General features: G+C 68.0%; 198 protein-coding genes and 3 pseudogenes (2 of these 201 only partly in view). 112 read left to right on the plus strand and 89 right to left on the minus strand.

The window, feature by feature from the left end; all coding sequences use genetic code 11:
• The 7 genes from JMV16_RS02195 to JMV16_RS02225 all read left to right on the plus strand — a co-directional run.
• Positions 1–426: the final stretch of a LysR family transcriptional regulator gene (locus JMV16_RS02195; protein WP_201492503.1), read on the plus strand. 480 nt of this gene lie to the left of the window's left edge; the window shows 426 of its 906 coding nt (coding positions 481–906); its start codon lies off the left edge, out of view; the stop codon is at positions 424–426.
• 93 nt (positions 427–519) lie between these two features.
• Complete coding sequence (locus tag JMV16_RS02200) at positions 520–3,150, plus strand: LuxR C-terminal-related transcriptional regulator (RefSeq protein ID WP_201492504.1); 2,631 nt, start codon at positions 520–522, stop codon at positions 3,148–3,150.
• Positions 3,151–3,326: 176 nt separating this feature from the next.
• Positions 3,327–3,923, plus strand: coding sequence for a DUF2306 domain-containing protein (locus JMV16_RS02205; RefSeq protein ID WP_201492505.1), 597 nt, complete (start codon positions 3,327–3,329; stop codon positions 3,921–3,923).
• 20 nt (positions 3,924–3,943) lie between these two features.
• Entirely contained in the window at positions 3,944–4,381 is a 438-nt protein-coding gene (locus tag JMV16_RS02210) for a hypothetical protein (RefSeq protein WP_201492506.1), read from the plus strand.
• A 138-nt stretch (positions 4,382–4,519) separates the two neighbouring features.
• Positions 4,520–5,194: a DUF3313 family protein gene (locus tag JMV16_RS02215; RefSeq protein WP_236580313.1), complete on the plus strand. Its 675-nt coding sequence runs from the start codon at positions 4,520–4,522 to the stop codon at positions 5,192–5,194.
• Positions 5,195–5,334: 140 nt separating this feature from the next.
• Positions 5,335–6,369 (plus strand): alpha/beta hydrolase family protein, encoded by a 1,035-nt coding sequence (locus JMV16_RS02220; protein ID WP_201492507.1) that lies wholly within the window; start codon positions 5,335–5,337, stop codon positions 6,367–6,369.
• Positions 6,370–6,395: 26 nt separating this feature from the next.
• A complete protein-coding gene (locus JMV16_RS02225; protein ID WP_201492508.1) occupies positions 6,396–6,914 on the plus strand; it encodes a hypothetical protein in 519 nt (172 codons plus the stop codon).
• A 125-nt stretch (positions 6,915–7,039) separates the two neighbouring features.
• On the opposite strand, the gene JMV16_RS02230 is transcribed toward JMV16_RS02225, so the two are convergent.
• From JMV16_RS02230 to JMV16_RS02240, 3 genes are all read right to left on the minus strand, one after another.
• Positions 7,040–8,449, minus strand: a complete 1,410-nt coding sequence (locus JMV16_RS02230; RefSeq protein WP_201492509.1) for a patatin-like phospholipase family protein — start codon at positions 8,447–8,449, stop codon at positions 7,040–7,042.
• A 72-nt stretch (positions 8,450–8,521) separates the two neighbouring features.
• The gene (locus tag JMV16_RS02235) at positions 8,522–9,994 is read right to left on the minus strand and encodes an amidase (protein ID WP_201492510.1); all 1,473 of its coding nucleotides are present in this window, start codon (positions 9,992–9,994) and stop codon (positions 8,522–8,524) included.
• Positions 9,995–10,055: 61 nt separating this feature from the next.
• A complete protein-coding gene (locus JMV16_RS02240) occupies positions 10,056–10,871 on the minus strand; it encodes a DUF4386 family protein (RefSeq protein WP_201492511.1) in 816 nt (271 codons plus the stop codon).
• 64 nt (positions 10,872–10,935) lie between these two features.
• On the opposite strand from JMV16_RS02240, the gene JMV16_RS02245 reads away from it, so the two are divergent.
• Entirely contained in the window at positions 10,936–11,949 is a 1,014-nt protein-coding gene (locus tag JMV16_RS02245; RefSeq protein ID WP_201492512.1) for an AraC family transcriptional regulator, read from the plus strand.
• 285 nt (positions 11,950–12,234) lie between these two features.
• Here the strand turns inward: JMV16_RS02245 and JMV16_RS02250 are convergent, their stop codons facing one another.
• Positions 12,235–13,197, minus strand: a complete 963-nt coding sequence (locus JMV16_RS02250; protein ID WP_201492513.1) for a LysR substrate-binding domain-containing protein — start codon at positions 13,195–13,197, stop codon at positions 12,235–12,237.
• A 126-nt stretch (positions 13,198–13,323) separates the two neighbouring features.
• On the opposite strand from JMV16_RS02250, the gene JMV16_RS02255 reads away from it, so the two are divergent.
• On the plus strand, positions 13,324–13,620 hold the full coding sequence (locus JMV16_RS02255; protein WP_201492514.1) for a DUF2917 domain-containing protein: 297 nt from the start codon (positions 13,324–13,326) through the stop codon (positions 13,618–13,620).
• Positions 13,621–13,658: 38 nt separating this feature from the next.
• Here the strand turns inward: JMV16_RS02255 and JMV16_RS24580 are convergent.
• Positions 13,659–13,718 (minus strand): annotated as a pseudogene (locus tag JMV16_RS24580) (DUF3703 domain-containing protein); the annotation flags it as partial.
• 283 nt (positions 13,719–14,001) lie between these two features.
• Between JMV16_RS24580 and JMV16_RS02265 the strand changes: the two are divergent.
• The 9 genes from JMV16_RS02265 to JMV16_RS02305 all read left to right on the plus strand — a co-directional run bounded on the left by JMV16_RS02265 (position 14,002) and on the right by JMV16_RS02305 (position 21,806).
• On the plus strand, positions 14,002–14,562 hold the full coding sequence (locus JMV16_RS02265) for a DUF2239 family protein (protein ID WP_236580314.1): 561 nt from the start codon (positions 14,002–14,004) through the stop codon (positions 14,560–14,562).
• A gap of 92 nt (positions 14,563–14,654) precedes the next feature.
• Positions 14,655–16,058, plus strand: a complete 1,404-nt coding sequence (locus JMV16_RS02270) for an MATE family efflux transporter (RefSeq protein WP_201492516.1) — start codon at positions 14,655–14,657, stop codon at positions 16,056–16,058.
• Positions 15,994–16,350 (plus strand): GIY-YIG nuclease family protein, encoded by a 357-nt coding sequence (locus JMV16_RS02275; RefSeq protein ID WP_201492517.1) that lies wholly within the window; start codon positions 15,994–15,996, stop codon positions 16,348–16,350. The genes JMV16_RS02270 and JMV16_RS02275 overlap by 65 nt, the downstream gene beginning before the upstream one ends.
• A complete protein-coding gene (locus JMV16_RS02280) occupies positions 16,347–16,694 on the plus strand; it encodes an AsnC family transcriptional regulator (RefSeq protein WP_201492518.1) in 348 nt (115 codons plus the stop codon). Before JMV16_RS02275 ends, JMV16_RS02280 begins: the two co-directional genes overlap by 4 nt.
• A 940-nt stretch (positions 16,695–17,634) precedes the next feature.
• A complete protein-coding gene (locus tag JMV16_RS02285) occupies positions 17,635–18,234 on the plus strand; it encodes a TetR/AcrR family transcriptional regulator (RefSeq protein WP_201492519.1) in 600 nt (199 codons plus the stop codon).
• The gene (locus JMV16_RS02290; RefSeq protein WP_201492520.1) at positions 18,231–19,421 is read left to right on the plus strand and encodes an efflux RND transporter periplasmic adaptor subunit; all 1,191 of its coding nucleotides are present in this window, start codon (positions 18,231–18,233) and stop codon (positions 19,419–19,421) included. Before JMV16_RS02285 ends, JMV16_RS02290 begins: the two co-directional genes overlap by 4 nt.
• Positions 19,418–20,644 carry an ABC transporter permease gene (locus JMV16_RS02295; RefSeq protein ID WP_201492521.1) on the plus strand — a complete coding sequence of 409 codons (1,227 nt, stop codon included), beginning with the start codon at positions 19,418–19,420 and terminating at the stop codon, positions 20,642–20,644. Before JMV16_RS02290 ends, JMV16_RS02295 begins: the two co-directional genes overlap by 4 nt.
• An 11-nt stretch (positions 20,645–20,655) precedes the next feature.
• Positions 20,656–21,363, plus strand: coding sequence for an ABC transporter ATP-binding protein (locus tag JMV16_RS02300; RefSeq protein ID WP_201492522.1), 708 nt, complete (start codon positions 20,656–20,658; stop codon positions 21,361–21,363).
• A gap of 71 nt (positions 21,364–21,434) precedes the next feature.
• Positions 21,435–21,806, plus strand: a complete 372-nt coding sequence (locus JMV16_RS02305) for a hypothetical protein (RefSeq protein ID WP_201492819.1) — start codon at positions 21,435–21,437, stop codon at positions 21,804–21,806.
• Positions 21,807–21,894: 88 nt separating this feature from the next.
• Here JMV16_RS02305 and JMV16_RS02310 read toward each other — a convergent pair whose 3' ends face one another.
• Positions 21,895–22,374, minus strand: coding sequence for a hypothetical protein (locus JMV16_RS02310; RefSeq protein ID WP_201492523.1), 480 nt, complete (start codon positions 22,372–22,374; stop codon positions 21,895–21,897).
• Between the two features lie 384 nt (positions 22,375–22,758).
• On the opposite strand from JMV16_RS02310, the gene JMV16_RS24410 reads away from it, so the two are divergent.
• From JMV16_RS24410 to JMV16_RS02355, 9 genes are read left to right on the plus strand one after another with little or no spacing between them, the layout of a single operon-like run.
• Positions 22,759–24,042, plus strand: coding sequence for an MFS transporter (locus JMV16_RS24410; protein WP_201492524.1), 1,284 nt, complete (start codon positions 22,759–22,761; stop codon positions 24,040–24,042).
• A 13-nt stretch (positions 24,043–24,055) separates the two neighbouring features.
• Positions 24,056–25,708: an MFS transporter gene (locus tag JMV16_RS02320; protein WP_201492525.1), complete on the plus strand. Its 1,653-nt coding sequence runs from the start codon at positions 24,056–24,058 to the stop codon at positions 25,706–25,708.
• Positions 25,709–25,747: 39 nt separating this feature from the next.
• Positions 25,748–27,139, plus strand: a complete 1,392-nt coding sequence (locus tag JMV16_RS02325; RefSeq protein ID WP_201492526.1) for an MFS transporter — start codon at positions 25,748–25,750, stop codon at positions 27,137–27,139.
• Between the two features lie 37 nt (positions 27,140–27,176).
• A complete protein-coding gene (locus tag JMV16_RS02330; RefSeq protein WP_201492527.1) occupies positions 27,177–30,983 on the plus strand; it encodes a nitrate reductase subunit alpha in 3,807 nt (1,268 codons plus the stop codon).
• Positions 30,980–32,503, plus strand: a complete 1,524-nt coding sequence (narH, locus tag JMV16_RS02335) for a nitrate reductase subunit beta (protein WP_201492528.1) — start codon at positions 30,980–30,982, stop codon at positions 32,501–32,503. The genes JMV16_RS02330 and narH overlap by 4 nt, the downstream gene beginning before the upstream one ends.
• Before the next feature lies 1 nt (position 32,504).
• Complete coding sequence (gene narJ / locus JMV16_RS02340; protein ID WP_201492529.1) at positions 32,505–33,218, plus strand: nitrate reductase molybdenum cofactor assembly chaperone; 714 nt, start codon at positions 32,505–32,507, stop codon at positions 33,216–33,218.
• Positions 33,215–33,940: a respiratory nitrate reductase subunit gamma gene (narI, locus tag JMV16_RS02345; protein WP_201492530.1), complete on the plus strand. Its 726-nt coding sequence runs from the start codon at positions 33,215–33,217 to the stop codon at positions 33,938–33,940. Before narJ ends, narI begins: the two co-directional genes overlap by 4 nt.
• A gap of 33 nt (positions 33,941–33,973) precedes the next feature.
• The gene (locus JMV16_RS02350) at positions 33,974–34,753 is read left to right on the plus strand and encodes a peptidylprolyl isomerase (RefSeq protein ID WP_201492531.1); all 780 of its coding nucleotides are present in this window, start codon (positions 33,974–33,976) and stop codon (positions 34,751–34,753) included.
• Positions 34,754–34,775: 22 nt separating this feature from the next.
• Positions 34,776–35,462 carry a carbonic anhydrase gene (locus tag JMV16_RS02355; RefSeq protein ID WP_201492532.1) on the plus strand — a complete coding sequence of 229 codons (687 nt, stop codon included), beginning with the start codon at positions 34,776–34,778 and terminating at the stop codon, positions 35,460–35,462.
• A 16-nt stretch (positions 35,463–35,478) separates the two neighbouring features.
• On the opposite strand, the gene JMV16_RS02360 is transcribed toward JMV16_RS02355, so the two are convergent.
• Positions 35,479–35,907, minus strand: a complete 429-nt coding sequence (locus JMV16_RS02360) for a ribonucleotide reductase subunit alpha (RefSeq protein ID WP_310737065.1) — start codon at positions 35,905–35,907, stop codon at positions 35,479–35,481.
• Between the two features lie 4 nt (positions 35,908–35,911).
• Between JMV16_RS02360 and JMV16_RS02365 the strand changes: the two genes are divergently transcribed.
• From JMV16_RS02365 to JMV16_RS02375, 3 genes are read left to right on the plus strand one after another with little or no spacing between them, the layout of a single operon-like run.
• Positions 35,912–36,331, plus strand: coding sequence for a SirB2 family protein (locus tag JMV16_RS02365; protein WP_201492533.1), 420 nt, complete (start codon positions 35,912–35,914; stop codon positions 36,329–36,331).
• The gene (locus JMV16_RS02370; protein WP_310737066.1) at positions 36,321–38,267 is read left to right on the plus strand and encodes a type IV pili methyl-accepting chemotaxis transducer N-terminal domain-containing protein; all 1,947 of its coding nucleotides are present in this window, start codon (positions 36,321–36,323) and stop codon (positions 38,265–38,267) included. The genes JMV16_RS02365 and JMV16_RS02370 overlap by 11 nt, the downstream gene beginning before the upstream one ends.
• A complete protein-coding gene (locus JMV16_RS02375; RefSeq protein WP_201492534.1) occupies positions 38,264–38,935 on the plus strand; it encodes a response regulator in 672 nt (223 codons plus the stop codon). The genes JMV16_RS02370 and JMV16_RS02375 overlap by 4 nt, the downstream gene beginning before the upstream one ends.
• 116 nt (positions 38,936–39,051) lie before the next feature.
• Here JMV16_RS02375 and JMV16_RS02380 read toward each other — a convergent pair whose 3' ends face one another.
• From JMV16_RS02380 to JMV16_RS02390, 3 genes are all read right to left on the minus strand, one after another.
• Positions 39,052–39,360, minus strand: a complete 309-nt coding sequence (locus JMV16_RS02380; RefSeq protein WP_201492535.1) for a TusE/DsrC/DsvC family sulfur relay protein — start codon at positions 39,358–39,360, stop codon at positions 39,052–39,054.
• Positions 39,361–39,437: 77 nt separating this feature from the next.
• Complete coding sequence (locus JMV16_RS02385; protein WP_201492536.1) at positions 39,438–39,989, minus strand: hemerythrin domain-containing protein; 552 nt, start codon at positions 39,987–39,989, stop codon at positions 39,438–39,440.
• Positions 39,990–40,012: 23 nt separating this feature from the next.
• Positions 40,013–40,489, minus strand: coding sequence for an RrF2 family transcriptional regulator (locus JMV16_RS02390; protein WP_201492537.1), 477 nt, complete (start codon positions 40,487–40,489; stop codon positions 40,013–40,015).
• A 121-nt stretch (positions 40,490–40,610) separates the two neighbouring features.
• Here JMV16_RS02390 and JMV16_RS02395 point away from each other — a divergent pair, with 121 nt between their 5' ends.
• The 4 genes from JMV16_RS02395 (at position 40,611) to ccoG (ending at position 44,042) form a co-directional block, all read left to right on the plus strand.
• Positions 40,611–41,816 carry an NnrS family protein gene (locus JMV16_RS02395; RefSeq protein ID WP_201492538.1) on the plus strand — a complete coding sequence of 402 codons (1,206 nt, stop codon included), beginning with the start codon at positions 40,611–40,613 and terminating at the stop codon, positions 41,814–41,816.
• Positions 41,817–41,919: 103 nt separating this feature from the next.
• Positions 41,920–42,225 carry a DUF2249 domain-containing protein gene (locus tag JMV16_RS02400; protein ID WP_201492539.1) on the plus strand — a complete coding sequence of 102 codons (306 nt, stop codon included), beginning with the start codon at positions 41,920–41,922 and terminating at the stop codon, positions 42,223–42,225.
• Positions 42,226–42,243: 18 nt separating this feature from the next.
• Positions 42,244–42,576 carry a ferredoxin FdxA gene (gene fdxA / locus JMV16_RS02405; RefSeq protein WP_201492540.1) on the plus strand — a complete coding sequence of 111 codons (333 nt, stop codon included), beginning with the start codon at positions 42,244–42,246 and terminating at the stop codon, positions 42,574–42,576.
• Between the two features lie 86 nt (positions 42,577–42,662).
• Complete coding sequence (gene ccoG / locus JMV16_RS02410; RefSeq protein ID WP_201492541.1) at positions 42,663–44,042, plus strand: cytochrome c oxidase accessory protein CcoG; 1,380 nt, start codon at positions 42,663–42,665, stop codon at positions 44,040–44,042.
• A gap of 372 nt (positions 44,043–44,414) precedes the next feature.
• Here the strand turns inward: ccoG and JMV16_RS02415 are convergent, their stop codons facing one another.
• The 3 genes from JMV16_RS02415 to JMV16_RS02425 all read right to left on the minus strand — a co-directional run bounded on the left by JMV16_RS02415 (position 44,415) and on the right by JMV16_RS02425 (position 47,561).
• Positions 44,415–46,364, minus strand: a complete 1,950-nt coding sequence (locus JMV16_RS02415) for a hypothetical protein (RefSeq protein WP_201492542.1) — start codon at positions 46,362–46,364, stop codon at positions 44,415–44,417.
• A gap of 192 nt (positions 46,365–46,556) precedes the next feature.
• Positions 46,557–47,003: a thermonuclease family protein gene (locus JMV16_RS02420; protein ID WP_411565005.1), complete on the minus strand. Its 447-nt coding sequence runs from the start codon at positions 47,001–47,003 to the stop codon at positions 46,557–46,559.
• A gap of 90 nt (positions 47,004–47,093) precedes the next feature.
• The gene (locus JMV16_RS02425) at positions 47,094–47,561 is read right to left on the minus strand and encodes a hypothetical protein (protein WP_201492544.1); all 468 of its coding nucleotides are present in this window, start codon (positions 47,559–47,561) and stop codon (positions 47,094–47,096) included.
• Between the two features lie 80 nt (positions 47,562–47,641).
• On the opposite strand from JMV16_RS02425, the gene JMV16_RS02430 reads away from it, so the two are divergent.
• The gene (locus JMV16_RS02430) at positions 47,642–48,370 is read left to right on the plus strand and encodes a LuxR C-terminal-related transcriptional regulator (protein WP_236580316.1); all 729 of its coding nucleotides are present in this window, start codon (positions 47,642–47,644) and stop codon (positions 48,368–48,370) included.
• A gap of 360 nt (positions 48,371–48,730) precedes the next feature.
• Here the strand turns inward: JMV16_RS02430 and JMV16_RS02435 are convergent, their stop codons facing one another.
• Positions 48,731–49,456, minus strand: coding sequence for a helix-turn-helix transcriptional regulator (locus tag JMV16_RS02435; protein WP_201492545.1), 726 nt, complete (start codon positions 49,454–49,456; stop codon positions 48,731–48,733).
• Positions 49,444–49,851, minus strand: coding sequence for a hypothetical protein (locus JMV16_RS02440; protein WP_201492546.1), 408 nt, complete (start codon positions 49,849–49,851; stop codon positions 49,444–49,446). Before JMV16_RS02440 ends, JMV16_RS02435 begins: the two co-directional genes overlap by 13 nt.
• Positions 49,852–50,156: 305 nt before the next feature.
• Between JMV16_RS02440 and JMV16_RS02445 the strand changes: the two genes are divergently transcribed.
• On the plus strand, positions 50,157–50,828 hold the full coding sequence (locus tag JMV16_RS02445; protein WP_201492547.1) for an STY4526/YPO1902 family pathogenicity island replication protein: 672 nt from the start codon (positions 50,157–50,159) through the stop codon (positions 50,826–50,828).
• Between the two features lie 8 nt (positions 50,829–50,836).
• On the opposite strand, the gene JMV16_RS02450 is transcribed toward JMV16_RS02445, so the two are convergent.
• The 8 genes from JMV16_RS02450 to JMV16_RS02485 all read right to left on the minus strand — a co-directional run bounded on the left by JMV16_RS02450 (position 50,837) and on the right by JMV16_RS02485 (position 54,800).
• Positions 50,837–51,400 (minus strand): hypothetical protein, encoded by a 564-nt coding sequence (locus JMV16_RS02450; RefSeq protein ID WP_201492548.1) that lies wholly within the window; start codon positions 51,398–51,400, stop codon positions 50,837–50,839.
• A complete protein-coding gene (locus JMV16_RS02455; protein WP_201492549.1) occupies positions 51,397–52,506 on the minus strand; it encodes an ABC transporter substrate-binding protein in 1,110 nt (369 codons plus the stop codon). Before JMV16_RS02455 ends, JMV16_RS02450 begins: the two co-directional genes overlap by 4 nt.
• Entirely contained in the window at positions 52,503–52,769 is a 267-nt protein-coding gene (locus JMV16_RS02460) for a hypothetical protein (protein WP_201492550.1), read from the minus strand. The genes JMV16_RS02455 and JMV16_RS02460 overlap by 4 nt, the downstream gene beginning before the upstream one ends.
• Positions 52,770–53,095: 326 nt before the next feature.
• A complete protein-coding gene (locus JMV16_RS02465) occupies positions 53,096–53,386 on the minus strand; it encodes a nucleotidyltransferase family protein (protein ID WP_201492551.1) in 291 nt (96 codons plus the stop codon).
• Positions 53,387–53,465: 79 nt separating this feature from the next.
• On the minus strand, positions 53,466–53,852 hold the full coding sequence (locus JMV16_RS02470) for a DUF86 domain-containing protein (RefSeq protein WP_201492552.1): 387 nt from the start codon (positions 53,850–53,852) through the stop codon (positions 53,466–53,468).
• Positions 53,849–54,139 (minus strand): nucleotidyltransferase family protein, encoded by a 291-nt coding sequence (locus tag JMV16_RS02475; protein WP_201492553.1) that lies wholly within the window; start codon positions 54,137–54,139, stop codon positions 53,849–53,851. The genes JMV16_RS02470 and JMV16_RS02475 overlap by 4 nt, the downstream gene beginning before the upstream one ends.
• 26 nt (positions 54,140–54,165) lie before the next feature.
• A complete protein-coding gene (locus JMV16_RS02480; RefSeq protein ID WP_201492554.1) occupies positions 54,166–54,561 on the minus strand; it encodes a PIN domain-containing protein in 396 nt (131 codons plus the stop codon).
• Complete coding sequence (locus JMV16_RS02485) at positions 54,558–54,800, minus strand: AbrB/MazE/SpoVT family DNA-binding domain-containing protein (RefSeq protein ID WP_201492555.1); 243 nt, start codon at positions 54,798–54,800, stop codon at positions 54,558–54,560. Before JMV16_RS02485 ends, JMV16_RS02480 begins: the two co-directional genes overlap by 4 nt.
• A gap of 133 nt (positions 54,801–54,933) precedes the next feature.
• Between JMV16_RS02485 and JMV16_RS02490 the strand changes: the two genes are divergently transcribed.
• Positions 54,934–55,215: a hypothetical protein gene (locus tag JMV16_RS02490; protein WP_201492556.1), complete on the plus strand. Its 282-nt coding sequence runs from the start codon at positions 54,934–54,936 to the stop codon at positions 55,213–55,215.
• A gap of 93 nt (positions 55,216–55,308) precedes the next feature.
• On the opposite strand, the gene JMV16_RS02495 is transcribed toward JMV16_RS02490, so the two are convergent.
• On the minus strand, positions 55,309–56,361 hold the full coding sequence (locus JMV16_RS02495) for a S49 family peptidase (RefSeq protein ID WP_201492557.1): 1,053 nt from the start codon (positions 56,359–56,361) through the stop codon (positions 55,309–55,311).
• A gap of 140 nt (positions 56,362–56,501) precedes the next feature.
• On the opposite strand from JMV16_RS02495, the gene JMV16_RS02500 reads away from it, so the two are divergent.
• Entirely contained in the window at positions 56,502–56,738 is a 237-nt protein-coding gene (locus tag JMV16_RS02500) for a hypothetical protein (RefSeq protein ID WP_201492558.1), read from the plus strand.
• 71 nt (positions 56,739–56,809) lie between these two features.
• Here JMV16_RS02500 and JMV16_RS02505 read toward each other — a convergent pair whose 3' ends face one another.
• The 21 genes from JMV16_RS02505 to JMV16_RS02605 form a co-directional block, all read right to left on the minus strand.
• Positions 56,810–59,761 carry a conjugal transfer protein TraG N-terminal domain-containing protein gene (locus JMV16_RS02505; RefSeq protein ID WP_201492559.1) on the minus strand — a complete coding sequence of 984 codons (2,952 nt, stop codon included), beginning with the start codon at positions 59,759–59,761 and terminating at the stop codon, positions 56,810–56,812.
• A 29-nt stretch (positions 59,762–59,790) separates the two neighbouring features.
• Positions 59,791–61,272, minus strand: a complete 1,482-nt coding sequence (locus JMV16_RS02510; protein ID WP_201492560.1) for a conjugal transfer protein TraH — start codon at positions 61,270–61,272, stop codon at positions 59,791–59,793.
• 4 nt (positions 61,273–61,276) lie between these two features.
• On the minus strand, positions 61,277–61,489 hold the full coding sequence (locus JMV16_RS02515) for a hypothetical protein (protein WP_201492561.1): 213 nt from the start codon (positions 61,487–61,489) through the stop codon (positions 61,277–61,279).
• A gap of 23 nt (positions 61,490–61,512) precedes the next feature.
• Positions 61,513–62,499 (minus strand): conjugal transfer protein TraF, encoded by a 987-nt coding sequence (locus JMV16_RS02520; protein ID WP_201492562.1) that lies wholly within the window; start codon positions 62,497–62,499, stop codon positions 61,513–61,515.
• Positions 62,499–64,670, minus strand: a complete 2,172-nt coding sequence (traN, locus tag JMV16_RS02525) for a conjugal transfer protein TraN (protein WP_201492563.1) — start codon at positions 64,668–64,670, stop codon at positions 62,499–62,501. Before traN ends, JMV16_RS02520 begins: the two co-directional genes overlap by 1 nt.
• Positions 64,667–65,311, minus strand: coding sequence for a type-F conjugative transfer system pilin assembly protein TrbC (trbC, locus tag JMV16_RS02530; protein ID WP_201492564.1), 645 nt, complete (start codon positions 65,309–65,311; stop codon positions 64,667–64,669). Before trbC ends, traN begins: the two co-directional genes overlap by 4 nt.
• Before the next feature lie 119 nt (positions 65,312–65,430).
• Positions 65,431–66,543: a TraU family protein gene (locus JMV16_RS02535; protein WP_201492565.1), complete on the minus strand. Its 1,113-nt coding sequence runs from the start codon at positions 66,541–66,543 to the stop codon at positions 65,431–65,433.
• Positions 66,540–67,172 (minus strand): type-F conjugative transfer system protein TraW, encoded by a 633-nt coding sequence (gene traW / locus JMV16_RS02540; RefSeq protein WP_236580317.1) that lies wholly within the window; start codon positions 67,170–67,172, stop codon positions 66,540–66,542. The genes JMV16_RS02535 and traW overlap by 4 nt, the downstream gene beginning before the upstream one ends.
• Positions 67,169–67,762, minus strand: a complete 594-nt coding sequence (locus JMV16_RS02545) for a S26 family signal peptidase (protein ID WP_201492566.1) — start codon at positions 67,760–67,762, stop codon at positions 67,169–67,171. The genes traW and JMV16_RS02545 overlap by 4 nt, the downstream gene beginning before the upstream one ends.
• Positions 67,759–68,169: a hypothetical protein gene (locus tag JMV16_RS02550; protein WP_201492567.1), complete on the minus strand. Its 411-nt coding sequence runs from the start codon at positions 68,167–68,169 to the stop codon at positions 67,759–67,761. Before JMV16_RS02550 ends, JMV16_RS02545 begins: the two co-directional genes overlap by 4 nt.
• Positions 68,170–68,174: 5 nt before the next feature.
• The gene (traC, locus tag JMV16_RS02555) at positions 68,175–70,793 is read right to left on the minus strand and encodes a type IV secretion system protein TraC (RefSeq protein ID WP_201492568.1); all 2,619 of its coding nucleotides are present in this window, start codon (positions 70,791–70,793) and stop codon (positions 68,175–68,177) included.
• Positions 70,790–71,485: a type IV conjugative transfer system lipoprotein TraV gene (gene traV / locus JMV16_RS02560; protein WP_201492569.1), complete on the minus strand. Its 696-nt coding sequence runs from the start codon at positions 71,483–71,485 to the stop codon at positions 70,790–70,792. The genes traC and traV overlap by 4 nt, the downstream gene beginning before the upstream one ends.
• A gap of 26 nt (positions 71,486–71,511) precedes the next feature.
• Entirely contained in the window at positions 71,512–72,234 is a 723-nt protein-coding gene (locus tag JMV16_RS02565) for a DsbC family protein (RefSeq protein WP_201492570.1), read from the minus strand.
• Between the two features lie 132 nt (positions 72,235–72,366).
• Entirely contained in the window at positions 72,367–73,863 is a 1,497-nt protein-coding gene (locus tag JMV16_RS02570) for a TraB/VirB10 family protein (protein WP_201492571.1), read from the minus strand.
• A 48-nt stretch (positions 73,864–73,911) separates the two neighbouring features.
• Entirely contained in the window at positions 73,912–74,775 is an 864-nt protein-coding gene (locus JMV16_RS02575; RefSeq protein WP_201492572.1) for a type-F conjugative transfer system secretin TraK, read from the minus strand.
• 37 nt (positions 74,776–74,812) lie between these two features.
• Positions 74,813–75,439: a TraE/TraK family type IV conjugative transfer system protein gene (locus JMV16_RS02580; RefSeq protein ID WP_201492573.1), complete on the minus strand. Its 627-nt coding sequence runs from the start codon at positions 75,437–75,439 to the stop codon at positions 74,813–74,815.
• A gap of 45 nt (positions 75,440–75,484) precedes the next feature.
• Complete coding sequence (gene traL, locus JMV16_RS02585) at positions 75,485–75,778, minus strand: type IV conjugative transfer system protein TraL (RefSeq protein ID WP_201492574.1); 294 nt, start codon at positions 75,776–75,778, stop codon at positions 75,485–75,487.
• Between the two features lie 33 nt (positions 75,779–75,811).
• A complete protein-coding gene (locus JMV16_RS02590; protein WP_201492575.1) occupies positions 75,812–76,144 on the minus strand; it encodes a hypothetical protein in 333 nt (110 codons plus the stop codon).
• Positions 76,141–76,755: a hypothetical protein gene (locus tag JMV16_RS02595; RefSeq protein WP_201492576.1), complete on the minus strand. Its 615-nt coding sequence runs from the start codon at positions 76,753–76,755 to the stop codon at positions 76,141–76,143. Before JMV16_RS02595 ends, JMV16_RS02590 begins: the two co-directional genes overlap by 4 nt.
• Complete coding sequence (locus JMV16_RS02600) at positions 76,752–77,513, minus strand: OmpA family protein (RefSeq protein ID WP_201492577.1); 762 nt, start codon at positions 77,511–77,513, stop codon at positions 76,752–76,754. The genes JMV16_RS02595 and JMV16_RS02600 overlap by 4 nt, the downstream gene beginning before the upstream one ends.
• Entirely contained in the window at positions 77,510–78,037 is a 528-nt protein-coding gene (locus tag JMV16_RS02605; protein ID WP_201492578.1) for a lytic transglycosylase domain-containing protein, read from the minus strand. Before JMV16_RS02605 ends, JMV16_RS02600 begins: the two co-directional genes overlap by 4 nt.
• A gap of 789 nt (positions 78,038–78,826) precedes the next feature.
• Here JMV16_RS02605 and JMV16_RS02610 point away from each other — a divergent pair.
• The 4 genes from JMV16_RS02610 to JMV16_RS02625 all read left to right on the plus strand — a co-directional run bounded on the left by JMV16_RS02610 (position 78,827) and on the right by JMV16_RS02625 (position 84,443).
• Positions 78,827–79,291 (plus strand): hypothetical protein, encoded by a 465-nt coding sequence (locus JMV16_RS02610; RefSeq protein WP_201492579.1) that lies wholly within the window; start codon positions 78,827–78,829, stop codon positions 79,289–79,291.
• Between the two features lie 64 nt (positions 79,292–79,355).
• Positions 79,356–81,632 carry a MobH family relaxase gene (mobH, locus tag JMV16_RS02615; protein ID WP_201492580.1) on the plus strand — a complete coding sequence of 759 codons (2,277 nt, stop codon included), beginning with the start codon at positions 79,356–79,358 and terminating at the stop codon, positions 81,630–81,632.
• Positions 81,629–83,686 (plus strand): type IV conjugative transfer system coupling protein TraD, encoded by a 2,058-nt coding sequence (traD, locus tag JMV16_RS02620; RefSeq protein WP_201492581.1) that lies wholly within the window; start codon positions 81,629–81,631, stop codon positions 83,684–83,686. Before mobH ends, traD begins: the two co-directional genes overlap by 4 nt.
• A 1-nt stretch (position 83,687) precedes the next feature.
• The gene (locus JMV16_RS02625; protein ID WP_201492582.1) at positions 83,688–84,443 is read left to right on the plus strand and encodes a DUF4400 domain-containing protein; all 756 of its coding nucleotides are present in this window, start codon (positions 83,688–83,690) and stop codon (positions 84,441–84,443) included.
• Between the two features lie 39 nt (positions 84,444–84,482).
• On the opposite strand, the gene JMV16_RS02630 is transcribed toward JMV16_RS02625, so the two are convergent.
• The 4 genes from JMV16_RS02630 to JMV16_RS02645 all read right to left on the minus strand — a co-directional run bounded on the left by JMV16_RS02630 (position 84,483) and on the right by JMV16_RS02645 (position 86,501).
• Positions 84,483–84,761, minus strand: a complete 279-nt coding sequence (locus JMV16_RS02630) for a virulence factor (protein ID WP_201492583.1) — start codon at positions 84,759–84,761, stop codon at positions 84,483–84,485.
• The gene (locus JMV16_RS02635; RefSeq protein WP_201492584.1) at positions 84,761–84,961 is read right to left on the minus strand and encodes a DUF5397 domain-containing protein; all 201 of its coding nucleotides are present in this window, start codon (positions 84,959–84,961) and stop codon (positions 84,761–84,763) included. The genes JMV16_RS02630 and JMV16_RS02635 overlap by 1 nt, the downstream gene beginning before the upstream one ends.
• A gap of 345 nt (positions 84,962–85,306) precedes the next feature.
• The gene (locus tag JMV16_RS02640; RefSeq protein ID WP_201492585.1) at positions 85,307–85,906 is read right to left on the minus strand and encodes an RES family NAD+ phosphorylase; all 600 of its coding nucleotides are present in this window, start codon (positions 85,904–85,906) and stop codon (positions 85,307–85,309) included.
• On the minus strand, positions 85,887–86,501 hold the full coding sequence (locus JMV16_RS02645) for a hypothetical protein (protein ID WP_201492586.1): 615 nt from the start codon (positions 86,499–86,501) through the stop codon (positions 85,887–85,889). Before JMV16_RS02645 ends, JMV16_RS02640 begins: the two co-directional genes overlap by 20 nt.
• Before the next feature lie 332 nt (positions 86,502–86,833).
• On the opposite strand from JMV16_RS02645, the gene JMV16_RS02650 reads away from it, so the two are divergent.
• Positions 86,834–87,811 carry a tyrosine-type recombinase/integrase gene (locus tag JMV16_RS02650; protein WP_201492587.1) on the plus strand — a complete coding sequence of 326 codons (978 nt, stop codon included), beginning with the start codon at positions 86,834–86,836 and terminating at the stop codon, positions 87,809–87,811.
• A gap of 969 nt (positions 87,812–88,780) precedes the next feature.
• On the opposite strand, the gene JMV16_RS02655 is transcribed toward JMV16_RS02650, so the two are convergent.
• From JMV16_RS02655 to JMV16_RS02665, 3 genes are all read right to left on the minus strand, one after another.
• Positions 88,781–92,131, minus strand: coding sequence for an SIR2 family protein (locus JMV16_RS02655; RefSeq protein ID WP_201492588.1), 3,351 nt, complete (start codon positions 92,129–92,131; stop codon positions 88,781–88,783).
• Positions 92,132–92,270: 139 nt separating this feature from the next.
• Positions 92,271–93,320: an HNH endonuclease gene (locus JMV16_RS02660; RefSeq protein ID WP_201492589.1), complete on the minus strand. Its 1,050-nt coding sequence runs from the start codon at positions 93,318–93,320 to the stop codon at positions 92,271–92,273.
• Positions 93,317–93,709 carry an HIT family protein gene (locus tag JMV16_RS02665; RefSeq protein ID WP_201492590.1) on the minus strand — a complete coding sequence of 131 codons (393 nt, stop codon included), beginning with the start codon at positions 93,707–93,709 and terminating at the stop codon, positions 93,317–93,319. Before JMV16_RS02665 ends, JMV16_RS02660 begins: the two co-directional genes overlap by 4 nt.
• Positions 93,710–94,042: 333 nt before the next feature.
• On the opposite strand from JMV16_RS02665, the gene JMV16_RS02670 reads away from it, so the two are divergent.
• The 3 genes from JMV16_RS02670 (at position 94,043) to JMV16_RS02680 (ending at position 98,111) form a co-directional block, all read left to right on the plus strand.
• On the plus strand, positions 94,043–94,378 hold the full coding sequence (locus JMV16_RS02670) for a nucleotide pyrophosphohydrolase (RefSeq protein ID WP_201492824.1): 336 nt from the start codon (positions 94,043–94,045) through the stop codon (positions 94,376–94,378).
• Between the two features lie 27 nt (positions 94,379–94,405).
• Complete coding sequence (locus JMV16_RS02675) at positions 94,406–96,268, plus strand: DUF2075 domain-containing protein (protein WP_201492591.1); 1,863 nt, start codon at positions 94,406–94,408, stop codon at positions 96,266–96,268.
• A gap of 61 nt (positions 96,269–96,329) precedes the next feature.
• The gene (locus JMV16_RS02680; RefSeq protein ID WP_201492592.1) at positions 96,330–98,111 is read left to right on the plus strand and encodes a zinc-ribbon domain-containing protein; all 1,782 of its coding nucleotides are present in this window, start codon (positions 96,330–96,332) and stop codon (positions 98,109–98,111) included.
• 77 nt (positions 98,112–98,188) lie between these two features.
• Here JMV16_RS02680 and JMV16_RS02685 read toward each other — a convergent pair whose 3' ends face one another.
• Together JMV16_RS02685 and JMV16_RS24415 are read right to left on the minus strand one after the other, a co-directional pair.
• Positions 98,189–99,115, minus strand: coding sequence for a hypothetical protein (locus JMV16_RS02685; protein ID WP_201492593.1), 927 nt, complete (start codon positions 99,113–99,115; stop codon positions 98,189–98,191).
• Between the two features lie 13 nt (positions 99,116–99,128).
• Complete coding sequence (locus JMV16_RS24415) at positions 99,129–99,251, minus strand: hypothetical protein (RefSeq protein ID WP_255511406.1); 123 nt, start codon at positions 99,249–99,251, stop codon at positions 99,129–99,131.
• Here JMV16_RS24415 and JMV16_RS02690 point away from each other — a divergent pair.
• Entirely contained in the window at positions 99,244–99,417 is a 174-nt protein-coding gene (locus JMV16_RS02690) for a hypothetical protein (protein WP_201492594.1), read from the plus strand. The genes JMV16_RS24415 and JMV16_RS02690 overlap by 8 nt on opposite strands.
• Positions 99,418–99,810: 393 nt before the next feature.
• On the opposite strand, the gene JMV16_RS02695 is transcribed toward JMV16_RS02690, so the two are convergent.
• The 7 genes from JMV16_RS02695 to JMV16_RS02725 all read right to left on the minus strand — a co-directional run bounded on the left by JMV16_RS02695 (position 99,811) and on the right by JMV16_RS02725 (position 108,967).
• On the minus strand, positions 99,811–100,278 hold the full coding sequence (locus tag JMV16_RS02695) for a hypothetical protein (protein ID WP_201492595.1): 468 nt from the start codon (positions 100,276–100,278) through the stop codon (positions 99,811–99,813).
• An 858-nt stretch (positions 100,279–101,136) separates the two neighbouring features.
• Complete coding sequence (locus JMV16_RS02700; protein WP_201492596.1) at positions 101,137–104,304, minus strand: hypothetical protein; 3,168 nt, start codon at positions 104,302–104,304, stop codon at positions 101,137–101,139.
• Positions 104,301–104,825, minus strand: a complete 525-nt coding sequence (locus JMV16_RS02705; RefSeq protein WP_201492597.1) for a hypothetical protein — start codon at positions 104,823–104,825, stop codon at positions 104,301–104,303. Before JMV16_RS02705 ends, JMV16_RS02700 begins: the two co-directional genes overlap by 4 nt.
• 229 nt (positions 104,826–105,054) lie before the next feature.
• Complete coding sequence (locus tag JMV16_RS24420) at positions 105,055–105,300, minus strand: helix-turn-helix transcriptional regulator (protein WP_255511407.1); 246 nt, start codon at positions 105,298–105,300, stop codon at positions 105,055–105,057.
• 208 nt (positions 105,301–105,508) lie between these two features.
• Positions 105,509–106,162 carry a hypothetical protein gene (locus JMV16_RS02715; RefSeq protein WP_201492598.1) on the minus strand — a complete coding sequence of 218 codons (654 nt, stop codon included), beginning with the start codon at positions 106,160–106,162 and terminating at the stop codon, positions 105,509–105,511.
• Positions 106,159–107,571 (minus strand): tyrosine-type recombinase/integrase, encoded by a 1,413-nt coding sequence (locus tag JMV16_RS02720; protein WP_201492599.1) that lies wholly within the window; start codon positions 107,569–107,571, stop codon positions 106,159–106,161. The genes JMV16_RS02715 and JMV16_RS02720 overlap by 4 nt, the downstream gene beginning before the upstream one ends.
• Positions 107,572–108,109: 538 nt before the next feature.
• A complete protein-coding gene (locus JMV16_RS02725) occupies positions 108,110–108,967 on the minus strand; it encodes a MurR/RpiR family transcriptional regulator (RefSeq protein WP_201492600.1) in 858 nt (285 codons plus the stop codon).
• Positions 108,968–109,124: 157 nt separating this feature from the next.
• On the opposite strand from JMV16_RS02725, the gene JMV16_RS02730 reads away from it, so the two are divergent.
• The 4 genes and pseudogenes from JMV16_RS02730 (at position 109,125) to JMV16_RS02745 (ending at position 111,538) form a co-directional block, all read left to right on the plus strand.
• Complete coding sequence (locus tag JMV16_RS02730) at positions 109,125–109,562, plus strand: DUF2442 domain-containing protein (protein ID WP_236580318.1); 438 nt, start codon at positions 109,125–109,127, stop codon at positions 109,560–109,562.
• Positions 109,469–109,976: pseudogene (locus tag JMV16_RS02735) on the plus strand (TIM barrel protein); the annotation flags it as partial. The gene JMV16_RS02730 and the pseudogene JMV16_RS02735, both read left to right, overlap by 94 nt.
• Positions 109,973–110,741: pseudogene (gene iolB / locus JMV16_RS02740) on the plus strand (5-deoxy-glucuronate isomerase). The pseudogenes JMV16_RS02735 and iolB, both read left to right, overlap by 4 nt.
• A gap of 92 nt (positions 110,742–110,833) precedes the next feature.
• Positions 110,834–111,538, plus strand: coding sequence for a 16S rRNA pseudouridine(516) synthase (locus JMV16_RS02745; RefSeq protein ID WP_201492601.1), 705 nt, complete (start codon positions 110,834–110,836; stop codon positions 111,536–111,538).
• A 17-nt stretch (positions 111,539–111,555) separates the two neighbouring features.
• Here JMV16_RS02745 and ypfH read toward each other — a convergent pair whose 3' ends face one another.
• From ypfH to JMV16_RS02760, 3 genes are all read right to left on the minus strand, one after another.
• A complete protein-coding gene (gene ypfH, locus JMV16_RS02750; RefSeq protein WP_201492602.1) occupies positions 111,556–112,188 on the minus strand; it encodes an esterase in 633 nt (210 codons plus the stop codon).
• Positions 112,189–112,299: 111 nt separating this feature from the next.
• Positions 112,300–112,932, minus strand: a complete 633-nt coding sequence (locus tag JMV16_RS02755) for an NADPH-dependent F420 reductase (RefSeq protein ID WP_201492603.1) — start codon at positions 112,930–112,932, stop codon at positions 112,300–112,302.
• A gap of 153 nt (positions 112,933–113,085) precedes the next feature.
• On the minus strand, positions 113,086–114,003 hold the full coding sequence (locus JMV16_RS02760) for a LysR family transcriptional regulator (protein ID WP_236580319.1): 918 nt from the start codon (positions 114,001–114,003) through the stop codon (positions 113,086–113,088).
• Positions 114,004–114,120: 117 nt separating this feature from the next.
• On the opposite strand from JMV16_RS02760, the gene JMV16_RS02765 reads away from it, so the two are divergent.
• The 7 genes from JMV16_RS02765 (at position 114,121) to JMV16_RS02795 (ending at position 123,180) form a co-directional block, all read left to right on the plus strand.
• Complete coding sequence (locus tag JMV16_RS02765) at positions 114,121–114,588, plus strand: DoxX family protein (RefSeq protein WP_201492605.1); 468 nt, start codon at positions 114,121–114,123, stop codon at positions 114,586–114,588.
• Positions 114,589–114,683: 95 nt separating this feature from the next.
• Complete coding sequence (locus JMV16_RS02770) at positions 114,684–115,634, plus strand: glutathione S-transferase family protein (RefSeq protein WP_201492606.1); 951 nt, start codon at positions 114,684–114,686, stop codon at positions 115,632–115,634.
• Between the two features lie 92 nt (positions 115,635–115,726).
• Positions 115,727–116,611 carry a pirin family protein gene (locus JMV16_RS02775; RefSeq protein ID WP_201492607.1) on the plus strand — a complete coding sequence of 295 codons (885 nt, stop codon included), beginning with the start codon at positions 115,727–115,729 and terminating at the stop codon, positions 116,609–116,611.
• A gap of 14 nt (positions 116,612–116,625) precedes the next feature.
• Entirely contained in the window at positions 116,626–117,585 is a 960-nt protein-coding gene (locus JMV16_RS02780; protein WP_201492608.1) for a VTT domain-containing protein, read from the plus strand.
• Positions 117,586–117,773: 188 nt separating this feature from the next.
• Positions 117,774–119,591 (plus strand): tetratricopeptide repeat protein, encoded by a 1,818-nt coding sequence (locus tag JMV16_RS02785; protein WP_201492609.1) that lies wholly within the window; start codon positions 117,774–117,776, stop codon positions 119,589–119,591.
• 19 nt (positions 119,592–119,610) lie between these two features.
• Positions 119,611–120,930: a phosphatase PAP2 family protein gene (locus tag JMV16_RS02790; protein WP_201492610.1), complete on the plus strand. Its 1,320-nt coding sequence runs from the start codon at positions 119,611–119,613 to the stop codon at positions 120,928–120,930.
• Positions 120,931–120,993: 63 nt separating this feature from the next.
• Positions 120,994–123,180: a S8 family serine peptidase gene (locus tag JMV16_RS02795; protein WP_201492611.1), complete on the plus strand. Its 2,187-nt coding sequence runs from the start codon at positions 120,994–120,996 to the stop codon at positions 123,178–123,180.
• A gap of 452 nt (positions 123,181–123,632) precedes the next feature.
• On the opposite strand, the gene JMV16_RS02800 is transcribed toward JMV16_RS02795, so the two are convergent.
• Together JMV16_RS02800 and JMV16_RS02805 are read right to left on the minus strand one after the other, a co-directional pair.
• Entirely contained in the window at positions 123,633–124,925 is a 1,293-nt protein-coding gene (locus JMV16_RS02800) for a DNA cytosine methyltransferase (RefSeq protein WP_201492612.1), read from the minus strand.
• A gap of 132 nt (positions 124,926–125,057) precedes the next feature.
• Positions 125,058–125,249: a hypothetical protein gene (locus JMV16_RS02805; RefSeq protein WP_201492613.1), complete on the minus strand. Its 192-nt coding sequence runs from the start codon at positions 125,247–125,249 to the stop codon at positions 125,058–125,060.
• A 138-nt stretch (positions 125,250–125,387) separates the two neighbouring features.
• Between JMV16_RS02805 and JMV16_RS02810 the strand changes: the two genes are divergently transcribed.
• Positions 125,388–125,570 (plus strand): hypothetical protein, encoded by a 183-nt coding sequence (locus JMV16_RS02810; RefSeq protein WP_201492614.1) that lies wholly within the window; start codon positions 125,388–125,390, stop codon positions 125,568–125,570.
• Positions 125,571–125,607: 37 nt separating this feature from the next.
• Here JMV16_RS02810 and JMV16_RS02815 read toward each other — a convergent pair whose 3' ends face one another.
• Complete coding sequence (locus tag JMV16_RS02815; RefSeq protein WP_201492615.1) at positions 125,608–126,501, minus strand: MBL fold metallo-hydrolase; 894 nt, start codon at positions 126,499–126,501, stop codon at positions 125,608–125,610.
• A 111-nt stretch (positions 126,502–126,612) separates the two neighbouring features.
• Between JMV16_RS02815 and JMV16_RS02820 the strand changes: the two genes are divergently transcribed.
• From JMV16_RS02820 to JMV16_RS02835, 4 genes are all read left to right on the plus strand, one after another.
• On the plus strand, positions 126,613–127,566 hold the full coding sequence (locus tag JMV16_RS02820; protein ID WP_201492616.1) for a LysR family transcriptional regulator: 954 nt from the start codon (positions 126,613–126,615) through the stop codon (positions 127,564–127,566).
• Between the two features lie 142 nt (positions 127,567–127,708).
• Positions 127,709–129,169 (plus strand): sensor histidine kinase, encoded by a 1,461-nt coding sequence (locus tag JMV16_RS02825; protein WP_201492617.1) that lies wholly within the window; start codon positions 127,709–127,711, stop codon positions 129,167–129,169.
• On the plus strand, positions 129,166–129,801 hold the full coding sequence (locus tag JMV16_RS02830; RefSeq protein ID WP_201492618.1) for a response regulator transcription factor: 636 nt from the start codon (positions 129,166–129,168) through the stop codon (positions 129,799–129,801). Before JMV16_RS02825 ends, JMV16_RS02830 begins: the two co-directional genes overlap by 4 nt.
• Before the next feature lie 73 nt (positions 129,802–129,874).
• Entirely contained in the window at positions 129,875–130,522 is a 648-nt protein-coding gene (locus tag JMV16_RS02835; protein WP_201492619.1) for a response regulator transcription factor, read from the plus strand.
• A gap of 177 nt (positions 130,523–130,699) precedes the next feature.
• Here the strand turns inward: JMV16_RS02835 and JMV16_RS02840 are convergent, their stop codons facing one another.
• Positions 130,700–133,213, minus strand: coding sequence for a TonB-dependent receptor (locus tag JMV16_RS02840; RefSeq protein ID WP_201492620.1), 2,514 nt, complete (start codon positions 133,211–133,213; stop codon positions 130,700–130,702).
• Positions 133,214–133,458: 245 nt separating this feature from the next.
• Here JMV16_RS02840 and JMV16_RS02845 point away from each other — a divergent pair, with 245 nt between their 5' ends.
• The 15 genes from JMV16_RS02845 (at position 133,459) to JMV16_RS02915 (ending at position 147,522) form a co-directional block, all read left to right on the plus strand.
• The gene (locus tag JMV16_RS02845) at positions 133,459–134,445 is read left to right on the plus strand and encodes a PQQ-dependent catabolism-associated beta-propeller protein (RefSeq protein ID WP_201492621.1); all 987 of its coding nucleotides are present in this window, start codon (positions 133,459–133,461) and stop codon (positions 134,443–134,445) included.
• A 93-nt stretch (positions 134,446–134,538) separates the two neighbouring features.
• Positions 134,539–135,204 carry a response regulator gene (locus JMV16_RS02850; protein WP_201492622.1) on the plus strand — a complete coding sequence of 222 codons (666 nt, stop codon included), beginning with the start codon at positions 134,539–134,541 and terminating at the stop codon, positions 135,202–135,204.
• Positions 135,201–136,565: a sensor histidine kinase gene (locus JMV16_RS02855; protein WP_201492623.1), complete on the plus strand. Its 1,365-nt coding sequence runs from the start codon at positions 135,201–135,203 to the stop codon at positions 136,563–136,565. Before JMV16_RS02850 ends, JMV16_RS02855 begins: the two co-directional genes overlap by 4 nt.
• A gap of 72 nt (positions 136,566–136,637) precedes the next feature.
• On the plus strand, positions 136,638–138,635 hold the full coding sequence (locus tag JMV16_RS02860; RefSeq protein ID WP_201492624.1) for a TonB-dependent receptor plug domain-containing protein: 1,998 nt from the start codon (positions 136,638–136,640) through the stop codon (positions 138,633–138,635).
• 76 nt (positions 138,636–138,711) lie between these two features.
• Entirely contained in the window at positions 138,712–138,933 is a 222-nt protein-coding gene (locus JMV16_RS02865; protein WP_201492625.1) for a hypothetical protein, read from the plus strand.
• Positions 138,934–139,127: 194 nt separating this feature from the next.
• Positions 139,128–139,763: a TetR/AcrR family transcriptional regulator gene (locus JMV16_RS02870; RefSeq protein ID WP_201492626.1), complete on the plus strand. Its 636-nt coding sequence runs from the start codon at positions 139,128–139,130 to the stop codon at positions 139,761–139,763.
• 100 nt (positions 139,764–139,863) lie between these two features.
• On the plus strand, positions 139,864–141,195 hold the full coding sequence (locus JMV16_RS02875) for an NAD(P)/FAD-dependent oxidoreductase (protein WP_201492627.1): 1,332 nt from the start codon (positions 139,864–139,866) through the stop codon (positions 141,193–141,195).
• Positions 141,195–142,007: a DUF1365 domain-containing protein gene (locus JMV16_RS02880; RefSeq protein WP_201492628.1), complete on the plus strand. Its 813-nt coding sequence runs from the start codon at positions 141,195–141,197 to the stop codon at positions 142,005–142,007. Before JMV16_RS02875 ends, JMV16_RS02880 begins: the two co-directional genes overlap by 1 nt.
• Entirely contained in the window at positions 142,004–143,245 is a 1,242-nt protein-coding gene (locus JMV16_RS02885; protein WP_201492629.1) for an SAM-dependent methyltransferase, read from the plus strand. The genes JMV16_RS02880 and JMV16_RS02885 overlap by 4 nt, the downstream gene beginning before the upstream one ends.
• Entirely contained in the window at positions 143,235–143,798 is a 564-nt protein-coding gene (locus JMV16_RS02890; RefSeq protein WP_201492630.1) for a chalcone isomerase family protein, read from the plus strand. The genes JMV16_RS02885 and JMV16_RS02890 overlap by 11 nt, the downstream gene beginning before the upstream one ends.
• A gap of 17 nt (positions 143,799–143,815) precedes the next feature.
• Entirely contained in the window at positions 143,816–145,144 is a 1,329-nt protein-coding gene (locus JMV16_RS02895; RefSeq protein WP_201492631.1) for an MFS transporter, read from the plus strand.
• Positions 145,141–145,698, plus strand: coding sequence for a DUF3833 domain-containing protein (locus tag JMV16_RS02900; protein WP_201492632.1), 558 nt, complete (start codon positions 145,141–145,143; stop codon positions 145,696–145,698). Before JMV16_RS02895 ends, JMV16_RS02900 begins: the two co-directional genes overlap by 4 nt.
• A gap of 4 nt (positions 145,699–145,702) precedes the next feature.
• Positions 145,703–146,476, plus strand: a complete 774-nt coding sequence (locus tag JMV16_RS02905) for an SDR family NAD(P)-dependent oxidoreductase (RefSeq protein WP_201492633.1) — start codon at positions 145,703–145,705, stop codon at positions 146,474–146,476.
• Positions 146,477–146,490: 14 nt separating this feature from the next.
• A complete protein-coding gene (locus tag JMV16_RS02910) occupies positions 146,491–146,919 on the plus strand; it encodes a nuclear transport factor 2 family protein (protein ID WP_236580320.1) in 429 nt (142 codons plus the stop codon).
• 21 nt (positions 146,920–146,940) lie between these two features.
• Complete coding sequence (locus JMV16_RS02915; protein ID WP_201492635.1) at positions 146,941–147,522, plus strand: lipocalin family protein; 582 nt, start codon at positions 146,941–146,943, stop codon at positions 147,520–147,522.
• Positions 147,523–147,533: 11 nt separating this feature from the next.
• Here the strand turns inward: JMV16_RS02915 and JMV16_RS02920 are convergent, their stop codons facing one another.
• Positions 147,534–148,571 (minus strand): AEC family transporter, encoded by a 1,038-nt coding sequence (locus JMV16_RS02920; protein ID WP_201492636.1) that lies wholly within the window; start codon positions 148,569–148,571, stop codon positions 147,534–147,536.
• 70 nt (positions 148,572–148,641) lie between these two features.
• Positions 148,642–150,693: a DEAD/DEAH box helicase gene (locus tag JMV16_RS02925; RefSeq protein WP_236580321.1), complete on the minus strand. Its 2,052-nt coding sequence runs from the start codon at positions 150,691–150,693 to the stop codon at positions 148,642–148,644.
• Between the two features lie 124 nt (positions 150,694–150,817).
• Between JMV16_RS02925 and JMV16_RS02930 the strand changes: the two genes are divergently transcribed.
• The gene (locus JMV16_RS02930) at positions 150,818–151,621 is read left to right on the plus strand and encodes a 2OG-Fe(II) oxygenase (RefSeq protein ID WP_201492637.1); all 804 of its coding nucleotides are present in this window, start codon (positions 150,818–150,820) and stop codon (positions 151,619–151,621) included.
• Between the two features lie 9 nt (positions 151,622–151,630).
• On the opposite strand, the gene JMV16_RS02935 is transcribed toward JMV16_RS02930, so the two are convergent.
• Positions 151,631–152,737: a methyl-accepting chemotaxis protein gene (locus tag JMV16_RS02935; RefSeq protein WP_201492638.1), complete on the minus strand. Its 1,107-nt coding sequence runs from the start codon at positions 152,735–152,737 to the stop codon at positions 151,631–151,633.
• Positions 152,738–152,921: 184 nt separating this feature from the next.
• On the opposite strand from JMV16_RS02935, the gene dctP reads away from it, so the two are divergent.
• On the plus strand, positions 152,922–153,905 hold the full coding sequence (dctP, locus tag JMV16_RS02940) for a TRAP transporter substrate-binding protein DctP (RefSeq protein ID WP_201492639.1): 984 nt from the start codon (positions 152,922–152,924) through the stop codon (positions 153,903–153,905).
• Between the two features lie 46 nt (positions 153,906–153,951).
• On the opposite strand, the gene JMV16_RS02945 is transcribed toward dctP, so the two are convergent.
• Positions 153,952–154,476, minus strand: a complete 525-nt coding sequence (locus tag JMV16_RS02945) for a gluconokinase (protein WP_201492640.1) — start codon at positions 154,474–154,476, stop codon at positions 153,952–153,954.
• Between the two features lie 24 nt (positions 154,477–154,500).
• A complete protein-coding gene (locus JMV16_RS02950; RefSeq protein WP_201492641.1) occupies positions 154,501–155,517 on the minus strand; it encodes a Bug family tripartite tricarboxylate transporter substrate binding protein in 1,017 nt (338 codons plus the stop codon).
• A gap of 357 nt (positions 155,518–155,874) precedes the next feature.
• Here JMV16_RS02950 and JMV16_RS02955 point away from each other — a divergent pair, with 357 nt between their 5' ends.
• The 19 genes from JMV16_RS02955 to JMV16_RS03045 all read left to right on the plus strand — a co-directional run bounded on the left by JMV16_RS02955 (position 155,875) and on the right by JMV16_RS03045 (position 183,410).
• Entirely contained in the window at positions 155,875–156,900 is a 1,026-nt protein-coding gene (locus tag JMV16_RS02955) for a LacI family DNA-binding transcriptional regulator (protein ID WP_201492642.1), read from the plus strand.
• Positions 156,901–157,576: 676 nt separating this feature from the next.
• Positions 157,577–159,466, plus strand: coding sequence for a phage tail sheath family protein (locus JMV16_RS02960; RefSeq protein WP_236580322.1), 1,890 nt, complete (start codon positions 157,577–157,579; stop codon positions 159,464–159,466).
• An 11-nt stretch (positions 159,467–159,477) separates the two neighbouring features.
• Complete coding sequence (locus JMV16_RS02965) at positions 159,478–160,005, plus strand: phage tail protein (RefSeq protein ID WP_201492643.1); 528 nt, start codon at positions 159,478–159,480, stop codon at positions 160,003–160,005.
• 12 nt (positions 160,006–160,017) lie between these two features.
• Entirely contained in the window at positions 160,018–160,743 is a 726-nt protein-coding gene (locus JMV16_RS02970) for a hypothetical protein (RefSeq protein WP_201492644.1), read from the plus strand.
• Between the two features lie 654 nt (positions 160,744–161,397).
• On the plus strand, positions 161,398–162,003 hold the full coding sequence (locus JMV16_RS02975; RefSeq protein ID WP_201492645.1) for a hypothetical protein: 606 nt from the start codon (positions 161,398–161,400) through the stop codon (positions 162,001–162,003).
• On the plus strand, positions 162,000–163,259 hold the full coding sequence (locus JMV16_RS02980; RefSeq protein ID WP_201492646.1) for a DUF4255 domain-containing protein: 1,260 nt from the start codon (positions 162,000–162,002) through the stop codon (positions 163,257–163,259). Before JMV16_RS02975 ends, JMV16_RS02980 begins: the two co-directional genes overlap by 4 nt.
• The gene (locus tag JMV16_RS02985; RefSeq protein WP_236580323.1) at positions 163,256–165,262 is read left to right on the plus strand and encodes an ATP-binding protein; all 2,007 of its coding nucleotides are present in this window, start codon (positions 163,256–163,258) and stop codon (positions 165,260–165,262) included. Before JMV16_RS02980 ends, JMV16_RS02985 begins: the two co-directional genes overlap by 4 nt.
• Positions 165,259–165,516 carry a hypothetical protein gene (locus JMV16_RS02990; protein ID WP_201492647.1) on the plus strand — a complete coding sequence of 86 codons (258 nt, stop codon included), beginning with the start codon at positions 165,259–165,261 and terminating at the stop codon, positions 165,514–165,516. Before JMV16_RS02985 ends, JMV16_RS02990 begins: the two co-directional genes overlap by 4 nt.
• 89 nt (positions 165,517–165,605) lie before the next feature.
• Positions 165,606–169,772, plus strand: coding sequence for a DUF4157 domain-containing protein (locus tag JMV16_RS02995; protein ID WP_201492648.1), 4,167 nt, complete (start codon positions 165,606–165,608; stop codon positions 169,770–169,772).
• Positions 169,769–170,440 (plus strand): hypothetical protein, encoded by a 672-nt coding sequence (locus JMV16_RS03000; RefSeq protein WP_201492649.1) that lies wholly within the window; start codon positions 169,769–169,771, stop codon positions 170,438–170,440. Before JMV16_RS02995 ends, JMV16_RS03000 begins: the two co-directional genes overlap by 4 nt.
• The gene (locus tag JMV16_RS03005; RefSeq protein WP_236580325.1) at positions 170,437–170,808 is read left to right on the plus strand and encodes a LysM domain-containing protein; all 372 of its coding nucleotides are present in this window, start codon (positions 170,437–170,439) and stop codon (positions 170,806–170,808) included. Before JMV16_RS03000 ends, JMV16_RS03005 begins: the two co-directional genes overlap by 4 nt.
• Positions 170,801–171,931 carry a hypothetical protein gene (locus JMV16_RS03010; RefSeq protein WP_201492650.1) on the plus strand — a complete coding sequence of 377 codons (1,131 nt, stop codon included), beginning with the start codon at positions 170,801–170,803 and terminating at the stop codon, positions 171,929–171,931. Before JMV16_RS03005 ends, JMV16_RS03010 begins: the two co-directional genes overlap by 8 nt.
• On the plus strand, positions 171,928–172,500 hold the full coding sequence (locus JMV16_RS03015; protein WP_201492651.1) for a phage baseplate assembly protein V: 573 nt from the start codon (positions 171,928–171,930) through the stop codon (positions 172,498–172,500). The genes JMV16_RS03010 and JMV16_RS03015 overlap by 4 nt, the downstream gene beginning before the upstream one ends.
• A 10-nt stretch (positions 172,501–172,510) precedes the next feature.
• Positions 172,511–172,867: a GPW/gp25 family protein gene (locus JMV16_RS03020; protein ID WP_236580326.1), complete on the plus strand. Its 357-nt coding sequence runs from the start codon at positions 172,511–172,513 to the stop codon at positions 172,865–172,867.
• Positions 172,868–172,873: 6 nt separating this feature from the next.
• Positions 172,874–175,597, plus strand: a complete 2,724-nt coding sequence (locus JMV16_RS03025) for a putative baseplate assembly protein (RefSeq protein WP_201492652.1) — start codon at positions 172,874–172,876, stop codon at positions 175,595–175,597.
• On the plus strand, positions 175,594–178,941 hold the full coding sequence (locus JMV16_RS24490; RefSeq protein ID WP_201492653.1) for a putative baseplate assembly protein: 3,348 nt from the start codon (positions 175,594–175,596) through the stop codon (positions 178,939–178,941). The genes JMV16_RS03025 and JMV16_RS24490 overlap by 4 nt, the downstream gene beginning before the upstream one ends.
• On the plus strand, positions 178,938–181,022 hold the full coding sequence (locus JMV16_RS03035; protein WP_201492654.1) for a hypothetical protein: 2,085 nt from the start codon (positions 178,938–178,940) through the stop codon (positions 181,020–181,022). The genes JMV16_RS24490 and JMV16_RS03035 overlap by 4 nt, the downstream gene beginning before the upstream one ends.
• Positions 181,023–181,036: 14 nt before the next feature.
• Positions 181,037–182,533 carry a DUF6519 domain-containing protein gene (locus JMV16_RS03040; RefSeq protein ID WP_201492655.1) on the plus strand — a complete coding sequence of 499 codons (1,497 nt, stop codon included), beginning with the start codon at positions 181,037–181,039 and terminating at the stop codon, positions 182,531–182,533.
• 646 nt (positions 182,534–183,179) lie between these two features.
• A complete protein-coding gene (locus JMV16_RS03045) occupies positions 183,180–183,410 on the plus strand; it encodes a hypothetical protein (protein ID WP_201492656.1) in 231 nt (76 codons plus the stop codon).
• A 129-nt stretch (positions 183,411–183,539) separates the two neighbouring features.
• Here the strand turns inward: JMV16_RS03045 and fghA are convergent, their stop codons facing one another.
• The 6 genes from fghA to guaB form a co-directional block, all read right to left on the minus strand.
• Positions 183,540–184,382: an S-formylglutathione hydrolase gene (fghA, locus tag JMV16_RS03050; protein ID WP_201492657.1), complete on the minus strand. Its 843-nt coding sequence runs from the start codon at positions 184,380–184,382 to the stop codon at positions 183,540–183,542.
• A gap of 10 nt (positions 184,383–184,392) precedes the next feature.
• Positions 184,393–185,502, minus strand: a complete 1,110-nt coding sequence (locus tag JMV16_RS03055) for an S-(hydroxymethyl)glutathione dehydrogenase/class III alcohol dehydrogenase (RefSeq protein WP_201492658.1) — start codon at positions 185,500–185,502, stop codon at positions 184,393–184,395.
• A 40-nt stretch (positions 185,503–185,542) separates the two neighbouring features.
• Positions 185,543–185,827: a metal/formaldehyde-sensitive transcriptional repressor gene (locus JMV16_RS03060; RefSeq protein ID WP_201492659.1), complete on the minus strand. Its 285-nt coding sequence runs from the start codon at positions 185,825–185,827 to the stop codon at positions 185,543–185,545.
• Positions 185,828–186,059: 232 nt separating this feature from the next.
• A complete protein-coding gene (locus JMV16_RS03065) occupies positions 186,060–186,524 on the minus strand; it encodes a CreA family protein (RefSeq protein WP_201492660.1) in 465 nt (154 codons plus the stop codon).
• Between the two features lie 343 nt (positions 186,525–186,867).
• Positions 186,868–188,451, minus strand: coding sequence for a glutamine-hydrolyzing GMP synthase (gene guaA, locus JMV16_RS03070; RefSeq protein ID WP_201492661.1), 1,584 nt, complete (start codon positions 188,449–188,451; stop codon positions 186,868–186,870).
• A gap of 86 nt (positions 188,452–188,537) precedes the next feature.
• Positions 188,538–190,010 carry an IMP dehydrogenase gene (guaB, locus tag JMV16_RS03075; protein WP_201492662.1) on the minus strand — a complete coding sequence of 491 codons (1,473 nt, stop codon included), beginning with the start codon at positions 190,008–190,010 and terminating at the stop codon, positions 188,538–188,540.
• 116 nt (positions 190,011–190,126) lie between these two features.
• On the opposite strand from guaB, the gene JMV16_RS03080 reads away from it, so the two are divergent.
• Positions 190,127–190,654, plus strand: coding sequence for a DUF4124 domain-containing protein (locus JMV16_RS03080; protein ID WP_201492663.1), 528 nt, complete (start codon positions 190,127–190,129; stop codon positions 190,652–190,654).
• A 10-nt stretch (positions 190,655–190,664) separates the two neighbouring features.
• On the opposite strand, the gene JMV16_RS03085 is transcribed toward JMV16_RS03080, so the two are convergent.
• Both JMV16_RS03085 and JMV16_RS03090 read right to left on the minus strand, forming a co-directional pair.
• A complete protein-coding gene (locus JMV16_RS03085) occupies positions 190,665–190,973 on the minus strand; it encodes an RnfH family protein (RefSeq protein ID WP_201492664.1) in 309 nt (102 codons plus the stop codon).
• Positions 190,960–191,406 carry a type II toxin-antitoxin system RatA family toxin gene (locus JMV16_RS03090; protein ID WP_201492665.1) on the minus strand — a complete coding sequence of 149 codons (447 nt, stop codon included), beginning with the start codon at positions 191,404–191,406 and terminating at the stop codon, positions 190,960–190,962. Before JMV16_RS03090 ends, JMV16_RS03085 begins: the two co-directional genes overlap by 14 nt.
• 106 nt (positions 191,407–191,512) lie before the next feature.
• Between JMV16_RS03090 and smpB the strand changes: the two genes are divergently transcribed.
• The 8 genes from smpB to JMV16_RS03130 all read left to right on the plus strand — a co-directional run bounded on the left by smpB (position 191,513) and on the right by JMV16_RS03130 (position 216,874).
• A complete protein-coding gene (smpB, locus tag JMV16_RS03095) occupies positions 191,513–191,983 on the plus strand; it encodes an SsrA-binding protein SmpB (protein WP_201492666.1) in 471 nt (156 codons plus the stop codon).
• Positions 191,984–192,196: 213 nt separating this feature from the next.
• The gene (locus tag JMV16_RS03100; protein ID WP_201492667.1) at positions 192,197–194,416 is read left to right on the plus strand and encodes a caspase family protein; all 2,220 of its coding nucleotides are present in this window, start codon (positions 192,197–192,199) and stop codon (positions 194,414–194,416) included.
• On the plus strand, positions 194,413–195,183 hold the full coding sequence (locus JMV16_RS03105; protein ID WP_201492668.1) for a CsgG/HfaB family protein: 771 nt from the start codon (positions 194,413–194,415) through the stop codon (positions 195,181–195,183). The genes JMV16_RS03100 and JMV16_RS03105 overlap by 4 nt, the downstream gene beginning before the upstream one ends.
• A 17-nt stretch (positions 195,184–195,200) precedes the next feature.
• Entirely contained in the window at positions 195,201–196,910 is a 1,710-nt protein-coding gene (locus JMV16_RS03110) for a ShlB/FhaC/HecB family hemolysin secretion/activation protein (RefSeq protein ID WP_201492669.1), read from the plus strand.
• Between the two features lie 92 nt (positions 196,911–197,002).
• Positions 197,003–212,971, plus strand: a complete 15,969-nt coding sequence (locus JMV16_RS03115) for a YDG domain-containing protein (protein ID WP_201492670.1) — start codon at positions 197,003–197,005, stop codon at positions 212,969–212,971.
• Between the two features lie 41 nt (positions 212,972–213,012).
• Complete coding sequence (locus tag JMV16_RS03120; protein ID WP_201492671.1) at positions 213,013–214,332, plus strand: tetratricopeptide repeat protein; 1,320 nt, start codon at positions 213,013–213,015, stop codon at positions 214,330–214,332.
• Positions 214,333–214,349: 17 nt separating this feature from the next.
• A complete protein-coding gene (locus JMV16_RS03125; RefSeq protein ID WP_201492672.1) occupies positions 214,350–215,549 on the plus strand; it encodes a CsgG/HfaB family protein in 1,200 nt (399 codons plus the stop codon).
• Complete coding sequence (locus JMV16_RS03130; protein WP_201492673.1) at positions 215,549–216,874, plus strand: tetratricopeptide repeat protein; 1,326 nt, start codon at positions 215,549–215,551, stop codon at positions 216,872–216,874. The genes JMV16_RS03125 and JMV16_RS03130 overlap by 1 nt, the downstream gene beginning before the upstream one ends.
• Positions 216,875–216,879: 5 nt before the next feature.
• On the opposite strand, the gene JMV16_RS03135 is transcribed toward JMV16_RS03130, so the two are convergent.
• Both JMV16_RS03135 and rimO read right to left on the minus strand, forming a co-directional pair.
• A complete protein-coding gene (locus JMV16_RS03135) occupies positions 216,880–218,055 on the minus strand; it encodes a PLP-dependent transferase (protein ID WP_201492674.1) in 1,176 nt (391 codons plus the stop codon).
• Between the two features lie 29 nt (positions 218,056–218,084).
• A complete protein-coding gene (gene rimO, locus JMV16_RS03140) occupies positions 218,085–219,503 on the minus strand; it encodes a 30S ribosomal protein S12 methylthiotransferase RimO (protein ID WP_201492675.1) in 1,419 nt (472 codons plus the stop codon).
• Positions 219,504–219,623: 120 nt separating this feature from the next.
• On the opposite strand from rimO, the gene JMV16_RS03145 reads away from it, so the two are divergent.
• Genes JMV16_RS03145 through JMV16_RS03155 form a run of 3 tightly spaced genes read left to right on the plus strand, consistent with a single transcriptional unit; the run spans position 219,624 to position 221,965 of the window.
• Entirely contained in the window at positions 219,624–220,385 is a 762-nt protein-coding gene (locus tag JMV16_RS03145; protein ID WP_201492676.1) for a hypothetical protein, read from the plus strand.
• A gap of 39 nt (positions 220,386–220,424) precedes the next feature.
• Positions 220,425–221,063 carry a DUF3011 domain-containing protein gene (locus tag JMV16_RS03150; RefSeq protein ID WP_201492677.1) on the plus strand — a complete coding sequence of 213 codons (639 nt, stop codon included), beginning with the start codon at positions 220,425–220,427 and terminating at the stop codon, positions 221,061–221,063.
• A 20-nt stretch (positions 221,064–221,083) separates the two neighbouring features.
• Complete coding sequence (locus tag JMV16_RS03155; RefSeq protein WP_201492678.1) at positions 221,084–221,965, plus strand: transporter substrate-binding domain-containing protein; 882 nt, start codon at positions 221,084–221,086, stop codon at positions 221,963–221,965.
• A gap of 27 nt (positions 221,966–221,992) precedes the next feature.
• Here JMV16_RS03155 and JMV16_RS03160 read toward each other — a convergent pair whose 3' ends face one another.
• The 3 genes from JMV16_RS03160 to cysQ all read right to left on the minus strand — a co-directional run bounded on the left by JMV16_RS03160 (position 221,993) and on the right by cysQ (position 224,343).
• Positions 221,993–222,799, minus strand: a complete 807-nt coding sequence (locus JMV16_RS03160; RefSeq protein WP_201492679.1) for a CPBP family intramembrane glutamic endopeptidase — start codon at positions 222,797–222,799, stop codon at positions 221,993–221,995.
• 57 nt (positions 222,800–222,856) lie between these two features.
• The gene (gene phaR, locus JMV16_RS03165; protein WP_201492680.1) at positions 222,857–223,426 is read right to left on the minus strand and encodes a polyhydroxyalkanoate synthesis repressor PhaR; all 570 of its coding nucleotides are present in this window, start codon (positions 223,424–223,426) and stop codon (positions 222,857–222,859) included.
• A 92-nt stretch (positions 223,427–223,518) separates the two neighbouring features.
• The gene (gene cysQ, locus JMV16_RS03170) at positions 223,519–224,343 is read right to left on the minus strand and encodes a 3'(2'),5'-bisphosphate nucleotidase CysQ (RefSeq protein ID WP_201492681.1); all 825 of its coding nucleotides are present in this window, start codon (positions 224,341–224,343) and stop codon (positions 223,519–223,521) included.
• A 142-nt stretch (positions 224,344–224,485) separates the two neighbouring features.
• Here cysQ and JMV16_RS03175 point away from each other — a divergent pair, with 142 nt between their 5' ends.
• The gene (locus tag JMV16_RS03175; RefSeq protein WP_201492682.1) at positions 224,486–224,713 is read left to right on the plus strand and encodes a hypothetical protein; all 228 of its coding nucleotides are present in this window, start codon (positions 224,486–224,488) and stop codon (positions 224,711–224,713) included.
• 25 nt (positions 224,714–224,738) lie between these two features.
• On the opposite strand, the gene JMV16_RS03180 is transcribed toward JMV16_RS03175, so the two are convergent.
• The 3 genes in view from JMV16_RS03180 to JMV16_RS03190 are tightly spaced (at most 33 nt apart) and all read right to left on the minus strand, a layout consistent with a single transcriptional unit that may run on beyond the window.
• Positions 224,739–225,602: an HpcH/HpaI aldolase/citrate lyase family protein gene (locus tag JMV16_RS03180; RefSeq protein ID WP_201492683.1), complete on the minus strand. Its 864-nt coding sequence runs from the start codon at positions 225,600–225,602 to the stop codon at positions 224,739–224,741.
• Between the two features lie 26 nt (positions 225,603–225,628).
• Entirely contained in the window at positions 225,629–226,789 is a 1,161-nt protein-coding gene (locus JMV16_RS03185; RefSeq protein ID WP_201492684.1) for an acyl-CoA dehydrogenase family protein, read from the minus strand.
• Positions 226,790–226,822: 33 nt separating this feature from the next.
• Positions 226,823–227,663: the 3' portion of a MaoC family dehydratase N-terminal domain-containing protein gene (locus tag JMV16_RS03190; protein ID WP_201492685.1), read on the minus strand. It continues 2 nt past the right edge of the window; the window shows 841 of its 843 coding nt (coding positions 3–843); only part of the start codon is in view: it crosses the right edge, with 1 base visible at position 227,663; the stop codon is at positions 226,823–226,825.

The raw sequence follows: 227,663 nt of genomic DNA on the forward strand, positions 1-227,663 counted from the left end.
GCGCAGGCCTTGTTCCGCGACCGCTACGTGGGCGTCGTGCGGGCGGGCCACCCGCTGAGCGAGGGGGACATCACGCCCGCCCGATTTGCCGCCGCAAGCCATGTCCACGTCTCGCGACGGGACAGCGACAAGGGCCCCATCGATGACGCCTTGGCGGGCATGGGGCTGCAACGACAGATCGCCACCACCGTCGGCGGCTTTGCGGCTGCGCTTGCGCTGGTTCGTGCCACGGATTGGGTTGCCTGCGTCCACGAACGACACACCGGCGCCCTGTATACCGGCATGCACAGTTTCGCGCTGCCAGTGCCCATTGCGCCGTTCACGGTTTCCTTGCTCTGGCACCCGCGTCTGGATGGCGATCCAGCACACCGCTGGCTGCGGGGGTGCGTTCGGGGCGTCTGCGCCGAGCAGCGTCCGGCGGCGTAGCGCACGGCAGCCCACACAGCTGTCGCGCCATCTGATCCCGGATGCCGGGGAAGCAGACCCTGGCGACTCCTATAGTCGCCCATGACCACCCCCTTGCTCGCCACCAAGCTCTTCGCGCCCCCACCGTCGCCGCGCAGCGTGGAGCGTCTGCGCTTGACGCAGCGCCTGGATGCGGGGTTGCGGGGCAAGCTGACGCTGGTCTGTGCACCAGCAGGATTCGGCAAGTCGACCCTTCTGGGCGCCTTGGTCCAGGCCTGTGAGCACCCCAGCGCCTGGCTGTCACTCGATGTGGAAGAGCGCGATCCGAACCGGTTTGTGGCCTACCTGACGGCCAGCCTCCGGTCCATCTCTGCCGATCTGGGTGAAGGTGCCTTGGCGCTGGCCCAGGCCCGCCCCAGGCCCTCTCCAGAAGCGGTGCTGGTCCATCTGATCAACCGCCTGGCCAAGCGGCGCGGCAGGCTGGTGCTGGTACTCGACGATTACCAGCTGGCCAGCAGCCCCGAAGTCGACGCGGTGCTGGCATTTCTGATCGACAACATGCCCGCGCCCTTGCATCTGGTGCTTGCTTCGCGCGAAGTGCCGGCCATCGCGTTGGCGCGCTTGCGTGCCCAGGGCCAATTGCTGGAGATCGGTCAGGACGACCTGCGCTTTCAGGCAGAGGAGACCCGTCTCTTTCTGAACCAATCGATGTCGCTCGGATTGACCGAGCCCCAGGTTCAGGCTTTGGACGCGCGCACTGAAGGCTGGCCAGCAGGCTTGCAGATGGCGGCCGTGTCTTTGGCGGGGCAAAGCGACGCGGACCGGTTCATCCGGTCCTTCACCGGCAGCCACCGGGTGGTGCTGGACTACCTGCTCGAAGAAGTGCTGCAGCGCCAGCCTGCGGACATCCAGGCGTTCTTGCTCAGCACGTCGATCCTGGACCGCCTGTGTCCAGAGCTGTGTGACGCCGTCATGCAGGCGGAAGTTGGCCACGCCTGCCTGCGCCACCTGGAGCAGTCCAAGCTGTTTGTCGTGCCGCTGGACGACGAGCGCCGCTGGGTCCGGTACCACCATCTCTTCGGCGCCGCGCTGCAGCAGCGTCTGCGCGAAACGCAAGCGCTGGCGCCCTTGCCAGCGTTGCATTTGCGAGCCTGTGCCTGGTACGAAGCCAACGGCATGGTCAGCCAGGCCTTGCGCCACGCGGTGGCTGCCGGCGACACCGCGCGCGCCATCCAGATGGTGCAGGGCAAAGGCATGCCGCTGTACTTTCTGGAAGACGCCGAGCCCGTGCTGCAGTGGTTGCAGGGCCAGCCACCGGAGTTGCTCGACGCGCATCCGCCACTCTGGCTGATGCTAGCGTGGTCGTACCTGGCGACCAGTCTGCACAGCGAGATGCGGGCCCCCATGCTCGGCGCCGAGGCAGCGATCGAATCGGCAGCGGCGCATCCGGCCTACCGAAGCTGGCGCGGTGAATTGAACGCTGTTCGCGCCTGGGAGGCGGTGGCCCGAGGCGATGCCCTGACGATTTCGCGCGAGGCTGCCCTGGCGCTGGAGTGGCTGCCCCAGGACAACCTGGCCGTGCGCACGGCAGCCCACTGTGCCCTGGGTGTGGCGCACCAGTTCAGCGGCGACCGACTGGCCGCCCAGCAGGTCTATGGTGACGTGGTGACGATGGCGGACGCCTGCGGCAATCGCATGATTTCGGTCGTCGCTTCCATCGCACTGGGGCATCTGCAGGAGAACGACAACCAGTTGCACCTGGCAGCGCGCACCTACGGGCGGGCGCTGCAGACGCTGGGCGATCAGCCCCACGGCGTGGCCTGCGAGGTTCACCTGGGCCTGGCGCGCATTCACTACGAATGGGACGACCTTCCCGCAGCGACAGTCCATGCGGAGAAGAGCAGCCGACTGGCCGCCCTGTTGGAATGTGACGCCGGACTGGGCGCGGACGTGTTGCTGGCGCAGATCCTGTTGTCCCGCGCCGAGACCGATGCGGCCTTGGGCCTGTTGACGAAGGCCAGCACCGCGGCACAGACCAGGAACCAGCACGGCGGCAGGCTCGCCATTGCACACGCCCAGGTGCAGGCCTTGTTGCAGACCGGTGAGCTCATCGCCGCCGCGCAACTGGCGCAGGACCCAGCGCTGCCTTTGGCACATGCCTGGGTCTTGCTCGCCCGGGGGCAGGCCCTGCAGGCACATGAGTGTCTGACCGCGTTCCTGGACGCCTCACGGGCCAGTGCGCCGGCCTCCGATGTACTGCGTGCGCTGTTGCTCGACGCGCTCGCTCTGGACGCCTTCGATCCATCGGAAGCGGCGCTGGCCGTGCTGGAAGAGGCCATGGCGTTGGCCGAGCCGCAGGGCTGCGTGCGCGCCTTTGTCGACCTGGGCAGACCCATGCAACGTCTCTTGACCAAAGCCACCCAGGATGCACGGCCCCGGTACACGGCCATGCTGCTGGAGGCGATGGAGATCCAGTTGGTGGCCTTGACGCCAATTGCGCCGCCGCCCAAAGAAGCTGCGGAGCAGCCAGCCGGCACGGTGCGAGCCATGGCAGACCCGCTGAGTCAGCGCGAACTGCAGATCCTGACGCTGATCTGCAAGGGCCTGTCCAACCAGGAAATTGGCCAGCAGATCTTTCTGTCCTTGAGCACCGTGAAGTGGCACAACCAGAACATCTTCGACAAGCTGGATGTGCAAAGGCGTACCGAAGCCGTGGCACGGGCACGGGAGCTGAATCTGTTGTGAACCTGCGGGGGTTCCGCAGAACCGCACTTTAGTGCGGCGACAGGGCGAGGTACGGCGGCCGACACTGCCTGCCAGGCGGTCGACATCGGGTTGGCGCCACGGTCCACCTCCGCTCTTGCCCCTTCGTCATGTCGCCTTTGCCCCGTCCTAGCTGGAAGCTGCTGAGCTCGCTCTGGATGCTGAGCCTCGTGCCCGTGATCGCCGGCGCGGTGCGTCTGTCGGGGCTGGCGGGGGGCGCGAATGGCGGCGGCGTCACACCCGAGAACGCGCGCTTCATGGCGAACCCGGCGCCGGTGGTCTTGCACGTCCTGTGCGCCAGCTTGTTCTGCGTGCTGGGCGCGCTTCAGTTCGATGCAGCGCTTCGGCAACGCTTCCCGCGCCTGCATCGCATCAACTGCAGGGTGGCCGCGCCCTGCGGCATCGTGGCGGCGTTGGCGGGTTTGTGGATGACGGCCGCGTACGCCATTCCTGCTGAGCTGCAAGGCCCGCTGCTGTACAGCGTCCGCATGGCAGTCGGGCTGGCCATGGCGCTGGCCGTCACACTGTCGGTCCATGCCGTGCTTCAACGCCGTATCGACCAGCACAAGGCCTGGATGGTCCGCGCCTATGCGCTGGGGCAAGGCGCCGGTACGCAGGTGCTGATCTTGTTGCCGGTGACCTTGATGGCCGGCGCGCCGACTTTCATCTTCCGTGATGTCCTCATGGCTTCGGCCTGGGGACTGAACGTGGTCTTCGCCGAATGGGTCATTCGACGCCGGCTGCCCTCCACCTGATTTCACCAAGAGAGATTCCCATGCGCAATTTGCTTCTTCCCCTTGCTGCCGTCCCGCTGAGTGTGTTGCTCTGTTCCTGTGGGTTCATGACTCCCGCTCAACAGTACGCAGGAGAGCGAAAGGTGATGTCGGAGATTGCAGTGATTCAGAGCTACCACGGCAGCCCAATGGGGGACGAGTACCACGCCACGATTTCGGGCTACTCCTCCAAGCCCGAAACGGGCCCGTCCGTGGTCAAGCGCTTCGGTCTTCCGGGCTTCACCGACTATCCGCGTGAGATTCAGCTGAACCCGGGGCTCTATGCCCTCGAGCTGTACTGCTTCAAGTCGCTGACCAAGCCCACCTTTCGGCCCACGCTGGAGATCTCTGTGAAGGCGGGCTACGCCTACACGGTGAAGTGTGACGCTACAGGGGGCAACGCCGCCGTCTTCGTCAGCCAGGAAACGCGGATGCTTTAACCCTCGACTTTGCGGTCGTTTCTGACCCCCGTCATTCACTGATCGGGGTGCCTGTCGGGCGGGCCGCCGCGCATCGATCCCACCTGTTTCTTCCATGGCCCCCAACGGTGGCCAGCCCCCTGGCGTGGGCTCTCCGCGGTGCCCGGCCCCAAGAACTCGCCCTCATTCCACATCACCTCAAAGGAGTTCTCCATGAACAGATTTCGCTACCTCATTGCGGCCACGGCCGTCGCCTCGCTCGCCGCATGCAGCACGGTCTTGCCCACCGCCCACAGCGGCTTCCTCAGCGACTACACAGCGCTGGCCGGGGGGCCGGATGCAGGCGCCGCAAGCCGGGCTTCGGCAGACCGCATCGACCCCGCCCACGTGACGGTGGATGCCGTGGCCTGGCGCGTGACGGGCAGCGCCGACATCAGCACTGAAGAGCGCGAGGCCTTGCTGGCCCTGCTGCGCAGTGAACTCCAGCAACGCGTGCAGGCGCTGCCCGCCCAGCCGCAGGGCCGCCCGGCCGTACTGCGCGCCGCGATCACCCGCGTTGAGACCGTCTCCCCGCTGCTCAACACCCTGAGTTCGCTGGTGCTGACCATCCCGCTGGAGCGTGGGGGCGCGGCGATGGAGATCGAAGCCGTCGACCCGCAGACCGGGCGACAGCTTGCGGCCTTGACGCCGGGCTGGCGCGCACCAGTGACGGAACTGATGGTTCGTTTCAGCAAGCTGGCAGCGGCCGAAGTTGCCATTCGCAAGGCTGCCGCCGACTTTGTGCTGCTGCTGCAAGTCGCGCCCGATGCCGGGAAGCAGACCGCACTGCGCTGAGGCCTGCTCAGGTAGCCCTGCAGCCGGCGACCGCTGGCGGTCGTCTCGCGCTTCGCTGCTCTGCCTTCGTCGCGTGGCGCTATTGCCATTCCGCAGTCTGGTCTGACACTCGAACACAACCCAACGAATTGGAGCACCCCATGCCTCGCCTTTTTCAGCGCATCCTGGCCTCGCTGGCCACGCTGCTCATCGCAGCACACGCGGACGCCTTCGAGGCCGGCTGGATGCAGATCCAGACCGCTGGTGCGACACCAGACGCCCCCAAGACGACGGTCGCTCTGTACTACCCGACGCTGGCCGCGCCGCGAGTCGTCGCCATGGGGCCGTTCTCGGTTGACGCTGCCATCGGCGGCAAACCCGTCGACAAGGTCAAGGCACTGATCCTGCTCAGTCATGGAATCAGCGGCACAGAGCTCGGGCACAGCACGCTGGCGCAAGCACTTGCCCGCAACGGCTATCTGGTCGCCGCGCTCCGTCATCCCGGCGACAACTACCAGGATCGGTCACTGCTGGAGAAGGGCCCCGAGCGCTACTTCGACGAGCGGCCGCGCCAAGCCTCCCGCGTCATCGACGCGATCCTGGCCGACCCGACTTGGAAGGCCCGCATTGCGGCCGACAGCCAGGGGCCTCTCGTGGGTGCGCTTGGACATTCGGCCGGCGGCTACACGGTGCTGGCGCTGGCAGGAGCCAAGCCTGACTTGTCCCGGATGAAGAAGCACTGCCAGGCCGAAGCATCCGAAGACCCGATCTTCTGCAGTCTGGCTCGCCCGGGTGAAGCGACGCCGCCGCCGCCCGTGGCCACGACCTCTCCCTCTCTCCTGCCTTCGCTGAAGGACGAGCGCGTTCGCGCGATCGTTGCGATGGCCCCGACAGGTGTGCTGCTCACCGCCGAATCGCTCGCTGCGGTTCGCTCGGCGACCATGATCTACGAGGCCGAACTCGATCGATTCCTGGTGCCGCGATTTCATGCTGAGTGGGTAGCGAGCAATCTGCCCGCAGCGAACCTGCATCGGGTGCCCAACGCCTGGCACTTCGCCTTCATGAATGCGCCCAGCATGCCCATCCCCAGCCACGACGGCGACGTCGCCGCGAACCCGCCGGGTTTCGATCGCACTGCGTTCCTGAATCAGCTCGCCGTCGAAATCACGGCCTTCTTCGGCAAGACCCTTCTTTAGCCCGATCGTTGGACGTCGCAAGCACCATGTCAGCCATCCACCCGTGTGAAGTCCCGTTGAACACAATGCTCCGAAGCTACAAAGACGGGCCGGGCTACGCCGACTGCTACGTCACCGAAGTTCAGGGCGCGATCACGCAGGAATTCTTCATCGAGGCGCTTTACACGTCGCCTTTGTTCAAAGTGGAGAGAACAATTCTCAAATACCTTGCCTCAAGACCCGCAACCGATGCTGAGGCAAAGCAGCTTGCGGCAGGCAAGGCTACCAAGTTCTCAGCGTGGCGCATCGAGCAGCAGTCGCCCTCAGAGCTGCTTCTTGCAGACTTCACTGGTCGCACAAGGTCATGGCTCATGGCAACACCAGGCACAGGATCAGCGACTGCGCCCAGTACGTTTCTCTACTTCGGCTCCGCGGTAGTGCCGCGCACGAGCCACGGCGCCATGAACCCAAGCATGGGTTGGCCATTCCACGCCCTGTCCGGCTTCCATCGCCTCTATTCACGGCTGCTTCTTTCAGCGGCAAGCCGGAGAGTTGCCTCGGCATAGCAAAACGTCGCATGGTGGCAAAAGGTGTCGAAGTGGATGCCCGCGCACTGGGACGTCGATGGCTTGGACGTCATGACCTGGCAAGCCTCCCTCATCATGTGGAACAGCGCCAACGGGTACTCAACTCAGGGAGTCGCCTGCACTGAATTCAGGAAGCGCCTGAATTCCGCCGATTGGTCCAGGCCGCGTCGGGCTGCCAGGCGCAGCAAGCTGCGGGCTTCTTCGGAGATTCGAAATGCGGTCGGGATCTCGAGCACCTGCGTACGCAGTGTCGAGTCATCCAGATCAGTCAGCTTGATCTCGATCGAAAAGATGTCGGCCTGCGATTCCGCGGCCCATCGGGGATCCGACCGCAGTTCCTTGCGCCACTGCTCGACCGCGTCGCTCAACACGAGCGATGTCTCCTTGGAAAAGCGCCCGAGGCCACCAAAGATCATCGCGCCCAGCGCGTCCGCCATACCCGGCACCGCGCCGCTGCGGTCGATGGGCAAACCATCATTGCTCTCCGAGTTCACCGAGATCAAGACAATGCGCCTGGGTACCGGGGTCGATGGCGACTGTCCAAGTCCGAGCATGGACATCACGGCGCCGACGCCCCCGGCCTTGGCCACATAGTCGGTGAGCCGGCGCGTTCCCAAGTTGTCCGACAGACCGCCGTCGACAAGATGGATGAAGGGGCGCCGACCGCCGGCCATCGATTCGAACTCGCCTTTGACAAGTCTCACCCGCGCCGAGTCAGCCTCCGCCGCGCTGCCGCCGGGCCCTGTTCGCGGCCGCTGGGCGCAGCCCTCGCTGTGGTTCTGCAAGGTGAGCGGACTGAAGAGCACCGGCACGGCGCTCGAGGAGGCGACTGCGATTGCCAGCGGCACGTGGTCAATCGATGAACACAGCAGCGCCAAACGATCGGACGTGAAGTTGAACTCGGCGCCGGTGGACAAGTCGGTGGCGCCGATAATCAGGTAAGGCCGGCCCTTGAGTTGCGACAGCTGCCCGAACGTGGTGGCCTTGAACAACGTGTCGTCCAGTTCGTCGGCCAGCACGTGCCCCCGCCCGTACCAGGGCGAGCTCAAGCGGTACAGGTTGCGTGGCGACAGCGCGGCACTGACCAGACGACCCTGGAAGTCGACGTCCAGAAAGTCGGCCGGAAATCGTCTCAGGTGCTCGCGTGCGCCGTGCAGCGCCAGATGTGCCGCCGTCACGCTGCCGCCGGAGACACCGGTCACCATGTCGATCTCGCGCGTCAGCGTTGTCTCCTGTCCTCGCCATACGAAAGGTGCGGCGTCGAGTTCGCTCAGTACCGCGTGTGCGAAGGAGGCCGCTCTGGAGCCGCCACCGGAGAAGTTGGCCACCACCAGCACATCCGGCAGGCGGCTGCTGTCGAACAGCTGCGCCAGTCCGTCGTACTGCACCGTCTCCTGCACCGCCAAGGCCGCATTGGACCAAGGTCGGGTGCTGGCGCAGCCTGCCGTGCCGAGCGCGATGCACAGGGTGGCGACAAACAAGGCGCAGCGCCGCAACAGCATCCTGTCGTTCATGGCAGAGCGTTCCTTGGGCAGTGGTGAGGTGTGCGGGTACCAAGGTCTTGTTGGCACAGGATTGCCTGACGCTCATTGCAGCGGGTACTGGAACTTGTCCGTGTAGTCGTCCAGTACCTTGGCAACCTGGAGCAAGCGCCGGTCACTGTAGCGCTTGCCGGCCACCTGGAGGTTTACGGGAAGACCGGATGGGCCCAAGCCGATGGGCATGGAAACCACCGGGCTGTTGGTGGTTGAGAAGACGGTCGTGTACGCCTGGGTGGCGAGGTAGTAGTGGATGTCCGCACCATCCACTTGCAACGGCTTGCTGTAGATCTTGAAATCGCCAAGCTTCTTGCTGTGCGCATGGTGCTTGAACGCGGTGGTCGCGCTGACAGGGCACAGCCACGCGTCGTAATCCGAGAGAAAGTTGTCCATCTTGGTGATGTACTGGCTTTGCAGCTCAAAGGCCTGCATCAGCTTCTTCACCGAAGTCGGGCCCACAATCTTTCGCTGCATCGGAAGGTTCTTCAGCGTGCCTTTCGAGAACAGATGACCGATGGCGCGCATCAAATTCGACATGTCGTAATTGCCTTGTGCCCCCACGAAACTACCCCAGGTTTCCCAGATTTCGTTGTAGTCCATTCCTTGCGGTTCAACCTTGTGGACGGTGGCACCCGCTTGAGCCAGTTTCTTCACAAAGGCATGCAGCTTGTCCTTGATCTCGGCACTCACTGGAACCCCACCAAAGTCATCGGCCCATGCAATCTTGAGTTTGGAGATGTCGACGTTTCCGCCCATGTCAGCCAGCAGCGGCGCGACATTTCTGTCATGGGATGTCGGTTGTGTGAACACGTCCAACGCCAGCGCCAGATCATCGATCGAACGCGCCAGCGGCCCGGCAACGGCCAGCGTGCGGTAGCCATTGATCTCGCCGGGGAGCGGGACGACGTGTCCTTCAAACGACACCACGCCATGCGTCGGCTTCAATCCATAGACGCCGCAAAAGCCGGCAGGAAGACGAATCGAGCCCGCCAGATCACTGCCCAGTGACAACGAGGTCATGCCCGTTGCCAGTGCAGTCGCGCATCCACCGCTGGAGCCACCCGGCGTGCGAGTGACGTCCCACGGATTGTTGGTCCTGCCGAAGATGGGATTGTCCGTTTGCATGTCCATCGCCAGGGTGGGTGTATTGGTCCTGCCAATGACGATGGCGCCAGCCTCTTTCAAGAGCGCGACCGCCACCGCATCGGTATCGGGGATGTGGTCCTTGAGCGGCAGGTAACCCGCCGTCGTGCGCGAGCCCTTGACGCGATAGGTGTCCTTGATCGTGATCGGAACCCCATGCAGGGGGCCGCATGGTTTGCCTTCGGCCCTGGAACGATCTGCCTGGTCTGCTTGAGCAAGTGCTTCTGCCTCGTTGAGCGTCACGATGGCGTTGTAAGCGGAGTTGTGTTTCTTGATTTGCGAGAAATAGGCCTCGGCAGTTTGACGAGAGGTCACTTCTCCAGTGCGAAGCATGGCGGCCAGTTGGCTGGCTGAAAGAAAGTTGAGAGATGGTTTCATGAATGCTCCGTTTGAGCTGAAAGTAGCGTTACTGCCGGCGGCACGGATCGATGGGAGTCGTTCATGATCGATTCGTCCATGCTGGGGTCGGCAACCCCAGCTCGGGCGGGCTCGTCCGGTGTCGCACCAGAGCCACCCCGAGCACCAGCATCCAGATCGGCAGCACGACGTTGTTGAGCGCTGCGATCGGCTCGACCCAGCCGGTCACGTTGCGCAGCATGGCCAACCAGCCCAGCAGGCTGGCCGACGCGCCGGCCACCAGCAGCCAGCGCCGTGCAGGTGCCGCCGCGCGGGTGAGCACGATGGCAGCGCACAGGAAAAACGAGTTCAGGAACAGCTCGCCCAGAAGCTCGCCGATGAAGTTGCCCAGGTAGCTGTTGGACGCGTCGAAGACCGCGGTGATGGCCTCGCGCGCGGCGGGCGATGCATCAGCGTAGGCGAGTGCAAGTTGCCAGTGCAGGCTGGGCCAGCGCAGCAGGCCCGCCATCATGGCGGCGGCACTCAGCAAAGCCAGGATCAAGGTCGCCCTGGCCGCCAGCGGCGTGGCATGGCGCCCGGCGGCGTAGATGCCGATGGCCGTGGGCAAGAGCAGCAACGGGATCAACCCGTACAGCACCCAGACCGCGCGGCCCCCTGGCCCCAGCGTCAGCAGCCGCGGCAAGACCTGCGCAGCTGGCAGGTCCAGCACATCGGGGTAGCCGAAGGTGCGCGCCAGCTCCACGAAGACGGCGGAGAACAGCAGCGTCGCGGCGATCAGCGAACCACCGCCCATCACCGTCGCTGCACGCGAAAACTTGGTTGACTCACGACTCACCCTAAACTCCTTCGGACACCCTGAGCGGCGTGGCAGAAGTGTGGAGTTGGCCGGTCCGATCAAGAATGACGGGACGCGCCACCCGCTTGACCCGGCGCGCCAGATTCCTTGCCTGAATGGAGCCCCGATGCGCGAGGCCACGATTGCGACGTCGCTGTTGATTGACTTTCTCGGTTTCCTCGGCCGTCGCGGCCTGGCTGCCGAAACGGTCTGTCGAGCGGCGCAGATCGACCCCGCTTGGGTCGACGAGCCCAATTCACGTGTCCCCGCCGCGGCGATGGAACGGCTGTGGGCCGCGGCGGAGCGACTCACCGGCGACGCCGACCTGGGCCTGCACAGTGCGGAGTCCTACAACCCCGGTGCGTTGAGCATCGTCGGCTACGTGATCCTCAGCTGTCGAACGGCTGGTGAGGCGCTGGAGCGCCTTGCACGTTATGCGCCGCTGCTGAACGAGGGTCTGCAGGTCAGGGTCGAACACAAGCAGGACACGACGATCTGCCGGTTCGGCGCGGCGGACGACCTCGACAGCTATCTGCGCCGCTCGCCGCGTCAGGCCATCGAGACCTTGGCTGCCGGCATCGTGCTCACGCTCGGGCGGCTGGCGACGCGGCCTCCGGTGCCGATCGCCGTGAGCTTCCAGCATGCCGCGCCTGCGTCCATCGTCGAACATGCGCGGCTGTTTGGCCCCGTGGTCCGTTTCGATCAGCCCGACAACGCCGTCGTGTATGCCACTTCGGCGTTGGCAGCAGGCATGCTGTCAGCCGATCCGGCGCTGCTGGAGGTGTTTGAGGGCGACGCCCGGCGGCGCCTCGAACAACTCAAGTCACATGGTGCAGTGAGTGGCCGGGTGCAAAGCATCGTCGGTGCGCGCCTGAAGGGCGAAGTGCCCAGCCTGGCCGTCATTGCCTCGGAACTGGCGATGAGTGAACGATCGGTTCAGCGCAGCCTCACCGAGGAGTCCACCTCCTACCGGGAAATCGTCGACGATGTCCGCAAGGACCTGGCGCTGTCTCACCTGTCGCGGCCTGGCGCCACAGCCGCCGACGTGGCGTTCCTGCTCGGGTTCTCTGAACCCAGCGCATTCACCCGCGCGTTCCGCCGTTGGACCGGGTCATCGCCCTCCCAGTTCAGGTGCGCCTGAGGCCACGATTCAGTACGAAGATCTGCTTTGACACCCAGCGGACGCAGGTGATGGCGGTGCCGGTTGCGCGGCACGTTGTGACGCAGAACAGGCTTTCTCAGCTGCCGAGCTCAAGCGGCCCGCGCCCGCTTCGGCTTGCCCTGAACCTGATCGCCGTGGCTTTGTACTCCTGGCCGTTATGGCAAGACTTGCATAACGGCCACGGTCGCCGACGGTAGGGGCGGCCAGTCGGGTGATGGCTTGCCAAGTCGGCATTGCGGCGATGCGGCGGGCGCATGAGTGCCTTCACGCTGCCAGCGCCTTGGCCGTGAGCTGCGCCTCGGTGCGCACCCAGGCCAAAAACGCTTGCAGTTCAGGCGTGAGGCGGGCGCCCGGCAAGGGCATCAGCCAATAAGCGGCGGGGCTGTCGATGCGACCCTCGGCGCCGAAGGGCTCCACCAACTCGCCCCGCGCCAGTTGTTCATGCACCATCGCCATGCGTGCCAAGGCCACGCCCTGCCCGGCCAGCGCCCCTTGCACTTGCTGGTGGGTGTAGTTCAAGTAGATCCAACTGCGCGGCTCCAGCGCGGGCTGGCCATTCAACTGCAACCAGCGGCGCCAGGTGAGGAACTGGGCGCTGGGGCGGTGGTCGTCTTCCTCCATCAGTGCGTGGCCCGCCAGGTCGGCCGGCTGTGCCAGCGGGGGCACTTCACCAGCGCGGGCGCGAGCCAGCAGCCAAGGGCTCACCACGGGAGTCAGTCGCTCGCCAAACATGCGCTCGGCTGCTGTGCCAGCGGGAATCACGTCCTCGAAACCATAGCGCAGCACCAGATCCAGTTCGGGGTCGTCCAGATCGGCCAGCGCATCACCGGCAGAAATGCGGATGTCGATGTCCGCATGCGCTTGTGCAAACGCAGCCAGGCGTGGCATCAACCACAGCGTGGCGAACGACGCAAAGGTGCTGACATTGACTTGCCGCCGCCCTTGCGAAACACGGATTTGGCGCACTGCGCGGTCGATGCGGTCCAGCGCCGGTAGCACCGCCTGGCGCAGCACTTCACCGGCCGCGCTGAGCTCCACACGCCGCGTGCCGCGATGAAACAGGCTCGCGCCCAGCGTGTCTTCCAAAGCCTTGATCTGCCGGCTGATTGCCGATTGCGTGATGAACAACTCCTGAGCCGCCGCGCTGAACGACAAGCGCCGCGCGACGGCCTCAAAAGTGCGCAGGCTGTCTAGGGCCAGGGGCCGACGGTTGGCGGGCGTATTCATGCTTGGCATTCATCAGTGCAGGGCGCAGACGACATTGGACCATGGCGACCCCGAGGCCGATGATCCTGACATGGATTCGAGAGTCGAATTCAGAGTCACTGGGCAACTTCAAGCAGGAGCATTGCCATGATCCTTGAGAATCAATCCTCAACCCCGCTGCGGTGGGACGGCCGGCCGCGCAGCTTGCGCCTGGCCGGTGTGCAGCGAATCAGCGTCGCGCAAGCTGGCTGGCTGCAAGTGGGCACCGGGCAGGTGTGGCTGACGCGCGATGGTGCGCTGGACGACATCGTGCTGGCGCGCGGTGATCGGCTGTGGCTGGACCGAGGTGAGCAGGTCGTGGTGGAGCCTTGGTCACGCGGAGCGGACGCGGCGCTGGTGTGGCAACACGGCGCCCAGACGAGCGCGGAGGCGGTGGCGGCCTGAACAGCGTCTCGGTGTGCTGGGCGGTGCCGCAGGTCCGCAGGTACCGGCATCGGCTTGAAGGCGCTGACTCGCGAGTGCCCGCTGTTGCCGCGTGGCACCAAGAGGTGCAAGAAGGGGGTTTGTTCCCGAGCCGCCGAAAGTATCCGCGACAGACTGAGACCTCATGGTACGAAACGGTGGCGCTTGGGCGTGACCCGCGCGCGTGGGCAGAAGCCATTGCGTCCTCCGAGCGTTTTGCGGTGGAACCCGCGGTGGCGCGCGCAAGCCGGCGCAGGCTGTGCAGGCGCTGGTGGAAAGTCCGCCCCGGCAAGATAAAGTTTTATCCGGGTGTTATTGACTCACTAATTTAACCCGGATAGAATTCGCGGCATGGACCAAGCCATGCCACTCACCTACACCGCCTTCCTGGAGGGGCGCCGCCTCGCCACGGGTCCCTTGCACGAGGTCGCCGTGGCCGTGTTGCGGGCACAGCAGGCGCAACCCGACGGGAATCCGCTGGTCTTCAGTGATGCCAGCGGCAAGTCTGCCGACCTGGACCTGCGTGGCGGCGAGGAGGCCGTTGCGGCCCGCTACAGCGTGGTTGCGCCGACCCAAGCGCCCAAGGGTCGCGGTCGCCCCAAGCTCGGCGTGGTCGCGCGAGAAGTGACGTTGCTGCCGGAACACTGGGACTGGCTCGCCGCGCAACCAGGCGGCGCCTCCGTGGCCTTGCGCAAGCTCGTGCATGAAGCGCGGCACAAGGGCGGCGAGCGGGGCCGGACGCGTGAGGCGCGCGACCGCGCGTATCACGCCATGTCCACGCTGGCCGGCGATCTTGCCGGCTTCGAGGAAGCATCGCGGGCGCTGTTCGCCGGCGACCACGAACGGCTGGTGGCGCAGATGGCCGCATGGCCGGAAGACGTGCGGGCGTACGTGCTGCAGCTCGCCGAACCTGCATCCGGCTAAGCCGGACCTCTTTCTCCCTTTTTGCAACCAGCGCGCGGCTCCGGGCCGCAGCGCTGCGAGTACACGCACGTCCGCGATTCACAGGAGCACTCATGAACGAGCCAGAAACGACACCCCCCGCCGGACCGGCGCCGACGCTGCGCACGCACTACCTTGCGCTGCTGACACCCCTTGTCCTGACGCACGCGCTGCAAAGCGCTGGCGGCCTGCTCGATGGCTTCTGGCTCGGGCACCTGCTGGGCGTGCGCGGCATCGCGACGGCCGCGTCGTTCTTTCCCGTGTTCTTCTTGCTCCTGTCGCTGATCATCGGGCTGGGCGCCGGCGCGACCATCCTTGCGGGACAAGCCTGGGGCGCGCGTGACGCGGCGCAGGTGCGGCGCGTGGGTGCGACGGCCTTCGTGGCTGCGCTGGGCGTCGGGCTTGCGGTCGCTGTGGCCGGTGCGTGGTCTGCGCCGTGGTTGATGCAAGCGCTCGGCACGCCGCCGGACATCTTGCCGGCCGCGATCCGCTATGCGCGCGCCATGTTGCTGTTGATGCCCTTCGTGTTCGTCACCTGGACTGGCCTGTCCCTGAGCCGCGGCACCGGCGACGCGCTCTCGCCGATGTGGTCCTTGCTGGCCGCGACGCTGGTCGGCGCGGTGTGCACGCCGCTGCTCGTGGCGGGCACGCCTTTGGGTGCGGCTGGCGTGGCAGTCTCGGCGCTCGTCGCGCAGCTGGCTGCGCTGATCGTGTTGATCGGGCGCTGGCGTCGGGACGGCCATCCGCTCGCCCCCGGCGCCGGGTGGCAGGACTGCAAGCCGAGTGGGGCAATAACCAAACGCATGCTGCGCATCGGCTTGCCGGCCGCATTGCAGATGCTGGCGATGGCGCTTGCGGAGATGGTGCTGCTGGGCTTGGTGAACCGTCACGGGTCGACCGCTACCGCAGCCTATGGCGCGGCGACGCAGGTCCTGAGCTGGGTGCAGTTCCCGGCGATGAGCCTGGGCATTGCCGCGACGATCTTCAGCGCGCACGCAGTCGGTGCAGGACGGCGCGAACGGCTACCCGCGATAGTGGGTACGGGGTTGCGCCTGAACGCTGTGGTCACCGCGCTGTTCGTCGTCGCTGCGCACCTGCTCGCTCCGTTCGCGTTGCAACTGTTCCTGGAACCCGGACCCGTGCTGGAGCAGGCGGTCACCATCGTGCGAACCGTCGCCTGGAGCGTAGTGCTGCTCGGATGGAGCAACGTGCTGGTGGGCGCGATGCGCGCGAGCGGCGCGGCGCTGGTGCCGGCGCTCCTCAGCATGGCTGCGATCGTGGCCGTCGAATGGCCGGTTGCCGTGGCACTGGACGCGCGTTTCGGCCTGGCAGGGGTGTTCTGGGCCTGCCCTGTCGCGTTCCTGGCCATGCTGGTGCTGCACGGCCTCTACTACCTTCACAAGGAGAAAGAAGATGGATTCTTCCGCCAACCAGGCGTCGCGCTCGGCGCGGCGGGTGGCCGCGCGCCAGGCGCGTGACGCCTTCCCACCGATGGGCATCTACGCCATCCGCGACCGCGCGAGCGGTCACCTGCTGCTTGGCGCGAGCCGCAACGTGCGCGCGGCGCTGAACCGAGCTCGCTTCGAACTGGGCATGGGCAAGCACGCGGACCGCGTGCTGCAGGCCGAGTGGCATCGCAGCGGTGTTGAGGGGCTCGCCTTCGAAGTGCTGGAACTCGTGAAGGAACGCGAGGATGCGGGTTTCGACTACGCGGGCGAACTGAAAGCGCTGGAGCAGATCCACCGCGAACTGCAAGGGCTGGCGCCATGAGTGACGAAGCCTTGCAAGCCTGCGTGGACCGGCACCTGGAGCACGCGGCGATGGTGTTCATGCTCGACGACGAACTCGGCACGCATCACGGCCTGTCTTGGGCCGACTTCGTGCTGCTGACGGTGCTGGATGCCGCCGGCGGCGCTGCGCCCGCGACGGCGCTCGCGCGTACCTTGCGCATGCCGGCCTCGCACCTGCTGCTGCGGCTGCTGCCGCTGGAGAAGACTGGGCTGGTGGAGCGCGCTGCAGATGGCGACGGCAAGCGCCGCGTCACGCTGCGCCCGCAAGGCCGGCGACTGCTGCACGAGGCGCGGGACACGGCCGCGCACGCCTGCGCGCCCTGATTTCGCCCGGCGCCGCAAGACTGCGGTCGACTGCTTAGGAGAGTGGTCGCGTTTGAGAGGCCGCCATCCTATGGCCGCTGTACTTTGAGACCGGTCATTTGCACGTCGATTTCCTGACCGATCGGATGACCGGAAGTGGCCGATGCCGGGTGCTCCAGCAGACGAGTTCATCGCCACTTTGCTGACGTTCACGACCACGTCCTGACAGGCCGCTTCGGGGCAAGCAGTTCAAAGAACAGGCCGTCTCAGGTCGGCCATCTGCCGTCGTCCACGGCCGGCCGCTTACCGGCAGGCCAACCACATCGTTGCACTTCCGTGCGCATACCCGGGGCCATGACGTCCAGCGCTCCAAGCGCACCCAGAGCGATCCCCGGTCGCAGTAGCCTTGTCATGGGGATTGCGCAGGGTGGCGATCAAAGTATCGACTGGCGGATGTAGCGGTCTGCCCGGTCGATCAGGCTCGGCATCTCATCGGTCGCTCGCAGCATGACCGGATGGAGGGTATAGCCGGCTCGCGGTGAGATGTAGGCCGCCATGCCACGCGCGAGGGTCAGTTGTCGATCTGGGGCCGCGACCCGCAGCGCGATGACCAGACTTACCTACGCTATCAGCCGGATTCGGATCTGTACCAGTTCCGCGTCAGTCAGAGGCGTGTCATCGGTTGGCGGCCAGTCGCGCCATGACGCTGGCGCGACGCTCCCCTCAGGTTCGATGTTGAAAATCGGGGTCACTGGACGGGTCGTCATCGTGAACGGGCACAGGTGCGTCTATGCCGAGCGTGCGCTCAGTCAGACCTGGAAATCTGTGCGGGAGCGCACTCAGGAAGCACGTCGAACTCCGAGGTCTGCTTCTTTCGGTCCAGAGCTGACAGATCGCGCTGCGGGCGCGTATCATGGCAAGTATTCCATTACTTACCAGTGAGTCACGAGGACACCTCAGCATGCGGACCAGACTACCCACCGAGGAGCGCCAAGCGGAGATCGTCGCGGCCGCGTTGAACCTGGCGCGGGACATCAGTCCAGTGTCCATCACGACTGGCGACATTGCCGCTGCCATCGGCATCACCCAGGGCGCTGTGTTCAAGCACTTTGCCACCAAGGAAGCCATCTGGGTGGCGGCAATGAAGTGGGTGCGCGAGCGACTGCTGGAGAAACTGGATGAAGTGGCGCGGGCGCAGACCTCGACAGTGCCTGCTCTGGAAGCGGTGTTCCGTGCCCATGTGGCGTTCGTGATTGCACATCCCGGCGCCCCGAGGATCATCTTCCACGAGTTGCAGCAGCCCGCCGACTCCCCGGTGAAGCAGGAAGTCCGGGCGTTGCTGCAGGCCTACCGGCAACTCCTGCTGGATCGACTCAAGGGCGGCATGCAGTCGGGCGAACTGCCGACCGGGCTCGACCCCGAAGCCGCCGCCACGCTCTTTGTGGGCATCGTCCAGGGCCTGGTCATGCAGTCGATGCTGACGGGTAAGCCAGGGGCAATGAAGGCGCAGGGAGACGGCGTGTTCCGCATCTACCTTCGCGGCATCCAGGCGGCAGCATGAAGATCCCCTCGAACTGGTCGCGCCGGCTCGGTCTGGGCTTGCTGGGGGTGCTGCTGATCGCTGCACTGGGCTACGTGGTCGTGCGCTCCGGGCCCCTGGCGCCCACGCGCGTGACGGTGACACGGGCCACGGTCGGCAGCCTGTCGCCGTCGCTGTTCGGCATCGGCACGGTCGAGGCACGCCGCGCCTACCTGATCGGGCCCACCGCTGCCGGCCGTGTCAGCAAGGTGCTGGTCGATGTGGGCGACACGGTCGTGGCCGGTCAGCTGCTGGCCGAGATGGACCCGGTGGACCTGGACCAGCGCGCCGCAGCCCTGGACGCATCCATCGCCCGCGCCGGCAGCGTCATCGCCGCGGCGCAGGCGCAGCGGCGGGATGCCCAGGCGCGCGGCGAGTTGGCGGCCATCACGGCGCGTCGCTATGTCGAACTGGGCGCGCAGAACTTCATGAGCGCCGGCGCCGTCGAGGCCAAGCAGCAGGAGCAGGCTTCAGCCGATGCCGCCGTGGCTGCCGCTGATGCCAACCTGGCGGCCGCGCGCCAGGACACCCAACGCCTGGCAGCCGAACGTGCGGGCCTGCGGCAGCAGCGCGACAACGTGCGCTTGCTGGCGCCGGCCGCGGGCGTGGTCATCAGCCGCGACGCCGAAGCCGGGTCCACCGTGGTGGCGGGGCAAGCCGTGCTGCGGCTGATCGAGCCCTCGTCCTTGTGGATCCGGGTGCGGCTGGACCAGGGTCGCTCAAGCGGTCTGGTCGCCGGGCTGCCAGCCTCGATCGTCCTGCGCTCCAATCCATCGGCGCGCCTGTCCGGCAAGGTGGCCCGGGTCGAAGCCACCAGCGACAGCATCACCGAGGAACGCGTGGCGCTGGTTTCCCTGGACACCCTGCCCCAGGGCTTGTCCACCGGTGAACTGGCCGAGGTCACGTTGACGCTGCCTGCCACGGTACCGGCACTGCTGCTGCCCAACCCCGCGCTTCAACGTCAGGCTGATCAGGTCGGCGTGTGGCGCCTCGACGGCGGCCAGCCGACGTTCACGCCGGTGCGCATCGGGCAGACCAGCCTGGACGGCCAGGTGCAGGTGCTCGAAGGTCTGAAAGCCGGCGACGAGGTGGTGGTCTACAGCGAAAAGGCGATCACGGCCGGCACCCGCATCAAGATCGTGGACCAACTCGCCGGCAGCAAGCCATGATCAGCCTGGCCGGCCGCGACATCCTGCATTCCTGGGGGAAGTTCGTGCTCACCGGCATCGGCCTGGGCCTGCTGATCGGCGTGACCTTGACGATGGCCGGCGTCTACCGCGGCATGGTGGACGACGCGCGCGCCTTGCTGGACAACAGCGGCGCCGACCTGTGGGTGGTGCAGCAGGACACGCAAGGGCCGTATGCCGAGTCATCCAGCCTGCGCGACGACGTGGTGCGCAGCGTGCAGGGCCTGCCGGGTGTGGCGCGCGCGGCCAACGTCACCTACCTGACGATGCAGGTTCGCGCCGGCGAAGGGCCGGGCCAGCAAGCCGGCCGCGAAGTGCGCGCGATGATCGTCGGCTTCGAGCCAGGCCAGCCCGGTGAGCCCGGCTATCTGGTGGCGGGCCGCCACATCACGCGCAGCCACTACGAGGCCGTGGTGGACGTGCGCACCGGCTTCACGCTCGGCCAGCGCATCCGCATCCGACGCCACGACTACACGGTCGTGGGCCTGACCCAGCGCATGGTGTCGTCCGGCGGCGACCCGATGGTCTTCATTCCGCTCAAGGACGCGCAGGAAGCGCAGTTCCTGAAGGACAACGACGCCATCCTGAACGACCGCGCCCGCACGGCCGCCAACCCGGCGCTGAACCGGCCGGGGGTGCCTGGCTTGCTGGAGGCGATCCAGGCCTCGCAAGCCGCCAACCACAACGTCAACACGGTGCTGGTGCAGGTGCAGCCCGGCACGGATGCCAAAGCCATGGCCGAGAGCGTGGCCGAGCCGATACGGCGCTGGAAGCACCTGGAGGCCTACACCCGCGCGCAGATGGAAGAGATCCTGGTGGCCAAGCTGATTGCCACGTCAGCCAAGCAGATAGGCATGTTCCTGGTGATCCTGGCCATCGTCAGCGCGGCCATCGTCGCCTTCATCATCTACACGATGACGCTGGGCAAGATCCGCGAGATCGCGGTGCTCAAGCTCATCGGCACGCACAACCGCACCATCGCCGGGATGATCCTGCAGCAGGCGCTCGGGCTGGGCCTGATCGGCTTCATCGTCGGCAAGGTGGCGGCCACCTTCTGGGCGCCGATCTTCCCGAAGTACGTGCTGCTGGAAGTGAACGATGCGTTGCTCGGGCTGGTCGCGGTGATGGTGATCTGCGCGCTGGCCAGCACGCTGGCGATCCGCGCGGCGTTGGCGGTCGACCCGGCCGCGGCCATCGGCGGCTGAAGGCACACCCCATGAGCGAAGCCGGCATCCGCATCGAAGGCCTGCGCAAGCGTTACGGCGAAGGCGACACCGCGGTCGACGCGTTGAAGGACGTCAACATGGTCGTCGCACCCGGCGAGGTGGTGGGCCTGATCGGCCCCTCGGGCTCGGGCAAGAGCACCTTGCTGAAGTGCCTGGGCGCCGTCATCGAACCGACCGGCGGCCGCATGATCCTCGGCGGGCATGCCATCTACGACAACGGCTGGAAGATCCCCGACCTGCGCGCGCTGCGCCGCGACAGCATCGGCTTCGTGTTCCAGGCGCCCTACCTGATCCCGTTCCTGGACGTCACCGACAACGTCGCCTTGTTGCCGATGCTGGCCGGGCGACCCAATGGCGAGGCGCGCGCGCGGGCGCTCGAGCTGCTGGCGGCACTGGACGTGGGGCATCGCGCGAAGGCGGAGCCGTCTGAACTTTCGGGCGGTGAACAGCAGCGTGTGTCGATCGCGCGTGCCCTGGCCAACCGGCCGCCGGTGATCCTGGCCGATGAGCCCACGGCCCCGCTGGACAGCGAACGGGCGCTGGCCGTGATGCGCATCCTCAACCAGATGGCCACGCAGTACCACACGGCCATCATCGTGGTGACCCACGACGAGAAGATCATCCCGACCTTCAAGCGGATCTATCACATCCGCGACGGCCGGACCGAAGAAGAGGCGGGGCAGGGGTTGAGCCTTTGATCCGGTCCAGCCGCTTTCAGCCCCGGTCAACCAGGACCAACATCGTGAACACGTCCAGATCGGACCTGCTGATGAAGTCCCTGGCCGTGGTGGCTGTGCTCTTCGGTTTGCTGACGGTCTTGTCCGGCGGTCGCACACTGTTCGGTGGCGAAGCGGCACGCCTTGCCGCCGGGGCCATCGTGCCTTTCGTGCTCTGGTTCAACTTCGTCGCCGGGTTCGCCTACGTGGCCTGCGGTCTGGGGCTGTGGGGGCGGCGGCGCTGGTCGGTGCCGCTGGCCGTCTTCATCGCCGTCGCCACAGGCCTGGTATTCGCCGCCTTCGGCGTGCATGCCTGGAGCGGTGGAGCGTACGAGGCGCGCACCGTCGGTGCGATGGCGCTGCGCACGCTGCTTTGGACCGGGTTCGCGGGAACAGCCTACCGGGTGCTCCGGCATCGCATCTGATCTGGCCAGCCCGCCAGCGCATGGCGATGCTCGGCGGCGGTAGCGCGAGCTCCTCTATGGTGAACTTCTCGAAAATCTCCCGCGCCTGTCAATGACCGGTGCCCACCGGCTTGAAGCCGGGGTGCTCGAAGTGCTTGCCGTACTGGTCGAGGGTCTTGGCCACCTTCACCAGACCAAGCGCGGGGCGCTGCTTGGGGTTCTTGCCGTTCATGGTGCTGGTGCCGTCACCGAGATCGGCGATCAGCAGATGCAACACGGCGTCGGCCTTCGGTTCGAGCTTGCAGTGGGCGATGATCCCGCCCACTTCGGTCTGGATCCGTGTGGCCAGCTCGCCGTACTGTGCCGGCGTGAGCTTGCCGTTGTGCGCCGCACCCAACTGCGGTTCGACCAGGCCCCGGATGCGCCCCATGCCGGCGCGCAGCGGCTCGTCCGTACCCCACTTCTTGCCTTGGTTCAGGGTGAGCTTGTGGTGTGCTTCGGCGCCGTGGCTGTGCTCGCCGGCCTGCGCCAGTGCCGGGCCGATTGACGAAGTCACCAGCACTGCTGCAGCAGCGGCCGCGATGGACAAGTTTCGAATCAACGGTACCAATACCTTCTCCTTGGAGTGGCGGGATTGCGGCTGAAGCGCATCCAGGATCTGGTGGGGAAGACGGGGCGGGAGCCATCGTGAAGCAGCGTCTGCAGGTGATCGATCAGCGTGCTGACCCGCCGGGAAGTTTCGGGCGGCATGGTGGGTGTTGGCCTGCAATTCGGGCCCAGTCTGCGCGAGCGCGCGAATGAGTCGCGTTGACCTGGGTCAAGTTCTGAATGAGTGGACCCCGGCGTAGTTCTTCAGAACTATGTGCGTGCCGCGGACCATCGTTCTTCTGCCGCGCGCAGCATAGCCACCGTGCTGATGTTCACGGGGGCTCCGCAGGCGGACAGTCTCGTCAACCCTCCGACGAGCATGCCCATGGCCATCCCCCCCACCCCCATTCCACGCCAGGCGTGGTCCGTGCTCATCGTCAGCACCCTGGCCTTCACCGTCTGCTTCATGGTGTGGATGATGTTCGGCGTCATCGGCATCCCGCTGAAGAAGACCCTGGGGCTCAACGCGACGGAGTTCGGCCTGCTCACGGCCACGCCGGTGCTCACCGGGTCGCTGATCCGTGTACCGCTGGGCATCTGGACCGACAAGTACGGTGGCCGCATCGTCATGACCTTGCTGATGGCGGCCACGGTGCCGGCCATCTGGCTGATGAGCTACGCCACGGCCTACTGGCACTTCCTGGTCATCGGCTTGTTCGTCGGCCTGGCGGGCGGCTCTTTCTCGGTAGGCACGCCTTACGTGGCGCGCTGGTTCCCGCGCAGCCGCCAGGGCATGGCCATGGGCGTGTACGGCGCCGGCAACTCGGGCTCGGCGGTCAACAAGTTCGTGGCCCCGGCGCTGCTGGCCGTGGGCGGCTGGACGTTGGTGCCGCAGGTGTACGCCGCGGTGATGCTGGGCACGGTGATCCTGTTCTGGCTGGGCAGCAGCAGCGACCCCAAGCACCTGGTGCCCTCGCACGTGAAGTTCAGCGACCAGTTGCACATGCTCAAGGACCCCAAGGTGCTGAAGTACTGCCAGTACTACAGCATCGTCTTCGGTGGCTACGTGGCCATGGCACTGTGGATGGTGCAGTACTACGTGGGCGAGTTCGGCCTGTCGATCCAGACCGCCGCGTTGCTGGCCGCCTGCTTCTCGCTGCCCGGCGGCGTGCTGCGCGCGCTGGGCGGGGTGCTGTCGGACCGCTTCGGCGCGCACCAGGTCACGTGGTGGGTGTTGTGGGTCAGCTGGGTCTGCCTGTTCCTGCTGAGCTATCCGCAGACCGACCTGACCATCACCACGGTGGACGGCCCCAGGACCTTCCACGTCGGCCTGAATGTCTACCTGTTCACCGCGCTGATGTTCGTGCTGGGCATCGCCTGGGCCTTCGGCAAGGCCAGCGTCTTCAAGTACATCGGCGACGACTACCCCCACAACATCGGCACCGTCAGCGGCATCGTCGGCCTGGCCGGCGGGCTGGGCGGTTTCGTGCTGCCGATCTTGTTCGGGGCATTGATGGATCTCACCGGCATCCGCTCCAGCGCCTTCATGCTGATGTACGGCGTGGTCTGGGTCTCGCTGATCTGGATGTATTGGACCGAGGTGCGCAAGACCGAAATGATGGGCGACAAGGCCCCCGCCTCGCCGCTGTCGCGCAGCTTCGCGCGCTGAAGGAGAAATGCAGATGGCCACGACAACCACCACCGTTGCGCCAGCAAGCGCAACCAGCGGTGCCGACATCACCGATTGGCGCCCCGAGGACCAAGCGTTCTGGGAATCCACCGGCAAGAGAACAGCCTACCGCAACCTTTGGATCTCGGTGCCCGCGCTGCTATGCGGCTTCGCGGTCTGGGGCATGTGGGGAATCATCACCGTGCAGATGCTCAACCTGGGCTTTCCGTTCACCCAGGCCGAGTTGTTCACGCTGACGGCCATTGCCGGCATCTCGGGCGCCACGATGCGCATCCCGGCGTCCTTCCTCATCCGCCTGGCCGGCGGGCGCAACACCATCTTCCTGACCACCGCCATGCTGCTGGCGCCCGCCATCGGCACTGGCATCGTGCTGCAGCACAAGGACTGGCCGCTGTGGGCCTTCCAGCTGATGGCGCTGTGGTCGGGCGTGGGCGGCGGCAACTTCGCCAGCTCGATGTCCAACATCAGCACCTTCTTCCCGAAGCGGCTGCAGGGCACGGCGCTGGGCCTGAACGCCGGCCTGGGCAACTTCGGTGTCACGACCATGCAGATCGTCATCCCGCTGGTGATGACGGTGGGTCTCTTCGGTGCCTTCGGTGGCGAGCCGATGACGCTGGTGAAGGACAGCGGCTGGATCTTCGGGAAGATCGCGGCCGGCACGCCCACCTGGGTGCAGAACGCCGGCTTCGCCTGGGTGCTGTCGCTGGTTCCGTTGTCGCTGCTGTGCTGGTGGGGCATGAACAACCTGAAGACGGTGTCGCCCAGCACGGGCTCGCCGCTGGTTGCCTTTGCCAAGATCACCTACCTGTACACGCTGGCCTTCGTGCCCGCGATCTTCATGCTCTACCTGTACCTGCCCAAGCCCACCGGCCTGGGGCTGCTGAGCATGTGGGTGGCCATTCCGCTGGACGTGCTGTTGGCCCTGGGCATGATGAAGCTCGCAGCCTTCGGCGAGATGAAGGAAGGCGTGAAGAAGCAGTTCGCGATCTTCAGCAACAAGCACACCTGGTCGATGACGGCCCTGTACATCGTCACCTTCGGCTCCTTCATCGGCTTCTCGATGGCGCTGCCGCTGGCCATCACGGTGATCTTCGGCTTCCAGCACGTGCCGGGCGCTGACGGCGTGCTGCAGCACACGCTGAAGAACCCGAACGCGCCCTCGGCACTGACCTATGCCTGGATGGGCCCGTTCATCGGCGCAGCCATCCGTCCCGTGGGCGGCTGGATCTCCGACAAGGTGGGCGGGTCCATCGTCACCCAGATCATCTCGGTGGTGATGGCGGGCGCATCGGTAGCGGTGGGCTACGTGATGATGCAGGCCTACGGCTCGGCCACGCCCGAACAGTACTTCCCCATGTTCCTGGGCCTGTTCATGCTGCTGTTCCTGGCCAGCGGCATCGGCAACGGCAGCACCTTCAGAACCATCGGCGTCATCTTCGACCGCACCCAGGCCGGCCCGGTGCTGGGCTGGACGTCGGCCATCGCCGCCTACGGTGCCTTCATCGCACCGGTGGTCATCGGCGCCCAGATCAAGGCCGGTACACCGCAGTACGCGATGTACGGCTTCGCGATCTTCTATGCCGTCTGTCTGGTGCTGAACTGGTGGTTCTATCTGCGTGGCAATGCCTACGTGAAGAACCCCTGAAGCTAGGTGACAAGCCCGAGCATCGGTATTGCCCACGCCATGACCAGCATGACGATCATCCAGCACTGGAACCCAGAGGACCGCGGCTTCTGGGACCGTTCCGGTCGCGCGGTGGCCAGGCGCAACCTGTGGGTGTCGATCCCTGCGCTGGCCCTGGCCTTCGCCGTGTGGATGCTGTGGTCGGTGGTGGTGGTGCACCTGCCCGCGGCGGGCTTCCGCTACAGCACCAACCAGCTGTTCTGGCTGACGGCGCTTCCAGCCTTGTGCGGCGCCACCCTGCGCATTTTCTACGCGTTCGCGGTGCCGATGATCGGTGGCCGCCGCTTCACCACGCTGGCCACGGCCAGCCTGCTGCTGCCCGCGGTGGGCATCGGCCTGGCGGTGCAGGACCCGAACACGCCGTTCGAATGGATGGTGGTGCTGGCCCTGCTGTGCGGACTGGGCGGGGGCAACTTTGCCGGCTCGATGGCCAACATCAGCTTCTTCTTCCCGAGTGCTCGTCAGGGCTATGCGCTGGGTCTGAACGCCGGGCTGGGCCACCTGGGAGTGGCATTGGTTCAGATGCTGGTGCCACTGGCCATCAGCGCCGGGGTCTTCGGCCTGTTCAACGGGCCCGCGCAGCTGACGGCGCAGGGGCCGATGTGGCTGCAGAACGCGGGCTTCATCTGGGTGCCGCTGATCCTGGCCAGCACGGCAGCGGCCTGGTTCGGCATGGACGACTTGGCCGACACCCATGCAGGCATGGCCGAACAGGCGGTGATCTTCACGCGCAAGCACAACTGGCTGATGTGCTGGCTGTACCTGGGCACGTTTGGCAGCTTCATCGGCTTCGCTGCGAGCCTGCCGATGCTGGCGCAAAGTCAGTTCCAACGCGCCGATGCACTGCACCTGGTGTGGCTGGGCCCGCTGATCGGTGCCGTGCTGCGCCCGTTGGGCGGCTGGATGGCCGACCACTGGGGAGGCGCGCGCGTCACGTTCTGGGTCTTCGTGGCGATGGCACTCGGCGCAGCCGCTGCGCTGCTGTGCCTGCCCGCGACCGACAGCGCTGGTCCGCAGGGGCAGAGTGGTCACTTCTTGGGCTTCCTGGCCGCCTTCGGTGTGTTGTTTGCCGCTTCGGGCCTGGGCAATGGAAGCACGTTCCGCATGATCTCCAGCCTCTTCGTGGCCGAGCGGGTGCGGCGCGCCGAGGGCCTGCCATCGGCCCAGGCGCTGGCCGCCAAGGAAGGCGCCGTCGAAGCTGCCGCGGCGCTCGGCTTTGCCAGTGCCATCGGCGCCTACGGCGGCTTCTTCATCCCCAAGAGCGTGGGTTCATCGCTCGCGATGACGGGCAGCGCAGCCGCTGCGCTGGCGATGTTCATCGTGTTCTACCTCTCCTGCATCGCGTTGACCTGGTGGGCCTACAGCCGCCGCAACGCACCCTATCCCTGCTGAGCCCCCTGCGCGGACGACATCTTCCAAGGACGACAACATGAGCCACTTTCTGGACCGACTCACCCATTTCTCATTGCCCAAGGAGACCTTTGCTGGCGACCATGGGCTGACCACCGGCGAAGACCGCACCTGGGAAGACGCCTACCGCAACCGCTGGGCGCACGACAAGATCGTGCGCAGCACGCACGGTGTCAACTGCACCGGCAGCTGCAGCTGGAAGATCTACGTCAAGGGCGGCATCGTCACCTGGGAGACGCAGCAGACCGACTACCCGCGCACGCGCTGGGACATGCCCAACCACGAGCCCCGCGGCTGTGCGCGTGGCGCCAGCTACAGCTGGTACCTGTACAGCGCCAACCGCGTGAAGTACCCGATGGTGCGCGGCCGCCTGCTGGAGCGCTGGCGCGCGGCGATGAGGACTGCCAAGACACCCGTCGATGCCTGGGCCACGATCGTCGAGGACGACGCCGCCCGCCGCGACTACCAGAAGGTGCGCGGCATGGGCGGCTTCGTGCGCAGCAGCTGGGACGAGGTCAACCAGATCATCGCGGCCAGCAACGTCTACACGATCAAGAAGCACGGCCCCGACCGTGTCATCGGCTTCAGCCCCATCCCGGCCATGAGCATGGTCAGCTACGCCGCCGGCAGCCGCTACCTCAGCCTGATCGGCGGTGTCTGCATGAGCTTCTACGACTGGTACTGCGACCTGCCGCCGGCCAGCCCGCAGGTGTGGGGTGAGCAGACCGACGTGCCCGAATCGGCCGACTGGTACAACAGCACCTACATCATGGCCTGGGGCAGCAATGTGCCGCAGACCCGTACGCCGGACGCGCACTTCTTCACCGAGGTGCGCTACAAGGGTGCGAAGACGGTGGCCATCACGCCCGACTACAGCGAGGTGGCCAAGCTGGCCGACATTTGGCTGCACCCCAAGCAAGGCACCGATGCGGCTCTGGCGATGGCCATGGGCCACGTGGCACTCAACGAGTTCTACTTCAAGCAGCGCAGCCCGTACTTCGACGACTACGCGCGCCGCTACACCGACCTGCCGCTGCTGGTGATGCTGAAGGAGCACACCCTGCCAGACGGCAGCAAGACGCTGGTGCCCGACCGCTACCTGCGCGCATCGGATTTCAACGGCAAGCTCGGTCAGAGCAACAACCCCGAGTGGAAGACGGTGGCCTTCGACACTGCCGGCCGCGCCGTGCTGCCCAATGGCAGCATCGGCTTCCGCTGGACACCCGAAGGGGGTGTCGACCAGGGCAAGTGGAATCTCGAGAACAAGGAAGCGCGCCACGGCACCGAGGTGAAGCTGAAGCTGTCGGTCATCGAAGATGGCGCGCAGGCGCACGAAGTGGTGGCCGTCGGCCTGCCGTACTTCGGCGGCGTGAGCACGCCGCACTTCAAGTCGAACACGCAGAACGGCGACGTCAACTTCGTCAAGGTGCCGGCCGTGCGCCTGCGCCTGGGCAAGGAAGGTGAGCACCGTGAAGCGCTGGTGGCCACCGTGTTCGACCTGCAGGTGGCGCAGTACGGCATCGACCGCGGCCTGGGTTCGGGGGCCAAGGACTATGACGACGACGCGGCCTACACCCCGGCCTGGGCTGAAAGCATCACCGGCACACCGCGCGACCAGATCATCACCGTGGCGCGGCAGTTCGCCGAGAACGCGCACAAGACACACGGCAAGTCGATGGTGATCATCGGCGCGGCCATGAACCACTGGTACCACGCCGACATGAACTACCGCGGCGTGATCAACCTGCTGATGATGTGCGGCTGCATCGGCCAGAGCGGCGGCGGCTGGGCGCATTACGTGGGCCAGGAGAAGCTGCGCCCGCAGACCGGCTGGACGGCGCTGGCCTTCGCGCTGGACTGGATACGCCCGCCGCGGCAGATGAACAGCACGAGCTTCTTCTACGCCCACAGCGACCAGTGGCGCTACGAGAAGCTGGGCATGGAAGAGATCGTCTCGCCGCTGGCCGACAAGGCGCTGTATGCCGGCAGCATGATCGACTACAACGTGCGCGCCGAGCGCATGGGCTGGTTGCCCAGCGCGCCGCAGCTCAAGACCAACCCGATGCAGGTGGTGAAGGACGCCAATGCGGCCGGCATGGACCCGAAGGACTATGTCGTCAAGGCGCTGAAGGACGGCACCATCCAGATGAGCTGCGAAGACCCGGATGCCCCGCAGAACTGGCCGCGCGTGCTGTTCGTCTGGCGCAGCAACCTGCTGGGCTCATCGGGCAAGGGCCACGAATACTTCTGCAAGCACCTGCTGGGCACCGAGAACGGCATCCAGGGCAAGGACCTGGGCCAGGACGATGCGAAGCCGAAAGAGGTGAAGTGGCACGCGGAAGGCCCGGTGGGCAAGCTCGACCTGGTGGTGACGCTGGACTTCCGCATGAGCACCACCTGCCTGTACAGCGACATCGTGCTGCCCACCGCCAGCTGGTACGAGAAGAACGATCTCAACACCAGCGACATGCACCCCTTCATCCACCCGCTGAGCGCGGCGGTCGACCCGGTGTGGCAGAGCCGCAGCGACTGGGAGATCTACAAGGGCTTCGCCAAGACCTTCAGCGAGGTCTGCGTCGGCCACCTGAGCGTCGAGAAGGAAGTGGTGCTCATGCCCATCATGCACGACACCGCGGGCGAACTGGCCCAGCCCTTCGACGTGAAGGAATGGAAGAAGGGCCAGTGCGAGCTGATCCCGGGCAAGACCGCGCCGCAGATCATGGTGGTGGAGCGCGACTACCCCAACGTGTTCAAGCGCTTCACGGCACTCGGCCCCTTGATGGACAAGCTGGGCAACGGCGGCAAGGGTATCGGCTGGAAGACGGGCACCGAAGTCGAGCAACTGGGCCAGCTCAACGGCCTGACGCTTGCTGAAGGGGTCAGCAAGGGCATGCCCAAGATCGTCACCGACATCGACGCCTGCGAGGTGATCCTGCAGTTGGCGCCCGAGACCAACGGCCATGTGGCGGTGAAGGCCTGGAAGGCCCTCGGCAAGCAGACCGGTCGCGACCACACCCACCTGGCGCTGTACCGCGAGGACGAGAAGATCCGCTACCGCGACGTGCAGGCGCAGCCGCGCAAGATCATCAGCAGCCCCACCTGGAGCGGCATCGAGAGCGAGACCGTCAGCTACAACGCCGGCTACACCAACGTGCATGAGTACATCCCATGGCGCACGTTGACCGGCCGCCAGCAGTTCTACCTGGACCACCCCTGGGTGATTGCCTTCGGTGAGGCCTTGAGCAGCTACCGCCCACCGGTGGACCTGAAGACCACGGCCGGCATCCACAACATCAAGCCGAACGGCAACAAGGAGATCCTGCTCAACTTCATCACCCCGCACCAGAAGTGGGGCATCCACAGCACCTACAGCGACAACCTGATGATGCTGACGCTGAACCGCGGTGGCCCGGTGGTGTGGCTGAGCGAGGACGACGCCAAGGTCGCCGGCGTGGAGGACAACGACTGGGTCGAGGTCTTCAACATCAATGGCGCGATCGCGGCGCGGGCGGTGGTGAGCCAGCGCGTCAACCCCGGCATGCTGCTGATGTACCACGCGCAGGAAAAGATCATCAACACGCCCGGGTCGCAGATCACCGGCGTGCGCGGCGGCATCCACAACAGCGTGACGCGCATCGTGCTCAAGCCCACCCACATGATCGGTGGCTACGCGCAGTTCAGCTACGGCTTCAACTACTACGGAACCATAGGCACCAACCGCGACGAGTTCGTGGTGGTGCGCAAGATGGCCAAGGTCGATTGGCTGGACACCCCGCGCGGCGATGAACGCGCTGAGATCGTGCAAGCTCAAGGAGAAGGCGCATGAAGGTCCGCGCACAGATCGGCATGGTCCTGAACCTGGACAAGTGCATCGGCTGCCACACCTGCAGTGTGACCTGCAAGAACGTCTGGACCAGCCGCCCCGGCGTCGAGTACGCCTGGTTCAACAACGTCGAGACCAAGCCCGGCATCGGTTACCCCAAGGAGTGGGAAAACCAGGACAAGTGGAACGGTGGCTGGATCCGCAAGGCCGATGGCTCCATCGTGCCGCGCCAGGGCGGCAAGTGGCAGCTCCTGATGAAGATCTTCGCCAACCCCAACCTGCCGCAGATCGACGACTACTACGAGCCCTTCACCTTCGACTACGACCACCTGCAGTCGGCGCCGGAGATGCAGCACGCGCCCACGGCAAGGCCGCGCAGCCTGATCACCGGCAAGCGCATGGAGAAGATCGAGTGGGGCCCGAACTGGGAAGAGATCCTGGGTGGTGAGTTCTCGAAGCGTTCGAAGGACAAGAACTTCGACGACATCCAGAAGGACATCTACGGCCAGTTCGAGAACACCTTCATGATGTACCTGCCCCGGCTGTGCGAGCACTGCTTGAACCCGGCGTGCGTGGCATCGTGCCCCAGCGGCAGCATCTACAAGCGCGAGGAAGACGGCATCGTCCTGATCGATCAGGACAAGTGCCGCGGCTGGCGCATGTGCGTGAGCGGCTGCCCCTACAAGAAGATCTACTACAACTGGAAGAGCGGCAAGGCCGAGAAGTGCATCTTCTGCTACCCGCGCATCGAAGCCGGCCAGCCCACGGTGTGCAGCGAGACCTGCGTGGGCCGCATCCGCTACCTGGGGGTGCTGCTGTATGACGCCGACCGCATCCAGCAGGCGGCCAGCGTCGAGCACGACAAGGACTTGTACCAGGCCCAGCTCGACATCTTCCTGGACCCGAGCGACCCCAAGGTCATCGCCCAGGCCAGGCTCGACGGCATCCCCGACAACTGGATGGACGCGGCGCGCAACAGCCCGGTCTACAAGATGGCGGTGGAGTGGAAGGTGGCGCTGCCGCTGCATCCCGAGTACCGCACGCTGCCGATGGTCTGGTACGTGCCGCCGCTGTCGCCCATCACGGCCGCGGCCAACGCGGGCCACGTGGGCACCAATGGCGAGATCCCCGACGTCAACCAGCTGCGCATTCCCGTCAAGTACCTGGCCAACCTGCTGACGGCCGGCGACACCGTGCCGGTGGTTCGTGCACTGGAACGCATGCTGGCCATGCGCGCCTACCAGCGCGCCAAGCACGTGGACGGCGCGGCCAACACCGCTGCCATCGATCAGGTCAAGCTGAGCGTGAACGAGGTCGAGGAGATGTACCGCGTGATGGCCATTGCCAACTACGAAGACCGTTTCGTCATCCCCACCACGCACCGCGAATACGCCGAGAACGTCTTCAACGTGCGCGGCGGCTGCGGCTTCAGCTTCGGCAACGGTTGCAGCGAGGGGGTCACCGAGACCAGCCTGTTCGGCAGCGAGAAGAAGCGCACCATTCCCATCAAGGCAGGAGTTTGAGATGAGCTTCTTCAACGCCTCCCCGGTCTCCATGACCAAGACCTTGCGCGTGTTGGCCCACCTGCTGAGCTACCCCGACGCCGAGTTGCGCGCCCACTTGCCCGAACTGCAGGCGGCATTGCGTGAAGAAGGGGCGCTCAGCAGTGCCCGGCTCGCCGAACTGGACGGCCTGATTACCCGCCTGGCTCGGCGGCGTTCGCTGGACGTCGAGGCCGACCACGTCGAACTCTTCGACCGTGGCCGCGGAAGCGCGCTGCACCTGTTCGAGCACGTGCACGGCGACAGCCGCGACCGGGGTCCAGCCATGGTGGACCTGTGCCAGACCTACGAGGCTGCCGGTCTCTTTCTTGCGCCGGGTGAACTACCCGACCACCTGACAGTGGTGTTGCAGTACGCCTCCACCCAGCCACCGGCACAGGCCAAGGCCTTTCTGGGCGAGATCGCGCACATCCTGCAGGTGATTTTCAGCGCGCTGCTGCGACGCGAAGCCGCACATGCCTGCGTCCTGGCTGCTCTTCTGGATCTTGCAGGCGAGAAGGCGCAGTCCGTGCCGGTGCCGCCAGAACCCGAGCTTGACGAGAGCTGGGCCGAACCCATGGCCTTCGATGGTTGTTCCACCCAGGGCCAGGCGCGGGCCGGGCATCCACAACCAATTCAGATCGTGCGCCCCCCCGTGCGCACCGCCACCCAAGCCACGCCGGGAGCGTCCGCATGAACACCCTTTACAACTTCATCTTCAACGTCTATCCGTACATCTGCCTGGCGGTGTTCTTCATGGGCAGCCTGGCCCGCTTCGACCGCGACCAATACACCTGGAAGAGCGACAGCTCGCAGCTGCTGCGCAACGGGCAGCTGCGCTGGGGCAGCAACCTGTTCCATGGCGGCATCCTGTTCCTGTTCTTCGGCCACCTGTTCGGGCAGCTGACCCCCCACTGGCTGTACGAGATCTTCATGACGGCACCACAGAAGCAGTTGCTGGCCGTGGTGGCGGGTGGCGTGGCAGGTGGCCTGTGCTTCATCGGGCTCACCCTCCTGCTGCACCGCCGCCTGTTCGACCCGCGTATCCGCCTGACCAGCCACAGGACCGACATCGCCATCCTCGTCATCTTGTGGGTGCAGCTGGTCATTGGCCTGTCGACGCTGCCCGCTTCGCTGCATCACGTGTCCGACCCGCAGACCATGCTGCGGCTGGCCGAGTACCTGCAAGGCATCGTGCTGATGCAACCCAACGCTGCCTTGGTGTCGGGCATCGAGTGGCACTTCCAGGCGCACATGCTGCTGGGCATGACGATCTTCCTGCTGTTCCCCTTCAGCCGCCTGGTGCACGTGTGGAGCGGCTTCGGCACCCTGTCCTATCTGGTGCGCCCCTACCAGATGGTGCGGGCCCGCAGGCTCAATGTGCCGGCCGGGCAGAGCCAGCCACGCCGCGTCGGCTGAACCCGCTGCCACCGCTTGCTGAAGCTTCACACCATGAACACTTCCACTTCCGTTCTTCCCCAGGTCAATGACGTTGTGCTGGCCTATCCCGATGAAGGGCTGACGGCCGAGGCCCTTCGGCAGCGCGCCTGTGCCGAACTTCTGCGCCAGGCGGCCATCCAGGCGGGTCTGCTGGCTGCAGACGATCCGCTGCCCTTGGGTGGAGCCATGACCGAAGCCGCAAGCACGGCCATCGAGTCCTTGCTAGATCGCGAGCTGCACCTGCCCGAGCCCTCTGAGGACGCCCTTCGTCGCCACCATGCAGCCCAACGCGGTCGCTACGCCGTTGGTGAGCGTGCGCAGCTTCGCCACATACTCTTTGCGGTCACGCCCGGAGTGGATGTCAACGCATTGCGGCAACGTGCCGAAGCCTGCCTGCTGGATGTTCGCTGCGCTTCGCCGGGTGGGGGTGATCGCTTCTCCACGGCGGCCGCTTCCACATCCAATTGCCCCAGCGGCGCCGATGGCGGCGCATTGGGCTGGTTGACGACTGACGACTGCGCGCCGGAGTTCGCACGCGAGATCTTCGGCAAGCCCGAGGTCGGTGTGCTGCCGCGCCTGGTGCACAGCCGCTTCGGGCTGCACGTGGTGGAGGTGCTGGCCCGGCAGCCCGGCCTGGACCCCGCGTTCGCGGCCGTGAAATCGGCCGTGGCGCAGGGGTTGCGGCAACAAGCCTTCACCACCGCGCTGCGACAGTACCTGCAACTGCTGGCTGGGGAAGCCGTGTTGACCGGTGTTGACCTGGAGGCGGCGGAGTCTCCCCTGGTCCAGTAGCCCCGCTCCGACGAGTCGACCCATGGCCGACGAATTGCTGCAGCGCCTTCAGCGCTTCCAGACCGACGATTTCCCGCAGCACCGCTCGCACTTCAGGTTGCTGGTGGACGATGGGCAGCACCCGATGACACTGTTCATCGGCTGCAGCGATTCGCGCCTGGTGCCCTACCTGCTCACCGGTGCGGGCCCGGGCGAACTGTTTCTGGTGCGCAACGTGGGCGCCTTCGTGCCGCCGTACGACCAGAGCCAGGGCTTCCATGGCACGGCAGCGGCCATCGAGTTCGCAGTGCTCAACCTGTCGGTCAAGCGCATCGTGGTGTGCGGCCACAGCCACTGCGGGGCGATCCGGGCCTTGTATGGTGATGTCTCACCGGCTGCCAAGCACTTGTCCCAGTGGCTGGAGCTGGGGCGCGAAGCCGTTTTGCCCGTGGCCGAACCCGGGCCCGACGTGCTGCGACGTACCGAGCAGCGCGCCGTGGTGCTGCAACTGGAGCGGCTGATGGACTACCCGATGGTGCGAGAGCGTGTCGAAGCCGGAACCCTGGCCTTGCACGGGTGGCACTACGTGATCGAGGACGGCGAGGTCCATGTCTTCGATGTTCAGCGCGGCGGCTTCGTGCCCGCGGCGCAGGCCGACAATGCGGGCACCGGGCCGTATATGGCCCACCACCCCGAAGTGCAGCGGGATGAAGAGTCCACTCGCTCGTGAAGGGGCGAGCGTTCGTTCAGCCCAGTTGAACGGCCTCGCCCTGGCGGTCGAACGGAATCATGCCGCTCAGCTTGCCGGACTTCACCGCCTCCACCATGCGCGTGAGCGCGGCTTCCACCTGGGCCGACGTGGGGGGCTGCCTTCCCTGGCCGGACAAGGCTGCGGCAAAGACCAAGGCCCAGTCCTGACCCATGGAAACGGCTTCAGCCTGCAACGCGCCGAAGTCCTTCAAGTCGGCAGGGTCCTTGTCGACGCACATCAGCGGTGTCAGCTCGCCGGATTCGCCGGCTTCAAAGCGTGCCCGCTGTTCGGCCGTGGCGTCTGGGGGAAGGCTCGCCGCAGCAAACACCAGCAAGAGAAGCTGCGCGTCGGGTTGCTGCCGAGCTGCTGCCAGCAGGTCGTTGAAGTGACTGATTTCCATGCCCGCGAGCTTAGTCGCTTCCATCGCCATGCATGATGTCGCTGGCTGGTATTGGCATCTCAAGTTGGCGCACATTGGCCTGGTGCTGGCCAGCGGTGGCCTGTTCGCCCTGCGCGGCGCGCTGGTGCTGACGGGGCGGGGCTGGGCGATGGGCAGACCCTGGAGGATGCTCAGCTACGGCATCGACACCCTGTTGCTGACGGCTGGCCTCACGCTCTGGGCCGTGCTGTCGCTCAACCCGATCAGCAGCGCCTGGCTGGGGGCCAAGTTGCTGCTGTTGGTGCTGTACATCGTGCTCGGCTTGATGGCGCTCAAACGCGCGCGGACTCCAGCAACGCGCCGCGCCAGCTACGCCGGGGCCCTGATGGTCTACATGATCATGGCCTCGGTGGCGCTTGCGCAACACCCGCTGGGGTTCTTGCATCGGTGGGCGTCCCATGGTGGCTGAGGTCAATCAAAAGCTCGATCAGGTACTGCCTGCTTCCGGCCTCCAGTACAGTGCACGGATGCCCCGTTCATGGAGCCTTTCCGCAAAGCTGGGTGCCATAGGGGGTGCCCTGCTGCTGATGGCGTTCGCCTCGATCGGCCTGACGCTGTGGGTGACCTGGCAGTTGGAAGGCGGTGCCGCTGCGGTCAACGAAGCCGGTCGCATGCGCATGCAGACCTGGCGCCTGGCGCAAACCCTGGCCCGCGCTGATGCTCAGCAGATTGCAGGGCTGGTGTCGCAGTTCGACCAAAGCGTCAGCGTGCTGCGTTCGGGTGATCCCGCTCGCCCGTTGTTCGTTCCGCACGACGACGAATCTCAGCAGGCCTTCGCCGCGGTGCAGCGCGATTGGGAGGTACTGAAGACGGGCTGGTCCAGTTTGCCCGGGCCGGCTGCAGACCTGTCGGCGCAGCAGGCCGATGCTTTTGTGGCTCGCATCGACACCTTCGTCTCGGCCATCGAGCACCACCTGTCCCGGCTGACGGCTGTCTTGAACGCCGTCCAGTTCATGATGGTGGCCCTGACCATCGGCAGTGCGATCGCGTTGCTGTACTCGGCCTACCTGTTCATCTTCAACCCGCTGTCCCGGCTGCAGGCCGGGCTGGCTCGGGTGGAAGCCGGGGATCTGGCCGCGCGGGTGGACCCAGGCGCCAACGATGAATTCGGTGCGCTGGCGGCGGGCTTCAACCGCATGGCCGAGACACTGCAGGGCCTGTACCAGAACCTCGAGTCCAAGGTGCAGGAAAAGACCGAGCGCCTGGAGGCCCAGCGAGCTCGCCTTGCAGCCTTGTACGAGTCTGCCGCCTTGGTTGCGCGCGCCGACACGCTCGATGCCCTGGCCCAGGGTATTGCCAAGCAGGTGCGTCAAGTGGCGCGCGCCGACGCCTCGGCCGTGCGCTGGTCCGACGAGGCCAACCGCAGGTACCTGCTGTTGGCTTCGGACTGCCTGCCGCAAGTGATGATCGACGAAGAACAGTGCATTCCCACGGGCGAATGCCTGTGCGGCCAGCCCCAGGGCGGCGCGATGACGCGGGTGATCCCGATCCAGCCTGAACGCCCGGCCTCGCGACTTGGCCACTGTGCCCGAGAAGGCTTTGAAACAATGGTCAGCGTGCCCGTCCGGCTGCACGAACGCATGGTGGGTGAGATCAACCTTTTTTACCGCGAAGCGAAGCAGTTGACCGACGACGACCGCGCCTTGCTGGAGACGATCGCCAGTCACCTGGCGGGCGCCATCGAAGGCTTGCGCGCGGCCGCCTTGCAGCGCGAGACTGCAGTGGCCGAAGAGCGCAGCTTCATCGCGCGAGAGCTGCACGACTCCATCGCCCAAAGCCTTGCCTTCCTGAAGATCCAGCTGGTTCTGCTACGCAGCGACATCAAGAGCGGAGAGGCTGCACGCATCGACAAGACCCTTGGCGAACTGGACGCTGGCGTGCACGAGAGCCTGAGCGACGTGCGTGAGCTGCTGGTGCACTTCCGCACCCGCACCAACCGCGAGGACATCGCGCCCGCCTTGAAGACCACCTTGCAGAAGTTCGAGCACCAGACGGGCCTGGCGACCCACCTCGACATCGAAGGCGAGGGCATGCCGCTCCCGGCCGACGTGCAGGTGCAGGTGCTGCACGTGGTGCAGGAAGCCTTGTCCAACGTGCGCAAGCATGCGAGGGCGCGTGCGGTGTGGGTGGAGGTGCAGCAGACGCCGCAATGGCGCGTTGAGGTGCGCGATGACGGCTGCGGCTTTGACACCGATTGCGCCGGCCCGGATGAAACCCACGTGGGGCTGCGCATCATGCGCGAGCGGGCGCAGAACATCGGCGCCACGGTGGAGGTGGCCTCTGTGCCGGGTTCGGGCACTTGCGTGGTGCTGAAGTTGCCTGAACGCTTGGGAGTGGCCGCATGACCGCCTTACAGCCCATCCGTGTGCTCGTGGTCGACGACCACACGCTGTTCCGTCGCGGGCTGATTTCGCTACTGGCCGGCGACCCTCGCTTCCAGGTGGTTGCCGAGGCCGGCGACGCCAATGAGGCGCACCAGCTGGCCGCGGCAACGCAGCCTGATGTCATCCTGCTGGACAACCACATGCCCGGCGTCAATGGCGTCGATGCGCTGGCCGGGTTCAAGGCTTTGGCACCCCAGGCTCGCGTCCTGATGCTGACGGTCAGCGAGGACGAGCAAGACCTGTCGGCGGCATTGCGCGGCGGCGCGCGAGGCTACTTGCTCAAGACCATGGACAGCGAGATGCTGGCCTCGGCCATCCAGCGCACGATGGCTGGCGAATCGGTCGTCAGCCCCGAGATGACCAGCAAGCTGGTCAATGCGTTCCAGTCCGGACAGGGTGCGGCATTGCTACCGCCCCCTCCTGTCAGCACCGATCCCATCCATAGTCTGTCGCCGCGTGAACGGGAGATCCTGGCCCTGATCGCCAAGGGTGCCAGCAACAAGGAAGTGGCGCGCGGCCTGAACATTGCCGAAGCGACGGTGAAGATCCACGTGCAGCACATCCTGCGCAAGCTGAACCTCAGCTCGCGCGTGCAAGCGGCGGTTTATCTCGCCGGGCGTTCGGCATAGCCGCAATCACCGGCGGCGAAGACGGGCTCCCCCTGCCGACTCCTCGTCCCTTGCCCGGCGTCGGGATCTCGACGCTGCGCCCGTGGCTGCCACAGCCATTGGCATCGTGATGTCGCTCAGCCCGTGCTCCAAGCCCGAGGGCGCTTCATGCCCGCAATTCGACACGCCTGCGCGACATAGCCATAGGGAAACAACTCGAAAAGACGTTTGCGCCCCTGGCCGGGGCGCCGCTGCTCGAGATGTCGCATGACCCATCGAGCGTCTGGCGTGACCTGGTGCTCTTGTTGTTGCGCACGCATGAAGCGGATCACGAACCAGTGATCGTCGGCGAGCGAAATGCCCTGGTTGACTGCAGCTTGTTCTGCCCAGCCTTCGGTCCAGTCTGCGGGATCCACGAGATAGCCTTCTTCATCTTGCTCAGGCATGGACGTCTCCTGTAGGGGGTGCGCTCGATACGGTGATCAGCGCTTCGATTGTTTGGGGGCGCGTTCGGCGCTTGGCCTCAAACGGCAGTAGCGGAATCACGTCGCTTCCGCATCGCCAGGCCGATGCGGTCCAGTTCCGTGGCGCTCAGCAGTCGTGCCGCCATCGGCAGCAGTTCGTCTTCTTCGCGTGCGATGTGCAGCTGGTACAACTGAACGAAACCCGACACGTCGGCATCGGTAAGCGCCGAAGCCGTACCGGCGGCGACCGCTTCCAGCTTCTGGCGCAGCGTGGCCCAGCGCCTCTCCAGCGCGCGGTGATCTGTGCACAACGAGGCTGTGAGGTCACGCAGGCACACCGCATCGGAGCCGGCCATCGTCTCCAGCAAGGCGGGAAAGAGATCCTGCTCCTCGTCTTCGTGGTGGTGATGTGCAGCGGTGTCGAAGTAGCGCATGACGGCCCGCGCGGCCTCTTGTGCGGGACGGTCCGAGCCGTGGCTCTGCAGGTGGGCAATCAGACGCAGCAATGTTTCGCACTGAAGCTGTACTCGCCCATGGCACGCTGCCAGCATTTCCAGGGGAACTTCGAAGCCGACGGCAGGTGCGTTGTGGCCGGGGAGGGCGTTGGTCATGGCGACGTTGCTCCGGTGAGCCTTCAGGCACTAGGGGCCGGTTCCGCGGCAAGCTTGCGGCTCGCCGGCGATCTGATCGACTTGCCCGTCGCCGCTGGCCGGCCTTGGGTCATGTCCGCCAGCGTCGCGCCGTCCAACGCCCTGAAGTAGCTTTCCAGCGCTTCGGCGAAGAGGTGCTTCAGCCGGCAGTTGGGCGACAAGGTGCAAGCGTTGGTGGACTCGTCGAAACACTCCACCAGTCGGAAGTCGGTTTCAGTGGCGCGCACCACATCTCCGATGCGGATGGTCTCGGGCTCGACCAGCAGTCGCAAGCCGCCACCGCGCCCTCGGGTGGTCGCGAGCAAGCCCTTGCGGGCCAATTCATTGACGACCTTCATCAGGTGATTCTTTGACAGCCCATGCTGTTCGGCCAACTCGCCGATCGTGACCAGGCGGTCCCGGTGCCGCGCGCAGTACATCAGCACGCGCAGCGTGTAGTCGGTGTATTCGGAAAGCCGCATGCATTGCCCTAAAGATGCATGAAGTGTATTGCTTTAAATCTCTCGGGTCTATAAGATGCATATGCGATGTATGTTTGACCTGATCCTGGATGTTCCATGGATCAGGAACCCTGTCCCGACCATGACGATCTCCCTTCCGCCGCTCCAGACCACGCCGCCAGTCACCCTGCCATCGCCCCAGGGCTGGCCGCTGCTGCGGCTCGGCTTTCGCCCGTTCTACCTGGGTGCGGCCGCCTACGGCATGCTGGCCGTGCCGCTGTGGATCGCGCTGCTGCTGGGCCAGGTGTCATTGAGCCTGACGATTTCGCCCGTGCTCTGGCACGCCCACGAGATGCTGTTTGGCTTTGCCGTCGCCGTGATCGTGGGCTTCCTGCTCACCGCGGGCAAGGCATGGACCGGCCTGGCCACGCCGCGCGGCGCGGTGCTGGCCGCGCTCGCCGGTCTGTGGCTGGCCGCCCGGCTGGCTGCGGTGTTTGCGCCCTATGCCGTCTATGCGGCGCTGGACCTGCTGCTGTTGCCGTTGGTGGCGGTCATCCTCATCACCGTGCTGCTGCGGGCCGGCAATCGGCGCAACCTGCCGCTCGGCGGCATCCTGCTGCTGCTGACCGCAGCCAACGCGGCGTTTCATGGCGCCGCGATGGGCCTCATCGACATTGCCCCGGTGCGCGCACTGCATGCCGGCCTGGCGCTGGTGGTGATGATCGAATGCGTGATCGCCGGGCGCGTGGTCCCGGCCTTCACGATGTCGGCGCTTCCCGGTGTCAAGCTGCAGGCATCGCCAGCGCTGGAACTGGCCACGCTCGCCGCCACGGCCCTGAGCCTGGCGCTGTGGGTGCTGGCACCGCCGAATGCCTTCACCGCCGTTGCGCTCGGTGCCGCGGCCTTGCTGCACGCCCAGAGGCTGTGGCGCTGGCAGCCGCTGCGCACGCGCGCACGCCCCATCCTCTGGGTGCTGCACGCGGCCTATGCCTGGCTGCCGGTCGGCCTGGTGCTGCTGGCGATGTCCCAGCTCGGCGCGGTCGGGGTATCGGCGGGCATCCACGCGCTGGCGGTGGGCACCACCGGCGGGCTCATCATCGGCATGATCACCCGCACCGCACGCGGCCACACCGGCCGGCCGTTGCAGGTGTCGCGGCTGGAAGTGGCCGCCTACCTGCTGGTGGCCGGCGCTGCCGTGACGCGGGTGCTGCTGCCACTGCTGGCGCCGCGGCAACTGGTCATCTGGCTGGTGGTTGCAGCCGCAGCCTGGGGGCTGGCGTTTGCGCTCTACCTGGCCGTCTTCGCACCCTGGTTGCTGGCGCCACGCCTCGACGGCAAGGACGGCTGAGTGCCGGCCTCGCTGCACCTTCTCTCGTCCGCCCACGTCCCCGCGCCCGTCGCGCCAGTTTGCTCGCGTTCTCTCTCCACCCACACCGAAAGGCATAGACACCATGTCCACCCTCGCCACAGTCACCCCCACGACCATCGACCTGCGCACCATCGCACCGCGCGACCGGCATGCCATGGTCTTCGGCCGCTTCGATGCCTTGCCCGCGGGGCAGGCTATGCAATTGGTCAATGACCACGACCCCCTGCCGCTGCGCTTTCAGTTCGACGACCGTGCCCCTGGCCAGTTCGAGTGGGCCGCGCTGGAATCGGGGCCCGCGGTCTGGCGGGTGCAGATCACGCGGGTTGGCATGAAGGCCCTGCCGGCGGCCGGCGGCTCCTGCTGTTCCGGCGGCGCCTGCTGCGGCTGATTTGCATACGGCACAGCCATGACCTTCGTTGTCACCGAGGCCTGCATACGCTGCAAATACACCGACTGCGTGGATGTGTGCCCGGTCGACGCCTTTCGTGAAGGGCCGAACTTTCTCGTCATCGACCCCGACGAGTGCATCGACTGTGCGGTGTGCGTGCCGGAGTGTCCGGTCAACGCGATCTACGCAGAAGAGGATGTGCCGGGCGATCAACAGCACTTCACAGCCTTGAATGCAGAGCTGGCTCGTGATTGGAAGCCCATCACCCGAACCAAGCTGGCTCTGCCGGACGCCGAAGAGTGGAGCCGCATCGAATCGAAGCTCAGTGAACTGAAACGACAAGAGCTGTGACTCAAAAGGCACCTTCGCCCCCCGTCATTCCGATCCGGCCAATCACCCCCGTCGGCGACCCGGACGGCGGCACGCAGTTCGTCTCGATGTACCAGAAGCAGCCCGACATCTACCCGCGGGCGGTGAAGGGCTGGTTCGCGACCTGGCGCTGGACCTTCGTCTGGTTCACGCAGCTGTTGTTCTACGGGATGCCCTGGCTGCCGTGGGATGGTCGTCAGGCCCTGCTGTTCGACCTGGAGGCGCAGCGCTTCTATATCCTGGGTCTGGTGCTTTACCCGCAGGACCTGATCTTCCTCGCGGCCCTGCTCGTACTCTCGGCGCTGGCCCTGTTCTTCTTCACCGCGGTGGCCGGGCGCCTGTGGTGTGGTTACACCTGCCCGCAGACCGTCTACACCGAGATCTTCATGTGGGTCGAACGCCAGTTCGAAGGCGACCGCATTGCCCGCATGCGGCTGGACCAGGCGCCCTGGTCGGCCGAGAAGGTGGCGCGCAAGGGTGCGACGCAACTCGCCTGGGTGGCCATCGGGCTGTTCACGGGCTTCAGCTTCGTCGGCTACTTCACGCCCATCCGCGAGTTGAGCCAGGCGGCGCTGACGCTGACCGTGACGCCCTGGAACGCGTTCTGGGTTCTGTTCTACGGCGCTGCAACCTATGGCAATGCGGGCTACCTGCGCGAGCAAATGTGCAAGTACATGTGCCCCTACGCCCGCTTCCAAAGTGCACTGATCGACAAGGACTCGCTGGTCATCACCTATGACAGCGCACGCGGCGACCCGCGCGGCTCACGCTCGCGCAAGCTCAGCGCATCGGCCCAAGGGCTGGGCGACTGCATCGACTGCACGCTGTGCGTGCAGGTCTGCCCCACCGGCATCGACATACGCAATGGCCTGCAGAACGAATGCATCGGCTGCGCCGCCTGCATCGATGTCTGCAACGACGTGATGGACAAGATGCACTACCCGAAGGGCCTGATCCGCTACGCCACAGAGAACGGGGTGGCGGGCGGCTGGTCGAAGCTGCAGATGTTCAAGCGTGCCCTGCGTCCGCGCGTGCTGATCTATGGCGGCCTGCTGTCGGCGGCCAGCGTGGCCTTTGCCGCCAGCGTGGTGATGCGCAGCCCGTTCCAGGTCGACGTGGTCAAGGACCGCGGCGTGCTGGCCCGGGTCGTCGAGGAGGGCGCCATCGAGAACGTGTACCGCCTGCAGATCATGAACCGTACCGAACAGCCGCAGACCTACCGCATCGACGCCCGTGGCATCCCGGGCCTGGAGGTGCGGGCAGAAGTCGTAAGGGCGCCACCCGCAGGCATAAGCACCGTCGTCGTCAGCCTGCGTCTGCCGTACAGCGCTGCCCAAGCCCTGCTCGGAAAATCGGCGCCGGTGCAGTTCGAAGTCAAGCTGCTGGACGGCACGCGCGCCGCCGCTGCCGTGCAGCGCGAGAAGTCCACATTCTTCGTTCCACGATGAGCGGCCCGCGCAGGCCGTCAAGTCGCCGGCCGCGCTTGGAGCATGGGGAACAGCCCGACACCTCCATCTGCACGTGCTGCACCAGGTAGTCGAACAGCTTGGCGACTGCAGCGCGCAGCGCAGCCACCGGTCTGCACAAGGGGCGTGGCTCGATAGGCGGCCACACGGTTGCATGACCGGCGGCTTCGCCGCCCGGAATCAAGATCGGCGAAAGTCGGCAGTGGGTCGAATCCGGGTTTACCCGAGTGTCAGCTGTGCTGCCGGCCAAGTTGAACGGCAGCTTTGCGGATGAACGATCGAGGCCGCGTGAGGCAGCCCGCGACCCTGAGTTGTCGGTAAACGTCACGAGGCGATGCTCTGCCCTGCCGTGCCTCAACGGCGCCAGACGACCGTCGGTCGAGATGCGTCGCCATCGTCGGTGAACAGCAGCAAGCGGTCGTCGAAGACCAAGGGCTCTGGCCCCTGTAAGGTCGTCGGCAAGGGAATACGCCACTCGGATGCCAGCAGCGTCCCGGCAGGGAAGCCGCCGGCCTCGATGTTCAGTTCGACCACGCGAACCCAGTTCGAGGACAGGGTGGTGCCGGCGTCTATGGGTCCGAAAGCCTGCATTTGTGCAAACACCCGACCGCCGGACACGGCCCACAACTGCCGATCGAATGGCGCGCCGTCGGAACCCAGCGCGACCAGCGAGGCAGCCCGGAGCGACGAGGTGTCCGTGCCTACTCCAATGGGCTGGCCGAAGGCGTCGAGTTGCACCGCATGCGGCATGTTGGCTGCTCCGGCCGGGTCAGCGCCACTCCAGAACAACCATTGGCGCGTGCTGTCGCTCAAGGGGACAGGTACGCCCACCAGGCCCGACTGCGAATCACCCCAGGGCAGCGTGCGGTCGACTGCCACGCTGCCGTCGGCGTTGACCCAGGCCACACGCGTGGTTACGCGCGCGCTGGTGTCGAGTTCCTGCCAGGACACCATTGCACCGCCGCCCGGCCTGGCCGCCAGGCGCATCATGGTTGGGGCCAACGAAAACGAGGCCAGCCGGGTCTCCGGCGTCGCCGGGCTGCCCTGCGCGTCGATGGCGCGCAATACCATTTCGGGACGGAGGCTGCTGATGGTCGACCGCTGCCAGAAGAGCCACAGGCGGTCGCTCCCGGGGGCGCCGGAAATCAAGGCCTCGGACTCGAAAATTGTGTCGGCGCGGCCCCCGGACAGGTCTACCCGCACCGGCAATGACGTTGCGGGCGTGCCGGTGTCCAGGACGCTGTGCAGTTGATAGAACGGGAAACTGCCACTCAGCACACGCACGCCAACGGGCGGACGCCACATGGCACGCACCACGCCCGACGGCGCGAACGACGGGTCGCGTGACAGCAAGGCGCCACTGCGCGACAGCCGAATCAGGGCCCGACCGTCGTAGGCCAACACGGCGTCGGGGGTAGCCACGGCCAGGGAGATCGAGCCGCCGCCAGCGCTGCGGCCTGGGCCCGAGGCGTCCTGGACCAGGTAGCCGTAACCCTGGGTCACGCCGTCATAGCCGGTGAGCAGGTCTTCGTCATCCAAGGCCCGCCCGCCCGTGCCCATCGTGGCTTGGCGCACCACGCCCACATTGGGCTGGTACCAGATGGCGCCCTGTGACTCGACCAGAATCGGCGCACCGCCGCCGCTCGGGATGACGCGCACTTTCAGGAACTGATCCACTCGCAGAGCAGCTACAGGCACAGCGCTGCCTGGCAAGCTGATGTTCTCGTTGCCGGCCACCACGCTCCAGATGGCCACGTCAGCCGCATCATTGACACGATCACCATCCACATCGGCACCGCTGTTGAGCACACGTTGGTCAAGCAGCACCGACTGCTCGCCCTGGCGCACCGGTGAACGCAATTCCGCGCCCGCGACTGTGATGCGCGTACCGCCATTGCTCAGTTCCAAGCTGGTCGACAACATCACGGCGCCTGTGGCCGCATCCACGCTCAATCGGATGCTGGTTGACAGGTCGGATGAGTCGGTTTCGATCACCTCCAAGCCACTGCCTGCGCTCTGGCGCACGGTGGTTTCCCTTTGAACAGCGAGCGTGCCCTGTGTGTAGTCGCGGCTGCGGTAGACCCACTTCGACCCCGCTCGCAGCGGCCGCAATGGCGCGGCCTGTGCATACAAGGTGGCCCCGGGCACACCGGCTGCGGGAACCAGCCCGGTAGCCGTGCCAACACCCTGGCCGCCATTGGCTCCAGCGCCGCCACTGCCACCGCCTCCGCCACATCCGCTGATTACCGCCGCCAGCAAGGCGACCGCCCAGCGGCGCGACGTTGACCATATCTTCACCTTCATTTGTTCTCCCTGACGGCATGATTGTTGGTGCCGGCACCATCTTGAGCCACGTGCCGGCGATGTGGTGAGCCATCGTGGCGAGGACCAAGCTAGTGATCGGCCTGAGATTTTTCGTTCGCAGCCCGGCTCACCTGAAGTTCGGCCTGTGGCTCAAAGCCACGCCGGCGGCAACAAGCTGATGGCACAAATGGCCTACCGGCTACCATTGCGCCAGTCCCACGGAGGAATCGGGCTTGGGTCGGCCCACAGTCCGAGGTGCCTTCCTTGCGCCTGCCCCTGGACTTTGTACAGCCCTCGGTCCGTGACATAGCGCTCATAGACCCAGGCCATGCCCCGCCGCACCTGCTCTTTATTGGCGTCGACGCCGGCGCACCAGACGCGCCCCAGCGTACGCCCGTAGCGATCTTGCCCCTTGTCGACGACGTGTACCGGCCGCCGAAAGCAAAGGTCGGCCAGCGACGTGCGAGCGCGTTGTCCGTAGGGCTGGGCTTTCTCCGGCGCGTCGATCTCGACCATCCGCACCTTGAACTGCCCTCCCCCGCTCAACACCGTCAAGGTGTCGCCGTCGGCGACGCCGACCACCACGCCATCGATGTCGGTCGCGCATGCGAGCCCCTGCACCAGCCAGGTGACCAACACCAGCAGGCGACGGCTATCGTGGCTTCGACTCGCTGGCATGCGCCGAGCATGCCCTGTCGGCGTCGGCGCTTCAACGTGCGCAAGAGCCATTCAGCGGCGCAGAGCCCCGGCTGTGGCCCGTCGATCCACATCGGCAGCGCCACGAGCTGGACGGGCCGTCGGACCCGGCTTCGTCTCCCGGCCAGCAACCGTGATCGCCTGGCAGACCTCGCCCTGCCAGGGCAGCCCATGCACGATTCTGTTCAGCACCACGAGCTGCTCGACGTGCGGCAGCTCAACGTCCTCGGCGCCGACGAAGCGTACATTCGTCGACATGCAGTTCGGATCTGAAAGCACCACGATGCCCGGCCTGGCCTCGGTCCATTCCCATGCTGCAGCAGCGTCCTGACCGGAAATCCTGCTGAACCAGACAGTTTCACCGACACGACGTCCTTCCGCGTCACGCTCCGGCCGCACGTGCGTGACGCAATGCAGGAACCTTGGTAAGGAAACATCAGCGCCGGGAAGATAACATTCGCATACCGGCAACGACTTGATCATCCACGCATGAATAGCCATCGATTTTCTTCCTTGGGATGCTTGGGGGAACACAGCTTCATCGATAAGAGGTCGACCGGCAAGCTACAAAAGTTGGTGGTATGGAACCCGTAGCCATCCGGCACCAGGATTACCTGGACGTTGGAACCTCGCCCGACCGGGACACTTTTGAGCGGCGCCTGATCGGCTTCGCCCAAAAGATGGAGTTCGGCATCGTATCGGCAGCCATTGCCGTTGATCGGCCCGGCGAGCGGCCGATATTCGTGATGATCGGGAATACTCCCGCATCCTTCCTGGAGGCCTCGCAGCGGCCGGAGGATGCGCGGCGCGATCCCGTGATGAAGCGCATGCGGACCAGCAGCGTTCCCTTCATCTACGACCAGCGCCTCTACGTCGACGATGGCGCCGGCGACCTGTGGGAGGCTCAGGCTCCGCACGGCTATCGCACGGGCGTGTCCATGGCCCTTCACCTACCGGCGGGACGTCACTTCTGCCTCGGCGTCGACAGGGAGGCGCCCCTGCCATCCACCGATGTCGCGTTGACCCGGATGATGGCCGACCTGCAGCTCCTTGCCGTCTTTGCCCAAGAGACCGCGATCCGGGTTCTGTTGCCGACGTCAGAACGGGAGAGTGAGGCCGCGACGCTGACGCCCCGTGAGCGCCAAGTCTTGCAGTGGACCCGCGACGGCAAGACGGCCTGGGAAGTGGGCGCCATACTCGGGATGAGCGAGAACACCGTCAACTTCCACCTCAAGAATGCCACGAGCAAGCTCGGCGTGACGAGCAAGCATCAAGCGGTGCTCAAGGCAATGAATCTCGGTCTTATCTGAGCCTTGTGGCCAGCAGACGTAAAAGAACGGCGCTGGGTATTTCTACCCAGCGCCGAAAATGGTCGGGAGTCGGAGGGACAAACGTCCAGACCATCAAGAAGAATCTTGGGGCGCGATATTGATGGCGCCCCGATACTCCGAAGGCGAGTGAACCAGGCCGAATAATCCTTCAGGCGGTTCAGGCGCCCCAGCCGCCGCGCGGAAAGCCGAGGATTTCGAGGATGAGGTCGAACATGATGGGTCGCTCCGGTTGAAAGGAAGTGGTGATGAAATTCGATAAAGTGAATTTCAGCACCGATCTTCCGCAAGCGGCCCTACCAAGGTTTGTAGGTTCTCGAAGCGGCCCGGCCGGACGCCGAACTATCCCAACCAGCCGGCTTGGAGCGCTGTGGCCACAGCGTGGGTCCGGTTCGAGCAGTTCAGCTTGCGAATAGCGGCGTCCAGGTGCTTGCCCACCGTGGACTCCGAGATCGAGAGGATCACGCCGGTTTCCCAGGCGGTCTTGCCCGCCGCGCACCACAGCAGGCACTCACGCTCCCGGGGCGACAGCGGGTTGACCTGGCCGGTGCCGTTCTGGGCCCAGATGAGCCGCTCGCCGGCGGCGTGGGCATAGGCCACCACCAGGCTCAGGTTGGCCAGGTCGGCTGAGCGGGCGACATCACCCGGCCGGGATGATCTTGAACTCTCGACACCCAGACAGAAGTGCCGCCCTCCCGGCAGATGCAGGGCCAGGATCATCCCGCTGAGCATGCCCCAGCTCGCCAGCTCCTCCCACTGCTCGCCGCGGCCGGCGTCGATGTAGGCGTCCTGGCCCCATGCAAGCGGCAAAGTGCTGCGCTTGACCGCCTGCATCACGGGGTCGCGACGCATGGCGCCGTCCTCGACATAGGAGGCGGCGGCGAACTGTGCCGGCACGTTGTGGAAGCGCTCGATGCGGCCCGGAGCGGTCGCCGTGCGGTCCTGGAGCAGGAAGCCGCCGAAGCGCTCGCACCCCATGGCCTGCGCGGCCTGTTCCAGCGTGCGATGGTAGTCCGCCATGGTCTCGGCCTCGAGCATGGACTCGCAGATCTCGATCACGGTTGCCACGATTTAAGGCTCCGAAGAATTTCCAGCTGCCAGGGCAGTTGATGAAGAACGCGCGCGCAGTAGGCGCGATGCAGGCTCGGCGAAACGACACCGCTGTCATCCGACAGCAGTGCATTGGTCGCGATGTCGGTCATGTCGGCCAGCGCGATCGCGCCGGGCGCGATCGCCGACCAGGAGAAGGCCAGCCCCACCCGACACTCCCACTCGGTCGTGGCCACCCACAGCGACTGCCCGCTGAGGGCGTCCCGCCTGCAGGATCTGCAGGGCTCGAACGACAGCAGACCGAGCATGCGTGCGTGCAGCTGCACCAGGGGCCAGTCGCCCACCTCGGCAATCGGGCGGGTGCCGCTGCAGGGGCGCATAGCGCCGGTGATGCCGACCATCAGGCGCCCCATGGGCCAGCATTCCGGTATCGGACGGCGTCCGACCGCGCAAAAGGGCGCGGCGCAACCCCAGACAGAGCTAGCACAAGCGTCGCGCGGCGGTCAATGGATTGACCTCGCCATTGGTCGCTGCAGGCCGTGTCGGGAACACTGGCGCCCTGTGGGTACGGATACTTGAACGGTCGCTCGCCCCTCTCGCATGAGGGCCCGACCGGCGCCTGGGAGCTTCCACCGTTGACTGTGTTGCAGCCGCGGCCGGCACCCCGCGACAGCGGGTGCCCAGTTGGGGATACAGCAAGACCAAGCGGAGCACGGAAGTGGAACGGATCAGTGTGGACCAAGCGCGGTGTGAACGGAGCGGCGCCTCCGGCCGGGCCGAGGACGGCATGGCACGCCTGTCGGTGCCCGTCGGCGTGTCCGACCAGGCGACCAGGATGTTCCTGCTCACGCGGGTCGTCGCCGCACTGATCGAATCCGAGAACTCGGCCCTGGCCGACCATTTGCGCGCCGGCCTGCCACCCGAGATTGTCGACCGGCTTCGCTCGCTGCCCCTTTCCGAGGCCCTGCACTTCACGGGCGGGGATTGCGGAATATTCATCGCGATCGACGGGCCCGCGCTGCATCGCCAGCTCGCGCGCCTTGACCGCCTGCAGGCCGACCGTCGGCAGTACGAGTACTTCGTTCGCGGCGGCGCCTCGCCGCAGCTGATTTCGCGGCTGTTCAGCGTCAGCCACAGCGACGTGCGTCGCCTGCGAAAGCTCATCGCACCAGCGACGTCCTCCGGTGGTCGCCCGAAGGTGCCCCAGGACTCCCTGCGTGACCTCATCCTCACGACCTGGCGGGAACTTGGCGTTCAGCAAAGCGAGCGGGATCGCTACTACCTGCTGAGCATGGCGTTTCCCGCGCTGCCCATCGTGTGCCTGGAATCCGTGGTCGAGGACGTCCCGCCCGCGTCGGCGGACGAGCAAGGCCGGCCCGGCCGGCACTGACGCCAGGTTCATGCGGCCGGTGACGGCTGCGCCGGCTCCGACCCGGCATCGCTGCCCGCCGGCCGGTCGTGCGCCGTCCACTTGGCCAGCTCGACATGGGCCAGCGGATGCAAGGCTGCGCGCATGATCAGCGAAGCGGGCCGCTGCTCGCCGTCAATGCCGTCGGCGCCATGCAGGCCCAAGGGAAGCGCCAGTTGGTGCTGACCCGCATCGGGAGAGACCGCTGCAGGTTCGGCCGTCCGCGCCGAACCGCGACCCAACCAATACAGCGAGAACGAGCGCTCCACCACCTCTCGCCACGAGACCCCCTGCCGCCGCAGCGACCACAGGGCGACACCGTACTCGCCCAGGCGCCCGGCGAAGTCCAGGCTGACGATGCAGGTCATGGTGAGGTTGCCGACCCCGAAGACGAAGGGCAGCATCGCGACACGCAGCAGCAGCTGCGTCGACGCCTTGCTCATCGAGAACGAAGCGAGCCGGGTCGTATCGCTGTAGCACTTCCGCATCTGGGGCAGGTAGTAGGCCGGCAGAGCAATGCCGGCCGCCACGTAGACAACTTCCAGCCAGCTCATGCGCGCAGAACCCCGGTGCCGCTCTTGTAGATGAGCTGCAGGTAGTGATACCCCACCAGCTTGGAATCGAAGGCGACGCGGATGCCGCCGACTTCCTGGGGCGCGTTGAGAGCGGCGACCAGGCCGGCGCGCGAGGTGTCTGGGGCCCGCCGGATGGCAGAGGCCAGAACGGAGCCATAGAGGTAGCCCTCGAAGGCCGTGAGGGAGTGGATGACACCCGGCCGGCTCCAGTCGACCGCCACCTTGCGGAAATGGTCCGCCAGCGGCGAGAGGTCGGTGCGAGGAAGCGGGAACGCCGACACCAGGCCCAGGCCCACCAGGTTCGGGTCCGTGGCCTCGGCGAGGCGGCGGGTCGCGCAGAACGACATGCAGAACACCGGCGCCAGGAAGCTCATCTTGGTGCGGGCGTGGGTCACGCCCTTGAGCATCGGGCCCTCGAGCACGAGCAGCAGCAGCGCCTTGGCGTGCTTGCTCGGATCCAGCGCCTTTGACACGGCCGCCTGGATGTCGCTGCCGCCGCGTTCCGCGGGCTCGTTCGAGACGACGGTGACGCCGTGTTCGGCCACGATTCCGGCCACGTGGGCCGCCGCGGCCGTACCGAAGGCATCGTTGCTGTAGACCACGGCCAGGCGGTTCAGGCTGGCGCCGCCGATGGTCCTGACCATCCGGGTCAGCTCGTCGGTGTAGGAGGCGCGAAGGTGGTAGACACCGCGCGTGCCGTCGCGCAGTTCGACCGCGCCGGAGCGCAGCCCGACCACAGGAAGGCCGCCGACGACGGCGCGCGGAACGGCCGCCTTGGCGTGCGGCGTACCGACGATGCCGGTCGTGGCCAGGATGCTGCGGTCGCGGGCGAACTGCTCGACCAGGCGCGCCGTTTGGTCGGCCTTGGCCTCGTCGTCGGCCCAGACCGGCTCCAGGTTCAGGCCCGCCTCGCTGGCGTGGGCGAAGGCCATTTCGTAGCCCGCGCGCAGGTCGTTGGCCACCTCGCTCTGGACGCCAGTGAAAGGCAGGGGAACGCCTATGCGCAGGCGCGGGCTGGCGCGCACGACACCGCTGGCCAGCGCGAGCGCGGCGCCGGCGCCTTGAAGCAAGCCGCGGCGCTTCATTTCGGGCCTCGCTGCAGCACGTCGACCTGGTCGCAGCGGGCACGCTCGGTCAGGAGGGTCACCGCTTCCTGCACCGAGGCACCGCGGTCGACGAGTTCCTTGAGCGCCACGTTGAGCGCCTCGGTGTAGGGCCGGCTGGTCTCGGTGCCGGGAGCCCCGCAGAAGATGGCGCGGTGCTCGGGCGAAGACATCGGCCAGGGCTGGTCGGCCGCGATTGCGGCCGACGACAGGGCGAAGGCGAACAGGAAGACGCGAATGCGCATGGTGGACTCCGTGTGGAAGGTTGCTCGATGACGAGTCCATGGAGGCAACGGCCGCTACCGCGGCGAGCACCCCGGCTCCCAAAGTCCACGGCAGACGGCCGGGCTGGGTGCCATTCCTAAGTCCACACGAGCCGGCCTTTGCGTTCGGAGGGCGGCTCGCCCCTTCCGATGGCCCTGGACCGCTGTCCAGTGTTTGCCAGGCCGATTGCCACGGCCTGGCCACGGGAATCATCTGCCTATTGGCTGCGTCCCTTCCCTTCGAGGTATCCAGCTTGATCGCTGCGAGTTGCAGGAGCAAGTAGGGACGAAGAGGTTTCGAGGCGCCCTCATACCGGCACCGCCTCGGACAGCACCACGTCCCGAGCCTTCACCGGAAGGTCGCCGGGGGTCAGAACGTCCACCGACACACCCAAGAGGCCCTCCAACGCATCCTGCAGGCCACCGATGTCGAAAAGCGTGGCACCAGGCATGGCGTCGACAAGAATGTCCAGGTCGCTGCCCTCCTGATCGGTGCCGTGCAATACGGAACCGAACACCCGCGGGTTTCCCACCGGAAAGTGCTCCACCAGCGCGCGGACGGCGTCGCGCTTGCCTTGAAGCGCCTGTGAAGGCCTCAATTGCAGCTTCCTTCATGGCGATCAACGCTGGCGATGGCATGCGGCGTGAACGCAAGGTGCAGGGCCGCCGAGCGGAGCTTCATGGCGCTTCGCCCCCAATGTCCTGGCTTCGGCGCAGGTCGGCCAGAACCTCCCGCACTCGAGTCTTCAGGCCGGGAAGATCGCCTTGAACTGCATTCCAAACGATTTCAAGATCGACATGGGCGTAACCATGCGAGAGCCGGTTGCGCATGGCGTACATGAATGCCCAGGGGACGCCGGCATGCCGAGCTGCGAATTCCGGTGCTGCGCGCTGGATATTGTTCGAGGCTTCCCCGAGGTTTTCCAGGTTGCGGATCACGGCGTCCTGAACCAATTCGCTACTGAGAAACGCACCCGCATCCATGCCCGCCGTATAGCGTTCGATGCGCTCAATGGCCTGCAGGATGTGCCCCAGGTAGTCCGGGACTCGCAAGGCCTTGCTCATACCGGCACCGCCTCGGAGAGAACCCGATTGCGGAATGAATCTGGCAAGGCCCTGGGCGTCAGCACATCGACCGTCACACCAAGCAAGCGTTCCAGTTCCACTTGGATGGCGGCCACGTCCATCAACGTGGTGTTGGGCGTCGGGTCGATGAGGATGTCGAGGTCGCTGCCCTCTGTATCCTGCCCATGCAGCACGGATCCAAAGACCCTGGCATTGCATGCGCGATGAGACTCCACCACTTGCCGGATCGCGGCGCGGTTCGAGGCCAAGGCTTCGGAGGGCTTCATGTGTGCATCCTGCAGGCGGCTGGCGATCACTGGATCAAGGTCATGCCCGCCGATCCGGCTGCCCCGGCGTCGAAGGTCATGGTCTGCTCGCAGCCGGCGCTCGAGGCGCCGCGCTCGATCAGGCAGTCCGCGAAATCGGCCGAGCCGGCCTTGAACATGCGCAACGCCTTGGCGACGTGATCGGCGCGGTCGACGACGATCTCCTTGGTCCTGAGCACCGCCTCCACCGCCTGAACCAGCTGGTTTCGGCCCAAGCCATAGCAGGACGACAGCACCCAGACGAGTTCGACCACTGACACCACCGAGAAGAACCCTGGCTCATCCTGCGTGAGCGACTCGACCAGACGGTTGGCCTTGAGCGACTGCTTAGGGTCGTCCTGCATGACGTAGCGCACGAGCACGTTGGTGTCCAGCCCAATCATCGCGCCGACGCCCCGCGCGCCTGGATCGCCGCGTTCATGGCCTCGACGCTCACCGGCCGGGCCGGCTTGGGAAACATGCCCTTGAGTTCCGTCACCGGCCGGGTCGACGCCACCACCTCGAAGCGGCCTGGCTCCACCTGGACGAACTCGATGCGGTCGCCCGCTTCCACGCGCAGGGCCTGGCGCACGTCGGCCGGAATGGTCACCTGGCCCTTGCTGGTCACTGTGGCGGTGGTCAAGACGATTTCCTCGAAGTTCGTTGCAGCCTTACTTTACTGTAAGGCAAAGTCAAGGGCAAGACGGCTTCTGCATCGGCGCGACGGAATCCTGAGGCGTACAGTCGACGCATTGCATGTGCGACGGAGAGCCGCCATGAAGACAGCCACCTTTCCTTCCGTTCGAGCCGATGTCGAGCTTCGCGAGGCCATCGACCGCCGCCGGGCGGAAGCAGCGCTTCTCGCGGGCGGTCTCGCAGCGATTGCTCGCACTCAGAAAGCTGGCAATGGCATCCCCGCAGATGACGTGATCGCCAAGCTGGAAGCTCGGTTGGCGTCGGCCCGTCAGGCCCTCGCTGATAAGGCGACGCAGAACTTGTCTCACAGGGGCACCAACCTCGATGCGGCGAGACATCAGCGCGAGAACGACTACCGCTGACGATTGGCAGGCCGCGTCCATGACTTGGCGCACGTCGGCCGGTATGGTCAACTGGCCCTTGCTGGTCGCAGCGGCAGTGGTCAACACTGAGCCCTACCGCAGCTCGATGCCAGGATTCGCACGGGCAGCCAGCCTGGCCAGCAGCTGCCCTATCCAGTCGGCCGCGGCGCCTGCGAAAGGCACACTGCCAGAGCGAGGACCGAAGTCCTGCACAGCCAATCCGGGCCAGCGCGCTTGGATGACCTGGTCGAGAGTGGATACCTCGTCGACCAGGCCCAGTTTCATGGCCTGAGCGCCGCCCCACACACCGCCGGCACCGAAGTCCACGTCGGCTGCCAGCTTGCCGCGGCGCAGCGCCTGCAGCTCGGCCAGGAAGGCGGCACCCATGGCGTCGACGAGCTCGTGCGCCTTGCGCTCGGCCTCCGGCGACATGGGGAGGTAGGGGTGCATCATGGTCTTCAATTCACCCGAGGCGTAGACGCGCTTCGACACGCCCAGCCGCCCCAGTCCTTCGTGGGCATCCCACCCAGAAAGCACCGCCCCGACCGACCCGACGAGGGAGTAGTTGCCGGCGTAGATTCGGTCTGCGTGAAGCGCCACCAGGTAGGCCACCGAAGCCCCCAGGTTGTTGATCACGGCAACGACCGGCTTGGGATGGCTTCGTCTCCAGCCGTCCAGCGCGGTGTAGATGCGTTCGGCCTCGAGCGGCGCGCCGCCGGGGCTGTCGATCGCGAGGACGATGGCCATCACGCCCTCGTTCTCGAAGGCCTTGCGCAACATGGCGTTGACGCGGTCCGCGGACGCCGGCGAGCCCTCGGTCATCTCGCCCTGCAGGCGCACGACGGCAACGCTGTCGCCGGTCGGTCCGAACCGCAGGCCGGCCGACCAGGCGTAGAAGCCCACGTAAAGGGCGGCCGGCAGCGCGAACATCAGGAAGTACAGCGCGGCGCGCAGCGTGCGTGATCGCCGCTCGGCCCGGCGGTCGACGAGGAGATCCGTCAGCGCAGCACGCAGGATCAGGCCCTGATCGATCTCCCCGGTCGGAACCCCGGCCAAGGCAGCGCCGGCTTGTCGCGCGCGCAAGCCGCGCCACAGACGTTGGAGAAGCGCCACAGCGGCCGAGAGGAAGGAGGGTCGGGGGTTCATTGCATTCCGCAGGGGAAGACAGCAAGGCGAGCGGTTCTAGGAGCCAGAAAGGTTCCGAGGTGCAACGGGCGGCTTTGAGAAACCGAGAACCCGGGAGTACGATTCCTACCCGCCAAATGGAGACACAGGGAGAGCCGTACATGGAAGCCATCAGCAATTTGTGGAGTGCAGTCACCCGCGGTTTCCGCGGCGCGCTCGACCTCGGTGCGATGGCTGTCGGCGTGGCTCCGACCAGCGTCGGGCTGGTTGATGCGGCGTGCTTGCCGATGGAGGCAGTGGAGCCTGCCGGATCTCGCGATGCAGCAGAAAGCGACGATGCAAGGCTTTCCTTCACCATGCGACAGGCGTTGGGCTTCGGGGATTCGGGTTACTTTTAAACCTAGTTCGGCCAGCGGAACGTCTAGGCCCTGAGAATCCGTTCCCGCGCTATGCAAAGGCGACCATGGCATTAGTGCCCCTTGTTCGGGTCAGGATGACCCGGAATGACCGTCTTCTTGGCGTCTTCCAAGAACTTGGTCGCCTCTGCGTCCTTCCGCTTCTGCTCTGCTGACGCTTCGTCGGAGAAAGCCCGGGGCGTGCCATCGGTGCCTCGCACGCTGTCAAGGGCCCTATTCCGATCATTCAAGATCGGCTTGTGAGCGGTGCTGACTTTCTCAGCTCGCTGGTCGTAGGAAAGTTGCGCCTCGCCCTGCTCGCGCTTCACCGTGGCTGAGGCCGCTGCCGCAGCCGCCCCGGCCTGACCATGCCCTTGCGCGACCCGTTGCTTGGTCTCCGGGGCGCGGACCTCGGCAGTGGGGTTCACGCCTAGACGTTGCTGTTCCTGCTTCAGACGCTCGTCGCTGGCCGCACGGGCGGCAACCACGTTGATCGCTCCGCCGCCAGGCTCGGCCGCGGCGAACCGGCCTTCGAGTTCGGGCTCGCCCCCCCGCGCTGCAGCTGCGGCCTTGGCTCCGAGGCTGGTGTGGACCACGTTCATTCCCAGACCAGGATCGGGCGGGATGAACATCGGCTTGCCATCCGGTGTATCCGTCCGCACCGAGCCTGCGTCGATGAAGGCCGTGACGATCTTCTGCCACTGGCGGGGATCGGCGATGCCGTCATGAACGCTGACTCCGTACCGGGCTCGCGCAAACTGATCGATTGAGTTGTTCCACTTCGTCGAAGCCTCTCGCGCAAAGCGCTCCGCGCCCTCAACCTTGGCGCTTAGCTGCTGGCCGCGGGACAGTTCAGCCGACTCCGACTCTCGATGCCCCTGAGCCTCGCGCCACGACGACTCGACGCGCTGGGTTGCGTCACGATTGCTTCGGCGTGCCTCTTCAAAGGCCTCTCCAGATCGGAACTGGCTCACGAGATCGTGCTTGCGCTGGGCGCCGATCTTTCGAAGCGAGTCAACACCCGCCGAAACCTCCTTTGATAGCAGCTCTCCCGACTCCGACTTGCCGTTGGCACCGAAGATGGGAATGGAGAGTCCGCTCAGCCCTGCTGAAAGTGCCTTCGTGATGGCACTAACGTCCTTCACTCCGTGGGTGGATGCAATCTTCTTGCTGAGGTCATCGACCTCGGTCGCCGAAACCCCCTCACTCCCCACCTTGCTCACGTCCCACCCCAGGGCCTTGCTGGCACTGGCCGCATTGCCGCGCGCCGCGGTCAGTGCCGCCGAGTACCCTGCGTCGATCGACCGCTCATAGGCCTTGCCATGGCGCTGGGCGGCTTGCATCGACGCAGAGGCCTCGGTGGCCATGCCGCGGGTCAACGCAGTGGTATCGGACAGCGACACCGGCGCCGAAGCCTCACGGTACTGCCCAAGGGTCTGGCCGTTGACGACGTTCCTGAACTCCACGCCGCCGACCGACTCGGTCCGGTACATCGCAGGGTCTGACCGATAGGCCGCCAGCTGCTGCTGGTCCATGCTGACGTTGCCCGCCTGCAGGTTGCCCTTGGTCGCCTGCGAGGCCTCGCTCTGCGCGGCGCGAAGGCCGCCGCCGGTGGCGCCGGTGATGGCCATGATCTTGTCGAAGCCGAAGAGCACGGCCGCGGCGATCACAGGCACGAAGGTCACCATCCAGGCCGAAGTGGCCAGCGTCGAGACCGAGGCCGAATACACAGCTGACGCGGTGCCCAGCGTGAGCCCGGTTGTGCCGCCGGACAAGTAGGCGGCCCCGGCCATGACCTTGGCTGCCTCCAGTGTCTGTAGGTAGTTCACCACCGCGAACATCGGCGGCCAGAGCTCGACCCAGATGAGCACGTAGACGTAGCTCTTGAAGAGAGCCGCCAGCGCCTTGCCCTCCGAGGCCACCAGCAGGATGCACAGCACCGGGAAGCAGGCGTAGAGGATGCCCTCGGTGATGTTGCGCACCACGGGCAAGGCTTCCTCGGCGATGCGGCCCTGGACCAGGTTGCCGGCGTTCATCTGCTGCGTCGCCTGCGTCTGCATGGTGGCGAGCATCAGGGTCGACGGGTCGTTCAGAGAGGCCCCGTACAGTGCAGAGGCCTCGGCGGTCGCATTGATCATGATGTTCTGCACCATGATCTGCGAGGCGGACGAGGCCCCCGCGGCCAGGGCGGCCTTGCCGTAGATCGCCGGCAGGGAAGCCTCGATCTTGTCGACGGCCGTGGCCGCGTTGATCCGGTAGAGGTCGGGCAGACTCTGCTGCGCGGCCCGCCGCACCGCCTCGGCACCCGCGGCGTTGACCTTGGTCAGCACCTTGGCCCAGACCGTGTCACAGCGCGCCGTCACCAGGACATTGCCGTTGTCGACATCGTGGTACGACGAACTCAGTGCCGGGTTTGCCATGGCGCCAGCCGAAGCCGCCAGGTCGAGCGAGTTCTCGACTGCATCGGCCGCGCGGCCCTGCTCAGGGAACATGCAGTTGCGGAGGTACTGCACGAGGTCTGCCTTGGCATACAGCGACATTGGCTCCGCGTCGCGCGACGCCCTGACCAGGCGGCTGCCGAACATCACCCCATGCTCGAGGTAGCTCAGCTCGGCCGGCAGGGCCGCGCTGGCCCTGGGGATGGTCTGGAACGCCGTCTCGAACTTCTCGGTGAGCGTGTGCCCGATGCTTGTCTTGACGCTGGCAAGCAGGGCCAGGGTCCAGGGTACGTTGGCCACCACGGCCGTGCTCTGCTGGCCCAGCTTGTCAACGATGGAGACGTCAGCCTTTGGCACCAGCAGGATGCTGGTGAGCACGGTCACCGAGAGGAACCAGCTCCAGCTTTTGGCCAGGTTGCCGGGCAGCGCCGCCAGTGTGGCGACAACGGCGAAGCCGATGATCAGCGCGACGCGGATGATGTCCATGTAGTCGCTGCTGCTCATCATCATTGCCACGGCGTTGAAGATGCCGTGCAGGGCATCGACGTTGCCGTAGGCGTAGACGGTCAGGGTCTGGGTCGGATTCATCGTGATGCCTCGGAGTGGCTGGCTATCGCTCAGCCGCGGCCGCCCCTCAGGAGGTTGCCGATGTCCTGCATGTTTCGGATCGAGGTCGGCAGCGACAGGCGCATCTCTCGCTCGATGGCCTGCATGTCGTCGACAAGCGCACGCGCCTCGCGCACTCGGCCCAGTGCCTTGCTGTGCTCACGGTCGATCTCTTCCATCAACCGGTTGACGTTGCCGACCATGCGGTCACGCTGGACCTCCTCCACCTTGCTGCGCAGCTTGGCCATGCCCAGGTACAGCCTGGCGTCCTTGAGCGCCGTGCGCATGAAGGTGTAGGCGTAGTCGAAGGCGATGACCTTGGCGTAGCGGCTGATGAGCAGGTCGACGAAATCCTGGCTGCCGGCGGCCGAATCGCGCGTGTAACCCAGCGCGATCAGGCGGTAGACCGGTACCGTCGTCATGTTGACGAACTGGATTTCGGCGGGCTGCAGCGGCTGGCGCGCCGCGACGCGATCCCGGATCGACTCCAGCATGCGCCTCACCAGTACCGGGAACGGCGTGATCGAGGCCTGGCTCGTCGTCGGCGCCAGGCAGTCGGCATCCGGGCACTGCAGCCAGTTCGAGATCAGCACATGGTCCGCATCGGCGCCCGGCGCATGACCCTGGAGCAGCGTGTTCAGCGAGTCGATCGACGGCTCGAAGGGCTTGGGCATCGCCGGCTTCTCGTCGGTGGCGTTCGCCGGCTGGTAGATGATGACCGTGCCGGCGACGTTCATGAAGACTTCCTTCTCCTGGGCGCTGAGCGAAGAGCCGCTCAAGGCATCCCAGATCAGGTTGACGTCCCTGTCGGCCAGTTCGCGCTGCCTGGGGTCGCTGCTGGCCTTGGCGGCGGCATTGGTGGCGGCAACCCCGGCCTTGCAACGCACCCGCGCCTTGGCCGAGCTGTCGCCGAAGACCTCCATCGCCATCGTGATGCAGGAGTTCTCGGCCGTCATGCCGGTCACCGAGGACGTGGCGTCGACGGCGGCCTGGGCCATGGAACACACGCTGCCGCCGTACTGCGAGAAGGACTCCAGGCTCTTCTGCATGTCTCCGATGACGCTCTCGATCAGCGGATTGATGCTCTTGAGCGCAGCCTTGAAGGTCAGGCCCACATAGGCCTGCGCGACCTGCTCCAGCATCTGCTTGAATTGGCTTCCGTCGATGTGGGAAAAGCTGCCGAGGAAGATGTCTGCGCCGCCGCAGCCTGCGCGCACGCTGGGCAGAGAGAAGGACCAGAGCTGGTAGTTCCGTGCCGGGAAGCGGATCTGCATCTCGCCGCCGGTGTAGATGTTCTGCGTCTGTGACCGATAGGCCCCAGGCCCGGTCACGTTGGCCATGGCGCCGTTGCCGAACATGCTGGCCATCTGAGCGCTGAGGTCGGCCGCCTGAGCGGCCGGCGCGGCCTGCAGGCAGGCGGCGGTGGCCAAGGCGACCAGGCGCTGCCCGAGGGTGACGCTGGCACGGCGGCCCGGATTGGTGTCGAGTCCCATTGCCTCAGATCTCCACGTCGACCGACAGGATCTGCATCGGCGCCTGGGGTGCGGGAAGCGCGGGCAGTCCATGAGCAAGCAGTTCGCGCGTGCCGTTGGCCGCCGCCAGGATCGCGGTCACAACCCAGCCGGCGTCGGTGGGGATGCCGCTGTAGCCGTGAGCCCGGGCACAGGTGTCGGCCAGCACCATGGCATCGACGGGAGTCATGTGCGTCATCGGGAATCTCCTCGAGCTTGGGTTCAAGGCGCCGTCGCGCGACCGGGCTGGTGCGCGGGAATGGGCAGGTCCGCGTCGTAGCCCCCGAGGGCGGCCATGGCGCTGCGCGAGCCGCGTCCGGCCCCGCCCTCGCGCACGCGCACGATGGCGGCCACGCGATCGGCCATCTCGTCCATCGTCATCGCGCCGAATCCCACCGGAACGACCTCGCGCGTGGCGGGCCTGGCCAGCACCACGGCTGGCACGACGAAATGCTGCGACGGCACGCCCATGGCGTCGGCGACCGACTCGGCCAGGCCGTTGCTTCGCACCGCTCCGGGAAAGTCCGGGAGGCTGCCGCCGTCGAGGCTGACGGCATAGACGGTGAAGCCGTACTTTTCCTGGAACTGCCTCAGCATCGGCGCCTGGACATGGCAGTAGGCGCAGTTGCGCCGGAAGAAGAAGTACAGCCCGTGGGTCTGGGCCAGTTCGCGCAGCAGCTGGTCCCGGTCCTGCATCTGGATGCTGTCGAAGGCGCGCTGGGCGTTCGGCTGGGCCGGCCTGCCGCCGGCGAGCTTGCCGTCTATCCAGGGCATCCTGACCGCCACGACCTGGGCAACATCGGCGAAGACCGAGGCCTTCTGGCGCGCCAGGGTGAGCATTTCGAGGTAGCGCATGACGTTGGCCTCGCTGGGGTTCTGCGTGGCCACGTTCAGGGCGCGCTCGAGACGCTGCTTGAAGTCGTCCAGAGCCGCCAGGTCGCGGTCGTCGTCGGAGATGGGCGCCACCGGCACCAACCTGGCTTCCGATGGCATGGACTTGGGCGCGACCGGCGGGTCGAACTGCCAGAACCAGCCCTCGCGGGCGCGCCGCCAGTAAGGCGTCTCGACCGCCGGCTCGTCGACAGCGACCAGGGGAGACTGAGCGCCCTGGGCCTGGACGGCCAGGTTGCAGGACAGGAGCGCCGTGGCGAGCAGGCCGGCGCGGGCGCGAATTCGGGCCTGCCTCGGGCGCAGTGCATGCAGGTTCATCAGCACCTTCCTTTGCCGTAGTAGCAGCCGGTCTGCTGCCCGCGCACGTCGCCAGACACCTGGTTCTGTTCCAGCGGCGTGGCGTGGATTGAGGCGTAGAACTCGCTGAGGTCGAAGCGCGACCAGTCCAGGGCCGTCAGCTCGGCGGGCGTGAAGCCGCGGCAGTCGGGATTGCGAGCGTCGCCCCAGTCCACCGCGAGCTGGGCTCGACCCTGTTCCTGGATCACGCGACCGAGCAGGGAGCTGAAGCAGCAGGCCGAGTGCGTGCGCTCGACGCAGCTGCCGAATATGGCCCGGCTGGAGCAGTACTCGCCCACGGCGTGGCAGCGCCCCTCGCTCTTCTGGCGGTAGGTGTCCTGTTCGTCCTGGCTGCACTGCTGTATCAAGGCGGAGTCGCTGCAGCAGTTGTCGAGCCCGAAGCTCCCAACCGTGCAGCGGCGGTCCTGCCCCTTGAAAATCTGTACCGCCGAGCCGTCGACGGTCATGTCCTTGCCCGCCTCCTGGTGAGCTTCCAACTGGCTGACCGCCTGCGCAAACCCTGTGTTGGAAGTCTTGGTGCTGTCCCAGCATGAGCCGCCTGCGCAATAGCTGGAATCGCCGCAGTTCAGCGCCGACGAAAAGACGGCATCAGCTGTCTTGCAGTCAACGGCCTGCGTCGCCTGCAGGCAGCGGCCGGCGCTGTCGACCGACACGCATCCAGCATCGCCAGCCGGGCTACAGGCCGCGAACGCGGCCGCACCACAGGTCGACGATGCGTCGAGCGTCGTGCACTCAAACTGGTTGGAGTAGGACCAGCACTCGCGCCTGACGGACACGCCATCGATCACCCTCGTGGAGGGTCCGTCGGTGCAGACACTGCGGGTCCGTACACATTGGGACTGCCCGATCGGCCCGACGGTCGGCTTGACCAGGGTGCTGCCGGTATCCAAGCCGTCCTTGGCCTGGAGCGGCGCGCGTGCCTCTTGACTCGCGCACGAGTCCGTCCAGACATCCCCGCTGGCCGGTAGCAAGGTCGGCTCGGCGAAGCTGAGCGCAGTGCTGTAGTGCCGCCCGCCACTCCACTGCCAGCCTGACGGCGTAGCGGGGCCCACCGCGCCCCAGTAGGCGGCGACCCCGCCGGCGACACCCCAATATTCGAGAGCCCCAGCGGAAGCGGCGGCGTCGTAGTCCTGGTAGGGCACGAAGCAGGTCGCTTCGCTGCCGCCAGGAGGGTAACCGGAGAAGCTGATGTCGGCACCCCTGACCTGACCGGCCTGAGTGCAGGCGTAACCGGGCTCGATCGCAGGTGTCTGGACAAAGTGCACCGTCAGGTTGCACTGCCCATTGCTGCATCCAGGCCCTTCCCAGGCCACCTCGATCGGGAAGCAGTAGCCACTCCAGTGCGGCTGGAGGCCTCCGACCACCTGGGGCGTGCCGCCGGTCTGCGGCTGAGGCCTGGACAGGTCCAGGGTCACAGACAAGGGCCCTGAGCATGTGCCGTGCGAACCCCAGGCGTTGAACGTGAAGGGAACCCGGCCATTGCCGGTCGCATTGCAGTAGGCGACAACCGACATCTCGCCGCCGATGTTCGCGGAAGCCAGCACGCTGCCCACGTTGCAGGAATACCTATCAACGGGGCTCACACTGAGCGTCTTGGTGCAGGGCTCGGACTGCCAGGCGCCGGTGTCCAGGGTGCAGCTTCGGCGCTCGAACTGCGCGGGTGTGGTGAGGGTTCCTCCCACGGAACAGGCGTTGTAGGTCGACGCGATGTCGCCGAGAACGGCCGTCGGATTGCGCACCGCCTCCTGGGCGGCGAGCACCGGGCTGGCGGGCGTGAGATCGCTGGCGGGCCGCTGGGCAGTTGCCACCCGCGCCCCCGAGCACACGGGGTCGGACGGATTCGACGCGCACCGCGCTCGCATCGCCGCGGTGGGCCCTGCCGTGTCCTGGCGGCCATAGATCTGCTTCTCTGGCGGATCGGCAGTGAAGCCGCGTATGGTGTTGGCCACGACGCCCTGGCTCTGGCCGTTGCGCAGGTTCAGTGCGTCGCTGTTGGCCCGCTGGGTTCCCAAGGCCTTGGCATCGTCGAAGGCGCTCTGCGGCGTTGCCGGTGCCTGCTGCTGGGCAGCGGCCGGCGCGCCCAGCATGGCCAGGGCAGCCAGGGCCGAGATCCCGATCCGGACCCGCCTCATGGGCGACCTCCCATCACCAGCAATCGATCCCGCGTGCGCCGCGCCACCTCGGCGAGATCGGCGTCGCCGCGCTCGATTTCGGCCAGCGCGTGGTCGATGCTCACGTCTCCGGCGAGCTTGGCGTATGCCGACCCCTGGCACTGGCTTTGGCCGCAGGCGACCAGCATCGGACGGGCGGGGTCAATGAGGACGAAGCTGGGCACTGCCCCGACTTCGAACCGCCTGTAGAGCATGGGATCGATCTGCCAGGCCACCCGTCGCTGGCCCATCACCTCCGTGATCGCCGCGGCGGTCTTCTTCAGCGACATTTCCTTCACGCCCCGCAGGACCAGGGTGGCGCGCACGCGCTCGGCATCGGCCACCAGCCGTTCGAGGCTGGGCGTGGGCATGCCCAGGCTGACGAAGATCAGCAGGCCCGCGGCGACGCGATCGGCGCCGCTCTCGGCCGCCGGTCCCCTGCGCATTTGCTCGTACTGCTCGGCCAGGCGGGACAGATCGACGCCGGCGCCGGGCCCGGATTCGGCCGAAGGTGGCCGCACGCCCGAACTGCGCTGTTGCTCCCTGGTGGCCCGCTCGAGGTCGGCGGGCGAAGGCAGCAGGCGGCGCGCCGCCTCCAGCTCGGCCGCGTCGGGCAAGCGCACCGGCGGAGTCGCCAGGCCTTCCGCAGCCCGTGCGGCTGCCAGGCACGTCAAGGCCGCGAGAACGGCGGCGCGGCGGCAAGAATTGAGGTTAGGAAGGTGCATGGTCGAGCTCGGGCCCTTCAATCGGACACGCAGCAGTTGCGCTTGCGAAACACCTGGTAGGAGAAGTCCTCGCCGCGGATCGGGTACTCGCGGCCCATGCCCCAGATCTGCGTCGTGCGACCCAGCGGCTGGCAGCAACGGTTGAGGCCCGTTCCATCGGTGCCACCAACCAGTGGTATGGGGTAGACCAACTGGGTCTTGTAGCCGCGCTTGTCCATCAGCGGAGCGGGGTAGCCGTTGCATACCGCGCCCTCCCCATGCCACTGCCAGGCGATGAACAGCCGGTGCAGCTTGGCCAGGATGCGATGGGTCAGCAGCGACGACGCCTGGATGCCGCCGATGTGGACGGGGACGTTTCCGTTCATCGGGTAGACCGGGCCGTTGCAGCCCGAGCACCAGAACAACTCGCGAATGCCGAAGCCGACACTGGCCATGGTGCAGTCCACCGAGCAAGCGGCGATGGCCAGCAGGTTGGCGAACAGCGGCGCCTCGGGCTCGAGGATGGCCGTCTCCTCGTCGTCGTGCCAGGCCGAGTCGTACTCGGACATATAGGCCAGGTCCAGCGAGCCGCTTTCCAGGCACTGCTGGTCCAGCAGCGCATTCAGGTAGTACAGCAGGGGATTGGCGTACAGATGGGTCTGGTAGAAGCCGTCCCTGCTCACCCGGTCCCGGCTCACATAGGACTGCGCGCCAGGTGGCTTGAAGGCGTCGCCGCCACTCATGTACATGCCACCCAAGGATGGAAAGCAGAAGGGTGTGCGGGTGTGCTCGACCAGGCGGGTCGGCTCCCAGAACCCGATCTCCAGGCCCATGCGGTAGTAAGGCGGCAGCGGGATGGGACAGAAGCAGATCGGCGAGCCCGGGTTCTCGATGTCCTCTTGTCCGGCCTCGACCGCGAAGGCGCCGATGCTGATGGGGAAGATGCACTGCCAGCAGATGTCGGAGATCGGGTTGGCCCACTCTCCGTAGCAGGTCACCTCGCCGATGGCCGAGCCGCCGCCGGTCACCACGGCCTGCGCGCTGCCGACGGCCGTGCAGGCGACCAGGGCCGCAAGGATCTGCCGGGAGCCGCGGCCGAGTCGCGCACGCAGCGTACGCAGCAGACGGGAAAGTAGCTTCAAGAAACTCATTGCGGGACCAGCTCCTGGATCAGCAGCTCACGACCTTCCTGGCTGACCCGCACCGGCACGGCCGTGAGGCCCAGGCGCTTGACCGTGCGGCCGTTCTGGTCGAAGTAGACCGGCCGCTTCCAATCCTGTGAGAGCTGGAGCGGTGAGCCGCCGACCAGGATGGGTTTGATCAACCCTTTTGCCTTCGCCAGTTCGGATCTGGCCAGTGCCACCTGGGCCGGGTCGCGCCCGTCGAAGATCAGCCAGGTCGATCGCATCGAAACGACATCGAGCGGGTTGGCGACCGTGCCGCCGGGGACGACCACCCTGCCCTTGTCGTCGAGCACCGATTCGTCGAAGCGGACCGACGGATCGAAGCGCCAGGACCGGGCGACCTGGACGCGGCGCAGCCCCGGCACCGGCGCGGGCGTGTGCACGCTGGCTTGCACACGGCGCTTGGCTTCGGCCTCTATGCGCGCGAGTTCGCCGCTGGCCTGCTTCTCACGCAGCAAGCCCGTGATCGAATCGAGCATGTCGGGCTCGGCGATGGGGTAGACCGGCCCCACGGTGCCCAGGTCGTGCGCCCAGCACCCGGCCGGTACAAGCGCAGCGACCAGGACAAGCATGCCGGCGAGGTTGGGCACGGTCACCACAGCTTCACCGCCTTGCCCACCAGGGCGCCCGCCGGCACCAGGCCCATGACGGCATAGCGCGAGTCCAGCGCATCGGCGTGGGGCGCCCAGACGTAGACGAAGCCCGGGGGGATGGTCTGCGGAGACACCGGCGTCAATGGCACGCCATGGCTCGAGGTCGGCTTGCAGCGCCCGACAGCCAGGCGGCCGCCACGGGTCTGCAGGTAGACCTGGTCGCCTTCGACCTCGACGCGATCCCCTGGGATGCCCACCAGGTACTTGATCAGCCCCTCGCCCATCCTGGGGCCTGCCAGCGAGACTTCCATCCCGACCTTGCGCTGCAGGCGTGCAAGCATGCCTTCCGGGTAGTAGCGCTCGAGCGGGCGTCCTGCATAGCCGAAGACCACCAGGTCACCGGGCCTGGCCGGCGCACCCTTGATGACCAGGGCCAGGCTGGTGTGGACGCTGTCGGTGGCCACCACCGCCAGGCTATAGGCCTGGGCCAGGAGACCGAGGACCAGAACGAGCGCCACGTCACGGGGCAACTGATGTCGGATCTGCGGCCAGCGTTGTTGCAGCCGCATGGCGATGCGCTCATGCAGGCTCATGGCGCATACCCCGCGCGCAGCGGCAAGCCCATGCGACGCGCCGCCTCGGCCGTGAAGTCCGGCATCGTCGCATCGGCGCCGATCACGGCGGCCATGGCCACGATGGCGCAGCGGCACTCGCCGGACAAGTCCTTGAGGACGCCCTCCAGCATCGGGCCGAAGTCCTCGGCGCGGCGCAGACCCGCCGCTACCGTCGGCGGGGCCGAAGCCGCCCCATCGACGGGTGCTGCCGCGCCACGGTTGATGGCGCGATCCTTGAGGCTCAGGTCGGCGGCCGCGTACAGCCGGGCGATGTCGATCAGGGCCAGGCGCGGCGTGCGCGGCTGGCGCACCCGCAGGTCGTAGATACCCAGCGCCAGGGCACAGACGCAGGTAGCGATCAGCACGGTGACGAGGTGGCGCGCCATGGCCGTCACTGCGCCTCTTCGATACCGCGGCGGCGCAGCACGGCGTCGATCGCCTGTGTCACCGTCGCACCGCGCTGGATCTCATCGTCCAGCGGTGTGTTGTCCTCGGCCCGGTTCGAGAACAGCAGCATGGTGCTGGGATTGAGCACCAGGCGCACCACGCCCTTAAACAGGCCGGAGTGGACATACCACTCGCGGAAGCTGCCCGAACTGGTAGCAATCGAGGTCAGGAGCCGACGCAGGCCATCGTCGAGGCGGATCGCGCTGCCGCTGGCGATGGCCTCGATCGAGTTCTCGGACTGCTTGCCCATCATGATGTACTCGCTCTGGTTCCAGATCGAGGCGCCATAGGGCGAGCTGAAGTAGTGCGCCACATCCTGCGTGGCGGTGATGGCCGAGCCGTTGTACTTGCGCACCCGCAGGTAGAGCTTCTCCAGGAACTCGGCCAGCACGCGATCGTCGCTGCCGTTGCCAGCCAGGGCTTCCTTGGCCTCGTCCATGATGAAGAGCTTCTGGCGGTGCCGCTCTTCCAGCATTTCCTGCGTTACCTGGTACAGCAGGATCATCTGCACGACCGAACGCAGATGCGGATTGCTCGACAGCTCCTGCATCTCGAAGACGAGGAAGTCGTTGCTGAAGTCCAGGTTGGACCGGCCCTCGAAGTAGGCCGCGTAAGGGCCGCCAGCGGCAAACGGCGCGAGCATGTCGGCCATGTCCAGGTAGCGCTGGTCGACCGGCCGGTCCTCGTAGAGGCGGCCGGACTTGTAGCGCTGCATGATGTGGGTGACCGTCATGTCGCGGCCGTGGGCGACGTACTCCTCCTTGATCACCGTGGCCAGGGTGGCGTAGATGGCCGGATCGAGCGCCGCGTGCGGGCTGGCCATCTTGGCCAGCAGGGGCTGGAGCACGGCGACGTCGTCGTCGATCCCGCCGCAGAGCTCGCCGTCGATATCCTGGGGCTCGGACACCAGGCTGAACGGATTGACGCAGATGCGGGCATCGTGGGTGAAACGCACGAACTGGCCCCCGATGCGGCCGGTCAGGCGCTCGAAGCTTCGTCCGGCCTCGAATACCCGGACCAGCGCACCCCGAGACGAGTAGGCGGCGGCGATCTCCTGCAGCAGCGTGGACTTGCCCGCGCCCACGCCGCCGACGATGGCGACGTTCTTGCCGCCGTTGGTGTTGTCGAAGAAGTCCAGCGTCGTCAACTGGCCCCGTCGCCCCACCATCAGCATGGTCGGCGTGCCGGTGCCCTTGCCTTCCGCCACGAGTGGCGCGAGGTGGATGGTGTTGCCGGAGGTTCGCAGCTCGAAGCGCTTGAGCTGATGCAGGTCGGCCGTGAACGGCTTGGACATGCCCATCGGCAGGGACTGCAGCAAGGCGGCCCGGTGGATGAAGCCGTCGACGACGAGCTCGAAGCCGCGCGCCCGCCAGAGGTCGCGCAGCGCGCTCTCGGCACGCCCACCCTGGCCTGGCTGGGTGAAGAGGACGACCTGGTGGTAAGTCCACACCAGCTTGCCGCCGCCGGAGAGCGCCTTGAGGGCGTTGTCCCAGTCCTGGTTGCGCTCGGCGAAGCCAGGGCTGTACTGGGCGATGTCGCCGCTGGCATTGCGCTGGGCCTGGGCCTTGTCGGCGATGGCCGCGCTGCTCATCGAATCCTGGTCGGGGATGGACACCCCCATCGTCACCAGGAAGGGACAAGGCAGCTGCAGGCTGTCCTGGAACATGTCGCCCACCAGGGCCGACATGCCCCACAGCGCGAATGTCTTGGGCGTGCGCTGCACCGACAGGAAGCGCAGCTCGACGCGCTCGTCATCGCCTCCACCCAGCCGTTCCACCAACACCTTGGACGGGTCGCTCCAGTCGGCCGTTGTGTCGCGGTCGACGATCTGGTCGCACAGCGGCTTGTGCTCTGCGTAGGACACGGGTTCGAGATGCGAGGCCCGCAAGCGACCCGGGTTCAGCCACTCTCCGACCAGGCCGATCAGGCGGTCGGCGTCGACGACGCTGGCCGGAAAATGGGCCGCCAGAAGCGTGCTGCGCATGCCCTCCCGGATGTCGAGCAGCTTGTCCAAGCGCTGCTGGTCGCGGACATTTCCGGGCAAGGTCACCGAGACGAAGATCTGGAAGTCGCGCACCAGGAAGGCGACATCGCCCGACAGCGGCTGCCGCGACGCCTGCAGCAAGTGGGCATAGCGCCGGCGCGCCATCACCCGGAAGACATTGGCATTGCGGGCGGGTCGGCCGCCACGCAGGGCGGCCTTGCCGACCGCATCCTCGTCGGCGCGGCGCAGGTTGGCGTAGTCGCGCAACTGGGGGCCGACATTGGGCGAAGCCCACAGGTGGATCTGCATCGTCGCGTCGGTGGGCATGCGCGCATACAGGCCCTTGAGACGCTCGGCCGTGTCCTGGTTGGCCCCGGTCTGGGGAGTGACCTCGAGCACGAAGCCCAGCGAGTCACGGTTGATGAAGACCCGCTCGGCCGGACGGTAGGCGCTGTAGGGCAGCCAGCTCGCCATGCGCGCACCCGACTCGGTGAGATCGACGACCGGGCCCGCCTCGATTTCGGCCGGCGTGGGCGGGGCCAACAGGGCCCTGGCACGGGAAATCAGGTCGGCGATCACGGCCGGACCTCCCCGCGCGCGCCGGCCTTGGCGGCGGCATCGCGTTCGGCAGCGGCTGCGGCCTGGGCCCTGCCCTGCCGCATGGCCTCTTCCATGGCCTGCGGGCCTGTGCGCGCCGCCGGCGCCGGGCTGGCAGCGGCGGGCTTGGGCGACGAGGGGACCGCTTCGCCGACGAGGGCGGCGCCGGCCTTGGCTGGCGCGAATTCGCGCCGAATCTGGGCCCGGTTGTGCTCGATCAGCCAGCGGCCGGCGTCAACCTGCAGGTAGACGTAGCTCTGGTCGTGCAGATCGCCGTCGGCGTCCTCCCAGGGTGCGATCCAGACCCGGACGATGGTCGGCTCGGATCGAATCGCGCCGATCTCTGGCGGCGCCACTGCCTTGCGATAGGCCGGCAGCTTGGGAGGCGCCTTCTGGGCCTCTCCAGGGCCCGGAAAGGTGCCGTCCGGTGTTGCATTGACGGTCTCGGGGCTGTTGACCACCGGGGCCGCTGGCACGGCCTTGTGCAACCGCTGCGACGGCAGGTTGCCGGCGCGCTCGTTGTGGTGCACGCCCGAGACACTCTGGCAGGGGACGCCCTCGGGCGCCTTGCACTGGAACTCGGAGTTCGACCCCAGACCGGAGAGGTTGACGCAGGCCGAGACGAAGAGGGCCGCGACGAGCGGCGCGAGGCGACGAAGGCGAAGAAAGTCCATGGTGGCGGAGGTCCGGTTGGCTGGATTCAGCGGGGTGCGGTCTTCACGGTCGAGCTCGCCGAGATGCCGGCGCCGCCACGGCTGCGCTGGGCCTCCAACTGGGGCTCGGCCAGCCAGGCGGCGAGCTGGGACGCCGGCAGGCTGCCGGCCTTCTTGCGCCCGTCGGCTGCGACGAGGGTCGGCGTGCCGGTGATGCCGAGTGACTTGGCCAGCGCTTCGGCGGTATCGCCATGGCCTGCCGCACACTCGGCTGCGGCAGGCTGCGGAGCCTGCCCGCGCAGCATCCAGGCGGCCCAGGCCGCAGCCGGGTCAGCGGCGCAGGAGATGTCGCTCGCCAGGCGCCTGGACTCGGGGCCCAGCAGCGGAATCACGAAGGTGTAGACGGTCAAGTCGTCCAAGCCCGCGAGCGTCTGCTGGAGTTGTCTGCAGTAGCCGCACTGCGGGTCGGCAAAGACGTAGAGCACCCGAGAGCCCTGGCCCCGGGTGTGGCGCAGCGCGCGCGCCTTCGGCAGCGCTGCAACGTCGACGCGGTCGAGGGCTGCCTTGCGGTCGGCCGTCAGGTCACGCCGCTCCTGCATATCCCAGACGTTGCCGAACAGCGCATAGCGGCCGCTGGCGTCCATGTAGGCGACGTTCCTGCCCATCACCACCTCGTAGAGGCCGGCGATGGGCGAGGCCGCCACACTGTCGATGCGAGTGCCGGGATTGCGGGCCTGCAACCGCTCGCGCACCGTGGAAAGGGCATCCACGTCAGCGGCGCGGGCCGCAGACGGGAGGACAACCAAGCCAAGTACCAAGGCAAGATTGCCGAGGAGGATCAGCGCTTGGAGAGACGTGATGCTGTCGCGAGTCATACAGGGCTTCCGGATTGAGGACATGAGCTATTCGTCTTCGGCTTCGCCGCGTGCGGCGCGCATCAGCGCGCTGCGGTCGTTGTCGGGCTGTCCGCCTCGCGACGTACTCGGCGACGTGGCCGGGCCGATGGCGGCCAACGCCACATCCAAGGTCACGCCCTGCTGGATCACCACGTCGACGATGCGACCGGGGAGTACTTCGATGATCGGGAAGGTGCGCTCGGCGAGGGAGATGTAGTACTGGGCCAAGCGATCCAAAGCCTTGCCCACTCCGGTGCCGAAGCCCTGTTTGAGGATGCTGTTGACGTCGGTGTTGGGCGTCGTCACCGAGCCCAGCGCCGTGGTCGTGGTGACCTGGCTGGCCTGGGCAACGCCCTGTCCTATGCCCGAGGCCACGCCGGCGAGCAGTGCGTTGCCGAGGATGGCGCCCTGCTTGGTGACCAGCTTGCCCATCATCCCGTTCATGCCGTCTTCGCCGAAGACGCTGCCCTTGATCGGCACTTCCAGCACCTGGCCGTCGCGCATGACGCAGGACAGCAGCGTGGCGCGGATGTAGGCGCGCTCAGCGGAATGCTCGCCATAGCCCTCGCCGATCACCAGGCAGTCCTTGACCTGGGCCCTGTAGCCGTTGGGCAGCACGGCCAGATCGGCCAGGCGCAGCAGCACGGGCACGGGATTGCTCTGTGCCTGGCCGCCGGTGGGCGCGGCCAGGCCACCCAACAGCACGGCGCGCGTAAAGCCCACCGGCAGGAAGGTGTTCAAAGTGCGGGGCTGTCGAACGGCTTGGCCGGAGGTCTTGGCGTTGGAGGCCTGGGCCGAACTGGCGGATGCGGCCGGGCCGAGCGACACGCGCATCAGCGATACCGGCGGCAGCTCGACGACCGGGCCCGCGGCGCTTCCTGCAGCCGCTTGGCCTCCGCCCAGGGGCGACCCCGGCGGATAGGCCCCGGCGGCAGGCGCAGGCAGCCGGTCCCCACGCTGGCTTGGAAAGGCCACAGGCCCCCGGGTGGCTGGAGTTGCAGCGGCGGCTGGAGAGCCTGCCACTGTGCCGCCGGTGACAGCAGGAGCGGCCTGGGGCGGCGAAACGACCGGCCTGATCGGCACCAGGTCCAGCGGCGCCACAACCGGCGCCGCCGACTGTGCCGGCGCGGGAGGCAGCAGGCCGCGCTCGCGCAGCGCGTTCATCTCGGACGTGAACTGGTCCCGCGTTGCCTTGAGCTCGCCACGCAGGGCCAGGCGGTCGTCTTCCGCGGTCTTGAGCTGGTCGCGCAGCTGGGCCAGTTCCTTGCCGGCCCCGCCCATCCAGGCATCCTTAGCGTCGAGCTGGGCGCCAGGGACGCCCACGATGGGCCGGGGCCGGGGCATTTCCTTCGGGGCGGCCGACTGCAGCTCGGGGCCACCGATCATTCCCGAGACCACCAGCGCGACGCACAGCATGCCCAGGCCGCCGGCGATCATGTTGACGATCTGCTTGGCCTTTGGCGATAGGCGCGAATAGATCGGGATGTTCAGACGTGTTGCCATGAGATGGGACCGGGCCGGGTTGAGGAGGAATTGCCGAGAGAGCGACGGTCAGCCGTCCTCGCCGGCCTGGCGGACGATCCAGACCGGCGTGCTGGCGCCCGGTGGCAGCTGGAGATCCCTCACGCTGACCGACACCACGCCGGGCCGGAACAGCTCTCGCTCGTCGATCACCATGGGCTCGCCGCTGACGTTGGTCAGCTCGTAGGACTCGCCGACCAGGCCGGGGGCCTCGAAGCGGGCCTGCAGCACAAAGCGCGCTTCGCGCCACAGGGCCAGCTCCTGTCCAGCGCCGGGCAGCCTCTGCGAGGGAATCTCGCCGGCCAGGGCGGGTGCCGCCATCGCCAGGGTCAAGGCCTTGGCGCCCCGGACATGAGGGTGGCTCTTGCCGCGCGGCTCCGAGGCCAGGGCGGCGCGACGTTGTTCGCCGCCGTTGATGCGCAGCGTGACCGTATCTCCCACGACATCTGCAGGCTGCAGCAGAAGACCCACGGTGCCGCGGTCGGTCTTGACGTCGAGCTTGATGGGCGGCAATGGGCCTGCCAGGGGTCCGGGCGGCAGGCTGCCGTCCATTCCCCGCATGCTGGCCGGCGGCACCGGCTTGAGGTAAACCTCGCCGTCGACATCGTCCTTGAGCACCGCGATGCGGCCGGCAGGGCTCTTTTGCGCATCGAAGACGTCGCCGATGACATCGAGCACGCGGCCACGATCGACGCGCAGCCGCGTCTGGTCCCGCACCGAGATGCGGCTGATCGTCGTGTCACCGTCGCGCACGTCGAGGGTCTGGGCCGCGCGCACCGGCGTCGCGAACATGCCGAGCAGGCACAGCGTCACGACCACAAGCACGGCCGCGAGGTCACCCAGACGGGCGAAGGGCTGCGAGTCCTGTTCGGACAGATGGAGCTGTTGCAGCATATCGGCGGTCGCGACAAGGCACTCCGCACGGACAGGTTCATCGTTTGGCATCTGCCTTCTCCTTGAGCTTTGCGGCGGCTTCGAGGGCGCGCGTGAGCCAGATGTCGTCGCCCGGCACTTCCTTCCACTCCTTGACCAGCATGCGGCCGCCTCGGGCCTCGAACTGCAGGAGGTAGGAGACCGTGCGCGACGACCCCTGGACCTTGACTCCGTTGACATAGGTGTCCAGTTGACCGACCAGCGCCACGCGCTGGCGGTCCAGGTCGGGGGCCAGCTGTTGCAGCCAGAAGACCGTGGAGGCGTTGGCGTCGATCAGGCGCTTGGCCTGGACGGCCATCTCCTGTTGCAGCTGTCCATGGGCCGCCGGATGCGTCCAACGAAGCACCTGGTCCTGCTGCCAGCCGATGGAGTGCGGCGAGGCGTCGAGGATCATGTGGGCGACCCAGGCCCCCATTTCCTCGAGCCAGGCGCCGTCGACGCGATCGCCAGTGATGGCGATGGTCTTGGTCCGGGTCGGCGGCTCCAGGACGACCGTGGACTGCCGCGACAGGCTTCCTATCGTCAGCAGGATGGCCAGCAGTCCCAACACGATGGTGATGGCCTGCTGGCGTTTGAGGGCCGAGGCCAGCGACTGGATGTCCGTGAGCTGGCGTTGCGGGTTCATGGTGATTGCTCCGATGTCCTGGGTCCGGCTGCCAAGGCCCCGCCCTCAGCCCACGGTTCTGGTTGCCCAGGGGGCGGGGACGCGCTTCAGGCGGCTGATGAGCGGCGGCAGATACCAGTAGGCGAGATGGGCGGCATAGCCCCGGGGCTTGCCCTTGCGGCCGATGTGCATGAAGTAGCCCACCGCGGCTGCCGTGCCGACCACGACGGGGGTGGGCAGGCCGGTGCTCAACAGGGCGAAGCCCACCGAAGCCGACACCATCGCGATGTCCATGTCGACGAACAGAAACTTCCACGGGTCTTTGAGGCCCATGACGATCAGCATGTCGTGGTCTTCCATGGCGGCCTGCGTGGGCTGAGCGCAGCTGACCGATCAGACGATCGCGCCGGTGAGCGTCGTCGCGGCGGCCAGGCCGACGCCCAGGAAGATCGCGTAGCCGACGAACTTCATGATCACGCTCGTCGCATTGGCGGCGATGTAGCCGATGGCAGCGACACCGAAGCCGATCACCGTCAGCAGTTGCTTGCCATAGCCGTTGACCATGTCGTTCAGCGAAGTGAAGGCGGCCTGCAGGGCGGTGCCCGTGTTGGTGGCCGCGAACGCGGGATGGCCGAGCATCAACAGCACAGCCAGGGCCGCGGGTAGGGCCCACAGCAGGGGCGAGTTCATCGCGGGCAAGTTGTGGCGGGTGAGGCGGGTGGTCATTGCGATTTCTCCAGAGAAAAGGGTTCGACGGATTGGTGTTCGAGTTCTGCCAGGTGGTCGCGCAGAGAGCGCCTGGCCAGTCCCACGACCTGTGGCAGCAGTTCCGCGCGCTCACCGATCAGGGTCAGGGCCCCTTCGACGAGGTAGCGCAGATCCAGCCTCGGATCGCGTGTGGTGCCCTGCTTGCCCTTGAGCCACTGAAATGCCGCCTCGCCGATCTGCAAGGCCTTGCAGTCGTCGTGACGATGGCTCGGTGAAGCCCCTGAAGTCCGGGCTTGTGCCCCTTCGGCCGGGCCAGGGGCGCGGCCGGTTCTCGCAGGCGCAATGGCCTGGCGTCCCGCGACATGGCGGACCAGGGCCTCCCGTGAGTGCCCGATCCAGTCGGTGTGAAGATCGGACCTGGCCTGGAGCAGCAGGATCGCCCCCTCGATGAGGTAGCGCAGGTCGACGCGCGGTCCTGGCGCGCGCTCTTGCAGCAGGCGCAACCAGGCGAAGGCGGGCGTGCCCACGAGCAGCACGCGGGCCGTGCGCGGCACGCACCCGAAGGAGCCCAAAGTCGGCGGTCGCGTCATGGCAGCGGCGGCGTTGAGTTCGGCGGCAGCAAAGTTCATGGTTGAAGCCCGGACAACGCGCCGCCCAACGGCGCAGGGATGGAACCGGCGTGGCGGAGGACACCTTCCGGTGCCGAATCCATTACCCCGGCTGCTGGCGGGAGGGCGCTGAGCACGCGGTCCAGCTCCGGGCCAGAGGTCAGGTGCAGGACCATTTCGGCGCGCCGGTTGGGCGCGCGCTGGACCTCGGACTGGTTGCTGCTGACGTAGCAGCACAGGGGCCGGCCGGCCCCGGCCACCATGGGCACGGGCGGACGGGCACGCTCCAGCCGCTCCTGCAGGCTGGCCACCACCGCTTGCGCCCGCGCCTGGGCCAGCCTCGTGTTGAGCTTGCGCGCCCCGAGGTCATCGGTATATCCGGTGACCTGGACCTGGATCGCCAGCCGCAGCAGCGGTGCCAAGGCATCCATTTGCGCCTTGACTGCGGGCCGCAAGCGCGAGCTGTTGAGGTCGAACTGAACGACTGCGACCAGGCGGCGCGGCGCGCTCGAGACGATTGGCGGCGGCACCGTTGGCGGCGGCGGGGGCAGCACCAGGGCCGGCGCCTTCGCGACCACCACGCCCGGCAAGGTCTTCAAGGTCGGGCGCGGGCACTCGATGCAGGTCTCGAACACCTTGCGCCCGTCCCAGTCCTGCTGGGCGATCCTGTACGTATGCAGGGCTGGGGGAATCGTCGCCGGCACTGGCGGCTGCGTCTCGCAGGCGGCGAGCAAAGCGCAAAGGGCCGGCAAGGCCAGCCAGTGGCAGCGGGGCATCATTGCGGCGCTCCTTCATCGCGCCCGTCGGTCGCCAGAGATTGGCCCAGCGACCGCAAGCCGGGCGCGAGCAGCACGGTCTGGCCTGGGGTCGAGCTGGGCACTTTGGTGGCCGAGCGTTCCAGCCGGCGGTAGACCCGCCAGGCGTAGGCGGAGCGCGCCCGGGTGCAGGCCGTTCCCTTGAGTTCGGAGCAGCCTGCGTTGTAGGCGCCGACGGCCTCCCAGGTATCTCCATGGCGGCGCACCAGGTCGGACACGATCCAGGCCGCGATCTCTATCGAGGTGCAGGGATCGGCAAGGTCGGCGGCCGTGATGCCGTGGCGCGCCAGGCGGGGCAGCCAGCCGGTGTTGATCTGCATGAGCCCGACGTCGACAGTGCCGGTGCGCTGCACGTGGCCACGGTTGACGGCCTCGGGCCGGAAGGAGCTTTCGACATCGGCAATGGCACGCAGCAGCGCCGGGTCGAGGTTGAAGCGGGTCGCGTGGTGCACAAAGCAGTCGGCCTGGGCAGAGGCGCTCGCGGCCATCAGCAGCAAAGCTGCGAGGCGTTGGCATGTCCGATAGCTGTTTGGCACCCGTTGCTCCCCTGGTTGTCCGCTGCCGCCGAAAGAAGCCCCGGACCATCGGGTCCGGGGCAAGCAGGCTGGCAAGTGCAGCGACGGAATGCAGTCGTCGCCACGGGGTGCAATGTGCGAGGGGGGCCAGTGCCGAACAACCGAAAACCATCGCCCACGTGGGAGAGAGTTTTCGATTGACGGCGACAGATTCAGCGCGAGATACTGATCGGTTTACCGCCAAAAACATCGCGCCTCAATGGCCGCGCATGTCAATCAAATCAGGCACTTAGCGCCGAGTTCGCCCAAGGCCCCGGGTCGCTCAAGGCATGGCAGTGCCGAAAGGGCAGGCCAAAAAGTCGTAACAGCCCGTAAGAAACCAAGAAGAACACAAGGGTAATGGCCTGACTGAAAGGGCCGCCGGCCCCCTCCGCTCAAATGCCGCGGGGTGTCCGGCAAGGGCTTTAACGGCAAACGAAATCCGTTAAAAGTAATGGCAGATCAATGGCTTAGCGAGGCCCACCCTTAAGCGGGCGGGCCTCGAAATGGCGAGATCAAAGGGTCCGAGGGCTGTCAAGCGAAAACCCTCACCCACATGGGCGAAGGTTTTCGGGGCCCAGCCTCGGGCTGGCCCCATAGCCTTGGCCGATGCGCAAGACTTACCCTCTCCGCCCGGGCCCGAAGGGCTGCCCTCCCGCTGGCGCAGCCATTGACGGGCCGTCGTGCCCGCTCGCCCCGCTGCCCGCCGAGCAGCCTATGTGCATGCCACTGCCTGAGCCGATCAGCACGCCCGACGCCGACGGACAAGACTTGCATGAGCTGTTGCAGGCGCTTGGCTTCGGCCATTGGCACAGCACCCTGCAGCTGCTTTTCAGGCGCTACGCCGGCTGGCTCACCGACTACTGGCTAGACAGCAAGTTCGATCTGGACCTGTGGCCGGCCGGCGACGTCATTAAAACGCTGGTGAACTTCCCGCGCGACCTGGCCGGCAACGACATGGCTTTTGCCCTCACGCTGAGCCAGTGCGACTTCCTGGTGCGGCAGGCGCGCGATGAGCTGACGGGCGAGGCCTGGGACGCACTGGCCCAGCCCTATGCCGCCTTCCGCTGCGAGCACAAGGCTGAGCCCTTCTGGGGCCATGAAGCGCCCTGGCCCGCCGAGGCCTTTGCCGCATGGGCACTGGACCGGCTGCGCCAGGACACGGAAGGCCCGGCCTCGCGCTCGTAGGTGGTCATCCCAGTCGCCCGGACGACGCCAGCACGAGCGCTTGCCGCGCGACACAGCAGGACTTATGGACATCGCCTTCGCGCTCAAGGCCGCTACCTTGGTATTGGCATTCGTGCTTGGCGTCGCCATGGTGTATCGCCTCAGTGGCGGCTCCAAGGGCGCGGCCAGGGCGGCAGCTCGCGCGCCCCGTCTCGCCAAGGCGGTCGTGGCCAGGCCCGCTTCCCAGCTGCCGCTTCGGGCCTTCGAGGACATCGTCACCGCTACCGAGACGCGGGCCCTGCTGATCTCCATCGAGCGCAAGACCCGACTCTCACAGGGCATCTACGCCCAGGACTGTATGCCGGTTCTGGAGGCCTTGGCCGAGTTCGTCCAGATGCTTCCGGCATCGGAGTCCCATCACCACGCCCACCCCGGCGGGCTGTGGCAGCACCTGCTCGAGGTCGCCGACGTGGCGCTGAGCTTCAGGGCGGGGCTCGAGCTGCCTCCGGGCGCGGGCACCGAAGAGCGCAAGCGGCTGGAGCACCGCTGGACATACGCCGTCTTTGTTGCCGCGCTGCTGCACGACGTCGGCAAGGCCGTGACCGACGTCCAGGTGACCCTCTATGGCGACGCCCCGCGGGACGGCAAGGCCTGGACGCCGCTCGCGGGCTCCATGCGGACCTTCGGCGCGCACTGGTACACCGTGGCCTTCGCCGACCCCACGGACCGCGATTACCAAGCCCACGCCAAGCTGGGTGCGATGCTGATGAGCAGCTTCGTACCGGCCCGCGCGACGCGCTGGCTGGCCGATGAAAGCCAGGTGCTGTCCCAGTTGGTGGCCTACCTCTCTGGCGAAGGCAAAGACGGCCTCATCGGCTCGCTGATCAAGCGAGCCGACAGCGACTCGGTAAGAAGGAACCTGTTGCAGGGGCCCCGCACCCGATTTGCGAGCGCGCGCACGCGCCCCCTGGTGGAACGGCTGATGGAAGCGCTTCGGCGCATGCTGATCGAAGGCGGCAGCCTGCCGCTGAACCGGCCCGGCGCGGCTGGCTGGGTTCACGACGGCAAGGTCTGGTTCGTCTGTGCCCGGCTCGCAGACGAGGTCCGCAGCTATCTGTCCCAGCATGAAAGCCTGCAGGGGATTCCCGGCAAGGACAAGAACGACCGAATCTTCGATACCTGGCAGGAGTACGGCGCGGCCGAGACGGCACCCGACGGCGGCGCCGTGTGGCGTGTGCGCGTCGAGTGCGACGGCTGGTCGCCGCCCGACGCTTTCACGGTCCTCTGCTTTGCGTTGGACAAGCTGTTTGCAGACCCGGCGCAGTACCCGGCGGCGATGAAGGGCCGCGTCTGGCTGTCCCAGCCTGCCGCAGCTGACCCGGGACGCGAAGTGAGTCCGGCGCCACGCGAGGGCCGCGCGGCACCCCCGGCCGCCCTGACCATACCGCCGAGGCCGGCGGTCACGAGCGAGCTGCAGGGCCCGACGGCCCGCCCTGGCGCCCCAGCCGGGGCCGCCGTCCTGGAGAGATCCGAGCCGAAGCCAGCGCCCGAGCCGTCGGCGTCAGCATCTTCCCCCTCGGACCACGAACCGCAGGTTCCCGGGGGCGCCGGGGCGGCGATGGAACACCAGCCTGCAGTGCCTGTGGGCCAGGCTATCCCTGTCGTTGCCCCCTCCCCTGCTCCAGAGCCGCAGCCCGCCCCTGGACCGGCCCATGTGGCCGAGCCCGGCCCGGACGATGGAATGCTGTCCCCCAGCGAGACGGCTGTGGCCGACCTGGCCCAGGGGCGCGCGACCAGCACGCCCGAGCTCGGCAAGCCGCTGCGACCGCGTGAGAGAGGTCAGCGACCCGCTGGCGCAGCGGCGGCATCAGGAAGGACGCCAAGTCCGGCTGCGACAGCTTTCATGGCTTGGGTCGCGCAATCGGTTGGAACCGGCGACCTCAAATACAACGAAGACAGCGCCCTCGTGCATTTCGTTCCCGAGGGAGCCCTGCTGCTGTCGCCGGAGATTTTCCGGCGCTTCCTGAGCCAGCACCAGGCCGTGGCGGACGGCCCCATCGCGGAGCTGCGCCAGTCGCATGGCGACCGCGCCTTTGCGCGTCTGCAGAACGAACTGGCGAAGTCGGGCTGGACCGTGCGCAATGGTGACGAGAACATGCACTATTACGCCTTCGTCAAGGCCGACAAGGCCCTTTCAAGGACGGCCTCGTTCTGCCTGGTGGGCAAGCCCGAATTGTTCTGGAATCCGGTCCCTGCCCCGAACAGCCGGATCACGCGCGCGCCCAGGCCCCGGCGCATGTCCCTTCCCGCGGAGGCCAGGGGCTCATCACCGCCGACGCGGGGCTCACGGAGTGACGCATGAGCGACGGACCCATCGACAACGTTTTTCGGGCGCCCTACGAGTTGGCTTCGGTCGCCGGCGCCATGGTGTGCGGCTGGATCGTGCTGAGCTGGCCCGGCATGCTTCTGATGACATCCTTCCAGGCCTGCGGCGCCGCGGCGGCGCTGGTGGGCCTTGCTGCGTGGCGGCTGACCCAGGCACGCCGGGTGCTTCGCTTCCGCAGCGCCGTTCGCGCGCTGGAGCCGTACGCGATGTACCCCGGCGAGATTCCCTGGTCCAGGAACGCGGTGTTCCTCGGGCAAGGCTTCGAGTGGACGGCCCGTCATACCCAGCGGATGACGCTGCTGGCACAGCCGGAGAACGAGCACCTGAAACAGCAGTCGGCCCTGTACCGATGGGCACGCCGGATGGAGCTGCGCGTCGACGCGCCGCCTTGGCTGACGCGCTGGACTCGCGAGGACCATCCGTGGAATCCGGTTCGTCCCCTGCCCCCGGTCGGCGGCAACCCGGCCCTGCATGGCGTCGAAATCGACGAGGAGGAAGTCCACACGGCCCTGGGTGAACTCAACAACCACATGATGGTGTACGGCACCACCCGCGTCGGCAAGACGCGCCTGGCGCAGATCCTGATCGAGCAGGACATCGCCCGCGGCGACGTGGTGATCGTCTTCGACCCCAAGGGCGACGTCGAGCTGCTGCTCGGCATGTATTCGGCCGCCGTCCGCCATGGGCGGGCGAGCGAGTTCCAGCTCTTCCACCTGGGCTTCCCCGAGGTTTCGAGCCGGTACAACCCCATCGGCAACTTCGAGCAGATCACCGAGGTGGCCACCCGCGCCACGGGCCCTCTGCCCGCCGAGGGCCAGTCGGCGGCCTTCAAGGCCTTTGCCTGGCGCTACGTCAACGTGATCGCCCGCGCGATGGCGGCCGTCGGCGACCGCCCGGATTTCCGGAAGATCTACAAGTACGGGGTCAGCATCGACTCGCTGGCCAAGCGCTACTTTGTCGACTGGCTGGACCGCAATGTGCCGGGCTGGCAGGACCGCTTCGACCCGTATCCCACCAAGGAGCAGAAAGACCTGGTGCAGAAGGCCGAAAAGAACGGCCGCGAGGTTGAGCTCCTGCTGCTGGCACAGTTTTTCAAGACCAACGGCTACCAGGACGCGATCTTCGACGCCATCGCGTCCGTGCTGGCCAACGACCGCACCTACTTCGAGAAGCTGGTGAACTCGCTGTACCCGCTGCTGGAAAAGCTCACGACCGGCAAGGTCGCCGACCTGATCTCACCGGAGTACGACGACACCACGGACACGCGGCCGCTGCTGGACTGGATGTCGGTCATCAACCGCGGTGGCATCGTGTACTGCGGCTTCGACGCCCTCTCCATACGGGATGTCGCCGAGGCGGTCAGTGCGTCCATGCTGGCCGACCTGACCTCGACCTTCGGCCGCATCTACAAGCACGGCGCCACCTACGGCATGTCATGGACCGAAGGCATGCGCCGGGTCCGCCTGCATGCCGACGAACTGAACGAGTTGATCGGCCCCGAGTTCGTGCAGGCCGCCAACAAGGGGGGCGGCGCCGGCCTCTTCATCACCGGCTACAGCCAGACGGCACAGGACATCGAGGCCAAGGTGGGGTCGACGGCGAAAGCCGAGCAGATCAGCGGCAACCTCAACAGCATCGTCATGCTGCGCGTGAAGAACCTCGCCACCGCGGAACGGCTGACCGACCAGCTCGAGCAGGTCAGGGTTTTCACGAGGCTGCAGGCGAGCGGCGTATCGGACACCAACGATCCGACCGAGATGGCCGACTTCGCGTCGCGCAACGAGGACCGCGTCTCGACCGAGAAGGTGCCGATGCTCGATCCGGCCTGGCTGATGAAGTTGCCCAAGGGCCAGGCGTTCGCGCTGCTGGAAGGCGGCAAGCTGGTGAAGATTCGCATCCCCCTGCCGCTGGCGGCGGGGGAGGAAGGCGTGCCCGAGAACTGGGAGGCGATGCTGACCGCGATGCGGTCAAGCTACGCCAGCTATGTCGCCCGAAACCCTGAGGACGCGCTGACCGTGGAGGGCGCATAGCATGGCCACCAGCAGCAACGCCAACATCGAGCACGGTGTACTGGTCCGCCAGTGGAAGTGGCCGCTGCGCATCCTGTTCTGGTGGGTCACCATCGGCCTTTTCGTCTGGGCAGGGACGCTGACGGTCCATTGGTATTGGTCCCGTGACCGCTCGCCCGACGCCCCACTGCTGCATGCTCAGGCGGTTCTGCAGGAAGAGCTGCAGGAGCTGGCCAGGCTGGAGCCCGTGCTCTTCGATCCGCTGGCCGTGGCCCGCCGGATCAACAGCACGATCCATGATGCCGCGGTGGACACGTCGCTGCTCTTCGCGCGAGCCTTGATGAACTGGCCGAGTTCGATGCGCAGCAATGCGGCGAGCGAGACGATAAAGGCCACGCCAGACCCTGGGGGCGACTTCGTGCGGCGGCAGCTGGCCGAGGCTGGAGACGGCTGGCTGCTGATGGCCACGAACACGGGCATCTTTGCCGTGCGCACAGCGACCTATCTGTGCGCGCTGCCGCTGCTGGCACTGGGCATGATGCTCGGGGCCACTGACGGCCTGGTCGCGCGCGCCAAGCGCAAGGCCTGCGCCGGCCACGAGTCGGCCAGCATTTACCACAGGGCCAAGCTGGCGGTCAGCTTCGTGGCGATCCTGGGCTACGTCGTCTACCTGGCCTTGCCCGGCGTGGGCGCACCCGTCAAGCTGCTGCTGCCGCTAGCCGTGGCGCTGGCAGTGCTGCTGAGGCTGCAGTGCGCGTACTACAAGAAATACCTCTAGTCCGTCGTGGCCCGATCCTCCGGGCCTCACTGCCCGCAGCTACGACTTCACGACAGCCGTGAAGTCCGACCACTGTTCGATGCGGAAGGCTCGGATGTCTCTGACCAACTGTTGGAACCAAGCCCTGGCTCGGAGCGACTGGATGGCGAGGAAGAGGTTGGCCATGTCTTCATTGTCGGTCACGTACAGGCTGCCCTGTACACGCCGGAAGCCGTGCTCCCCAAGCACAGCGCCGATGTCGCTGTACGCCTGAGGCACCCCTCGCGGATGATGCCTCTGGGTATCTGCAACCACCAGATCAAAGGCCACCGCATACATCAGCGCGCCTCCGGGTCGTCCGTCAGGTTGGTCCAGCGGTACTCCGCCTTCTCACCCGTCTCGACCATCGTGACCTCGATCAGCCAGTCGCCGTCATCCAGCTGCCGGATGGCGTTTCCAACTTCGTACTTGGGTCCGACAGGGCCGAAGGTCTTGATCTTTCCCACCGGGAGGGGTGGGGGTGCGGTGGCGACATGCATGAAGATACCCCTGGGCCGAAGTAGCAATAGGCGGTTTTACTCCATGTTGGACAGGGCCGGCAGGGTCGTGAAGCGATGGCCAGCGGTACGGTCGGCTGAGCGCCCCTTCGCCCTCCCTGGACCCGGCGCCAAGGGCGAAGCAGGCTACAAGTGCGCCGGTCAAGCTCCTTCCGCCGTTGGCCATCGCCCTCGCGCTGCGGCTGAGGCTGCAGTGCGCGTACTACAAGAAATTCCTCTAACCCCGCCGTGGGCCATGAGATGTCGGACGACCGCCCGAAGCTGGTCATCTCGACAAAGCCCTTCATCGAGCGCACTGGCATCGTCGTCGCCTTCCCCATGGCGCTCTCAGACCGCGGTGACGTTGAACCGATCACAGAGGTCATCCACCTGCCGCGCCTTGAGCTTCTCGGCGCGCAGCTTGCGCAGCCCGCTGCGCTCGAAGATGGCGTAGGCGAACCCGTTGTACATCTGCCGCGACACGTACCGTACACCGTCCCAGCGCGCACTCGCACCGTGGATCGCCCGCGCCCACGCCTGGCTCACCCTGTAGTCGGCGGATGCGCTGATGTCGTTGTTGAGTCCCAGGGCCTTGAGCGCAGCCCCGGTCATGTCAGCCAGTAGCAGGGTCTTCCGCCGGTCACAGGTGAACCGCACGACCGAGCGCTCTGTCAGCTCCGCGACCGGCACCTCGTAGCCGCCTCTGACGAACCGCCCGCACTCATGGATGACGCTCTCCGCGAAGGCAACTTCGATGGTGCTGGCGGTATAGCAGGTGCCGAACGCATCGGCACCGCCAGGATCGGGATCGTCAAAGCGGTAGACCCCAGCAGACCAGTACGGCTCGGCGGCCGGATGCCGGCTCAGGCGCATGAGCGACGCGACTTCGATCCTGGTCGGTCGAATCAGATCTTCGAAGGAACCGGGATCAGGCAGCCGCAGAGACACGCGAGGCACCTCGCTCGCGCGCCCATGCCACGGCCAGGCGCTCCACCTTGGCCAAGTCTGTCCCGGCCTCTAAAGCGACGGCCACGCTCTTTCCAGAGAGGGCGCCGTGTTCGCGCAGCCAGAACATCAGCTTCTCGCTGGTACCGAGGTTGCCGAGCGCGCGGCAGACGGCCGCCACGGCCTCGCGGTCCATACCAAGGAACGCTTGCGGGTAGAACAGTCGATTGCCGACCTTCACCGCGAAGATTTCACCACGGTCCGAGGCCGGCGCCAAAGCCTGACGGGTGAGCCCCCAGGCTTGCGCGAGTTGCTCACCGGACACGACGAGGCCATCCTTGACCCACTGGACACGCGCAGCCTCGCCGCGCGCCATGGCACCCGCCAGGCCGCCCGCGGCCTGAGCATGCAAATTGTCCGCGGCGGCTGTGTCGGCGTGCGCGATCCAGGCTCGAACGCCTCGTGTCTTCGCCAATTGCAGCCCTTGCTTGCTGACTGCAGAGCGAAGAGTGCCGAGGTCTTCGCTGAGGCGCCCAACGGTGGCCTCAAGCCGCGCGATGCGGCGTAGCAGCACGGGAGTGCTGAGATCGGTGCTCATAGGTGGATTCTAGGCAAATCCGGACAACCCGGCAAATACGGCAAACGGAGAAATCGGGCAAAGCCGACCGGTGAAGACTGCAACGACTCCCAGCTCGTGCTGACCAGGCGCGAGCCAAGCCCGAAACCGGCGGTCACCCAAACATCTACGCCGCCATGACCTTCCGGAAACGGCGCTACTCTCGACAGCGGACAGAAAGCAGCTCGCTGCCTGCTTTCAAGGCCGACCTTTGCCGATATCGGCAAGTGGCCCGAGCTTTGGGCGACGCCCAAGCCCAGCCGTGCGACGCACGAAGATGTCGTGCGCCGCGACTGAACACGGAGCAGTAGCCCATGGACTTAGCAGGAAACTCGGACCCGACCCTTGCATCCCTTCTCGCCCACTACCTGCGCATCAGAATTCTGACCGGCGCTACGGTTGCGAGGTACGACTTGGTGGTGCGCAACCTCACCCGCTTCATTGGGGGCGCCACGGCGGCCCCCAGCGACATCGCTCTGAACCGGGTCACACCCGACGTGATGCTGGATTTCAGGGCCTGGTCCCTCAAGAGGATGCGACCCGTCAGCTTCAACACGGAGCGGCGGCACCTCAGCGTGCTTTTCAATGCCGCCGTGCAGGAAGGTTGGATGCTCAGCAATCCGCTGCGCAAGGTTCAGGGCGCGCCCGTCACGCAACTCCTGCCGAAGGCCCTGCCCAGGGACTCGATGCAGGCCTACATGGAGTGGCTGCGGACCAGCAAGGCTCTGAACAAGCGCGGCATGGAGGTCGATCTGATCCAGCCGCAGTGGTTCTGGTTGATCGTCCTGCGGACGCTGTACTACACGGGCATGCGCAAGAGGCAGCTGCTAGGCATGGTGTGGGAAGACATCGACTTCGTCGACAAGACGATCAAGATGGCGGCCACGTCGTCGAAGACACGCCGAGAGTGGCTGGTCCCCCTTCCGGATCAGCTGCTACCCGACCTCCTGACTCTCAGATCCCGAACCCAGGAGCTGTACAAGGGCCAGATGGACCGGAAGCAAGTCTTCTGCCTGCCGCTGTTCAGTGAACGGCGAACGACCTTCCGTCACGCCACGATGCGCCCGGACAACCTGGACAACTTCTTTCAACGCCTGCGGCGGGCAATGCCCGTAGATGCGCCCCGGCTGAGCGCGCATCGCGTCAGGCACACCACGTCCACGATCCTGGCCAACAACGTACCGAACCTGAAGGTAGTCCAGGAACAACTAGGACATGCCTCGATCAACACGACCTACCTGTACGTTCATCCAGACATGCAGGCCATGCGAAAGGCACTGGCCACGCTCTGACATGCGAGGTTTGACCCGGGGGCCGCTTTGAGGACATAATCGAATCGTGGGGTACATGGGCAGGGAAAAAGTCTCGCAAGTGCCCCCAAGATAAGGTCTTTTCGACATCGGTTCAGTGATCTGTGTGACGGCAGCCTCTTCTGGGCGACTGTTAATCCGTAGGTCCCTGGTTCGAGCCCAGGTCGGGGAGCCAAAAACTCGTTGTAAGTCAAGTACTTAGCCCAGCCCTCACCGGCTGGGCTTTTTACTTTCTGGGGCTGCGTTGCCGTTACGTTGCCCTTACGCGGGGCCCTTGCCCCGTCTTGGATGACTAGCCTCCTCCGTGACGAGGCACTCTGTCCTGCTCGGGGCCAGCTCTCGGCCTTTGCGCAGCAGGCAGGCGATGCCCCGCGCCCGCCCGCCAGCCCGCTCGCCCGCAGTGATGTCTGCCGCGCCCACCACCCACAGCTATCAGGCGGACGAAGCCGCGGGGCCCCTTTCCCCGGCGCGCCAAACCAGTTCAGAGGGGGACGCGCCCGACCCCCCCCCACAACCCCCGGACACCCCCGCTGGCGCGCCAGTAAACCCTGGCTTAGTCACCCGGACCCATGGAGCTGCTTCCGGGGCCTCGGAAAAAATTTGGCCAAAATTCTGGGGGGATGCTTCCCGAACTCCGGCACGGCCACTGACTCAGGGGCGTCCATGCCTGGCACGCGGTGTCCCCACGCCGCTCTTGGCGCCGCCAAGACTTCCTCCAACTAGAAGCTTGGCTGCTCGCCGACGTGCCGCGGCTAGTAAGCCTCTCTCCATCGCCTACCTGCAGCCCCACGCTCAAAGAAGCTGCGCACTCAACCGGTCAGCGTTGATTCGGCCATCTGGAACGGCTGTCGCGTTCTACACGAGACTGCATAGAGCCACGGGTTGCACAGCCCAAGGGCCAAAGCGGTAGCAAATAGGTGACAACCCTTGTCGTCCGACGCTAGCGCCCAGTTACAGCTTAGTCGATCCCTTTGCTCGGACACTCTTTGTAGTCCTTCTGCGGGATATCAACTCTTTCCCGATCTGCTCCCATATTCTCCCTGAAGCCGTTAGTGCGTCATTCTTAATCGCCTCCATCCTTGCAACTAATTCCTCGTCAGTCCAGACTGATCTAGCATGGTAGGCAATAAAGAAGCAGGCCGACTTTTCGTATCTTGCATCTCTAGTCTTATTCTCGACGACAGCATCAAATCTATCACGTACCACCCTAATTTGTTCCGGTGATAGTTCCGGGGTCCAAGAATTTCGGTCCAATCCAAGCTGGCGACTCATAAAAAACTGTACAATACCAGCAGCCCTATCATGCTGTCCACTCAACCAGCGTATCAGGAACGTATCCAGCAGATTCCGATCAACATCCTTGGACGCCCCTAGCCGACGGCGCGCGTTTGTCCACACCCATGTTGCAATGGGCCACAGATCCTCGTCAGCATTCAAAAGTTGAGGCTCAATCAAGTCCATCCAAACTGCCTTGGCCGCGTCATCCTTTGACGAATCATCTTCAAAATCATTCCAAAGCATCCCCATAGAGATTAGCAGCCCGCGACCCAGTTCCTCCTTCTTGGCGCTTTGCAGCAAAAGGCGGACTTCCGCCCTTCCATTCTCCCCGAGCCAGTAGCTCATCGGCTGCTGATAGGCAGCAATTGCTGCGCAACTATTCATATGCCAAGAAGCACGATGCCAACGTCTTGAAACCAAAAGCTCCCAAGCTAGGTTGTAAAGTTCATTCCCATATGGCCCGCGGCAAAGCGATTCCCAATCGTCTGCAGTCTTGCAGCCGTGTGCAAATAGAGCAATCAGGTGCAGCGCGGCAGATATCGTTCCAGATGACGCTTCCGCCTCTTCAACTAGGCACTGTAAAAGACGCCCCGGCGCTCCCTCAAGCTTTCTACCCTCGAATCCATTAAATTCTTCAGATTCCACTTCAAGGATCCCGAGTTGGCCCCGGCCAAGGGATATCAACTCGATCAGTAGCGGTTCTGCTCGCTTTCGTGCCAATACCGCGGCCATTGGCACCACTTCCTTCCATTCTTCGGCCAACAAATACTTAGCCAATGGGGTTAAAACTGTATCATCCTGTCGAAATGACTGATAGTGACCTTCTGTAGCAGCCACCGCAGCCAAATATTCTTGAAAAGTAAGATGCCGAAATTGATAGAACGGAACGGCTCGCCCTCCTTCCATCTGATGTCCAGCCTCCAATAGCAAACTGGACCTAAGCTCAACACGCTTTAGAAATTTATGTGGACTGTCCTTGGCGTAGCGCTTAATGTTCGGATGCCTCTCGCGCGACTCCTCCAGCAAGGCCAAGAGTTCACGTTCAGTGGCAGTTTGCTTGCCGGCGCACATCATCTGGAATGCCACATAAGCGAGCTGAGGCACAGCCTCCTTTGCGTTCAATGGATCGTGCCCCTTGATGTTCCATGTATCCAATAAGACATCAACGGCACGGCCATACAGGCTGACTCGATCAGGCGGCAAACCACCCGCTCCGTGCTTTACCACAAGAAGCATGGTCAAGAGTAGTGGATTCTCCGCCAGACGCCGAAGAGAGGCATTTTTCATTAGCGTCTGCGAGACCTCCTCGGCCTCTTCAGCAGCCTCAATAGTATCGCCCGTCATAAGGCGGTGCCAATGCACACACAACAACGCAATGGCGTCATCGGCGAGCGGCGCCAACCTCCAGCGCTCGCAGAATCGCGAAAGTGACGGCGCAACTAAATCGAAGCCGGCCTCGCGACTTGTAATTACCAAGCGAACTCGATCATATTTATCCAAAAATGATTCTAGATGCTCAACGAACGTGGCTCTATCAACGTCATTGTGAATTTCATCCAAGCCATCGACTAGCAGTAATACCTGCCCTTTTTTCAGCAGCGGCGTAATAGCTTCAGAGAAGCCACTCAGGTCGCTTTGGCCAATAACGTCACCTATACGCTTCAGCAAAGTCGCTATGGGCAGTCGAATGTGATCGCGCCATTCGCGGCAACGAATCAGAAGCGGAAGCAATGGAAGTTCTGGCAAGTCATCTGTGCTGGCGCCACGACGCGATGGATTTGAATAGGCGACCGCAAGGCGTTTTAGAAGCAGTGTCTTTCCCCCTCCAGGCAAGGCCAGCAGGACTAGACGTTTGCCTTTCGCCAGAACATTTCCAAAAGGTAAGGGTACCGGGTTCTCTTCCTGCCATTTCTTGAGTTTGGCAGCGGCATCCGGATCAGAAGGCAAAAATTCCGGTGGGCAAGCAGATACTCTGAGCGGAACAAACAGCCTCTCCAGATCGAATCGCCGCTGGCCAGTATCCAAGTCTGCGCTTACACCCTCTATCGTCATTTGACCGCAATCGCGATGCAAGAAGTCCTTATAGTTCTTTAGTACTACGTTCGCTTCACTGAGCGGAGAAATAGAATTTCGCGAAACCCGCCTTTTCACCATCCCCGGAAAAAGCTCAAGCAAATAGTTAGCCAAATCCTTGTGCGCTGGACCGAAACTTACCGGCTCAACAAAGCCTGCCCACGAGGGGTCGGCATTGCGTTTTGGCACTTCGTCCTCACGAGTTAGCGCCACATGTTGCGGAGTCAGCACGATCAGCTTTGTCCGCAACCACTTCAACAAAGCTGAGAAGTTGGGATCTGTGAACGTGTCACCGCAGCCAATGAAGAGCAGGTGATTAAAGGCGGCAAGGTTTCTCTGGATTAGATCCCGAACTTCGTCGGTTTGAGTAGTTTCGTAGTCCCGTATTCCCAGGATGCACGAACTCGGCACATCCCACGAACCGTGCAAGTGCAGGATTCCCGGAATCTCTTTTCGCACCCAGGACATTACCCGATGCGTCTCTGATACGCGAATGCCGGGCAGGCCCGTCGCGATCTCCAGGAGCGGATCGTAATTTAGAGTACAGATTGGTATTCCGCGAGACGCCAATGCGCGAATTGCGGCGCTTAGTTGTGCATTGCACGGCCGCACCGTTCCGAAAACATCTTCAAGCCAGCGACCGTAAATCGGATCAAGAGGCGACCCAAGTTTTCGCCCCACAAACTCGGCCGCTCCTAATAGTTCGTCAATGTCCGACGAAATGAGTTGAGCGCTCCACGAGGTTAGTTGAGAATCTGAAATTCGCCCCTTCTTGTGTGCATATTCAAATCCGTTCTTGATCAGGGCAGGCCATGACGGCAACTGTCCGTCGGTTAGGCCAATGCTAACGCCCGCGCCTACTACGACTACAAGCCGGCCCTGCGCAGCAGAGTCGCTAATTTTTTGCATTGCGCGAGCAGGCAGTCCTGTAGTAATGCGGTTGTTTGTCATATTGAGGTATGAATGTTTAGCGAACGAAGATGTGCGGCTCACTAAGGTCGCTCGATTAAGCAGTCCCGACCATAAAGCGCGAGTAAATGACTGGTAGGGTTATGGATCATTTGGTCTTTTGAGTGGCGTCTCCCAGGGGCTAGACGAAGCAGTTGGTGTAGGACGCCCCCACCGGCTCGTACAGGCCCGCTCGCAGCCACGCCTGCGCGCCGCTGCTGGCCGCGTTGGCGTAGCCCCAGGTCGCGACGGACCGACTGGCCACTCGGTCTGCGGGCCGCCCGACTGTATGGCCGATTTCCTGGAGCGAGTCATGGTGCCTAGTGATGTGCTCGAGCCACCGCTCCAGATGCGGCAGCGCCGCCAAGGTGTCCGACTTGCTGCGGTTGCAGGCCGGGTGCGCCAGTACGAAGTTGTGAATCAGGTCGCGGGGGTACAGCGAGAAGGGGACGAAGTGATCCACGTCCACCTCATGGGCGGTCGAGCCGCAGTAGAAGCATCGGCTGCCGTTCAGCAGCCGCAAACCGGCTCCGATTTCCGCCAACGTCTGGCGCGGGGTCTCGAACAGGAACGCCTCCAGGTCATCCGCCTCGCCCAGCAGCGGCCCGTTGAGGCGATTGCGCTTGATGTGGTCGATCCATCTACTGCGAGCGAGTTGCTGCACCAGTGGCTGGAAGCGCCGCAGGCAATAGTGCACGCCAGGGAGCAGGATGGTCACGCCACGCGCGCGCTCGTACAGGAACTGGTCTCGTTGGCCGCCAAGGTTCTGCAGGTACTGGAGCGGCTGCGCCGACACCGTGTCGGCGACCCGCCGGATCAACGCCGGGTAGCCGGCCAGCGTGCGGGCAGACAGTGGCGTGGCGACGGGACTGCTCTGCCGAAACTCGGCGATCACGGTGAGCACGGCCGCGTTGGCGCCATTGTTCTGCGCCAGCACCCCGGGCGCTGTTCCCGCGCGGCCGGTGCTGTACGGCGCGGTCTGCTGCCAGTACAACTCGATGAACTTGGCGGCGATGCTGCGGTTGGACAGCCGCAGGGCGCCTCCGTCATCGGCGCCCAGTTCGACCGCCAGGTCCGCCAACGCGATGATCAGAGCGAACTTGTAGGTAGCCGTGAAGTCGCCTTCGGCGAAGAGGCGCTGCAGCTTCGTCAAGAAGGACAACTGCGCCTCAGGCGACGGCACGAGGGTCACCGCGTGCTCCAGTAGTCGGCCCTCTCGGGGAAGATCCAGCGCACGCCGCCGCGGGGGTCGGCGCGGTCGCCCTGGTAGCGAGGGATCAGGTGGATGTGCAGGTGCGGCACGGTCTGGCCAGCGGCGGCGCCGTCGTTGATGCCGATGTTGTACCCATGCGGGGAGAACTCAGCGTCTAGGTCGCGCTTGGCTGTATCAAGCAGCGTCAGCAGTTCGGCCCGTTCATCGGCCAGCAGATCGAAGAAGGAGCCGACATGGCGACGCGGGATGACGAGGGTGTGGCCCGTCGAAACCGGGTACGCATCGCGCACCACCAAGCCGTGCTCGCTTGCGCCGACGATGCGGCTGGCCGGGAGGGCGCAGAAGGGGCACGGGGTCGCCTTTGACATGCCCGAAGTTTCATGGCGCAGGCGATAGAACGGTAGCTAGCGGAAGCCCGAGTAGCTCCGGCGTCCGTCAAGACTGTCCGGGCTCGCCTACAGTGTTCAAGCCGCCACCAACGTAGCCATGCGTGCGGTTTCCACTGCCCTCGGGGCGCTCGTTGAGCTGCGGTGAGTTGACCCTAGCTACACTGCTGCGATGAATCACCTCCATCCATCTCCGCGTGGCACTTCGCGGTGGGCATATGGCAGACAGGCGAAGGCGTCGAGGACTAAAACGTGACCGCAGGTCGCACGGATGAGAAGACCGAGCAGGTCACCCACCTCGTTGATGTGCGCGCAATGTCTGAGGCACTGACAGCTTTTGCCCGCGAGCGAGACTGGGAACAGTTCCACTCGCCCAAAAACCTCGTCATGGCATTGACGGGGGAGGTCGGCGAGTTGTCTGAGATCTTCCAGTGGATGAGCGAGGAAGACTCCAAGCGGGCCGCCGGCCACCCGCAACACGCCCAAGCCGTCCGCGACGAGCTAGCAGATGTCCTGCTCTATGTCGTCAGGCTCGCGGATGTTCTTGGCGTGGATCTGAACGCCGCGGCGGAGCACAAGCTGAAGGCGAACGCCGCGAAGTACCCTGTGTCAAAAGCGCGTGGCTCAAGCAAGAAGTACACGGAAATCTGACAGCGGCGGCGACAGACAAGGCATAGCGTGATCGTCTACCAGGCTGACAAGCGACAGTTCCTCCGGGACAACGACGACAAGGAGATCGACGAGGTCATTCACCTTCGATTTCAGACGATCACGGGCCGCAAGGTCGCTGCACCTGAACTGCGATCCTGGCGTGAATCACTAGGGTTTATGGCGAAGGTGCTGCGGGACGAGGACATCCCGGCCGACACGGGTGTCGCTGTCGAGTTCCACATTCCGCAGAGTTCCAAGCGCATTGATGTCACCTTGACAGGCTTCGGGGCCGACGGCGCTAAGAACGCAGTGGTCATCGAGTTGAAGCAGTGGGAAAAGGCGTCAGCCACTGCCAAAGACGCCATCGTCGTTACCTACCTCGCGCATGCGCAGCGGGAGGTCGTGCACCCGTCGTATCAAGCCTGGTCATATGCCACCCTACTGGAGGGCTTCAACGAGGCTGTCTACGATGGGGGGATCTCCATCCGGCCTTGCGCCTACCTCCACAACTATCTTCGTGACGGCGTCATCGACTCGCGCCACTATGCGGGGTACATCGACAAGGCGCCGCTGTTCCTGAAGGGTGAGGCAGAGCGCAGCCGCCTGCGCGACTTCATCAAGCAGCACGTCCGTCACGGCGACAACAAGGCCGTGCTCTACGCGATAGAGAGCGGACGTATCCGACCGTCCAAGGCCCTGGCCGACAGCCTGAGCGGAATGCTGAAGGGCAAGCCCGAGTTTGTTCTCATCGACGACCAAAAGGCCGTCTATGAGGCGGCGCTCGCGTCGGGGCAATCGGCATCGGAAGACCAACCTCGCGTCGTAATCATCGAAGGGGGCCCTGGCACGGGCAAGACCGTAGTCGCGGTCAACCTACTCGTTGCGCTCACGGCCAAGGGACTGGTCTGCAAGTACGTCTCCAAGAACGCGGCGCCACGACGGGTCTACGAGGCGAAGTTGGCCGGCGCCATGACCCGGACGAGGTACTCGAATCTGTTCGTCGGTTCAGGCGGCTTTCTGGAGACACCTCCCAACACGTTCGACGTCCTGATTGTTGATGAGGCCCACCGCTTGAACGAAAAGTCGGGTCTGTACGGCAACCTGGGCGAGAACCAGATCAAGGAGGTCATGGGCGCCGCCAAGTGCACGATCTTCTTCATCGACGAAGACCAGCGCGTCACGCTCAAGGACATCGGATCCAAGGAGCAGATCCGACAGTTCGCGAAGGCCAAGGGCGCTGCTGTCGAGCAGTACAAGCTGGCGTCCCAGTTTCGCTGCAGCGGCTCCGATGGATACCCCGCGTGGCTGGACAACACGCTTGACATCCGCGCGACGGCGAACACGACCCTCAGTGCCGGCGAGTACGACTTCCGAGTCTTCGATGACCCGGCATCGCTTCAAGAGGCCATCGAGCAACGCAATAGCGAGAACAAGGCCCGCGTGGTGGCCGGGTATTGCTGGCCTTGGAAGAGCAAGAGGGATGCGACGGCATACGACATCGAGATCGGCGCAAACTATCGAAGGCGCTGGAATCTCGATCAGGACGGCAGCCTGTGGATCATCTCTCCACATTCGGTCAGCGAGGTTGGTTGCATTCATACGTGCCAGGGGTTGGAGCTTGACTACGTCGGCGTCATCATTGGGCCCGATCTCGTTCTCCATCGAGACAAGGTCACGACCGTACCGGCGGCCCGTGCGCGTCAGGATCAATCAATCAAGGGCTACAAGTCGTTCCTCAAGGCTGACCCCGAAGGGGCAAGAGCCGCCGCTGACCTCGTCATCAAGAACACGTACAAGACGTTGATGACGCGAGGTTTGAAAGGGTGCTACGTCTACTGCACCGATCAGCACTTGGCGACACGATTTCGGCAAGGGCTTGGGCCGGCGTAGGGATCATGGGTTCCAGCGCGGCGCAGCGGCCGCATCTTCTCGGCCGTCGCATACTCGCGTCGTGACCCGCCAAACCAGCTTCACAGAAAATCTTGCGGTCGAGTTCCCGGAACTCGCGCGACAGTGGCATCCAACCAAGAACGGCGCACTGCTGCCCAGCCACGTTCGCTCGAAGTCCAACAAGAAGGTCTGGTGGCGATGCGCGATCAATCCCGAACACGAGTGGCAAAGCTCGGTAGGCGCTCGCCACCGAGCGGGTTGCCCAGCCTGCTACGAGGAGAAGAGACTCAAGCAAATTGATGTAGTTGATGGGCAGCGCATCCAGCGGACTTTGTCCATGTGCACGGACCTCTTCAGCGAACTCGTGGCTGCGACAGACCAGCGCAGGCGGCTTGGCGAGTTGTACGTGGGCAGCACCATGTCCCTTGCTTGGCAATGCAAGCACAGCCATCCAATTTGGATGAATCGGCTCAACAAGCGCGCTGTCCAGGGGCAAGGCTGCCCGTACTGCGCCGGCAAGAAGATCTGTGCAACCAACTCATTGCTTGCGCTCCGCCCCGACCTCGCAAAGCAGTGGGATGGTGATCGAAACATGGCCGAGAGCGTCAAGCTGGTTCCTGGGACGGCAAGCCCGGGCTCGCACGCGTCTGTTTGGTGGCGCTGCGAGTTCGGACACTCGTGGAAGGCGCAGATCAAACAACGTAGCTCGCTCAATACAGGGTGCCCCAAGTGCAGGCCCAATGTGAGCGCGCTTGAAGTACGAATTGCCTGCGAGGTAGAGGCTTCTCTGGGTGTCGAGGTCGTGCATAACAGCAAGATCCATGGCATCGAAGCCGACATCTTGCTGCCCACATTCAAGATCGTGATCGAGGTCGATGGGTATCCGTGGCATTCCCCGGATCACCGAAATGGGGCCCTAGAACGAGACACCCGGAAGACGCGCCGCCTTCAGGAGAAGGGCTACACCGTCTTGCGCCTGCGGGAACGTCGGATTCCAGTGCTTTCAGAGTGTCTGTGTGCGCTATTCGATGACGGCGAGGCGGAACTCCAGACCTGCAAGGCAGTAATGGGCGCACTGGAGGCAATTCCCGCAGTCGGGCTTGAAGTGCGGAAGCGTAGTGCTGCCTACCTCAAGCGTAGGTCGCTAGCCGCCGAGGAGAAGTATGTTGCCCTCATTGCCAAACTTACCCGCCCAAAACCAGGCGAATCGCTGGCGGAGTTGTTTCCGCATCTGCTGCCCGAGTGGTGCGGCGATGAGAATCGCCCGCTGACACCAGACATGCTCAAGCCAGGCTCCGCGTTCAGGGCGGCTTGGGAATGCCTCGAATGCGGACACCGTTGGAGTGCTGTTGTGGCGTCTAGAACAGCGCAGGGCACAGGTTGCCCCCGCTGCACTGGCCGGGTCTTTACCCCCGGCCAGGCTCTGTCTGACTTGTTCCCGAGTGTGGCGGCAGAGTGGGATACGAATGCCAATGATGTCGGCGCAGATCAGGTCACCCAATTCAGCAATAGGGTGCGAGCTTGGCGCTGCGCCCACGGCCACACCTGGAAGGCGTCGGTGGCTAACCGCACAAAGGGAGGACAAAGCTGCCCGTATTGCGCCCATAAGCGCGCCTCGCCAGAGTGGAATCTGGCAGTGAAGCACCCCGATGTTGCCGGGCTCTTCGACCTAGAGCGCAATGCACCGCTGCTACCTCAAGACGTGTTGCCGATGTCGGGGAAGAGCATCTGGTGGAGTTGCTGTCGCGGGCATGCCTGGCGCATTAGCGCGGATCGGCAGACACGCCGAGGAGCCCGATGTCTGTACTGTGAGGGCACTGCTCGGCGGCCCCAAGACACATAGCAAGTGCGGACTACCCGAATCCCGAACGGCGCCAGTTCCGTCTTGCCAGAAATCTGCGCTGCGGCCCTAACAGCCCGTCACGAGCAGGCTGGCGCCCCGCCCACCAACGAGACCATACGCATCATCGACGTGACCATCCCGTCGTGCTGCCGCTGACGCTCGGGCGCAAGCAACCGCAGCAACTCAGTGTCTTGCTCAAACATCGACCATCCATGCTGGTCGGGAATGCGATTGGGGTCGTCCTCCCGCTCCTTGTAGTACTGACTCTGGGCCTCGCTGATCACCTCGCAGCGCGCGAGGATCCGCAGGAGGGCCTGCGGCCCGCCGCTCTCCGCGGGCCACGCCGCCTTGGCCTGCTCAGTGGCGCACATCAGCAACCACTGGGGCCTGGCACCCTCGTCGTGGACGAGGCCACTGACCCACGCACTACCCGCTGCAATTACCTCATGCGGCAGCCGCCGCATCGACTGGCTTGTCGCGTCGTACACCGAGGGCGCATCGTCGCCCACGGCCGTGGCCGTGCCGTTGGGGGCCTGGGTATAGACCGTGGTGCCGGCCGAGCGACTGAACGCCAAGTGGCCGAACTGCTCACGGTACTGCGCCGTCGGTATCCAGGAATAGTGGAAGCCTCGAGTCAGGCGCGGTTCGGCCTGCACCCGCGTACCGCGGACGTGTAGGTCCATGCCCGCGCCTGGGTCGAGGAAGAACTGAAACGGCGCGCCCGGCGGGTAGAGGGGTAGGTGCTTGTACCAACTGTGCGCGCCAGATACGAAGACCGCAAAGGCCCTCATCTGGGCCTCTGTCGGCCTGGGCAAGGTGATGGTGAGCGCGCGGTATTCATCGAGCGTGAGCGCTGGCGCTGCCGCCGCCGCGGCCTGGAGCGGAGACAGATCGCCCCGTGTCTCCGCAGCCTTCGGGTCCTCGGGCTCGACTGCGGGCGACTGGGAGGCCAACTGCTCCAGCATGGCCTTGAGGCGCGCGACCCGAGGCGTGTCGTCGCTCATCGGGGTGCCCGTGTCACTGTCGCCCACAGCGCCCGTGATGGTGCAGGCGGGCTTGAGGTTGGCCTTGCTTTTCGACCGCTTCCAGGATCACGCGCGCCATCGCCACCACCTGGTCCAGGCCCAGGAACTTGCTCATCACCCACGGCAGGTGGGGCATCCGCGGCGGCGTCCAACTGGGCATGGTCGATGTTGTACCGGAAAGCACGCTTGGCCGCGATGTTGTTGGCGCCGCCGTGCCCGGCCGGCACCACGGCGGTGGTGCATTGGCGGATAACGCGACCATGGTCGCGCTCACGCCGTGAGCCATCGGCGGGGCACCATGCTGCAGATGTCGATGCACTCTACCCCAGGCAGCTCACCCGTTCCGTGCTGGGCCTGCAGGTTCTTCGCGGGCATGACTGCCGAGGGCACCGCGGCTCGGTGCGGGCGTGCTGGCTGCAGCCGCGTCCGATCAGGGCCAGCGGGCGGCTGCAGTGCCTGGGAGCGAGAGCCGGGCTCGGACGATGAGCCTGGGCCGCCTGGCGGTGCCGCGGGTGGGAGTGACTGGGTGCCGATTCGGAGCCGACCTGTCGAGCCCGCGGTGGCGCCTGTGGAGTGGGCGCCTTGAACGGCGCAGGCCCAAGGCGAACTGCGGGAACCGGCGCGCAGCGGCCCGGCCAACTGAAGAAGCGCCGGTCCTTGGCTACAACTCCCTGCTATTCGTCGAAAGAAAGCCCCCGGCCCGTCTGGTACTCATAGCCCAACCCCGAGGCCCGCGGCAGCAACTGGTTCAGGCGGTGCCGGGTGCGCTGGTGCCAAGCCGCCAGGGCTTCCCAGCCAACAGGCGGGCTGCCCGCCCACGTGAGCACTACGGGCGAGGGGTAGCGGTCTATCTCAACGCCGTACATGCCGGCGTCGAGCACTAGCTCACTGGATGCCGCCGGGCAGATGCTGATGCGCTCCAGCTCACCCATGATCGTCTTGAGGTCGGCCTGCGGCAGCGCGGCCTCACTCACGTCCGGCCCTAGGGCCCCGGGAGGGCTTACCTCGCAGTCGAGGGTGCGCCGCACGACATGGCCGTGCCCTGCCGTGATGACTAACCAGGTGTAGGGGGCGGCGATGGGCGCGTGGTGCCACAACCGCAGCACGGTCGGCGCGTCACGGTGGGCGTCGGGGAGGGGCATAGGCGGCATCGTAAACGTGGGCGGCGCCTCGGGCGCGGTTGCCGCCGATGCCGGGGTGCGCGAGGGCGTGGCGGTGATGGGGAGGGCCTGTGCCCGGGCGTCGCGGGCGTGGCTGGCGCCCGGCACCACGGGGCCTGCTCGGGTGCGGGCCTGGGGGCCTCAGCGTCTGGCCGCGACCCTGCGGCAGGGAGACTTCCCGCCGTCTCGCGGCCGAAGGGTCGCAGGGAGATGGCCAAGCCGACGGCAAGCACGGGCCCATTGGCGCCGCAATGCGGCGCGGCGCAGGTGCTACAGCCCGAGGTCACCGCGCCGGTGCCCTGCGCCAGCAAAGCCTGGAGCAGCGCGGCCTCGCGCCCGTGCATTGCATGGCGGCACTGCAATTACCTCCATTTTGCGCAACAGTCAGTCGGCATATCCGAGCACGACGGAGTTCGCGTCCTGTTCCCGCGATTGCATCTCCTGGACGTGTCCTGTAATTGAGATGCAGCATTTCAGCTAATTTGGCGCCGCGCAAGCCCTCGCGCCACAGCGATAGATTACTTCGTTGAAGCAGTGGAATCAGGCCAAAATGTGGGGCCTCGGGGAGGGGCGCCAATATCCATTGCCGCGTTTGCGACCAGAGGGACGCGATCCTGTAGCTGATCACGTGGCAGGTGCGGCTCGGCCGGGGGCGACGCCCCCTGCATCGGCGCACGACGAACCCCGAGGCCGGGGGGGTCTGCTGGGGGGTGGAGAATTGCTCCACCCTGCCTGTCGCCTCAGGCTTGGTACACATAATTTGAAAATATGTGTTTGGTACCTGGAGCGACTGGCAGGGTGGAGCATCCCCCCACCCCAGGCCCTGAGCATGGGCGGGCTTCATTGCAGCCCCGTCACCGAGTACCGGCTCAGCCCCTTGACGACGCGGCGCTTGAGCTGGACGTACTCTGCACCCTCGTCTCCGATCCTGGCAGGGCGTCCGACTGCGGCCCGGAGTGCCCTGCCCACGGAAGCCTCACTGTCCAGGCTCTTGGTGCGCAGCGTGCCGAGCACCGCACGTAGGCGCTGTATACGCTCTGCCCGCAGTTGCCCCGGCGTTGGCGGCCGGTCGCTGCTGGCGGGCTCATCGTCCAGGCCGTCGAAGCCAAAGTTGGTGAAGCTCGCCGCCCGCACCACGTCGCCGGCCGTGAACTCCTTGGCCTCGAATTCCTCGTGCAGGGTTTCAACAAGAAGCTGGTAGCCCTGCAGATCCTCCGATCCCTCGGCGTTTGCCGAGAACACATCGGCGATGTCGGCGCCCCCGGCCCAGATCAGCGGCTGCCGCACCATCCGATCCCACTGCGGGAACCGGGTCTTGACGGTCATGGTGGTGGCGCTCGCGCAGTAGCCGGCGATGATGCCGATCACGTCGCGCAACAGCGCCGCCCGGGCCGCCAGCGCATGCGCCAGAACGTCCGGCTGCTCGAACTGACGCTCGTGCGGTCGGGGGCTCTTCGAGGTCAGACGCACCGTGATCCAGCGCGTCACCTCGTCGGCGCCCAGGGCCACGTTGTTGCCCGTCAGCACGAACAGCACGTTGGTCAAACACGTGGCGTCGCGCGACACCCCGAGCAGGCGCTGGGTCAGCACCGGCCCCGTCATGGCCGCGGCCACCGAGGGCGATCTGAACGTGGTCCCATCGGTGAGGTTGTCGAAGCACACCATCGCAGGCGACCTCAGCAAGGCCGCCAGCAGCCGCTTCTGAACCTCGGTCTCGTCGCCCTCGGCCCAGCTCGTGACGGGCATGTCGTGGCCGGTCAACGTGATGTGGATGCGCCGGGCCAGCGTCGTCTTGCCGCTGGACTGCACGGCGGCCAGGATGGCCAGGCCGGGCGCGATGTCGAGCGCGCGGCGCTGCACACCCGTGAACAAGCCCGCCATCGCGGCGTCGGCGTCCAATTCGGTGGCGAACTCGAAGCCCTCCAGGAAGACCCGCCGCAGCCTAGCCAGAGCAGCCTGGGCCTCCGGTTGGCTGTAGGGCTGGGCCTCCACAGCCTCGGCCCCCGACATGAAGAGGCCCGTGCGCTCGTGCAGGCCGACGGCGGTGAGGATTTCGCCGCCGGGCAGCACGAGCGGGTGCGTGACCAGCCCCGATACGGCCGGCGCGGCATGGGCCTTCTTGCTGAGCAGGATCTTGATCACGCGGTCAGGCACCGCCATGGGCTCTTCCCCGCCCTTGGTGGCCCTGTAAAGCACCACGACCTGCTCGGCCTTGGACAGCACCGCCACCTCGTCCAGGGGCTCGATCTGCGGCACCGGCGGCGAGGCGTGGTCCTCGTCGTCGATCAAGTGCGTGTACGGCATCACCTTGACGGTGACGCAGGCCAGCACACCGGCGAAGCTGATGTACTCGCCCGGCGCCGCAGTGGCCACGATGGCGTCCTCTATGGCGCGCGCGTGTTGGGTCTGGTCCTCGGGCTGATAGAGCTGCCGGGCGCGCCCTGCGGTGCGACGGGCGGCCTCCTCGGCCCTGCGCTGGCGCGCTGCCTGTTCGCGTGCGGCACGGAGCGCCGCGTTGAGCTGGCGCTTGCCGATGCCGGTCAGGCGGTGCACCTCATCGACGACCTGGGCGGCCAGGTCGCGCCGCATGGCCACCACCAGTTCGACCCAGACCTGAGCGACCTGGTCACCGGGCAACTGCCGGAGTTGCAGGATGACCGTGTCGGGGCTGGTCACGGCTTCGGCCGCGCCGAATTCGGCCTCGGCGCTGGGCCGGCCTTCGGCCAGTTCCTGCATGACTTCGGGGCAGTTCTCCTTGATCCAGCCCCTCATCGCCTCGGTGCTGGGCAGTTGGGAGACTGGGGTGGCCTCGGCCACGACCTCGTCCAGATGACCGAAGAGGTGCAGGCGCACGAAGTCGTAGACGTTCACGCGCCGGTTCTGCACAGTGGGCGCCGTGTTGTGCACGCTTACCAGCCCGTTGCCGCACTCGGTGATGAAGACGCCGTCGGGGGCGTGTTCACCTGCGATCCACGAGAAGTGCTGGTCGTCGCGCCCCTGCTCGAACTCGTCCGACATGAGTTCGAGCAGGCGCATAGGGCTGAACACCCTGCAGAAGGCCCCGACCATGCCCGGCTTGTCGCCTGGGTCGGTCATTCGCGCGTGACCTCCGCCAGGCTGCCGAGCGCGGGACAGGACGGCTGCCGGAATGACCAAGTCCACGGCGTCGCCCTGCGGGCCCGCGTACAACCCCGAGCGCACCGGCACCGGGTCGTTCTGGATGATCGGCGCGGCCGTGTAGTGCACCTGCACGGGGTTGTAGACGCTCTTGTCAATGCCGGGCACCGTTTCGGCCCAGGCGCGCAGTTCGGCGCTGGTGCGCGGCTGATCGAGCCAGTACCAGAGATGTGCCTTCAGCACCCCAGCGCAGCTCGGGTGGCCCGCGCTGGCGGACAGCGACCAGAAGAAGCCCCGGCCTTGGAAGGCCGCAGGCAGCTCGCTGGCCACGCACTCCAGGCAAGCATGCAACGGGTCGGCCACGGGGTCCAGAGCCGGCCGAAACCCGTCCACGTCGATCATCATCCAGTGCCGGGCGCAGTCGCGGAACAGCTTGCCATTGCGCAGCACCGCGCCGTCGTGCAGCTTGAAGGTCGGATCCTTGACCAGCTCGTGAGCCAGGATGCCGGGCATGACCTGCGCCGCCACTTCGACGCCGACGTGGGCGCCGCGGATCACGCACATGTCGCGCCGGCGCTCCAGGTCCTGCAGCACCTCTGCAAGGTCTGCGAGGTTGGAGACCTTCTGCTCGCCGAACATGTACTGCTTGGCCCGGTCGTAGCCAGCGATGGTGCCGTCTGTCAGCCACTCTTTGGCCATGACCTTGCCGAACGTGCGCAGGACGGTGAGGTGGTCTGCGCGTCCAAGCGCTTGCGCGGAGCCTGCTGGGGCACCCCCTTGCGGGGGCACCAGCCTGTCTGCGAAGGCGCTTCGATTGCGCGTGCGAGGCGGGGCTTCGTTGTGGGAAGGTTGACCGCTGGGCGCGGGGCCGTTGGTCATCGCGTGGCTCATTGCTGCGCCTCCTCGATTTCCGTTGAGGCGGGCAGCGCGGGCAGGCCCAAGAGTCGAAGCACTTCGCCTAAGAGCCGCCCCAGGCCACGGTCGGGAGTGCCTATGATAAGCATGAGGATCAACGCGAAGCGCTGCTCGCCGCCGATCTCCCCAATGGCCGAAAATGCGCGAAGGCGAACATTGTGGTGCACGCCGTGCAATGCCTCGAAGTAGATGGCGAAGCCCAGGATCAGAAACACTTGAATGGCATCGTTTCGGGGGGGAAGGACATGCTCGCCGAAGCACTCCCGTACAGCGCTGTAGACGAAAGCCCTTTCTTCTTTGAAGCGGTCGTCCGGATCCAGGTTCTTCTGCACCTGGGTAGCCAGTCGGCTGGCCGCCTTCACCCGCAGTTCGTCACAGGGCCCAGCCCTGAGGCGCATCGCCTGCATGGCACGTCGGATCGTGTCCACCGCTCCGAGAATCAGATCGGCTTCTTGGGGCGTTGCGGGACGCGCGGCATCGGTCGTAAAATCATTCATACGGTGCTCCGAAGAATTGTTGAAGCAATGCAAGGGGAATCGTGGTCATCGGGCAGAGGATTCATCGCCGGCTGGAATCGACGCTGAATCCGACGGTGACAAGGGGGCCCGCGCGCTGATGCGGGCCTTCTGCTTTCATCGCCCGCAGTTTCCCCAGCACAGACATAGCACTGCTGGCTTCTTGCGACTTCGGCCATGGCGACAGCCAGTGCGCTGCTGTCGGCGGGCTTCATGGACGCGGCCCCTGGGCCTGTTCGACTCCAGCCATCCAGGCCCGCACATCCTCGACCCGGAATGCTGTAATGCGAGGCGCCAGCTTGACGGGGGCGGGGAAGGTGCCCAGCTTGATCCACCGCCACAGGGTGGCCGGGGCGATGGGCAGAATGGCCGGCGGGTCAGGCCGACCTAGCAGTTGGTTGGGTCGAACGTAGCCCGTAGCCGGTAGCAGGCACGAGGCAAGGTGCTTGTTGGTCACGATGAGGCCTAGGGAGACTGTGGAGAGGACTCCAATGTCAATGCCGAGGCCTGTAGGGCCTAGGACGCCAACTCGAAAAACTGGACCGGGTGGCGTCCAGAAGTGCGTGTGCGTGGCACACGCGACCGCCCGCCACTGCGGCCGCGTTTCGGGCCCCGAGGTCGGCCGCCCCTGAGTCAGGCGCTGTGCCGCCGTGACTGCACGCTTGTCAGGCGGGGCTGGCCTTCATGCGCGCCAGGTACTGCCGGATGGAGCGATCAGGGTTGGCACCTTCCTGGCCGGTCGCCACCTCAAACATGACCTGGGCGACGCGCAGGAAGCTCGGCCTGGCGACCTTGGGGAGCGTGCGTGACACTGGCAGTGCAGCGGCGGCCGCCCGGGACGCGGCGTCGTCGGGGCGCGCCAGGGCTTCGGCTATGGATTCGATGGCCCGCCATGATGCAACCGTGGGCGTACGGCGCGCCTTCGGGGCCGCGTCCAATGCTTCATTGGCGATGGCGAAAGCCAGCAGGACGATCTTCGACGCGACCGGGTAGCCCACATTGTCAGCATGCTCGGCATGGAACTGCCACCCGACGCGAGCGCCGGCCGCATTCAGATGGCCCAGCGCCTCCGCGCTCGCCGATGGCCGCTTCGCGCCTTCCAAGCGCGCCACCAGCTTCGCAGCAGCACCAGTGTGCTTCTTGAGTTCCTTCAGCAAGTCGCGAGTGTCGTTGCAGGACGCGGATCGTTGAAGGTCGAAGGCCATGTCGCGAGCAGCGCGCTCCAGAAATACCAGTTGCTGGTCCGTGACACCGTCGAGCTTCTTCAGGTCTCGACGTTGGGCGGGGTTGAGTCGAGGTGGAGTTGGAGTTGCCTTCACGGAAGTGCCTCTGCTTTGGCTCCTGGCTCACGCTCGGCCGCGGTCAACTCCGCGGCCCCACCTAGCGCATCGAGGTGGGCAGCAAATGCCGCCAGAGCGGCGCGCTTCTCCGTCATGTAGTCGTGCCGGTCGTAGTGCCGATCCTGGACGCCACCCAGGCCATGCGACTGGATCTGCGCCCTGACCTCCTTGCTCACGCCCATCGCGGCCATCATGGTCTCTGCGGTGCGCCTCAGGTCGCGCACCTGGAAGCCGGTCTTGATGTCGCCGTTATTGAGCAGAAGCTGTACGATTTCGGCCGCGGCAGCACTGACCGTCGTCGTCACCGTCGCGGCCTTCTTGCCCTTCGCGAAGAGCGCATCAGACTTTTTGCGCTCGGCCCGCACGACCAAGTCCTTGACGACATCCAATGCCAGGCCGTTGATGGGCAGCACGTGCCGGCGCGGCTGCTGCCGGCGGCCCTTGGGGTCGAGCAGCGTGAGCGTCTTCGCGTCCAGGTCAACGTCGGTCACCCTCGCCCGCAACAACTGAGTGGGGCGCTGGCCACCCAGGAGCAGCATCAATGCGATGGCCGAGCGCGCCAGGGGCGCCTCGTTGAGCGGCCCGGCGGTCAGTTGACGCCAGAGCACGCCCAGCTCGGCGCCCGCCAGGGCACGCTCCCTGGCGCGGTTAAACGACGAAAGTGCTGCGGTATTGGCCACAGGGTTCGCTTCGATGCCGAAGCGGAGCAGCTCGGCCGGTGCGGTGGCGTCCAGTTCGGCCTTGAGGGCGAGTGCATAGGCAGCGCGCAGGTATGAGCGCAGCTTGGCTGCAGTTCTGCCGCGACCGCTTTCAACGACGCTGCGGATGAGTGCTGCGGCCTGCTTGCTGGTGAGCTTGCACGCAGGCATCTCGGCCCACTCCGTGCCTTTGATGTTCTTGTTGAAGATCGTGTTCGCGTCATTGGCCGAGACCTTGCCGGCCTTGCGCAGGTGCTTGACATACCAGTCGCACAGCGCGCTCACCGTGTGGCTGGCGACCTGTGCCTGTTCCAGGCGCTGCTGCTCTGCCTGGAGCGCCTGCTCTCGGACCGCGGTCTGGCGGGCGCTCTCCTCGGCATCGAGGTGAGAGGCCACATCGCGGCTGCCCTCCACCCGGTGAAGCGCGGCAAAAGTGCGGGCGCGCTCGCGGGCTTGCTCCAGGGTGTACCGGCCCTCCATAGGCTTGGCAGTGAAGGGCCGCATGGCGATGACCTTCCTGGCGCCATCGATGGAGTAGCGGTAGTACCAGAGCTTCGAGCCTGTGCTCTGCACCCGCAGCACGAGGCGCCCACCACCCCGCGTGCCATCGTCGTCGCTGAGGTAGTAGTCGTTGACACGGGGCTTGGCGCGTTCAATCGCCATGGCCGTCAGCCTGCTGCCTTTGGGCATTTCGTTGCCTTTACGTTGCCGTTATGGGGCAAGATTGGCAGAGACACGCTGACACGTCAAGAGACAGTCGGCACCAGGGGCCTAACGTTTAAGCTAAGCAAATCAACAGCTTATGTAGCTTTCAACCGTCTTCCTGAAACTTCGATTCTGTTAGATGACGGGACTGTTAATCCGTAGGTCCCTGGTTCGAGCCCAGGTCGGGGAGCCAAAAACTCGTTGTAAATCAATGCCTTAGAAGCGAAAGCTTCTAAGGCGTTTTTGCGTCTGGTCACGTTCTGGTCCGTTACCGGTCCGGGGGCCTGCCAGCTGTGCCGGCGCCGAATCGCGAGGGTGCCCTACCTGCGCGAAGGCATGCTCGACATGCTGATTGACCAGGACCCGGACAGCCAGGCCATCCGCGCCCTGCAGCATGTGATGGCCGCGCTGGGCATTGGCACCGGCGGCCAGCCAGCCTGTACCGCGCGGCGAGTTCAGGCTCCATTTCGCCAAGAACATGGGCCTGCCGCCCTACCTGGCATGAACTTGAACCGGAGCCTGATCAACGCGCCAGCGGTTCGGCCGCGGCCGTGGTGGGCTGGCAAGGCAGCTCCAGCCGGTAGGCCAGCGCGATGAACAGGCCCTGGGCCAGGCCCATCGTGCTGGTGAGCGAGCGGAAGCCGAAGGTCGAGTTTTCCTGCACGATCAGCGCCACCTGGGCATCACGCGCCAGCGGGCTCATGCGGCTGTCGGTGATGGCGATCAGGCGCGCGCCTCGCGCCACCGCGGCCTGCACCACCTCCAGCGTCTCCTCGGCATAGGGCTCGTAAGAGACGGCGAGCATGACATCGCCCTTGCGCACCGAACGCATCTGGCCCTGCTGCATGCTGCCCAGCCCGCTGACCAGGGCGATGCGCTTGTCGGTGTGCTGCAGCGCGTAGTCCAGGTAGGCCGCGATGGGGAAGGAGCGGCGCGAGCCGGCGACCCAGATCGCATCGGCAGCGGCCAGCAGGTCCACCGCCTTCTTGAAGGCACCGGCCGGCAGGTTGCCACGCAACTCCTGCATGCCGCCGACACTGCCGGCCAGGAACTCCTGCGCAATCTCCACCGACGACAGCGTGCCGGCGCTCGATTCGATGACCTGGCGGATGCGGGTCTTGTAGTTGCGCCAGGGCGCGATTTGCAGCGCCAGCCCGTCGCGAAAGATGCGCTGCATCTCGCTGAAGCCCGAGAAGCCAAAGTGCTTGGCGAAGCGCACCACCGCCGAGGGCTGCACGCCGCACTGCGCCGCCACCTCCTGGATGCCATCCAGGCCCAGCTGGTCACGGTGCTGCTCCACATGGCGCGCAATGATCTTCAGCTGCTTGCTCAGGCCCTCGTACTCTTCCGAGACGCGCTTGAGCAGTTGTTCGACGCTCATCTTCGGGGCGGCGGTGACCAAGGCGGTTTTCTAGGAGATTTGGAAATTTGATTCTAGGTTGATGCACACAGCCATGCCTGGATTTCCAAGTCGGCCCGGTGTGAAAAGCCGCAAGGCTCGCCTGGGCCGGCCTGAATGTGGCTCTGCTGGCCACCAAGTGGAAGGAACTGAACCCAAGAGGCCCAAGCAATTCACGCTGACTACCGTCGAGACAACGCCTTCTGCAAGCCTGCTGCTGCGCAACGCGAATGGCGAGCGTTTCGAAGTCAGTCTGGTGAACACGAACCTGCAGCACCCTGGCCTAGCGCGGCTGAAAGATCCCGAGGTGTTCAGCTCAGCCAAAGTCGGTGACCACGGCGCCTCGGTGATCTGGGCGAACGACGACGACTTGGAACTGGCTGCCGACAACCTGCGCGCACGAGCCGTCGAGCAGGCGGGCGGCGTATCGCATGAATTCATCTGGAACTGGATGGCCCGGAACGACCTGACCCTCGACGCTGCGGCGCCCACCTTAAGGCCAGCTACGGCATCACGCTGGCCTATCACCACCACATGGGGGCCTACGTCGAATCGCCGGCCGACATCGACCGCCTGATGGCCGAGACGGATGGCAACGTGGGCCTGCTGTTCGACACCGGCCATGCCCTTTCTCGGCGGCGCCACCGACCCGGCGGCGCTGCTGTGCAAGCATCTGGCGCGCGTCGTCCATGTTCACTGCAAGGACGTGCGCCCGCAGGTCATCGCCTCGGCACGCAACGACGGCTGGCGCTTTCTGAACGGCGTCATCAACAGCACCTTCACCGTGCCCGGCGACGGCGTGATCGATTTCGACGCCGTGCTCACCACGCTGCGCGACGGCGGCTACGAGGGCTGGCTGGTCGTCGAGGCCGAACAAGACCCGGCGGTGGCGCCCAGCTACCAGCACGCCAGGAAGGGCTACCAGACGCTCAAGGCCATCGTCGACCGCCTCAACGCGGTCACCGCCCAGGCCACCCAGAAGGCGGCGTGATGGTCAGCCCGCTGCTGGTCAGGGCCCGGCCCGAGGGCCGCGAGATCGTCGACGTGACGCCCGCACGCGCCGGCTGGACGCATGTGGGCTTTCGCGCGCTGCGCCTGCGTGCGGGCGAGAGCGAGGCGCTGGCCACCGGCACGCGCGAGCTGTGCCTGGTGGTGCTCGCCGGCACCGTCGATGTCGAGGTTGACGGCCAGCGCTTCAGCGGCCTGGGCACGCGCAGCAGCGTGTTCGAAGAGAAATCGCCGGCCGCGCGCTATGTGCCGGCCGGCAGACAGCTGAAGCTGCGTGCGCGTGGCGATGCCGAACTTGCGCTGTGTACGGCACCGGCGGACGGGCAGCGGCGCGAAGTGCGCCTGATAGACCCCGCCACCCTGCGCCGCAGCGTGCTCGGCCAGGGCACGAACACGCGCTACGTCTGCGACATCCTGCCCCACGACGACCCCACGGCAGCCCATTTGCTGGTGGTGGAGGTGCTGACGCAGGCCAGCCATTCGTCGAGCTACCCGCCGCACAAGCACGATGTCGAAAGCCCGCCGAACGAGACCCTGCTCGAGGAGACCTACCTACTACCACCGCCTGAAGCCGCCGCAGGGCTTTGCCTTCCAGCGCGTCTACACCGACGACCGCAGCCTCGACGAGGCCTGCGCGGTGGAGGACCATGACGTGGTGATGGTGCCGCGGGGCTACCACCGGGTGGTGGCGCCGCACGGCTACGACATCTACTACCTCAACGTGATGGCGGGGCCGAACCGCTTCTGAGTCTTCCGCAGCGACCCCCGGCTCGAGTGGATGCTCGAGCGCTGAGCTGAGCCCCGGGCTGAACCCTTCACCGCGATGCGACACTCGCGGCCATGCGCGCCGCCCAGATCCTCTTTTCCCAAGGCTTCGGCAGCCGCCGCGAATGTGCGGCGCTGCTCGCCGCCGGGCGCCTGCAGATCGCCGGCCGCGCTGTCGAAGACGGCAACGAAGAGTTCGACGAGGCCGCGGGCCTGGTCTACACGGTGGACGGCATCGACTGGCCCTTCCACGCCAGCGCCCTGGTGGTGATGAACAAGCCGGCCGGCCATGAGTGCTCGCGCCAGCCGCGCCACCACCCCGGCGTACTGAGCCTGCTGCCGCTGCCGCTGCAGCGCCGCGGCCTGCAGCCGGTGGGGCGGCTGGACGAGGACACGACGGGGCTGCTGCTGCTCACCGACGACGGGCCGCTGATCCACCGCCTGACCTCGCCCAAGTGGCATGTGCCCAAGGTCTACGAGGTCACCACCCGCCACGCGGTGGACGAGGCCCAGGTGCAGGCGCTGCTGGCGGGCGTGGTGCTGCACGACGATCCGCTTCCGGTGTGCGCCGCCGCCTGCCTGCGCGTGGCCGAATGCGCGCTGCGGTTGACGCTTACCGACGGCCGCTACCACCAGGTCAAGCGCATGCTGGCCGCGGTGGGCAACCGCGTCGACGCGCTGCACCGCAGCGCCTTTGGCGCGCTTGCCCTGCCTGCCGACTTGGCGCCGGGCGGCTGGCGCTGGTTGACGGCCGAAGAAAAGGCCGCGCTGGCGCCCTGAGGACGCCGCAGGCGGCCTCAGCGCGGCGCTTCGGCCAGGCGCTGGGCGATGCGCTCGACGACACGGCCGTCGATGCCGTGGCCGAGGCCGGCAAAGAGGTCCAGCGTCGCCTTGGCGCCCAGGGCACGCAGTTGCTGGTCGGCCTCGACCGCCAGGCCCACGGCCATCACGCGGTCCTGGTCGCCATGCATCAGGTGCAGCGTGGTGGCGGCCGGTGCGACGCGCGGTGGCTGGGCGAAGCGGCCGGCGATGGCGATCACGCGGCCGGCCGGGGCGCTGGCCTGCTGGCTGGCTTCGAGCGCCATGATGGCGCCCTGCGAGAAGCCGATCAGCGTCGTGGCGGCAGCGCTGGCGCCGCTTTCGCGCTGCCAGGCGGCCACGGTCTGCAGAAAGCCCGGCATCGCCGCGGCAATGCGGCCGGGCCGATTGGCCTCGGTCACGCCCTGCACCGAGAACCATTGCCAGCCGCTGCCGAACTCAGAAGGCAGCGGCGACCGCACGCTCACCACCCAGGCCGCCGGCCTTTGCGCCGCCAACGCGCGGGCAAGCGGCAGCAAGTCCTCGGCGCTGGAGCCGACGCCGTGGAAGAGCAGCAGCAGATCTGTGGCGGGCTGGCCTTTGGGCTGCTGGACGATGAGGGCGTCTTTCATGGCGGGTGATCCTGTGGGGCGGGTGGGCTGGCGCGGGCAAGTATCGACGGGCCGCGGCCGATGCGCGTTGTGCGCGCCGGCCGCGGCCGTCTGCGTCGGCAGACCTGAGGCTCAGGCCTTGCGCAGCCAGGTCGGCGCGATGGCGGTGCCCAGGCCGGCGCCGTAGCCGAGGTAGATGTTGAGCCCGGCCAGCGGCTCCAGGTAGCGCGCGTTCTTCAGGCCGCCGGCGTCGACCACGGCATAGCCCAGGGTCTCGGCCAGTGCGCCGGCCGTGTGCTTGGCGCGTTCGCTGTCGCTGGCGACGAAGACGCTGGCCTTGCGGCCATTGCCGAAATCGGCCCCCTCGGCCAGCACCTGGGCGAACAAGGTGTTGAAGGCCTTCACGACCTCGGCGCCCGGCACGGCCTTGGCAATCTCCTCGGCGGCCGAGGTGCTGTGACCCAAGGTCAGGCCCATGTAGTCGGGCGTCAAGGGGTTGGTGATGTCGACGACGACCTTGCCCTGCAGCTTGCCCACCGCGGCCAGCGCGGCGGCGGCGTCGGCATAGCCGGTGGCCAGCACCACGGCGTCGGCATCGTCGGCCGCGCCGGCCACGGGCACGGCGCGCACGCCGGGGTGGGCGGCGGCGAGCTGGGCCGCCTTGGCGGCGTCGCGCGCCGTGACGCTGACCTGGTGGCCGGCGCGGCTGAGTTGCTTGACGAATGCCGAGCCCATATTGCCGGCGCCGATGACAGTGACCTTCATGAGATTTCCTTGGTGGCTGCAGCAAGATCGCTGCGTTGGAATGAACTGTAGGCATCCCTTCAAACTTGATAAATCACTCAAAAGGCGACTTACTGTTCCACAAAGTGGAACATATTGCGCCTGTGCGCCGGCAGCGTAGCCCCTCGTCGCTGATCAGGGCTGGGGGCCGCCGAAGGCGGTCTGCAGCATGTCGACGAAGACGCGCGCCTTGGGCGGCATCAGCTTGCGGCCGGGGTAGACGGCCGAGGCCAGTTGGGCCGGCAGGGCCCAGTCGGGCAGCAGGCGGCGCAGGGCGCCGCGCTGCACATCGGCGGCGGCGCAGTAGTCGGGCACGGCGGCAATGCCGGCGCCGGCGCGGGCCAGGCGCACCAGGATCTCGGGCGAATTGGCCAACACCCGGCTCGGCGGCACATCCTCCCAGCGCAAATCGCCGCGGCTCAGCACCCAGGGTACGGGCTCGCCGTTGCGGCCGCGCAGGCACAGGGCCTGGTGCTGCAGCAAATCCTGCGGCGTCTGCGGCAGGCCGTGCTCGGCGATGTAGTCGGGTGAGGCATAGAGCCCGGCCGGCAGCAGGTTGAGCCGGCGCGCCACCAGCAGGTTGTCGCTGGGCAGCTCGCCGATGCGCAGCGCGACGTCGAAGCCCTCGCTGAGCAGGTCGACGCGGCGCGCCGAAAGATCCAGCTCGAGCGAGATCGCCGGGTACATCGCCACAAAAGCCGCCAGGCTGTCGGCCAACAGCAGGTTGGCGATGTCGGCCGGCATCGAGACGCGCAGCTGGCCGCTGGGTGCCGCCTGGCGGCGTTCGCGCAGCGCCGCCACGGCCTCGACCTCGGCCACCACCTGGCGCGCGTGCTCCAGCAGCAAATGGCCGAACTCGGTGAGCGTCTGGCGCCGCGTGGTGCGCAGCAGCAGGCGCTCGCCCAGCAGCTGCTCGAGCGCGGCGATGCGGCGCGAGACGGTGGACTTGGGCAGACCGGCCTTCTCGGCGGCGCGGCTGAAGCTGCCCAGCTCGGCCACATGGGCAAAGACGAGCAGGTCGTTGAGGTCAAGCTTGGCGATGAATTGTTCCATTGCAAGAACAATGATATCCATTGCGATGGATTGTTGCCTCATTCGCGAAAACCTACAGTGTGGTCATCGCGATCCCACCCCGTTCCTCACCCACCCCCCTTCCGAAAGGCAAACATCATGTCCACCACCACACTGCAACAAGTCCTGCCCCTGCAAACCCCGTCCAGGGCCTTTGCCCTCACCCAGCCGCTGCAGAACGCCTTCAGCCTGGCCGCGCGTCTGCTCTTCGTCGTCATGTTCCTGCCCGCCGGCATCAGCAAGCTCACCGGCTTTGCCGGCACCGTGGGCTACATCTCGTCGGTTGGCCTGCCTCTGCCTGCGCTGGGCGCGGCGCTGGCGCTGGGGGTCGAGATCGCTGGCAGCATCGCGCTGCTGGCCGGCTTCGGCACCCGCATCGCCGCCGTCGTGCTGGCCGCCTTCACGCTGGCCGCCAGCGTCTTCTTCCACGCCTTCTGGGCGGTGCCGGCCGAGCAGGCCTTCGTGACCCAGCTGCTGTTCTTCAAGAACATCGCCATCGTCGGCGGCCTGCTGGCCCTGGCCGCCCACGGCGCCGGCCAATGGAGCGTTGACGGCCGACGTGCGTGAGGCGCCTAAGATGAGCCTGCCGGCCCCGGGCCGGCAACTCGACGGGCGGCATCGTGCCGCCCTTTTCGCGTTTGATGTTCCAGCCGCAGCCCCCCATGACCCTCATCACCGGCAACACCTGGAGCCACGAGATCGCGCCCGACGGCGCCTTCGTGCGCGCGGCCACCGGCTTTCGCGGCCAGGTCTCGCGCGCACCCGGCGCCGCCCATGCGCCGGCGGCCGGCCGCTACCACCTCTATGTCTCGCTGGCCTGCCCCTGGGCCCACCGCACGCTGATCGTGCGCGCGCTCAAGGGCCTGGAAGACGTGATCAGCGTCGATGTCGTCCACCCCCATCTGACGGATGCCGGCTGGTCCTTCGACACCGGCTTTGAAGGCGCCACCGGCGACCGCGTCGGCGGCCTGGCCTGGCTGCAACAGGTCTACCGCCGGGCTGACCCCGCCTATGCCGGCATCGTCACCGTGCCGGTGCTGTGGGACCGCCAGTTTTCCACCCTCGTCAACAACGAGTCGTCGGAAATCATCCGCATGCTCAACACGGAATTCGACGCCTGGGCACGCCATCCCGAGGTCGATCTCTACCCGGCCGCGCTGCGCGGGGACATCGACGCGGCCAACGGCTGGATCTACCCCGCCATCAACAACGGCGTCTACCGCTGCGGCTTTGCACGCAGCCAGGCCGCCTACGACGAGGCGGTTGACGAACTCTTTGCCGCGCTGGACCGCGCCGAGGCCTTGCTGGCGGGCCGCCGCTGGCTCTGCGGCGATCAGGCCACCGAAGCCGATGTGCGCCTGTACACCACGCTGATTCGCTTCGACAGCGTCTACCACACCCACTTCAAGTGCAACCGGCGGCAGGTCGCGCAATACCCTGCGCTGCACCGCCACACGGCGCGCGTCCACCGCCTGCCCGGTGTGGCGGCGACGCTGGACCAGGACCACATCCGCCACCACTACTACCACTCGCACCGCCACCTCAATCCCGGCGGCATCGTGCCGGCGGGGCCCGATGTGACGGGGCCGTTGATGGCCCTGCCGCTGGATTGATGCGGCGGCGGAACAGACAAGTCCAGCGCAACGGCTTCCGCGCCTGAAGAGGCCTGACTAAAGTTGATCCAGGCACCCAAGGAACACAGACCATGAACACCCGCACCGAAGACCGCCCCACCCTCGCCCAGCCGCGCCAGGTCGAACGCCTGGTGGCGGGCCAGGCCACCACCGACGGCGCCGGCGTGCGCCTCACGCGCGTGCTGACGCAGTCGCTGCAGCGCCGGCTCGACCCCTTCCTGATGCTCGACGCCTTCGGCAGCGACAAGCCCGACGACTACATCGCCGGCTTTCCCGACCATCCGCACCGCGGCTTCGAGACCATCACCTACATGATCGCCGGCCGCATGCGCCACCGCGACAGCGCCGGCCACGAAGGCCTGCTCGAGAACGGCGGCGTGCAATGGATGACGGCCGGCCGCGGCGTCATCCATTCCGAGATCCCCGAGCAGGAAGAAGGCGTGATGGAAGGCTTCCAGCTCTGGCTCAACCTGCCCGCGGCCGAGAAGATGAACCCGCCCTGGTACCGCGACTTCAAGGCCGCCGAACTGCCGCAGGTGCTGACGTCCGCGGGCGTGGCGGTGACGGTGATTGCCGGTGCCAGCCACGGTACGGCCGGCGCGGTGACGCGCGACGGCACGGCGCCGCTCTACCTCGACCTGCACCTGCCCGCCGGCACCCGTTTCGAGCAGGCGCTGCCGGCCGACCACAACGCCTTCGTCTACGTCTACCGCGGTGCTGTCACCATCGCCGGGCAGGCGGTGCCGGCCCAGCGCATGGCCATCCTGGCCAATGATGCGGCGGCCGACGGCGTGGCCATCGAGGCCACCGGCGAGGCCCGCGCCCTGCTCATCGCCGGCCGGCCGCTGAACGAACCCATCGCCCAGTACGGCCCCTTCGTGATGAACACCCAGCAGGAGATCTTCCAGGCGCTGGCCGATTTCCGCGAAGGCCGCTTCGCAGCCGCTGCCGGCTGAGCCACGCGCTGGCCATGGATCTCCTGCGCCTGAGCCAAAGCCTGCAGCAGGACGCGCTGGCCTTCGTCTTCCTCAACGTGCTGGCGCAGCAGATGGGCCTGCCGGTGCCGGCCGTGCCCACGCTGCTGCTGGCCGGCAGCCTGGCGGCATCACCCTCGCACATCGCCCGCCTGCTGGCGGCAGCCGTGCTGGCCTCGGTGCTGGCCGACTGGCTCTGGTACCTGGCTGGCCGGCGCTGGGGCTACCGCGTGCTGGCCGGCTTGTGCAGGCTCTCGCTCAACCCGGCCTCCTGCGTCACGCAGACCGAATCGCGCTTCACGCGCTGGGGCGTGTCGTCGCTGCTGCTGGCCAAGTTCATCCCCGGCTTCTCCACCGTCGCGCCGCCCATCGCCGGCGCGCTGCGCATGCGCCTGGCGAGCTTTCTGCTGGCCGCCGGCGCCGGCGGCGCGCTCTGGGCCGGCCTGGCGCTGGCTGTGGGCTGGATGCTGCGCGACGCGGTCCACGTTCTCATCGTCATGCTCGACCGCCACCTGGGCCTGGCGCTGATGCTCGTGCTGGCGCTGGCCGGCCTGTGGCTGGCCTGGAAGGTGGGCCAACGCTGGCGCCACCGCCAGGCGCGCGGCCTCGCCCAGCTGACGCCCGACGAACTGCTGGCCCTGGTCGAAGGCGGCGGTCGCCCTCGCCTGCTGGACCTGCGCGGCGCGCTGATGGTGGCCGAGACCGGCCCCGTGCCCGGCGCCATCGCCACCGACCAGGCCCGCCTGTTGCAGGCCGTAGCTGACTGGCCGCGCGACCAGCCCGTCGTCACCTTCTGCGCCTGCCCCGAAGACGCCAGTGCCATCCAGGCCGCGCGCCGGCTGCAGCAGGCCGGCTGGCAAGACGTGAAGCCGCTGCGCGGCGGCTTCGATGCACTGCGGGCCGTGGCCGGGCCGCGCCTGCTGGCTTTGGAGGTGCTCGACCCTGTGCCGCGCTGATCCGCACTGAGCCGCGCTCAGCAGCAAGGCCGCCTGGCGTCACTCGCGTGATGTGCGTAGCGCAAGCCATCCGCCACCGCAACCCCCTGCCACAGCGCCCTTTGCGCCAACCACGGCGTCCCCGCAATCCTCAGAATTCGGGATGACCCGCCGCAGCCCTGGGCGGGACGATGGGGAATGATCGCTTCATGGCCTCGAACGACCTGCGCCGGGTGCGCTGTGCCATCGTCTTTGCCGATCTCGTCGAGTCGGTGCGGCTCTATGCCAGCAACGAGGCCGCGGCCATCGCGCGCTGGCGCCGCTTCAGTGAGCAGGCGCGGTCGCAGTGGTTGCCAGGTACACGCGGGCGCCTGGTGCGCAGCGACGGCGATGGCCTGCTGATGGAGTTTGCCGACGCAGCCACCGCCGTGGCCGGCGCCTTTGCCCTGCACCGGGGCATGGCCGGCCATAACGCCGATGCCGCGGGCGCCGAGCCACTGGCGCTGCGCATCGGCATCAACGTGGCCGATGTCAGCTTCGATGCCCATGAGGCCTATGGTGCCGGTGTCAACCTCGCCCAGCGCATCACCAGCCTGGCCCAGCCCGGCCAGACCCTGGCGTCGGCCTCCACCCGCGACGGCCTGGTACACGGCGTCCACGCACAGATCGAAGACCTTGGCGAGCGCTACGTCAAGCACATCGACGAGCCGGTGCGCACCTTCCGCGTGTTGCCGGCCGACGCCACCCCTGCCGGGCCCGACCCGGCGGCCGGCCAGCCGGTGGGCGATATCCGGCCGACGCTGGCGGTCGTGCCCTTCCAGGCCATGCCGGCCGGCGCCGACAATCACGCCCTCGGCCACGCGATGGCCGACGACATCATCGCCGCGCTGGCCCGCCATCCGGGCCTGCAGGTCGTCTCGCGGCTGTCGACGGCGGCCTTCCGCGACACCAGCCTCGACTGGACGCGCCTGCGGCCCCTGCTGGGCGCCACCTTCGTGCTCAGTGGCCGCTACTACACGGCCGCCAGCCGCGTGCGCCTGAACCTGGAACTGGCCGAAACGCGCCAAGGCCATGTGCTGTGGGCCGACACCGTGCGCGCCGAGGTGCAGGCGCTGTTCGACGGCACCGATGATCTCGTGCCCCAGGTGGTGCAGCAGGTGGCTCGCAACATCGCAGCCTTCGAACTGGCACGCGTGCGCAGCCTGCCGATGGACACGCTGGAGTCCTACGCGCTCTACCTCGGCGCCGAAGGCCTGATGGGCAGCCTGGTGCGGCAGGATTTCATGCGCGGCCGCGAGGCCTTGGAACACCTGGCAGAGCGCCACCCGCGCCAGGCGGCACCCCACGCGATGCTGGCCAAATGGCATGTCAACCACCTCGTGCAGACCTGGAGCGAGGATGAGCTGGCCGACCAGCGCCACGGCAGCGAACGCGCCGCAAGGGCGCTGGACATCGATGCCGACTCGCCCCTGGCCCTGGCCGCTGCCGGCCTGGTGCAACTCAACCTCAAGGGCGACCTTGATGGCGCGCGCCAGCTGCTGGTGCAGGCCCTCGGCGGTGACCCTCAGAACGCGCCAGCCTGGGCCTGGATGTCGGCGGTACACAGCTACAGCGGCGAGCCCGACCAGGCCCGCGCCGCCGCCGCACGCGCCCTGCTGCTGTCGCCACTGGATCCCGAGCGCTATGTCTTCGAGGCCTACGCGGCCATGGCCCATCTGGCCGCAGCCGACTACGCCACGGCCGTGGACCACGCGCGCCAGTCGCTGCGCCAGCACGCCCTGCATTCGCCCTCGCACCGCCTGCTGGTGGGCAGCTTGTGGCTGGCGGGCCAGCACGACGAGGCCCGCACCGCCGCGCAGCGCTGGCTGAAGGCCTTTCCCAAGGTCAGCTCCGGCGCGCGCACGGCGCGCGGACTGGGCGAGGCCGCGACCTGGCGCGACCACTTCGCCGACGCCGTGCGCGAGGCCGGCGTGCCGAGCGCGCCAGACACGCCGCAGGCAAGCCGGGTGCCGACCCAACTGTTCTGAATCCGAGGAGGAAATCCCCATGTCCAATGGTTACCTGTCGACAGGCATCTTCCTGGCCGGACCGGGCGGCGCCCAATGGGGCGGCGAATGGAACCCGAACCCCCACTCCAGCGCGAGCCACAACCCGAACAACCCGAACAATCCAAATAACCCCAACAACCCGAACTTCGATCCCCGCGGCCGCGGCCCGGGCGGGCTTCGGTCACGCTACGACCCCGACTCCATCGGCGGCGACGGCGGCGCCGTCACCCCCGACCCGATGCGCTCGGGCGCGGTGACGCCGCAGCGGCGCAGCCTGCGCTATGAACCGGCCACGAATTCGCCCTGGCCCTGGCGTGACTTCGATCCCGACTGGACCTACCTCAGCGGGCCCGACGCGCTGCTGGCGCAGGCGCTGCGCAAGGTGCAGGCGCGGCTGGTGGGTGAGCGCGATGTGCGGCGCGGCAAGGGCCGCATGGGGAATGTCCAGCCACCGGCCGCAAAGCCCGAGAAGCTCTGGCGCTGGGCCAGCGAATTCCGCCAGCAGGCCGTGGTGGGCGAAATGCTCAACCGCAGCGCTGTCACCGATCTCACGGTCCATCTGCTGGAGCACAAGACGTCGGGAACGACACTGAGCGTGACCGCCACGCCGTTGGTAACCATCGATCCTCCGAACAGCACGTTCAACTATGGCCAGCAGATCGACCAGGTGCTGCGCGCCGCCGTCGAGCGCGAGGAGCGCCTGCCCGAAATCCTGAGCCAGGCACAGGACTTCCGCCCCTTCTTCTACAGCCTCACCGGCCTGGACCGGGTGCCCATCCCCCACGTCGACGAATTGATCCTGGTGTCCTGGGCCTGGGCCACGCACCTGGTGATGATGCTCAAGAACAACATCGCCGAGTACCGGCCGGTGCAGCGCTCGTCGCTGGTGATGCCGGTCATCGCCACCCCGGGCCACGGCTCGCTGCCCAGCGGGCACGCCACGCTGGCGGCCCTGACGGCGCACATCCTGTCGGCGCTGTTGTACCAGCCCGGCAACCCGCGGGAAGAACTGCTGCACAGGCTGGCCGCGCGCATCGCCTACAACCGCGTCGTCGCCGGCGTTCACTTTCCGATGGACAGCGAGGTCGGCCGCCAACTCGGCCGCGAACTGGCCGCGGCCTTCCTTTGGATGGCGGGATGCACCAAGGACCGGCCCCAAACGGCGAAGACCGACACGCTGTCCGAACGTGACGGTTGGCCGGAAACCGGTGCCGCGATCAACCCGGTCGCGATCAACCTTCAGCAGAACGCTCCCCTGGCCCACCTTGGCGCCCTGTGGAAGGCCGCCGCGAAGGAAATCGACAAGCTGAAGATCTGAGCGGCGCGCGCCGGATCCCCACCGTCTTTTCCTCGCCCCACCGCATCAGCAAGGGAGCTTCGCATGCCACGCTGGACCACACCCACGGCGCAACAGGCCGGCGCAAGCACGGCCTCCAAGGGGCCTTCGGCAGGCGTGCCGGCGCAAGCGCCTGCCGATCTGCCCGCGGCCTGCGATCCCTATCTCGCATGGGCGGTGCTCACCGACTGGCGCTGCTTCGCCCTCCAGAAGCCTCCGAAAGGCCATGCCGGCACCGGCACCGAAGACGCGTCGGAATCCGACCCCAACGCCAAGGCCAAGGCCGAACTCGAAGGAGCAGCGGATGCCGAAGCGGAAGCTGGAACCGGCACCCAGGCCGACCAGTGGCTGGTGCGCGTGCTGCTGCAGGCGAAGTCCCGCCAGGCCTTGGCGCGCATCCACAAGGACGGGGCGGCGCGAATTCCCGCCGTCTACATCCAGCCGCTGAGCGGCAGTTCGCACCCGGCCGGCCCCGCGTACGCCACCGCGACCCTCGAGCTGTCGCAACTGGGTGCATTGCTGGCCCGCAGCGACATCCGCCTCGAACTCGCCACACCGCTCAAGAGCCAGGGCTCAGCCCTGCTGGGCGATGCCCGCGGCTATTTCGGCCAGAAAACCGACGAGATCGAGGGAGCCCGGTTCGAAAAGCGGGAGCCCGCAAAACTCGAAGAAGACACTCTTCGCAAGGTCAGAGGCGGCGTGATCGCCGTCTTCGACTATGGCTGCCCCTTCCTGCGCGCCGAATTCACGAACACCGGCGCCGGCCAGCAGGGCAGCACCCGGCTGGCCGCCCTGTGGCAGCAGGACAGCTCGCTGCGGCTCGCCGCGCCCTGGTCCCGACCCACTCTCATGGGTTACGGTGGGCAACTCGACGGCGCCGAATTGAAGGCGCAGTGCATGCAGGCCTTTGCCAACCAGGCTCCAGCGGACGAGACGGAAACCTACCGCAAGCTCAACTACCTGATCGAATACCACGACCCGCGCAGCCGCATCCACCGGGCCACGCACGGCGCCCATGTGCTGGATGTTGCCGGCGGCCGGCCCGATCCGGTGAGCCGCGCGGACGACGATGCGGCCGGCGAGGCCCGCATCGTCTTCGTGCAGATGCCCGAAGCGGTGGTGAGCGACAGTTCGGGCCTGGCCCTGGGCGGCTACCTGCTGGATGCGCTGCGCTACACGCTGGATGCCGCCGACCCGAAGAGCCCGCTCGTCGTCAACGTCAGCTATGGCGGTACGGCCGGCGCCCACGATGGCCACAGCCTCATCGAGGAGGCCATGGACGACCTGCTGGAGCAACGCCCCGAGAACTTCGCCATCGTGGTCTCGGCCGGCAATGCGCGCCGCCTGGGACTCCATGTCAAGCGCACCGCCGCCGGCAACAAGACGGCCTTGTTCCGCATCGAGGTCGCTGCGGGCGATCACACCGACACCTTCATTGAGTTCTGGTCCGAGGCGAGCGCCGGTGTGGCCTACCGGGCCCGCCTGCCCGATGGCGATTGGTCGAACTGGATCGAGCCCGGCGGCAAGGGCGAACTGCGCGACGAAGCCACGACCGAGGTTGTCGCCGCCCTGTTCAACCGCTCACTGCCGTCGGATGACGAATTCCTTGCCCCTTCGATGCAAGGGCCCCGCGGCAGGCGAACGCGCGCCCTGGCCCTGCTCGCGCTGTGCCCGACCGAGGCCCCCGACGACGACGACCGCGTCCTCGCCACGCCCGGACTGTGGGAGGTGGAAGCCCGGCCGGTGCGGCCCGAGAAGGGCAGCGTGCTGATCAACGCCTGGATTCGCCGCGACGACGCACGCGCCTTCAGTGGTCGCGTGCAGACCCACTTCGTCGGCCTGCAGCCCGATGACACCGAGCACACACTCAGCGATCTCGCCAGCGGCTTGCACACCCTGGTGGCCGGGGGCTTCCGCTGGAGCGACGGCATGGCGGTGGACTATTCGTCGACCGGCCCGCGGCGCAGAGGCCAGTTCCCCCTGGTCTACGGCCTGTGCGAGTGGGACTCGGTCGACCCCGGCATACGTGCCGCCGCGGTGCGCCGCGGCGAGACCCTGCTGATGAACGGCACCAGCGTCGCGGCGCCGGTTGTGGCGCGCCAGGTCTACAACCTCATGGCCGCGGCTTCGAAGATGGGCAAGTCCTTGAACCGCAGCCAATTGCTTGACCAACTGCACCAGTTGGCCAGGACCAGGGGTTCCTTTATCCGCGTCGACGACTTGCCTCGCTGAGGTGCCCCGCCAGGCCCCGGTTGAAGCCCACCGCGGCGGCCTGGGCGTAGCGCGGCGTGAGACTGCTTTTGAAGCCGTGCCGGGTGCTGCCAGGGGCATCGGATTTTCAACGCACGCCGGCCGCTTTCATCGCCGCCCCCACAGGCCGGCCAGCAGGACGCGCCCTCGATGCCATCCCAAGAAGACCGCCGCCCCGCCTGAGCAAACAATTCGCGCGGGCCTTGCGGACGCTCGCACAAGCTTGTCCCTTCCGAAGCAGGCTCAATCTTCCTCTGGATTGTCGGTTGCGAGATCCGGGTCTTCGTCGCGTTCAATCCTGCGTTCGTGGTTCCCGAGCCGGATCGATAGCCGTGAGCCGGGCAGGCCAGCTGCAAGATCGAGCAGAAGCAGTCCTCTCCGCTGCGGATCGTTCGCAAGTGCCATCTCGAACGCCGATATTTCGTCTACCGGTGCTAATGAAGCGCAAAACTCCCTCGCCGCATTCCTGCAAGCAAGGCCTGGGTATTCCTCAGCGCAGGGCTCATTCCGGACGCCTCTGTCAGGACGAAGCCCAGCAACTTCGGCGCGCTTTCGCTCCGCCGGTGCTGCAGGCCAGAGCCAAACTGACCATCCACTTCCAGGATATGCCTGGCCAGCACGCTGGCCGCAATGGGAGGAACCGCATTGCCGATCTGCTGAATGACGCTGGCGCTGTTGCCTTGCCACTGATAGTGATCAGGAAAGGTCTGGATTCTTGCGCACTCGCGAATGGTGAGCGGGCGATGTTGGCGTGGATGTATGAACTCGCGGGATGCAGCGCCAGTGATTGTCAGTGACTGGAGGTTGCCGTGGAGACGCTTGATTCCTGAAGGTGCGCCCCCACGCTTCTCTGTCGGCGTTCCGTCGGCGACGCGCCGATTGGCGCGGCGTTTGAAGCTGTCGGGCCAAAGTCCGGGTGGAAGGTCTTTCATGGTCTGGCCGGGACCCAGCAACTCGATCTGGAACTTGCCGACAGGGTTCTCCCCTTGGAAGTGCTGGGTGACACCTGAACTCGCGTTTCCTCGTCGCATGACTTCATCGAAGGGCGTCTGCGGATCTACCGAGATGTAGGGCGAAATCCGAGACCTTTCGGATGCCGGAATGCCAAGGCCGGCTACGGCCTCATCCAGTGTCGGGGCCATGGGCAGACCGGAAGCCTTCCTTGCCTTGCCGCTGTCGTAAGAGTACATCTCGCGCGGAAAGTCGAAATCCACTCCCATTCGATTGCCGATGATCAACACGCGCTTCCGCGTCTGGGGCACTCCGTACGCCGCCAAGTTGACCTTTTGCAGCCGAACGGAGTAACCGAGGACAACGAACTCCTGCACGAGCGTTGCCAAATCTCGCCCGCAACCGGAAGTCAGCAGGCCTTCGACGTTCTCGAAGATGAACCAGCGCGGCGACAAGGCTTCGACGATGGCCAGGTAATTGAAAATGAGTCTGTTCCGAGGGTCCGACGCGTTGCGAGGACCGGCGGTGCTGAAGCCTTGGCACGGGGGCCCACCTATGACGATGAACAGTCGCTCGCCGCCGGCCAGCGCTTTGACCGAAGTTGGCCCGATCGTGCCCAGATCGACCTCGTGGCAGGGACTGCCGACGTTTGCCTCGTAAGTTCGACAGGCGTCGCCGTTGATCTCGGCTCCGAAGCGCGGCTTGAGACCGGCTTGCGAAAAGCCGAAAGAAAAGCCGCCCGCACCAGCGAACAGAGAGACGACAAGGTGGTCCACGCTCATACTGTATATGCTAACAGTGACACAGCCGCTCTGATGCGTGTCTTGCAGGCGAGTCTCGCGAACGGCAAGTGCCGCTCTTGGCACTGCGCGCGCCCGAGACTGGTACTACCGACTGAAGTTGATGCCCTACGCCTCCTGCCCCTCTTCCGCCCCGCCGGCCGAGCACTTCATGCACCTGATGGCGGGCAGCACGTATTTGGCGTACTCCTTGGGCCCGGAAAGCACGGTGGCGTCCACCACCGGGTTGCCGCGCACGAGGATGCGCGTGCCGACGAGGCCGACGCATTCCATCGCCTCTTCGAGCATCTGGCCCAGCACGGCCTGGTAGCCCGGGCAGGCCGGCCTGGTTGACGGCCACCATCACATCGGCAAAGGCGTCGCAACGGTCCTGCTTGTCGGGCCGCACAGGGATCTCGGGCGGCGTCGCCTGGGCCGCGGCGGGCCACGGCCAGGCCGTTGAAGAAGACCGTGCGGCGCGGGTCGAAGTCGATGCACACGACCTCGGGCTTGATGTCCGGGGCCGGCGGCGCGTGTACCGGCAGGTTCAGATTGACCGAGTTCATCTGGATGGGCTGTCTGCGCAACGAGATCGAGCGCTGGGCCCGCATCATCACGACGGCGCAGATCAAGGCCAAATGACAGCGGCCGCCGCGCCGCCCGGCCGGGCGGCGCGCGCTCACCACTTCATCTCGCCCTTGTTGACCTTGGCGCCGATCTCCAGCGCGATGCCCAGGCCGGCATCGGGATAGGCCTTCTTCATCGCGTCGATGAGCGCCACGCTGCCCGTGGCCTTGGGCAGTTCCTGCTCGTAGCGCGCCAGGTAGGCCTGGCTCCACGCAAGCTGCGAGGCGTCCTGCTTCTGGCCTGCCAGGCTGTGGCCCGGGATCACGGTGGCGGGCTGCAGCGCCGCCATCGTGGCCAGCTTGCCGGCCCAGTCGGCGCGCTCCTTCGGGCTTTGCGTATCGGCCGTCCACAGGTGCAGGCCGGCGAAGACGTTCACACCGCCGGCGATGGTCTTGATCGAGGGCATCCAGACATAGCTGCGCTGCGGCAGGCCGTCATCCAGGCCCTTGATCTCCAGCGTCTGGTCTTCCAGCGTGATCGTGGAGCCTGCCAGCAGCTCGGGCAGCGGCACGCTCTTCGGCGCGTTGGCGCCCATGCGCGGACCCCAGACCTGGAGCTTGGTCGCGAGCGTGGCCTCGATCTTCTTCAGCGTCGGGGCCGTGGCCACCACGCGGGCCTGCGGGAAATACTGCCGGATCACCTCGAGGCCGAAGTAGTAGTCGGGGTCGGCCTGGCTGATGTAGACGGTCTTCAGGGTCTTCTTGCTGTCCAGCACCATGGCGGCGATGCGCAGCGCATCGGCGCGCGTGAAGCCGGTGTCCAGCAGCACTGCATCGGTCTTGCCGGCCACCAGCACGGCGTTGGCGTGGAAGCTTGCAGCGTCGGCGTTGTAGACCTGCACCGTCAACGGTGGCGCCACCTCCTGCGCGGCTGCATTGCCGGCGGCGACACCCAACGCCAGCGCGGCGGGCAGGAAGGCCAGGGACCAGGGTTTGAAGATCGTCATCGGGGGCTCCATCGCAGAAATCTGCTTGCTGATGACGCCACTTTATTGAATCGATAGGGGAAGATAAACTTCGTCTATATCAATAGATTGTCAACTCTTTCGACAAGTCCCGTGGACCACCTGCAAGCGATCCGGTCCTTCGTCGAGATTGCCGACCAAGGCAGCCTCACCCGCGCCGCCGAGACGCTGGACCTGTCGCGCGCCATGGTCAGCCGCCACCTCGAAGGCCTGGAGCGCTGGCTGGGCACACGGCTGCTGCACCGCACCACGCGCCGCGTGAGCCTGAGCGAGGCCGGGCTCGAGGCCTTGCCCCGCCTGCGCCAGATGCTCGATCTGGCCGCCGATCTGCAGGCCCTGGCCGGCGCCCACCGCTCCGAGCCCACGGGCAAGCTGCGCATCACCACCAGCCTGTCGTTCGCCGTCTCCTGCCTCACGCAAGCGCTGGTGGACTTTCAGGCGCTGCACCCGCGCATAGCGCTCGAGCTGCTGACCGTGGATCGAGCCGTGGACCTGGTCGGCGAGCGCATAGACCTCGCCGTCCGCATCACCAACCGCCTGGACGATGGCGTCGTGGCGCGGCGGCTGGCGAGTTGCCGCTCGGTGCTGTGCGCCTCGCCGGCCTACCTCGCGCAGCACGGCCGGCCCGAGCGCCCCGAAGATCTGCGCGCCCACGCCTGCATCACGCATGCCTTCGGGGCCCGCGCCGAATACCGGCTGCGCCGCGAAGGCCGGCTTGCCGCCGTGGGCGTGAGCGGCCCGCTGTCGGGCAATGAGACCGCCGTGCTGCGGCAGGCCGCATTGGCGGGCGCCGGCATCGCGATGCTGCCCAGCTATTTCGTCGGCGACGATCTCCGGCACGGTGCGTTGGTGCGCCTGCTGCCCGAGCACGAACCCGAACCGCTGGGCATCCACGCCGTCTACCTGTCGCGCCAGCACCAGCCCCAGCCGCTGAAGCTGCTGATCGACTTTCTGGCCCAGCGCTTCGGCGGCGAGACCGCGCCCTGGGACAGGCCGCTGGCGGTGCCCGCGCCGCCGTGCGCCAAGGCCCGCAGCCCCCGCCGCTGAGCCCGCGCGGGCCGATCTCCAGCGCCCGTCCGTCGGGATTTTTTCCCGCCCGCACGGCGCGCTTTCCCTAGCCCCGCATGGCATGGAAGCGGCTTGTTCATCGCGCAAACTAGCGGCCCCCGCCCGCGCAGGAAGTTCACCCATGACCCCGCTCGCTGACCCGGCCTCGGCGCCGCTGCACGGCCCGCCCCGCGCCGCGGTGCCAGACCTCGATCTGGCGAGCCTGGTGATGCGCCGCGCCATGGTGGTCGCCCTCACCTGCCTGCTGGCGCTGCTGGTGCTGGGCGTGCTGAGCACCCGCACCGACACCCAGCGCGAGATGGAGGGCAGCCTGGACATCGCCCGCGCCAGCCAGGCCCTGGCCCGCCTGCGCGAGGCGCCGCTGGCCGACGGCCTGGGGCGGCTCCAGGCCATGCCGGGGCTGCGCCATCTGCAGATGGAACTGCGCGACGAATCCGGCCAGGTGGTGGTGCGCCTGGCCGACGAGGAGTCCAGCGCCTGGCTGGCCCGGCAATGGCGCCGCCTGTCGTCCTGGCTGGCCACGGCGCGGCCGGCCACCGAGCTGGCCTACGGCGTGCCGCTGCAAGACGGCCGCGTCTGGAGCGTGACGCTGACGGCCTCGCCCGACAGCGAGATCCTGGAATCGGCCTCCAACCTGGTGGGCCTTTTCCTGCTGATGGTGGCGAGTTGCGCCGCCATGCTGGCCGCGATGCGCTGGAGCGTGCGGCGCTCGCTGCGGCCACTGCGCACCCTGGTCGACGCCATCGCCGGTGTCGAGCGGCATGAGCTCACCGCCGTCGCCGCGCTGCCAGCCATGCCGATCCGCGAGCTCGAGGCCATCGCCCAGGCCCTGCGCCATCTGGCGGACGCCCAGGCGCGCAGCGAGGCGGCGCGCCAGGTGCTGGCGCACCGGCTGATGAGCCTGCAGGAGGACGAGCGCCAACGCCTGGCGCGCGACCTCCATGACGAGTTCGGCCAACGCCTCACGGCGCTGCGCGTCGATGCCAGCTGGCTGCAGCGTGCCGGCGGGCTGCAGATCAAGGCGCAGGCCATCGTTGCCGGCATGGGCTTGCAGATCAGCCTGATCCAGGACGATGTGCGGCGGCTGCTGGCCCGACTGCGCCCGCTGGGCGTCACCCCCGCCGGCGTGGACCAGCGGCCCCAGACCCTGGGCGGGCTCGCGGCCATGCTGGCCGAGCTGGCCGAAGGCTGGTCGGGCCGCGCCAGGGGACCGGTGATCACGCTGCACATCGCCGAGAGCGGCGGCCAGCAGGTGCTGGCCCAGGATCTGGCGCTGGGCCTGTACCGCATCACGCAGGAGGCGCTGACCAACGTCATGCGCCATGCCGACGCCCGCCGATGCGAGGTCGAGATCGCGCTGCGCGACGACGGCGGTCCCGGGCCGACGCTGGTCTGGCGCGTGGCCGACGACGGACGCGGCATCGCTGACCTGGAGGCCGCGCTGCGCCGCGGCACCGGCCTGGCGGGGCTGAAGGAACGGGTCTGGACGCTGGGAGGACGCTTCGAAGCGAGCTGCGGCGCCGACTGTCCCGGCACGGCACTGAACGCCGAGTTCCACCTCGGCGGCAGCGAGGCGGCATGAACGACAAGCCGATACGGGTGGGGCTGGTGGACGACCACGCCGTCGTGCGCGCCGGCTATCGGCGCTTTCTGGAGTTGGGCGGGATGGCGGTGGTGCTGGAAGCCGGCGACGCCGACACCGCCTATGCAGCGCTGGGGCGCGAAGACAGCCTGCCGGTGGACGTGCTCGTGGTTGACCTCGAGCTGCCCGGGCGCAGCGGCCTGGAATTCACGCGCCGTGTGCGCAGCCGCTGGCCCGAGGCCCGCATCCTGATGTTCACCATGCACGACGACAGCGGCACTGTCGCGCAATGCCTGCGCGCCGGCGCCGCCGGCTTCGTCACCAAGAGCAGCGACCCCGAGATCCTGGTCGAGGCGGTGCAGAAGGTCGCCCGCGGCCAGACCGCCCTGTCGCCCGATGTCGAGCGCCGCCTCGAGCAGGCCGGCCCGGCGCCGCATGCGGCCCTGGGCACGCGCGAATTCGATGTGCTCAATGCCCTGCTCGACGGCGACAGCGTCGAGGCCATCGCCCACCGCCTGCGCCTGAGCCCCAAGACGGTGGCCAACTACCAGACATCAATACGGCAGAAGCTCGGCGTTGCCACGGCCGTTGAACTGCTGCAGTACGCGCGCCACCACGGCCTGCGCCAGTGACGCGACAAAGAGGCCGGTTCAGGTCGGGAAGAAGTCCCGAGCGCCGCAGCGGCGATGCCGGTACAAAGCCGGCATGGGCGAATATCCGAACGTGCTGCGCGTGATGCTGGTCGACGACCATCCGGTCGTGAGGGCGGGTTACCGGCGGCTGCTGGAACTGGAATCCGACCTGCAGGTGGTGGCCGAGCATGGCGATGTCGACACGGCGCTCGAGGCCCTGGCGGACCTGCCGGCCGGCGGCCTGCAGGTCGTCGTCGTCGACCTCGCGATGCCGCGGCGCAGCGGGCTCGACCTGCTGCGCGAGGTGGGCCAGCGCCACCCCGCCATCCGCGTGCTGGTCTTCAGCATGCACGACAACGCGGCCATCGTGGCCGAGGCGCTGCGGCTGGGCGCGGCGGGCTTCGTCACCAAGGGCAGTGCGCCCGAGGAACTGGTGCAGTGCGTGCGCCGGGTGATGGCCGAACGTGCGCCCGTGCTGTCCAGCGACCTCGCCGCGCGCCATGTGCTGCAGCAGCACCGCGACGAGGAGCCGCTCACGCTCAAGGAGATGGAGGTGCTGCGCCTGCTGGCCGCCGGCGATTCCGTGCAGGCCATCGCCGAGGCGCTGCAACTGAGCCCCAAGACGGTTTCCAACTACCAGACCGTGCTCAAGCACAAGCTGGGTGCCGGCACCGCCATCGAGCTGCTGCGCCATGCACGCGAGCGCGGCTACGTGGCCTGAGGCCCCCCCTGCGCGCCGGGTCGGGAGCATTTCCCTGGCCTGCCCGCAAGGCCCTGGCTAGAGTCTGCTTCGGGCCGCCCTGGCCCGCTTCATCAGACCTCGCGCAAACCGGACATTGCCGAGGGTTCTCCAAGGGGGTGGCCGCGCAAGCGACCACCCCTGCTTTTTTGGTGGCGGTCAGAAGCTGTACTTCAGGCCCACCGAGAAGCTGCGCGGCGCGCCCGGCGCGTAGAACGTGGCGTGGCGCAGCGGCCGGTCGCCATTGGCATCGGCGGCAAAGGGCCGGCTCTGGAAGTTGCCGGCGTCGTCAAAGCCCGTGGGGCCGAGCTGGGCCGCGCTGCTGTAGTTGCGGTCCAGCGCATTGTTGATCTGCACGAACAGCTTCAGCCCCTTGGTCGGCTTCCAGGCGGCATTGAGGTTGAGCACCGAATAGCCGGCGCTGTGGCCCTCGCCCAGGTAGAACACGCCATCGCTCTGATGGTGGCCGTTCTCGTTGCCGCGCGCCAGCGTGCGGCCGACGGCGTTGACATCGGCGCCGAAGGACCAGGCATCGCCGATGTCGATGTCGGCATAGAGCTTGAGCATCTGGCGCGGCACCAGCGGGATGCGGTCGCCGGGGTGGATGTCTATCGTTCCCTCCACGCCCGGGAAGCCGTCCTCGGCAGACTCGTTGCTGCTGTTGGACGAGCCGTTGACAACCTCGGCACTGCGGTAGGTGGCCTGCAGCCAGGTGTAATTGGCGCCCACCGTGACGCCCTTGGCGGGCTGCAGGCTCAGGCCCAGTTCGATGCCCTGGCGCCGCGTCTTGCCGAAGTTCTTGAAGTAGCCGAAGCCCGAAGCGTTGTCGGCCACGAAGAGCAGGTCGTCCTTGTTGTCGGAGCGGAAGAAGCCCAGGCTCCACGCGAACTGCCCCGCACTGCCGCCGCGCACGCCGGCCTCGAAGGTGGTGGTCACCACCTGCTGCAGCGGCGGGTCGCCGGCAAAGGAATTGGGCAGCTTGCAGGGGTTGGCCGGGTCGGCGCAGCCCAGCTCGATGGACGAGGGGTCGCGGCTGCCCTGGCTGATGCCGGCCCAGGCATTGATGCCGGCCATCGGCGTGAAGGTCAGGCCCAGGGCCGGGTTGAAGCGGCTGAAGCTGTGGTCGCCATCCAGCGAGCCGGCGCCACCGCCCGGTGTGATGGCATCGCGGTTGCGCACCGAGCTGTGGTTGTAGCGGCCCGAGAGCGTGAGGTGGGTGCCCGGCGCGACGTTGAGGATGGTGCTGCCGAACAGGCTGTAGATGCGCGTGCGCCCGCTGAGGTCGACGCGCGTGTCGTAGGGCTCGCCGTCGGCCACGCCGCCATTGACGCCGTCACCGATGGCGCCCACGCCGGTGATGGAGCGGTCGGCGTTCACGTAGCCCAGCTCCGACCCCTGGATGAAATGGCTGCGGCTGAAGTCCAGCGCCACACCGAGCAGCGACTTGCTGTCCATGCCCAGCAGCTTGCCGTCGAAGTTGAGCTGGCCGCTGAGGCCGTAGTGGCTCTGGTTGGTGGAAGTCTGGTTGATCACGCCCGTACACTTTTCGGCCGGCTCGTCCAGCAGCAGGGCGTTGGCGATGCAGCGCCACTTGGGGAAAGGCGTGTTGGCCGGGCTCTCACCCGCGGTCGGAAAGCCGGTGTAGCCGGCGTCGGTGAGTGCCAGGATCTCGTCCGCATTGGGCTGGTAGAGCGCCTGGTCGAGAGAATCGTCGTTGAGGTCACCGTTGTAGGTGCGGGTCTTGATGCGGCGGTAATAGGCATTGCCGGTCAGCGTCCAGTGCTCGCTGAGGCCCTGCGACAGCGCCAGGTTGAGCAGGAAGGCCCGGTTCTTCGTGTTGTCGGGCTTGGTGTAGACGCTGGCGTAGTCGCGCTCCAGCAGGTGCTGAACCTGCATGCCGTTGCCGTTCAGGTCGGTATCGGCCACCGAGGCCGTGAGCGTGAGATCGGTGTCGCCGCTGCGGCGGCCGAGCTTGGCGAAGAGCTGGTTCATGTCTGACTTCGAATCATCGCGCCAGCCCTTCTCGTGGAACTTGTTGCCGGTGACGAACCAATGCAATTCGCCGCTGCGGCCGCCATGCTCGAACTCGACCGCGGCGCGCCCGTGCGAGCCGGCCTGCACCTGCACCGAACTGCCCGGATTCTTGCGTCCGTCCTTGGTCTGCACCACCAGCGCGCCGCCCAGGGTGTTGAGGCCGAACAGCGGGTTGGAGCCCGGATTCAGCGCCATCGAGGCAATGGCCGACTTGGGCACCAGGTCCCAGCTCACCACGTCGCCGAAGGGCTGGTTCATGCGCACGCCGTCGACGTAGAGCGACAGGCCCTGCTGCGTGCCCAGCAAGGGCGATGCCGTGAAGCCGCGGAAGTTGACATCCGGCTGGAAGGGGTTGTTCTGCACCTCGTTGATGAACACGCTGCCCAGGCGCCGGTTCATGAAGCTGGTGAGGTCCAGGGCCTGCGAGCGTTCGATGTCGGCGGCGCGGGCGCCCTGCACATTGGCGGGGATGCGCTCGCGCGGCACGTCCACGCCCGACAGCGGCGAGACGCCGAAGATCTCGACGGTCTGCGACTGCACCTGGGCCTGGGCCCAGGCCGGTGCCAGCGCGGCGGTGGCTGCGATGCTGGCCAGGGCGAGAGGATGAAGGCACCGGGGGGCATTCTTTCGGGACGGCATGAGGGGTCTCCTGTTTGTTCTGGTGGACTGCTTGAACGTGGCGCACCGCGGGTGGCGCGGAGCGCGACGCTAGCGAAGCCGTGACCCGGCCGTCTCGGGAAATCTTCCCGACATGCGCAGCGGCGCCGCTGCCACGACGTCGCCATCAGGGCTTACGCGGAGTACGGCCTGGATCGGGAGCTTTTCCCTGGCCTGCGAAGGCCTCCCTGGCGATGCTGGCAGCCTTCATTTCAGCCGGAGACAGCATGACGACCCGCCCCGCCCGACCCGCCCTGTGGTGTACGTTCGCGGCCTTGGTGCTCGCCGCCCACGCAGCACCGGCCGCAGCCCAGGGCACGGCCTATGTGACGAGCGAGAAGGATGCCGCCGTCACGCTGATCGACACCGCCACGCTGGCCGTCAAGGGCACGATCGCCACCTGCCAGCGCGGCCGCCACGTCCAGCGCCTGCCCGACGGCCTGGTGATCCTGGCCTGCACCGAGTCAGGCCTGGCCGATGTCATCGATCCGCGCAGCGGCAAGTCGGTGCGCCGCATTCCGCTGGGCGAGGAACCGGAGGCCTTCGACGTCTCGCCCGATGGCAAGACCATCTACGTCTCCAACGAGGACGCGGGCGCCGCCAGCTTCGTGGACGCCGCCACCGGCAAGGTGCTCAAGAGCGTCAAGGTGGGTCAGGAGCCCGAAGGGGTGAAGGTCAGCGCCGACGGCAAGACGCTTTACGTGACCTCCGAGGTTGCCAACACGGTACACGTCATCGACGTGGCCAAGGCCCAGGTGGTGAAAAACGTCAAGGTCGGCAAGCGGCCGCGGCGCATGGCCCTCACGCCCGACGGCAAGGAACTGTGGGTGACGAGCGAACTCGACGCCAGCGTCAGCGTGATCTCGACTGCCGACCACAGCGTGGCTGCCGTGCTGCGCTTCCAGCTCAAGGGCGTGCGCGCCGCCGACATCACGCCGGTGGGCATCACGATGACGGGCGATGGCAAGCGCGCCTTCGTCTCGCTGGGCAAGGCCAACCACGTTGCCTTCGTCGACGTGCCCGGCCGCAAGGTCGTCAATGCGGTGCTGGTGGGCAAGCGACCCTGGAACGTCACGCTCGACAAGGCCGAGCAGCGCCTGTGGGTGGTCAACGGCCTCAGCGACGACGTCACTGTCGTCGACATCGCCGCCGCCAAGGCCGTCAAGAGCATCCCGGTGGGCCGGGTGCCCTACGGGCTGGTTCTCGTCGATTGAAGCGCGCGTTCGGCGCAGATCGTTCGCCGCCCTGGCCTTGCGCCTCAAGCATCGGCCAAGCCGGCAGCGCCGCCAGAAGCTACGCTCTGGCCGATGCACCTTCTGCTGATCGAAGACGACCTGGACCTCGGCGCCTCGCTGCAGCAGGCGCTGCGCGGTACCGGCTTCAGCAGCGAGTGGCTGCGCACGGCCGCTGACGCGCAGCGCTTCGTGGCCGCCGGCGGCCACGACTGCGTGCTGTTGGACCTGAGCCTGCCCGATGGCCACGGCCTGACGCTGTTGCGCCAGTGGCGGCGCGAGGGCATGACGCTGCCCCTGATCGTCATCACCGCCAGCGACGCGCTGGCCGACCGCCTGGCCGGCCTGGACGAAGGCGCCGATGACTTCCTGGTCAAGCCCTTTGCGGTCGAGGAACTGGTCTCGCGCGTGCGCGCCGTGACGCGCCGTGCCGCGCAACAGGCGGCCTCGCTGTGGACCGTGGGCACGCTGGCCCTGGACATGCGCTCGCGCCTGTGCACCGTGGACGGCGCGCTGGTGGGCCTCTCGCCGCGCGAGTTCGACATCCTGGCCGCGCTGGCACGGGCCGGCGGCGCCGTGGTGCCCAAGCACCGGCTGGCCCAGGCCCTGGCCCCGCTCTGCGAGCCGCTGGACTTCAACGCCATCGAGGTGCATGTGCATAACCTGCGGCGCAAGGTCGGCACGGCGCGCGTGAAGACCGTGCGCGGCGTGGGTTATCTGCTGGCCGGCGCCGGCACATGAAGGCCGCGCCACCGCTGCAGCGCCGCGTGATGCTGACCATGATCAGCGTCATCGTCGCGCTGTTCGTGCTCATCTTCGGCGTCATCACCTATGGCGCGCTCAAGCGCGGATCGGGCGATCTCGACCGCGCCTTCCTGACCAGCGCGCAAAGCCTGGCGCGGTCGCTCGAAGGCATGTCCAGCGACGAAGGCGTGCAGTCCACGTCACGCCTGTTCCAATCCATGATTGCCGACCAGACCCAGGCCGACCCACGCGGTGAGCCCCCCATCGAACTGCGCGTGGCGCGCCGCGATGGCGGCCTGCATGTGCCGCCACTGCTGGCCGGCGACATCGATCCCCTGATGCTGGCCGACGGTGTCTCGCAGCAGGTGCAGCGCGGCCTGCCCCTGCGCACCTACACCGCTACCGGCACGCGCTGGAAGGTCAGCATCGTGGACGACAGCGAGCGCCGCCAGCGCTGGGTATTGCGCGACGTGGCGCGCGATCTGCTGGGCTACATGCTGTTGTCGTTGCCCATCATCCTGCTGCCGGTGTGGCTGGCGCTGCGCGCGGCGCTGGCCCCGTTGCGCCGCCTGTCGGACAGCGTGGCGGTGCGCGCGCCCGACGACATGAGCCCCTTGCAGCTGGACAAGCCTTACCGCGAACTGCTGCCGCTGCAGGCGGCACTGAACCGGCTGTTCGAGCGCGTGGCTGCCAGCCTGGCGCACGAGAAGGCCTTCGTACACGATGCCGCCCACGAGTTGCGCACGCCGCTGGCCGTGATCAGCACCCAGGCCCATGTGCTGCAGACCGCCGACGGCCCGGCGCGCGTTGACGCCGCGCGCCGCCTGCAGGGCGCGGTGGCACGCGCCTCGCACCTGACGCAGCAGCTGCTTCGCCTGGCCCAGGCCGATGCGCTGGCGCTGGCGCCGCGCGAGACGGTGGACGTGATGAACATCGCCCGCGACACCCTGGCCGGCTTTGCCGAACAGGCGGCGGCCCAGGGCAGCGAGCTATCGCTGGCCGGCCCCGACAGCGCCGTGTTGGCCACCGACCCGCGCGCATTGCGCTCGATGCTGGGCAATCTGGTGGACAACGCGCTGCGCTACGGCGGCGCGGGTGTGGCGGTGAGCGTGGGCTTCGAGATCGGGCCGCGCGACTGGGTGCTGCGCGTGGTAGATGACGGCCCCGGCATTCCGGTCGAACACCGCCAGCAGGCGTTCGAGCGCTTCTGGCGCGGCCAGGCCGCAGACCAGCGCGGCGCCGGCCTCGGCCTGGCCATTGTGCGCGAGGCGGCGCTGTCGCTGGGCGGCCAGGTCAGCGTGCAGGGCGGCCCTGGCAGCCGCGGCTGCGCCTTCGCCGTGAGCCTGCCACGACACTGAGCCGCCACCTTCAGCAAGGCCCAAGCTGAGTGGCGCCAGCATGGCGGCCCTTGCCACGAACAAAGCCTCTTCATGCTGTTCCATCGCCCCCGAAACCACCTCGCCCTGGGCGCCCTGGCCCTGGCCTGGAGCCCCGCCGCACGGGCCCAGGAAGCACCAGCATCGCCGTCGCCCCAGACCGTCGAGATCCAGGGCCAGCGCGTGCGCAATGCAGCCGGCAAGCAGACGCTGACGCGTGAGGAGCTGTCGCGCATCCCCGGCAGCTCGGGCGACCCCATGAAGGCCTTGATGGCCCTGCCAGGCCTCACCACCACTGACGACGGCAGCGCTGCGCCGGCCGTGCGCGGCGCCAGGCCCGAGGACAACGCCTACTACGTCGACTTCCTGCCCGTGGGCTACCTGTTCCACATCGGCGGCTTCGCCAGCACCTTCAACCCGGAGCTGATTCGCCGCTTCGACCTCGCCAGCGCCGCCTGGAGCCCCGAGTACGGCGATGTGGTCGGCGCCGTGTTCGACATCTCGATGCGCAACCCGCGCAGCGACCGCATCGGCGGCAAGCTCGACTTCAGCCTGCTGGGCGCCGGCGTGCTGGTGGAAGGGCCGATCAACGACCGCCTGTCCTTCTTCGTCGCCGGCCGGCGCAGCTGGTTCGACCTGCTGGCCCGCAAGGCCGAGGACAAGGAAGAAGGCGTGACCTACACCATGCCCGTGTTCCACGACACGCAGGGTCGCCTGCTGTGGACCCTGAACCCCGACCACCGCCTGCGCCTGGACCTCAGCACCGCCGGCGACCGCATCGCCTTCACCGCCGGGCCCGACGCCAAGGCCGCGCAGCGCGAGCCCGTGCTGGTGGGCAGCAGCAGCTCGCGCCAGGCCTACGGCAACCTGGCGCTCAGCTGGGAAGGGGACTTCGGCCGCAGGGCCAGCCACCAGCTCGCCGTGGGCCAGATGCACACGCACGACTTCGCCCGCATCGGCAGCGCCGGCTTCTTCGACGCCACCGTGACGACGAACTATGTGCGCGAGCAACTGCGCCTGGATTGGTCGCGCGAACACGCCACCACGCTGGGTGGCAGCATCAACAGCCGGCTGGTCGAATTGGACCTGGACTTCCAGGATCCGCGCTGCACCGAATTCGACCCCAATTGCGACTACACCAGCGCTGGCCGCGTGCGCTCGCTGCAGAAGGTGCGCCAGGACCAGACGGATGCCTATGCCAACCACCGCTGGCGCCTGGCACCCACTTGGACGGCAACCGGCGGCCTGCGCCTCGGCCGCGACCACTACTTGAGGCAGGACTTCGCCGAGCCGCGCCTGGGCCTTGAGTGGCAGTTGTCGCCGCGCACGATGGCGTCGCTGGGCTGGGGCCGCCACAACCAGCCGCCGGCCATCGAGCAGGGCTTGCGCGACATCGGCAACCCGGCGCTGCAGCACCTGCGCAGCACCCAGCGCGTGCTGGGCCTGACGCAGACGCTGGACGACGGCTGGTCGTGGCGCGCCGAGATCTATGCCAAGAGCTTCGAGGGCTATGCCGTCAGCGACCCGCTGCTGAACTACCGCACCGGCGGCAGCGGCAGCTCGACGGGCTTCGAGCTGCTGGTCAAGAAGGAGGCCACGCGCACGCTTTCGGGCTTCCTGTCGCTCAGCATGGCGCGAGCGCGGCGGCGCAACGACATCACGGGCGAGAGCTTCCGCTTCGGCTACGAGCAGCCGGTGATCGCGTCGCTGGTCGGCCAGTACAAGCCATCCGACACCTGGGTCTGGGGCGCCAAATGGAGCTACCACACGGGTTCGCCCTACACGCCGGTGGTGGACACCGGCTTCTACCCCGACGGCCGCGTCAAGCCCATCTACGGCGCCATCAACTCGCAACGCGTGCCGGCCTACCATCGCCTGGACCTGAGGCTGGACCGCAAGGTAACGCCGCATTTCACGCAGTACTTCGAGCTGATCAACGCCTACGCCCGCAAGAACGTCTCGGGCTACAGCTACAGCCCCGACTACAAGAGCCGCGACGAGGTCTACCAGATGCCGGTGCTGCTGTCGGTGGGCCTGCAATACAGCTTTTGAACGCGGCGCGGGTCGGGACCAGCGCCAGCCGTCACTTGCAGGAGGCATACTGGCTTCAGATGAACCAGGGCCCGCCATGATCGACACGCAAACCTTCAGGCTCAAGGACTACGAGTTGATCTGCAGTGCCGTGGCCCGCGACAACGGCTGCTTCGAACCCGTGCTGGTCATCGCCAAGCAGGCCTGGCCCAGCCGCCCGCGCATGATCGCCGTGCGCTGCGGCGCCCACCCCTCGGCCGCCGTCGCCATCGAGTCGGCCCACGCCCAGGGGCTGGAATGGGTGGCCAACTTCGGTTGAGCGGCGGGGCCCGGCAAGCGCGGCGGGCTCTGCCGGCGCATGCCGGAGAGAAAAAATGCACTGCCGGGTACACAAGCTGAACTGATTGAGTCAAAACATCGACAATCAGGTTCATGCCCGTACACCGAACTTCCACCCGCCCCGCCCCGCCCGCCCCGCCCGCCAGAGCCAAGCCTGCAGGACTGCGCGAGCGCATGCTGCAGGTGCGCCACGAAGCCATCATCGACACCGTGAACCGCCTGCTCGCCGAGCGCGGCTACGACATGATGACGGTCGACGAGGTGGCGGCCGATGTCGGCATCGCCAAGGCCAGCCTCTACAAGCACTTCGCCTCCAAGGAGGCGCTGGCCGCGGCAGCGATGAAGCGCGTGCAGGAACGCGCGCTGGCGCAGATGGATGCGTTGCAGGCCCGGCCCGAAGCCCGTGCCGTCGAGCATCTGCGCGGCATCGTGCGCTGGGCGCTGCAGACGCAGAGCGACGGCCAGATGCCGTCGCTGCCTTCGCAAAACTCGGCGCTGCGCAACGTGCTGACTGCGGACAAGGACTACATGGACCTGCTGATGCAGGTGTCCGACCGCCTGGGCGCGTGGATCTTGCAGGCGCAGCGCGACGGCGACATCGACGCCGAACTGCCGCCGGAGCTGGTGCTGTTCACCATCTTTGCGCGGGCCTGCGATCCTGTGCTGCCGGCACTCAAGGCCGCCGGCCATGCGCCGGAGCAGGTCATCGACTGGGTGCTGCGCACCTGCTTCTCGGGCCTGGCCGGCCCGGGCGCGGCCAGCGCGCCACGCGCCGCCACTGGTGGAAAGGGCCGCAGCGGGAAAAAATAGACCAAAAAGATTGAAATGTGAACTGATCGGTATAGAATTCAGGCATGCAAGTTCACATCAAAGTCTTCCCGGGGGTGCGGCAGGCGCCCAGGGCCACAAGATGAAGCGCGTCGCCGTCATCGGCTCCGGCATCTCCGGCCTCGCCGCAGCGCGCTCGCTGCAGCGCGATGCCGGTCTGCGTGTCACGCTGTTCGAGAGCGAGGCGCGCTTCGGCGGCCACGCGAACACGGTGGATGTGACCCTGCCCGACGCCCAGGGCCGGCCGGTGAGCCACGGCGTCGACACCGGCTTCCTGGTCTACAACGAGCGAACCTACCCGCGCCTGATTGCGCTGTTTGCCGAGTTGGGGGTGGCCACGGCAGCATCGGACATGTCGTTCTCGGTGCAGGCGCCACGCGGCCTGGATGGCCGCTCGAGGCGGCTCGAGTGGAACGGCAGCACGCTGGACACCGTGTTCGCGCAGCGCCGCAACATCGCCTCGCCGCGCTTTCTGTGGATGCTGCGCGAGGTGCTGCGCTTCAATGCACTGGCCACGCGCCTGGCCGCGGCTGGCAACGACGCCGCACTCACCGAGCCGCTGGCCGCCTTCCTGGAGCGCCACCGCTTCGGCGCCGCCTTCGCCGAAGGCTATCTGCTGCCGATGATCGCCTGCATCTGGTCCTGCCCGCTGGAGCAGATGCTGCGCTTCCCGGTGGCCACGCTCATCCGCTTCTGCCACAACCACGGCCTGCTGCAGGTGAATGACCGGCCGCAGTGGCGCACGGTGGCCGGCGGCTCGCGCCTGTATGTACAGGCCATGCTGCGCGACATTGCCGATGCGCGCTGCGCCACGCCGGTGCGGCGCCTGCTGCGGCATGCCAGCGGCGTGGACGTGTATACCGACCACGGCCCCGAGCGCTTCGACGCCCTGGTGCTGGCCTGCCACGCACCGCAGGCCCTGGCCCTGCTGGGTGCCGACGCCATGCCCCAGGAGCGCACGCTGCTGTCCCGCTTTCGCACCCAGCCCAATGTCGCCGTGCTGCACACCGACACCCAGCTGATGCCGCAGGCGCGCAAGGCCTGGGCGGCCTGGAATTTCGAGCGCGCGGCCGACGCGGGTTCGGCCCGGTCGCCGGTCTGCCTGCACTACTGGATCAACGCCCTGCAGCCCCTGCCCTTTGCCCAGCCGGTGATCGTGTCGCTGAATCCGGTGCGCGAGCCGCGGCCCGGCCGCGTGCTGGCGCGGCTGGACTATGCCCACCCGGTGTTCGACAGCCAGGCCATCCATGCCCAGGGCAAGCTGGCCGGCATCCAGGGCCTGCGCCGCACCTGGTTCTGCGGCGCCTGGACCGGCTACGGCTTTCACGAGGACGGCCTGAAGTCAGGCCTGGCCACGGCCGGCCAGCTTGCCGCCGTCCTGGCCGGCGAGCCCGCGCTGCAGGAAGCGGCGTGATGTCGCATTCTGCGGGGGCGGCCAAGCCGGCCCTGGCCCAGCTGGCCTGGGGCCAGGTGCGCCATGTGCGCCACCGGCCGGCGGCCCATGCCTTTGCCTATCCCACGGCCTTTCTGCTGCTGCCCATGCGCGCGCTGGCGACACAGGCCAACCCGGCGCTGGCGCGCAACCGCGCCGCGCTGCTGAGTTTTCGCGATGCCGACCACGGCGACGGCGGGCCCGATGCGCTGGCCTGGGTCGAGGCCTTGCTGGCGCAGCACGGAATCGCCGACGTCGATGGCGAGATCTGGCTGCAGACCTTTCCGCGCGTGGCCGGCTTCGTCTTCAAGCCGGTGAGCTTCTGGTACTGCCTGGCCGCCGACGGCCGCCTGCGTGCCGTGGTGGCCGAGGTCAACAACACCTTCGGCGAGCGCCACTGCTATGTGCTGGACGACCCCAGCCTGGCCTGGGGCGCCACGGTAGAGGCCAGCAAGGTCTTCCATGTCTCGCCCTTCTGCGAGGTCAAGGGGCGCTACCGCTTCCGCTTTGCGCGCACCGCCGACCGCGTCGTCGCGCGGGTCGAGCTCGATGACAACGAGGGCCCCCTGCTCATCACCAGCGTCAGCGGCCACACCGAGCCGCTGACCAAGGCCCGCGTGCGCGCCACGCTGCTGCGCATGCCGCTGCTCACGCTGGCCATCGTCGCCCGCATCCAGTGGCAGGCGCTGCAGCTGTGGCTCAAGCGCGTGCCCTGGTTCCGCAAGCCGCCTTACCCGGCCACTGCCAGCCAAGCCCAAGCACCCCAACCCTTGCCGGAAGCCAAAGCCCGATGAGCGATCCCGCCACCGCCTTCGCCCCCGCCTACACGCGTGGCACGCCCGCAGCCGCGGCGCCGTCGCGCGCCGAGCGCGTGGTGACCGACCTGCTGCGCCGCATGCAAGGCGACGCGCTCGAACTGCGCACGCCGGCACGCCACTACCACTTCGGCCACGGCGCCACCCCGGCCGCGGTGCTGCTGGTACACGACGAGGTCATGTTCGCCCGTGTGCTGAGCAGCGGCGACATTGGCTTTGCCGAGGCCTACATCGAAGGCCAGTGGACGACGCCCGACCTGCGCGCCCTGCTGGCCGTGGTGATGCGCCAGCGCGCGGTGCTCGAGCGCGCCGTCTACGGCAGCTTCTGGGGTTCGCTGCTGCACCGCCTGACCCACTTCGCGCGGCGCAACACGCGCGCCGGCAGCCGCCGCAACATCCACGCCCACTACGACCTCGGCAACGCCTTCTACGCGCAGTGGCTGGACGAGACCATGAACTACAGCAGCGCCTGGTTCGACGGCGGCGCCACGCAGAGCCTGGCCCAGGCCCAGCACCGCAAGGTGGCGCGCACGCTGGACCAGGCCGGTGTCGCCGCCGGCAGCCGCGTGCTGGAGATCGGTTGCGGCTGGGGTGCTGTGGCCGAGGCCGCGGCCCGTCGTGGCGCCCACCTCACGGGCGTGACCCTGTCCACCGAACAGCTGGAATGGGCGCAGGCCCGGCTCGCCAAGGCCGGCCTCGCCGAGCGCGCCGACCTGCGCCTGCAGGATTACCGCGACCTCGCGGCCGAGGGCCAGCGCTACGACGCCATCGTCTCGGTGGAGATGTTCGAGGCCGTGGGCCGCGCCTACTGGCCCAGCTACTTCCAGACTCTGCGCGACTGCCTGGCGCCCGGCGGCCGCGCCTGCGTTCAAAGCATCGTCGTGCGCGACGATCTCTTCGAGCGCTATGCGCGCTCCACCGATTTCATCCAGCAGTACATCTTCCCCGGCGGCATGCTGCCCAGTTGCCGCGTCTTCCGCGAGCAGGCGGCGCGCGCCGGCCTGGTGGTGAGGCATGAGTTGGCCTTCGGCGCCGACTACGCCACCACGCTGCACCGCTGGCGCGAGGCCTTCCAGGCGCGCCAGGCCGAGATTGCCCCGCTGGGCTTCGATGAGCGCTTCATGCGGCTGTGGGATTTCTACCTCGCCTACTGCGAGGCCGCCTTCGAGACCGGGCAGACCAGCGTCGTGCAGTTCACGCTCGAGCATGCGCCCTGACATCCTGCCCTGGCGCCTGGCGACGGCCGGCGCCGCGCTGCTGGCAGGGCTTGCTGCGGCTCCAGCGCCGGCCGCCGAAGCCGCCATGGCCCCGCAGGCTGGCGCAGCCGGAGACTGGCCGGTGCGCGGCCAGGCGACCATGCGCTACTTCGGCCTCGCCATCTACGAGGCCACGCTGTCGTCGCCCGCTGCCGTGTCGCCCGAGACCTGGGCCACGCAGCCGCTGGCGCTGAGCCTGGTCTACCAGCGCAAGCTCAGCGGCCGGGCCATCGCCGAGCGCTCGCTGCAGGAGATGAAGCGCGGCGGCGCCGTGGACGAGGCGCAGGCCGCGGGCTGGCTGGCCTTCATGAAGACGGCCTTCCCCGATGTGCAGCCGGGTGACCGCCTGGTCGGCCACTGGTGGCCGGCCGAGGGCCGGGTGAGCTTCCTGGCCCAGGGCGGCGCCACGCACGAACGCATCGACGCCGAATTCGGCCGCCGCTTCTTCGGCATCTGGCTCGCGCCCCACACCTCCGAGCCCGCCCTGCGTGTACGCCTTCTGGGGCTGCCTTGAAGCCCGCCAAGCCAGCCATGCCAGGCCCCGGCCTGGCGCGTCCGCTGCGCTACGGCCTGCTGGGCATGCCGCTGGCCTTTGCTGCGCTGCCGCTGTACGTGCAATGGCCCGCCCATGCCACCAGCCACTGGGGCCTGCCGCTGGCCGGACTGGGCCTGCTGCTGCTGGCGGTGCGCCTGGCCGATGCGCTGGTCGACCCGCTGGCAGGCCGCTGGGCCGACGCCGCCTTCACCCGCGCACCGCGCCAGGCCTGGATCCTGGCCGGTGGCGCCACGGCGCTGATGGTGGCCGGCGTGGCCGCGCTCTTCCTGGCGCCGGCGCCGGGTGGCGCAGCGTCGCCGCTCACCTGGTGGTGGGCCGCCGGCCTGCTGGCCATCACCTCCTGGGCCTACAGCGTGGCGCTGGTGGTCCACCAGGCCTGGGCGGCGCGGCTGGGCGGCGACGCCTCGGCCCAGGCGCGCTGGGTGGGTACACGCGAGGGCTGCGCGCTGGCCGGCGTGGTGCTTGCCAGCGTGCTGCCGGCCTGGCTGGGCTGGCCGGCCACGGCGGGCTTGCTGGCCGCGCTGGCGTTGCTGGCCTGGCTGGCGCTGGGCCGGGTGTTGCCGATGGCGGGCGGCGCCGCACCGGAGCCATCCCTTCACGCCGCGGCGCCAGCGCCTGCCGGCCCCAGCCCCTGGCGCCAGCCGGCCTTTCGCGCGCTGCTGGCTGTCTATGCCCTCAATGCCCTGGCCAGCGCGGTGCCGGCCACGCTGGTGCTGTTCTTCGTGCGCGACGTGCTGCAGGCCGATGCGCGCACGGCCGGCGCGCTGCTGGGCCTCTACTTCATCGCAGCCGCCCTGGCCGTGCCGCTGTGGGTGTACGTGGTCGACCGCCACGGCCTGCTCGCCGTCTGGGCCGCGGGCATGGCGCTGGCCATCGCCAGCTTCGCCGGTGCGGGGCTGCTCGGTGCCGGCGACGTGCCGGCCTTTGCGGCGGTGTGTACCGCATCGGGCCTGGCCCTGGGCGCCGACCTGGTGGCCGCGCCCACGCTGCTGGCGCAGTTGCACCAGCGCCAGGCGCAAGCGTCGGCGCGCGCCGACCAGGGCCTGTGGTTCGGCTGGTGGGCGCTGGTGGGCAAGCTCATGCTGGCATTGGCCGCGGGGCTGGCGCTGCCACTGGTGCAGGCGCTGGGCTACCAGCCGGGCCAGCGCCAGCCCGATTCTGCAGCCGCACTGGCCATGGCCTATGCCTGGCTGCCCTGCTTGATCAAGGCCGCCGCGCTGGCCGCGCTCATCGCCTGGCGCCGGCTGCTGTCCCCATCATCCACGGCTGCGTTTGCGCGCGCCGCAACCCAGGCCCTGCCATGACCACCCCGCTCACACGCCGCCACCTGCTGGGCCTTGCGCCCGCCCTGCCCTTGGGTCTGGCTGGCCTGACGGGCTGCGCCGGCCCCGAGATCAACCAGTACGCGTCCGAGAAGCCTGCGCTGGATCTGCGCCGCTACTTCGACGGCCTGGTCACGGCGCACGGCATGTTCAGCGACCGCTCGGGCGCTGTAAGGCGCCGCTTCACGGTGGCCATGCAGTGCAGCTGGCAGGGCGACGAGGGCGTGCTCGACGAGCAGTTCAGCTACAGCGACGGCGAACGCCAGCGCCGCGTCTGGCGGCTGCGCCACCTGGGCCAGGGCGCCTACACCGGCCGCGCCGACGACGTGGTCGGCGAGGCTCGCGGCCAGACCGCGGGCAATGCCTTCCGCTGGGGCTATACGCTGCGCCTGCCGGTCGACGGCCGTACCTGGGACGTGAGCTTCGACGACTGGATGTTCCTGATCGACGAGCGCGTGATGCTCAACCGCGCCACGATGTCCAAGTTCGGGCTGCGCCTGGGCGAGGTGCAGCTGGTCTTCAACAAGGCGGGCTGAGGCGATGGCACTCAACCCGCGCATCGACACCTGGGCTGGCCGCCTGGCCTGGATCGTCGGCGCCTCCACCGGCATAGGCCGCGCCACCGCGCTGGCCCTGCACCGCCGCGGCGCACGCGTAGCTGTCTCGGCGCGCGACGCCGATGCGCTGCAACGCCTGGCGCGCGGCTGCCCGGGCATGGTGGTGCTGCCGCTGGACGTGAGCGACCGCGAGGCCGTGGCCGCGGCCAGCCGCGAGCTCATCGCAAATCAGGGCCTGCCCGACCTGGCCTTTGCCTGCGCCGGCCACTACCTGCCGCAGCGCGCCACCGCCTTCTCGCTGGCCGAGATGAAGCGCCACATGGACATCAACTACGGCGGCCCGCTGCACCTGCTGGACGTGCTGCTGCCCGACATGCTGGCCGCCGGCCGCGGCCACCTGAGCCTGATGGGCAGCGTGGCCGCCTACCGCGGCCTGCCGCAGGCCCTGGCCTACGGGCCCACCAAGGCGGCGCTCAACAACCTGGCCGAGGTGCTCTACCTCGATCTCCACGAACGCGGCCTGGGCGTGTCCATCGTCAACCCGGGCTTCGTGCAGACGCCGCTGACGGCGCAGAACCGCTTCCCCATGCCGGCGCTGATGACGCCCGAGGCGGCGGCCGAGGCCATCGTCGGCGGCTGGTCGGCGGGCCGCTTCGAGATCCACTTTCCACGCCGCTTCACCTGGGGGCTCAAGGCCTTGCAGCACCTGCCCCACGGCCTGTATTTCGCCGCGGTGCGGCGGGCAACGGGGCTGTAGTGGACGCACAAACCTTGCAAGACGCTCGCGTCCGGCGCGTCATCGCCGCCTATGCCCTGCTCAGCCCGGCGACGCTGGAAGACGTCGAGGCCCTCTATGCCGCGGATGCCCGCTTCAAGGACCCCTTCAACGAGGTGCAGGGCCGCACCGCGGTTCGCGCCATCTTCGAGCACATGTTCCGCCAGGTCACCGCGCCGCGCTTCGTCTTCCACGAGGCCGTGGCGCAGGGCGACATCGCCTTCCTGAGCTGGACCCTGCACTACCGCAGCTCGGCCCGCGCGGCCGACGAGCACGCCATCCGCGGCAGCACCGAACTGCGCTTCGATGCACAAGGCCTGGTGGCCTGGCACCGCGACTACTGGGACGCGGCCGAAGAGCTGTACGAGAAGCTGCCGCTGCTGGGCGCGCTGATGCGTGCGCTCAAGCGGCGGCTGCGGGCCTGAACCTCAGCGATGAAAGCCACGATGCACACCCGCAGTCCCCGCCCTTTCCATCACCGGCGCAGCCGCTTCCTTGCCTGCGGGGCCGTGGCGCTGGCAGCCTTCTCCAGCCACGCCGCCGAGCCCTTGGGCTCGCTCGATGTCGAAGGCTATATGGGCACCTGGCATCAGGTGGCGCACTACCCCAACTTCTTCCAGCGCCAATGCGTCCGCGACACCCGCGCCAGCTACCGCCTGATCGGCCCCGAGGCCATAGAAGTCACCAACCGCTGCACCACTGCCGAGGGCAAGGAAGAAAGCGTGGTCGGCCTGGCGCGGCCGCGCGGCGCCACGGTGCAGGTCGGCCGCCTGGCGCCGGCCGCGCTGGAGGTGAGCTTCCTGCCTGGCTGGCTGCGCTGGCTGCCGGTGGGCTGGGGCCGCTATGACCTGATCTCGCTGTCCGACGACGGCCGCGTGGCCATCGTCAGCGAGCCGTCGAAGAACTACCTTTGGGTGCTCTCGCGCGACAAGGCACTCGGCGATGAGCGCTGGCAGGCCGTGACGACCTTTCTCGGGCAGGCCGGCTTCGATCTGGCAAGGCTGCAGCGCGATCCCGTGAGCCCCTGACGTCCCTGGTTTCAGGTCTTGGCGGCCTCGCCGTGCAGCCCCGCGCCGGCGGGGCCTGCAACCAGTCCATCGCGCGGCGCCAGCAGCGCCACCGCGGCCGAGAAGCTCAAGAAGGCCAGCGCCGTGCTGAGCAGCACGATGCGCGCGATGCGCCCGGCGTCGGCGCCAAAGCGCTCGGCCAGCATGGGCACGTTGCTGGCGCTGGGCAAGGCCGCCACCAGGGCCAGCACGGTGATGGCAAAGCCGTCCAGTGCCGCGCCGCCGGCCGCGGCGGCGCGCGCCACGCCCAGCACCAGCAGCGGATGGACGACGAGCTTGTAGGCGACGACCAGCCCCACATCGCTGCGCCTGCCGGCAGCGGCGGCAACCACGGTATCCGCCCGCTGCCGCAGATGGGCGCGCGCCAGCACCGCGCCCAGCGTGAACAGGGCCACCGGCGATGCCGCATCGGCCATCATGGCCACGGGCCGGATCAGCAAAGTCGGCAACGCAATGCCGGTGGCTGAGACCAGGCAGCCCAGGCCTATGGCCCAGGGCAGTGGATTGGTCGCCATCCCCTTGAGCGCATTGAGCACGGCGCGCCCGGCGCCGTGCGTGTGGCCGGGGCTCACGCGCGACAGCGCGATGCACAGCGACGAGGTGACCACCATGTCCAGCGCCAGGGCCAGGATGGCCGGCGCCGCGGCGCGCTCGCCCAGCAGCTTCACCAGCAGCGGCACGCCCATGAAGCCGGAATTGGGGAATGCCGCCACCAGCGCGCCAAAGGCGGCATCGTTCCAGCCCGTGGCGCCGCGGCGGGTGGTTGCCACGCACAGCGCCACCATCAGCAGCGCGCACACCAGGTAGACGCCAAAAAGGCCGGGATCGGCCATGCGCGCGATGGGCGTGGCGGCGCCAAAGCGGAACAGCATGCAGGGCAGCGCGAAGAAGAGGACGAAGCTGTTGAGCCCGGGGATGGCATCCAGCGGCAGCCAGCGCAGGCGCGTGGCGGCATAGCCGCACAACACCAGCGCGAAAAAGGGAAAGGTGACCTCGAAGATGTTCAGCACGGCTGCACGCGGCCTGGGTTCAGCCCTCAGGCTAGCAGCATCGGCGGCTGCCATCGTCCACAAGCCGCGCTCAAGGCAACTGGTGCAGCACCAGCGGCAGCACCGCCGTGGCGCCGGCCTCGCGCAGCAGCGCGGCGGCCACCGTCATCGTCCAGCCGCTGCGGTAGCGGGCATCGACCAGCAGCAGCGGCCCGGCCGGCAACTCAAGCTCGGGCCGCAGCGCCAGGGCCTTGAGCAGGGCTGCCACCTTGGCGCCCGAGGCCACATCGGCGTCGGGCGCCGAGCCCGTCAGGCACAGCGCGTCGAGCAGCGGCAGCCGGCCCACGGCCGCCACATGCGCGGCCAGCGATTGCACGAGCTGCGGGCGCTGCGCCGAGGGTATGGCCACCACGGCCACCGGCCGCTCGCCCCAGCTGCGCCGCCAGCGGCCCAGCACGCCGACCACGCCGTCCAGCACCGGCTGCGGCGCCGGGCCGTCGGGCGCGGCGAACAGCGGCCGCAGCGCCTCGGCCCAGCCGGGATCGTCGGCAAAGGCCAGCGCCCTGCCCTCGCTGCAGCCGCTGATGCGGCCCTTGCGCCGGCCCCCGGCCGGCCAGAGCTTGCGCGGCGCTATCACCACGTCCTGGCCGCGGGCGTAGGCGCGCGCCGCCTCGACGCGCGCCGCGCCCGGCCGCGCGCCCGGGCCCGGAAGCCGGCCGGTGCAGACGCTGCAGCGCCCGCAGTCGCTGGGCGATGGGTCGTCCAGCGCCTCCTGCAGAAAGCGCATCAGGCAGCCCTGGCCGGCGGCAAAGGCCCGCATCAGGCCGGCCTCGCGCTCGCGCACCCGGGCCAGGGCCTGCCAGCGTTCGGCATCGAAGACCCAGGGCTTGCCGGTGAGCGCCCAGGCCGTGCCTTCGCGCCGCACCACCTCGTCGACGGCCAATATCTTGAGCAGGCCTTCGAGCCGGCCGCGGCGTATCGCGGTGGCGTTCTCAAGCTCCAGCAGCGACTGCGGCCCCGCGGCCAGCGCGCCGAGCATCTTGCCGACGCGCACCTCGTCGGGCACGCCGGCGGTCGCGAAATAGGCCCAGATGGCCTCGTCGGTCTCGGCCGGCAGCAACACCGCCACGGCCTCATCCAGCGCGCGGCCGGCCCGCCCCACCTGCTGGTAGTAGGCCACCGGGGATGCGGGCGAGCCGACGTGGATGCAGAAGGCCAGATCGGGCTTGTCGTAGCCCATGCCCAGTGCCGAGGTCGCCACCACGGCCTTGAGCGTGTTGCCGCGCAAGGCGTCTTCGATGCCCTGCCGCACCGCGGTCTCCAGGCCACCGTGGTAGGCCGCCACGTCAAAGCCGCAGGCGCGCAGAAAGCCCGCCAGGCGCTCGGTCTCGGCCACCGTCAGCGCATAGACGATGCCCGAGCCGGCAAACGCGGCCAGCGCATCGGCGACCCAGGCGTAGCGTTCCAGCGCCTGCAGCCCGGGCACGACGGCCAGTTGCAATGAAGAGCGCGCCAGCGAGCCGCGGAAGGTGAGCGTCTGCGGGCCCAGCTGGGCCGCGATGTCCAGCGTCACGCGGCTGTTGGCGGTGGCGGTGGTGGCCAGCACCGGCGTGTCGTCGCCAATGGCCAGCAGCGTCTTGGCCAGGCGCTGGTAGTCGGGGCGGAAGTCGAAGCCCCAGTCGGAAATGCAATGGGCCTCGTCGATGACCACCAGGCCGGCCGCAGCCAGCAGGCCGGGCAGGCGGCGCGCGAAGCCGGCATTGCCCAGGCGCTCGGGCGAGACCAGCAGCACGTCGAGGCTGTCGCCGGCGATGTCCGCGAAGACCGCGTCCCAGTCTTCGAGATTGGTGGAGTTGACCGTGGCCGCCCGCAGCCCGGCCTGGGCCGCGGCCGCCACCTGGTCGCGCATCAGCGCCAGCAGCGGCGAAACGATGAGTGTGGGCCCCTTGCCCGCGGCGCGCAGGGCCGAGGTCGCGGCCCAGTACACCGCCGACTTGCCCCAGCCCGTGGCCTGCACGACGAGCACGCGTGCGCGTTGCTCCACCAGCGCCGCCACCGCCGCGGTCTGGTCGTCGCGCGGGCGCGCCGCCGGCCCCGCCATCGCGGCAAGCACCTGGCGCAGATGGGTGTCGGCGAGGCTCACGCGCGCATTGTGGGCCGTGCCGCAAGGCGCGGCGCCTGTGTAGCATGCCGCGGCGAGGCCAGGCGCGACGCGTCGGGGCCGCCGCCCCCAATGCTGCCCATCTGAGCAGGACGAGGAGAAGACCATGGATGAGCCCGGAGGCCGCACACCCATCGACGTGACGGCCCAGGACGAGGTGCAGAGCCGCGTCGTGGCCGAGATGGACGGCTCGCTGCCCACTGGCGGCATGGTGCCGCGCACGCCCATCCACGCCTTCGCCCGCACGCCGCCCGATCTGTCGTTCGCGCCGCTGCGGCCCGAGCTAAGTCCCGTGCGACGGGACATCGATCTGGGCGGCCTGCTGGCCTTTGCGATCGACGAGCTGATGACAGCGGCCGAGGCCGACGCCATCATCCGGCGCGCCGAGCAGCTGGGCTTCCGCGACGAGGCGCCCGGCATCCAGACGCCGCCCGGCATGCGCATGAACAAGACCGTGCACTGGGTGGCCGACGATCAGCTGCTGGGCCCGATCTTCGAGCGCATGCGCCACCTGCTGCCGCCCGAGATCGACGGCGAGGCGCTGCATCCCCGGCTCAGCCACCGCATCAACATGTACCGCTACGACGCGGGCGATGTCTTCAACCGCCACATCGACGGCGACTGGCCCGGCTTCGGCCTCGACCCCGAGCGCCGCCGCATGCTGCAGTGGCCGGCGCTGCGCTCGAAGCTGACCATGCTGCTCTACCTCAACGATGCCGGCGATGGCGTGCGCGGCGGCAGCACGCGCCTGTACGGGCGCGGCACGACGGTGGTCGAGGTCCAGCCCCGCAAGGGCGCGGCGCTGTTCTTCCGCCACGGCTTCGGCCCGTTCTCGGTTTCCCACGTCGGCAGCCAGGTGGGTGCCGGCGAGCCCAAGTACGTGGCCCGGATCAACGTGCTGTACGGCTGACGGTGGCGCTCAGGCGGCGATGCGGAAGGCCGACAGGGCCTCGCCCAGCTGCTGCGACTGACCCTGGAGCGACTGGGCCGCAGCCGCCAGTTGCTCCACCAGCGCCGCGTTCTGCTGCGTCATGGTGTCGATGCGCGCCACCGCCTGGTGGACCTGGCCGATGTCGCCGCTCTGCGACTGCCCGGCCTGGGCGATGTGGCCTATCAGCTCGGCAGCGCGGTTGACGCTGTCGCGTATGGCCTGCATGTTCTGGCGCGCATCGCCGACCAGGCGCGTGCCGCTCTCGACCTTGGCGGTCGAATCGGTGATCAGCGCCTTGATCTCGCGCGCCGCCACCGAGCTGCGCTGGGCCAGGCTGCGCACTTCGGAGGCCACGACGGCAAAGCCGCGCCCCTGCTCGCCGGCCCGCGCCGCTTCCACCGCGGCATTGAGCGCCAGGATGTTGGTCTGGAAGGCAATGCCGTCGATGACGCCGATGATGTCGACGATGCGGCCCGAACTGGCGCTGATCTCCTGCATGCGGCCCACCACGTCCTGCATCAGGGTGGCGCCCCGTTCGGCGACGGCGGTCGACTGCAGCACCACGTCGCGCGCCTCCTGCGTGTGCCTGGCATTGCTGTCGACCGAGCCTGCCAGCTGCTCCATCGAGTTGCTGGTCTGCTGCAGCTCGCCGGCCTGGCTTTCGGTGCGCGCCGACAGATCGGCATTGCCGGTGGCGATCTCGGCCGAGGCGTTATTGACGCCGTCCACGGTCTGGCGCACCTGGACCAGCGTGCTGCGCAGCTTCTTGCGCATGCCGTTGAGCTCGGCGCGCAACCAGGAAATCTCGTCCTGGCCCGGCGATTCGACCTTGGTCTCGAGGTCGCCACCGGCAATGCGGATCACGCACTGCACCGTGGATTCCACCGAATCCTTGATGCTGGATCGCGTCAGCACCAGGGCGCACAACGAGAACACGGCACCACAGGCTGCCCATGCCGCCAGCGCCGGCAGCACCTCGGCGTGGCCAGAGGCCGCCCACCAGGTGCCCGCCGCCTGCACCACTAGGAAGGTGGTCACCCCGCCATAGCCCAGCGTCACACGCTTGACCAGGCTGACTCGTCGAACCCAACTCATGCTGCCTCCCACCATGGATTCCGGCACCTGATCTTTCGGAACGTGGCGAAGCAGTCTTGAGCCGGGTTAACCCCAGGAAACCAGGCAAGCGTGCGTCTTCACGGCGGGCAGGGCCGCGGCCTGGCGGGGCTTGGCGGGTGCCTGCCGCTTCAAGGTGGGCCCCTGCAGGGCATGTTCCACGGCCATGGCCATGGCCATCGATCTCGACCACCTCATCGTGCCGGCCAGGGACCGGGTCGCCGCCGCGCGGCAGCTGGCCACGCTGCTGGGTGTGCCCTGGGCCGCGCAGGGCGCGGTGGGGCCGTTCTCGCCGGTCTACGTCAGCGACGGCCTCACGCTTGACTTCGACGAATGGGCGGCGCCGACGCCGCAGCTGCATTACTGCTTTCGCGTTGGCCCCGCCGAGTTCGATGCCATCCTCGGCCGCATCAAGGCCGCCGGCATCGCCAACCGAAGCCTGCCCCACGGCACGGACGACCGCCGGGTCAACGCGGCCTTCGGCGGCCGCCTGGTCTATTGGAGCGAGCCCGACGGCCCCTTCGGCAAGCTGCTGCTGTCGCGGCTGCCCGACAAGGGCCTGGTCTCGCTGGGCTTCTGGGACCTGGGCTTCCGCAACGTCGCCAACAGCCGCCGCCCTATCACGCGGGCCGAGGACATGGACGGCCTCAAGCTGCGCGCAATTCCCAACCCGGTCTTTGTCGAGACCTTCAAGGCCATGAAGGCCAACCGGGTGCCGCTGGCCTTTGCCGAGCTGTACGGCGCCTTGGAGGCCCGGGCCGTGGACGGTCAGGAGAACCCCTATGCGGTGATCCTGTCGAACAAGTTCTACGAGGTGCAGAAGTACGTCAGCGCCACCAAACACGTCTACGCCACCAACATCCTGCTGGTGAGCAAGATCTTCTGGGACAAGCTCTCGCCGGCCGAGCAGAAGATCCTCAACGATGCGGCGAATGAATCGCGCGCCTACCAGCGCCAGGTCAGCCGCGCCGCGGCGCAGCGCGCCCAGGGTGAGCTGCAAACGCGGGGCATGCAGTTCAATGCGCCCGCGCCGGCCGAGCTCAGGCGCATGAGCCAGATCGCCAAACCCGTCACCGACAAGCTGGCGGCCACCTACGACCCGTCCGTGCTCAAGCTCTACAACGACGAACTGGCGCGCGTGCGCAAGTAGGCCGGCGGCGCCGAGGCGTGGCCCTTGCGTCCGTGCCGCGCGAGCTTCAGGCGCCGTCCCCGGGTGGTGCCACCGTGGGGCCGGCACCGGCCAACCAGCGGGCGATGCGCTCCGCAATCGCCTCGGGGGCCAGCAGCGCGTCGACGCGCAGCACGCCGGGCTCGCCCAGCGGCGGCTCGAGCGCGTCGAACTGGGTCGCCACCAGGCCGGGCGGGAAGAAGTGCGAGGCCCGCTGCGCGACACGCGCCTGGGCTGCCGCCAGGCTGAGATCAAGCCACGCAAAGCGCAGCCCCGGCGCCGCGGCGCGCAGCCGGCTGCGGTAGGCGGCCTTGAGCGCCGAGCAGGTGAGCACCGCGCCGCCCGGGCGCATTTGAAGCTCGGTGCCAAGGCGATCCAGCCAGTCGGCGCGGTTTGCGTCGGTGAGCGGGATGCCGTCCCGCATCAGGGCGCGATTCGCCTCGGAGTGGAACTCGTCGCCTTCCACCAGCGGCAGGCCCAGCCGCTCGGCGGTGGCGGCCCCCACGCGCGACTTGCCACAGCCCGACACGCCCATCACCACCAGCCTGCTCATGCCCTTGCTCCCGGATGCCGCGGCTCAGTCCGCACGGATATTGTTGGCCTTGACCACGTCGCCCCAGGTCTTGTACTGGCTGCGCGTGAGGGCCCCGAGCTGCTCGGGCGTGCCGCCGCCGGGCTCGTCGCCGCGCTCGAGAATGCCCTTGGTGACGGTGGCATCCTTCAGCGCCGCATTGAGCGCGGTGTTGGCCTTCTTCACGATCTCGGGCGACAAGCCGGGGGGCCCGAACAGGCCGATGAAGGAGATGATGTTGAAGTCCTTGAGCCCGGCCTCGGCGGCGGTGGGCACATCCGGGAAGGCCGGCACGCGCTTGTCGCTGGTCACCAACACGGCCCGCAGCTGGCCCGACTTGATGAAGGGCGCGACGACCGAGGTCGCATCGAACATCGCGTCGAGCCGCCCGGCGATCAGGTCGGTCATGGCCGGGCTGCTGCCCTTGTAGGGCACATGGTTCATCCTGGGGTTGCCCAGCCGCTCGCGCAGCAATTCCATCGTCACATGCGGCAGTGCGCCAACCCCGCCCGTGCCGTAGTCGATGCCCTGGCCGCTCTTGCTCTTGGTGGTGGCGTGGCGCACGAAGTCGGCGTAGGTCTTGATCGGCGACGAAGCCGGCACCGCGAGCACCAGCGCCGACTGCAGCATCACGCCGATGGGGGTGAGCTGGCGCGGATCGACGATGCCCAGCGCCGTGTAGACGTGCGCCGCGATGGTCATCGAGCCGTTGCCGACGAGCAGCTTGTGGCCGTCGGCAGGCGCCTTCATCACGTCGACGGCCGCGAGGTTGCCGTTGACGCCGGCCTTGTTGTCGATGATCACCGGCTGGCCGAGCGCACTGCCCAGCCCCGCCAGCAGCACGCGGCCGGCGAAGTCGGTCTGGCCCCCGGGCGGGTAGCCGACGAGCAGGGTCACGGGCCTGGCCGGCCAGGCGGCCTGGGCCCAGGCCGCCGATGGGGCCAGCGCGGCCAGCGCCAGCGCTGCGGCAGCGAGCAAGCCGCAGCGGCGCGTGGTGGCGAACAAGGGGTCGATCGTCTTCATGAGGTCTCCTGGAAGGGGTGCTCGAAGCGGGCCGGCGACCGGGAAAGGCGCCCGGTGTTCCGGCATGGCTGAAATAGTAGGATAGCGCTATCCCATCGTTGGCTGGCGTTTACCCTGAATCGCACTCAACCCATACTTTGATAGCCAAGTCGATACCCGGTCAGACCCCTGCAGGCCCTGGAGATCACCGGATTTCATAGATGGAATGGAAGGCCTGCCGCTGTCTGCCGGCTCCGGAAATGGAAACCCGCAAGCTGCCGGTGAACCCGCCTGCGCGCACCGTCCGCAACCGGCTTGCGCCGCAGCATCGGATATCGCTATCCTTGCCGACAATCCAACCGGAGCCCCCGCCACCCCATGCCGCCCAGCCCTGCCCGCTCGCGCGCTACCGGCCGCGTCACGCTCGCTGATGTCGCCGCGGCCGCGGGCGTGAGCCCCATCACCGTTTCGCGGGCGCTGCGCGGCGAACGTGCGGTCGATCCCGATCTCGTCGCCCGCGTCAAAGCGGCGGCCCAGCGGCTCGGCTACGTGCCCGATCCGGCTGCGCGGGCGCTCGCCTCGCACCACAGCACGCATGTGGCGCTGCTGATCCCCATGCTGTCGAATGCCTTGTTCGTCGACCTGCTCGAAGCCGTGCAACGCACGCTGCGGCCGGCGGGCTACCAGACGCTGATCGGCGTCACCCACTACGACCCCGGCGAGGAGGAACAGCTGTTGCGCGAGCAACTGCTGCACCGCCCGGCGGGCCTGCTGGTGACCGGGCTGGATCGCAGCGAAGCAACCCGCGCGCTGATCCGGGGCAGCGGCGTGCCCTGCGTACACCTGATGGAAACCTCGACGGCGCCGCAGCTGCACTGCGTGGGCTTTTCCCAGGCCGATGCGGCGGCGGCCATGACACGCCACCTGCTTGGCCGCGGCCACCGCCGCATCGCCTTTGCCGCCGCGCAGCTGGACCCGCGCACCCTGCAGCGGCTGGATGGCTGGCGCCGCGAGATGCGTCTTGCCGGGCTGCATGCGCCCACCCTCGAGTGGGTACACCCGGCACCCTCGTCACTGGCCCTGGGCGCCACGATGTTTGAACAGATCGTCGCCCAGGCGCCGCCGGTGGAGGCGATCTTCTTCTGCAACGATGACCTCGCCCAAGGTGCCCTGCTTGCGGCGCTGCGGCTGGGGCTGTCGGTGCCGAAGCAGGTGGCCGTTGCCGGCTTCAACGACCTCACCGGCAGCGAGCAGATGGTGCCACCCCTGTCCACGGTGCGGACCCCGCGCGCCGCCATCGGCACCGCCGCGGCAGGCATGTTGCTGGCGATGATGCGCGGCGAAGTCCTGGCCGACACCTGCATCGACCTCGGCTACGAGCTCGTCGTGCGGCAGAGCACCTGATGTGACGGCCTGCGCGGGCGCTTGGCAGCGCAGTCATGCGGCGTTCTGCATGCACTTTCTTGGCCAATGCCGCCGCGACAGGAAGCGCCGCCCCCTCCCAGGGCCATGGCGACCACGGCAACGGTGTTTCGGCCATCCGTCTTTCGGCTCCGCGTCCGGACTGCCCTTGCCCGCAAGACCGGCCTCTCCCCTGAGACCGCGGCAGCGGCGGTCCGTGATCGGCAGTCGAAACAGGAAGGACAGTCAAGGCGGCAGCCCGGCCGAAGAGATGCAAATGGCGCTGGCACCCGCGTTATTGGGCCCGGCGAGCCGCAACTGTTGGATCAACCAACCGGCGCCAGGCCTCCAGAGCGCCGGACGCGCAGCATCGCCAATGCCACGCATGCGGCACTGCCCCAGCAGCGATGACCCGGCCGCCATCCCGCGCGAGAAACTTACCGTCGAACTGAGGTGAGGGCGACCGGCCCTTGGTCGAGAACGGGGTCCGCGCACGTTCTTCCCCAATCGTCGTGATGAAGCGACGCTGCCTCACGAGTAGCGTCAGCCCGCCATGCAAATGGCCTTCGGCTCACCCCGAATGCATCGTCGTCGGGACGGCTTCATCCACCGTGTGCAGTGACACACCCTTTCGCCGGGCCGCGCCATCAACGGTCCGAAATCCGTCAAGGAGGCCTCAGTGCCAGCAACCCTCAGCTACCCGGGCGTTTACATCGAAGAAGCGCCCAGTGCCGTTCGAACCATCGTCGGCGTGGCCACCTCGATTGCAGCCTTCGTCGGGCGCGCTCCACGCGGGCCGGTCGATTGGCCCGTGGTCATCAACAGCTATGCAGACTTCGAGCGCAGCTTCGGCGGCCTGTGGATGCGCAGCACCCTGGGCTTTGCGGTGCGGGCCTTCTTCCTCAACGGCGGCACGCAGGCCGTGGTGGTGCGGCTGTTCGGCACCACGGCCGCCGGGGCGGTGCTGGACAACGCCAGGGCAACGCAGCAGGCGGAAGACGGCGCCAGCGCGGTGGCCGATGCCGCCACGGCGGCGCTGGCCGCGGCCGGGGCCAGCGCCGCCAGCGTCGCCCTGGCGGTGAACCAGGCCGCGGCTGCGGCTGCCGCAGCCGGCCCGGCGGCCACGGCCGCGGCCCGGGCGGTGGCCCTGGCTGCCACCAAGGTGGCACTGTCCAGGGACGTGCGGCCCACACCGCAGGCCGTGGCCACGGCCGCCACGCAGGCACAGGCCGCCGCGGTGCTGGCAGCCGTGGCGGCCACGCCCACGCTCAGCGGCCGCGCCCGCCTGAAGGCTGACACGCTGGAACTGGAAGCGGCCGACCCCGGGGCCTGGGGCAACTCCCTGCGTGTGCGCATAGACCACGACGTCGACCCCGCGCTGCTGGGCCAGGCCTTCAACCTGACCGTGCGCGACCCGCTGGCCAACATCACCGAGTTGTTCAGGAACGTCACCGGCCACGACGGCCCGCGCCGACTCGACCGTGTGCTGCTCAGCGGCTCGCGCCTGGTGCGGGTGCCCACGGGCGCCCAGGTGCCCCTGGCCGCGCCCGCGCCGCACAGGCAGCCCGCCAACGGACAGGACATCTGGAAGCTCGACACCCTGTCCAGTGGTGCCAGCGCGCTCAGCGACGACGGCAGCTGGCTCACGCTCGATGACTTCGTTGGCGCCGGCAAGGACGACAGGAAGCAGGGCCTGTACGCGCTGCGCCGCGCGAACCTGTTCAACCTGCTGTGCATTCCGCCCTACCTGGACCCGGGCGCCGGCGCCAGCAACAGCCAGGACATCGACAGCGACCTGCTGCCGAAGGCGCTTCAGTTCTGCGCCGAGCGGCGCGCGCTGATGATCGTGGATCCGCCCTCGGCCTGGGCCGACACCGCGGCCGCCATCGACGGCATCGATGCCTTTCGCGGCCCGAACGTCAGCAACGCCGCCTTCTACTTTCCGCGCGTGCTTCAGCCCAACCCCTTGCGCGAAAGCCAGCTCGAAGCCTTTGCCGCCAGCGGCGCCGTGGCAGGCGTGATGGCGCGCACCGATGCCACACGCGGGGTCTGGAAAGCCCCCGCGGGACTGGAAGCCAGTATCGGCGGCGTGCAGCAGCTGGCGCTGGCACTGGGCGACGGCGAGATCGGGCAACTCAACCCGCTGGGCATCAACTGCCTGCGCTCGACGCCGGTCTCAGGCTTCTGCGTCTGGGGCGCGCGCACGCTCGATGGTGCCGACCAGGCCGCGTCGCAGTGGAAGTACGTGTCGGTGCGGCGCACGGCGCTGTTCATCGAAGAGAGCCTGTTCCGCGCCACGCAATGGATCGTCTTCGAGCCCAACGACGAACCGCTGTGGTCGCAGATCCGCCTGAACATCGGCGCCTTCATGCATGGCCTGTTCAGGCAGGGCGCCTTCCAGGGTGCTTCGCCCAAGGACGCCTACTTCGTCAAGTGCGACAAGACGACGACGACGCAGGATGACATCAACCGCGGCATCGTCAACATCATCGTCGGCTTCGCGCCGCTGAAGCCGGCGGAATTCGTCGTCATCCAGTTGCAACAGATCGCCGGCCAGATCGACGCCTGAGGAGCATTCCCATGAGCACCGAATTCGTCCAGAACGCCCAACGCGTGGACCCGTACAAGAACTTCAAGTTCCGCGTGATGTGGGACAACCGCGTCGTCGCCGGCGTCAGCAAGGTCAGCGGCCTCAAACGCACGACCGAGGTCATCAAGCACCGCGTGGGCGGCGACCCCAGCAGCAGCCGCAAGTCGCCCGGACGCACCGAGTACGAGGCCATCACACTGGAGCGGGGTGTCACACACGACCCCGACTTCGAGAACTGGGCCAACAAGGTCTGGACCGTGCGTTCGGGCGCTGCCACCGAAGTGTCGCTGCAAGACTTCCGCAAGAACCTGGTCATCGAACTGCTGAACGAGTCAGGTCAGAAAGTCATCGCTTACCAGATCTTCAATTGCTGGGTCTCGGAATACCAGGCCATGCCCGACCTGGACGCCAACGCCAATGCAGTGGCCATCCAGCATCTGAAGATCGAGAACGAAGGCTGGCAGCGCGACGAAGCGACGACCGAGCCCACCGAACCGAAGTTCGGCACGCCGGCCTGACCAGGCTCAGCGGTGGACACGCAGGCACTGCTCGAGGCCTGGGAAGCCGGGCACCGCCTGAGCCCGCAAGGCTGGGCCCTGGCGCTGTTGGCGTTGGCCCGGCCCGACCAGGAGCACGAAGCGCTGGCCGCGCTGAGCGTGGGTCAGCGCGACGCGCGTCTGATCGCGCTGCGCAACGCGCTGTTCGGCAGCGCGCTGTCGGTGGTCGAACGCTGTCCGCAATGCCAGGAAGAACTTGAAGTGGAGATGGACGCGCAGCCCCTTGTGCTGCCACCCTCGCCCGCCGCGCAAGAGCGCCACGAGTTGCAAGCCGAGGGCTGCATGCTGGGCTTCCGGCTGCCCAGCGCCGGCGACCTGCTGGCAGCCTCGGCGTGCGGCGATGTCGACGCAGCGCAGCGCCTGCTGCTCGGCCGCTGTGTGCTCGCCGCGTCGATGAACGGCGTGGCCATCGCGCCCGCGGCACTGCCCCAGGCGGCGCTCGCGGCGCTGTCTGACCGCATGGGCGAACTCGACCCGCAGGCCGACCTGCGGCTGCGCCTGCACTGCCCTTGCTGCCGCCACGACTGGCCCGTGGCTTTCGACATGCTGCCGTTCCTGTGGCGCGAGATCGATGCCTGGGCACGGCGGCTGCTGCATCAGGTGCATGAACTGGCCGCCGCCTACGGCTGGGCCGAGCGCGACATCCTGGCGATGAGCCCGACACGCCGCCAGGCCTACCTGTCGATGTCGGTGGCGTGAAGTGGACCCGAGATGAGCGACTACCTGCACCAGCTGGCGGCCCGCGCCATCGGCACCCTGGCCGTGGCGCAGCCGCGTGTGGCACCCCTGTTTGCCGAAGCTGCTGCAGACCCCTTTTCGGTACAGACTTCGGTGGATGTGGGCGAAGCGCCCGGCGCGGAGGCTGCGCCGGCGGTGGGTGTGGCTCCAACCGCTCCACCCGCATTTCCCGCAGTGCCTGCATTGCCCGCAATGCGCGCATCACCCGCATCACCCGCATCACCCGCACTACCCGCATTAGCCGCATTGCCCACGTTACCCGCGCCCACCGTGTCAAGCGCGCCATGGGAACTGGGGCGGCGGGCCTCGCAGCCTTCACGGCCCTCGCGCCCCGACCACAGGGCCGTGGCTGCGGCCAGCGCGAACGATGTCCGGGCCAGGGCCATCGCGGCCTCCCCGACAAGCCCCGCCGCGGAGGATCCTCCTGCTGCGCTGCAGGCCAGCGTTGACACCATCATCGCGCCCGACACGCAGCGGCAAGGCCCGGAGCCGGCACGGCTTGCGCGGGCTCCCATCGCGCCCGTCGCCGCCACCGCGGCGCAGGCCCGAGAGGAACAGGCGCCCCGGCACCCGGCTTCGGCAGCGCGGCAACTTTCCACGCCGGCGGCGGGGCCCATGGCCGCGTCCCACCCGGGCCGGCCCGCTGCGGTGGCGGCGCGAGAGACCCTGCACTTTGAAAGCCGGCCTGGCAGCGACACAACCACCACCCAGCACCGGCCCATGCAGGCTCCAGTGCGCGCCCAACCCAGCGCCGTGTCGGCCACGCCCGCGCGCAGCCCGGCGCCTGCAATCACGCCCGCAATCGCCCTTTTTGCACCCAGCGCACCCAACGCACTCAACGCACCCAGCGACCACACGCAGGCCGTGCCCACGCCCGCCCGTGCGCCGGCGGTGGCAAGGCAGTTGCAGCCGCGGCCAGCACCCGCCACCGAACGCGATGCGCGCGCCGCGCCCGCAAGCCCGCACCCCCCGGGCCTGGACGCGACGGCGCCCATCGCCCTTCTGACACAGCGCCAGCCCCCCGCCGCGCGGCCGGCGGCGCCCGTGGCCGGCCGGCACGAACGCTCCGCCCCCGCTCCCACCATCCACGTCAGCATCGGTCGCGTCGAGGTGCGCGCCATGCCCGCCGCCACAGCCGCGCCCGCGCGGGCCGCCGCCACGCCCACCACCACGCCGCTGGAGCGCGTGCTTCAACGGCGCGGCCAGCGAGACGACCGATGAGTGATTTCCGCGCCATCGCAGCCGTCACCCGCACCTTGCACCAGTTGCTGGACCAGGGCGTGCAGACGGCAGACAGCATCGACCTGGCCGGCACGGTGGTCACCACCCTGCCGCTGGACAAGGCGCGCGACGACGCGGCCAACGGCAACCAGCTCAACCTCTTCCTTTACCAGACCCTGCCCAACGCCGCCTGGCGCAACCGCGACATGCCGGGCCAGACGCGGCCCGGTGAAACAGGCCCGCCGCCGCTGGCGCTGAACCTGCACTACCTGATCACGGCCTTCGGCAAGGACAACGACAGCACCCAGCCCTTCAGCCACCAGTTGCTCGGGCGCGCGATGAGCGTGCTGCACGACCACCCGGTGCTGTCGCCCGAGGAGATCGCCAACGCCTTTGCCGGCAGCAAGCTCGAGAACCAGATCGAGCCCGTGCGCCTGACCTGGCAGCCGCTGCCGGTGGAAGACATCTTCAAGCTCTGGTCGGGCTTCCAGACGCAGTACCGGCTGTCGGTGGCCTACGAGGTGTCGGTGGTGCTCATCGAAAGCACGCGGCGCACACGCGCGCCGCTGCCCGTGCTGGGCCGCGGGAGGGACGACCGGGGTGTGCAGTCGCAGGCCAGCCCCGTGCCGGCCTACCCCACCATCGACAGCCTCACCGTGGCCGGCCCTGCCGCGGCCGCGGAAATGGGCCAGTCCATCACGCTCGTCGGTCATCACCTGGATGGTCAGCCGGTGCAGGCCTGGTTCCGCCACCGCCTGCTGCCGCAGCCGCTGACGCTGGCCGTGGCCCCACAGGCCGTGGCCGGCGGGACGGTGGACGTGGTGCTGCCGGCCGACGGCGCCGCAGCCGACTGGGCGCCCGGCCTGTACGGCGTGACGCTGTCCATCGGCAACGCGGCGCCCAGCCGTGACCGCACCCGCAACAGCAACGAAGTGAGCCTGACGCTGGCACCCAAGATCGTCACCGCCTTGCCGCTGACCGTGCAGCGCCAGGGCGGTGCGGCCCGCATCGAATTGACATGCAGCCCGCCAGTGCTGCCGCAACAGCGCGTGGCCTTGCTGCTGGGCGACCGCGAGCTGCCGGCCGATCCTCACGCGGCCAAGACCGACACCCTCGGCTTCACCATCGACGCGGTCGAGCCGGGCGAGTACTTCATTCGCCTGCGTGTCGATGGCGTGGACAGCGTGCTCGTGGGCCCGGCGGCCCGGCCCGGCGGCCCGCCCACGTTCAAGGACCACAAGGTGGTGATCCGGTGAGTGCCGCCGCGTCCTGGCACGAGGGCAACGCACGCTACCTGGCGGCGGCTACGGCCTGGGTGCGCGCGCTGCTGGAAGCCATGGCCGGCACTCAAGGCGCAGGCGGGGCCGCTGCCGAGCCCGCCGCGCGTGAGATGGCCTTGTGCGAATCGGCGATGGACCCACCGCCCGCACTGGCCATGCTGGCCGAACTGCTGGGCCTGTCCCCCTTCGAGCAGCAGGTGCTGCTGCTGTGCGTGGCGATGGAGCTGGACACCCGCGTCGCCGAGCTCTGCGCGCAGGCGCCGGGCAGCCAGGGCCGCGGCGTGCCGAGCTTCGCGCTGGCGATGGCGATGTTCCCCGATGCCCGCTGGGACGCGATGTCGCCCGAACGCCCGCTGCGCTGGTGGAAGCTGGTGGAGTTGCAGCCAGGGCACGGCACGCCGCTGCTGGGCAGCCCGCTGCGCGCCGACGAGCGCATCGTGCATTACATCAAGGGCCTGAACCACCTCGACGAACGCCTGCTGGCGCTGGTATCGCCGCCGCTGCCCATGCCCGTGCCTCTGGCCCACGATGACGCCGCGCTGCTGCCATCGCAGCAGGCGCAGGTGGCGCGCATCGTGGCGCACTGGCAGCAGACGCCGACCGGCGAACCCTGGCCGGCCTGGAGCCTGCTGGGTGCCGACACGCCGAGCAAGCTGCTTGTCGCCCGACACGCCGCTGCGTTCTTCGGCCGCCGCCTGCATCGCCTGTCGCCGCGCCAGTTGCCCGGCGGCAGCGCCGATCTGGAAATGATCGCCCGCCTGTGGCAGCGCGAATGCATGCTGCTGCCGGTGGCGCTGTTCATCGAACGCGGCGACGACACCGACGGCCCCGGTGCCCAGGCGCCGCTGCATCGCTTTCTGGCGCGCAGCGAAGGCCTGTTCTTCATTGACAGCCGCGATATGCAGGCGCCTGCCGGCCGCCCGTATGCCCACATTGACATCCGCAAGCCCAGCGCCGCCGAGCAGCGCCAGGCCTGGGCCGAAGTGCTGGGGCCGCAGGCCGGTGACCTTCCGGCCAGCCTGGCGGCGCAGTTCAACCTGGACATCGCCAGCCTGCGCCGGCTGGCCCGCCAGACCCCGGTGGACGGGCCCGGTGCCAGCGCCGCACCAACGGCACTGTGGGACGCCTGCCGCGCCAGCGTGCGCCCCGCGCTGGATGCGCTGGCGCAGCGCATCGACGTGCGGGCGCGCTGGCAGGATCTGGTGCTGCCGGCCGAGCAGACCGCCCTGCTGCGCCAGATCAGCGCCCAGGTGCGGCGCCGCGCCGAGGTCTATCACGACTGGGGCTTTGCCCGCCGCATGAACCGCGGGCTCGGCGTCAGCGCCCTGTTCGACGGGCCCAGCGGCGTCGGCAAGACGATGGCCGCCGAAGTCATCGCCAACGACCTGCGGCTGGACCTGTACCGCATCGACCTCTCGTGCGTCATCAGCAAATACATCGGCGAGACCGAAGGCAACCTGCGCCGGGTCTTCGATGCCGCCGAAGACGGCGGCGCCATCCTCTTCTTCGACGAATGCGACGCGCTCTTCGGCAAACGCAGCGAAGTCAAGGACAGCCACGACCGCTTTGCCAACACGCAGACCAACTACCTGCTCCAGCGCATCGAGTCCTACCAGGGCCTGGCCATCCTGGCCACCAACATGAAGAGCGCGCTCGACACCGCCTTCGTGCGGCGCCTGCGCTTCATCATCGACTTCCCCTTCCCCGGCCCCGAACAGCGCCGCGCGCTATGGCAGAAGGCCTTCCCGCCTGACGTGCCGCAAGGCGCACTGGACTGGGCGCGCCTGGGCCGGCTCAACCTGTCCGGCGGCAACATCCACAACGCCGCCCTCGGCGCCGCGTTCGGGGCTGCGGAAGCCGGCACGGCAGTCACCATGGCCCAGGTGCTGGCAGCGGTGCGCACCGAATACCTGAAGCTGGGGCGGCCGGTGAATGCGGCGGACTTTGCACTGCCGGCGGCGGCAGGGGGCGCGTCGTGAACGTCATCCTGCACATCGAGCGGCTGGTGCTGGAGGGGGTGGCGGTGGCGCCAGGGCGAGAGACCGAATTGTGTTCGGTCATCGAGTTCGAATTGACGAAACTCATCCGCGACGAGGGATTGAAGCCTTCCGAGCTTCAGCACCGAGACCTTCGCCGGCCTCTCGGTAGATCGATCAGCACAAGAGCACTGAGTACTCCCGCATCGCTCGGCCCGTCAATTGCGGCATCGATCTACAAGGGGATCGCTCTGTGAGCGTGCATCCGCCTCAGCAGAGGGCGAGCCAGCCATGCCAGCCATCCGCACGGGCCCAGGTCACAAGACCCACACAGGAGTTAGCAGACATGACTGGTCTTCCAGGTCATGTTGCGGATGCGTTGCGCTCGCCGGGTAGGGCGCTCGCTGAGCAGGACCGAGCCTACATGGAACCACGCTTTCAGCGCGACTTCAGCGATGTCCGGATCCACACTGATCCCATCGCAGCGAAGTCGGCCGCTCGCGTTAAGGCATCAGCCTATGCTTTCGGGAACCACATCGTTTTTGGACAGGGAGGAGCCGCCAGTTCGACGGCCGGCAGACACCTGCTCGCACACGAACTCGCGCATGTCGTTCAGCAACGCGGTGGCAGCCCGGCCCCCACGGCGTCGGGTGTCCAAAGCGCGGAGTCAGCAGCGGAAGCATCGGCCGACAGGGTGACTGCCGGTAGAGGCGTTGCCGTAGGAGGCGACATCGCACCGACGATCCTCTGCAACCGCTCATACGAGCAAAAGCGCAGTCTCGCGGCCGAACTCGACGAAGAGGATGACGCCGAGGATTCCGCGGATGGTGCGATGCAGGCGGCGCGGCGATCCCGGGACAAGCAGGCATCACTCGGTCGGGAGGCCGCCCGCCAGGATCTAAGAGACGCAAGCAAGGAACCGAAGGAATTGGCTTCTGAGATTGCCACTAAGGCATTCGAAAAGATGGAGAGGCGTGCAATGGCGCCGGGGGCCAACAACCTCTCCGATGATCGAAAGATGAAGATTCTGAAGAAGGTCAATCGAATCTATCCGGCCGTTGACATTCCACAAAAGGCCAGCCGCAAAGGCGATCTCAATGAGGCTCTCAATACACCGCGCGGCCCAACGGTCATTCGCCAAGCGGAATCAACGGCCGGCTTCCCGGGAAAGCCGGAAGAGCGCTATCGAAACGCAAATGTTGGCTCGCACACGCGATCCGACTTTATGACTTGGCGGCGGTCTTCTGACGGACGCGTTGAATGGATCTCCGTTAACTTGAAGTACTACAACATCGACGAACTCACGAACGAGTTGGATGCCCGATCCCGTGTCCGCGACATCCTGTATCAGGCGGTCAGGAATAAGTTTCATTTGTCCAGGCTCGACAGGCCCGTCAAGCTCGTGGTCGCATTCGCCTTTGTTCCTACACCCGAGGTCCAGGAGGTGATCAAGCATGAACTGTTCCGCGAAGGCATCGATACGCCTATTGATGAAATTCACTTTGGCCCGCCGAGTCGTGTTCCTACACCCAAGGTCCAGAAGGTGATCAAGCATGAACTATTCCGCGAAGGCATCGATACGCCTGTCGATGAAATTTACTCCGACCCGCCGAGTTGTTCAGTGATCCACCTAGAGCGCGATTACAAGCCACCGTCCGGAAGGCAGCCGCTGGATGTCGATGGAAAGGCAAGAAGAAAGCGATTGAAAGTTGAAAGCCTGCTCAAAAAGCAGCAAGCGGCAGCCTCCTCGGCACCGAAGTCTGCCGCAGTGTCTCGCAAGCCACAGGGCCTTATCACCACTCGGGTTTCCTCCGACTACGCGCTGCTGAAGGGCTCGGTCGATGAAGCAGCCGAAGCTCTGCCGCTGAATCTCGACGCTCATGATTTTTCCCAATTGTCTACAGGCCGTGCTCGAGACGCCGCTCGGCTGATCCGGGACGAAGCCGCCAAACACCGGGAACTGCTTCAACCCGAAGCGCGACTGACGCTCAGATTCCTCAAGACGCCCAAGCCCGAGGTGCGCAAGGCAATTTTAGAGGGAGTATTCGGCGCAAAAACAAAGCTGCCCATCGATGAAGTGCATTTCGGGCCTGAAGTCATTCGGCGAGAGAATTACGGCGCCGCCAGTGCGAAACAACCGCCAACGCCAACGCCAACGCCAACGCCAAGGGCCATGCTGTCTGCCCCGAAAGGCAAGAAGCAGACGAATTTACCCGATGTTCCAGAAAGTGCTGTGGTGGCCAATGTCCCGCGGCAATTGACTCCCGGTGAACCCCCATCAGCCCAGACGCACGAGTCGTACGACGCCAACACCGATGACACCCGGGCACTCGCCAGCATCAGTCGCCGCAAGGCCCATGTTGCAACGCGCAGGTACTTCAAGGACCAGGTTCAGCTCGACATCGAGGAGTACGTCGGCGAGCCCAAACCCTTCAAGGTCACGACCACGTTTTCCCTGACAGCCGATGCTTCGATACAGGCTGAGTCCTCATCAAGCGCCACGGCCGGCGGCGGACACCTGGGTGCTAGCGGCAAGCTCAACGTCGCCTCGTCGCGATGGATGACCGCCGATGAGAAGGACACCTTTGTGAAGGGCGTCGCCGGCGGCGGCGGACGGGGCCGCCAGCCGGAACTGACCATCATCGAATTGATCGCCACCGGCAATCTGGAAAGCACGCGCCAAGCTCTGCTTGCACTCGGCGGTATGAGCGAGAGGATGTCCGGGGACATCGGTAGTTCACAGGAAGTCTCGATCGAAGGCGACCTCGAGGTCGGGGTCAACGGTCGCGGCACGAGCGCAACGCCCATTGCCATTGGTGCAGCCGTGGAAGCGGCGGCTTCGGTGGGTGGCGGCAAGACCGTCTCTCGCACCCTGATGACGGGCGACAGGGAGATGTATGCCGTCTCGTTCATTGACAGAGCGCACGCCTCTGGCTCGATTTCGCTGAGCCTTGAAGTCGCATCCATCGGCGCAAAAGGTTCAAAGACGGACAAGCAGACCCAGACGACGCGATTTCTCCTGGACTTCAGCAGTACGCCCAGTGCAGAGCGGGCCGCGCGCTGTAAGAGCGAACTGCTCTGGGCAGGCGGCCATGAGCAAGTGCTGGACATCGCCAGGCGCTATCCGGAGTTCATGCATGGCGGCTCCGATTCCTCCGTGCAGGAACGCAGCGGTGCCGTGCCGGTCGGTCTTCTGGGCGTCACTGGATCGCTGGTGCAGGGCAGCACACGCGAAGACAGTGTCAGTACCGACCCTTCCGGCACCACCAACCGGGTCGCCGGCAGCTCTTCCATCGGTCCGAACATGGCGGCCTTCGGCCGCACCTGGGATCTCTTCTCGACCACGGACTCACTTGCCGTCAATGTTGGCACCGACAACACGGCCAATGGGGTGACGCAGGCCGAACAGATCTCGATCGATCTGGGCAAGACCGCCGCCAACCTCGCGGAGTCGATGCGTCAAAGTCCGATCGCCGCACTTCGAGGAGCAACCACAGGGAGCAAAGAGATCATCAAGCGCCGCGCGGACGTTGTCGGGACGAATCTGAGCGATGCCAGTTTTGATCGCGTGTCGCAACTGGCGATGAACCCGAGCGAATGGTTCTCGAAATGGGATGGCCGAGGGACGTCGCAAGGCGCTGCCAGCGAGTGGGAGCAGACGCGCAAGAAGATGCTTGCTGCCAAAGGCAGCCGACTCCAGATCGCACGAGCTTTGAGGGACTGGGAGGCAGCTGACAGTGGGCGTAGCGCCGACATTTCGCGACTGGCTGGCGACACTGGCATTGCGTTTGAGTTTCCCGACGAGATCGCGGACCAGAAGTTTGTCTTTGACCAATTGCTCGATCCGGGGCTTCTTGCACCATCGCTTGAACTGGCCAGGCAGAATCCCACTGCCGCTCTGGAAAAGACCCGAGCCCTTGAGCGCAGGGTGACCGAGCTTGCAAAGACGCTCCAGGGGCGCGCCGGCTCGATGTCCAGCCCGGACACATTCGCCGAAATGCAGCGGCGCCTGGCCGCAGCCGCCTACGCCATCCGCCAGGCGTCTGCAGATATCGAGCGCCTAATGCTTCAGCGGCAGTCGGCCGACCCCGCCGCCGCAAGTGCACAGGCAACACGTGGCGCCGCCGATCCTTCGACGGATCCCGGCCTCACTGCGTCGCCCGCCAATCCGAGCTTGGTCGCGCCGAATCCGGAGTCGCTGGCAATAGACATTCGATTTCAAATCCGCGTGTGCATGGCGAATCGCGAACTCGAGGCACGGGTCTTCTCTGAGATCGAGGATGAATTGAGTTCTTGGGATGTCAACCTATTGGCGGTCGGCCGCAAACTTACCCAGTTGAAATCGATGTACGAAAGCTGGGGCGAAGCCGTCACGGCCATAGGCCAGGATCGCGTTGCGCTAGGCTTTTCGCCCGACGCGGCCTGCCGGTTTGGGCCTGATCGAACCAGATGGCAGGCCCTGGATGACCGTCGCGAGCAATACAACACCCTGTCACCTCGGTCGAGAAAATGAGCAACTTCCCCAACTCCCCCCGCCCCCTCAAGGCCGCGCTCATCCTGGTCGACCCCGGCACCGGCACGCCGGCCACGCCACTGGTGATCGCGCTGCAATACAACCCCGACTCCCTCTCCCGCAGCCTGCAGATCAAGAGCGTGGGCGAAGGCGGCGACCATGCCGAGGCGCTGCGGCTGAAGGGGCCGCCGGTGGAGACGATCAAGCTCGAGGCCGAGATCGACGCCGCCGATCAGCTCGAACATGGCAGCGACGCCGCCAACCGGGCGACGCAGCAGTTCGGCATCTTCCCGCAGCTGTCGGCGCTGGAGACCCTGGCCTATCCCACCAGTGCGCAGTTGAAGGCCAACAATGCCGCGGCCGACAGCGGCATGCTCGAAATCGTGCCGATGGAGGCGCCGCTGGCGCTCTTCGTCTGGAGCAAGAGCCGCGTCGTGCCGGTGCGCCTGACCGAGCTCAGCATCACCGAAGAAGCCTTCGACCCTGCGCTCAACCCCATCCGTGCGCGCGTCAGCCTGGGCCTGCGCGTGCTCAGCGTCGATGACCTGGGCTTTCGCCACAAGGGCGGCACCGGGTTCATGGACTACCTGGCCCAGAAGGAAAAGTTCGCCGGCATGTTCGTCCAGGGCAGCCTGGCGGCCAGCGGAGACCCGAGGCTACCGACATGAACGATCCCTTCCAGGCCCTGCGCGCGCTGCTTCAGCCGGCCGGCCTGCCGCAGACGCTGTTTCCCGCCAACAGCCGCTACGCCGGCATAGGCACGCGCACGCTCACCGCTGCCGATGGCAGCACCGTGGTCTTCCTGCAGCGCCGCTTCGTGCCCGATCCGCAGTCGCTGGCGCTGTTGCATGAACATGTCGTCAGCCATGGCGAGCGGCTGGACAACATCAGCGCTCGCTACCTGGGCGACCCCGAACAGTTCTGGCGCCTGTGCGACGCCAATGCCGCGCTGCGGCCCGATGCGCTGACCGACCAACCGGGCCGCCGCCTGCGCATCACGCTGCCCGCAGGCGTGGCGGGGGCGCCCGATGCTTGAGGGCATCAACCTCCAGCTCTACGTCGGCCCGCTGGTGCCGGTGCCGGCACCTCGTGCGGTGGTCGAGGCGCTGACCGATGTCACCGTCACCACGCGCGATGTGGGGCGCAGCGGCTTTCAACTCACCTTTTCGGTGAGCACCCGGTCGCCGCTGCACACGCTGTTCCTGCTGGGCGGTGGCCAGCCGGTGAAAGTGCTGCGCGTGGTGGTGGTGGTCATCTTCAACGGCACACCGCATGTCCTGATGGACGGCGTGGTAACCGACCATGAAGTGCTGCCCGGCCGCGAGGCCGGCTACGCCACGCTGTCCATCACCGGCGAAGACCTAACGGCGCTGATGGACATGATCGACTTCAGCGGCTTCCCCTTCCCCGCCGCGCCGGCCGAGGGGCGCGTGGCGCTGCTGCTGCTGAAGTACGCCGCGCTGGGCCTGGTGCCGCTGATCGTGCCCAGCATCCTGATCGACGTGCCGATACCGAGCAACCGCATCCCGGCGCAGCGCCGCACCGATCTTTCGTACATCAAGTCGCTGGCGCGCCGGGTGGGCTACGTGTTCTACATCGACCCCGGCCCGGTGCCGGGCGCCAACGTCGCCTACTGGGGCCCGCAGATCAAGGTGGGCGTGCCGCAGCCGGCCTTGAACATCAACCTGGACGCCCACACGAATGTGGATTCGCTCAGCTTCGCTTTCGACAACAGTCTGAACACGATTCCAACGGTCTATCACTACGACGAAACGACCAAGACCGTGATCACAGTGCCCATTCCTCCCATCACACCCCTGAGTCCGCCGCTGGGCCTGCTGCCGCCCATTCCCCTGGGCCTGAAGCCGGTGAGCGACGACCTCGCCAAGTACACGCTGACCCAGGGCATCCTGATCGGCGTGGCCAAGGCGGCCAAGTGGGCCGAAGCCGTCAGCGCCAAGGGCGAACTCGATGTCGTGCGCTACGGCCATGTGCTGAAGGCGCGCAAGCTGGTGGGCGTGCGCGGCGCCGGGCCGGCCTACGATGGCCTCTACTACGTCAAGAGCGTCACCCACAAGATCAAGCGCGGCGAATACAAGCAGAGCTTCGAGCTCAGCCGCAACGGCTTGGTCTCCACGGTGCCCAGGGTGATGCCATGAAGCCCGGTGCTGACGACGACGACGACGGCCAACGCCGCTACGGCAAGTACCGCGGCACGGTGGTCAACAACCTCGACCCCGAACAGCGCGGCCGCATCCAGGCCATCGTGCCCGACGTGCAGGGCCTGACCCCGCTGACCTGGGCCCTGCCCTGCGTGCCGGTGGCCGGCATCGCCGAAGGCCTGTACGCCGTGCCGCCCGTGGGCGCGGCGGTTTGGATCGAATTCGAGCAAGGCGATGCCGACTACCCGATCTGGGTTGGCGGCTTCTGGGGCAGCTTCGCCGAGGTGCCGCCCGCCGCCTTCATTCCGCCCAAGCTGCCCAGCGGCCAGAACATCGTGCTGCAAACCACCGGCCAGCAGTTGCTGATGATCAGCGACGGCCTGCCCGCTCCCGTGCCCAAGGTGCCCACCATCCCGCCGGCGCCACCGGGCACAGGCGGCATCGTGCTGCGCAGCGCCAGCGGCGCCACCATCGTCGTCAATGACATGGGCATCTTCCTCAACAACGGCCAGGGTGCGTCGATCCAGCTGGTGGGCCCGGCCGTGTTGATCAACCCGCTGGTGTGAGCGCGCCACCGTGAACATCGCCTTCCCCTACCGTGTGGGTTCAGCCGGCCGCAGCGCGGCGGCGTCCGGCGACGAGCATGTGCGCCAGATGATCGAGCAGTTGCTCTTCACCACGCCGGGCGAGCGTGTCAACCGGCCCGACCTGGGCAGCGACCTGATGCAGCTGGTGTTCGCACCGAACAGCACGGAACTCGCCGCCGCGCTGCGCTTCACCGCACAGGGCTGCCTGCAACGCTGGTTGGGCGACGTGATCGACGTGCTGGCCTTCGAGGTGGAAAGCGATGAGGCCACGCTGGTCGTCAACGTGCAGTACCGCATCAAGCGCACAGGTGCTGCCGGCACCGTGCAGTTCCAGCGTCAGGCCTGAACCGCGATGGACACGCCCGATCTCTTCTTCGACCTGCGTCGGCGCAATGCGGTCAGGGGCAGCGCGCTCAACGGCATCGACGATGTCGAGCTGGGCGCAGACCGCCGCAGCTTGCGCTTGCGCCTGTTCAAGGCGCCGGCCGAGCCCCTGGACGCGGGCCACATCCGCATCGAAGGTGGGGCCCGTGTGCGCGACATCGTGGCCACCGACCTGCGCCTCGACGACGCGGCGCCCGAGGGCGCCGCCGACTTCATCGTCACGCTGAGCCGCGAAGGCGACTACGCCACCTACACGCTGCGGCTGGGCCGTTTGACGGGAGGCCGCTTCACGAACTTGCCCGGCTTCGACCCCGTGTTCTCACGCGCCCCGTTCCGCTTTCGCGTGGCCGGCGCCGATCTCGACTGCCAAGCCACGGCAGTTGCGGCGAGCCAGGCGCCGGCCGAGCCCGGCATCAACTACCTTGCACGCGACTACGCCAGCCTGCGCCGCGTGCTGCTGGACCGCCTGGCGGTGCAAATGCCGCAGTGGCGCGAGACGCATGTGCCCGATGTGGGCCTCACGCTCGTCGAAATCATGGCCTACGTGGGCGACCACCTCAGCTACCAGCAGGATGCCGCGGCCACCGAGGCCTACCTGTCCACGGCCCACCAGCGCATTTCGGTGCGGCGCCACGCGCGGCTGCTGGACTACCTCATGCACGAAGGCTGCAATGCACGCACCTGGGTGCAGCTGCGTTGTGCGGCCGACGTGCTCGTGCCCGAGGCGTTGAACCTGCGCTTCGTCACCGACTGGGCGCCCGACCTGCCGCCGTCGCAGGCGGTGGTGGACGCCGCTGTGTTGGCCGATGTGCAGGCGAGCCGCTACTTCAGCTTCGTGCCCGTGTGGCCGGGGCCGCTGCCGCTGTTCGCGGCGCTGAACGAGATTCGCCTCCATGATTGGGGCAGTGCCACCCATGTGCTGCCGCGCGGCAGCACCTGCGCCACGCTGGTCGATGGCGAAGAGCCCGACGCACCGGCGCCAGCCGGCGAAATGCAGCAGCAACAGCAGGCACGGCACCGCAAGCCGTCGAGGACACAGGTGCCGGCCCCGGCTCCCGCCCCACGACAGCGCATGTTGCGCCACCTGAAGGCGGGCGACTTCCTGCTGCTGCAACAAGCCCGCAACCCGGTCGCGGGCCTGGCTGCAGACGCTGACACAAGCCAGCGCCAGGTGGTGCGCCTGACCCGCGTCGAGACCGCGACCGACCCGCTGGGGCAGATGCCTGTCGTGCAAATCGAATGGGCCGTAGAAGATGCGCTGAGCTTCGACCTGGTGGTCCGCGCCGGCTGCCACGCCGCGGACGATGCCCCGATGGCCGTGGCCGGTGGCAACCTGGTGCTGGCCGACGAAGGCCGGCCCGTGATCGACGAAACCCCCCAGGCCCTGGCGCGGGGTGGCCTGCGTCTGGCGCACGGACCGCTGGTCTTTCGCACGCCGGCCAACCCGCTGGCCCCGGCGGCCTCACTGGGCCAGCAGTCGGCGCGCGCCGCCCTGCCGCAGATTGAACTGCGGGCCATACCCGGCCGGTCCGATGGCCGCGATGCGCTGTTCGGCTTCGCCGACCTCGACGAGCCTGCCTCCCTGGCGCGCGCCCTGGCGCGTGAACTGCAGGATCCGGCGCATGCCGCCGACGCCGCCCAGGCCGAACTGCTCGCACGCCTGGATCCGCCCACGCTGCGCCGCCTGCGCCAGACCGCCGACCCCAGCTCTCCAGACGCCGAAGCCCTTGCCGCCTTGCGCGACAACCTGCGCCGTCTTCAGCAAACCTGGCTGCCCCGGCCCGACCTGCTGGACAGCGGCCCCGACGACCTGCACTTTGTCGTCGAGGTGGACAACGCAGGCGGTGCCCAGCTTCGCTTCGGCAACGGTGAATGCGGCCGCCGCCCCGACGCCGGTGCGCGTTACCGCGCCAGTTACCGCGTGAGCGCGGGCGAAGCGGGCAACGTCGGCACCGGCGCGTTGACGCACCTGGTGCTCAGTGGCGGCGGGCTCGCCGACATCGCGCTGGGCCAGCCGCTGCCGGCGCTCGGCGGCACCGCGCCCGAGGCCGTGGCCGACGTGAAGCAGCTCGCACCCACGGCCTTTCGCACACAGCTGACACGCGCCGTCACCGCCGCCGACTATGCGCTTCTCGCCGGGCGCAACGCCGGCGTTCAGCGCGCCGCCGCCACGCTGCGGTTCAACGGCCACCGCGGCCTCGTGCGGGTGGCCATCGACCCCCTGGGCAGCGGGGCCCTGGCACCCAAGCTGGCGGCGCAGTTGCGGGCCGAAATCGAACCCTGCCGCCGCCTCGGCCACGAGGTGGAGATCGTGGCCGCGCGCTACCTGCCGCTGGACATCACCATGGTGGTCCAGGTCCAGCCCGGCCATGTGGCCAAGCATGTCAAGCAGGCCCTGCAACAGGCTTTCGGCACCGGCCGGCTGCCCGATGGCACACGCGCCTTCTTCCACCCCGACCAGCTCAGCTTCGGCCAGAACGTCGAGATGAGCCGGCTCATCGCCGGCGCGCAGCGCATCGCCGGCGTTGACAGTGTCACTGTCACGCGGCTCGAGCGCCTGCACCAGGGCCCCGACGGCGAGTTGCAGGCCGGCGTGCTGAAAGTCGGCGCACTGGAAATCGCGCGAGTGGACAACGACCCGAACTTCCCCGAGTTCGGCCGCTTCACGGTGCAGACCCGGGGTGGGCGATGAGCAGCGGCTGCCCCTGCCAGACCGACACCGATGCCACGGCCCCGAAGCCGCGCCCGGTGCAGAACCGGCCCGGACTGCCGGCGCTGTCGTGCCGCATCGGCACGCACGGCTCGTTCATGGCGGCGATGCGGGCGCGGTTGCCCGGCTACGTGCCCGCGGACGCGCCGGCCGGCAGCACGCCGGCCCTGGCCGGGCTGAGCACGCGCCAGAGCAGCGACCCGGCCATCGCCATGCTCGACGCCTGGTCGGTGGTGGGCGACATCGTCAGCTTCTACCAGGAGCGCCTGGCCAACGAAGGCTATCTGCGCACGGCCACCGAGGCCTTCTCGGTGCAGGCCCTGGCCGCCGGTGCGGGCTATCGGCTCCAGCCTGGCGTGGCGGCTTCCGTATTCCTGGCCTACACGGTGCAGGCGGGTGCCGATGAATCGGTGCCCATCCCCGCGGGCTGCCGCGTGCAAAGCGTGCCCGAGTCGGGCGCGCTGCCGCAGACCTTCGAGACCGCCGAGCCGCTGCTGGCGCGCACCGAGTGGAACCAGCTGCCACTGCGGCGCACGCTGGCACAGCGCCCGGCGCCCGATGCACAGGCTCTGTACTTCAAGGGCGTGGCCACGCAGCTCAAGCCCAACGACAGGCTGCTGCTGGTCAGCGGCGGACAGCCCGTCGCCGGCCCGTTGCTGCGTGTGGCTACGGTGGAGCCGCAGTTCGCCGAGAACCGCACGCGGGTGACGCTGCAGACTCCGGCCGCGGCCGCGGCTCCTGAGGCTGCGGCGGCGGCCGCACCTGAGGCTGCGGCCGCCGCCGCACCTGAAGCTGCGGCGGCCACCGCAGCCGCGGCCCCTGCAACGGCCCCTGAAGCCGCAGCGACGCCGCGGCGACTGCTGCAACACCTGGTGGCCGCTCCGGCGCGCACGCAAGCTGCACCAGCCGCGCAGCGGCCGGGCCGCGCCGCCGGGCCCGCTGCATTGCCCGACGCCGACTTCAAGGCATGGGCCGACTTCCACCCCGCACGCCGCGCCCAGCTTTATGCGGCGCTGGCCGGCGCCGCGCCGGCCACGGCGCCAGAGGTCGAGGTGCATGCCTTTCGCGTGCGCGCCGCGCCATTCGGAAGCACGGCCGCGCTCGAGCCGGTGTTCGACGACAAGGGCCGTCTCGTCGACCAGCGCGAGTGGACCCTGGCGCGGCCCACGCAGGCGTCGCGCACCACCGAGCCCTTCACCATCACCGTCAGCTCGGTGGAAGGCAATGACAACGACGACGCCCTCTGCGTGAGCGTCCAGATCGGCAGCTTCCCGGCCGTGCTGGGCGACAACCGGCTCAACCCGGAGCAGATCGTCATCGTGCTCGAAGAAGCGAACGAGAAAGTCACCGTCACCATCGCGCAGGACGGCGGTGACGACCCCGATGCGCTGCACATCGTGTTCGCCAACCGCGGCATCGACATCAGGCTGAACAACGTACACAAGGAAGGCGAGACCGACATCCAGATCTCGGCCACCGGCTGCAGCCCGGTGTCGTTGGGCCTGGCGCGGCTGTCCTTCTTCAAACGCTACCTGAAGGCACTGGACAAGCCCATGGGTTCGCGCCTGCTCGAGCTGCTGCGCATGAACCTGGATTCGCCCATCCTCGAGGTGAAGGGCGAATCCACCGCACGCGCTGTCGCCACCGAGCCCACGGAAGTGAACGACGAGGTCTCGCTCGACGCCGTCTATGACAGTGTCATTCCTGGCAGCTGGGTTGCCGTCGAGCGCGCCAGCAGCGCCGAGTTGCAGGTGACGCGCGTGCTCGACGCCGCGCCTCGATCACGCGCGGACTACGGCATGAGCGGCCGCACCACGCGGCTCAGGCTGGACCGGCCGTGGCTCGACGTGGCCGCGTCGGTGCATGACTTCGGCCACGCCATCCGCAGCACCACCCTGCTCGCGGCCAGCGAGCGACTGGAACTCGCCGACGCGCCCGACAGCGCCGAGGTGCAAGGCGAGTCGCTGGACCTGGCCGGCGTTCAGGGCGGCCTCGAGCCGGGCCGCTGGTTGATCGTGGAAGGCGAACGAAGCGACATCGATGGCACCTCGGGCGTGCGCGATGCCGAGCTGGTGCAACTCGCCGGCAGCGAACACCGGGCGCTGAGCGGCGCCGCCGGCGAGACCCTGAGCACGACGCTGAAGCTGACCGCGCCGCTGGCGCACCGCTATGTGGCCGGCAGCGTGCGCGTCCATGGCAACGTCGTGCGCGCCACCCACGGCGAGTCGCAGCACGAGGTGCTGGGCAGCGGCGACGGCCAGCGCGCTTCAGCCCGGTTCGCGCTGCACCAGGGGCCTCTGACCTACCTGTCGGCGGACACCCCCAACGGACGGCGCAGCACGCTGGAAGTGCGCGTCAACGACATCACCTGGCACGAAGCCGACAGCTTCAACGGCGCCGGCCCCGACGAGCGCTGCTACGTCACCCGCCGCGGCGACGACGGCAAGACCCTGGTCAGCTTCGGCAACGGCCTGCAGGGCGCGCGCCTGCCCAGCGGCAACGACAACGTGCAGGCGCTGTACCGCAACGGCCTGGGCAGCGCCGGCAACGTGGCGGCAGGCAAGCTGAGCCAGGCGGTCTCGCGCCCGCTGGGCGTGGTGTCGGTGCAGAACCCGCAGGCCGCCAGCGGCGGCGCCGACGCCGAAACGCCCGCCCAGGCGCGGCGCAACGCGCCACGGGCCCTGATGGCGCTGGACCGCCTGGTGTCCGTCACCGATCACGCCGACTTCGCGCGCTGCTTCGCCGGCGTCGGCAAGGCCGACGCCGCGCGCCTGCCGCTGGGCCGGCGCGCCACGGTGGTGGTGAGCGTGACCGGCAGCGACGAGGCGCCGCTGGAGCCCGACGACGACGTGTGCGTCAACCTCCTGCGCGCGATGCGCCGCTTCGGCGACCCGCAACAGCCCGTGTCCGTGCGACCCGCCGAGGTGTTGCTGCTGCGCCTGGCGGCGCAACTGCGCCTGGCGCCCGACTACCACTGGGACAGCGTGGCCGCGGCCGTGCGCGCAGCCTTGCTGCAGGCCTTCGGCTTCGACAGCGCCGAGCTGGCTGCCGATGTGGCGCTGAGTCGTGTGATCAGCTGCATCCAGGGGGTTGCCGGTGTGGCGGGCGTCGATGTCGATGCCTTCGACGCGGTGCCGCTGGCGGCGCTGCTGGACAGCTCGGCCAGCAGCGCCTCAGCGGCCCAGGCGCTGGCCCAGCGGGTTGTTGCGCGGCCGGCGCGGCGCGCCGTGGACGAGCGCGGTGCGTCCCATGCACTGCCGGCACAGATCGCCTTTCTCAGCGCACACACCCCGGCCTGCCTGGCCTTGCAGGAAGCCACCCCATGAGTGAACTCACCGACCCTGCCGCACGCCTGTACCGGCTGCTGCCAAGCGTCTATCGCGAGCGCGACATCGCCGCCGGCGGGGCACTGCGCGCGTTGCTGGGGGTGATCGGCGAGCAGGTCGAAATCGTCCAGGGCGATATCGACCAGCTCTACGACAACTGGTTCATCGAGACCTGCGACGACTGGGTGGTGCCCTACATCGGCGAGCTCATCGGCTACCGCACGCCCGCTGTGGCCGATGATGGCGATGGCGCGGCCGAACCTGCCCGACTGCGTGCATTGGTGCCCCGCCGCGATGTCGGCAATGCCCTGCGCTGGCGCCGCCGCAAAGGCAGTGCCGCCGTGCTCGAGGAGGTGGCCAGTGCCGTCTGCGGCTGGCCTTGCCGGGCGGTGGAGTTCGGCCGCTTCCTGGCCGGCACGGCCTCGCTGCGCGACCCCGGACTGCCGCCCAGCCGCCTGGCCCCCGTGCGCGACGCCGCGGTCTGCAGCGGTGCCGGCTCGCCCTTCGATTCACTGTCGCACGGCGTGGATCTGCGCCGGGCCTCATCGACACAGCGGCCGGGGCGACACGGCCCGCTCAGCCTGGGCCTGTTCGTCTGGCGCTTGCGCAGCCTGCCCGTGACCAAGATGGCCTCCTACTGCCTGGACCGCCACGAGAAGGCCTGCTACACCTTCAGCGTGCTGGGCAACGACACACCGCTGTTCCTGGCACCCGGCGGCGAAGGCCTCTTGCGCTGGCCGGCACGCCTGACGCGTGCGCTGATGGTGGACGCACAGGGCCGAGTGGCCGAAGCCTTGTACGGCGAGGGCCGCGCGCTGGCCCTGTGGCGCCGTGAGGCGGGCGCGCTGACGCTGGTGCCACGCGAACAACTCGTCGTCGCCGACCTGTCCGGCTGGCGGCGCCGGCCCCGCGCAGGCACGGTGCAGATCGATCCCGACCGTGGCCGCATCGCTTTCGCACCGGGTGAAGCGCCCGAGGCCGGACTGCTGGTCAGCTACCACACAGCCTTCAGCGCGCCCATGGGCGGCGGCGAGTACGTGCGCACCGAGCGGTCCGCCAGCAGTGGCTGCGAGCACCTGACCGTAGGCCCCGACGCCGAGTACGCCACCTTGGACGAGGCCCTGGAATTCCGCGAGCGCGAGAAGCTGGACGACGTGGTGATCACGCTCACCGCCAACGCGGTGTATGCCGACCCGCCACCGATCCGCCTGCGCAAAGGGCAGCGGCTGGAGATCCGCGCCACGGGCCAGGCACGGCCGTTGATCGACCTGCGCAACCGCCACCGCGACGCCCGCGAGTTTCTCATCCTGCAAGGCAACGAAGGCGGCTGCGTGTGGCTGGTGGGCCTGATGGTGGCCGGTCGCGGTGTGCAGGTGCGAGGTGAGCTGGAGGCCCTGACACTGCGGCACTGCACGCTGGTGCCCGGCTGGGAGCCGGGCGCGAGCTGCACTCAAGACGAGCAGGACGTGGCGCCCAGCCTGCGGCTGGAAGGCCGCTCCACGCGCGTGGTGCTGGAGCACAGCATCGTGGGCCCGATCTCCGTGCCCGCCCACGGCCGCGGTGCCGAGGCCGAACCGCTGGAGCTGCGCATCAGCGACAGCATCGTTGACGCCACGTCGACGCGCCGGCGCGCCATCGCCGCGGCCGACGGCGAAGCGGCCCATGTGCGCCTGACCGTGTACCGCAGCACGCTCATCGGCCAGGTGCATGCACGCGCCCTCGCGCTGGCCGCCGACAGCATCTTCCACGGAGCCGTGCGCATCAGCGAACGCCAGCAAGGCTGCCTGCGCTTTTGCTGGGTGCCGCGCCATTCGGCCACGCCGCGCCGCTTTTCGTGCCAGCCCGCGGCCACGGCCACGCACGAACTTCAACCCCGCTTCAGCAGCCTGCACTACGGCCAGCCCGACTACGCCCAGCTGGCCCCCAACTGCCCGGCCGAGATCAGCGCCGGGGCCGAGGACGGTTCCGAGATGGGCGCCTTCCACGACCTGTTCCAGCCGCAGCGCCAGGCCCACCTGCGCGAGCGGATGGCTGAGTTCCTGCCCGTCGGCTACGAGCTCGCACTCATCAACGCCAGTTAGGACGGCCCCTCCCCATGAAGAACATCGACACGTCGCGCGTCAGCTTCGACCCGGCGAAGAACTTCAGCCGCGTGCTCAAGCAGCAGGGCCGAGTGGAACTCGACGCCGACTGGAACGAGCAGGCCGCCCTCATGCTGCACACGCTGCGCCTGATGATGGCCGACCTGGTTGGCCCCTTCGCCGGCCCCTCGCACACGCATGGCTTTCGGGTGCTGCTGCCGGGCCTGAAGACGCCCCACGAGATCGACGAGCCGACGCAGCAGCTGCTGCAACGCTGCGGCCCGGGCGAACTGGTGCTGACGCGCGGCCGCTACTACGTCGATGGCCTGCTGTGCGAGAACCACGCGCCTTTGCTCTATCGCTGGCCCGCCGGAGACGCGCCCGGCCACCACCACCTGGTCTTTCTGGACGTGTGGGAGCGCGAGGTCACGGCGCTGGAGGACGCCAGCCTGCTCGAGCCTGCACTGGGCGGCGCCGACACCACGGCACGCGCGCAGGTGACATGGGCCGTGAGGACGCTGGCCGTCCCAAGCCGGTCACGAAGCGGGCAGGCGCAAAACGGCTGCCAGGCCGACATGTCGCCGAGCTGGTCCGAGCACCTGGAGGCGCTTCAACCCAAGCACCGCGGGGCCCTGGCGGTACGCACCCGGCCCGACGGCTGGGAATCGGGCCTGGACGAGACGGACGCCGAACCCGGCACCTACCGTGGCGTGGAGAACCAGCTCTACCGCATCGAAATCCACCGCGGCGGCCCCACCGGCTGTCCACAGCCGCCCACGTTCAAATGGTCGCGCGACAACGGCACGGTGGCCTTTGGCGTCGAGTCCATCACGGCGCCGAATGACGGTCAGTTGATCGTCACTTTGGCCGCCGCGCCGCTGGACTCGGCCAGCCCGCTGGCGGCGGGCCAATGGGTCGAGATCGAGAACCTACCCGACCTCTGGCAAAGCCTCCAGGGCCGGCTGCTCCAAATCGCCGAGATCGATGAAGCCCAGCAGCAGCTGACGCTGCTGCGACCGGCCGGCGCCCCCAGCGAGGCCGGGGCCTCCAGAGCCGCGGCCGACGACAGCGGACTTGGCTGCGCGCAAGCCCGCACGGTGCTGCGCCGCTGGGACCAGTCGGGCGCACGCGGCAGAGGCAGTGAGCGCGGTGAACGAGGTGAACGAGGTGAAGGGCTGATCGATGGCGCCGTCCCCATCGAAGAAGGCGCCTGGCTGCCGCTGGAGAACGGCATCGAAGTGCGCTTCGACAAGCACCCAGGCCACCGCTACCGGGCTGGCGACTACTGGCTGGTCGCCGCACGCGTGGTCACCGCAGACGTGCTGTGGCCGCGCCATGAGGGCAAGCCCAGGGCGCTGCCTCCCATGGGTGTGCAGCACCACTACGCGCCTCTGGCACTGGTGACGGTGTCGGCCAACCGCAGCGAACTCGTTGCCCCACTCACACGCGGCTTCAGCTACCAACGCGTGAAGGAACTCGGGCGCGACGTGCTTGCGCGCGACGGGGACTGAGGCCATGAGCGCCGCCCAAGAGTGCCCCGGCTGCGGCCGTCCGATCGAGGCGGCGCAGGAGCCCGTGCCGCAGTGCGAGCTGCTGCTCAACCGCAACGACCCGCAGCGCTGCGCCTGGCGTGCGCGCCACGTGACCCAGCCCGCGCCAGTGGCAGTGGCGGTGGCTGCGCCGGAGGCCCCGCCGCCGCCCCCACCTTGTTCGCCGCCAACGCGGCCAACCCCGGCACCCCAGGCACCACCTGCGCCGCCTGCGCCCGAAGCGCCGCCGCCGCCGCCGCCGCCACCGCCGCCGCCGCCGGCCACGCCGCCTACGCCGCCCCCTGTCGCCGCGCGCAAACGCTCGCGCTGGCTGCTGCCTGTCACCATGCTGATCGGCGCGCTGGTGTTCGGCGCCTGGCTCGTCGGCCGGTCAGGCCGTCAGCCGGTCGTGTCGGCGCCGCAGCCCGCGGCGTCGGGGGCCGCATCGGCACCTGCGACACAAGCTCCCCCGGCATCGGCGGCAGCTTCGGCAGCCCTGGTCGCCACGTCAACGACCGCCCCACCGGCCGCAGCACCCACGAGGCCGCGATCCGGTGCCGCCCCGGTGCGACCACGCCACACAGAACTCGAGCGCGTGGCCGTCCCGGAGACACCCGCCAGTGCCGCCATGCCTGTGCAAGACGCCGCGCCGCCGCCCGCGTCAGCCGCCGAGCCGCCCAAGCCTGCCGAGACCTACCTCGAGGCCTGTACCCGCCAATCGGCTGGCGGCATCGGCAAGACCACGCGCATCTACGTGTGCATGAAGCGCAAGTGCTGCGGCACCAACGTGGCCCGCGAGCCATCCTGCCTGGCCTACCACCAGAGCAGTGCTGGGCTGCCCTGCTTGCCGCACGACTGAGAGTGACCGTCGCCCATACCGTCAGAAAATCTCGGCTTGCCGGTGATCGTGAACCGTGGCTTGCGCGGCGCCGCCCGCCTGCGATCCTTGGCCGCCCCTTCGCGCGCAGCCAAGCTTGCCTCGCCCCCTTCAGCGCAAGGCCCGGGCGTGGTGCTCGAGGTGCTCGCCGATGAAGCTGGCGATGAAGTAGTAGCTGTGGTCGTAGCCCGGCTGGCGGCGCAGCGTCAGCGGGTGGCCCGCTGCCGCGCAAGCCGCCTCCAGCCATTCGGGCTTCAGCTGCCCGTCGAGGAATTCGTCGGCCCCACCCTGGTCGACCAGCAGCGGCAGCCGCTCGGCGGCGCCGGCGATCAGCGCCGTCGTGTCGTGCGCGGCCCAGGTGCTTTCATCGTCGCCCAGGTAGGCGGCGAAGGCCTTGCGGCCCCAGGGCACCCGCGCCGGCGCGACGATGGGCGAGAACGCCGAGACGCTGGCGTAGCGCCCCGGGTGGCGCAGCGCCAGCGTCAGCGCGCCGTGGCCGCCCATCGAGTGGCCGAAGATGCCGCGCCGGCCGGTCGTGGCAGCGTGCTGCTCCACCAGCGCCGGCAGCTCGTCCACCACGTAGCTCTCCATGCGGTAGTGGCGCGCCCAGGGCTCGCGGGTCGCGTCGAGGTAGAAGCCGGCACCTTGCCCCAGGTCGTAGGCCGGGTCGTCGGCGACACCCAGGCTGCCGCCGGGATCACGCGGGCTGGTGTCGGGTGCCACCAGGATCAGCCCCAGCCGCGCCGCGTGCGCCTGGGCACCGGCCTTGGTGATGAAGTTCTGTTCGCTGCAGGTCAGGCCTGAAAGCCAGTACAGCACCGGGCACTTCTCTCCGGCCAGCGCCTGCGGCGGCAGGTACAGCCCGAAGCGCATCGCGCAGCCCAGCGTGGTCGAGTCGTGGCGCCAGACTTCCTGGCGGCCACCCGATGAAGCGTGTTGTTCGACGCGTTCCACGGCCCGGCCCTCAGTAATGCACGACGCTGCGGATCGACTTGCCCGCGTGCATCAGCTCGAAAGCTTCGTTGATGTCGGGCAGCGGCATGGTGTGGGTGACGAAGGGCTCCAGCCGGATGCGGCCGGCCATCGCATCCTCGACCATGCCCGGCAGCTCGCTGCGGCCCTTGACGCCGCCGAAAGCAGAACCCAGCCAGCGCCGGCCGGTGACGAGCTGGAACGGCCGCGTCGAGATCTCCTGCCCGGCGCCGGCCACGCCGATCACGACCGACTGGCCCCAGCCGCGGTGGGCGCTCTCGAGCGCCGCCCGCATCACATGCACATTGCCGATGCATTCGAACGAATGATCGACGCCCCAGCCGGTCATCTCGACGATGACCTGCTGGACCGGCTTGTCGAAGTCCTTGGGGTTGACGCAGTCGGTGGCGCCGAAGGTGCGCGCGAGATCGAACTTGGTCGGGTTGGTGTCGACGGCGATGATGCGGCCGGCGCCGGCCAGCTGCGCGCCGTGTACCACCGCCAGGCCGATGCCGCCCAGGCCGAAGACCGCGACGCTGTCACCGGGCTGCACCTTGGCGGTGTTCTTCACCGCGCCAAGCCCGGTGGTGACGCCGCAGCCCAGCAGGCAGACCTGCTCCGGGTTGGCATCGGGGTTGACCTTGGCCAGCGAGACCGCGGCCACGACGGTGTACTCGCTGAAGGTCGAGCAGCCCATGTAGTGGTAGAGCGGCTGGCCGTTGTAGGAAAAGCGCGTCGTGCCGTCGGGCATCACGCCCTTGCCCTGGGTCGCGCGCACCGCGACGCAGAGGTTGGTCTTGCCCGACTTGCAGAACAGGCACTCGCCGCACTCGGCGGTGTACAGCGGGATCACGTGGTCGCCGGGCCGGACGCTGGTGACGCCCTCGCCAACCTCGATCACGATGCCCGCGCCTTCGTGGCCCAGCACCACCGGGAACAGGCCTTCGGGGTCGTCGCCGCTGAGCGTGAAGGCGTCGGTGTGGCACACGCCGGTGTGGGTGATCTTCACCAGCACCTCGCCCTTCTTGGGCGGCGCAACGTCGATCTCGACGATCTGCAGCGGCTGGCCGGCTGCGAAGGCGACGGCGGCGCGGGATTTCATGGTCAGGTCTCCTGGAGGGGTGTTGTGGCGAAGGACGGTTTCAGCGGGTGAAGGAGCGCACCAGCACGACGAGTCGGTCGATCTCGGCTTGCGGGTTGGCGGCCGGCGCGGCACGGTCGGCACTGGCGCCGAAGCGCTCGCGCAGATGGCCTTCGAGCACGTCGGCCATCAGACCGTGCGCGGCGCCGCGCAGCGCGGCCAGCTGCTGCAGCAAATCGCCGCAATCGGTGCCGGCTACGACCGCACGTTCCATCGCCTCGGCCTGACCCTTGATGCGGCGCAGCCGGGTGACGACACGTTTGCGTTCGGCCGTCGAGTGCGGCATGCGGCAGGCCCCAATGTACTGGGGGGGAGTATAGAGGAGAGGCAGGCAGCGTGCGCGTTCGCCTCAGAACCGGATCCCCGGCCTTGAAGGCTGGTGCGCGCCAAGGACAGCTGGCCGGCGCAGGGCAAACGATCCCGGCCTGTTAAGTGGCGCGGCCGCAGAAGCCGCCGGCAGCCAAGCACGGCAAGAGCCGCGATGCACCACAGGTCAGCGCTGCACAGCAGCCCGATGGCTAGCGCACAGGAATCGGCGTAGCCCTGTCCACCGGCACGGCCGTGACACTGTTCTGAGGCGAGCCCTCGATGACCCGGTCCGAGTAGGTGAGGTAGACGAGTGTGTTGCGCGGTGCATCGACCATGCGCACGACGCGAAGGCGCTTGAATACCAGCGAGATGCGCTCATTGAACATCTCGTCCTCCCGCTTGAGCGGCTTCGGGAAGGAAATGGCGCCAGTCTGACGGCAGGCGATGGATGCCTCGGCCTTGTCTTCGGCCAGGCCGAGCCCCCCTTTAATGCCCCCGGTCTTGGCCCGCGACACGTAGCAGGTGACTCCCTTGACCCCCGGATCGTCATACGCATCGACGACGATCTTGTGGTCCGGGCCTATGAGCTTGAACACGGTGTCGACTTCGCCGATTCGCTGGGCGTGGACGGCGACGGCGGTGGCCAGCAGGGTCAGGCAGAAAATGAGCTTCATGCCGGCATTGTGAGCGGCGAGGGCAGGCCGCGTGCCCGCGGCCCCGTCGAGGAGTCCACCCTCATTGGAGAGGCCATCCCGGTACCCGTTGAGGACAGCTGAAGGAACGGCAACCTGCGACTTCGAGACGCCCAGCGAGCGGCCTCAGTGCCCGGGCTCGATCACGGGCCTCGAACCGTCCGACACTTCGCTTGCAGGTGCTCGGATACCGTCACATCAACCCTCAGGGCGCCTGGGAGGAGGCTGGTTCACGCGCGACGCCTTTGGACGCCAAGTCCTTGTCCCTAGAGCGAAAACGGATAGTTCTGGGGGATGGCCGGAAGCACCTCGGGACGATCTTGGCTCACTCCCACTCGATGGTGGCCGGCGGCTTGCTGCTCACGTCGTAGGCAACGCGGTTGATGCCGCGCACCTCGTTGATGATGCGGCTGGACACCTTCTTCAGCAGTGCATACGGCAGTTCGGCCCAGTCGGCGGTCATGAAGTCGCTGGTCTGCACCGCGCGCAGCGCCACCACATGCTCGTAGGTGCGGCCGTCGCCCATCACGCCCACGCTTCGCACCGGCAGGAAGACCGCGAAGGCCTGGCTGGTGAGTTCGTACCAGTTGCGGCCGCTGGCGGGGTCAACGAAGTTGCGCAGTTCCTCGATGAAGATGGCATCGGCCCGGCGCAGCAGATCAGCGTACTCGGCCTTGACCTCGCCCAGGATGCGCACGCCCAGACCCGGCCCCGGGAAGGGGTGGCGGTAGACCATCTCGGGTGGCAGGCCCAAGGCGACGCCGAGTTCGCGCACCTCGTCCTTGAACAGGTCGCGCAGCGGCTCCAGCAGCTTGAGCCCCAGCGTCGCGGGCAGGCCGCCGACGTTGTGATGGCTCTTGATCGAAGTCGCCTTCTTGCTCTTGGCGCCGCCCGACTCGATGACATCGGGGTAGATCGTGCCCTGGGCCAGCCACTTGGCGTTGGCGAGCTTCTTCGCCTCGGCCTGGAAGACCTCGACGAATTCGCGGCCGATGATCTTGCGCTTGGCCTCGGGGTCGGTAACGCCCTTCAAGTGGCCCAGGAACTGCTCGCTGGCATCGACGTGGATGACCTTGGCGTGCAGGCGGCCAACGAACATGTCCATCACCATGCGGCCTTCGTCCAGGCGCAGCAGGCCGTGGTCGACGAAGACGCAGGTGAGCTGGTCTCCAATGGCGCGGTGGATCAGCGCCGCGGCCACGCTGGAATCGACGCCGCCGCTCAGGCCCAGGATGACCTCCTCGCTGCCCACCTGCTCGCGGATCCTGGCCACCGCCTCGGCAATGTGGTCGCGCATCACCCAGTCGGGCTTCGCGCCGGCTATCCCGAGCACAAAGCGCTCGATCAGCGCCCGGCCCTGCAGCGTGTGCGTCACCTCGGGGTGGAACTGCACGCCGTAGTAGCCGCGCGCCTCATCGGCCATGCCGGCAATGGGGCAGCTGGGCGTGCTGGCCATGAGCTTGAAGCCCGGCGGCAGCGCCGTGACCTTGTCGCCGTGGCTCATCCAGACCTTGAGCATGCCGTGGCCGGCCTCGGTGGAGAAATCCTCGATGCCCTGCAGCAGCCGCGTGTGGCCGTGGGCGCGCACCTCGGCATAGCCGAATTCGCGGTGGCTGCTGGCCTCGACCTGCCCGCCCTGCTGCACCGCCATCGTGAACATGCCGTAGCAGATGCCCAGCACCGGCACGCCCAGCTCCCACACGGCCGCCGGTGCGCGCAGCTCGTGCTCTTCATAGGTGCTGGCATGGCTGCCCGAGAGGATGATGGCCTTCGGCGCGAACTCGCGCACGAAGGCGTCGCCCACGTCGTTGGGGTGGATCTCGCAATAGACATGCGCCTCGCGCACGCGGCGGGCGATGAGCTGGGTGACTTGCGAGCCGAAGTCGAGGATGAGGATCTTGTCGTGCATGGTGGGTGGCTTCGCGCCATGTCAAAAAAGGGCCGGCCCGCAGGCGCTGCGGGCCGGTCGACAACTGCCCGCGGCGGGCCGCGGCATCAGTCGGCGCGGTAGTTGGGCGCTTCCTTGGTGATCTGCACGTCGTGCACGTGGCTTTCGCGGATGCCGGCTGTGGTGATCTCGACGAACTCGGCGCGCTCGTGCATTTCGGCGATGGTGGCGCAGCCGCAATAGCCCATCGAGGCGCGCACGCCGCCGGCCAGCTGGTGGATGATGGCCACCATCGTGCCCTTGTAGGGCACGCGGCCTTCTATGCCTTCGGGCACCAGCTTGTCGGCGTTGGGGTTGACGTTCTCGTCGCTTTCCTGGAAGTAGCGGTCGGCCGAACCCGCCTTCATCGCGCCGATGGAGCCCATGCCGCGGTAGCTCTTGTAGCTGCGGCCCTGGAACAGGATGACCTCGCCCGGCGCTTCCTCGGTGCCAGCGAACATGCCGCCCATCATCACGCTGCCGGCACCGGCCGCCAGCGCCTTGGCGATGTCGCCCGAGTAGCGGATGCCGCCGTCAGCGATCAGCGGCACGCCACTGCCGCGCAAGGCCGTGGCCACGCTGTCGATGGCCATGATCTGCGGCACACCGACCCCCGCGACGATGCGCGTGGTGCAGATCGAGCCCGGGCCTATGCCCACCTTCACCGCGTCGGCACCGGCCTCGACCAGGGCCAGCGCGGCGGCGCCGGTGGCGATGTTGCCGCCGATCACATCGACCTGCGGATACTGGCGCTTGACCCAGCGCACGCGCTCGATGACACCGGCGCTGTGGCCGTGGGCGGTGTCGACCACCAGGGCGTCGACGCCGGCCTTGACGAGCAGTTCGACGCGCTCTTCCGTGCCCTCGCCCACGCCGACGGCAGCACCCACGCGCAGCTTGCCCTGGGCATCGCGCGCCGCGTCGGGGAAATTGGTCTGCTTGGTGATGTCCTTGACGGTCATCAGCCCGCGCAGCTCGAAGGCATCGTTCACCACCAGCACGCGCTCGAGGCGGTGCTTGTGCATCAGCGCCTTGCCTTCGGCCAGCGAGGCGCCCTCGCGCACCCAGATCAGGCGCTCGCGCGGCGTCATGATCTCGCGCACCGGCGCGTCCAGCCGCGTCTCGAAGCGCAGGTCGCGGTTGGTGACGATGCCCACCACGGTGCGGCCTTCGACCACCGGGAAGCCCGACACGCCGTGCTGGCGCGACAGCTCCATCACCTGGCGCACGGTGGCCTCGGGCGCCACCGTGATGGGGTCGCGCAGCAGGCCGGATTCATAGCGCTTGACGCGTGCCACCTCGGCCGCCTGCTGGCGTGGCGTAAGGTTCTTGTGGACGATGCCGATGCCGCCTTCCTGGGCGATGGCAATCGCCAGGCGGGCCTCGGTGACGGTGTCCATGGCCGCTGATACCAGCGGCAGATTGAGCGTGATGTTGCGCGACAGCTTGGTCGCGAGCTTGGTGTCGCGCGGCAACACTTGTGAATAGGCCGGCACCAACAACACGTCGTCGAAGGTGAGCGCTTTGCCGAGTAGGCGCATGCAATAGGCTCCAGACGCAAAAGTCGATTATAGAGAGGCCAAGGACATCGATCCGGCGCAGGCAAGGCCAGGACCCGCGTGTACAGGTGCGGCGAAGGCCGGACTAAACTTGAGGCATGCCGCGCCTGCCCTCCCCGCCCGCCCCATCCACCCCCGTCCGCCGCCGCGCCACCGCCGTGCTGGCCGGCCTGGTGCTCGCCGCGCTGGCCGCACCGGCGCTGGCGCAATGGGTCTGGCGCGACCGCGACGGCCAGGTCAATGCCAGCGACCGCCCGCCGCCGCGCGACATCGCCGAAAAAGACATCCTGGCCCGCCCCGTGCCCGAGGCCAGGCGCAGCGCGCCGCGCGCCGCCGATGCCGCATCGGGTGCCGCCTCGGCCGCCGCCCCGCTGGACCGCGAACTGCAGGCGCGCAAGCGCAATGCCGAGCAGGAACAGGCCGCACGCTCACGCGCCGACGAGGAACGTCTGGCCCAGCAGCGCGCCGAGAACTGCCGTAGCGCGCGCAGCCACATCAGCGCGCTGGAAAGCGGCCAGCGCATCGCCCGTGTCAACGACAAGGGCGAGCGCGAGATCATCGACGACCACACGCGCGCCGAAGACCTGCGCCGGGCGCGCGAGGTCGTGGCTGCCGATTGCCGTTGACAACCGCGGGCTAAGCCGGCGGGCCGCCCTCGCGGTGGCGCTTGTAGCGCTGGCGCCGCGCTTCCTTGGGATCGACGAGCAGCGGCCGGTAGACCTCGACACGGTCGCGCTCACGCAACGGCGTGCCCGGCTCGCAGCGCCGGCCCCACACGCCCAGGACAAGGCCACCGGGCACCAGGCCGTGGCGCTCGACGAGGCCGCTGGCGCGCAGCGCATCGTCCGCAGTGGCGCCCCTGGGCAGGCTCAGCGCCACCAGATCGGTGGCATCGGGGTGCGGGCAGTAGGCAACTTCGACGCTCAGCGTCTCAGCGTTTGCCATAGACCTGTTCGGCGCGGCGCACGAAAGAATCGACAAAGGTGTTGGCCACCTTGTCGAAGACCGGGCTCACCAGGGCCTCGAGGGTGCGGCTCGAGAAGGCATAGCGCAGGTCGAATTCAACCTTGCAGGCCTGCATCGTGCCATTGCCCAGCGGCGTGAAGAACCAGCTGCCGTCCAGCAGCGAGAAAGGGCCGTCCACCAGTTGCATGGTCACCGACTCGTCGGTCTTCTGCAGGTTGCGCGTGGTGAAGGCGTGGTGCAGGCCGTGGTAGGCCAGGCTCAGCCGTGCGGTCACGCCATCGTCGTGGCTTTCAATCAGCTCGGCGCGGTTGCACCAGGGCAGGAAGGCCGGGTAGTCCTGCACGGCCGTCACCAGCTCATACATCTCGCGGGGCGAGTACCACAGCAGGACAGACTTGCGCACGTGCTTCATACAATCCCACGATTGTAGGAGCGCGCCCCGGCTCCGCCCGACTGTCCATGATTGCATTCCTCACGCTACCCCCAGCCCTTACCGTAGGCCGCGCTCGCGGAACCTGATGTCCGCCATTGCCGAGAACCGCCGCGCCCGCTACGACTACGCCATCGAGGAACGCTACGAGGCCGGCATGGTGCTGGTCGGCTGGGAGATCAAGGCCATACGCGCCGGGCAGGTGCAGCTCACCGACGGCTATGTGCTGATCCGCGACGGCGAGCTCTTCCTCATCGGCTGCCGCATCAACGCGCTGCGCAGCGCTTCAACCCACGTCCACCCCGAGGCCGATCGCACCAAGAAGCTGCTGATGCACAAGGCCGAGATCCGCCGCCTCATCGGCAAGGTCGAGCAAAAGGGCTTCACGCTGGTGCCGCTGAACCTGCACTTCAAGGGCGGCCTCGTCAAGGCCGAGATCGCCCTGGCCAAGGGCAAGGCCCAGCACGACAAGCGCGACACCGAGAAGAAGCGCGACTGGGAGCGCGAGAAGGGCCGCCTGATGCGGCACAAGGTCTCGTCGGGCGGCAACAAGGGCTGAGCGGCACCCCGACATTGGGGCCGTCTTCAGCCTGCGGCCCGTGAATTCCTTCACAGTCGAGTGCTTAGAAGCCGCTTCGCCGACAACCTCGCCGGCAGGCAAACTCCTTTGGATGGTGGTTGTCAGCGGCCGGCCTTGCCTTACGATGATCCCCACTTTGCGCCAGGGACTTTGCCCGGCGCAGCCCGGCTCACCGCAAGAGGACAGCCCCCCATGCAACCCGACGCGCTGCCTACCCCCGCCGGCACCTGGCTCAGGCGCCTGGCCGGCTGGCTCCTGCTGGCCCTGCTGAGCCCCAGCTGGGCCGCCGTGGCCCCCGCGGCCGAGCCGCGCCACGCCCTCGTCGTCGGCAATGCCAACTACGCCAACGCGCCGCTGCTCAATTCCACCAACGACGCCAGCGCGGTGGCCAAGGTGCTCGAAAAAGCCGGCTTCAAGGTCGACCTGCGGCTCGATGCCTCGCAAAAGCAGATGCAGGAGGCCGTCACCGCCTTCGGCGACCGCCTCAAGGCCGGTGGCGCCGGGCTGTTCTACTTCGCCGGCCACGGCGTGCAGATCAAGGGCCGCAATTTCCTGATGCCGGTGGGCACCGAGATCAAGCGCGAGGACGAGGTGCCCTACAAGGCGGTCGACGTGCAGCAGGTGCTCGACAAGATGGAGACGGCCAAGAACCGCATCAATGTCGTCGTCCTCGACGCCTGCCGCGACAACCCCTTCGCGCGCAGTTCTCGCTCGGGCGGCGGCGGCCTGTCCTCGGTGGATGCGCCGATAGGCTCGCTGGTGGCCTTTGCCACCGCGCCCGGCAGCGTGGCCAGCGACGGCAAGGGCAGCAACGGCCTCTACACCCAGCACCTGCTGGCCAACATCGAGCGGCCCGGCATGTCCATCGAAGAGGTCTTCAAGCGCGTGCGCCTGGGCGTGCGGCTCGATTCCAACGGCCAGCAAATCCCCTGGGAAAGCACCTCGCTCGAAGGCGAATTCGTCTTCTTCGCGCCCCAGGCCAGTGCCAAGGGCGGGCCCACCACCCTGCCCGCGCCCCCCGGCATCGAGCACATCGCGCGTGCCGAGCGCGGCTACGAGCTGCTGCGCCAGGGCCTGGTCGACGACGCCGAGCGCATCTTCCGCGCCCTGGCCGGCACCGCCCACCCCGAGGTCGTCTGGATGGGCCGCGAAGGCCTGGCCGAGCTGCAGCTGCAGCGTGGCGACAGCGCCGGCGCCCTGGCCGAGGCCAACGACATCATCGCCAAGGCGCCCACGCGCAGTGCCGCCTACCTGATACGCGGCCGCTCGCTGGCCGCCGCCGGCCAGGCCCAGGCCGGCCAGGCCGCGCTGCAGCAGGCCGCCGGCAGCCAGACATCGGCCGATTTTTCCTGGCAGAAATCCAGCGCCCTGGTGGCAGTGGGCAATGCCCAGCGCAAGCAGGATCCGCAAGCCGCGGTCAAGACCTACGAGCGCGCGGCGCGCGAGAACCCGCAGTCCATCGAGGCTGCCAGCAATCTCGCCGTGGCGCTGAACGAGACCGGCCAGACCACCAAGGCAAGGCTGGTGCTCGAGCGCGCCAAGGCGCTGGACCCGAACGACGCCATGGTCGCCGCACTGCTGCGCCAGACGCAGGAAAACCTGGCCGATGAGCAGGATCGCGCACGCCAGCAGTACGTGGACGAGGCGGTCAAGGATCTGGCGGCGCGCTTTCGCAACCCGCCGCCGCGCCCGGCCGCCGCCGGCGCCCCCGACGACTGGACTTCGCCGGTGATGGCGCTCAGCGTGCTGCCCTTCCAGGACCAGACGCCGCCCGGCCACGTCGGCCGCATCGGCGTCGAGGCCCTCCTGCAGCAGGAACTGATCCGCGAACTGCAGGCGCGTGGCTACACCCTGGTCGAGCGCCGACTGCTCGACAAGGTGCTGGCCGAGGTCAGGCTCGGCAGTTCGGAACTGGCCGACCAGGACACCCAGATCAAGCTCGGCAAGCTGCTGGCGGCGCGGCTGATGGTCTCGGGCGTGCTCAGCGCCCAGGGCGCAGGGCTCAACGCCTCGTTGCGCGCCATCGACACCGAGACCACGCAGCTGGCGCTGGTCAAGTCCGACAGCAGCACCGGCGCGCCCGATCCGACCCGGCTGGCCGCCACGATGGCGCAGGCGGTGGCCGCGACGGTGCGCGACAAGTACCCGCTCAAGGGCCGCATCGTCTCGGTCGACGGCAGCACCGCCATCATCAACCTCGGCAAGAAGCACGGCATCGCCGCCGGCCAGAGCTTCAATGTGCTGAGCCGTGGCGAACCGATAGAACTCAACGGCCGCATCCTCGGCTACAAGGACAGCCGCATCGCCCAGATCACGGTCACCGAGGTCGACGAACTGCTGGCCCATGGCCGCGTCGCCGACGTCAAGGCCCCGCTGGAACGCAACCAGAGGATAGTCGCGCGCAAGGAATGAACCCCGCCCTGAACGCCTTGCTTGGCCCGCCGGCCGGTGCGCTGCACCGCGTCCGGCTGCTGGCTTTTCTGGGCGCTGTTTCGATGGCGGCGCTTCCCTTGTGCCTGCCGCTGCAGGCCCTGGCCGCCGGCGAAGCCACCGCCGCGCGCCTGCCGGCGGTGGTGGTGTGGGATTTCGACAACCAGACGCCGCCGGCGCTGATGGCCGCCAGCGGCGGCGCCGGCGCGCTCGGCTTCCTGCGCCGCTCGCTGTCGGAGAACCTTACCGCCACGCTGCTGCAGGTGGACGGCCTGCCGGTGGTCGAGCGCCAGCGGCTCAAGGATCTGCTGGCCGAGCAGCGCGTGGCCAGCAGCGAGCTGGCCGACGAGGACGCCCGCATCCGCCTGGGCCGCATCGTGGGCGCCGCGCGCATGGTGTTCGGCGGCTTCTTCGTCCTTGGCGACGAGGTGCAAGTCCATGTTCGGGTGGTTGACACCGCGAGCTCGCGCGTGGTCTTCTCGGACGAACTCAGCGCACCCCTGGCGGCGGTGATGCAGCAGGTCGAACCGCTCAACCGCCGCCTGGCTCGCGCCCTCGGCGGCCAGGCGGCCGGCCGCAGTTTCCCGGCCACCATCTGGCGTGCCTACGATGAGGCGCTGGCGCTGGCCGACGCCGGCCAGCTCGAACAGGCGATCGACGCCTTGCAGCGCCTGCTCCAGAAGCACAAGGATTTCGCCCCGGCCGAAAGGCAGCTCGTCACCCTCCTCGAAAAGTTGGCCCGACGCTAGTTCAAGGCAAGAAAACGATGCCCTCCTCCCCTGCTTTCCCCGCCTACCCCCGCCAGCCCCTCATGGGCTGTTCGGCGCTGACCCGGCCAGCACTGCAGCTACCGGCATTGGCAGCGCTGGCGGCCCTGCTGCTGGCCGCGCCCGCCTGGGCCCAGACCGCACCCAGCGCCGGCCAGCTGCTCGATGAAGTGCGGCGCAGCAACACTCCCGCGCTGCCCATGGCGCCGCCGCCGCGCCTGATCGAGGCCCCGGTGCGGCCCACCATCAACCTGCCCGAGGGCGCCAGCGTCGCCGTGTCCTCCTTCCGCATCGTCGGCGCCGTCTCCTTCCCGGCCGAGGAACTGGCGGCATTGGTCGCACCCTGGGCCGGCAAGCGGCTCGACATCGCCGGCCTCAACGAGGCCGCCGGCGCCATCACGCGCCGCTACCAGTCGGCCGGCCACCTGCTCAGCTACGCCTACCTGCCGGCCCAGCGCGTGGCCGATGGCGTGATCGAGCTGGCCGTGCTCGAAGGCCGCATCGAGGGCGTGCAGGTCGTCACCGCCCAGGACGCCCGCCTGCGCGACGAGGTCGTGCAGGCCCACACCGAGCGCCTCACCGCGCCGGGGCCGGTGCGCCAGGCCGATGTCGAGCGCCAGCTGCTGCTGCTCAATGACATTCCCGGCGTCACCGCGCGTGCCGCCTTCACCCCCGGCGCCAGCACCGGAGCCGCCGACGTGGTGGTCTCGGTGGCCGAGGACGAGCCGCTCGAGGTGCGCGCCGATGTCAGCAACCACGGTACCCGCGCCACCGGCACCTACCGCGCCGGCCTGAGCCTGCAGTTCCGCGATCTCTTCGGCTGGGGCGACACCAGCACGGCGCGCGCCCTGGTGTCCGAACGCGGCAGCCTGATCAGCGGCAGCCTCAACACCAGCGTGCCGGTGGGCGGCGACGGCTACAAGATCGGCGCCAGCCTGTCGCGCCTGAAGTACCAGCTATCGGGCCGCTTCCGCGATGTCGGCGCCGTCGGCTCGGCCGACGTGATCGGCGTGGACGCCAGCTACCCCTTCCTGCGCAGCGCCGAGGCCAGCATTGCCGTCAAGGCCAGCATCGAACACAGGCGCCTGAGCGATGCCAAGCTGGAGGAGCCCATCCCAGCCAGGCTCAAGACCAACGACGTGTTCGAACTCAGCTCCAGCTTCGATGTGCGCGACAGCCTGGGCGGCGCCTCGGCCGGCAGCGTCACCGCGTCCATGGGCCACCTCGACCAGGACGTGGGCGCCGCGGGCTGGCGCAAGGTGGGCGCGCTGGCCGCGCGCCAGCAGGCCCTGTTCGGGCCCTGGAGCCTCTACGGCCGGGTCGCCGCGCAGTACACCGGCAGCAATCTCGACAGCTCTGAGAAGTTCGGCCTCGCCGGCCCCGGCGCCGTGCGCGCCTACGCCTCGGGCGAGACCTCGGTCGACCTCGGCGCGCTGGGCAGTCTCGAGCTGCGCCACGCACAGGATCTGCTCGGCGGCAGCGTCGTGCTCTCAGCCTTCCATGATCTCGCTTATGGCCGCATCGACCGTTCGACGCAGAACGTGGCCGGCAACCGCGTGCGCCTGTCGGGCAGCGGCCTGGGCCTGGCCTGGTATGGCGGCGGCCTGGGCCTCAACGCCAGCCTGGCCTGGCCCGGCAAGCTCAAGCCCACGGTCGACCCAGGCGTTGGCCAGCCCCGCCTCTTCCTGCAGCTGTCGCTCACGCCATGAGCGTGGCCAGCCGCCACCCCCCGATGGCCCGCCCCGCCCGCGGCGCGGCCCGCCCCGGATCCGATCCCGACGCCTGAAGTCCGGAGACTTTCATGTCTGCCCACGCCCACCCTGCCACCACCCCCGCTTCTTCCGCCGCCCAGGCCAGCGCCCGCCGCGCCGCCGCGCGCCGCCGTGCCGCCGAGCGCCGGCGGCCGCGGCTGTCGCGCCTGCTCGCCTGGCTGCTGTCGGCGGTGCTGGGCAGCGCCGGCCTGGCCTATGCGCAGGTGCCCAGCGGCACCCTGCCCGCGGGCGGGCGCGTGGTGGTGGGCAGCGGCCAGGTGCAGCAGAGTGCCAACCAGCTGATCGTCACCCAGGGCAGCCCGCGCCTGGGCATGGATTGGCAGAGCTTCAACATCGGCAGCAACGCCACGGTCGAGTTCCGCCAGCCCGATGCCCGCTCGATCGCGCTCAACCGCATCGTCGGCAACAGCGGCAGCGAGATCTACGGCCGCCTCAAGGCCAACGGCCAGGTCTTCCTGAGCAACCCCAACGGCGTGCTGTTCGCACCCGGCGCCAAGGTCGATGTCGGCGGGCTCGTCGCGACGACGCTGGACCTGTCGCAGCAGGACTTCGCTGCCGGCCGCTACAGCTTCACCGCCGGCAGCGGCAACGGCAGCGTGGTCAACCAGGGCTCCCTGCGTGCCACCGCCGGCGGCTACCTGGCGCTGTTCGGCCAGCATGTGGACAACCAGGGCGAGATCGCGGTGGACGCCGGCCAGGTGCTGCTGGCCTCGGGCAGCGCGGCCACCGTCAGCATCAGCGGCAGCGGCCTCATCTCGGCCGTGGTCACGCCCGGCGCTGCCGGTTCGGTACACAACAGCGGCAGCATCACGGCCGATGGCGGCGTGGTGCGTCTCACCGCGGCCTCGGCCGCGGGCATCGCGTCTTCGCTGGTCAACAACAGCGGCCTGGTGCGCGCCAACACCATCAGCGAGCAAGGCGGCGAGATCTGGATCACGGGCGACAACGTCGCCAGCAGCGGCCCCGTCGCGGCCGATGCGCCGGCCGGCGGCGACGCCGGCCGCATCGTCGTCAAGGGTGACCTCGGGCACGGCCGGCTGGACCTCGACGGCCGCCTCTCGGCGACCGCGGCTGCCGGCCACGGCGGCACGGTCGAGACCTCGGCGGCGACGCTGACCGTCGCCCCCGGCACGCGCGTCGACACGCGCGGCGCCGAGGGCCGCTGGGGCACCTGGACGCTGGACCCGACCGATTTCCGCGTCGGTGCCGGCAACGCCGGGCTCAGCACCTCGGGCATAGGCGCCGATACCCTGTCCATCAACCTGGCCAGCAGCAATGTCTCGCTGCTCACCGCCGTGGGTGGCAATGAGCCGGGCGACATCCACATCGACGCCGACGTCACCTGGGCGGCCAATACCACGCTGTCGGTGATCGCCAGCCGCGACATCAACCTCAATGCCAACCTCACGGCCAGCGGCAACACTGCCGGCGTGGTGTTGACGCCGGGCGCCGGCGGCTCCTTCCTCGTCAACACCACCGACGCCGTCAAGCCCAAGATCACGCTGGCCGGCGCCGGCGCCACGCTCAGCATCGGCGGTGCCGCCTACACCCTGGTGCGCGACCTGGCAGGGCTGCAGGGCATGAGCGCCAACCTGGCCGGACGCTGGGCGCTGGCGGGCGACATCGATGCCAGCGCCAGCGCCGCGAGCGGCTTCGTGCCCATAGGCGGCAACGCGGCCACCACCACCACTGCCGCGACCACCACCACCAACCACTTCACCGGCGTGTTCGAGGGCCTGGGCCACAGCATCACGGGTCTCACCGTCAATCTCCCCGCCTCCAACGCCACCGGCCTGTTCGCCAGCACCAGCGGCGCGACGTTGCGCAACTTCGAACTGATCGGCGGCGCGGTTTCCGGCAGCCGCTACGTCGGCGCCGTGGCCGGCTACACGCGCGGCGCGACGACGCTGCACAACGTGCGCAGCAACGCCAGCGTGAGCGCGCTCGACGACAGCAGTTCCGGCGTCTGGGCCGGCGGCCTGGTCGGCCTGGTCGAGGGCAGCACCGCCGGCGTCTCGCTGCAGCGCAGCCAGTCCTCGGGCGTCGTCAGCGCCAGCACCAATACCGCGTCCGCCTTCGCCGGCGGCCTGGTGGGCGAGATGGACACCGGCCTGCTCACCGGCGTCGGAGCCAGCGGCAGCGTCACCGTCACGCTCAGCACCGGCACCAATGACACCAGCCACCACGCCGGTGGCCTGGTGGGCCTCTACAACGGCGGCAACATCAACACCGCCACGGCCAGCGGCAACGTCGTCGGCGGCCACGAGTCCGGCGGCCTGATCGGCCGCTTCCTGCCCACCGGCACGGCCACCATCAGCCAGGCCACGGCCAGCGGCACGGTCAGCGGCACCGGCGACGTCGGCGGCCTGGTCGGCTATGCCAGCGGCAACGGCTCCATCAGCAATTCCGGCGCCACCGGATCGGTCAGCACCAGCGTCAACGAGGCCCAGTCCTTCCACGCCGGCGGCGCCGTCGGCCGCTATGGGATGAGCGACGCGCCGGTGGCCCTGTCGGCCGCGGGCAATGTCAGCGGCGGCAACACCACCGGCGGCGTGATCGGCTGGATTGACCTCACCTTCGACATCGCCCTCGATGCCAACAGCCTGGTGAGCGTCGTGCCCCAGGGCACGACCAAGACCGTCACCGGCCCGCGCTGGGTGGGCGGCCTCATCGGCTTCAGCGACAGCTCGGCGGCGTTCACAGGGCTGAGCGTCGACGCCGCGGTCACGGCCACCGGCAGCAGCGGCACGGTGGGCGGCCTCATCGGCCGCCTCAACGGCAGCCTCAGCAACAGCAGCAGCGCCGGCACGGTGACGGCGGCCGGCGAAGCCGGTGGCCTGGTCGGCCGCGTCAACGGCAGCGCCAGCCTCAGCGGCGTGCAATCCAGCGCCATCGTCTCCAGCAGCGGCACGACGCAGGCGGTCGGCGGCCTGGTCGGCGCCTTCACGCCCAGCGGCGGCTCCATCACCAACGGCACGGCCAGCGGCAACGTGTCCGGCGGCCGCGACGTCGGCGGCCTGGTGGGCCATTTCTCGCCCACCGGCACCACAGGAGGCAATCTCTCGGGCTCATCGGCCACCGGCCAGGTCTCGACCACCATCACCGGCGGCGACATCGGCGGCCTGATCGGCTATGCCGACGGACGCGGACTGCTCTCCAACAGCTTTGCCCGCGGCAACGTCACGGCACCGGCGGCGGCCGACACCGTGGGCGGCCTGGTCGGCCAGTTCCAGATGACGGGCGGCATCAGCAACGTCAGCGCCGGCGCTGCCGCCAGCGGCAACATTCCGGCCACCACCGTGAGCGGTGGCAACTTCACCGGCGGCGTGCTGGGCTGGACCAACAACGCCAGCACCACCAGCTTCGTCACCGACGCTGCCCAGAACCTGCAGTTCGCCTTCCTGGGCTCGGACGTCTCGGGCAGCCGGTGGGTCGGCGGCCTGGTGGGCCAGTCCATCGGCACGGCCAGCTTCTCCGGTGTCAGCAGCAGCGCCAGCGTCACCACGAGCCGGACCTCCACCGCCGGCGCCGGCGGCATCGCCGGCTTCGTCGCCGGTGCGGTGAGCGGCGCCTCGGCCAGCGGCGCGGTCTCGGCCAGCGGCAGCGGCGTCGGCGAGGCCTACCTCGGCGGACTCATCGGCCAGGCCGGTGGTTCGACCGCCTACAGCATCAGCGGCACGGCCTCGGGCAACGTCACCGGCAACTACACGCCCACCAGCGGCGGCGGCTTTGTCGGCGGCCTGATCGGCCAGCTGGCCCCCAGCGGCGCCACCGTCGTCGGCATTGCCAACAGCAGTGCCTCGGGCAGCGTCAGCGGCGCCTCCACGGCCGGCGGCCTGGTGGGCTATGCCGGCGGCGGCGGCGCCCTCACCGGCGGCACCGCCACCGGCAGCGTCACCGGCACGGCCAACAACATCGGCGGCGTGGGCGGCCTTGTGGGTGATTTCCGCATGAGCGGCGGCATCGCCGGCAGCCGCGCCGATGGCACGGTGAGCACCGGCTTTCACGTCGGCGGCCTGGTGGGCTACTCCAACACCACCGGCACCATAGCCAGCAGTTCCGTCAATGCCGCCAGCGTGAGCGGCGGCGTCAACGTCGGTGGCGCCATAGGCCGCGCCGAAGGCATAGGCCTCATCGACGGCTTCACCACCAGCATGCCGGTGTCGGGCGGCGCGGTCACCAACCCGCAGGCGGTAGGCGGCGTCGTCGGCCGCTCGGCCGGTCTGGTCACCAACAGCAGCGCCAGCGGCAACGTCTCCGGCCTGGCCAACACCAATGTCGGCGGCCTCGTCGGCTGGGCATCGGGCGGCGTCTCCAATTCCAGCGCCAGCGCCAACGTGGTGCAGACCGGCAACAACGCCTCGGTGGGCGGCCTGGTCGGCTATGTCGATGGTGGCAGCGTCAGCAACAGCAGCGCCACCGGCAGCGTGTCGTCCACCGGCAGCGACACCTGGGTCGGCGGCCTGCTCGGGGGCTTCGTCAGCAATGGCGGCTCCATCTCCGGCAGCACTGCCAGCGGCAGCGTCACCGGCGGCCGCGACGTCGGCGGCCTGGCGGGTCATTTCTCGCCCACCGGCACCACCGGGGGCGATCTCTCGGGCTCATCGGCCACCGGCCAGGTCTCGACCAACATCGCCGGCGGCGATGTCGGCGGCTTGATCGGCTATGCCGACGGACGCGGATTGCTCTCCAACAGCTTTGCCCGCGGCAATGTCACGGCACCGGCCACCGCCAACACCGTCGGCGGCCTGGTGGGCGAGTTCCGCATGGTGGGCGGCATCAGCAATGTCAGCGCCGGCACGGCCGCCAACATCAACACCAGCACCGCGGCCACCGCCGTCAGCGGCGGCAGTTGGGCCGGCGGCGTGCTGGGTTGGACCAACACGCCTGCGGCGCTGATCACCGACACCAATGCAGGTCTGGCGATCACTTTCCTCGGCGCCAGCGTCACCGGCACCACCTGGGCGGGCGGCCTCTTCGGCGAGTCGGCCGGCGGCGCGGCGCTGACCGGCCTGCGGGCAGCGGCCACCGTCACCGCAACGGCCAATGGCAGCGTCGCCGGCGGCCTGGCAGGCCGCACGGCCGGCGCCGTGACCAATGCCGCGGCGAGCGGCACCGTCACCTCCGGTGGCGACGCCGGCGGCCTGATCGGCCGCGCCGAGGGCACGGGCGCGCTCACCGACGTCAGCGCCAGTGGCAACGTCAGCACCAGCACCGCGTCGCGCATCGGCGGCCTGGTCGGCTATGCCAGCAGCGGCAACATCGTGCGTGGCAGCGCCAGCGGCAGCGTGACCGGCGGCCAGTACACCGGTGGTCTTGTCGGCTGGTTCCAGACCAACAGCAGCGCCGCGATCCAGAACGCCAGCACCAGCGGCATCGTCAATGGCAGCGGCGACGCCGGCGGCATCGTCGGCTTTGCCACCGGAAACGGCAGCCTCAGTGCCTCCACGGCCAGCGGCAACGTCAGCAGCAGCGCCACCAACACCTTCAGCATCGGTGGCATCGCGGGCTACTTCGGCCTCGGCGGCGGCATGGCCGGCGTCACTTCCAGCGGCAATGTCGACGGCGGCGCCCACACCGGCGGCGTGGTCGGCTACTACGACACCGCGGCAGCGCTGACCCACGGCGCCCTGCCCGCCACCGCGGTGAGCAGCAGCGCCGCCACGGTGCGCGGCAGCACCTGGGTCGGCGGCGTCGTCGGCTACATGAACTCCACCGCCCCCATCACCGGCCTGGTGTCTGCCGCGGCGGTCACCCACACCGGCAGCAGCGGCGCCGCCGGCGGCATCGCCGGCCGTACCGCCGGCACGGTGACTTCGTCCAGCGCCAGCAGCGTCGTGGTCACGGGCGCCGACGGCGGCGGCCTCATAGGCCGCGTCGAGGGCAGTGGCGGCCTCACCGACGTCTCGGCCAGCGGCAGCGTCACCAGCACGCGGGACAGCGACTGCTGCTACACACTGGGCGGCCTGGTGGGCATCGTCAACAGCGGCGACATCCTGCGCGGCACGGCCACGGGCGCTGTCAACGGCGGCTACTACAGCGGCGGCCTGGCAGGCGCCTTCTATTCCAGCGGCAGCGTCACCGATTCCAGCGCCGGCGGCGCCGTCACCGGCGGCACCTATGCCGGCGGCCTGGTGGGCGACGCGCGCGGCAGCTTCACCAATGTGCAGGCCAGCGGCCATGTCTCGGGGCAGACCTATGTCGGCGGCCTCATCGGCTGGCACAGCAGCGGCGGCCTGATCTCGACCGCCACCGCCTCGGGCAGCGTCAGCAGCAGTGGCCAGTACACCGGTGGCCTGATCGGCATCTGGCAGAGCAGCGCCGGCATCGTCGACAGCCTCGCCTCCGGCAGCGTGACCGGTGGCACCAGCTTCAGCGGCGGCGACAACGTCGGCGGCCTCGTCGGCTATGCCGCCAGCAGCGCCGGCGGCATCGACAACAGCCGCGCCGAGGGCCCGGTGCGCGGTCGCGTCAATGTGGGTGGGCTGGTCGGCCAGTTGCAGAGCGCGGGCGTCTCCCGCGGCACCGCCACCGGCAGCGTGACCGCGATCAGCGACAGCAGCGCCAACGTCGGCGGCCTGATCGGCTACTACTTCAACAGCGGCGCCAAGCAGATCACCGACAGCACGGCCCGCGGCCATGTCTTCGCCGACATCCGCTTCGGCAACGTCGGCGGCCTGATCGGCGAGGCCGACAGCGGCACCATCACCGGCAGCAGCGCGCGCGGCAACGTGACCCAGCGCGACAGCACCAGCAACCAGAACAGTTCCAACGTCGGCGGCCTGGTCGGCTACTTCCAGGGCACGGACATCTCCACCAGCTCGGCCATCGGTGCCGTCGAAGGCACCTACCTGGCCGGTGGCCTGGTCGGCGTCTACTGGGGCGGAACGGCCGCGGCCACCATGACCGACGTGGCGGCCTCGGGCTCGGTGCGCGCGGGCACCACGGCCGGCGGCCTGGCCGGCCAGCTGAACGGCGTCGCCCTTTCCAACGGCCGCGCCAGCGGCCCCGTCTCGGTGACGACCAACAACGGCGACGTGGGCGGCCTCGTCGGCTCGGCGACGACAAACAACTCGAACACGCGGATCAGCACCAGCATCGCCAGCGGCAATGTCAGCGGCGGCAACCGCAGCGGCGGCCTGGTCGGCAGCATGGCCGGCAGTTCCTTCACCAGTGCCGGCGCGCTGGGCATCAGCAACAGCAGCGCCAGCGGCAGCGTGACCGGCAGCAACATCGCCGGCGGCCTGGTGGGCCAGTACAGCGGCCCGTCCAATCCGGCCTTCGACGCCGGCATCTCCACCAGCCACGCCAGCGGCAATGTCGACGCCATTCAGAACGGTGGCGGCCTGGTCGGCCAGTTCGTCGGCTCCGGCGGCATCGCCGACAGCAGCGCCAGCGGCACCGTGCTGGCCAAGGGCAGCAATGGCACGCACAGCATCGGTGGCCTGGCCGGCCAGTTCACCAACAGCAATGCCACGGCCGGCCTGGGCACGCTGCGGCGCAGCTACGCCAGCGGCAGCGTGAACCTGGACGCCAGCGTCGGCCTCAGCAGCTTCACCACCGTCAATGCCGGCGGCCTGGCCGGCGTCGTCACCACCAGCACCGCGGGCCGCGAGGCCATCACCGACAGCTGGTCCAGCGGCGCCGTCATGATCGCCAACAGCCTCGGCAACCTGCGCGTCGGCGGCCTGGTCGGCAGCACCACCGGCAGCCTGAACCGCGCCTATGCCACCAGCGCCGTGAGCGTCACCGGCGGCAGCAGCACCAGCGTCGGCGGGCTGGTGGGCCAGCGCGGCAACACGTCGGCCACCGCCACCAGCAGCTACTGGGCCACCGACAGCAGCGGCCAGGCGACCAGCATTCTGGGCACGGCCAAGACGCTGGCCGAGTTGCAGAGTGCGGCCACCTTTGCCGGCTGGGACATCGCCACCACCGGCGGCAGCACCGCGGTCTGGCGCCAGTACGAAGGCCTCTCCACGCCGCTGCTGCGCGGCCTGCTGGCACCGCTTTCGCTGACCCTGGCCGATGCCAGCAAGGTCTACGACGGCAGCACCTCGCTGGCCGGCGCCACGGTGCAGGCGGGCGGCGCGCCGCTGGCCAACCCCGAGCGCCTGCTCGTCGGCGGCGCCGCCGTGGCCGCCGATGTCGGCAGCTATGCGCTGAGCGCAGCCAATCTGTACTCGGTGCAGAACGGCTATGACCTCACGCTGGACGGCACCGCCCAGCTGACCATCACGCCCAAGGCGCTGAGCCTGACTGGCCTGGTGGCCAGCAAGGTCTACGACGGCACGCTCGACGCCGTGCTGGCCGCTGGCGCCCAGCCAGGCGGCCTGGTGGCCGGCGAAGACCTGCTGTTCCAGCCCGGCGCCGGCTTTGCGCTGCAATTCATCGACAAGAACGCCGGCAACGGCAAGACGGTCAGCGTGGCCGGCAGCTACAGCTGGGCCGACGGCACGCGCGGCAAGGCCGCCAACTACAGCCTGCCCACCGGCACCTCGACCACGGCCGACATCAGCAAGGCGCCCCTCGGCGCCGGTGGTTTCGCCGCCACCAACCGCGCCTACGACGGCACCACCACGGTGGCCGTGACCGCCACCGCAGCCACCCTGAGCGGCGTGTTCGGCAGCGACGAGGTGAGCGTCGACCTCGCGGGCGTGACCCGCGGCAGCATCGCCGACAGGAACGTCGGCCTCGCCAAGCGGGTGGCGGTGGAGGGCGTCAGCCTGGCAGGCTCGGCCGCCGGCAACTACGCGCTCACCGGCCTGGACACGGTCACGGTCGACATCACGCCGCGCACCGCCACCGTCAACGGCATCACGGCGAGCAACCGCCAGTACAGCACCAGCCTGAGCGTCTCCGTCAACCCCAACAACGCCAGCATTTCAGGTGTGCTCGCCGGCGACCAGGTGCTGCCCTCGTTCAGCAACGGACTCTCCGCGCGCATTGCCGACAAGAACGTCGGCAACGCCAAGCCGGTCACCGTGACCGGCCTGCTGCTGCGCGGCGCCGATGCCGGCAACTACGCGCCGGCCCAGGGCCCGGTCTCGGTGGACATCACGCCACGGCAGCTGACGATCTTCGCGAGCCAGGCCTTCGACAACCAGGGGCGAAACATCACCGACCGGGTGTATGACGGCACCTCCAACGCAGAGGTCGCGTTGTTCTCGAATCTGACGTTTACCCTGAACCAGATCGGATTCTTCGGCGACAACGTCACGCTGGCCAATACCGGCATCGCCTACGACACCAAGGACGTCGCCTACAACAACGCCGGCCAGGTGACGAGCAAGACCATCACCGTCAGCGGCCTTTCGATCAGCGGCGCCGATGCCTCGAACTACACGCTGCAGAACACCACGACCACGACCTCCGGCACGATCACTCCCAAGGCCCTGCCGGTGACCGGCGTGAGCGCGGTCAACCGCGTCTACAACGGCTCGCGCGACGTGGCCGTGAGCCTGGCCGACGCCAGGGTGGACACCACCGTCGTGGTGGCGGGCGACAACGTCAGCGTGCTACTGCCCGGTGGCAACGCCCCCCTCACGGGCCAGATGGCCGACAAGAACGTCGGCACCGGCAAGGCCGTCACCGTGCCGGGCCTGACCATCACTGGCGCCGACGCCGGCAACTACACGCTCAACAGCGCGGCCAATGGCGTCACCGTCGACATCACGCGCAAGGATCTGACGGCGATCTACACCGGGGTCGACAAGGTCTACGACGCCAATTCCTTCGCCAGCGTGATCGTCACCTCGAACGACATCGTGGAAGGCGACAGGATCGGCTTCCACGCCGACCGCAGCCAGTGCTCGGGCTGCTGGACCTTCTTCACCAGCGGCAGCAGCGACCCCACCCGCTTCACGCAGGACAAGAACGCCGCCATCGGCAAGCCCATCGTCATCACCTTCAACGGGCTGTTCAACACCGGCAACAACAACGACGCCGGCAACTACAACCTGCTCAACCCCACCGGCACCACCACGGCGACGATCTCGCCGCGGCCGGTGACCCTGGCCTTCAGCGGCGTCAACAAGGTCTACGACGGCAGCACCGACGCCAGCGTCGCGCTCAACCGCGGGGCCTCGAACATGTTCGGCAGCGACGCGCTGTCGACCACGCAGACCGCGGTCTACACCGACAGCAAGAACGTCGGCAACGGCAAACCCATCAGCATCGGCAACATCGTGCTGTTGGGTGCCGATGCGCCGAACTACGCGGTCGGCAACACCACCGCCACCACCACCGGCAACCTCACGCCCAAGGCGGTGACGCTGACCGGCATCGTCGGCGTCGACCGCCCGTACGACGGCACGACCGCGGTGGCGGTGTCGGCCGGCACCGTCACGTCCTCGGGCTTCGTGGCCAACGACATCGTCTCGGTGGCCCAGCCCGCCGGCGGCCTGACCGGCGGCAGCATCGCGAACAAGAACGTCGGCAACCTCAAGCCGGTGACCGTGACCGGCCTGTCGCTGACGGGCGGCGATGCGCCCAACTACAGCATCGACCTGGCCGGCAGCGGCATCACCGCCAACATCACGCCGATGGCGCTGACGCCGGCCTACACCGGCATCAACAAGGTTTACAACGGCGACCTCACGGCCAGCGTGACGCCAGCCACCCAGGGCATCGTCAGCGGCGACACCGTCACCTTCACGCAACTGGCCGCCTTTGCCGACAACAAGAACGTCGGCACGGCCAAGCCCGTCAACGTCAGCAACATCCGCCTTGGCGGCAGCGGCGCCGCCAACTACACGCTGGCCAGCACCACGGCCACCACCACGGCCGACATTACGGCCAAGCCGGCGACGGTGGACTACACCGGCGTCAGCCGCGCCTACAACGGCCTGGCCGACACCAGCGTCTCGGTGCTCGGCAGCTCGCTGCAGCTGCTGGCCGGCGACGCGGTGGGCTTCACCCAGAGCGCCAGCCTGGTGGGCGACGGCGCCGCCGGCGCGGCGCGCCCGGTGACCGTCACCGGCATCACCCTCACCGGCGCCGACGCCGTCAACTACAGCCTCACCAACACCAGCGCCAGCACCACTGCCAACATCACGCCACGCCCGTTGGGCGTGACCGGCATCAGCGCCAGCAGCCGTGTCTACGACGGCACGACCACGGTGGCCGTGAATGTCAGCGGCGCACGCGTCGATACCAGCGGCGTGATCCCCGGCGACACCGTGGTGGTGACGCTGCCGCCCAGCGGCATCAGTACCGGCACCATGGCTGATCGCCATGCCGGCATCGCCAAGCCGGTGGCCATCACCGGCCTCGCCCTGGACGGCGCGTCGGCGGCGAACTACGCCCTCATCGGCGCCAGCGGCCTGGCGGTGGACATCGCGCCCAAGCCGCTGACGGCCGTCTACGGCGGCGTCGACAAGGTCTACGACGGCCTCACACGCGCGGGCATCGTCTCGACCTCGGCCGACATCTTCGCCATCGACGACGGCACCGTGACCATCAATGCGGTGGGCAACTTCACCGGCCTGGGCGCGCGCAATGTCGGCAGCGCCAAGGCTGTGGCGGTCACAGGCGGCTTCCTCACCGGCGCCCAGCGCGACAACTACACCCTCGTCAACACCAGCGGCAGCACCACCGCCAGCATCACGCCGCGCCCGCTGACCGTGGCCTACGCCGGCGGGCTGTCCAAGGTCTACGACGGCGGCACCGATGCGCCAGCCAGCGGCCAGCTGGTCAACCTGGTCAGCGGCGACAGCCTCTCGGTGACGCAGACCGCGGCCTTCACCGGCGCCGGTGCGCGCAATGTCGGCAACGGCAAGGCCGTCGACATCAGCGGCATCCAGCTGGTCGGCAACGATCTCGGCAACTACTCGCTGGCCACCACCACGGCCAGCACGGTGGGCAACATCACGCCCAAGTTCATCACCGTCGGCGGCCTGTCCAACGTGGTGGCGGTGGACCGCGTCTACAACGGCAGCACCCAGGTCCAGGTCACCGTGCCCGGCGGCGTGACCCTGGTGCCCGACAGCAGCGACATCGTCGCCGGCGACCTGGTCACCATCGAGGTGCCGGTCAGCGGCGTCACCACCGGCAGCATGCTCACCAAGAACGTCGGCACCGGCAAGGCGGTGAGCGTCGACGGCCTGTCGCTCAGCGGCAGCGAGTCCGGCAACTACCGCATCGCAGGCACGGCCGGCATCACCGTCAATATCACGCCCAAGTCGCTCAACGCCGACTATGTGGGCGTCGACCGCGTCTACGACGGCAGCGCAGCTGCCACCGTGACCGGGGGCTCTGCCGATCTGGTGGCTGGCGACAGCGTCAGCATCAGCGGCAACGGCGTCTTCACCGGCGTCGGCGCCAAGAACGTCGGCGCGGCCAAGGTCATCGACGTGCAGCAGGGCCGACTGACCGGCAGCGACGCCGGCAACTACGCGCTGGCCAACCCCACGGGCACGGCCAGCGCCGACATCACCCGGCGCAGCGTGACTGTCGCCTACACGGGCGGCAGCAAGGTCTACGACGGCAGCGACAGCGCCCCGGTGACCGGCAACGCGCCCTTCATTGCCGGCGACAACATCACGCTGGCGGAAACCGCGGTCTTCAGCGGTGGCCGCAATGCCGGCCTCGACAAGACGATCCAGGTCAGCGGCATCACGCTGGGTGGCAGCGACGCCGGCAACTACGCGCTCTTCAACACCACGGCCGTCACCAGCGGCAGCATCCGGCCCAAGCCGCTGGGCATCAACGGCCTCACCGGCATCAGCGCCGTCGACCGCGTCTACAACGGCCTCACCGCGGTCGAGGTGAGCGTGGCCTCCACCGGCACCATCAGCCTCAACACCGCCGACATCATTGCCGGCGACAGCGTCGACGTGACCGTGCCTGCCACCGGCACCACCAGCGGCGAAATGGCCGACAAACGCGTCGGCAACGCCAAGCCGGTCACCGTGACCGGCCTCGCCCTCACCGGCACCGATGCCGGCAACTACACGATCACGGCCGCCAACGGCGTGACGGTGAACATCGCGCCCAGGCCGCTGACCGCCATCTACGCCGGCGTGAGCAAGGTCTACGACGGCAGCAGCACCGCACTCGTGACCGGCAGCTCGGCCGACATCGTCTTCGGCGACAGCATCAGCATCGCCGGCAGCGGCGTCTACACCGCCGGCAAGAACGCCGGCAACGCCAAGGCCATCGAGGTGCTCGCGGCCAGCCTGGCCAGCACCGACGCGGCCAATTACACGCTGCTCAATCCGACCGGCAGCGCCCTGGGCGACGTCACGCCCAAGGTGGTGAGCAGCAGCTACACCGGCGGCACGCGCGTCTACGACGGCAGCGTCGACGCGCCGGTCGATGGCGTCCTCTCGGGCACCCTGGTCGGCGATACCGTGGCGCTGGCCCAGACCGCCGTCTTCACCGGCGCTGGCGCACGCAATGTCGGCAGCGGCAAGGCCATCGCCATCAGCGGCATCGCCCTCACCGGCGCTGACGCTACCAACTACGCGCTCGGCGCCAGCACGGCCAGCACCACCGGCAGCATCACGCCGCGTCCGCTGGGCGTGAGCGGCCTCACCGGCGTCACCGCTGTCGACCGCGCCTACAACGGCAGTGCCCAGGTCGACGTGGTGATCGCCGCCATCGGGCAGGTCGCGGCCAACCCGGGCGACATCGTCGCCGGCGACGATGTACGCGTCACCGCGCCCAACGCCGGCCAGGGTTCGGGCAGCATGCTCGACAAGCACGCTGGCAATGCCAAGCCGGTGGTGGTTTCGGGCCTCGCGCTCGAAGGCCTGGACGCCGCCAACTACAGCATCGGTGTGGCCAACGGCGTCACCGTCAACATCACGCCGCTCACGCTCACCGCCAGCTATGCCGGCATCGCCCGCGAGTACGACGGCAGCGCCAGTGTCAGCGTGGCCGGCAGCGCGGCCAACATCGTGGCCGGCGACGCGCTGTCCATCATCGGCAGCGGCGTCTTCACCGGCAACGGCGCGCGCAACGCTGGCCTGGCCAAGCCCATCGATGTGCTGGCCGCACAACTGACCGGCGCCGATGCGCGCGACTACGTGCTGGCCAACCCCACCGGCACCGCCACCGGCGACGTGACGCCGCGCCAGCTCGCCGCCAGCTACACCGGCGGCAGCAAGGTCTACGACGGCTTGGCCGATGCGCCGGTGGCGCTGTCCGCCAGCGCCGGCCTCATCGCCGGCGACGCGGTGACGCTCACCCAGACCGCCCTCTTCAGCGGCACGACGGCGCGCGATGTCGGCATCGACAAGGCGGTTGACATCACCGGCATCACGCTCACAGGTGCCGACGCCATCAACTACAGCCTCGTCAACACCAGCGCCACCACCACGGCCAGCATCACGCCGCGGCCCCTCAACGTCAGCGGCCTTTCTGGCCTGCAGGCGGTGGACCGGGTCTATGACGGCACGACCCAGGTCGCCGTCACCGGCACCCTGGTGATCGCTGGCGCCAATGCCGACGTGATCGCCGGCGACGACGTGCAGATCGGCCTGCCCAGCGGCCCGGTCACCAGCGGCAGCATGGCCGACAAGTCGGCCGGACAGGCCAAGCCGGTGGCCCTGGCCGGCCTCACGCTCAATGGCGCCGACGCCCACAACTACCAGATCACCGGCACTGCCGGCCTCACCGTCAACATCGCGCGCAAGGCGGTCACGTTGCAAGGCCTGACGGCCATCAACCGCGACTACGACGGCAGCACCGTGGTGGCCGTGAACAGCAGCGCCGGCAGCATCAGCGGCGCCATCGCCGGCGACGACCTGAGCCTGCAGGCCAGCGGCGTCACCGGCAGCATGGCCGACAAGCACGCCGGCCCCGGCAAGGCGGTCACCGTCGCCGGCCTTTCGCTGGCCGGCGCCGATGCCGGCAACTACAGCGGCGGCAGCGATGCCGCGCTGCGCGTGGACATCGCGCCACGCACGCTGACGCCGGCCGCCACGGTGGCCGACAAGGAATACAACGGCAGCACCGACGCCGTCGCGACGCTGAGCGACGACCGCCTGGCCGGCGACCTCGTCACCCTGGCCTCTGCCGGTGCCAGCTTCGCCGACAAAGACGCCGGCGCCTCCAAGTCGGTGACGGTGAGCGGCCTCGCCCTCAGCGGCCCCGACGCCGGCGACTACCGCCTCGCAAGCACCAGCCTGAGCGGCTTTGCCGCCATCACGCCCCGCCCGCTGACAGTGACGGCGGACTCGATCACCAAGGTCTATGGCGAAGCGCTGGTGCTGAATGGCAGCGGCTTCAGCAGCATCGGCCTCGTGCCCAACGAGGATCTGGGCCGCGTGGACCTGGCCAGCGCCGGCGCCGCGGAAAGCGCCACCGTGGCCGGCGGGCCCTACACCATCACGGTCGGCGGGGCGCAGGGCAGCAGCACCACCAATCTCGCCAACTACAGCCTGAGCTATGTGCCGGGCCAGCTGACGGTGACGCCGCGCCCGCTGACGGTGGCCACCAACACCGTGGTGCGCCAGGCCGGCGAGCCCAACCCGGCGAGCTGGGGCTTCTCCACCAGCGAAGGCGGCCTGGTCTTCGGCCACAGCATCCGCTCGGTGGAACAGGAAACACCGGCCGGCAGCGAAGCCGCCGAGGGCCTGTCGGTCTACGCACTGCGGCCACGCAACGCCGTCTTCGGCAACGGCGATCCGGGCAACTATGCCCTCACCTACGGTGCCGGCCTGCTGGTCGTGCTGCCCAGGCCAGAGACCGGCGTCATCTTCGCCATCGAGGTCGACCCGGAAGAGCTGCGCCAGGCCTCGCTGGAAATCGAACGCGCCGCGCCCCAACTCGCCGACGAACAACGCAACGGCCGCCGCCGGCCGGGCCCGGCCGCACGCGACGAGCGCACGATCCCCGCCCCGCCGCCGGTCGCGCAGGCGGCCGACATCGCCACCCTGCTCGCCGCCGAAAGCCGCGACATCACGCTGCCGCTGCTGCAGCGCCTGCCGCTGTTCAGCCTCGACCCGCAGTTGCAACGCCTGATGCGCGGCGCCGACGCCCGCACCGCGCCCTGACCTGCCGCCACCCCGCGCACGCGAAAACCACAGCCGAACCGATGACGCCACACCTCAACCGCGCCGCCACCGCCGCCGCCCTGGCCCTGGCCTGCACCTGGGCCCTGGCCACGCCGCTGGATGACATCCGCCGCCAGGTGGAGAACAGCCAGTTCGACCAGGCCTACCGCACCGCGCAAGACCATCCGCAGCTGATCGGCGATGTGCATTTCGACTTCCTCTACGGTGTCGCCGCCATCAACGTCGGCCGCGTGCCCGAGGGCCTGCTGGCACTCGAGCGCCACCTGTCCGCCGTGCCCGCGAACGACCGCGCCCGGCTCGAGCTGGGACGCGGCTACTTCCTGCTCGGCGAGTACACGCGGGCGCGCACCGAGTTCGAGTTCGTGCTGCGCTACAAGCCGCCGGCGGCGGTGCGCGAGAAGATCAACGGCTTCCTGCAGGCCATGCAACTGCGCGAATCGACCGACCGTCGCGCCACCGCCCGCGCCTATGTCGAGGCCGGCGCCGGCTATGACGACAACGTCAACATCGGCACCCTGCACGACGCGCTGCAGGTCGGCGTCGACACGCTGGACCTGGTCGGCTCGCCGTCGCGCCAGGTCGGCGACAGCTTCACCCAGTTTGCCGCCGGCGGCCAGCAGAGCTGGCGCGTCAGCAACCGGCTCTCGGTCTTCGCGGGTGCCGACCTCGACCACCGCGCCAATTCACGCCACCGCCAATACGACATCAGCACCGCGGGCGTCAACGCAGGCTTCAGCCAGCTCAGCGGCAGCGGGCTGTGGCGGGTGACGCTGGGTTTCAGCGAGCTGCTGGTGGGCCGCAAGCGCTACCGCGACCTGCTCGTGCTGGGCAGCGACGTGAACTTCACCTTTGCCGACGAGCAGACACTCACCGTCTTCGGCCAGTACGGCGAAAAGCGCCACATCCAGGCCGAGGATCAGCGCGACGCGCGCAGCCTCGCGCTGGGGGCGGTGTTCACGCAGAACTGGTCGGACGCGCGCTGGGCCCCCAGCCTGAGCCTGCGCGCCAGCTATACCCAGGAAGACAGCACCCGCCTGCGCAACGACCTCAGCAACAAGATGATGACGGTGCGCGCCTATGGCTCCATCACCCCGATGGACAAGCTGAGGCTGACCCTGGTCCTGGGCGCCTATGCCCAGCCCTATGAGGGGCCGCCCGACATCTTCTTCAAGTCGGTGCGCCGCGACGACTACACGCACATCGATCTTCTGGCCAATTACGCCATCGACAACCAGCTCTCGATACGCGGCGAGCTGACCATGTCCGAGACCCGTTCCAACCAGGATCTCTTCGACTCGCGGCGCAACTCGGCCTCGCTGAAGCTGCGTTACCAGTTCTGATGAACAAGGAACACCCGATGAAGACGCGACTCCGCGGCCCCGTTTCCGCCCTGCCCGCGCTCGCGACGCTGGCCGCGGCGCTGCTGCTGCCCGGCGCGCCGGCCCGGGCCCTCGAAGGCCAACTGGTGCAGGCGCGCGGCGAGGTGCGCATAGCCGGCCAGCCGGCCGCCGCCGGCGCCAGGCTGGCCGCCGCGACACTGCTGAGCACCGGCAGCGAAGGCCGTGCCCAGCTGCGCCTGGCCGACGGCGCCGTCATCAGCCTGCCGCCGGCCAGCGAGCTGCGCCTGGCGGCTGGCGACGCCGCCCAGCTCACCCTGGTCAAGGGCGGCCTGCGGCTCAGCCCCTCACTCGCCGCGCCGGCCAAGGCCTGGCGCATCGAGCTGGCCGACCGCAGCATCCGCACCAACGGCTTTCTGACGCTGCAGACCTGTGCCGCCGGCTGCGCGCTGGCGCCCGGCCTCTACGGCAGCATCACCCAGGGCGAAGCGGTGCTCGAATACCAGGGCGGCCGCTCGGTGCTCAAGAGCCGCTCGTTCCGCTGGGTGGACGCGAAGTCGCGCCCCGAGGTGCTGGTGGCGGCACCCGCCCTGCTGGACGACAGCTCCAGCCAGGCCGATGGCCTGCGCGCCCGCGCCGAGGCTGCCAAGGCGCTGGCCGCCGCACTGGCCGACTTCAACGCCGGACTCGACGCCCAGGCCCTGGCCGGCCTGGGCGCGGTGCAGAACCTCACGCCGGGCGAGCCGCTGCTGCCCTACTACCAGGGCCTGATCGCGTTGCGGCGCGACGACAACGCCAGCGCGCTGCGCCTGCTGCAGCAGTACGCCCGCGAAGACCCCGAGGGCGCCGCCACGCGCGAGGTACCCAAGACGCTCACCCTGCTCGCGTCCGACCAGTTGCAGAAGGAAGTGGCCGTCGCGGTGGCGCGCGAGAAAGAGACCGTCGCCACGCCGCCCGAACCCGGCAGCATCGCGGTGCAGGCCTTCGTCAACAAGGGTGCCGACGACTACCGCGCCATGGCCAAGGGCCTGGCGGCAATGATCATCGCCGACCTCAGCAAGGTGCCCGGGCTCAAGGTGCTCGAGCGCGAGAAGGTGCAGGTGCTGGTGGACGAGGCCAAGCTGGGCGACAGCGGCCTGGCCGACACCGCCTCGGCCGTGCGCTCGGGCCGCCTGATGCGGGCCGAAAAGGTCGTGGTCGGCAATTTCGAGGTGCAATGATGAAGCGTTTCCCCACCCGCCGTGCCCTCCTCGCCCTGCTGCTGTCCACGGCCGGCGGCGCCCAGGCCCAGGGCTTCGCCCTCGAAGGCGCAGTCATCGACAGCCGCTCGGGCCAGAGCCTGGGCGTGGTCACCGAGCGAGGCGACATCAACGGCCTGTTCCGCGCCCAGAAGGCCATGACCTTCGGCATCCTGCGCTCGGCCGGCATCTCGCTCGAACAGCTGCCACCCGAGGTGCGCGCACGCATCGAGCGTTTCCAGACCACCAATGTCGACGCCTTCCGCGCCTTCTCGCAGGGCCTGGACCTCAAGGACCAGGGCCGCTACGCCGAGGCCAAGGAGTTCTTCCGCCGCGCCGCCGAACTCGACCCCGGCTTCGCGCTGGCCTCCGAGCAGCAGCGTTCCATGCCCGATGTCACCGTGGGCGGCAGCGTGCAGTTGCGCGCCGTCATCGTGGCCGCCGCTGGCGCCGCAGTCGACCGCGGCAAGGCCAGCTACGTCGTGGACGCGGCGCGTGCCGCCGCCGCCATCCAGGCCGGCCAGACCGTGGTCATCGTGCCGGGCCAGGCGATGGAAGCCGTGCTGCCCGCCGACCGCACCTACACCGTCAACCCGCCAGGCTCGGGCGACCAGTTCGCCGGCCAGGCCGTGGTCGGCCTCGCCTACACCTATGTGCAGAACGGCACGCCCATTGGCCTGGGCACCAGCACCGAGCTGCGCGCAGGCGAGTTCACTGCATCGAACGGCGTGCTCGAATCGGTCGGCCCCGCCGCCAACCCGCAGGCCCGCCGCGGCGCGTCGGCGGTCGGCAACCTGGATAGCACGCCGCTGACCGACGGCAGCACGGCCTTTTGGGGCAGCTGGCTCTCGGCACCTGGCGCCAGCGCGGTGGTCAGGGTCGGCAATACCAATTTCAGCGAAGCCAACCTCAGCCAGGTCGACTACGTCTATGGTGATTCCACGCGCCAGATGCCGACCAGCGGCTCGGCGGTCTTCAGGCCCAGCGGCGGCATGCTGGCCGGCGCCACCGGCAGCATCGCGGTCGACTTCGTCAGCCGCTCCGTCGAACTGCAGAACCTGGGATTCAGCATCGGTGCGATGAGCTTCAGCGGCCTGTCCGGGCGCAGCACCTATGAAGCGCAGTCGGCCTCGGGCAGCTTCAGGGGCAGCTACACGGCGGGCAGTTGCAACGGCTGCGGCCTGGTGCTGGCCTCCAGCCAGTACTTCGGCAACTTCATTGGCCGCAACGCCGACGGCCTGGTGTTCTCGACCTCCTTGTCCACCGGCCTCGGCATCGTGCCGGGCGTGCAGCTCTTCAAGCCGTAGCAGCGTCAGCCGCCGAAAGCCGCCGCCATCGCCTGCGCGATGTCGGCCTGCAGGTCGGCCACGGCCTCGAAGCCCAGCGAGAAGCGCACCAAATGGCCTTGCAGGCCGCCGCGGCCGGCACCGCGCAGGGTGGCCAGTTCGTAGGGCACGACCAGGCTCACCGGGCCGGCCCAGGAATAGCCGATCTTGAACAGGCGCAGCGCGTCGACGAAAGCGTCGACCTCGGCCGGCGTGTAGCGCACATCGAGCAGCACCGAGAACAGCCCTGCCGCGGCGCTGCAGTGTGTGCGCCAGTGCTCGTGGCCCGGTGCCCCGTCAAGGGCCGGGTGCAGCACGCGCGCCACCTCGGGACGTTGCGCCAGCCACCGTGCCAGTTCGCGCCCCGCCTCATCCTGTGCCCGGTAGCGCATGGGCAGCGAGGACAGCGAGCGCAGCATCAGCTCGGCATCGTTGCCGCCCACGCCCAGCCCCAAGCGCATGTGGGTGAGCTTGATCATCTCGTGCAGGGCCTGGTCGCGCGTACACACCGAGCCCATCAGCACGTCGCCGCCGCCGCTGGGGTACTTGGTCAGCGCCTGCATGACGATGTCGATGCCGAGGTCGAAGGCCTTGAAGGCGATGCCGGCGCCCCAGGTGTTGTCCAGCGCGGTGAGCACGCCGCGCGCACGCGCCGCCGCCACCAGGCCGGCGAGGTCGGGAAACTCCATCGTCACCGAACCCGGCGCCTCGAGCCAGATGAGCTTGGTCTGCGGGGCTATGGCACGCACCAGCGCCGCCGCGTCCATCGGGTCGTAGAGGCTGTGGCGTATGCCCCAGCGCGCCAGTTCCTGGCGGGCCAGCTCGCGGCTGGGACCGTAGACGTTGTTCGGCAGCAGCACTTCATCGCCCGGTGCCAGCAGGGCCAGGTCGACCAGCATGATGGCCGCCAGCCCGCTGGGCGCCAGCACGCACTGGCGGCCGCCCTCCAGCGTGGCGATGCGCTCCTCGAGGATGAAGGTGGTGGGCGTGCCGTGCAGGCCGTAGGTGTAGCCGCCCTTGTAGCGCCAGTCGCGCGAGCGCACCGCCGCCACATTGGGGAAGATGACGGTCGAGGCCTTGTGTACCGGCACCTGGGGGGCCTCGAAGCCCGCGGGCGGCAGGTAGGGGTGGTGGATGAGGTCGGTGGACAGATCCCGGGTCATCGCTAGCCTTCCTTCGACTTCAGATCAGATCAGATCGGCTGGGCCACGAGATCGTGGCCCTCGGCGGCGACGATGCGGGCGCGCGTGAACTCGCCCACCTTCAACGTCTTGGAGGCCTTGGCCGGCGGCAGCAGGCGCACCAGACCGTCGATCTCGGGCGCGTCGGCATAGCTGCGGCCGATGCCGCCCTTGCGGCCCAGCGCCGGTGCCTGGTCAACCAGCACCTGCATGGTGGCGCCGACGCGGCGCTGGAGCTTGGTGACGGAAACCTCCTCGGCCACCGCCATGAAGCGGGCGCGGCGCTCCTCGCGCAGCTCGGGCGGCAGCATGCCGGGCAGATCGTTGGCGCTGGCACCTGCTACCGGCGAATAGGCAAAGCAACCGGCACGGTCGATCTGCGCCTCGCGGAGAAAGGCCAGCAGATCCTCGAACTCGGCCTCGGTCTCGCCGGGAAAGCCGGCGATGAAGGTCGAGCGCACGACGATCTCGGGGCACAGCTCGCGCCAGCGCGCCAGGCGCTCGAGGTTGCGCTCACCGCTGGCGGGCCGCTTCATGCGCTTGAGCACATCGGGGTGGGCATGCTGGAAGGGCACGTCCAGGTAGGGCAGCACCAGGCCCTGGGCCATCAGCGGCAGCAGTTCGTCGACATGCGGATAGGGATAGACGTAGTGCAGCCGCACCCAGGCGCCAAAGGGCGCGGCGAGCTCGCCCAGGCGCTGGCAGAGATCGAGCATGCGGGTCTTGACAGGCTGGCCGTCGAAGAAGCCGGTGCGGTACTTGATGTCGACCCCGTAGGCGCTGGTGTCCTGGCTGATGACCAGCAGTTCCTTCACGCCCGATTCGAACAGGGCCCGCGCCTCGGACAGCACATCGCCTACCGGCCGCGACACCAGGTCGCCGCGCATGCTGGGGATGATGCAGAAGCTGCAGCGGTGGTTGCAGCCCTCGCTGATCTTCAGGTAGGCGTAGTGTCGTGGCGTGAGCTTGATACCGGCCGTGCCCCTGAAGTCCACGCGGGCCTCGGGCACGAGGTCGACGAAGGGATCGTGGGGCTTGGGTACATGGAGATGCACCGCGTCCATCACCTCCTGAGTGGCGTGGGGGCCGGTCACGGCCAGCACCTTGGGGTGGATCTGGCGCACCATATTGCCGCCATCGGCGCCGGCCTTGGCGCCCAGGCAGCCGGTGACGATGACGCGGCCATTGGCGGCCAGGGCCTCGCCGATGGCGTCCAGGCTTTCCTTCACCGCGTCGTCGATGAAGCCGCAGGTGTTGACGATGACGAGGTCTGCACCGGCATAGCTGCGCGAGGTCTCGTAGCCTTCAGCGCGCAGCTGCGTCACGATCAGCTCGGAATCGGTCAGCGCCTTGGGGCAGCCTAGCGACACGAAGCCGATCTTCGGAACATCGGCCGTGGGGCTGGGCAGGGGTGGGGCATCAAGGCTCATGCCGCAATTGTCGCCGCATGGCCACGCTGGCTGCAGCCCGGCCCGGCGATGGCCGCAGGCATTTCTGAGCGAAGATTGCGGCTCAGGCCAGCGACCAGGCCGAACCGGGGGGAGCGGAACATGTCGATCAGGCATTGGTTTGCCGTCCTGCGTGCGGGACGGGTGCTGGGTTGTGCGGCGGCCATGGCCGTGGCTGGCTTTGCCGCGGAGGGCAAGGCCGCGGTGCAGGACATCCGGATTGCAGCCGAGGGCCAGGCAACCGAGATCGCGGGCCAGGTGAAGGGCTACGCCGGCGCCGACTACCGCGTGCAGGGCCGCGCCGGCCAGACCCTGAGCGTGCGCATGACCGTGCTGGCCAACCGGGGCCTGTCGTTCAACCTCGCCCCCGAGGGCGCGGCCGAGGCCATGGTCATCGGCGACCACAGCGGCCTGGATGCCAAGGTGATGTTGCCGGCTGACGGCGCCTACGTGATCTCGACCTTCCTGCCACGCAGCGCCGCCCGCCGCCACGAGAGCGGGCGCTTCAGGCTGGCCGTGGCCATCGCCGGCGAAGCGCTGGCGCCGCTGTCGGCGTCCCAGGATGCCCTTGTGGCCGGAACCCGGTACCACGCCACGGCGCGGCTCAGCTGCCGCTGGGCCTATGCGCCCGCGGCCACCACCTGCGACGCGGGCGTGGTGCGCCGCGGCCACGATGCCACGGCCACGGTCGACATCCGCGGCAGCGATGGCCGGCGCCGCCGCCTGCTGTTCGTGAAGGGCCAGGTGGTGGCCAGCGATTCGGCCTGGCCCGTCAGTACCCGGCGCAACGGCGACCACACCACGGTCGAGATCGACGGCCAGGAACGCCACGAAGTGCCCGACGCCCTGCTCACCGGCGGTTGAGGGCGGCGCCGCCAACACGCCCCTCCCCAGGAGCCCGAGATGACAAACACCCGCCCTCGGCGCGGTCCGCGCGCCCTCTGTGCGCTGCTGAGCCTGGCGCTGGCCGCGCCGCTGCCGATGTCGGCAACGGCTGCCGAGCGCACCATTCGCTGCGACAGCCACGGCAGCCGCTACAACTACTGTCGGGTCGACACCGACAACCATGTGGAGCTGACCGAGAAGCACTCGCTGTCCAGTTGCACCGAGGGTCGCTCCTGGGGCTACGACGCCCGCGGCGTGTGGGTCGACAGGGGCTGCTCGGCCGATTTCCGCGTCGGCCGTGGCGGCCACCACAACGACAAGGCCCTCCTCGGCGCCGTGGTCGGGCTGGCGGCCTTGGCCGCCCTGGCCTCCAGCCGCCACAAGCAGGAGGCGCACGAGGTGGCGCCGTGGCTGGTGGGCAGCTTCAAGGGCATGGACGAGCGCGAAGGCGTGGAGGTCGAGCTCACCATACTGCCTGGCGGCAAGCTCAATGGCCGCGCCGGCGAGCACGCCTTCAGCGGCACCGTCGAAGGCGACCGCGTGCAGGCCGGCCGCCGCCAGTTCCGCATCGAACGCCAGGGCAATGGCTTCCTGGCGGTGGATGCGGGCGACGACGGCTACAGAGTGCTGTTCGTCCGCGTGGGCAGCGGCTATTGATCCAGCAGGGAACCCGCGACATGGCATCCACCTTCTACCGCCTTCTCGCCCTGCTGGCCGCCGCCGGCGCGGCCCTGGCCTCTGCTCCGGCCCTGGCGCAGAGCGGCGCCAGCTACCGGGATCCGCAAGCGCCGCCTCCGCCGCCGCGCGTGGCCGAGCCGGCCGCGATGATGCGGCCGGCGCCTGCGCTGGACACCCTGGCCACGATCCGCCAGCGCGGCGTGCTGCGCGTGGGCCTGGTGCAGGTGGCACCCATGGCCATGATGGACCGCCAGCAGCGCTACGTGGGCTACAGCGTGGACCTGGCACATCGCCTGGCCGACGACCTGGGTGTGAAACTGGAGTTCGTCGAGGCCTGGTGGGCCAACGTGATCGATGAACTGCTCACGGGCCGCAGCGACGTCATCATCACCGGGCTGTGGATCAACGTGCCGCGGGCCCTGGTGGTCAACTTCAGCCAGCCCACCGCCACCGAGGGCATCTACCTGATCGGCAGCCGTGCAAGCGCGGCCAAGCGGCGCACGCTACAGGCCTTCGACCAGCCTGGGGTGACGATCGCAGTGTCATCCGATGAAGTGCAGCAGCGCGTGGCCCGGGCCTGTTTTCCCAGGGCCAAGGTGGTGCCGGCCGAGGATGACCCGCTGCTGGTGGTGTCCGAAGGCCGCGCCGACGCCGCCGTGGTGGCCACGCTGTCGGCCGAGGCCGTGGTGGCCTCGGCGCCCCGGCGCTGGTTCCTGCCGTCCAGCCAGCCGCTGGCCCGCACCTCGGCCGCGATGGCGGTGCGCAAGGGCGACGCGGACTTCCTGGCCTTCCTCAACACCTGGCTCGACATCCAGCGCGACCAGGGCTGGCTGGATGACCGCCAGCGCCACTGGGCGACGTCGACCGAAGGCTTTCGATGAGCGCCGCGGCAGCTTAGGCCGCAGGCCTCAGGCCTGTCCGGTGCCGGCCGGCAGGGCCACCGTCGCCCGGTCGCTGCGGTACAGGCCCACCAGGAGGGCCAGGCCCAACAGCAGCAGCACCGCTTGCAGCGCCAGCGAGGGCACGGACAGCCAGGGCTGGGCATGGGTGCCGGCCAGGAAGGCGGCGATGTCCCAGGTTCCGTGCATCAGCATCGCCGGCCACAGCGCGCCGGTCTGGCGGCGGAATAGGTAGAGCACCACGCCGCTGGTGGCGGCCAGGATCACCTGCAGGGTGCCCACCAGACCGGTGCCCATGGCCAGATTGGGCAGATGGAAGAGGCCGAAGCACACGGCCGTCCAGATCGCAGCCACCGCCTCCGACCGCCCGCCTTCGCGCAATGCGCGCAAGAAGAGGCCGCGAAACAGCGTCTCTTCGGCAAAGCCCACCAGCACACCCGACACCACGATGGCCGCAAGCAGATCCAGCGGCACATCGGCCCAGCGCACGCCCGCGAGGCGCAGCCCCGTGGCCCCGACGCACAAGGCCATCGCCAGCTTCATCAGCGGCGTGGTCGGCAGCCGCACCGGGTCATGCCACAGATGGCTCCAGCGGGTCGCCGCCACCACGGCGATCAGCAATATCGAACCCGCCGCCAGCGACATCACGCCGGTGCGCCAGGCGTTGGCGGCGGTCTTGAACCATTCGGTGTAAGGAATGCCGGCGCTGAACTGGATGGTCACGGTGACGGCGGTATAGGCCAGCCACACCGCCACCCCGGCGGCCACGGAGGGAGCGCACAGGCCGCGCTGCGGCCGGATGGGAGCTTGCTGCATGGCGCCGATTCTGCCGCCCGGCGCCGGCGCCCGCGCCCCGCGGCCGAGCTCGGCGCGCTACTTGCCCGGCGGCGGAAAGCCCGGCATCCCGGGGAACAGCTTGCCGGCCTGCTGCATCTGCTCGAACAGCGTGCGGCTCTGCTCGACATAGCTGCCCATCAGCGATTGCAGCGCCACCGGCTGGCCGCTGAGGAACTGCGTCCACATCTCGGGGCTCAAGTGCTTGGGGTCGTAGAGACCCTTGCTCTGGGCCAGGAACTGCGTCTGCAACTCGGCAAAGGCACCCAGGTTCTTCTCGATCATCGTGCCCATCACGCCCTGCATGGCATGGCCGTAGAAACGGATGATCTGGGCCAGCGACTGGGTGCTGAACATCGGCACGCCGCCGGATTCTTCTTCCAGAATGATCTGCAGCAGGATGCTGCGCGTGAGGTCTTCGCCGGTCTTGGCGTCGCGCACCTCGAAATCCTCGCCGCCCAGCACCATCTGCTTGACGTCGGCCAGCGTGATGTAGCTGCTCGAGCGCGTGTCGTAGAGGCGCCGGTTGGGGTACTTCTTGAGCGTCCGCAGCGGGGCTTTCTCTTCGCCCTCGGGGGCGGGCGCCGCGGTGCGGCGGGGGGTCGGCATGCGGTCTTCCTGGGGCCAGTGCGTGTGCCGCATTCTAGAAGCCGGGTTCCCATGCCGTGCGGGGGGTTTTCCCATGCGACGCGCTGTCCACCTCAGGCCGCCGTGAACGAATGCAGGCCGCGGGCGATGAAGTGCGGGTTCTCCCAGCCCGGCTTGCCATAGCGCAGCGGCTGTCCGTCCAGGGTGCGGACGCTGCCGCCAGCGGCCACCAGCACGGCGTGGCCGGCGGCGGTGTCCCATTCCATCGTGCGGCCCAGGCGCGGATAGAGATCGGCCTCGCCGGCGGCGATGAGGCCGAACTTCAGCGATGAGCCGGCGGCGATGCGGCGGGCCACTGCACCGTATTCGGTCCGGCCAGCCAGCCAGCGTGCCAGCGCCGCCTCGTCGCCATGCGAGCGGCTGCAGGCCAGCACCGGCCCCTCGGCCGGCGTGGTGCGGCAGGCGATGGCGCGGCGCGCCTGGCCCGGCTGTTCAAGCCAGGCGCCGAGGCCGCACGCGCCGGCGTACAGGCGTCCACCCACCGGCAGGTGGACGACGCCCAGCACCGGCTCGCCCTGTTCGACGAGGGCGATGTTGACGGTGAACTCGCCGTTGCGCGCGACGAATTCGCGCGTGCCGTCCAGCGCGTCGACGAGCCAGAAGCGCGCCCCGGGCGGCGGCGCGGCGCCGCACGATGCGGCCTCCTCGGCCACCACGGGCACGGCTGGCGCCAGGGCCTGAAGCGCGGCCACGATCAAGGCCTCGGCGCGCTCGTCGGCCACGGTCAGGGGCGAGTCATCGGCCTTTGCGAGCACGGCGAAGTCGCTGCCATAGACCTCGAGGATGGCCGCGCCCGCGGCACGCGCGATGGCGGCCACGGCGTGCAGCAGGTCGGCGGGCGGCGAGAGTGGCGACGGCAATGGCGAAGGCGGCGTCATGGCGCCGACTCTAAGACAGGCGCCCTGCCCGCTCGAACGGCTGCCGACCGGGTGTGAATACCGCACAGCCCTGCCGTGACCGGCTTGGCTGCACCCAGGACCGGCCGCGGCGACAGTGGTTCACCCCCGACAGGAGCCCGCCATGCCCACCGCCAGCCCCCGCCACGCCGCCCCCCTCTGGCTGCGCCGCCTGCTGCGCAGGCGCGCCGACCGCCTGCAGAACCTGTGGTCGACCCTGCTGGTGCTGGCCACCATGGCCAGCTGCGCCTGGCTCGCCCAGCCCGATTTCGACCTGCCATCGGCCCGCACGGCCGAGGCCACCCACCAGCAGATGGCTCTGGCCCGCCTGGCACCCATAGGCCGGCCCTGAGCCCACCGGGCCGGCGCGGCCGCCTTCAGGCCCGATCTTCGGCGCGCACACGCGCCAGCGTCAGTCGCGCCTGCAGCACGACGGGCAGGTCGACCATGCGCCCGTCCAGCCGGACCGCCGCCCCACCCGCGGCGCGGTCGGCGGCCAGCACGCGGCGCGCCCATTCCAGCTCTGCCTCGGTCGGCCTCATCGCCGCGTGGACCACCGGCGCCTGGCGCGGATGGATGCACAGCTTGGCGCCAAAGCCGAAGTTCAGCGCCCGCCGCGTATCGGCCTGCAGGCGGGCGTCGTCGGCTATGGCCACGGTGACGCCGTCGACGGCCGACGCCAGGCGGTGGGCGCGGGTCTGCAGCGCGATGTGGAAACGCAGCGTATCGAGCTCGCGCTCGTCCTCCGAGCAATGCAGGCCGGTGTCGGCCATGAAGTCGATGTGCCCGACCGCCAGGCGCAGCACGCCGGCTGCCGCGGCCATCTCGGCCAGGGCCAAGAATCCGGCGGCGCTTTCGATCAACGGCAGCACGGCCAGGCCCGGCAAGGCCTGCGCCACAGCCTGCAACTGCTGCGCCGATTCGGCCTTGGCCAGCATCACGCCGGCCGGCGGCGGCAGGCGCGCCAGCCAGGCCAGGTCTTGATGCCCGGCCTCGCCGCCCAGGCTGTTGATGCGCACCACCAGCGGCACGGCGGCCGTGGCGAGATCGGCCCAGGCTGCAGCGATGGCCTCGCGCGCCGCCGGCTTCTCGACCGCGGGCACGCTGTCTTCCAGATCGAGCACCACGGCATCGGCACCGGCCGCCAGCGCCTTGCGGTAGCGCTCGGGCCGGTTGCCGGGAACGAAGAGCAGCGTGCGCGCAAGCGCCAGCGGGGTGTCGACGGGGCGTTCGGTGTTCAAGTCGGAGATCAAGACCGGGCCTCCGCTCAATACGACTTCGGCAGGCCGAGGATGTGTTCGGCGACATAGCTGAAGATCATGTTGGTGGAGATGGGCGCCACCTGGTACAGCCGCGTCTCGCGAAACTTGCGTTCGATGTCGTATTCGCAGGCAAAGCCGAAGCCGCCGTGGGTCTGCAGGCAGACATTGGCCGCCTCCCAGCTGGCCTTGGCCGCCAGGTGCTTGGCCATGTTGGCGGCGGCGCCGGCGTTCTGGTGGGCATCAATCTTCGCGCAGGCCTTCCAGCGCATCAGGTTGGCCGCCTCCAGTTCGATGTAGGCCTCGGCGATGGGGAATTGCACGCCCTGGTTCTGGCCGATGGCGCGGTTGAAGACCACGCGCTCGTTGGCGTATTTCGTGGCGCGGTCGATGAACCAGTAGCCGTCGCCTATGCATTCGGCGGCGATCAGCGTGCGCTCGGCATTGAGCCCGTCCAGCAGCACCTTGAAGCCCTTGCCCTCGGGCCCGAGCAGGTTCTCTTCCGGGATCTCAAGGTTGTCGAAGAACAGCTCGTTGGTCTCGTGGTTGACCATGTTCAGGATGGGCCTCACCGTCAGGCCGTGCCCTAGGGCCAGATTCAGGTCGACCAGGAAGCAGCTCAGCCCTTCCGAGCGCTTGCTCACCTCGGCCAGCGGCGTGGTGCGGGCCAGAAGAATCATCATGTCGCTGTGCTGGATGCGCGAGATCCACACCTTCTGCCCGTTGACGACCCAGCGGCCGTCCTTCTTCACCGCCATCGTCTTGAGGCGCGTGGTGTCGCTGCCGGTGGTCGGCTCGGTCACGCCCATGGACTGGAGGCGCAACTCGCCGCGGGCGATGGCCGGCAGGTACTTCTGCTTCTGCGCCTCGGTGCCGCTGCGCAGAACCGCATTCATTACATACATCTGGCCGTGGCAGGCGCCGGAATTGCCGCCGCAGCGATTGATCTCTTCCATGATCACCGAGGCCTCGGCCATGCTCAGGCCCGAGCCGCCGTAGTCGGCCGGGATCAGCGCCGCCATCCAGCCGGCCTGGGTCAGCGCAGTGACGAACTCTTCAGGGTAGGCCCGCTGCTCATCCACCTTGCGGAAGTACTCGTCCGGGAATTGCCGGCACAGCTGGCGCACGGCATCGCGTATTTCCTGGTGAGCCTCGGGTTCATTGAGCATGCTCGGCTTTCGCGTGATGAGGTCAGGCCAGCTTCAAGCCAGAGCGAGGCTGGCTTCCATGGCCAGGTGGCCTTCTGGCGTGCGCGCCCACAGCCTCACCTCGCGCTCGCCATCGAGGCGGCCGCAGACCTCGAAGGGCGCGATGTCGAAGACCGGCTTGACGGCGCGAAACTCGAAGTGCGTGACGCGGGCCTGCGGCAGCTGGCGCCGCAGCAGGTCCAGCAGCAGCGTGGCGATCAGCGGGCCATGCACGATGAGGCCCGGATAGCCCTCGACCTCGGTGACATAGCGGCGGTCGTAATGGATGCGGTGGCCGTTGAAGGTGAGCGCCGAGTAGCGGAACAGCAGCACGTCGTCGGGCACGATGCGCCGCGTCCATTGCGCATCGTCCGGCGCCGGCATGGCGGTGGGCTGGGGCTCGCCCGGCTGCGGCAGGTCGCGGTAGACGATGTCGTGGCGCTCGACGATGGCCAGCCGGCCCTCGGCCTCGATCTCGTGCTTCACCTTGACGAAGACCAGCGGCCCGCTGCGGCCCACCTTCATGCGCACGTCCTCGATCTGCGAGCGGCGCACGAGGGCCTGGCCCACCGCAAGCGGATGACGGAACTCGATTTGACTGCCGGCCCACATGCGCCGCGGCAGCGGCACCGGCGGCAGGAAGCCGCCGCGATGGGGGTGGCCGTCGGGCCCGATCTCCGACTGGCGATGGACGGGCAGGAAGTAGAGCCAGTGCCAGCAGGGCGGCAGCGCCTCGGCAGGTGCCTCGTCGTGGTCCAGCGTGGCCGCCAGCGCGCGCAACGGCACCGGCGTCACGCGGTCCTCGGCGACGGTGGTGCGGCCTATCCAGCTGCGCAAGTGGGTGATGTCCAGGGTC

This window comes from Rubrivivax sp. A210 (assembly GCF_904426505.1).
Taxonomy (GTDB): domain Bacteria; phylum Pseudomonadota; class Gammaproteobacteria; order Burkholderiales; family Burkholderiaceae_C; genus Rubrivivax.

What these genes read in the sequence shown, in the direction of transcription:
- JMV16_RS02205 (WP_201492505.1), top strand. Translation starts at nt 3,327, where the DNA reads ATGCTGAGCCTCGTGCCCGTGATCGCCGGCGCGGTGCGTCTGTCGGGG.
- JMV16_RS02210 (WP_201492506.1), top strand. Translation starts at nt 3,944, where the DNA reads ATGCGCAATTTGCTTCTTCCCCTTGCTGCCGTCCCGCTGAGTGTGTTG.
- JMV16_RS02220 (WP_201492507.1), top strand. Translation starts at nt 5,335, where the DNA reads ATGCCTCGCCTTTTTCAGCGCATCCTGGCCTCGCTGGCCACGCTGCTC.
- JMV16_RS02225 (WP_201492508.1), top strand. Translation starts at nt 6,396, where the DNA reads ATGTCAGCCATCCACCCGTGTGAAGTCCCGTTGAACACAATGCTCCGA.
- JMV16_RS02230 (WP_201492509.1), bottom strand. Translation starts at nt 8,449, where the DNA reads ATGAACGACAGGATGCTGTTGCGGCGCTGCGCCTTGTTTGTCGCCACC.
- JMV16_RS02235 (WP_201492510.1), bottom strand. Translation starts at nt 9,994, where the DNA reads ATGAAACCATCTCTCAACTTTCTTTCAGCCAGCCAACTGGCCGCCATG.
- JMV16_RS02245 (WP_201492512.1), top strand. Translation starts at nt 10,936, where the DNA reads ATGCGCGAGGCCACGATTGCGACGTCGCTGTTGATTGACTTTCTCGGT.
- JMV16_RS02250 (WP_201492513.1), bottom strand. Translation starts at nt 13,197, where the DNA reads ATGAATACGCCCGCCAACCGTCGGCCCCTGGCCCTAGACAGCCTGCGC.
- JMV16_RS02255 (WP_201492514.1), top strand. Translation starts at nt 13,324, where the DNA reads ATGATCCTTGAGAATCAATCCTCAACCCCGCTGCGGTGGGACGGCCGG.
- JMV16_RS02265 (WP_236580314.1), top strand. Translation starts at nt 14,002, where the DNA reads ATGCCACTCACCTACACCGCCTTCCTGGAGGGGCGCCGCCTCGCCACG.
- JMV16_RS02270 (WP_201492516.1), top strand. Translation starts at nt 14,655, where the DNA reads ATGAACGAGCCAGAAACGACACCCCCCGCCGGACCGGCGCCGACGCTG.
- JMV16_RS02275 (WP_201492517.1), top strand. Translation starts at nt 15,994, where the DNA reads ATGGATTCTTCCGCCAACCAGGCGTCGCGCTCGGCGCGGCGGGTGGCC.
- JMV16_RS02280 (WP_201492518.1), top strand. Translation starts at nt 16,347, where the DNA reads ATGAGTGACGAAGCCTTGCAAGCCTGCGTGGACCGGCACCTGGAGCAC.
- JMV16_RS02285 (WP_201492519.1), top strand. Translation starts at nt 17,635, where the DNA reads ATGCGGACCAGACTACCCACCGAGGAGCGCCAAGCGGAGATCGTCGCG.
- JMV16_RS02290 (WP_201492520.1), top strand. Translation starts at nt 18,231, where the DNA reads ATGAAGATCCCCTCGAACTGGTCGCGCCGGCTCGGTCTGGGCTTGCTG.
- JMV16_RS02295 (WP_201492521.1), top strand. Translation starts at nt 19,418, where the DNA reads ATGATCAGCCTGGCCGGCCGCGACATCCTGCATTCCTGGGGGAAGTTC.
- JMV16_RS02300 (WP_201492522.1), top strand. Translation starts at nt 20,656, where the DNA reads ATGAGCGAAGCCGGCATCCGCATCGAAGGCCTGCGCAAGCGTTACGGC.
- JMV16_RS02305 (WP_201492819.1), top strand. Translation starts at nt 21,435, where the DNA reads ATGAAGTCCCTGGCCGTGGTGGCTGTGCTCTTCGGTTTGCTGACGGTC.
- JMV16_RS24410 (WP_201492524.1), top strand. Translation starts at nt 22,759, where the DNA reads ATGGCCATCCCCCCCACCCCCATTCCACGCCAGGCGTGGTCCGTGCTC.
- JMV16_RS02320 (WP_201492525.1), top strand. Translation starts at nt 24,056, where the DNA reads ATGGCCACGACAACCACCACCGTTGCGCCAGCAAGCGCAACCAGCGGT.
- JMV16_RS02325 (WP_201492526.1), top strand. Translation starts at nt 25,748, where the DNA reads ATGACCAGCATGACGATCATCCAGCACTGGAACCCAGAGGACCGCGGC.
- JMV16_RS02330 (WP_201492527.1), top strand. Translation starts at nt 27,177, where the DNA reads ATGAGCCACTTTCTGGACCGACTCACCCATTTCTCATTGCCCAAGGAG.
- narH (WP_201492528.1), top strand. Translation starts at nt 30,980, where the DNA reads ATGAAGGTCCGCGCACAGATCGGCATGGTCCTGAACCTGGACAAGTGC.
- narJ (WP_201492529.1), top strand. Translation starts at nt 32,505, where the DNA reads ATGAGCTTCTTCAACGCCTCCCCGGTCTCCATGACCAAGACCTTGCGC.
- narI (WP_201492530.1), top strand. Translation starts at nt 33,215, where the DNA reads ATGAACACCCTTTACAACTTCATCTTCAACGTCTATCCGTACATCTGC.
- JMV16_RS02350 (WP_201492531.1), top strand. Translation starts at nt 33,974, where the DNA reads ATGAACACTTCCACTTCCGTTCTTCCCCAGGTCAATGACGTTGTGCTG.
- JMV16_RS02355 (WP_201492532.1), top strand. Translation starts at nt 34,776, where the DNA reads ATGGCCGACGAATTGCTGCAGCGCCTTCAGCGCTTCCAGACCGACGAT.
- JMV16_RS02360 (WP_310737065.1), bottom strand. Translation starts at nt 35,907, where the DNA reads ATGGAAGCGACTAAGCTCGCGGGCATGGAAATCAGTCACTTCAACGAC.
- JMV16_RS02365 (WP_201492533.1), top strand. Translation starts at nt 35,912, where the DNA reads ATGCATGATGTCGCTGGCTGGTATTGGCATCTCAAGTTGGCGCACATT.
- JMV16_RS02370 (WP_310737066.1), top strand. Translation starts at nt 36,321, where the DNA reads ATGGTGGCTGAGGTCAATCAAAAGCTCGATCAGGTACTGCCTGCTTCC.
- JMV16_RS02375 (WP_201492534.1), top strand. Translation starts at nt 38,264, where the DNA reads ATGACCGCCTTACAGCCCATCCGTGTGCTCGTGGTCGACGACCACACG.
- JMV16_RS02380 (WP_201492535.1), bottom strand. Translation starts at nt 39,360, where the DNA reads ATGCCTGAGCAAGATGAAGAAGGCTATCTCGTGGATCCCGCAGACTGG.
- JMV16_RS02385 (WP_201492536.1), bottom strand. Translation starts at nt 39,989, where the DNA reads ATGACCAACGCCCTCCCCGGCCACAACGCACCTGCCGTCGGCTTCGAA.
- JMV16_RS02390 (WP_201492537.1), bottom strand. Translation starts at nt 40,489, where the DNA reads ATGCGGCTTTCCGAATACACCGACTACACGCTGCGCGTGCTGATGTAC.
- JMV16_RS02395 (WP_201492538.1), top strand. Translation starts at nt 40,611, where the DNA reads ATGACGATCTCCCTTCCGCCGCTCCAGACCACGCCGCCAGTCACCCTG.
- JMV16_RS02400 (WP_201492539.1), top strand. Translation starts at nt 41,920, where the DNA reads ATGTCCACCCTCGCCACAGTCACCCCCACGACCATCGACCTGCGCACC.
- fdxA (WP_201492540.1), top strand. Translation starts at nt 42,244, where the DNA reads ATGACCTTCGTTGTCACCGAGGCCTGCATACGCTGCAAATACACCGAC.
- ccoG (WP_201492541.1), top strand. Translation starts at nt 42,663, where the DNA reads ATGTACCAGAAGCAGCCCGACATCTACCCGCGGGCGGTGAAGGGCTGG.
- JMV16_RS02415 (WP_201492542.1), bottom strand. Translation starts at nt 46,364, where the DNA reads ATGAAGGTGAAGATATGGTCAACGTCGCGCCGCTGGGCGGTCGCCTTG.
- JMV16_RS02425 (WP_201492544.1), bottom strand. Translation starts at nt 47,561, where the DNA reads ATGGCTATTCATGCGTGGATGATCAAGTCGTTGCCGGTATGCGAATGT.
- JMV16_RS02430 (WP_236580316.1), top strand. Translation starts at nt 47,642, where the DNA reads ATGGAACCCGTAGCCATCCGGCACCAGGATTACCTGGACGTTGGAACC.
- JMV16_RS02440 (WP_201492546.1), bottom strand. Translation starts at nt 49,851, where the DNA reads ATGGGGCGCCTGATGGTCGGCATCACCGGCGCTATGCGCCCCTGCAGC.
- JMV16_RS02450 (WP_201492548.1), bottom strand. Translation starts at nt 51,400, where the DNA reads ATGAGCTGGCTGGAAGTTGTCTACGTGGCGGCCGGCATTGCTCTGCCG.
- JMV16_RS02455 (WP_201492549.1), bottom strand. Translation starts at nt 52,506, where the DNA reads ATGAAGCGCCGCGGCTTGCTTCAAGGCGCCGGCGCCGCGCTCGCGCTG.
- JMV16_RS02460 (WP_201492550.1), bottom strand. Translation starts at nt 52,769, where the DNA reads ATGCGCATTCGCGTCTTCCTGTTCGCCTTCGCCCTGTCGTCGGCCGCA.
- JMV16_RS02470 (WP_201492552.1), bottom strand. Translation starts at nt 53,852, where the DNA reads ATGAGCAAGGCCTTGCGAGTCCCGGACTACCTGGGGCACATCCTGCAG.
- JMV16_RS02475 (WP_201492553.1), bottom strand. Translation starts at nt 54,139, where the DNA reads ATGAAGCCCTCCGAAGCCTTGGCCTCGAACCGCGCCGCGATCCGGCAA.
- JMV16_RS02480 (WP_201492554.1), bottom strand. Translation starts at nt 54,561, where the DNA reads ATGATTGGGCTGGACACCAACGTGCTCGTGCGCTACGTCATGCAGGAC.
- JMV16_RS02490 (WP_201492556.1), top strand. Translation starts at nt 54,934, where the DNA reads ATGAAGACAGCCACCTTTCCTTCCGTTCGAGCCGATGTCGAGCTTCGC.
- JMV16_RS02495 (WP_201492557.1), bottom strand. Translation starts at nt 56,361, where the DNA reads ATGAACCCCCGACCCTCCTTCCTCTCGGCCGCTGTGGCGCTTCTCCAA.
- JMV16_RS02500 (WP_201492558.1), top strand. Translation starts at nt 56,502, where the DNA reads ATGGAAGCCATCAGCAATTTGTGGAGTGCAGTCACCCGCGGTTTCCGC.
- JMV16_RS02505 (WP_201492559.1), bottom strand. Translation starts at nt 59,761, where the DNA reads ATGAATCCGACCCAGACCCTGACCGTCTACGCCTACGGCAACGTCGAT.
- JMV16_RS02510 (WP_201492560.1), bottom strand. Translation starts at nt 61,272, where the DNA reads ATGGGACTCGACACCAATCCGGGCCGCCGTGCCAGCGTCACCCTCGGG.
- JMV16_RS02515 (WP_201492561.1), bottom strand. Translation starts at nt 61,489, where the DNA reads ATGACGCACATGACTCCCGTCGATGCCATGGTGCTGGCCGACACCTGT.
- JMV16_RS02520 (WP_201492562.1), bottom strand. Translation starts at nt 62,499, where the DNA reads ATGAACCTGCATGCACTGCGCCCGAGGCAGGCCCGAATTCGCGCCCGC.
- traN (WP_201492563.1), bottom strand. Translation starts at nt 64,670, where the DNA reads ATGAGGCGGGTCCGGATCGGGATCTCGGCCCTGGCTGCCCTGGCCATG.
- JMV16_RS02535 (WP_201492565.1), bottom strand. Translation starts at nt 66,543, where the DNA reads ATGAGTTTCTTGAAGCTACTTTCCCGTCTGCTGCGTACGCTGCGTGCG.
- JMV16_RS02545 (WP_201492566.1), bottom strand. Translation starts at nt 67,762, where the DNA reads ATGAGCCTGCATGAGCGCATCGCCATGCGGCTGCAACAACGCTGGCCG.
- JMV16_RS02550 (WP_201492567.1), bottom strand. Translation starts at nt 68,169, where the DNA reads ATGGCGCGCCACCTCGTCACCGTGCTGATCGCTACCTGCGTCTGTGCC.
- traV (WP_201492569.1), bottom strand. Translation starts at nt 71,485, where the DNA reads ATGGACTTTCTTCGCCTTCGTCGCCTCGCGCCGCTCGTCGCGGCCCTC.
- JMV16_RS02570 (WP_201492571.1), bottom strand. Translation starts at nt 73,863, where the DNA reads ATGGCAACACGTCTGAACATCCCGATCTATTCGCGCCTATCGCCAAAG.
- JMV16_RS02575 (WP_201492572.1), bottom strand. Translation starts at nt 74,775, where the DNA reads ATGCTGCAACAGCTCCATCTGTCCGAACAGGACTCGCAGCCCTTCGCC.
- JMV16_RS02580 (WP_201492573.1), bottom strand. Translation starts at nt 75,439, where the DNA reads ATGAACCCGCAACGCCAGCTCACGGACATCCAGTCGCTGGCCTCGGCC.
- traL (WP_201492574.1), bottom strand. Translation starts at nt 75,778, where the DNA reads ATGGAAGACCACGACATGCTGATCGTCATGGGCCTCAAAGACCCGTGG.
- JMV16_RS02590 (WP_201492575.1), bottom strand. Translation starts at nt 76,144, where the DNA reads ATGACCACCCGCCTCACCCGCCACAACTTGCCCGCGATGAACTCGCCC.
- JMV16_RS02595 (WP_201492576.1), bottom strand. Translation starts at nt 76,755, where the DNA reads ATGAACTTTGCTGCCGCCGAACTCAACGCCGCCGCTGCCATGACGCGA.
- JMV16_RS02600 (WP_201492577.1), bottom strand. Translation starts at nt 77,513, where the DNA reads ATGATGCCCCGCTGCCACTGGCTGGCCTTGCCGGCCCTTTGCGCTTTG.
- JMV16_RS02605 (WP_201492578.1), bottom strand. Translation starts at nt 78,037, where the DNA reads ATGGCCGCGAGCGCCTCTGCCCAGGCCGACTGCTTTGTGCACCACGCG.
- JMV16_RS02610 (WP_201492579.1), top strand. Translation starts at nt 78,827, where the DNA reads ATGCCACTGCCTGAGCCGATCAGCACGCCCGACGCCGACGGACAAGAC.
- mobH (WP_201492580.1), top strand. Translation starts at nt 79,356, where the DNA reads ATGGACATCGCCTTCGCGCTCAAGGCCGCTACCTTGGTATTGGCATTC.
- traD (WP_201492581.1), top strand. Translation starts at nt 81,629, where the DNA reads ATGAGCGACGGACCCATCGACAACGTTTTTCGGGCGCCCTACGAGTTG.
- JMV16_RS02625 (WP_201492582.1), top strand. Translation starts at nt 83,688, where the DNA reads ATGGCCACCAGCAGCAACGCCAACATCGAGCACGGTGTACTGGTCCGC.
- JMV16_RS02630 (WP_201492583.1), bottom strand. Translation starts at nt 84,761, where the DNA reads ATGTATGCGGTGGCCTTTGATCTGGTGGTTGCAGATACCCAGAGGCAT.
- JMV16_RS02635 (WP_201492584.1), bottom strand. Translation starts at nt 84,961, where the DNA reads ATGCATGTCGCCACCGCACCCCCACCCCTCCCGGTGGGAAAGATCAAG.
- JMV16_RS02645 (WP_201492586.1), bottom strand. Translation starts at nt 86,501, where the DNA reads ATGAGCACCGATCTCAGCACTCCCGTGCTGCTACGCCGCATCGCGCGG.
- JMV16_RS02650 (WP_201492587.1), top strand. Translation starts at nt 86,834, where the DNA reads ATGGACTTAGCAGGAAACTCGGACCCGACCCTTGCATCCCTTCTCGCC.
- JMV16_RS02655 (WP_201492588.1), bottom strand. Translation starts at nt 92,131, where the DNA reads ATGACAAACAACCGCATTACTACAGGACTGCCTGCTCGCGCAATGCAA.
- JMV16_RS02665 (WP_201492590.1), bottom strand. Translation starts at nt 93,709, where the DNA reads ATGTCAAAGGCGACCCCGTGCCCCTTCTGCGCCCTCCCGGCCAGCCGC.
- JMV16_RS02670 (WP_201492824.1), top strand. Translation starts at nt 94,043, where the DNA reads ATGTCTGAGGCACTGACAGCTTTTGCCCGCGAGCGAGACTGGGAACAG.
- JMV16_RS02685 (WP_201492593.1), bottom strand. Translation starts at nt 99,115, where the DNA reads ATGAGCGACGACACGCCTCGGGTCGCGCGCCTCAAGGCCATGCTGGAG.
- JMV16_RS24415 (WP_255511406.1), bottom strand. Translation starts at nt 99,251, where the DNA reads ATGAGCAAGTTCCTGGGCCTGGACCAGGTGGTGGCGATGGCGCGCGTG.
- JMV16_RS02695 (WP_201492595.1), bottom strand. Translation starts at nt 100,278, where the DNA reads ATGCCCCTCCCCGACGCCCACCGTGACGCGCCGACCGTGCTGCGGTTG.
- JMV16_RS02700 (WP_201492596.1), bottom strand. Translation starts at nt 104,304, where the DNA reads ATGAGCCACGCGATGACCAACGGCCCCGCGCCCAGCGGTCAACCTTCC.
- JMV16_RS02705 (WP_201492597.1), bottom strand. Translation starts at nt 104,825, where the DNA reads ATGAATGATTTTACGACCGATGCCGCGCGTCCCGCAACGCCCCAAGAA.
- JMV16_RS02720 (WP_201492599.1), bottom strand. Translation starts at nt 107,571, where the DNA reads ATGCCCAAAGGCAGCAGGCTGACGGCCATGGCGATTGAACGCGCCAAG.
- JMV16_RS02725 (WP_201492600.1), bottom strand. Translation starts at nt 108,967, where the DNA reads ATGAGCGTCGAACAACTGCTCAAGCGCGTCTCGGAAGAGTACGAGGGC.
- JMV16_RS02745 (WP_201492601.1), top strand. Translation starts at nt 110,834, where the DNA reads ATGCGCGCCGCCCAGATCCTCTTTTCCCAAGGCTTCGGCAGCCGCCGC.
- ypfH (WP_201492602.1), bottom strand. Translation starts at nt 112,188, where the DNA reads ATGAAAGACGCCCTCATCGTCCAGCAGCCCAAAGGCCAGCCCGCCACA.
- JMV16_RS02755 (WP_201492603.1), bottom strand. Translation starts at nt 112,932, where the DNA reads ATGAAGGTCACTGTCATCGGCGCCGGCAATATGGGCTCGGCATTCGTC.
- JMV16_RS02760 (WP_236580319.1), bottom strand. Translation starts at nt 114,003, where the DNA reads ATGGAACAATTCATCGCCAAGCTTGACCTCAACGACCTGCTCGTCTTT.
- JMV16_RS02765 (WP_201492605.1), top strand. Translation starts at nt 114,121, where the DNA reads ATGTCCACCACCACACTGCAACAAGTCCTGCCCCTGCAAACCCCGTCC.
- JMV16_RS02770 (WP_201492606.1), top strand. Translation starts at nt 114,684, where the DNA reads ATGACCCTCATCACCGGCAACACCTGGAGCCACGAGATCGCGCCCGAC.
- JMV16_RS02775 (WP_201492607.1), top strand. Translation starts at nt 115,727, where the DNA reads ATGAACACCCGCACCGAAGACCGCCCCACCCTCGCCCAGCCGCGCCAG.
- JMV16_RS02780 (WP_201492608.1), top strand. Translation starts at nt 116,626, where the DNA reads ATGGATCTCCTGCGCCTGAGCCAAAGCCTGCAGCAGGACGCGCTGGCC.
- JMV16_RS02785 (WP_201492609.1), top strand. Translation starts at nt 117,774, where the DNA reads ATGGCCTCGAACGACCTGCGCCGGGTGCGCTGTGCCATCGTCTTTGCC.
- JMV16_RS02790 (WP_201492610.1), top strand. Translation starts at nt 119,611, where the DNA reads ATGTCCAATGGTTACCTGTCGACAGGCATCTTCCTGGCCGGACCGGGC.
- JMV16_RS02795 (WP_201492611.1), top strand. Translation starts at nt 120,994, where the DNA reads ATGCCACGCTGGACCACACCCACGGCGCAACAGGCCGGCGCAAGCACG.
- JMV16_RS02815 (WP_201492615.1), bottom strand. Translation starts at nt 126,501, where the DNA reads ATGACGATCTTCAAACCCTGGTCCCTGGCCTTCCTGCCCGCCGCGCTG.
- JMV16_RS02825 (WP_201492617.1), top strand. Translation starts at nt 127,709, where the DNA reads ATGACCCCGCTCGCTGACCCGGCCTCGGCGCCGCTGCACGGCCCGCCC.
- JMV16_RS02830 (WP_201492618.1), top strand. Translation starts at nt 129,166, where the DNA reads ATGAACGACAAGCCGATACGGGTGGGGCTGGTGGACGACCACGCCGTC.
- JMV16_RS02835 (WP_201492619.1), top strand. Translation starts at nt 129,875, where the DNA reads ATGGGCGAATATCCGAACGTGCTGCGCGTGATGCTGGTCGACGACCAT.
- JMV16_RS02840 (WP_201492620.1), bottom strand. Translation starts at nt 133,213, where the DNA reads ATGCCGTCCCGAAAGAATGCCCCCCGGTGCCTTCATCCTCTCGCCCTG.
- JMV16_RS02845 (WP_201492621.1), top strand. Translation starts at nt 133,459, where the DNA reads ATGACGACCCGCCCCGCCCGACCCGCCCTGTGGTGTACGTTCGCGGCC.
- JMV16_RS02850 (WP_201492622.1), top strand. Translation starts at nt 134,539, where the DNA reads ATGCACCTTCTGCTGATCGAAGACGACCTGGACCTCGGCGCCTCGCTG.
- JMV16_RS02855 (WP_201492623.1), top strand. Translation starts at nt 135,201, where the DNA reads ATGAAGGCCGCGCCACCGCTGCAGCGCCGCGTGATGCTGACCATGATC.
- JMV16_RS02860 (WP_201492624.1), top strand. Translation starts at nt 136,638, where the DNA reads ATGCTGTTCCATCGCCCCCGAAACCACCTCGCCCTGGGCGCCCTGGCC.
- JMV16_RS02865 (WP_201492625.1), top strand. Translation starts at nt 138,712, where the DNA reads ATGATCGACACGCAAACCTTCAGGCTCAAGGACTACGAGTTGATCTGC.
- JMV16_RS02870 (WP_201492626.1), top strand. Translation starts at nt 139,128, where the DNA reads ATGCTGCAGGTGCGCCACGAAGCCATCATCGACACCGTGAACCGCCTG.
- JMV16_RS02875 (WP_201492627.1), top strand. Translation starts at nt 139,864, where the DNA reads ATGAAGCGCGTCGCCGTCATCGGCTCCGGCATCTCCGGCCTCGCCGCA.
- JMV16_RS02880 (WP_201492628.1), top strand. Translation starts at nt 141,195, where the DNA reads ATGTCGCATTCTGCGGGGGCGGCCAAGCCGGCCCTGGCCCAGCTGGCC.
- JMV16_RS02885 (WP_201492629.1), top strand. Translation starts at nt 142,004, where the DNA reads ATGAGCGATCCCGCCACCGCCTTCGCCCCCGCCTACACGCGTGGCACG.
- JMV16_RS02890 (WP_201492630.1), top strand. Translation starts at nt 143,235, where the DNA reads ATGCGCCCTGACATCCTGCCCTGGCGCCTGGCGACGGCCGGCGCCGCG.
- JMV16_RS02895 (WP_201492631.1), top strand. Translation starts at nt 143,816, where the DNA reads ATGCCAGGCCCCGGCCTGGCGCGTCCGCTGCGCTACGGCCTGCTGGGC.
- JMV16_RS02900 (WP_201492632.1), top strand. Translation starts at nt 145,141, where the DNA reads ATGACCACCCCGCTCACACGCCGCCACCTGCTGGGCCTTGCGCCCGCC.
- JMV16_RS02905 (WP_201492633.1), top strand. Translation starts at nt 145,703, where the DNA reads ATGGCACTCAACCCGCGCATCGACACCTGGGCTGGCCGCCTGGCCTGG.
- JMV16_RS02915 (WP_201492635.1), top strand. Translation starts at nt 146,941, where the DNA reads ATGCACACCCGCAGTCCCCGCCCTTTCCATCACCGGCGCAGCCGCTTC.
- JMV16_RS02930 (WP_201492637.1), top strand. Translation starts at nt 150,818, where the DNA reads ATGGATGAGCCCGGAGGCCGCACACCCATCGACGTGACGGCCCAGGAC.
- JMV16_RS02935 (WP_201492638.1), bottom strand. Translation starts at nt 152,737, where the DNA reads ATGAGTTGGGTTCGACGAGTCAGCCTGGTCAAGCGTGTGACGCTGGGC.
- dctP (WP_201492639.1), top strand. Translation starts at nt 152,922, where the DNA reads ATGGCCATGGCCATCGATCTCGACCACCTCATCGTGCCGGCCAGGGAC.
- JMV16_RS02945 (WP_201492640.1), bottom strand. Translation starts at nt 154,476, where the DNA reads ATGAGCAGGCTGGTGGTGATGGGCGTGTCGGGCTGTGGCAAGTCGCGC.
- JMV16_RS02950 (WP_201492641.1), bottom strand. Translation starts at nt 155,517, where the DNA reads ATGAAGACGATCGACCCCTTGTTCGCCACCACGCGCCGCTGCGGCTTG.
- JMV16_RS02955 (WP_201492642.1), top strand. Translation starts at nt 155,875, where the DNA reads ATGCCGCCCAGCCCTGCCCGCTCGCGCGCTACCGGCCGCGTCACGCTC.
- JMV16_RS02965 (WP_201492643.1), top strand. Translation starts at nt 159,478, where the DNA reads ATGAGCACCGAATTCGTCCAGAACGCCCAACGCGTGGACCCGTACAAG.
- JMV16_RS02975 (WP_201492645.1), top strand. Translation starts at nt 161,398, where the DNA reads ATGGCCGCGTCCCACCCGGGCCGGCCCGCTGCGGTGGCGGCGCGAGAG.
- JMV16_RS02980 (WP_201492646.1), top strand. Translation starts at nt 162,000, where the DNA reads ATGAGTGATTTCCGCGCCATCGCAGCCGTCACCCGCACCTTGCACCAG.
- JMV16_RS02995 (WP_201492648.1), top strand. Translation starts at nt 165,606, where the DNA reads ATGACTGGTCTTCCAGGTCATGTTGCGGATGCGTTGCGCTCGCCGGGT.
- JMV16_RS03000 (WP_201492649.1), top strand. Translation starts at nt 169,769, where the DNA reads ATGAGCAACTTCCCCAACTCCCCCCGCCCCCTCAAGGCCGCGCTCATC.
- JMV16_RS03005 (WP_236580325.1), top strand. Translation starts at nt 170,437, where the DNA reads ATGAACGATCCCTTCCAGGCCCTGCGCGCGCTGCTTCAGCCGGCCGGC.
- JMV16_RS03010 (WP_201492650.1), top strand. Translation starts at nt 170,801, where the DNA reads ATGCTTGAGGGCATCAACCTCCAGCTCTACGTCGGCCCGCTGGTGCCG.
- JMV16_RS03015 (WP_201492651.1), top strand. Translation starts at nt 171,928, where the DNA reads ATGAAGCCCGGTGCTGACGACGACGACGACGGCCAACGCCGCTACGGC.
- JMV16_RS03025 (WP_201492652.1), top strand. Translation starts at nt 172,874, where the DNA reads ATGGACACGCCCGATCTCTTCTTCGACCTGCGTCGGCGCAATGCGGTC.
- JMV16_RS24490 (WP_201492653.1), top strand. Translation starts at nt 175,594, where the DNA reads ATGAGCAGCGGCTGCCCCTGCCAGACCGACACCGATGCCACGGCCCCG.
- JMV16_RS03035 (WP_201492654.1), top strand. Translation starts at nt 178,938, where the DNA reads ATGAGTGAACTCACCGACCCTGCCGCACGCCTGTACCGGCTGCTGCCA.
- JMV16_RS03040 (WP_201492655.1), top strand. Translation starts at nt 181,037, where the DNA reads ATGAAGAACATCGACACGTCGCGCGTCAGCTTCGACCCGGCGAAGAAC.
- JMV16_RS03045 (WP_201492656.1), top strand. Translation starts at nt 183,180, where the DNA reads ATGCCTGTGCAAGACGCCGCGCCGCCGCCCGCGTCAGCCGCCGAGCCG.
- JMV16_RS03055 (WP_201492658.1), bottom strand. Translation starts at nt 185,502, where the DNA reads ATGAAATCCCGCGCCGCCGTCGCCTTCGCAGCCGGCCAGCCGCTGCAG.
- JMV16_RS03060 (WP_201492659.1), bottom strand. Translation starts at nt 185,827, where the DNA reads ATGCCGCACTCGACGGCCGAACGCAAACGTGTCGTCACCCGGCTGCGC.
- JMV16_RS03065 (WP_201492660.1), bottom strand. Translation starts at nt 186,524, where the DNA reads ATGAAGCTCATTTTCTGCCTGACCCTGCTGGCCACCGCCGTCGCCGTC.
- guaA (WP_201492661.1), bottom strand. Translation starts at nt 188,451, where the DNA reads ATGCACGACAAGATCCTCATCCTCGACTTCGGCTCGCAAGTCACCCAG.
- guaB (WP_201492662.1), bottom strand. Translation starts at nt 190,010, where the DNA reads ATGCGCCTACTCGGCAAAGCGCTCACCTTCGACGACGTGTTGTTGGTG.
- JMV16_RS03080 (WP_201492663.1), top strand. Translation starts at nt 190,127, where the DNA reads ATGCCGCGCCTGCCCTCCCCGCCCGCCCCATCCACCCCCGTCCGCCGC.
- JMV16_RS03085 (WP_201492664.1), bottom strand. Translation starts at nt 190,973, where the DNA reads ATGGCAAACGCTGAGACGCTGAGCGTCGAAGTTGCCTACTGCCCGCAC.
- JMV16_RS03090 (WP_201492665.1), bottom strand. Translation starts at nt 191,406, where the DNA reads ATGAAGCACGTGCGCAAGTCTGTCCTGCTGTGGTACTCGCCCCGCGAG.
- smpB (WP_201492666.1), top strand. Translation starts at nt 191,513, where the DNA reads ATGTCCGCCATTGCCGAGAACCGCCGCGCCCGCTACGACTACGCCATC.
- JMV16_RS03100 (WP_201492667.1), top strand. Translation starts at nt 192,197, where the DNA reads ATGCAACCCGACGCGCTGCCTACCCCCGCCGGCACCTGGCTCAGGCGC.
- JMV16_RS03105 (WP_201492668.1), top strand. Translation starts at nt 194,413, where the DNA reads ATGAACCCCGCCCTGAACGCCTTGCTTGGCCCGCCGGCCGGTGCGCTG.
- JMV16_RS03110 (WP_201492669.1), top strand. Translation starts at nt 195,201, where the DNA reads ATGCCCTCCTCCCCTGCTTTCCCCGCCTACCCCCGCCAGCCCCTCATG.
- JMV16_RS03115 (WP_201492670.1), top strand. Translation starts at nt 197,003, where the DNA reads ATGTCTGCCCACGCCCACCCTGCCACCACCCCCGCTTCTTCCGCCGCC.
- JMV16_RS03120 (WP_201492671.1), top strand. Translation starts at nt 213,013, where the DNA reads ATGACGCCACACCTCAACCGCGCCGCCACCGCCGCCGCCCTGGCCCTG.
- JMV16_RS03125 (WP_201492672.1), top strand. Translation starts at nt 214,350, where the DNA reads ATGAAGACGCGACTCCGCGGCCCCGTTTCCGCCCTGCCCGCGCTCGCG.
- JMV16_RS03130 (WP_201492673.1), top strand. Translation starts at nt 215,549, where the DNA reads ATGAAGCGTTTCCCCACCCGCCGTGCCCTCCTCGCCCTGCTGCTGTCC.
- JMV16_RS03135 (WP_201492674.1), bottom strand. Translation starts at nt 218,055, where the DNA reads ATGACCCGGGATCTGTCCACCGACCTCATCCACCACCCCTACCTGCCG.
- rimO (WP_201492675.1), bottom strand. Translation starts at nt 219,503, where the DNA reads ATGAGCCTTGATGCCCCACCCCTGCCCAGCCCCACGGCCGATGTTCCG.
- JMV16_RS03145 (WP_201492676.1), top strand. Translation starts at nt 219,624, where the DNA reads ATGTCGATCAGGCATTGGTTTGCCGTCCTGCGTGCGGGACGGGTGCTG.
- JMV16_RS03150 (WP_201492677.1), top strand. Translation starts at nt 220,425, where the DNA reads ATGACAAACACCCGCCCTCGGCGCGGTCCGCGCGCCCTCTGTGCGCTG.
- JMV16_RS03155 (WP_201492678.1), top strand. Translation starts at nt 221,084, where the DNA reads ATGGCATCCACCTTCTACCGCCTTCTCGCCCTGCTGGCCGCCGCCGGC.
- JMV16_RS03160 (WP_201492679.1), bottom strand. Translation starts at nt 222,799, where the DNA reads ATGCAGCAAGCTCCCATCCGGCCGCAGCGCGGCCTGTGCGCTCCCTCC.
- phaR (WP_201492680.1), bottom strand. Translation starts at nt 223,426, where the DNA reads ATGCCGACCCCCCGCCGCACCGCGGCGCCCGCCCCCGAGGGCGAAGAG.
- cysQ (WP_201492681.1), bottom strand. Translation starts at nt 224,343, where the DNA reads ATGACGCCGCCTTCGCCATTGCCGTCGCCACTCTCGCCGCCCGCCGAC.
- JMV16_RS03175 (WP_201492682.1), top strand. Translation starts at nt 224,486, where the DNA reads ATGCCCACCGCCAGCCCCCGCCACGCCGCCCCCCTCTGGCTGCGCCGC.
- JMV16_RS03185 (WP_201492684.1), bottom strand. Translation starts at nt 226,789, where the DNA reads ATGCTCAATGAACCCGAGGCTCACCAGGAAATACGCGATGCCGTGCGC.